Annotated in this window: 216 protein-coding genes, 7 tRNA genes, 1 other RNA gene and 1 riboswitch (1 of these 225 cut by a window edge); of the genes, 142 read left to right on the top strand and 82 right to left on the bottom strand. The window is 50.4% G+C overall.

Annotated features, from left to right (window positions below; all coding sequences use genetic code 11):
• The 9 genes from E4L36_RS08200 to E4L36_RS08160 all read left to right on the top strand — a co-directional run.
• Positions 1-886, top strand: partial view of an NAD-dependent epimerase/dehydratase family protein gene (locus tag E4L36_RS08200; RefSeq protein WP_136680213.1) — the 3' portion only. The gene continues 65 nt to the left of window position 1, outside the view; the window shows 886 of its 951 coding nt (coding positions 66-951); its start codon lies beyond the left edge, outside the window; its stop codon occupies positions 884-886.
• Between the two features lie 15 nt (positions 887-901).
• Positions 902-1,918 (top strand): glycosyltransferase family 4 protein, encoded by a 1,017-nt coding sequence (locus tag E4L36_RS08195; RefSeq protein WP_240770706.1) that lies wholly within the window; start codon positions 902-904, stop codon positions 1,916-1,918.
• Positions 1,912-3,804, top strand: coding sequence for a nucleoside-diphosphate sugar epimerase/dehydratase (locus E4L36_RS08190; protein ID WP_206064531.1), 1,893 nt, complete (start codon positions 1,912-1,914; stop codon positions 3,802-3,804). The genes E4L36_RS08195 and E4L36_RS08190 overlap by 7 nt, the downstream gene beginning before the upstream one ends.
• 31 nt (positions 3,805-3,835) lie before the next feature.
• On the top strand, positions 3,836-4,927 hold the full coding sequence (rfbB, locus tag E4L36_RS08185; protein ID WP_136680212.1) for a dTDP-glucose 4,6-dehydratase: 1,092 nt from the start codon (positions 3,836-3,838) through the stop codon (positions 4,925-4,927).
• Positions 4,924-5,817, top strand: coding sequence for a dTDP-4-dehydrorhamnose reductase (gene rfbD / locus E4L36_RS08180; RefSeq protein ID WP_136680211.1), 894 nt, complete (start codon positions 4,924-4,926; stop codon positions 5,815-5,817). The genes rfbB and rfbD overlap by 4 nt, the downstream gene beginning before the upstream one ends.
• 11 nt (positions 5,818-5,828) lie before the next feature.
• Entirely contained in the window at positions 5,829-6,707 is an 879-nt protein-coding gene (gene rfbA / locus E4L36_RS08175; RefSeq protein ID WP_136680210.1) for a glucose-1-phosphate thymidylyltransferase RfbA, read from the top strand.
• A 9-nt stretch (positions 6,708-6,716) separates the two neighbouring features.
• Positions 6,717-7,262 (top strand): dTDP-4-dehydrorhamnose 3,5-epimerase, encoded by a 546-nt coding sequence (gene rfbC, locus E4L36_RS08170; RefSeq protein WP_136680209.1) that lies wholly within the window; start codon positions 6,717-6,719, stop codon positions 7,260-7,262.
• 146 nt (positions 7,263-7,408) lie between these two features.
• Positions 7,409-8,812, top strand: a complete 1,404-nt coding sequence (locus tag E4L36_RS08165; protein ID WP_136680208.1) for a mannose-1-phosphate guanylyltransferase/mannose-6-phosphate isomerase — start codon at positions 7,409-7,411, stop codon at positions 8,810-8,812.
• A gap of 379 nt (positions 8,813-9,191) precedes the next feature.
• Positions 9,192-9,947: a transporter substrate-binding domain-containing protein gene (locus tag E4L36_RS08160; protein ID WP_136680207.1), complete on the top strand. Its 756-nt coding sequence runs from the start codon at positions 9,192-9,194 to the stop codon at positions 9,945-9,947.
• 71 nt (positions 9,948-10,018) lie between these two features.
• Here E4L36_RS08160 and E4L36_RS08155 read toward each other — a convergent pair.
• The 5 genes from E4L36_RS08155 to rpsU all read right to left on the bottom strand — a co-directional run bounded on the left by E4L36_RS08155 (position 10,019) and on the right by rpsU (position 14,745).
• A tRNA-Ile gene (locus E4L36_RS08155) sits at positions 10,019-10,095 on the bottom strand.
• Between the two features lie 67 nt (positions 10,096-10,162).
• Positions 10,163-11,998 carry an RNA polymerase sigma factor RpoD gene (rpoD, locus tag E4L36_RS08150; RefSeq protein ID WP_136680206.1) on the bottom strand — a complete coding sequence of 612 codons (1,836 nt, stop codon included), beginning with the start codon at positions 11,996-11,998 and terminating at the stop codon, positions 10,163-10,165.
• 165 nt (positions 11,999-12,163) lie between these two features.
• The gene (gene dnaG / locus E4L36_RS08145) at positions 12,164-13,975 is read right to left on the bottom strand and encodes a DNA primase (protein WP_136680205.1); all 1,812 of its coding nucleotides are present in this window, start codon (positions 13,973-13,975) and stop codon (positions 12,164-12,166) included.
• Between the two features lie 30 nt (positions 13,976-14,005).
• On the bottom strand, positions 14,006-14,455 hold the full coding sequence (locus E4L36_RS08140; RefSeq protein WP_136680204.1) for a GatB/YqeY domain-containing protein: 450 nt from the start codon (positions 14,453-14,455) through the stop codon (positions 14,006-14,008).
• A gap of 74 nt (positions 14,456-14,529) precedes the next feature.
• Positions 14,530-14,745 (bottom strand): 30S ribosomal protein S21, encoded by a 216-nt coding sequence (gene rpsU, locus E4L36_RS08135; RefSeq protein WP_127694532.1) that lies wholly within the window; start codon positions 14,743-14,745, stop codon positions 14,530-14,532.
• Between the two features lie 179 nt (positions 14,746-14,924).
• On the opposite strand from rpsU, the gene tsaD reads away from it, so the two are divergent.
• Genes tsaD through folK form a run of 3 tightly spaced genes read left to right on the top strand, consistent with a single transcriptional unit; the run spans position 14,925 to position 16,839 of the window.
• Positions 14,925-15,962, top strand: coding sequence for a tRNA (adenosine(37)-N6)-threonylcarbamoyltransferase complex transferase subunit TsaD (tsaD, locus tag E4L36_RS08130; RefSeq protein ID WP_136680203.1), 1,038 nt, complete (start codon positions 14,925-14,927; stop codon positions 15,960-15,962).
• The gene (folB, locus tag E4L36_RS08125; protein WP_136680202.1) at positions 15,962-16,318 is read left to right on the top strand and encodes a dihydroneopterin aldolase; all 357 of its coding nucleotides are present in this window, start codon (positions 15,962-15,964) and stop codon (positions 16,316-16,318) included. Before tsaD ends, folB begins: the two co-directional genes overlap by 1 nt.
• Positions 16,318-16,839, top strand: a complete 522-nt coding sequence (gene folK, locus E4L36_RS08120) for a 2-amino-4-hydroxy-6-hydroxymethyldihydropteridine diphosphokinase (RefSeq protein ID WP_136680201.1) — start codon at positions 16,318-16,320, stop codon at positions 16,837-16,839. Before folB ends, folK begins: the two co-directional genes overlap by 1 nt.
• Before the next feature lie 9 nt (positions 16,840-16,848).
• Here folK and E4L36_RS08115 read toward each other — a convergent pair whose 3' ends face one another.
• The 8 genes from E4L36_RS08115 to lptD are packed head-to-tail and all read right to left on the bottom strand — an operon-like array spanning position 16,849 to position 25,145.
• Positions 16,849-18,012, bottom strand: a complete 1,164-nt coding sequence (locus tag E4L36_RS08115; protein WP_240770692.1) for a hypothetical protein — start codon at positions 18,010-18,012, stop codon at positions 16,849-16,851.
• Positions 17,960-18,277: a thiosulfate sulfurtransferase GlpE gene (gene glpE, locus E4L36_RS08110; protein WP_136680200.1), complete on the bottom strand. Its 318-nt coding sequence runs from the start codon at positions 18,275-18,277 to the stop codon at positions 17,960-17,962. The genes E4L36_RS08115 and glpE overlap by 53 nt, the downstream gene beginning before the upstream one ends.
• A 29-nt stretch (positions 18,278-18,306) precedes the next feature.
• A complete protein-coding gene (locus tag E4L36_RS08105; RefSeq protein ID WP_136680199.1) occupies positions 18,307-19,122 on the bottom strand; it encodes a symmetrical bis(5'-nucleosyl)-tetraphosphatase in 816 nt (271 codons plus the stop codon).
• A 25-nt stretch (positions 19,123-19,147) separates the two neighbouring features.
• Positions 19,148-19,534, bottom strand: coding sequence for a Co2+/Mg2+ efflux protein ApaG (apaG, locus tag E4L36_RS08100; RefSeq protein WP_136680198.1), 387 nt, complete (start codon positions 19,532-19,534; stop codon positions 19,148-19,150).
• A gap of 9 nt (positions 19,535-19,543) precedes the next feature.
• Entirely contained in the window at positions 19,544-20,353 is an 810-nt protein-coding gene (rsmA, locus tag E4L36_RS08095; protein WP_127694540.1) for a 16S rRNA (adenine(1518)-N(6)/adenine(1519)-N(6))-dimethyltransferase RsmA, read from the bottom strand.
• The gene (pdxA, locus tag E4L36_RS08090; RefSeq protein ID WP_136680197.1) at positions 20,331-21,350 is read right to left on the bottom strand and encodes a 4-hydroxythreonine-4-phosphate dehydrogenase PdxA; all 1,020 of its coding nucleotides are present in this window, start codon (positions 21,348-21,350) and stop codon (positions 20,331-20,333) included. Before pdxA ends, rsmA begins: the two co-directional genes overlap by 23 nt.
• Positions 21,350-22,645 carry a peptidylprolyl isomerase gene (locus tag E4L36_RS08085; protein WP_127694542.1) on the bottom strand — a complete coding sequence of 432 codons (1,296 nt, stop codon included), beginning with the start codon at positions 22,643-22,645 and terminating at the stop codon, positions 21,350-21,352. The genes pdxA and E4L36_RS08085 overlap by 1 nt, the downstream gene beginning before the upstream one ends.
• A complete protein-coding gene (gene lptD, locus E4L36_RS08080) occupies positions 22,632-25,145 on the bottom strand; it encodes an LPS assembly protein LptD (RefSeq protein WP_169051504.1) in 2,514 nt (837 codons plus the stop codon). Before lptD ends, E4L36_RS08085 begins: the two co-directional genes overlap by 14 nt.
• A gap of 115 nt (positions 25,146-25,260) precedes the next feature.
• Here lptD and E4L36_RS08075 point away from each other — a divergent pair, with 115 nt between their 5' ends.
• The 3 genes from E4L36_RS08075 to djlA are packed head-to-tail and all read left to right on the top strand — an operon-like array spanning position 25,261 to position 27,810.
• The gene (locus E4L36_RS08075) at positions 25,261-26,289 is read left to right on the top strand and encodes a phosphotransferase (RefSeq protein WP_136680195.1); all 1,029 of its coding nucleotides are present in this window, start codon (positions 25,261-25,263) and stop codon (positions 26,287-26,289) included.
• On the top strand, positions 26,286-26,975 hold the full coding sequence (gene murU / locus E4L36_RS08070; RefSeq protein WP_136680194.1) for an N-acetylmuramate alpha-1-phosphate uridylyltransferase MurU: 690 nt from the start codon (positions 26,286-26,288) through the stop codon (positions 26,973-26,975). Before E4L36_RS08075 ends, murU begins: the two co-directional genes overlap by 4 nt.
• A complete protein-coding gene (djlA, locus tag E4L36_RS08065; protein WP_136680193.1) occupies positions 26,965-27,810 on the top strand; it encodes a co-chaperone DjlA in 846 nt (281 codons plus the stop codon). The genes murU and djlA overlap by 11 nt, the downstream gene beginning before the upstream one ends.
• A gap of 24 nt (positions 27,811-27,834) precedes the next feature.
• Here djlA and E4L36_RS08060 read toward each other — a convergent pair whose 3' ends face one another.
• On the bottom strand, positions 27,835-28,989 hold the full coding sequence (locus E4L36_RS08060) for a DUF3530 family protein (RefSeq protein WP_136680192.1): 1,155 nt from the start codon (positions 28,987-28,989) through the stop codon (positions 27,835-27,837).
• Positions 28,990-29,099: 110 nt separating this feature from the next.
• Between E4L36_RS08060 and rpe the strand changes: the two genes are divergently transcribed.
• Complete coding sequence (rpe, locus tag E4L36_RS08055) at positions 29,100-29,774, top strand: ribulose-phosphate 3-epimerase (protein ID WP_136680191.1); 675 nt, start codon at positions 29,100-29,102, stop codon at positions 29,772-29,774.
• The gene (locus E4L36_RS08050; RefSeq protein WP_136680190.1) at positions 29,771-30,433 is read left to right on the top strand and encodes a phosphoglycolate phosphatase; all 663 of its coding nucleotides are present in this window, start codon (positions 29,771-29,773) and stop codon (positions 30,431-30,433) included. The genes rpe and E4L36_RS08050 overlap by 4 nt, the downstream gene beginning before the upstream one ends.
• Positions 30,434-30,598: 165 nt before the next feature.
• Here the strand turns inward: E4L36_RS08050 and E4L36_RS08045 are convergent, their stop codons facing one another.
• On the bottom strand, positions 30,599-31,666 hold the full coding sequence (locus E4L36_RS08045) for a methylated-DNA--[protein]-cysteine S-methyltransferase (RefSeq protein WP_136680189.1): 1,068 nt from the start codon (positions 31,664-31,666) through the stop codon (positions 30,599-30,601).
• 211 nt (positions 31,667-31,877) lie between these two features.
• Here E4L36_RS08045 and E4L36_RS08040 point away from each other — a divergent pair, with 211 nt between their 5' ends.
• On the top strand, positions 31,878-32,789 hold the full coding sequence (locus E4L36_RS08040; protein ID WP_136680188.1) for a DMT family transporter: 912 nt from the start codon (positions 31,878-31,880) through the stop codon (positions 32,787-32,789).
• A 287-nt stretch (positions 32,790-33,076) separates the two neighbouring features.
• On the opposite strand, the gene E4L36_RS08035 is transcribed toward E4L36_RS08040, so the two are convergent.
• The gene (locus E4L36_RS08035; RefSeq protein WP_136680187.1) at positions 33,077-33,637 is read right to left on the bottom strand and encodes a hypoxanthine-guanine phosphoribosyltransferase; all 561 of its coding nucleotides are present in this window, start codon (positions 33,635-33,637) and stop codon (positions 33,077-33,079) included.
• A gap of 212 nt (positions 33,638-33,849) precedes the next feature.
• Here E4L36_RS08035 and upp point away from each other — a divergent pair, with 212 nt between their 5' ends.
• The 6 genes from upp to dnaB all read left to right on the top strand — a co-directional run bounded on the left by upp (position 33,850) and on the right by dnaB (position 38,669).
• Entirely contained in the window at positions 33,850-34,476 is a 627-nt protein-coding gene (gene upp / locus E4L36_RS08030; RefSeq protein WP_127694553.1) for a uracil phosphoribosyltransferase, read from the top strand.
• 14 nt (positions 34,477-34,490) lie between these two features.
• Positions 34,491-35,777 (top strand): uracil-xanthine permease family protein, encoded by a 1,287-nt coding sequence (locus tag E4L36_RS08025; protein WP_136680186.1) that lies wholly within the window; start codon positions 34,491-34,493, stop codon positions 35,775-35,777.
• Positions 35,778-35,944: 167 nt separating this feature from the next.
• Positions 35,945-36,361, top strand: coding sequence for a 30S ribosomal protein S6 (rpsF, locus tag E4L36_RS08020; protein ID WP_136680185.1), 417 nt, complete (start codon positions 35,945-35,947; stop codon positions 36,359-36,361).
• Between the two features lie 22 nt (positions 36,362-36,383).
• Positions 36,384-36,611 (top strand): 30S ribosomal protein S18, encoded by a 228-nt coding sequence (gene rpsR, locus E4L36_RS08015; protein WP_127694556.1) that lies wholly within the window; start codon positions 36,384-36,386, stop codon positions 36,609-36,611.
• A gap of 117 nt (positions 36,612-36,728) precedes the next feature.
• Complete coding sequence (gene rplI / locus E4L36_RS08010; protein WP_127694557.1) at positions 36,729-37,178, top strand: 50S ribosomal protein L9; 450 nt, start codon at positions 36,729-36,731, stop codon at positions 37,176-37,178.
• A 108-nt stretch (positions 37,179-37,286) separates the two neighbouring features.
• Positions 37,287-38,669 carry a replicative DNA helicase gene (dnaB, locus tag E4L36_RS08005; RefSeq protein ID WP_127694697.1) on the top strand — a complete coding sequence of 461 codons (1,383 nt, stop codon included), beginning with the start codon at positions 37,287-37,289 and terminating at the stop codon, positions 38,667-38,669.
• Positions 38,670-38,712: 43 nt separating this feature from the next.
• Here dnaB and E4L36_RS08000 read toward each other — a convergent pair whose 3' ends face one another.
• Positions 38,713-39,144: a thioesterase family protein gene (locus E4L36_RS08000; RefSeq protein ID WP_136680184.1), complete on the bottom strand. Its 432-nt coding sequence runs from the start codon at positions 39,142-39,144 to the stop codon at positions 38,713-38,715.
• Positions 39,145-39,195: 51 nt separating this feature from the next.
• Here E4L36_RS08000 and E4L36_RS07995 point away from each other — a divergent pair, with 51 nt between their 5' ends.
• Positions 39,196-39,828 carry a class I SAM-dependent methyltransferase gene (locus E4L36_RS07995; protein ID WP_136680183.1) on the top strand — a complete coding sequence of 211 codons (633 nt, stop codon included), beginning with the start codon at positions 39,196-39,198 and terminating at the stop codon, positions 39,826-39,828.
• On the opposite strand, the gene bioA is transcribed toward E4L36_RS07995, so the two are convergent.
• The 6 genes from bioA to E4L36_RS07965 all read right to left on the bottom strand — a co-directional run bounded on the left by bioA (position 39,825) and on the right by E4L36_RS07965 (position 46,075).
• A complete protein-coding gene (gene bioA, locus E4L36_RS07990; protein ID WP_136680182.1) occupies positions 39,825-41,126 on the bottom strand; it encodes an adenosylmethionine--8-amino-7-oxononanoate transaminase in 1,302 nt (433 codons plus the stop codon). The genes E4L36_RS07995 and bioA overlap by 4 nt on opposite strands.
• Before the next feature lie 64 nt (positions 41,127-41,190).
• Entirely contained in the window at positions 41,191-42,174 is a 984-nt protein-coding gene (locus E4L36_RS07985; RefSeq protein ID WP_127694561.1) for an SLAC1 anion channel family protein, read from the bottom strand.
• A 69-nt stretch (positions 42,175-42,243) separates the two neighbouring features.
• On the bottom strand, positions 42,244-42,927 hold the full coding sequence (gene tsaA, locus E4L36_RS07980) for a tRNA (N6-threonylcarbamoyladenosine(37)-N6)-methyltransferase TrmO (RefSeq protein ID WP_136680181.1): 684 nt from the start codon (positions 42,925-42,927) through the stop codon (positions 42,244-42,246).
• A 12-nt stretch (positions 42,928-42,939) separates the two neighbouring features.
• Entirely contained in the window at positions 42,940-43,683 is a 744-nt protein-coding gene (locus E4L36_RS07975; RefSeq protein ID WP_136680180.1) for a sulfite exporter TauE/SafE family protein, read from the bottom strand.
• A gap of 14 nt (positions 43,684-43,697) precedes the next feature.
• A complete protein-coding gene (locus E4L36_RS07970; RefSeq protein ID WP_136680179.1) occupies positions 43,698-45,317 on the bottom strand; it encodes a Na/Pi cotransporter family protein in 1,620 nt (539 codons plus the stop codon).
• A gap of 53 nt (positions 45,318-45,370) precedes the next feature.
• On the bottom strand, positions 45,371-46,075 hold the full coding sequence (locus E4L36_RS07965; RefSeq protein ID WP_136680178.1) for a ComF family protein: 705 nt from the start codon (positions 46,073-46,075) through the stop codon (positions 45,371-45,373).
• Positions 46,076-46,165: 90 nt separating this feature from the next.
• Between E4L36_RS07965 and bioB the strand changes: the two genes are divergently transcribed.
• From bioB to E4L36_RS07930, 7 genes are all read left to right on the top strand, one after another.
• Positions 46,166-47,209 carry a biotin synthase BioB gene (gene bioB, locus E4L36_RS07960; protein WP_127694566.1) on the top strand — a complete coding sequence of 348 codons (1,044 nt, stop codon included), beginning with the start codon at positions 46,166-46,168 and terminating at the stop codon, positions 47,207-47,209.
• Between the two features lie 25 nt (positions 47,210-47,234).
• Positions 47,235-48,389, top strand: a complete 1,155-nt coding sequence (gene bioF, locus E4L36_RS07955) for an 8-amino-7-oxononanoate synthase (protein WP_136680177.1) — start codon at positions 47,235-47,237, stop codon at positions 48,387-48,389.
• Positions 48,386-49,168: a pimeloyl-ACP methyl ester esterase BioH gene (bioH, locus tag E4L36_RS07950; RefSeq protein WP_136680176.1), complete on the top strand. Its 783-nt coding sequence runs from the start codon at positions 48,386-48,388 to the stop codon at positions 49,166-49,168. The genes bioF and bioH overlap by 4 nt, the downstream gene beginning before the upstream one ends.
• Positions 49,159-49,959 carry a malonyl-ACP O-methyltransferase BioC gene (bioC, locus tag E4L36_RS07945; RefSeq protein ID WP_136680175.1) on the top strand — a complete coding sequence of 267 codons (801 nt, stop codon included), beginning with the start codon at positions 49,159-49,161 and terminating at the stop codon, positions 49,957-49,959. Before bioH ends, bioC begins: the two co-directional genes overlap by 10 nt.
• Complete coding sequence (bioD, locus tag E4L36_RS07940) at positions 49,952-50,644, top strand: dethiobiotin synthase (RefSeq protein WP_127694570.1); 693 nt, start codon at positions 49,952-49,954, stop codon at positions 50,642-50,644. The genes bioC and bioD overlap by 8 nt, the downstream gene beginning before the upstream one ends.
• A 92-nt stretch (positions 50,645-50,736) precedes the next feature.
• Complete coding sequence (locus E4L36_RS07935) at positions 50,737-50,982, top strand: hypothetical protein (protein ID WP_136680174.1); 246 nt, start codon at positions 50,737-50,739, stop codon at positions 50,980-50,982.
• A 35-nt stretch (positions 50,983-51,017) separates the two neighbouring features.
• Positions 51,018-51,857: a putative metalloprotease CJM1_0395 family protein gene (locus E4L36_RS07930; protein ID WP_127694572.1), complete on the top strand. Its 840-nt coding sequence runs from the start codon at positions 51,018-51,020 to the stop codon at positions 51,855-51,857.
• Here E4L36_RS07930 and E4L36_RS07925 read toward each other — a convergent pair.
• On the bottom strand, positions 51,838-52,734 hold the full coding sequence (locus tag E4L36_RS07925) for an AraC family transcriptional regulator (protein ID WP_169051503.1): 897 nt from the start codon (positions 52,732-52,734) through the stop codon (positions 51,838-51,840). The two genes, E4L36_RS07930 and E4L36_RS07925, sit on opposite strands and share 20 nt — an antisense overlap.
• A gap of 164 nt (positions 52,735-52,898) precedes the next feature.
• Between E4L36_RS07925 and E4L36_RS07920 the strand changes: the two genes are divergently transcribed.
• Positions 52,899-53,804, top strand: coding sequence for an EamA family transporter (locus E4L36_RS07920; protein ID WP_136680172.1), 906 nt, complete (start codon positions 52,899-52,901; stop codon positions 53,802-53,804).
• On the opposite strand, the gene E4L36_RS07915 is transcribed toward E4L36_RS07920, so the two are convergent.
• From E4L36_RS07915 to xseA, 3 genes are all read right to left on the bottom strand, one after another.
• A complete protein-coding gene (locus E4L36_RS07915; RefSeq protein WP_136680171.1) occupies positions 53,801-54,562 on the bottom strand; it encodes an alpha/beta fold hydrolase in 762 nt (253 codons plus the stop codon). The genes E4L36_RS07920 and E4L36_RS07915 overlap by 4 nt on opposite strands.
• A gap of 67 nt (positions 54,563-54,629) precedes the next feature.
• A complete protein-coding gene (locus tag E4L36_RS07910; protein WP_127694576.1) occupies positions 54,630-55,256 on the bottom strand; it encodes an FKBP-type peptidyl-prolyl cis-trans isomerase in 627 nt (208 codons plus the stop codon).
• A 64-nt stretch (positions 55,257-55,320) separates the two neighbouring features.
• Positions 55,321-56,658, bottom strand: a complete 1,338-nt coding sequence (gene xseA / locus E4L36_RS07905; RefSeq protein WP_206064530.1) for an exodeoxyribonuclease VII large subunit — start codon at positions 56,656-56,658, stop codon at positions 55,321-55,323.
• Between the two features lie 144 nt (positions 56,659-56,802).
• Here xseA and guaB point away from each other — a divergent pair, with 144 nt between their 5' ends.
• From guaB to tadA, 6 genes are all read left to right on the top strand, one after another.
• A complete protein-coding gene (guaB, locus tag E4L36_RS07900; protein WP_127694578.1) occupies positions 56,803-58,272 on the top strand; it encodes an IMP dehydrogenase in 1,470 nt (489 codons plus the stop codon).
• A gap of 95 nt (positions 58,273-58,367) precedes the next feature.
• Positions 58,368-59,948, top strand: a complete 1,581-nt coding sequence (guaA, locus tag E4L36_RS07895) for a glutamine-hydrolyzing GMP synthase (protein ID WP_136680169.1) — start codon at positions 58,368-58,370, stop codon at positions 59,946-59,948.
• Positions 59,949-60,229: 281 nt separating this feature from the next.
• Positions 60,230-61,564, top strand: coding sequence for a dihydroorotase (locus E4L36_RS07890; RefSeq protein WP_136680168.1), 1,335 nt, complete (start codon positions 60,230-60,232; stop codon positions 61,562-61,564).
• Positions 61,565-61,609: 45 nt separating this feature from the next.
• The gene (locus tag E4L36_RS07885; protein WP_136680167.1) at positions 61,610-62,170 is read left to right on the top strand and encodes a carbonate dehydratase; all 561 of its coding nucleotides are present in this window, start codon (positions 61,610-61,612) and stop codon (positions 62,168-62,170) included.
• The gene (locus tag E4L36_RS07880; RefSeq protein ID WP_136680166.1) at positions 62,160-63,164 is read left to right on the top strand and encodes a GTP-binding protein; all 1,005 of its coding nucleotides are present in this window, start codon (positions 62,160-62,162) and stop codon (positions 63,162-63,164) included. The genes E4L36_RS07885 and E4L36_RS07880 overlap by 11 nt, the downstream gene beginning before the upstream one ends.
• Before the next feature lie 92 nt (positions 63,165-63,256).
• The gene (tadA, locus tag E4L36_RS07875; RefSeq protein WP_276606065.1) at positions 63,257-63,793 is read left to right on the top strand and encodes a tRNA adenosine(34) deaminase TadA; all 537 of its coding nucleotides are present in this window, start codon (positions 63,257-63,259) and stop codon (positions 63,791-63,793) included.
• On the opposite strand, the gene mltF is transcribed toward tadA, so the two are convergent.
• A complete protein-coding gene (gene mltF / locus E4L36_RS07870) occupies positions 63,767-65,251 on the bottom strand; it encodes a membrane-bound lytic murein transglycosylase MltF (RefSeq protein ID WP_136680165.1) in 1,485 nt (494 codons plus the stop codon). The genes tadA and mltF overlap by 27 nt on opposite strands.
• 94 nt (positions 65,252-65,345) lie before the next feature.
• Here mltF and purL point away from each other — a divergent pair, with 94 nt between their 5' ends.
• Entirely contained in the window at positions 65,346-69,248 is a 3,903-nt protein-coding gene (gene purL, locus E4L36_RS07865; RefSeq protein ID WP_136680164.1) for a phosphoribosylformylglycinamidine synthase, read from the top strand.
• Between the two features lie 77 nt (positions 69,249-69,325).
• Here the strand turns inward: purL and E4L36_RS07860 are convergent, their stop codons facing one another.
• Together E4L36_RS07860 and E4L36_RS07855 are read right to left on the bottom strand one after the other, a co-directional pair.
• Positions 69,326-69,547, bottom strand: coding sequence for a hypothetical protein (locus E4L36_RS07860; protein WP_127694584.1), 222 nt, complete (start codon positions 69,545-69,547; stop codon positions 69,326-69,328).
• A 68-nt stretch (positions 69,548-69,615) separates the two neighbouring features.
• Positions 69,616-70,998 carry an MFS transporter gene (locus E4L36_RS07855; RefSeq protein WP_136680163.1) on the bottom strand — a complete coding sequence of 461 codons (1,383 nt, stop codon included), beginning with the start codon at positions 70,996-70,998 and terminating at the stop codon, positions 69,616-69,618.
• Positions 70,999-71,143: 145 nt separating this feature from the next.
• On the opposite strand from E4L36_RS07855, the gene mpl reads away from it, so the two are divergent.
• The 6 genes from mpl (at position 71,144) to ribB (ending at position 76,477) form a co-directional block, all read left to right on the top strand.
• Positions 71,144-72,511 carry a UDP-N-acetylmuramate:L-alanyl-gamma-D-glutamyl-meso-diaminopimelate ligase gene (gene mpl / locus E4L36_RS07850; RefSeq protein WP_136680162.1) on the top strand — a complete coding sequence of 456 codons (1,368 nt, stop codon included), beginning with the start codon at positions 71,144-71,146 and terminating at the stop codon, positions 72,509-72,511.
• Positions 72,504-73,139, top strand: a complete 636-nt coding sequence (locus tag E4L36_RS07845; protein WP_136680161.1) for a flavin prenyltransferase UbiX — start codon at positions 72,504-72,506, stop codon at positions 73,137-73,139. The genes mpl and E4L36_RS07845 overlap by 8 nt, the downstream gene beginning before the upstream one ends.
• A gap of 38 nt (positions 73,140-73,177) precedes the next feature.
• Positions 73,178-73,861, top strand: a complete 684-nt coding sequence (gene tsaB / locus E4L36_RS07840) for a tRNA (adenosine(37)-N6)-threonylcarbamoyltransferase complex dimerization subunit type 1 TsaB (RefSeq protein ID WP_136680160.1) — start codon at positions 73,178-73,180, stop codon at positions 73,859-73,861.
• Entirely contained in the window at positions 73,862-74,671 is an 810-nt protein-coding gene (locus E4L36_RS07835) for an undecaprenyl-diphosphate phosphatase (RefSeq protein WP_136680159.1), read from the top strand.
• Positions 74,672-75,484 (top strand): class I SAM-dependent methyltransferase, encoded by an 813-nt coding sequence (locus E4L36_RS07830; protein WP_240770691.1) that lies wholly within the window; start codon positions 74,672-74,674, stop codon positions 75,482-75,484.
• Positions 75,485-75,551: 67 nt separating this feature from the next.
• A riboswitch (FMN riboswitch) is annotated at positions 75,552-75,711 on the top strand.
• A gap of 106 nt (positions 75,712-75,817) precedes the next feature.
• Entirely contained in the window at positions 75,818-76,477 is a 660-nt protein-coding gene (ribB, locus tag E4L36_RS07825; RefSeq protein WP_136680158.1) for a 3,4-dihydroxy-2-butanone-4-phosphate synthase, read from the top strand.
• A 42-nt stretch (positions 76,478-76,519) separates the two neighbouring features.
• On the opposite strand, the gene plsB is transcribed toward ribB, so the two are convergent.
• Both plsB and E4L36_RS07815 read right to left on the bottom strand, forming a co-directional pair.
• A complete protein-coding gene (gene plsB, locus E4L36_RS07820) occupies positions 76,520-78,868 on the bottom strand; it encodes a glycerol-3-phosphate 1-O-acyltransferase PlsB (RefSeq protein WP_136680157.1) in 2,349 nt (782 codons plus the stop codon).
• Positions 78,843-79,052, bottom strand: coding sequence for a SlyX family protein (locus E4L36_RS07815; protein ID WP_136680156.1), 210 nt, complete (start codon positions 79,050-79,052; stop codon positions 78,843-78,845). Before E4L36_RS07815 ends, plsB begins: the two co-directional genes overlap by 26 nt.
• Positions 79,053-79,239: 187 nt before the next feature.
• On the opposite strand from E4L36_RS07815, the gene E4L36_RS18065 reads away from it, so the two are divergent.
• A complete protein-coding gene (locus E4L36_RS18065; protein ID WP_136680155.1) occupies positions 79,240-79,686 on the top strand; it encodes a cold shock domain-containing protein in 447 nt (148 codons plus the stop codon).
• A 77-nt stretch (positions 79,687-79,763) separates the two neighbouring features.
• Here the strand turns inward: E4L36_RS18065 and E4L36_RS07805 are convergent, their stop codons facing one another.
• Together E4L36_RS07805 and E4L36_RS07800 are read right to left on the bottom strand one after the other, a co-directional pair.
• Complete coding sequence (locus E4L36_RS07805) at positions 79,764-80,387, bottom strand: DsbA family protein (RefSeq protein WP_169051502.1); 624 nt, start codon at positions 80,385-80,387, stop codon at positions 79,764-79,766.
• Entirely contained in the window at positions 80,387-81,238 is an 852-nt protein-coding gene (locus E4L36_RS07800; RefSeq protein WP_136680153.1) for a DUF72 domain-containing protein, read from the bottom strand. Before E4L36_RS07800 ends, E4L36_RS07805 begins: the two co-directional genes overlap by 1 nt.
• A 75-nt stretch (positions 81,239-81,313) precedes the next feature.
• Here E4L36_RS07800 and E4L36_RS07795 point away from each other — a divergent pair, with 75 nt between their 5' ends.
• The 5 genes from E4L36_RS07795 to E4L36_RS07775 all read left to right on the top strand — a co-directional run bounded on the left by E4L36_RS07795 (position 81,314) and on the right by E4L36_RS07775 (position 83,512).
• The gene (locus E4L36_RS07795) at positions 81,314-82,096 is read left to right on the top strand and encodes a MotA/TolQ/ExbB proton channel family protein (protein ID WP_127694597.1); all 783 of its coding nucleotides are present in this window, start codon (positions 81,314-81,316) and stop codon (positions 82,094-82,096) included.
• Positions 82,093-82,893: an OmpA family protein gene (locus tag E4L36_RS07790; protein WP_127694598.1), complete on the top strand. Its 801-nt coding sequence runs from the start codon at positions 82,093-82,095 to the stop codon at positions 82,891-82,893. The genes E4L36_RS07795 and E4L36_RS07790 overlap by 4 nt, the downstream gene beginning before the upstream one ends.
• Positions 82,893-83,270: a PilZ domain-containing protein gene (locus tag E4L36_RS07785; RefSeq protein WP_136680152.1), complete on the top strand. Its 378-nt coding sequence runs from the start codon at positions 82,893-82,895 to the stop codon at positions 83,268-83,270. The genes E4L36_RS07790 and E4L36_RS07785 overlap by 1 nt, the downstream gene beginning before the upstream one ends.
• Positions 83,271-83,324: 54 nt before the next feature.
• A tRNA-Met gene (locus E4L36_RS07780) sits at positions 83,325-83,401 on the top strand.
• A 34-nt stretch (positions 83,402-83,435) separates the two neighbouring features.
• A tRNA-Met gene (locus E4L36_RS07775) sits at positions 83,436-83,512 on the top strand.
• 126 nt (positions 83,513-83,638) lie between these two features.
• Here the strand turns inward: E4L36_RS07775 and E4L36_RS07770 are convergent.
• Positions 83,639-84,157 (bottom strand): LysR substrate-binding domain-containing protein, encoded by a 519-nt coding sequence (locus tag E4L36_RS07770; protein WP_169051501.1) that lies wholly within the window; start codon positions 84,155-84,157, stop codon positions 83,639-83,641.
• Here E4L36_RS07770 and E4L36_RS07765 point away from each other — a divergent pair.
• A complete protein-coding gene (locus E4L36_RS07765; RefSeq protein WP_136680150.1) occupies positions 84,138-84,410 on the top strand; it encodes a hypothetical protein in 273 nt (90 codons plus the stop codon). The genes E4L36_RS07770 and E4L36_RS07765 overlap by 20 nt on opposite strands.
• A 66-nt stretch (positions 84,411-84,476) precedes the next feature.
• Here the strand turns inward: E4L36_RS07765 and prsT are convergent, their stop codons facing one another.
• Positions 84,477-87,083: an XrtA/PEP-CTERM system TPR-repeat protein PrsT gene (prsT, locus tag E4L36_RS07760; RefSeq protein ID WP_136680149.1), complete on the bottom strand. Its 2,607-nt coding sequence runs from the start codon at positions 87,081-87,083 to the stop codon at positions 84,477-84,479.
• A 473-nt stretch (positions 87,084-87,556) separates the two neighbouring features.
• On the opposite strand from prsT, the gene E4L36_RS07755 reads away from it, so the two are divergent.
• A complete protein-coding gene (locus tag E4L36_RS07755) occupies positions 87,557-89,059 on the top strand; it encodes a TIGR03013 family XrtA/PEP-CTERM system glycosyltransferase (RefSeq protein WP_136680148.1) in 1,503 nt (500 codons plus the stop codon).
• A 43-nt stretch (positions 89,060-89,102) separates the two neighbouring features.
• On the opposite strand, the gene prsR is transcribed toward E4L36_RS07755, so the two are convergent.
• Positions 89,103-90,449 carry a PEP-CTERM-box response regulator transcription factor gene (gene prsR, locus E4L36_RS07750; protein ID WP_127694604.1) on the bottom strand — a complete coding sequence of 449 codons (1,347 nt, stop codon included), beginning with the start codon at positions 90,447-90,449 and terminating at the stop codon, positions 89,103-89,105.
• A 21-nt stretch (positions 90,450-90,470) separates the two neighbouring features.
• Entirely contained in the window at positions 90,471-92,546 is a 2,076-nt protein-coding gene (prsK, locus tag E4L36_RS07745; protein ID WP_136680147.1) for an XrtA/PEP-CTERM system histidine kinase PrsK, read from the bottom strand.
• Positions 92,547-92,710: 164 nt separating this feature from the next.
• Between prsK and E4L36_RS07740 the strand changes: the two genes are divergently transcribed.
• From E4L36_RS07740 to E4L36_RS07710, 7 genes are all read left to right on the top strand, one after another.
• Positions 92,711-93,739: an SDR family oxidoreductase gene (locus E4L36_RS07740; protein WP_136680146.1), complete on the top strand. Its 1,029-nt coding sequence runs from the start codon at positions 92,711-92,713 to the stop codon at positions 93,737-93,739.
• Positions 93,740-93,781: 42 nt separating this feature from the next.
• Positions 93,782-95,083 carry a nucleotide sugar dehydrogenase gene (locus E4L36_RS07735; protein ID WP_136680145.1) on the top strand — a complete coding sequence of 434 codons (1,302 nt, stop codon included), beginning with the start codon at positions 93,782-93,784 and terminating at the stop codon, positions 95,081-95,083.
• 166 nt (positions 95,084-95,249) lie between these two features.
• Positions 95,250-95,927, top strand: a complete 678-nt coding sequence (locus E4L36_RS07730; RefSeq protein ID WP_136680144.1) for a hypothetical protein — start codon at positions 95,250-95,252, stop codon at positions 95,925-95,927.
• Positions 95,928-96,205: 278 nt separating this feature from the next.
• Positions 96,206-97,111, top strand: coding sequence for an HprK-related kinase A (locus tag E4L36_RS07725; protein ID WP_169051500.1), 906 nt, complete (start codon positions 96,206-96,208; stop codon positions 97,109-97,111).
• A complete protein-coding gene (locus E4L36_RS07720) occupies positions 97,108-98,178 on the top strand; it encodes a nucleotidyltransferase family protein (RefSeq protein WP_136680142.1) in 1,071 nt (356 codons plus the stop codon). The genes E4L36_RS07725 and E4L36_RS07720 overlap by 4 nt, the downstream gene beginning before the upstream one ends.
• A 217-nt stretch (positions 98,179-98,395) precedes the next feature.
• Positions 98,396-99,721, top strand: coding sequence for an AAA family ATPase (locus E4L36_RS07715; RefSeq protein WP_136680141.1), 1,326 nt, complete (start codon positions 98,396-98,398; stop codon positions 99,719-99,721).
• Positions 99,705-100,625 carry a D-alanyl-D-alanine carboxypeptidase family protein gene (locus E4L36_RS07710; RefSeq protein ID WP_136680140.1) on the top strand — a complete coding sequence of 307 codons (921 nt, stop codon included), beginning with the start codon at positions 99,705-99,707 and terminating at the stop codon, positions 100,623-100,625. The genes E4L36_RS07715 and E4L36_RS07710 overlap by 17 nt, the downstream gene beginning before the upstream one ends.
• 5 nt (positions 100,626-100,630) lie before the next feature.
• On the opposite strand, the gene E4L36_RS07705 is transcribed toward E4L36_RS07710, so the two are convergent.
• From E4L36_RS07705 to E4L36_RS07685, 5 genes are all read right to left on the bottom strand, one after another.
• The gene (locus E4L36_RS07705; RefSeq protein WP_136680139.1) at positions 100,631-100,951 is read right to left on the bottom strand and encodes a rhodanese-like domain-containing protein; all 321 of its coding nucleotides are present in this window, start codon (positions 100,949-100,951) and stop codon (positions 100,631-100,633) included.
• Between the two features lie 9 nt (positions 100,952-100,960).
• Complete coding sequence (locus E4L36_RS07700; RefSeq protein WP_136680138.1) at positions 100,961-101,389, bottom strand: DsrE family protein; 429 nt, start codon at positions 101,387-101,389, stop codon at positions 100,961-100,963.
• An 83-nt stretch (positions 101,390-101,472) separates the two neighbouring features.
• A complete protein-coding gene (locus E4L36_RS18060) occupies positions 101,473-102,075 on the bottom strand; it encodes an OmpA family protein (RefSeq protein ID WP_127694615.1) in 603 nt (200 codons plus the stop codon).
• Positions 102,076-102,259: 184 nt separating this feature from the next.
• Complete coding sequence (locus E4L36_RS07690; RefSeq protein ID WP_136680137.1) at positions 102,260-102,559, bottom strand: YciI family protein; 300 nt, start codon at positions 102,557-102,559, stop codon at positions 102,260-102,262.
• Positions 102,560-102,561: 2 nt separating this feature from the next.
• Positions 102,562-103,107, bottom strand: coding sequence for a septation protein A (locus tag E4L36_RS07685; RefSeq protein ID WP_136680136.1), 546 nt, complete (start codon positions 103,105-103,107; stop codon positions 102,562-102,564).
• A 69-nt stretch (positions 103,108-103,176) separates the two neighbouring features.
• Here E4L36_RS07685 and E4L36_RS07680 point away from each other — a divergent pair, with 69 nt between their 5' ends.
• From E4L36_RS07680 to rluB, 4 genes are all read left to right on the top strand, one after another.
• Positions 103,177-104,019 (top strand): PHP domain-containing protein, encoded by an 843-nt coding sequence (locus E4L36_RS07680; protein ID WP_136680135.1) that lies wholly within the window; start codon positions 103,177-103,179, stop codon positions 104,017-104,019.
• 8 nt (positions 104,020-104,027) lie between these two features.
• A complete protein-coding gene (locus E4L36_RS07675) occupies positions 104,028-104,648 on the top strand; it encodes an L-threonylcarbamoyladenylate synthase (RefSeq protein WP_127694619.1) in 621 nt (206 codons plus the stop codon).
• Between the two features lie 102 nt (positions 104,649-104,750).
• Positions 104,751-105,143, top strand: coding sequence for an H-NS histone family protein (locus E4L36_RS07670; protein WP_127694620.1), 393 nt, complete (start codon positions 104,751-104,753; stop codon positions 105,141-105,143).
• Between the two features lie 72 nt (positions 105,144-105,215).
• Positions 105,216-106,061 carry a 23S rRNA pseudouridine(2605) synthase RluB gene (rluB, locus tag E4L36_RS07665; RefSeq protein ID WP_127694621.1) on the top strand — a complete coding sequence of 282 codons (846 nt, stop codon included), beginning with the start codon at positions 105,216-105,218 and terminating at the stop codon, positions 106,059-106,061.
• A gap of 52 nt (positions 106,062-106,113) precedes the next feature.
• Here rluB and E4L36_RS07660 read toward each other — a convergent pair whose 3' ends face one another.
• The 3 genes from E4L36_RS07660 to ubiG are packed head-to-tail and all read right to left on the bottom strand — an operon-like array spanning position 106,114 to position 108,260.
• The gene (locus E4L36_RS07660) at positions 106,114-106,863 is read right to left on the bottom strand and encodes a YciK family oxidoreductase (RefSeq protein ID WP_136680134.1); all 750 of its coding nucleotides are present in this window, start codon (positions 106,861-106,863) and stop codon (positions 106,114-106,116) included.
• An 11-nt stretch (positions 106,864-106,874) separates the two neighbouring features.
• Positions 106,875-107,546 (bottom strand): HAD-IA family hydrolase, encoded by a 672-nt coding sequence (locus E4L36_RS07655; protein WP_136680133.1) that lies wholly within the window; start codon positions 107,544-107,546, stop codon positions 106,875-106,877.
• Positions 107,547-107,552: 6 nt separating this feature from the next.
• Positions 107,553-108,260 (bottom strand): bifunctional 2-polyprenyl-6-hydroxyphenol methylase/3-demethylubiquinol 3-O-methyltransferase UbiG, encoded by a 708-nt coding sequence (gene ubiG / locus E4L36_RS07650; protein WP_206064529.1) that lies wholly within the window; start codon positions 108,258-108,260, stop codon positions 107,553-107,555.
• 260 nt (positions 108,261-108,520) lie between these two features.
• Between ubiG and gyrA the strand changes: the two genes are divergently transcribed.
• The 10 genes from gyrA (at position 108,521) to pyrF (ending at position 120,679) form a co-directional block, all read left to right on the top strand.
• A complete protein-coding gene (gene gyrA, locus E4L36_RS07645; protein WP_136680132.1) occupies positions 108,521-111,115 on the top strand; it encodes a DNA gyrase subunit A in 2,595 nt (864 codons plus the stop codon).
• A 67-nt stretch (positions 111,116-111,182) separates the two neighbouring features.
• Entirely contained in the window at positions 111,183-112,265 is a 1,083-nt protein-coding gene (gene serC / locus E4L36_RS07640; protein ID WP_136680131.1) for a 3-phosphoserine/phosphohydroxythreonine transaminase, read from the top strand.
• 8 nt (positions 112,266-112,273) lie between these two features.
• Positions 112,274-113,374, top strand: a complete 1,101-nt coding sequence (gene pheA, locus E4L36_RS07635; protein WP_136680130.1) for a prephenate dehydratase — start codon at positions 112,274-112,276, stop codon at positions 113,372-113,374.
• Between the two features lie 52 nt (positions 113,375-113,426).
• On the top strand, positions 113,427-115,649 hold the full coding sequence (locus E4L36_RS07630; protein WP_136680129.1) for a bifunctional prephenate dehydrogenase/3-phosphoshikimate 1-carboxyvinyltransferase: 2,223 nt from the start codon (positions 113,427-113,429) through the stop codon (positions 115,647-115,649).
• Complete coding sequence (gene cmk, locus E4L36_RS07625; protein ID WP_127694629.1) at positions 115,636-116,331, top strand: (d)CMP kinase; 696 nt, start codon at positions 115,636-115,638, stop codon at positions 116,329-116,331. The genes E4L36_RS07630 and cmk overlap by 14 nt, the downstream gene beginning before the upstream one ends.
• A gap of 33 nt (positions 116,332-116,364) precedes the next feature.
• A complete protein-coding gene (gene rpsA / locus E4L36_RS07620; protein ID WP_127694630.1) occupies positions 116,365-118,050 on the top strand; it encodes a 30S ribosomal protein S1 in 1,686 nt (561 codons plus the stop codon).
• Positions 118,051-118,119: 69 nt separating this feature from the next.
• A complete protein-coding gene (locus E4L36_RS07615; RefSeq protein WP_127694631.1) occupies positions 118,120-118,416 on the top strand; it encodes an integration host factor subunit beta in 297 nt (98 codons plus the stop codon).
• Positions 118,417-118,441: 25 nt separating this feature from the next.
• Positions 118,442-118,747 (top strand): LapA family protein, encoded by a 306-nt coding sequence (locus E4L36_RS07610; protein ID WP_136680128.1) that lies wholly within the window; start codon positions 118,442-118,444, stop codon positions 118,745-118,747.
• A gap of 2 nt (positions 118,748-118,749) precedes the next feature.
• The gene (lapB, locus tag E4L36_RS07605) at positions 118,750-119,931 is read left to right on the top strand and encodes a lipopolysaccharide assembly protein LapB (RefSeq protein ID WP_136680127.1); all 1,182 of its coding nucleotides are present in this window, start codon (positions 118,750-118,752) and stop codon (positions 119,929-119,931) included.
• Between the two features lie 37 nt (positions 119,932-119,968).
• Positions 119,969-120,679 (top strand): orotidine-5'-phosphate decarboxylase, encoded by a 711-nt coding sequence (gene pyrF / locus E4L36_RS07600; protein WP_206064528.1) that lies wholly within the window; start codon positions 119,969-119,971, stop codon positions 120,677-120,679.
• Here pyrF and E4L36_RS07595 read toward each other — a convergent pair.
• The 7 genes from E4L36_RS07595 to E4L36_RS07565 form a co-directional block, all read right to left on the bottom strand.
• Positions 120,676-121,557: an ROK family protein gene (locus E4L36_RS07595; RefSeq protein WP_136680125.1), complete on the bottom strand. Its 882-nt coding sequence runs from the start codon at positions 121,555-121,557 to the stop codon at positions 120,676-120,678. The genes pyrF and E4L36_RS07595 overlap by 4 nt on opposite strands.
• 3 nt (positions 121,558-121,560) lie before the next feature.
• Positions 121,561-122,454 (bottom strand): AEC family transporter, encoded by an 894-nt coding sequence (locus tag E4L36_RS07590; RefSeq protein WP_136680124.1) that lies wholly within the window; start codon positions 122,452-122,454, stop codon positions 121,561-121,563.
• Positions 122,455-122,475: 21 nt separating this feature from the next.
• Positions 122,476-122,964, bottom strand: coding sequence for a universal stress protein (locus E4L36_RS07585; RefSeq protein ID WP_127694637.1), 489 nt, complete (start codon positions 122,962-122,964; stop codon positions 122,476-122,478).
• Positions 122,965-123,005: 41 nt separating this feature from the next.
• Positions 123,006-124,703: a D-lactate dehydrogenase gene (dld, locus tag E4L36_RS07580; protein WP_136680123.1), complete on the bottom strand. Its 1,698-nt coding sequence runs from the start codon at positions 124,701-124,703 to the stop codon at positions 123,006-123,008.
• Positions 124,704-124,764: 61 nt separating this feature from the next.
• Complete coding sequence (locus E4L36_RS07575) at positions 124,765-126,150, bottom strand: TRAP transporter large permease subunit (RefSeq protein WP_136680122.1); 1,386 nt, start codon at positions 126,148-126,150, stop codon at positions 124,765-124,767.
• A 2-nt stretch (positions 126,151-126,152) separates the two neighbouring features.
• On the bottom strand, positions 126,153-126,677 hold the full coding sequence (locus E4L36_RS07570; protein WP_136680121.1) for a TRAP transporter small permease subunit: 525 nt from the start codon (positions 126,675-126,677) through the stop codon (positions 126,153-126,155).
• A 79-nt stretch (positions 126,678-126,756) separates the two neighbouring features.
• Positions 126,757-127,818, bottom strand: a complete 1,062-nt coding sequence (locus E4L36_RS07565) for a TRAP transporter substrate-binding protein (protein WP_136680120.1) — start codon at positions 127,816-127,818, stop codon at positions 126,757-126,759.
• Between the two features lie 377 nt (positions 127,819-128,195).
• Between E4L36_RS07565 and pdhR the strand changes: the two genes are divergently transcribed.
• From pdhR to aceF, 3 genes are all read left to right on the top strand, one after another.
• Positions 128,196-128,957 carry a pyruvate dehydrogenase complex transcriptional repressor PdhR gene (gene pdhR, locus E4L36_RS07560; RefSeq protein WP_127694642.1) on the top strand — a complete coding sequence of 254 codons (762 nt, stop codon included), beginning with the start codon at positions 128,196-128,198 and terminating at the stop codon, positions 128,955-128,957.
• A 225-nt stretch (positions 128,958-129,182) separates the two neighbouring features.
• On the top strand, positions 129,183-131,843 hold the full coding sequence (gene aceE, locus E4L36_RS07555; RefSeq protein WP_276606064.1) for a pyruvate dehydrogenase (acetyl-transferring), homodimeric type: 2,661 nt from the start codon (positions 129,183-129,185) through the stop codon (positions 131,841-131,843).
• A gap of 48 nt (positions 131,844-131,891) precedes the next feature.
• A complete protein-coding gene (gene aceF, locus E4L36_RS07550; RefSeq protein ID WP_136680118.1) occupies positions 131,892-133,829 on the top strand; it encodes a pyruvate dehydrogenase complex dihydrolipoyllysine-residue acetyltransferase in 1,938 nt (645 codons plus the stop codon).
• 68 nt (positions 133,830-133,897) lie between these two features.
• Here the strand turns inward: aceF and E4L36_RS07545 are convergent, their stop codons facing one another.
• The gene (locus E4L36_RS07545; protein ID WP_136680117.1) at positions 133,898-134,476 is read right to left on the bottom strand and encodes a YiiX/YebB-like N1pC/P60 family cysteine hydrolase; all 579 of its coding nucleotides are present in this window, start codon (positions 134,474-134,476) and stop codon (positions 133,898-133,900) included.
• 201 nt (positions 134,477-134,677) lie between these two features.
• On the opposite strand from E4L36_RS07545, the gene galE reads away from it, so the two are divergent.
• On the top strand, positions 134,678-135,691 hold the full coding sequence (gene galE / locus E4L36_RS07540; RefSeq protein WP_136680116.1) for a UDP-glucose 4-epimerase GalE: 1,014 nt from the start codon (positions 134,678-134,680) through the stop codon (positions 135,689-135,691).
• Between the two features lie 19 nt (positions 135,692-135,710).
• Here galE and cysQ read toward each other — a convergent pair whose 3' ends face one another.
• Genes cysQ through E4L36_RS07520 form a run of 4 tightly spaced genes read right to left on the bottom strand, consistent with a single transcriptional unit; the run spans position 135,711 to position 140,358 of the window.
• On the bottom strand, positions 135,711-136,541 hold the full coding sequence (cysQ, locus tag E4L36_RS07535) for a 3'(2'),5'-bisphosphate nucleotidase CysQ (protein WP_136680115.1): 831 nt from the start codon (positions 136,539-136,541) through the stop codon (positions 135,711-135,713).
• Positions 136,529-137,812 (bottom strand): nucleotide sugar dehydrogenase, encoded by a 1,284-nt coding sequence (locus E4L36_RS07530; protein WP_136680114.1) that lies wholly within the window; start codon positions 137,810-137,812, stop codon positions 136,529-136,531. The genes cysQ and E4L36_RS07530 overlap by 13 nt, the downstream gene beginning before the upstream one ends.
• The gene (gene pgi / locus E4L36_RS07525) at positions 137,812-139,446 is read right to left on the bottom strand and encodes a glucose-6-phosphate isomerase (protein ID WP_136680113.1); all 1,635 of its coding nucleotides are present in this window, start codon (positions 139,444-139,446) and stop codon (positions 137,812-137,814) included. Before pgi ends, E4L36_RS07530 begins: the two co-directional genes overlap by 1 nt.
• 3 nt (positions 139,447-139,449) lie before the next feature.
• Positions 139,450-140,358, bottom strand: coding sequence for a UTP--glucose-1-phosphate uridylyltransferase (locus E4L36_RS07520; RefSeq protein WP_136680112.1), 909 nt, complete (start codon positions 140,356-140,358; stop codon positions 139,450-139,452).
• Positions 140,359-140,470: 112 nt separating this feature from the next.
• Here E4L36_RS07520 and E4L36_RS07515 point away from each other — a divergent pair, with 112 nt between their 5' ends.
• The 13 genes from E4L36_RS07515 to E4L36_RS07455 all read left to right on the top strand — a co-directional run bounded on the left by E4L36_RS07515 (position 140,471) and on the right by E4L36_RS07455 (position 149,947).
• Positions 140,471-141,445, top strand: coding sequence for a serine/threonine protein kinase (locus E4L36_RS07515; protein ID WP_136680111.1), 975 nt, complete (start codon positions 140,471-140,473; stop codon positions 141,443-141,445).
• 24 nt (positions 141,446-141,469) lie between these two features.
• Positions 141,470-141,994, top strand: a complete 525-nt coding sequence (gene moaB, locus E4L36_RS07510) for a molybdenum cofactor biosynthesis protein B (RefSeq protein ID WP_127694652.1) — start codon at positions 141,470-141,472, stop codon at positions 141,992-141,994.
• Positions 141,995-142,016: 22 nt separating this feature from the next.
• The gene (locus tag E4L36_RS07505) at positions 142,017-142,604 is read left to right on the top strand and encodes a TMEM165/GDT1 family protein (protein ID WP_136680110.1); all 588 of its coding nucleotides are present in this window, start codon (positions 142,017-142,019) and stop codon (positions 142,602-142,604) included.
• Between the two features lie 2 nt (positions 142,605-142,606).
• On the top strand, positions 142,607-142,960 hold the full coding sequence (locus E4L36_RS07500) for a CidA/LrgA family protein (RefSeq protein ID WP_136680109.1): 354 nt from the start codon (positions 142,607-142,609) through the stop codon (positions 142,958-142,960).
• Positions 142,960-143,670, top strand: a complete 711-nt coding sequence (locus E4L36_RS07495; protein ID WP_136680108.1) for an LrgB family protein — start codon at positions 142,960-142,962, stop codon at positions 143,668-143,670. Before E4L36_RS07500 ends, E4L36_RS07495 begins: the two co-directional genes overlap by 1 nt.
• 93 nt (positions 143,671-143,763) lie before the next feature.
• The gene (gene zapE / locus E4L36_RS07490; protein ID WP_127694656.1) at positions 143,764-144,879 is read left to right on the top strand and encodes a cell division protein ZapE; all 1,116 of its coding nucleotides are present in this window, start codon (positions 143,764-143,766) and stop codon (positions 144,877-144,879) included.
• Between the two features lie 171 nt (positions 144,880-145,050).
• Positions 145,051-145,479 (top strand): 50S ribosomal protein L13, encoded by a 429-nt coding sequence (gene rplM, locus E4L36_RS07485; RefSeq protein WP_127694657.1) that lies wholly within the window; start codon positions 145,051-145,053, stop codon positions 145,477-145,479.
• Between the two features lie 11 nt (positions 145,480-145,490).
• The gene (rpsI, locus tag E4L36_RS07480) at positions 145,491-145,883 is read left to right on the top strand and encodes a 30S ribosomal protein S9 (RefSeq protein ID WP_127694658.1); all 393 of its coding nucleotides are present in this window, start codon (positions 145,491-145,493) and stop codon (positions 145,881-145,883) included.
• A gap of 259 nt (positions 145,884-146,142) precedes the next feature.
• On the top strand, positions 146,143-146,742 hold the full coding sequence (gene petA, locus E4L36_RS07475; protein ID WP_127694659.1) for a ubiquinol-cytochrome c reductase iron-sulfur subunit: 600 nt from the start codon (positions 146,143-146,145) through the stop codon (positions 146,740-146,742).
• Positions 146,742-147,989 (top strand): cytochrome bc complex cytochrome b subunit, encoded by a 1,248-nt coding sequence (locus E4L36_RS07470; protein ID WP_127694660.1) that lies wholly within the window; start codon positions 146,742-146,744, stop codon positions 147,987-147,989. Before petA ends, E4L36_RS07470 begins: the two co-directional genes overlap by 1 nt.
• Positions 147,989-148,753, top strand: a complete 765-nt coding sequence (locus E4L36_RS07465) for a cytochrome c1 (RefSeq protein WP_127694661.1) — start codon at positions 147,989-147,991, stop codon at positions 148,751-148,753. Before E4L36_RS07470 ends, E4L36_RS07465 begins: the two co-directional genes overlap by 1 nt.
• Before the next feature lie 103 nt (positions 148,754-148,856).
• The gene (locus tag E4L36_RS07460; RefSeq protein WP_127694662.1) at positions 148,857-149,489 is read left to right on the top strand and encodes a glutathione binding-like protein; all 633 of its coding nucleotides are present in this window, start codon (positions 148,857-148,859) and stop codon (positions 149,487-149,489) included.
• A gap of 56 nt (positions 149,490-149,545) precedes the next feature.
• Positions 149,546-149,947, top strand: a complete 402-nt coding sequence (locus tag E4L36_RS07455) for a ClpXP protease specificity-enhancing factor (RefSeq protein ID WP_127694663.1) — start codon at positions 149,546-149,548, stop codon at positions 149,945-149,947.
• A gap of 6 nt (positions 149,948-149,953) precedes the next feature.
• Here the strand turns inward: E4L36_RS07455 and E4L36_RS07450 are convergent, their stop codons facing one another.
• Genes E4L36_RS07450 through E4L36_RS07435 form a run of 4 tightly spaced genes read right to left on the bottom strand, consistent with a single transcriptional unit; the run spans position 149,954 to position 153,348 of the window.
• Complete coding sequence (locus E4L36_RS07450) at positions 149,954-150,538, bottom strand: BON domain-containing protein (protein ID WP_127694664.1); 585 nt, start codon at positions 150,536-150,538, stop codon at positions 149,954-149,956.
• Between the two features lie 4 nt (positions 150,539-150,542).
• Positions 150,543-151,130: an SIS domain-containing protein gene (locus E4L36_RS07445; protein WP_127694665.1), complete on the bottom strand. Its 588-nt coding sequence runs from the start codon at positions 151,128-151,130 to the stop codon at positions 150,543-150,545.
• Between the two features lie 17 nt (positions 151,131-151,147).
• The gene (locus E4L36_RS07440) at positions 151,148-151,507 is read right to left on the bottom strand and encodes a YraN family protein (protein WP_127694666.1); all 360 of its coding nucleotides are present in this window, start codon (positions 151,505-151,507) and stop codon (positions 151,148-151,150) included.
• Between the two features lie 2 nt (positions 151,508-151,509).
• Complete coding sequence (locus E4L36_RS07435; RefSeq protein ID WP_136680107.1) at positions 151,510-153,348, bottom strand: penicillin-binding protein activator; 1,839 nt, start codon at positions 153,346-153,348, stop codon at positions 151,510-151,512.
• A gap of 34 nt (positions 153,349-153,382) precedes the next feature.
• Here E4L36_RS07435 and rsmI point away from each other — a divergent pair, with 34 nt between their 5' ends.
• From rsmI to E4L36_RS07325, 22 genes are all read left to right on the top strand, one after another.
• Positions 153,383-154,219, top strand: coding sequence for a 16S rRNA (cytidine(1402)-2'-O)-methyltransferase (gene rsmI / locus E4L36_RS07430; RefSeq protein ID WP_136680468.1), 837 nt, complete (start codon positions 153,383-153,385; stop codon positions 154,217-154,219).
• Positions 154,220-154,256: 37 nt separating this feature from the next.
• Positions 154,257-154,610: RNase P RNA component class A (gene rnpB / locus E4L36_RS07425), an RNA gene on the top strand.
• Positions 154,611-154,828: 218 nt separating this feature from the next.
• On the top strand, positions 154,829-156,124 hold the full coding sequence (locus E4L36_RS07420; protein WP_136680106.1) for a Na+/H+ antiporter NhaC family protein: 1,296 nt from the start codon (positions 154,829-154,831) through the stop codon (positions 156,122-156,124).
• A 321-nt stretch (positions 156,125-156,445) separates the two neighbouring features.
• The gene (mraZ, locus tag E4L36_RS07415) at positions 156,446-156,898 is read left to right on the top strand and encodes a division/cell wall cluster transcriptional repressor MraZ (RefSeq protein WP_136680105.1); all 453 of its coding nucleotides are present in this window, start codon (positions 156,446-156,448) and stop codon (positions 156,896-156,898) included.
• 19 nt (positions 156,899-156,917) lie between these two features.
• Entirely contained in the window at positions 156,918-157,859 is a 942-nt protein-coding gene (rsmH, locus tag E4L36_RS07410; protein ID WP_136680104.1) for a 16S rRNA (cytosine(1402)-N(4))-methyltransferase RsmH, read from the top strand.
• A gap of 7 nt (positions 157,860-157,866) precedes the next feature.
• Positions 157,867-158,262 (top strand): cell division protein FtsL, encoded by a 396-nt coding sequence (ftsL, locus tag E4L36_RS07405; RefSeq protein WP_136680103.1) that lies wholly within the window; start codon positions 157,867-157,869, stop codon positions 158,260-158,262.
• Entirely contained in the window at positions 158,252-159,976 is a 1,725-nt protein-coding gene (locus E4L36_RS07400) for a penicillin-binding transpeptidase domain-containing protein (RefSeq protein ID WP_136680102.1), read from the top strand. Before ftsL ends, E4L36_RS07400 begins: the two co-directional genes overlap by 11 nt.
• Positions 159,977-159,978: 2 nt before the next feature.
• Positions 159,979-161,466: a UDP-N-acetylmuramoyl-L-alanyl-D-glutamate--2,6-diaminopimelate ligase gene (locus E4L36_RS07395; protein WP_136680101.1), complete on the top strand. Its 1,488-nt coding sequence runs from the start codon at positions 159,979-159,981 to the stop codon at positions 161,464-161,466.
• Entirely contained in the window at positions 161,463-162,830 is a 1,368-nt protein-coding gene (murF, locus tag E4L36_RS07390) for a UDP-N-acetylmuramoyl-tripeptide--D-alanyl-D-alanine ligase (protein ID WP_136680100.1), read from the top strand. Before E4L36_RS07395 ends, murF begins: the two co-directional genes overlap by 4 nt.
• A gap of 5 nt (positions 162,831-162,835) precedes the next feature.
• Entirely contained in the window at positions 162,836-163,918 is a 1,083-nt protein-coding gene (mraY, locus tag E4L36_RS07385; protein ID WP_136680099.1) for a phospho-N-acetylmuramoyl-pentapeptide-transferase, read from the top strand.
• Positions 163,919-163,926: 8 nt separating this feature from the next.
• Positions 163,927-165,273 carry a UDP-N-acetylmuramoyl-L-alanine--D-glutamate ligase gene (gene murD, locus E4L36_RS07380; RefSeq protein WP_136680098.1) on the top strand — a complete coding sequence of 449 codons (1,347 nt, stop codon included), beginning with the start codon at positions 163,927-163,929 and terminating at the stop codon, positions 165,271-165,273.
• A complete protein-coding gene (gene ftsW / locus E4L36_RS07375; RefSeq protein ID WP_136680097.1) occupies positions 165,270-166,460 on the top strand; it encodes a putative lipid II flippase FtsW in 1,191 nt (396 codons plus the stop codon). The genes murD and ftsW overlap by 4 nt, the downstream gene beginning before the upstream one ends.
• Positions 166,461-166,463: 3 nt before the next feature.
• Entirely contained in the window at positions 166,464-167,540 is a 1,077-nt protein-coding gene (gene murG, locus E4L36_RS07370; protein ID WP_136680096.1) for an undecaprenyldiphospho-muramoylpentapeptide beta-N-acetylglucosaminyltransferase, read from the top strand.
• Entirely contained in the window at positions 167,537-168,982 is a 1,446-nt protein-coding gene (gene murC, locus E4L36_RS07365; RefSeq protein WP_136680095.1) for a UDP-N-acetylmuramate--L-alanine ligase, read from the top strand. The genes murG and murC overlap by 4 nt, the downstream gene beginning before the upstream one ends.
• Positions 168,979-169,929, top strand: coding sequence for a D-alanine--D-alanine ligase (locus E4L36_RS07360; RefSeq protein ID WP_136680094.1), 951 nt, complete (start codon positions 168,979-168,981; stop codon positions 169,927-169,929). Before murC ends, E4L36_RS07360 begins: the two co-directional genes overlap by 4 nt.
• Positions 169,926-170,741, top strand: a complete 816-nt coding sequence (locus E4L36_RS07355; protein WP_136680093.1) for a cell division protein FtsQ/DivIB — start codon at positions 169,926-169,928, stop codon at positions 170,739-170,741. Before E4L36_RS07360 ends, E4L36_RS07355 begins: the two co-directional genes overlap by 4 nt.
• Complete coding sequence (gene ftsA / locus E4L36_RS07350) at positions 170,741-172,039, top strand: cell division protein FtsA (RefSeq protein WP_136680092.1); 1,299 nt, start codon at positions 170,741-170,743, stop codon at positions 172,037-172,039. The genes E4L36_RS07355 and ftsA overlap by 1 nt, the downstream gene beginning before the upstream one ends.
• Positions 172,040-172,115: 76 nt before the next feature.
• A complete protein-coding gene (gene ftsZ, locus E4L36_RS07345) occupies positions 172,116-173,288 on the top strand; it encodes a cell division protein FtsZ (RefSeq protein WP_136680091.1) in 1,173 nt (390 codons plus the stop codon).
• Between the two features lie 79 nt (positions 173,289-173,367).
• Positions 173,368-174,279 (top strand): UDP-3-O-acyl-N-acetylglucosamine deacetylase, encoded by a 912-nt coding sequence (gene lpxC / locus E4L36_RS07340; protein WP_127692247.1) that lies wholly within the window; start codon positions 173,368-173,370, stop codon positions 174,277-174,279.
• A 175-nt stretch (positions 174,280-174,454) separates the two neighbouring features.
• Positions 174,455-177,190, top strand: coding sequence for a preprotein translocase subunit SecA (secA, locus tag E4L36_RS07335; RefSeq protein WP_136680090.1), 2,736 nt, complete (start codon positions 174,455-174,457; stop codon positions 177,188-177,190).
• 64 nt (positions 177,191-177,254) lie between these two features.
• A complete protein-coding gene (gene argJ / locus E4L36_RS07330) occupies positions 177,255-178,472 on the top strand; it encodes a bifunctional glutamate N-acetyltransferase/amino-acid acetyltransferase ArgJ (RefSeq protein WP_136680089.1) in 1,218 nt (405 codons plus the stop codon).
• Between the two features lie 8 nt (positions 178,473-178,480).
• The gene (locus E4L36_RS07325; protein ID WP_136680088.1) at positions 178,481-179,410 is read left to right on the top strand and encodes a Nudix family hydrolase; all 930 of its coding nucleotides are present in this window, start codon (positions 178,481-178,483) and stop codon (positions 179,408-179,410) included.
• On the opposite strand, the gene yacG is transcribed toward E4L36_RS07325, so the two are convergent.
• The 5 genes from yacG to pilB all read right to left on the bottom strand — a co-directional run bounded on the left by yacG (position 179,391) and on the right by pilB (position 184,146).
• Positions 179,391-179,618, bottom strand: a complete 228-nt coding sequence (gene yacG, locus E4L36_RS07320; protein ID WP_127692251.1) for a DNA gyrase inhibitor YacG — start codon at positions 179,616-179,618, stop codon at positions 179,391-179,393. The genes E4L36_RS07325 and yacG overlap by 20 nt on opposite strands.
• The gene (coaE, locus tag E4L36_RS07315; RefSeq protein WP_136680087.1) at positions 179,615-180,229 is read right to left on the bottom strand and encodes a dephospho-CoA kinase; all 615 of its coding nucleotides are present in this window, start codon (positions 180,227-180,229) and stop codon (positions 179,615-179,617) included. The genes yacG and coaE overlap by 4 nt, the downstream gene beginning before the upstream one ends.
• 10 nt (positions 180,230-180,239) lie before the next feature.
• Positions 180,240-181,100 carry an A24 family peptidase gene (locus E4L36_RS07310; protein WP_136680086.1) on the bottom strand — a complete coding sequence of 287 codons (861 nt, stop codon included), beginning with the start codon at positions 181,098-181,100 and terminating at the stop codon, positions 180,240-180,242.
• A gap of 94 nt (positions 181,101-181,194) precedes the next feature.
• Positions 181,195-182,418, bottom strand: coding sequence for a type II secretion system F family protein (locus tag E4L36_RS07305; protein WP_136680085.1), 1,224 nt, complete (start codon positions 182,416-182,418; stop codon positions 181,195-181,197).
• A gap of 18 nt (positions 182,419-182,436) precedes the next feature.
• A complete protein-coding gene (gene pilB, locus E4L36_RS07300) occupies positions 182,437-184,146 on the bottom strand; it encodes a type IV-A pilus assembly ATPase PilB (protein WP_136680084.1) in 1,710 nt (569 codons plus the stop codon).
• A gap of 212 nt (positions 184,147-184,358) precedes the next feature.
• Between pilB and E4L36_RS07295 the strand changes: the two genes are divergently transcribed.
• Entirely contained in the window at positions 184,359-184,790 is a 432-nt protein-coding gene (locus tag E4L36_RS07295; protein WP_136680083.1) for a pilin, read from the top strand.
• Between the two features lie 137 nt (positions 184,791-184,927).
• Entirely contained in the window at positions 184,928-185,281 is a 354-nt protein-coding gene (locus E4L36_RS07290; RefSeq protein WP_136680082.1) for a hypothetical protein, read from the top strand.
• A gap of 94 nt (positions 185,282-185,375) precedes the next feature.
• On the opposite strand, the gene nadC is transcribed toward E4L36_RS07290, so the two are convergent.
• Positions 185,376-186,215 (bottom strand): carboxylating nicotinate-nucleotide diphosphorylase, encoded by an 840-nt coding sequence (gene nadC / locus E4L36_RS07285; RefSeq protein ID WP_136680081.1) that lies wholly within the window; start codon positions 186,213-186,215, stop codon positions 185,376-185,378.
• 84 nt (positions 186,216-186,299) lie between these two features.
• Here nadC and ampD point away from each other — a divergent pair, with 84 nt between their 5' ends.
• Positions 186,300-186,857 (top strand): 1,6-anhydro-N-acetylmuramyl-L-alanine amidase AmpD, encoded by a 558-nt coding sequence (gene ampD, locus E4L36_RS07280; protein WP_136680080.1) that lies wholly within the window; start codon positions 186,300-186,302, stop codon positions 186,855-186,857.
• Here ampD and E4L36_RS07275 read toward each other — a convergent pair.
• The 6 genes from E4L36_RS07275 to E4L36_RS07250 form a co-directional block, all read right to left on the bottom strand.
• Positions 186,854-187,927, bottom strand: coding sequence for an ABC transporter ATP-binding protein (locus E4L36_RS07275; RefSeq protein ID WP_136680079.1), 1,074 nt, complete (start codon positions 187,925-187,927; stop codon positions 186,854-186,856). The genes ampD and E4L36_RS07275 overlap by 4 nt on opposite strands.
• A 7-nt stretch (positions 187,928-187,934) precedes the next feature.
• Positions 187,935-189,593: an iron ABC transporter permease gene (locus tag E4L36_RS07270; protein ID WP_136680078.1), complete on the bottom strand. Its 1,659-nt coding sequence runs from the start codon at positions 189,591-189,593 to the stop codon at positions 187,935-187,937.
• Positions 189,594-189,678: 85 nt separating this feature from the next.
• Complete coding sequence (locus E4L36_RS07265) at positions 189,679-190,716, bottom strand: Fe(3+) ABC transporter substrate-binding protein (RefSeq protein ID WP_136680077.1); 1,038 nt, start codon at positions 190,714-190,716, stop codon at positions 189,679-189,681.
• A 55-nt stretch (positions 190,717-190,771) separates the two neighbouring features.
• Positions 190,772-191,782, bottom strand: coding sequence for a sterol desaturase family protein (locus E4L36_RS07260; RefSeq protein WP_136680076.1), 1,011 nt, complete (start codon positions 191,780-191,782; stop codon positions 190,772-190,774).
• A gap of 48 nt (positions 191,783-191,830) precedes the next feature.
• Positions 191,831-193,243, bottom strand: coding sequence for a DUF4856 domain-containing protein (locus E4L36_RS07255; RefSeq protein WP_240770690.1), 1,413 nt, complete (start codon positions 193,241-193,243; stop codon positions 191,831-191,833).
• Positions 193,244-193,407: 164 nt separating this feature from the next.
• Entirely contained in the window at positions 193,408-194,124 is a 717-nt protein-coding gene (locus E4L36_RS07250; protein WP_136680075.1) for a 16S rRNA (uracil(1498)-N(3))-methyltransferase, read from the bottom strand.
• Between the two features lie 102 nt (positions 194,125-194,226).
• Here E4L36_RS07250 and E4L36_RS07245 point away from each other — a divergent pair, with 102 nt between their 5' ends.
• Entirely contained in the window at positions 194,227-195,573 is a 1,347-nt protein-coding gene (locus E4L36_RS07245; protein ID WP_136680074.1) for an MATE family efflux transporter, read from the top strand.
• A 179-nt stretch (positions 195,574-195,752) separates the two neighbouring features.
• A complete protein-coding gene (phbB, locus tag E4L36_RS07240) occupies positions 195,753-196,502 on the top strand; it encodes an acetoacetyl-CoA reductase (RefSeq protein ID WP_127692266.1) in 750 nt (249 codons plus the stop codon).
• A gap of 60 nt (positions 196,503-196,562) precedes the next feature.
• Here the strand turns inward: phbB and E4L36_RS07235 are convergent, their stop codons facing one another.
• Together E4L36_RS07235 and E4L36_RS07230 are read right to left on the bottom strand one after the other, a co-directional pair.
• Positions 196,563-199,367, bottom strand: coding sequence for a DUF349 domain-containing protein (locus E4L36_RS07235; RefSeq protein ID WP_136680073.1), 2,805 nt, complete (start codon positions 199,365-199,367; stop codon positions 196,563-196,565).
• A gap of 152 nt (positions 199,368-199,519) precedes the next feature.
• Complete coding sequence (locus E4L36_RS07230) at positions 199,520-199,951, bottom strand: YchJ family protein (protein ID WP_136680072.1); 432 nt, start codon at positions 199,949-199,951, stop codon at positions 199,520-199,522.
• Between the two features lie 84 nt (positions 199,952-200,035).
• On the opposite strand from E4L36_RS07230, the gene sbcB reads away from it, so the two are divergent.
• On the top strand, positions 200,036-201,490 hold the full coding sequence (sbcB, locus tag E4L36_RS07225) for an exodeoxyribonuclease I (protein ID WP_136680071.1): 1,455 nt from the start codon (positions 200,036-200,038) through the stop codon (positions 201,488-201,490).
• The gene (locus tag E4L36_RS07220; protein ID WP_127692270.1) at positions 201,490-201,909 is read left to right on the top strand and encodes a hypothetical protein; all 420 of its coding nucleotides are present in this window, start codon (positions 201,490-201,492) and stop codon (positions 201,907-201,909) included. Before sbcB ends, E4L36_RS07220 begins: the two co-directional genes overlap by 1 nt.
• A 3-nt stretch (positions 201,910-201,912) precedes the next feature.
• On the opposite strand, the gene E4L36_RS07215 is transcribed toward E4L36_RS07220, so the two are convergent.
• Complete coding sequence (locus tag E4L36_RS07215; protein ID WP_136680070.1) at positions 201,913-204,669, bottom strand: insulinase family protein; 2,757 nt, start codon at positions 204,667-204,669, stop codon at positions 201,913-201,915.
• 160 nt (positions 204,670-204,829) lie between these two features.
• Here E4L36_RS07215 and E4L36_RS07210 point away from each other — a divergent pair, with 160 nt between their 5' ends.
• Genes E4L36_RS07210 through E4L36_RS07195 form a run of 4 tightly spaced genes read left to right on the top strand, consistent with a single transcriptional unit; the run spans position 204,830 to position 208,681 of the window.
• Positions 204,830-205,210: a DUF6394 family protein gene (locus E4L36_RS07210; protein ID WP_127692272.1), complete on the top strand. Its 381-nt coding sequence runs from the start codon at positions 204,830-204,832 to the stop codon at positions 205,208-205,210.
• Positions 205,211-205,212: 2 nt separating this feature from the next.
• Positions 205,213-206,901 carry an NAD-binding protein gene (locus tag E4L36_RS07205; RefSeq protein WP_127692273.1) on the top strand — a complete coding sequence of 563 codons (1,689 nt, stop codon included), beginning with the start codon at positions 205,213-205,215 and terminating at the stop codon, positions 206,899-206,901.
• Positions 206,901-207,797 (top strand): DMT family transporter, encoded by an 897-nt coding sequence (locus E4L36_RS07200; protein ID WP_136680069.1) that lies wholly within the window; start codon positions 206,901-206,903, stop codon positions 207,795-207,797. The genes E4L36_RS07205 and E4L36_RS07200 overlap by 1 nt, the downstream gene beginning before the upstream one ends.
• Positions 207,798-207,805: 8 nt before the next feature.
• Positions 207,806-208,681: a TIM44-like domain-containing protein gene (locus E4L36_RS07195; RefSeq protein ID WP_136680068.1), complete on the top strand. Its 876-nt coding sequence runs from the start codon at positions 207,806-207,808 to the stop codon at positions 208,679-208,681.
• Between the two features lie 230 nt (positions 208,682-208,911).
• Here the strand turns inward: E4L36_RS07195 and rpsA (E4L36_RS07190) are convergent, their stop codons facing one another.
• The 3 genes from rpsA (E4L36_RS07190) to E4L36_RS07180 form a co-directional block, all read right to left on the bottom strand.
• Positions 208,912-210,594, bottom strand: coding sequence for a 30S ribosomal protein S1 (rpsA, locus tag E4L36_RS07190; protein WP_127692276.1), 1,683 nt, complete (start codon positions 210,592-210,594; stop codon positions 208,912-208,914).
• A 185-nt stretch (positions 210,595-210,779) separates the two neighbouring features.
• Positions 210,780-211,559 carry a hypothetical protein gene (locus tag E4L36_RS07185; RefSeq protein WP_136680067.1) on the bottom strand — a complete coding sequence of 260 codons (780 nt, stop codon included), beginning with the start codon at positions 211,557-211,559 and terminating at the stop codon, positions 210,780-210,782.
• A gap of 8 nt (positions 211,560-211,567) precedes the next feature.
• Positions 211,568-213,634 (bottom strand): carboxy terminal-processing peptidase, encoded by a 2,067-nt coding sequence (locus E4L36_RS07180; RefSeq protein ID WP_136680066.1) that lies wholly within the window; start codon positions 213,632-213,634, stop codon positions 211,568-211,570.
• Positions 213,635-213,775: 141 nt separating this feature from the next.
• Between E4L36_RS07180 and E4L36_RS07175 the strand changes: the two genes are divergently transcribed.
• From E4L36_RS07175 to E4L36_RS07110, 13 genes are all read left to right on the top strand, one after another.
• The gene (locus E4L36_RS07175; protein ID WP_136680065.1) at positions 213,776-214,288 is read left to right on the top strand and encodes an FKBP-type peptidyl-prolyl cis-trans isomerase; all 513 of its coding nucleotides are present in this window, start codon (positions 213,776-213,778) and stop codon (positions 214,286-214,288) included.
• A gap of 8 nt (positions 214,289-214,296) precedes the next feature.
• Positions 214,297-215,577: a M18 family aminopeptidase gene (locus E4L36_RS07170; protein ID WP_136680064.1), complete on the top strand. Its 1,281-nt coding sequence runs from the start codon at positions 214,297-214,299 to the stop codon at positions 215,575-215,577.
• Between the two features lie 152 nt (positions 215,578-215,729).
• A complete protein-coding gene (gene arsS, locus E4L36_RS07165; RefSeq protein ID WP_136680063.1) occupies positions 215,730-216,686 on the top strand; it encodes an arsenosugar biosynthesis radical SAM (seleno)protein ArsS in 957 nt (318 codons plus the stop codon).
• A gap of 1 nt (position 216,687) precedes the next feature.
• Entirely contained in the window at positions 216,688-218,838 is a 2,151-nt protein-coding gene (locus tag E4L36_RS07160; protein WP_136680062.1) for a bifunctional TVP38/TMEM64 family protein/FAD-dependent oxidoreductase, read from the top strand.
• Positions 218,839-218,852: 14 nt separating this feature from the next.
• Complete coding sequence (locus tag E4L36_RS07155; protein WP_136680061.1) at positions 218,853-219,656, top strand: sterol desaturase family protein; 804 nt, start codon at positions 218,853-218,855, stop codon at positions 219,654-219,656.
• Positions 219,638-220,354 carry a TIGR04283 family arsenosugar biosynthesis glycosyltransferase gene (locus tag E4L36_RS07150; RefSeq protein WP_136680060.1) on the top strand — a complete coding sequence of 239 codons (717 nt, stop codon included), beginning with the start codon at positions 219,638-219,640 and terminating at the stop codon, positions 220,352-220,354. Before E4L36_RS07155 ends, E4L36_RS07150 begins: the two co-directional genes overlap by 19 nt.
• A complete protein-coding gene (locus E4L36_RS07145; RefSeq protein WP_136680059.1) occupies positions 220,351-220,956 on the top strand; it encodes a TIGR04282 family arsenosugar biosynthesis glycosyltransferase in 606 nt (201 codons plus the stop codon). The genes E4L36_RS07150 and E4L36_RS07145 overlap by 4 nt, the downstream gene beginning before the upstream one ends.
• Positions 220,957-221,068: 112 nt before the next feature.
• Positions 221,069-222,211 carry an HDOD domain-containing protein gene (locus E4L36_RS07140; protein ID WP_169051499.1) on the top strand — a complete coding sequence of 381 codons (1,143 nt, stop codon included), beginning with the start codon at positions 221,069-221,071 and terminating at the stop codon, positions 222,209-222,211.
• A 51-nt stretch (positions 222,212-222,262) separates the two neighbouring features.
• The gene (locus E4L36_RS07135; RefSeq protein WP_136680057.1) at positions 222,263-223,087 is read left to right on the top strand and encodes a phosphate/phosphite/phosphonate ABC transporter substrate-binding protein; all 825 of its coding nucleotides are present in this window, start codon (positions 222,263-222,265) and stop codon (positions 223,085-223,087) included.
• An 11-nt stretch (positions 223,088-223,098) separates the two neighbouring features.
• The gene (locus tag E4L36_RS07130; RefSeq protein ID WP_136680056.1) at positions 223,099-224,736 is read left to right on the top strand and encodes an ATP-binding protein; all 1,638 of its coding nucleotides are present in this window, start codon (positions 223,099-223,101) and stop codon (positions 224,734-224,736) included.
• A 16-nt stretch (positions 224,737-224,752) separates the two neighbouring features.
• Positions 224,753-225,814, top strand: a complete 1,062-nt coding sequence (locus E4L36_RS17815) for an ABC transporter substrate-binding protein (protein ID WP_169051498.1) — start codon at positions 224,753-224,755, stop codon at positions 225,812-225,814.
• Positions 225,814-227,511, top strand: a complete 1,698-nt coding sequence (locus E4L36_RS07115; RefSeq protein WP_136680053.1) for a sensor histidine kinase — start codon at positions 225,814-225,816, stop codon at positions 227,509-227,511. The genes E4L36_RS17815 and E4L36_RS07115 overlap by 1 nt, the downstream gene beginning before the upstream one ends.
• A 153-nt stretch (positions 227,512-227,664) precedes the next feature.
• Positions 227,665-228,780, top strand: a complete 1,116-nt coding sequence (locus tag E4L36_RS07110) for a YeeE/YedE family protein (protein WP_136680052.1) — start codon at positions 227,665-227,667, stop codon at positions 228,778-228,780.
• Between the two features lie 4 nt (positions 228,781-228,784).
• Here the strand turns inward: E4L36_RS07110 and E4L36_RS07105 are convergent, their stop codons facing one another.
• Both E4L36_RS07105 and E4L36_RS07100 read right to left on the bottom strand, forming a co-directional pair.
• Positions 228,785-229,441 carry a glutathione S-transferase family protein gene (locus tag E4L36_RS07105; protein ID WP_136680051.1) on the bottom strand — a complete coding sequence of 219 codons (657 nt, stop codon included), beginning with the start codon at positions 229,439-229,441 and terminating at the stop codon, positions 228,785-228,787.
• 3 nt (positions 229,442-229,444) lie between these two features.
• The gene (locus E4L36_RS07100) at positions 229,445-230,161 is read right to left on the bottom strand and encodes a hypothetical protein (RefSeq protein WP_136680050.1); all 717 of its coding nucleotides are present in this window, start codon (positions 230,159-230,161) and stop codon (positions 229,445-229,447) included.
• A gap of 130 nt (positions 230,162-230,291) precedes the next feature.
• Here E4L36_RS07100 and E4L36_RS07095 point away from each other — a divergent pair.
• The 4 genes from E4L36_RS07095 (at position 230,292) to E4L36_RS07080 (ending at position 230,641) form a co-directional block, all read left to right on the top strand.
• Positions 230,292-230,367, top strand: a tRNA-Glu gene (locus tag E4L36_RS07095).
• 18 nt (positions 230,368-230,385) lie between these two features.
• Positions 230,386-230,461, top strand: a tRNA-Gly gene (locus E4L36_RS07090).
• Positions 230,462-230,471: 10 nt separating this feature from the next.
• Positions 230,472-230,547, top strand: a tRNA-Glu gene (locus E4L36_RS07085).
• A gap of 18 nt (positions 230,548-230,565) precedes the next feature.
• Positions 230,566-230,641, top strand: a tRNA-Gly gene (locus tag E4L36_RS07080).
• Positions 230,642-230,686 lie beyond the last annotated feature (45 nt).

The raw sequence follows: 230,686 nt of genomic DNA, 5'->3' as shown, positions 1-230,686 counted from the left end.
AGCATCTAAGCAGTCGGCTTGGCAGGTGGTCGGCAGTGTGCGTAAGGCCTTTGAACCACCACTAAACAACGTCGAGTACTTTGTTACGGGTGATTTAGCAGGAGAGGTGGATTGGAGCCGCGCATTGCAGGGCGTTGATGTCGTTGTCCACACGGCGGGTCGAGCACATAAGTTATCGGCAGGCGAAACGGAAGATCAGTTTGATCGAGTCAATGTGGGAGCAACCCAGTCATTGTTAGAGGCGGCAGCAAGCGCGGGAGTAAAGCGTTTTATCTTCTTAAGCTCTATCGGTGTTTTGGGTGAACGACACGCCGTTCCGGTGACTGAGAGTGCAGCACCTGCGCCGACCCAAGCATATGGGCGCAGCAAGCTACGTGCTGAACAAGCGGTGCAGGCGTTCTGTACCGAACACAGCATCGAGTATGTGATTGTCCGCCCCACACTGGTCTATAGCGCGGCGGCTCCCGGCAACTTCCGACGTTTGCTAGGTATTGTAGCGCGCGGTTGGCCGCTACCTTTTAAAGGGCTATCTGGTCAGCGCTCATTTGTTGCGCTCGACAATGTGTGCCAATTTCTCGAGTTGCTGTTACTTCATCCCGCTGCTGCCAACGAGATCTACCATCTGTGTGATGACAAGCCGCTCACATTGCCGGTGTTACTCACTATTTTGAGTGAGGGGATGGGCAAAAGGTGTCGCCTTTTCGCGATTCCAGACGCGATACCCTATGTCCTCGCGCGCGTTAGCGGTAGAATACGCCTCTACAACCAGTTATATGGATCATTTGTTGTTTCGAATCACAAGGCGAAACAGCAGTTAGGTTGGCACATGGAAGTGGACCCTCAACAAGCGTTGCATCGAGCAGCCGAACAATTTATCCAATCATAGAGGCATCAATTGGCTGTGGAAGCGAGCTGGCATTACATCGTGGTATGTACGGTTTTTGTGACATCATGGGGGTTAACCGCATGGGTGCGCCGCTACGCTTTGCAAGGTCGGTTGATGGATATCCCCAATCAGCGCAGCTCCCATGCAGTGCCTACGCCACGCGGTGGAGGCATAGCGATTGTGGTGAGCTGGAGCTTAGCACTTGGCGTCTTGTGGTGGTTGGGTGTCGTAACGGACGAGCTGGCTGGAGCGGGGCTTGCTGCTCTGGGTGTTGCGGCGATCGGCCTTTGGGATGATTATCACAGCCTGTCTGCGCGTATCCGTCTGTTAGTGCACTTTATCTGTGCTGCGGTTGTGGTTTGGCTTCTGCCCCTGAACATAACGCCCTTAGCGTTAAATACCGCTGCGAATGTGTTGTTGGTGATAGCGCTTGTTTGGTTGCTAAATCTATATAATTTTATGGATGGTATTGATGGACTTGCCGCTGGGCAGGCGTTATCGGTAGCGTTGGGGTTTGCTCTGTTAGCTGCGTTAGTCGGCTTTAATGAACTGATGTGGTTAGCCCTCATCCTTGCCATGGCAGCCGGTGGTTTTTTATGTTGGAACTGGCCGTCTGCGAAGATTTTTATGGGCGATGTGGGAAGCGGATACTTGGGTATCTTGTTTGGCATGCTGCTCCTGCTTGCTTGGCAGCACAGCACCATACTTGCGGTAGCTGGTGTTATTTTGATGGGTGCTTTCGTGGTGGATGCAACATGGACATTAATCACCCGTATGTTAACTGGGCAGCGCTTTATGGCACCACATCGTACGCACGTTTATCAAAAGCTCAGTGATCGTTGGCGCTCGCATACACGAGTGAGTGTGGCGTTGTTAGTGGTCAATACCTGCTGGTTATTGCCATTGGCATATGCCGTTGCGTTCTCTTATCTACAGCCATTGTTCGGTCTATTGATCGCTTATGCACCTTTTTGTGCGCTCGCCATTGGGTTGCGAGCCGGTGTGCCACCCAAGGAGGCCGTTACGTGTTAGCTTTTATTTTGGGGTTATCCCGGCCCGCTAAGCGTTTTGTCTCGTTGGTTGCTGATATGGGGCTGCTGTCGATAGCCTTCTGGGGTGCCTATTGGGTGCGCCTAGATGCGGACACGCCAATCGCGAGTACTGGGCATTGGTTGTTACTCGCCTTTCTCATCCCACTGAGTTTAATGGTATTTATCCGCATCGGTCTTTATCGCGCGGTGCTGAGGTTTGTGAGCTTCCGCGTGCTCTGGACGGTTGGGCTAGGGGTTTTTCTATCAACCTTCTTCCTGATGACCGCTAGCCTCTACTTTGCTGTGCCGATGCCGCGCTCGATCCCTATTATCTATTTCGCGTTTGCGTTGATTTTAATTGGCGGCGTGCGCTTATTCTTCCGCATGATCTACCAGAACACCAAAGGTGATCGCATACCGGTGCTGATCTACGGTGCGGGCGCTTCGGGGCGGCAGTTGCATTTAGCGATCAATCAGGGAGCGGAGTACTTTCCCGTTGGGTATGTGGATGATGACTCACGATTAGTGAAGTCATTTATTCAAGGCTTGGAGGTGTTTGCGCCGCAACGTATGGCTGAGCTGGTGGAGCGCCATCATGTGAAGAAGGTGCTACTGGCGCTGCCACGCATCAAAAAGAGTGAGCGTCATGCTATTTTGCGCAACCTAGAAACGCTCTCGTGCGAAGTTTTATCAATCCCTGATATGGGAGAGTTGATCAATGGCCGTGCAAAAATTGATGAGCTGAAAGAGGTGTCAGTGGAGGATCTGCTGGGCCGAGATCCTGTTGCGCCGGTTGATCGTTTGATGCGCGCTAACATCACCGATAAAACGGTATTGGTGACAGGCGCTGGTGGCTCGATTGGCTCGGAGTTGTGCCGCCAGATCGTCCGCCTTGGACCTAAGCGGTTGTTGCTATTTGATCTATCGGAGTACGCGCTTTACCAAGTTGATAAAGAGCTACGCGGATTAGCGTCGCAGCGCCACAGTCTGGTGGAAATCGAGCCGGTGCTTGGCTCGGTTTTATCGCGCAAGCATTTGACGCGCTTGATGAAGCAGTATGGTGTCGAGACGGTCTATCATGCTGCTGCCTACAAACACGTACCGCTGGTTGAGAGCAACGTAGTTGTTGGCGTTAAAAACAATGTACTGGGTACACTGCGTTGTGCCGAGGCGGCGATCGAAAGTGGAGTGGACAACTTTGTACTGATCTCTACTGATAAAGCGGTACGCCCTACGAATGTTATGGGGGCGAGCAAGCGGTTCGCTGAGCTAATCTTACAAGCACTGGCGCGTAAGCAAACACAAACGCGTTTTGTGATGGTGCGCTTTGGTAACGTATTGGGTTCTTCCGGGTCGGTGGTGCCGCTGTTTCGTCAGCAGATCAATGCAGGTGGGCCTGTAACCGTTACCCATGAAGAGGTTGTACGATATTTTATGACGATTCCCGAGGCATCGCAGCTTGTGCTGCAAGCCGGGGCAATGGGTAAAGGCGGCGATGTCTTCGTACTCGATATGGGCAAGCCGGTGCGTATCATGGAGCTTGCTCATCGTATGATTCGCCTCAGCGGCCTGACCGTGCGGGATAACGACAACCCAGACGGCGATATTGCCATTGAGGTGATTGGGCTGCGTCCGGGTGAAAAGCTATACGAAGAGCTTTGGTTAGGTGAGCGGCTATCAGGCACCGAGCATGCGCGTATTATGTCGGCTGATGAGCACTACTTAGAGTGGCCGCAGTTGTCTGTGCTGCTGGAGCGCTTAGAGAGCGCCTGCGAAGACGCAGATCAAGACGCTATCATGAAACTTTTTTTACAATCTGCACTCAGTTTTACGCCTTCTAACAAGGCGCACCAAGTAACTGGGCAGTTACATACCCTTGGCGCTTAACGCCTTGGGTCGCTGTTTTGAAGAGAATAATATGGAAACGAAAACGTTCCTGGTAACAGGAGGGGCGGGGTTTATTGGCTCAGCGGTGGTACGTGAGCTGATTAACAATACGCAGCATCGGGTTGTGAATGTCGACAAGTTAACCTATGCCGGCAATCTAGAGTCACTGCAATCGATTAGCAGCAATGAGCGCTACAGCTTTGAACATCACGATATTTGCGATGCTCAAGCGATGGCGGAAGTTTTTGCGAAGCATCAGCCGGATATTGTCATGCATTTGGCTGCAGAGAGCCACGTAGATCGCTCGATTGATGGCCCAGGTGCTTTTATCCAAACCAATATTGTAGGTACTTATACGCTGCTTGATGTTGCGCGTAACTACTGGAGTAACCTGCAAACGGAACACGCCGAAAAGGCTGCGGCTTTCCGTTTCCACCATATATCCACAGATGAAGTGTATGGTGACTTACCGGATGATGGCAGCCTGTTCACCGAGACCACACCTTATGAGCCGAGTTCACCCTACTCTGCGAGTAAAGCGGGATCCGACCATCTGGTGCGAGCGTGGCTAAGAACGTTTGGGCTACCGACGCTAGTCACAAACTGCTCGAACAACTACGGCCCCTATCACTTCCCAGAGAAACTGATTCCGCTGGTCATTCTGAACTGTTTGGCTGGTAAACCTTTGCCTATCTACGGCAACGGTACGCAAGTACGGGATTGGCTCTACGTAGAAGACCATGCGCGTGCGCTGATTTTGGTTGCCCAAAATGGCAGCGTCGGTGAGACCTATAATATCGGCGGCCATAATGAAAAGCAGAATATCGAAGTGGTACAGCAGATTTGCGATATTTTGGATGAACTACGCCCGACAGAACACAACGCTTCACTCAATAGTGAAAGCTATCGTGATCTGATTACCTACGTATCAGACCGGCCAGGACATGATCAGCGTTACGCGATCGATGCGAGCAAGATCCAAGCGGATCTGGGTTGGCACCCTGAGGAAACGTTCGAGTCTGGCATTCGCAAAACGGTGCAATGGTACCTCGACAACGAAAGCTGGTGGCGAAATGTTCAAGATGGTAGCTATCAAGGTGAGCGTTTGGGGTTGGGCCGATGAAGATACTACTCACTGGGAGCCGCGGCCAAGTCGGGTTCGAACTGCAACGTACGCTCGCTCCGCTAGGTAAGGTGATCGCGCCGACTCGCGACGCTTTAGATCTAGCTGATACGCAAGCGGTGGAGCAATGGCTTGAGCGCGAACAGCCGCAGTTAATTGTTAACGCCGCGGCGTGGACGGCGGTTGATCTGGCCGAATCTGAAGAAGCCGCTGCACGGCGGCTCAACGCGGAGCTACCTGCTCAGCTTGCGAGCTGGGCGGCAAGCCATGATGCTCTGCTGGTGCATTTCTCCAGTGACTATGTTTATCCGGGTGACGGAAGCATCACATGGCAAGAGTCCAGCCAACCGAAGCCTTTGTCTGTATATGGGCAAACGAAGCTGGCAGGCGATCTCGCTATCTTGGAGAGCGGCGCAAAGCACTTAATCTTCCGCACGAGTTGGGTTTACAGTGTGCGCGGCAACAACTTTATGAAGACGATGCTGCGTTTAGGTGGCGAGCGTGATGAACTACGCGTTGTTGCTGATCAGATTGGCGCGCCTACCTCAGCGCGGCTGATTGCAAACGTCGCGACATTAGCTGCGTATCGGCGCTTACAGGCAGACGATATAGCTGATGGTGTTTATCATCTTTGCCCCCGTGGCGAGACCAGTTGGCAAGGCTTTGCTCAAGCGATTTTTACTCAAGCGGCGGCGCTTGGACACCGCTTAGCAATTACACCCGAACGGGTTCTACCAATTCCGACGGCAGAGTATCCAACGCCAGCACAGCGCCCACTTAACTCACGTTTATCCTTGCAGTTAATTGAGGCAACATTAGGGGTTGAGCTGCCTGATTGGCAGGATGAGCTTAGTACAACACTAGAAGAATTTTTGCAGTCTACACAATAGAGATATCCACTATGGCACGTAAAGGCATTGTCCTCGCAGGAGGCTCTGGTACACGTTTGCACCCGATTACACGGGGTGTTTCAAAGCAGCTGCTACCGATCTATGACAAACCGATGATCTTCTATCCGATTTCCGTGTTGATGTTGGCTGGGATTCGAGAAATTTTGATCATCTCCACACCAGAAGACCTACCTCAGTATCAACGCCTGTTGGGTGATGGTAGCGAGTTTGGTGTCAGTTTTACTTATGCAGAGCAACCATCTCCAGATGGGCTCGCACAGGCGTTTATCATCGGTGAGTCTTTTATCGGTAATGATCCGGTATGCCTTGTGCTTGGCGATAACATCTACCATGGGCAAGGCTTTTCTGAGCAGCTCAAGCGAGCAGGTGAGAACGAGTCCGGGGCGACAGTTTTCGGCTACCTTGTGCATGATCCAGAGCGCTTCGGTGTCGTTGAATTTGATGGACAAGGCCGAGCAGTATCCATTGAAGAGAAGCCTGAGAAGCCTAAATCGAACTACGCCGTAACAGGCCTCTATTTCTACGATAACGATGTGGTGGATATTGCCAAAGCGGTCAAGCCTTCATGGCGTGGTGAGCTTGAAATCACCAGCGTCAACAATGCTTACCTAGAGCGTGGCGACTTGCGCGTTGAGCGCCTAGGACGAGGCTTTGCATGGCTGGATACCGGCACTCACGATAGTTTGCTAGAAGCGTCTCAGTACGTGCAAACCATTGAACACCGCCAAGGACTTAAAGTGGCATGCCTTGAAGAGATCGCTTGGAAGCAGGGATGGATCTCAGATGAGGAGCTTATCGCCAGCGGCGAACGGTTGAAAAAAACCAGCTACGGCACTTATCTTTTGCAATGCGTACAACATGGAAAATAACACAACAATATGAAAGTTATTGAAACAACGCTGCCTGATGTTCTGATTCTTGAGCCGACCGTTTTCGGTGATGAGCGTGGCTTCTTTATGGAGAGTTTTAACCAGCAGCGCTTCAAAGAGTTAACGGGGCTTGAGCGGGACTTTGTTCAGGATAACCACTCTAAATCGGCCCATGGCGTATTGCGTGGCCTTCATTATCAGATTAAGCAGCCGCAAGGTAAGCTGGTGCGTGTGACCGCTGGCGAAGTGTTGGATGTCGCTGTTGATATTCGCCGCTCATCGGAAACCTTTGGCCAATGGGTGGGGGTGCGCTTATCAGCGGATAACAAACGCCAACTCTGGGTGCCAGAGGGCTTCGCGCACGGCTTTGTGGTCTTATCTGAAAGTGCGGAATTTCTATACAAAACAACTGACTACTACGCGCCGGAGCACGAGCGCTCGATTCGCTGGGATGATCCAGAACTCGGTATCGACTGGCAGCTAGAGAGCGCGCCGCTAGTGTCAGCGAAAGATGCCGACGGCATACCGCTCGCAGAAGCGGAACTGTTTGATTAAGCGGCTTAGTGCCGCTTTTTCTTTCTTTAGTTCAGCTACAGTTGTGTCCTAGCAGGGTATAACGGCTATCACGCGCTACAATAGAGCGCAGAAATGGTTTCTGGACGATGGCTAGAGGTCATCAAATAACTTAGAGGATGAGAAATATGATTCCGGTGGTTCTCTGCGGTGGGTCTGGAACGCGTCTATGGCCAATGTCGCGTGCACAATATCCTAAGCAGTTTTTGTCGTTGAATTCAGATAAAACAATGCTGCAAGAAACCATTGATCGTCTTGAGGGGATGCAGGAAGGACTGGTGATCTGTAATGAAGAGCATCGCTTTTTAGTCGCAGAGCAGTTACGCCATACTGCTATCCAAGCGGATATTTTGCTTGAGCCTGTGGGGCGTAATACGGCTCCAGCGATTGCGTTAGCCGCACTTCAACTCGAGGCGGCTGGCCGTGCATCGGAGCTCATGCTCGTTTTACCGGCAGACCATGTTTTTCAAAATACCCATGAGCTTAACCGAGTCGTTCAATTGGCGGCGCCCGTAGCGAATGATGGCCAGCTCGTCACTTTTGGTATTGTGCCGCATTACCCAGAAACCGGATTTGGTTACATCAAACGAGGCGGTGAGCTGGACGCTGACAGTGTTTATCAAGTCGCCCAGTTTGTTGAGAAGCCTGAGCTTGCAACGGCGCAAGCTTATGTAGACTCGGGTGAGTACTACTGGAATAGCGGCATGTTTCTCTTCCGTGTAGATCGCTACCTAGAGGAGCTAGCGAAGCATTCGCCGCAAATCTTAGCGAGCTGTCGTGAGGCGATGCAGGCAACACAAGCAGATCTTGATTTTATCCGGGTTGATACAGCAAGCTTCCAAAGCTGTCCGGACGACTCCATCGATTATGCCGTCATGGAAAAAACAGATGCTGCTGCTGTGATTCCACTCGATGCAGGTTGGAGCGATGTAGGCAGTTGGTCTGCGCTTTGGGATCTAAAAGAGAAAGATGCTAACGGTAACGTGCTGACAGGCGACGTACTGACTGAATCCACCAACAATACTTTGGTGGTCTCTCAGGAGCGCCTTGTGACGACACTGGGTATCGAAGACTTGATTATAGTTGATACCAAGGATGCCGTTCTTGTTGCCCATAAAGACCGTATCCAAGATGTGAAGAAACTGGTTGCTCAGATCAAAACGGCTGGGCGCAATGAGCATCAGCAACACCGAGAGGTTTATCGTCCTTGGGGCTGTTACGATACGATCGACCTTGGGGAACGTTACCAAGTAAAGCGTATTACTGTGAACCCGGGTGGGCGGTTATCGCTGCAGATGCATCACCATCGAGCGGAACATTGGATTGTTGTTTCTGGAACCGCAAAGGTGACCAATGGCGAGCGCGAGTTCTTGCTGCAAGAGAACGAATCGACCTATATTCCAGCAGGTGAAAAACACCGCTTGGAAAACCCTGGCAAGATCCCACTTGAGATGATCGAAGTTCAGTCCGGTACTTATCTGGGTGAGGATGATATCGTTCGCTTTGATGACAAGTACGGTAGAGCGGAGTAGGAATAGGGAAGTCGCTTTTCGAAAGCTGGGCAGCTAATTCTGGGCTGCCCTTTAATACCCTACCATAGAGTACCTCAGCGAGATGTCGTGGCAATTTGTTAGCACGCCACAGATGACCTGAGGTCTTTAAAGCCTCATTCCTGCCTCCACATAGCATTTGGCCAAATCTTATTTTGGGGCTGCCACACAGAGGTGTTACTTCCGAGCTCTGGCTTACTGCTGTGTTGCTAGATAGGGGGCTCGAGAGTTGATAAACCCAGAGAGTACAATTTTAAGGTGCTAAGCGTCACTCCGTGATGGCGCTACTCTTCACTTTCTCCGTTGATCCTGTGAATCTTTTGCTACACTGAGCATATTCTCCTAGCTTGAGGTTTCGCGAATGAAAGCAAACTTCAGATATTTAGGGACTCTTGCTACTGGATTAGCGTTATTTACTTCTGCTGCTCACGTAAAAGCTGTCGAATATGTCATTGGCACAGACCCTTGGCCGCCCTTTACCATTATGGATGAGGGTGAATACCGTGGTATTGATGTTGATATCGCCAATGAGCTTCAGCGTCGTCTACCTGATATCTCCTTCCGTTTTCAGCGTATCCCCTGGGTGCGTGCTTTGCGCTATATGGAGCAAGGCAAAATAGATGCGATTACAGGACTGGCGAAGACTGACGAGCGCGCAGAATACATACAATATACCAGTCCTCCTTATTACTCTGAGTGCTCAAGCGTGTTTTATGTTCGTAAAGAGAGTGGCATTCAAATTTCAAGTTACGAGGATCTGTACCGTTATAAAGTTGGCTATGTTTTGAACTCAGCGTATTTTGAACGGTTTGATAAAGACGATAAGTTGCGTAAACACAGTGTGAGCGATGAAGATCAGCTACTGGATATGCTCATTCATGGCCGAATCGATACGATTATCGGTACTAACTGTCAGATCCAATACCACATAAAGATCAAAGGAGCGCTTGATCGGGTAGAGGAAGCGAACTGGGGCCCAAAAAATAATGTGGATCTTTATTTTGGTCTATCCATGCGTTCAGCAATTGTTGCTGAACAGCACCGCTTAAACGCAGCAATTAAGTCGCTTAAAAATGAAGGTGTTATCGAAAAGATTGTAAAACAGTATTTTGAGTAACGGCTTGAAATGACAACAAATATCTTGGTGTGAGAAGTAATTTGGGTGTAGCGAGTGACAGATAATGAGATTGGTGGGCCCACCAGGACTTGAACCTGGGACCAACGGATTATGAGTCCGCTGCTCTGACCAACTGAGCTATAGGCCCGATAAAGAGGCGCCAATAATACAGAGAATCAATTATTGGCGCAATACTTTGATATCAATGGAGATTTCTACTCGTCCAAGAAACTGCGTAGATGGTCTGAACGGCTTGGGTGGCGCAGCTTACGTAACGCTTTTGCTTCGATCTGACGAATACGCTCACGTGTAACGTCAAACTGTTTACCCACCTCTTCAAGCGTGTGGTCAGTGTTCATGTCGATACCAAAGCGCATACGTAGCACTTTCGCTTCGCGCGCTGTTAGGCCCGCAAGGACTTCACGTGTTGCTTCACACAGGCCTTCACCGGTTGCTGAATCTACCGGTGACGTGTGGTTAACGTCTTCGATAAAGTCACCTAGGCTCGAGTCTTCATCATCGCCGATTGGCGTTTCCATCGAGATCGGCTCTTTTGCTATCTTCAGCACCTTGCGGATCTTGTCCTCAGGCATATCCATGCGCTCTGCCAGCTCTTCTGGCAGCGGCTCACGACCCATTTCCTGAAGCATTTGGCGTGAAATACGGTTGAGCTTATTGATCGTTTCGATCATGTGTACCGGAATACGGATCGTACGTGCTTGGTCGGCAATCGAGCGAGTAATAGCCTGACGAATCCACCATGTGGCATAGGTGGAGAATTTGTAACCGCGGCGGTACTCGAACTTATCAACGGCTTTCATCAAGCCGATGTTACCCTCTTGGATAAGATCCAAGAACTGTAAGCCTCGGTTGGTATACTTTTTCGCGATAGAGATTACCAAACGCAAGTTGGCTTCAACCATCTCTTTCTTCGCACGACGGGCACGAGCTTCACCGATAGATAGGCGGCGATTTACTTCTTTGATATCGGACAGCTCAATTTGAGCCTCTTCTTCCAATGCCAAGAGTTTACGTTGTGCACGTTCTAAATCAGGAAGGTTGCGTTTAATCGCACTTGCATAACTTTGATCAGAGTTCGCTAGCGTTTTGAACCAGTCAGGGTTTGTCTCGTTGCCTGGGAACTCTTTGATGAACATACCGCGCGGTACTTTAGCGCGCTGTACGCAGATACGCATGATCGTGCGTTCTTGCTGGCGTGCACGTGCGATAAAGTCGCGTACGCGCTCAACGAGGGTATCGTAAAAACGAGGCGATAGCTTAATCGGTGCAAAGGCTGTCGCAAGATCTCGCATTGCGCTATCAAATTCTTTGCTTGCACGACCATGCTTTTCAGTCGCTTCGTAAACAGCGAGTAGGTGAGTACGAATTTCAGTAAAGCGTAGGCGCGCTTCCTCTGGATCAGGACCGCGTTCGCCGTCTTCAGAGTCGTCATCTTCATCGCTTTCATCGTCAGAGTCTTCGTCGTCCAGCTCTTCTTCGACCTTTTCTTCGACAACTGGCGCTGGCACAACCGCTTCATCGGGATCGATATAGCCACTGAAGATGTCGCTTAAACGGCCCTCTTCTTGCAGTGTGGCGGCGTAGGCTTCGAGGATGATCTCGACGGATCCTGGGAAGTTAGCCAAGGCAGCCATCACTTCACGGATACCTTCTTCGATACGCTTAGCGATCTCGATTTCGCCTTCGCGTGTGAGTAGCTCAACTGTACCCATTTCGCGCATGTACATACGCACAGGGTCTGTTGTTCGGCCAGCATCTGATTCAACGGCAGCTAGTGCTGCAACGGCTTCATCGTCTGCTTCATCCGCAGAGTCGCCCTCTGTCATCAGCAGCGTTTCGGCATCAGGTGCTTCTTCAGATACGTTGATGCCCATGTCGTTGATCATGCGAATGATATCTTCGACCTGATCTGGATCGGCGATATCCTCTGGAAGGTGATCGTTCACTTCAGCGTAAGTGAGATAACCTTGTTCTTTACCGCGGGCGATCAGTTCTTTAAGACGGGATTGCTGCTGAGAGGTATCTGACATGGACGTCCTACGAAGATGCGATTATGACAACAAAAAAGTGAGCGCGATATTATAACGTCGACCACTTACCAAAGCCAGTATAAAAAAATTCGTACAGGCATTGTTAACATTAGACCATAATCCCTGTTTTTGGGGGTGGGGATGGAATAATTCAAGGTTTTTTGATTAGTGAGTGCGCAATTTTGATAACTCCCTTAACTGCTGCTTTTCGGCGTCAGAAAGGGTTGAGAATGGCTTCTTCTGTAACGCTGCAATGCTTTGAATACTGGCATCTCGTTGTAGGCGCTCCCACGCATCATCAAACAAGCGGTTGGCATCCTCACTGAGAATAGGGTCGAGGCGCGAAATCTCACTCAGTTGCAACAGTAGAGGGCTCAATGCTGGATCATCGCTCCAATCGATAAGCAGAGAACCAAGCGATGCTTCTGGTGTTGCTTTGAGATAATCAATCAAGGCAATCAGTGTATCAATATGTGTATGGTTTAGTACGCGTAACGGTTCTGAACTCTCCACTTTGCTCACCAGTTCTGGGTGGTGGAGCAGCAAGGATATGGGGTGGCTACAAAGGCTAACCGTGCTCTGTGGCTTGCTCTTGCTTGGGTAAGAGAGCGCGCGCGACGGAAGTTGAGTTTTGGGCGCTAGCTGCTGCTTGGGCTGATCAGGCGTCGCGCTGATTTGTGGTGCAAGATTAGCGTGGATACTAATGCTTTCAGGCTCTAGGCCAGTGATTTCACATACCTTGTCGAGCATCATCTGCTGTAGCAGGCTGTTCTGCATTTGCTGGATTTTCGGTAGAGCTGCAGCGCTCATAAGGGCGCGGCCATCTAGGGTAGACATATCGACGCCGTCCCCTAAGCTCTTGAAAAAGAATTCGCTAAACGGAAGTGCTTCATCCAACCGTGCTTCAAAACCTTCCTTCCCTTCGCTACGCACCAGGCTATCTGGGTCTTCCCCTTCTGGCAGAAACATAAAGCGTGCCTGTAGGCCATCTCTGATAACGGGCAACGTTGTTTCTAGCGCGCGTTGCGCTGCTTTGCGACCGGCTGCGTCGCCATCGAAACAAAAGATGACCTCCGAGACGGTTTTAAAAAGCCGCTCCAGATGTTGCGCCGTAGCGGCGGTACCGAGTGTTGCGACGGCATAAGTGATGCCGAATTGGGTCAGGCTAATGACATCCATATAGCCTTCTACGATAACAATGCGTGTGAGTTTTTGTGTTAGTTTTCTTGCCTCGTAAAGGCCGTAAAGTTCGCGGCTTTTATGAAAGGTGTCGGTTTCTGGCGAGTTCAGGTACTTAGGCTTTTCATCCCCTAATACACGTCCCCCGAATGCCACCACGCGGCCTCGTACATCACGTATTGGGAACATGATTCGATCTCTGAAGCGGTCGTAGTGAGATTGCTTCTCTTCGTTGTGGATCAACATACCGCTCTCTTCCAGTAGGGCTTTCTTCTGGTTGGAGTCGGCAAAGCGTTGTAACAGGTTGCTCCACCCTGGAGGGGCGTAACCAAGTGAGAAAAATTTTGCAACTTTTCCGCTGAGTCCACGATGGGTTAAATAACTAATCGCGCGCTGGTTGTCGCTATGGCCTTTCAGCATCTCCTCATAATAGGCGGAGACTTGATCCAGAATATCGAGTTGCGCGCGCTGGGAAGGTGTTTTGGAATCGATTTGTGCTTCGCGTGGCACATCAACACCAACGAGTTTCGCGACCTCTTCAACAGCTTGGGGGAAGTCAAGGCGCTCATATTCCATGAGGAAGCCGATTGCATTACCACCTGCGCCACAGCCAAAGCAATAATAGAACTGCTTATCAGGGCTGACAGAGAATGATGGTGACTTTTCTTGGTGGAAAGGGCATAAACCAGAATAGTTTTTGCCAGCTTTTTTGAGTTTCACACGCCCATCGATGATATCGACGATATTAACGCGTGCGAGCAGGTCATCAATGAAGTTTTGGGGGATTCGTCCAGCCATAACGCTCTCAATCAAATGATTGAGGCGAGTTTAACCGGCCAGTCGGCTTTTCACCAGCTTGGAAACGGTTCCCATATCAGCGCGGCCTTGCAGTTGGGGTTTGATCTCAGCCATAAGCTTACCCATATCCTGCATACCTGATGCGCCAGTTGATGCTACGGCAGCATCGATGATGGCAGCGATTTCTTCATCTGTTAGCGGTTGCGGCAAGAAAGTTTTAATCACCTCCAGCTCTTGTCGCTCAGAGTCCGCCAAGTCATTGCGGCCCGCTTCTTCAAATTGTGAGATTGAGTCGCGACGCTGTTTCGACATTTTATCTAGCGTCGCTAATACTCGGGCATCATCTAATTCTATACGCTCATCCACTTCGATGCGTTTGAGCTCGGCCAAAATGAGTCGAACAACACCTAGCGTTTCCTTATCTTTGGCACGCATAGCTGCTTTCATTGCATCGCTAATCTGTTTTTTCAGCGCTGACATTTTGACCTGACCTGTTATTTAAATGATGCTAAATCTCGAAAATATAGTACCTGTGGCCTAGCTAAGCGAGTTGCTTAGTAAAGGCGAACACGACGTGCTGCGTCACGCTGAACTTTCTTAGCGTGGCGTTTAACAGCAGCAGCAGCTTTACGCTTACGAACCGATGTTGGCTTCTCGTAAAATTCACGCTTACGTACTTCAGCAAGAACACCCGCTTTTTCGCAAGAACGCTTGAAACGACGAAGAGCTACATCAAATGGCTCGTTTTCTTTTACTTTAACTGCAGGCATCTGTTTTCCACCTAATTGAATTTAACTAATTTTCGATACTCGTTTGGGCAGGTACCCAGAACGAAGCGCAAAATTTTAAGTGCAGATAGCCTGTTTGTCAAAGTTATATTCGTGAATTCTGCCCAGATTTGATGGATAATAGCGCTCCACTTATGAACAACTAGGTTAGATAACGCGACATGAAGGTGCTGGGCATTGAAACCTCTTGTGATGAAACGGGCGTGGCGATTTACGACAGTGAGCAGGGGCTACTTGCGGACACGCTGTATAGCCAAGTAAAAATGCACGCTGAGTATGGCGGCGTGGTGCCAGAGCTGGCGTCCCGTGACCACGTACGTAAGCTACTGCCACTGATCCGTGAAACGCTGGCCCAAGCTGATCTGCAAGGTAGCGATTTGGATGCTGTAGCCTACACGGCAGGCCCTGGATTGGTTGGCGCGCTGATGGTGGGAGCATCAACTGGTCGTTCATTGGCAATGGCGTGGGATATACCCGCAATTGGCGTTCATCATATGGAAGGGCACCTGTTGGCGCCGATGCTAGAAGATGAACCGCCAGCTTTTCCGTTTGTCGCTCTACTGGTGAGCGGTGGCCACACTCAGTTGGTTAAAGTCACTGGTATCGGTGCGTATGAGTTGTTGGGTGAGTCCCTAGATGATGCAGCTGGCGAGGCCTTTGATAAAGCCGCCAAAATGTTAGGTATGGACTACCCGGGTGGGCCGTTGATTGCGAAGCTTGCTGAGCAAGGTGATCGTAGTCGTTTCCGCTTTCCACGCCCAATGACCGACCGCCCCGGTTTAGACTTCAGCTTTTCTGGCTTAAAAACGTTCACCTTGAATACGATTACTGCACATCGCGTTGATGGTGTTGTTGATGCTCAAACGCAGGCCGATATTGCAGCGGCTTTTGAAGAAGCCGTTGTTGAAACGTTGGCCATTAAATGTCGCCGTGCATTGCAAGCAACAGGGCTTAAACAGCTTATTATTGCTGGGGGTGTGAGTGCCAATCAGCGGCTGCGGGAGCGGCTGGCTGAGGTTGTCAAAAAAGAACGTTCAGCGCTTTTCTACGCTCGGCCGCGGTTTTGTACCGATAATGGTGCGATGATCGCCTTCGCCGGGTGTCAGCGGTTACTCGCAGGCCAGGAAAGTGATTTGGTGATTGAGGCCAAGCCTCGTTGGCCGATGGACATACTAGCAAAAGTAGAACAAGGCGCGTGATGGATATTGTTTACATAGCGGGGCTGACCGCAGAGACGGTGATCGGCATCTACGATTGGGAGCGCGAGATTCGCCAGCAGGTGACGCTCGATTTGGAGATGGGTACGGATATCCGGGCTGCGGCAAACACAGAGGATATCGATAACACCCTGAACTACAAAGCGGTCTCTGATCGGTTGCTTGAGTTTATCGAAGCGAGTGAGTTTCTGCTGGTCGAGACGATGGCCGAAGAGATTGCCACGCTGGTTATGCAAGAATTTGGTGTGAGCTGGTTAAGGTTGAAGCTTGGCAAGCCTGGGGCGATACCCCAAGCTCAAAGTGTTGGCGTTATTATTGAACGTGGGAATCGTGGCTAATGGCGCAAGTCTACTTGAGTTTGGGCTCTAATATTGATCGTTATAAGCACATTAACGCTGCGCTTGATGCGCTCGCCGAGCAGTTTGGTGAGCTAGATATATCTTCGGTTTTTGAAAGTGAAGCCGTCGGTTTTAATGGCAATCCCTTCTTGAACCTAGCGGTAGGTGTAAAAACCGACCTCTCAGTTGGGGAGTTGTTGGGTGTGCTTAAGGCGATTGAAGACAATAATGGACGTACTCGAGGGGGCGCTAAGTTTGCCCCGCGAACACTTGATATCGATATCCTAACTTACGATGAGCGAGTGGGCGATATTGATGGTGTGCAACTGCCGCGTGACGAAATACTTTACAACGCGTTTGTACTTTGGCCATTAGCTGAGATTGCGCCGCGCGATTATCATCCTATTGAACAGCAGACCTACAGCGCGCTCTGGCAAGCCTATGATAAGCAGCAAAAGCTGAAACCCGTCGCTTTTACGTGGCGTGCCCGTTCCATTTCAAACGAGCGTGCTCGTATTTAATAGACCAAGTCAGCTATGGCACAGCGTCAGTTGTTGCTTGCGAATCTCTTGCCCTAGCTGCGCGCCTTTAAAGCCCTGCTGGATCAAACTCTTTGGGTCAATTTCGGCGATTTTTTGTAGTAGAGGCTCGATAGTATTCACCGCGTTTAGCGGGCTATTCAGCGCTGTGGCTAGGTTACGACAGGCTATCAAAATAGCGTTGAGCCGTTCTGGACGTCTGATCAGATCCAGTGCTTGGATTGTTTCTAGCCGCTGCTCTGGTGAAAGACTTTCCCATTGTGTCAGTGCCGGGTAAGCAGTTGCTACCTGTTGTGTTAAGTCGCGGTAGGCATTGGGCATACGCAGCTTTTCGTACAGAGTCTCGAAAGAGGTACGGGTATGCAGCTGCGCCAAATAGGCGAAACTAGCAAAGCGGACTGGGCCTTCGGTTTGCTCAGAAAAGGTTGCGGCTAATGCGGTTGCGGCTTGATGCTCAGCTACCCGCCCAAGACATCCAAACAGCTTCTCTGCCGCGTGGCTATTTGCCAGTACCGTGAAAAAGGTTAGGGATGAGCGCTCCATAATGGCTCGCTCTAGCTCTTGCCAAACGCGCTCTTTGGTTAAATGCTCTAGTTCGTCTCCAGAGGCAATCTTTTGCATCAGCTGAATAGTCTCAGGCGCCACCTGAAAACCAAGATGAGCATAACGAGCTGCGAAACGTGCTACGCGCAGTACTCGTAAAGGGTCTTCTTCAAATGCTGGTGAAACATGTCGCAAGGTGCGGTTGGCTAAGTCTTGTTGCCCCTTAAAGGGATCGATGATAGCGCCTGCGCTGTCTTGTGCCATCGCATTGATGGTCAAGTCCCGTCGAGATAGATCTTCCTCGAGGGTGACATCAGGCGAAGCATGATACTTAAAGCCCTTGTAGCCTTTGCCGCTCTTTCGCTCGGTCCGCGCTAGCGCATACTCTTCGCTAGTGTCGGGATGTAAAAAAACGGGAAAGTCAGCACCAACCGGCTTAAAGCCTTGGTTGAGCATCTCTTCTGGTGTCGCACCGACGACAACCCAGTCGCGATCGTATACGGGATAGCCGAGCAGTTGATCGCGGACCGCACCGCCGACAAGGTAAATCTGCATCGACTTAGCGCTCAATACGATCAGTGCAGCGTAGCGACCATGCTTCAAAACCGCCATCAAGACTATAAACGGTCTCAAAGCCTTGATGGTTTAAGTATTGTGCGGCGGACATGCTGCTGATGCCATGGTAGCAGCATACGATGAGGGGTTTGTCTAAGTCCGCTTGGCTGATATAAGCATGCAAGTTGTCGTTGTTGAGGTTAACTGACCCCGGAATGCGCCCAGCTGCAAAACTCTGCGGGTCACGTATATCTGCGATAGCCGCGCCGTTATCGATGATCTCCTGAGCTTGTTCAACGGTAATGCACGTGTAGTTATCCATGGGGAACCTCGATATTCAGCAGTGATCGGTTACTTAGATTGCGCGCTGGGAACAGAGAAGCGCTGCTTATCTTCAAGGCGCATTGCAGTGAGACGTTCGCCCCAAACACACCCTGTATCTAAAGCATATACATGGGGGGCGTCGGCTTTGCCTTCAAGGGCTGCCCAGTGGCCAAATACAATGTTTTGTTCAGCCGCTTTGCGGTTAGGTTGCTTAAACCAAGGCAAGAAGCCGTCCGGTTGGGTTTCCAACCCCCCTTTAGAGGCAAACTCAAGATCGCCTTCCGCGGTACAAAAGCGCATGCGGGTGAAGTAGTTAGTAATAACCCGAAAGCGCTCCCAGCTTTCCAGCTTGCTCGACCAGCGTGTGGGCTGATTTCCGTACATATGCTCGAAGAAGTCGGTAGCGCGAGGCGAGCGAAGGGTGTTTTCCACTTCGCTGGCTAACAGGCTAGCTTTCTCGACGCTCCACTTCGGCGGAACTCCTGCGTGCGTCATCACGCAGTTGAGGTCTGGATCGTAGTGCAGCAACGGTTGCTGTTGCAGCCACTGCATCAAGTCGTTGCGGTCAGGTGCGTCCAGAATGGCGTCTAATGTGTCGCTGCGTTTGGTGCGCGCTAGGCCATGATGCACAGCAAGTAGGTGCAAGTCATGATTGCCGAGCACGGTCACAGCTTGAGTGCCGAGCGAGCGAACATAACGCAAGGTTTCGAGGGATTTGGGGCCGCGGTTAACTAGGTCACCACAAAACCAAAGGGTATCTTCAGGTTGGAGATTTAGGCTGCTAACGAGCGCTTGTAGCTCGTCATAGCAGCCTTGTACGTCACCAATAGCGTAAGTTGCCATCTGTTAGCTCAATGTGAAAGCGCGATTAATGTAGCGCGTTAGGTCGGGCCAATGTAAACGGCGGGATAGGCGCTTGGAAAGCATCTCCATCTGCAGTTTCCATATTGTAGTGGCCGAACATGCTGCCAACATGTGTCGCTAGAACGGTTCCGCTGGTGTATTGGTAGCTGTGGTTAGGTTGGATAACGGGTTGTTCTCCAACCACGCCTTCGCCTTCGATCTCTTGCACATGCTCATTGCCATCGGTCACAACCCAGCGGCGGCTCAATAGCTGCACGGGCTGATTGTGGTCGTTGGTGATCGTAATCTCATAAGAGAATACAAAGCGGTGCGCTTCAGGATCAGATTGCTCAGGCAGAAAGCGAGTCGCGACATCTATTTTGATCAGGTTGCTAGGGTCAAGTTGGTCCATGGGGTGCTCTTATTGCGTTGAACTAAGTTGATCTGCGATCACAATAAAGTCGGCGATTGTTAGGCGTTCCGGACGTAATGTCGGATCAATGCCGATCTCTTCAAGCTTATCTGCACTGATCAGCTCTTTCAAATTGTTGCGCAAAGTTTTACGGCGCTGGGTGAACGCTGTGGTGACCACTCGCTTCAACATGGTGAGGTCCTGTGCAACATGAGGCAGCGTTTTATGCGGTGTCAGGCGCACAATGGCAGAATCCACTTTCGGGATAGGGTCGAACGCTTCCGGCGGTACGATAAACAGCGGTTCAACGTCACAGTAATACTGCGCCATGATGCCTAGGCGGCCGTAGTTGTTATCGCCGGGCTTCGCCGCGAGGCGGTCAACCACCTCTTTTTGCAGCATGAAGTGCATATCGAGAATATCACCCGCGTGACTTAGCAAGTGAAAAATGAGCTGAGTCGAGATGTTGTAGGGCAAGTTACCAACAATTCGCAGTGGGCGATCATCATCTTGGCGCAGTTCATTGAAGTCAAACTTCATGGCGTCGGCTTCAAAGATGCGAAACTTATCTTCGTAGCGGAAAAATTTAGTACGTAAGATGGGCGGCAGGTCACGGTCTAGCTCAATCGCATCAAGTGCGCCGGCTTCGCTCAAAATCTCTTCAGTGAGTGCGCCAAGGCCGGGGCCAATCTCCACCATGTGATCGCTCGGGTGCGGTGCAATTGAGCGAATGATCTGGCGAATAATGCCCTGGTCTTGCAGGAAATTCTGGCCAAAGCGTTTACGCGCTTTGTGTTTAATGGGTTTCTTGGCGCTCATGAATACTCTTTGCTTTGTTACGTGCCATATCGCTGGCATATTGGATAGCAAGACGCAGGCTACCTGCATCCGCTCGGCCGGTTCCGGCCAAATCTAGGGCTGTGCCATGATCAACGGAGGTCCGAATAATCGGCATACCTAAGGTGATGTTTACGGCGTTTCCGAAACCTTTGTACTTCAATACGGGCAAGCCCTGGTCGTGATACATCGCAAGCGCAGCATCGCAGGTTTCTAGGTATTTGGGGGTAAAAAGGGTATCGGCTGGCAATGGGCCAGTCAATTTCAGGCCTTGTGTCCGCAACGTTGCTAATGTTGGTTCGATCGTTGTTTGCTCTTCGTGCCCAAGGTGTCCACTCTCGCCAGCGTGGGGGTTTAAGCCTGCCACCAAAATATGTGGTTCAGCGATGCCAAAATCTTGCTTTAGCGAGGTGTGAAGTACCGTTGTTACGTCTGTTAAGCGCTCAGGTGTGATCGCCGCAGATACAGCCGATAGCGGCAAGTGAGTCGTGACAAGCGCCACGCGAAGCCCCTCTGTAGCCAGCATCATAACAACCTGAGGTGTTTGTGTGATCGCCTCGAAGTACTCAGTATGCCCGGTAAATGCAATACCGCCTTCGTTGATAACACCCTTGTGTACCGGTGCTGTAACGATGGCATCGAAGCGCCCAGCTAGGCTCTCTTCAGCCGCGATGCGCAATGTCTCGACGACGTAGGCTGCATTATCAGGGTTAAGCTCACCGGCAACGGCAGGGCGTTTCAGTTCAACCGGATAAACCTTGATAGTGCGAGGGATATGCGGCGTCGGTTCGGTATCAAATGTGCAGCGCTCTATCGCAATCGGTAAGTTGAGCTGGCGTGCTCTTGTGATCAGCAGTTCTGGGTCACAAATGGCGATCAGCTCATCTGAATGTGCCTGTTGCGCAATCATGATAACCAAATCTGGACCGATGCCCGCCGGCTCTCCGACGGTAATAGCGATGCGTTTACATTGACTCATCAGTTCTTAATCTCAACATAGGCTTGTGAGCGCAGCTCGCGCAGCCAGTTCGCAAGTTCTTCATCAAACTTACGCTTACTGATGGCGGCTTTGGCCTGTGACTCTTGCATCTCATCGCCCATGTTTTTGGTACGGCGGTCTTCAACTTCGAGGATGTGCCAACCGAAACGCGATTGGAAAGGTTCACTAATTTGGCCGGGTTCAGAGCGTGTCATAACCTGTTCAAACTCCGGTACCATTTGGCCCGGAGACGCCCAGCCCAACGCACCGCCTTCAGAGCCGCTACCTTTGTCATCGCTCAGTTCGCGGGCAATTTCATCAAACGGCTCACCTTGTTGTAGACGGTTGTAGATACGGTCGATCAAGCGCTTAGCCTGCGCAGGTGAGCGGATTTCGCTCGGCTTAATCAAAATGTGGCGCACTTTGGTTTGATTAACTAGTTCTACCGCGCCACCGCGTGTGTCGCGTACTTGTGCGATATAAAATCCGCTTGGCGCACGAATCGGGGTGCTGATCTCTCCGCTATTCAGGTCGGCCACCGCTTCAGCTAAGGGCTCTGGGAGTTCATTCAGACGTCTCCAGCCCATGTCACCGCCGTTGAGTGCGTTCGGGGCATCGGAGGATGCAATCGCAACATCCGCAAAATCGGCGCCTGCACGTAACTCTGTAGCGATCTCGTCAATGCGAGTTTTCGCGTCTTGAATCGCTTGTGGCGATGCCTCTTGCGGCAGAGCCGCAAGGATGATGCTCAATAGAACTTCAACCTGTTGGTTGGCATTCGAGTTCTGCTTGAGATAGTTGCGGATCTCTTGGTCAGAAACACGAATACGGCGGTTGACGTTACTTTGCTGGACTTGGGTCACAAGCATTTCGTTGCGGATCTGTTCGCGTGCGGCTTCGTAATTCTGCCCTTCAGCAATGAGTGCTTGGCGAAACTGCGGCACGGTCATGCCGTTGCGTGAAGCGATCGACTCAACGGCTTGGTTGAGCTGACGATCCGAGATACGAATACCTTGACGCTCTGCAAGCTGTTTCAGCAAGCTATCGAGCACGAGACGATCCATCACCTGTGAACGCAGTACTTGCGGATTGGGGACAAGCTGCCCTCGCGCTTGTACGCGCTGAGTCACCAAAGCGAGGCGCTGTGTAAACTCAGACTCAAGGATGATGTCGTTATTTACGATTGCAGCAACGCCATCAAGGGCGATCCGCTCGGCATAGGCCGCCGGGCTGGCGATAAATGCCGACGTGATCGCGACAAGGCTGTAGCGGCGCAGTTGCTTAATAATACTCATTGTTCTCTTCACGCTGTTCAAATCCTGTGATCTTCTCTAAGAAGGTGGACCCACCACTGGTTCCGAAGTTGCCCAATCCCTTCAGCATAAACTGGATGTAGATAGAGTTGTCTTTCTCGTCATTGTCTTTCAACCAGCGGCGCGCGATAACACGTGTACGCCAGCAGCAGCTTTCATATTCAACCCCGAAAGCTGTGTCGATATCGTCTTCGTTCAACCAGTCATACTGCCAGACGCCCAATGTTGACCAGCGGTTATTAACTGGCCAGATGAAAGAGGCGGTACTTTGTTCACGCACATCCTCTTTAAAGCGGTAGCTAAAGCTCGCGATACGGTTGATATCTTCTTCGTAACGCACCGAAAAGTTATTTTCCGTGTTCTGGAATTGGGTGTGATCGAAGTTTGCATCAAAAGTTGCAATGACGCGTTGGTTTGGTCGCCAGTTGACGGTTGTGGCGATATCGCTGAACTTGTCATCGATAAGGTGCGCATCTTCTTCGTTGAGTTTTACGCTCGGCTTCTCGAAGAAGTACGCCTGGCCAACACTCGCGCTGACGGCTTCGCGACCTTGGTCATCAATTAAGCGAGTGGTAACCCCCATGGATATCTGCTGAGCATCACCAATGCGGTCTTGTCCACTAAAACGGTTGTCGCGAAACAGCGAACGGTAGCTAAAGTCGTAGGCGGCTGAGTCAAAGTCAGGAATGTGTGACTGGTCTTTCTCTGGGACGTATAAGCCAAATAAGCGTGGCTCGAGCGTTTGCATATAATCGTTACCGATAATATGCGTATCGCGCTCGAACACAACACCGGAGTCAATACTCAGCACAGGCACTGCAACGGATGGCGTCTCATCAAGACCGGCTAGTTGGTTATCGAGTGAGTACTGTGTATACCAGAACTTAGCTGAAGGTTTCACATAGCCCCATTGGTTTCGGAAGCTGGCGGTCAGCGTAGGCTCGAAATGGATTCGGTCGCCGATAATGCGGTCTGCGCCGGTTAAACCATCGAGATCACGATCAAAGCGGTTGAAGTCGATCAGATAGCGCGCATCCAGCCAAGATTTACCTGTATTGGGTGTGCCGATAAAGCTGATTTGGGGCAAACGGCGATAGGGCGCCAAGGTGTCATCAATGGTTTGGTAGCTTTGCAGTGCAATATGTGCTTGCCATTGGCTTTCTATATAGGAGAGTCGCGCATAACGATTCAGGTGGCTTTGCTCGGTTATGTCTAGGCCGGACCCTACATCATCGAAATAGTCGTTGTCGCTAACCGCGAGGTAGTCGATCTTGCTACGCCAGTGCGCACCTTGCTTGCCGTCATGTTCAAGGCCTAGCAGCCACCGTGTATCTCCGTAGCGTCGATCATCCGGCAAAACGGCGGTGCTTAGGGTATTGAGTGAGTACTCGTTCATGTAACGGAACTCGTTTTCAAGCATCAAGCCGCGCTTCTCGAAGTAACGTGGTGTCAGAGTATCGTCCATATGGGGGGCGATATTGAAGTAGTAAGGGGTGGATAGCTCCAAACCTTCACTACTGGTGTAGCGGATCGAAGGGTATAAAAAGCCTGATAGGCGCTTATCATCGATCGGGAAGTAAAATATCGGCACATAAAGCACCGGCACATTACCAAGGCGCAGTGTCGCGTTCTCGGCACGACCAAAGCCACTTGCTTGATCGAGTTGAATTTCAGACGCCGCTACCTGCCATGACTCAACCCCCGGGGGACACTGTGTATAGGTGCCGTCGGTGATTGTGATGGTGCGGTCTTCGTTGCGAGATACCTTAGCAACGGAGCCGCGGATGCGTTGCTCATGTAGAACGTACTCGGCATCGTATAACGTGGTGGTCGCGGTGTTGGTATTAGACTCCGCACGCTTACCCGTTAGGAGCATACCGGGTTCTCGATAGGTTGCTCCGCCACTCAACGTGATTTGCCCCGTTTCCTGATCGATCAGTGCTGACGAGCTATAAAGGCTACGCTGACCTTGGACGATTTTTACACTTCCGGTCAACTCTGTACCCAATCCTAGCTGAGCGATGCCTTTATCTGCATCAATAACGACGGGTTGCTCGGAGAACGGCGTACCATCGCCTTCAGGTAGCTCGGGCTGAATATATTGGCCTGCACAGAGTTGGCCATCACCGCGGCGCTGTGGGTACCAGTCGAGATACGAATAGCGGCCTTGGCGCGATGTTGCTGGCGCTGTCTGTGTTGCTGCTGGCTGTACTGTTGGTTTAGCGGCGCTTGATACAGCTGGTGCTGCAACCGCTGATTGACCATTAGTGCTGGTGGGGTTCGCCGGTGTTTGAGCCGGTGCCGCTGTGGTTTGTCTGGGGGCACCCAGTGCTTGGGAGGACTTTTCAGCGCAACTCCAACTACCATCGACCGCCTCGCAGTCCCAACCTGCGTTGGCTGCGGTAGCAAGTTCTGATTGAGATAAAAGAGCAGCAGTAATCGCGAGCGTTAGCTTATGAGCGCGGACTTTCTGAAACGGCATCCAATGTTCCAATGGCTGGGTAAAGAGCAGGAAACTCTTTATTCTTCGGTTGAGTAAGTTATAGAGTCTGGAATAATAAACATTCATAGTTAGTTGTGCTAGAGGAAACCACAGGATGGGGCAGCGTTTATCAGGCTTGTTAGCATGGGTTGAAAAGTTAGAAGCAGAGAACCGTCTGCCGATTCAAGGCGGCTGGGATGTTAAGCCTGTATCTGGTGATGCGAGTTTTAGACGTTACTTTCGTGTAAGCAGTGGCTCTGATAATTGGATTGCTGTTGACGCACCGCCAGAAAAAGAGGCGAGTGATATTTTTGTACAGATCGCCAATAGCTGGCGTGAGGCGGGCATATCTGTGCCGGAGGTGATCGCGGCTGACCTCGAGCAGGGTTATATGCTGTTGGAAGATTTCGGTGATCGTTTGCTGCTGCCAGCGCTCACGAACGATTCGGTTGATGCCCTCTATCGCTCAGCAATGACAGAACTATTAAAGATTCAGACGCTCGAGCGAGGTGATCTTCCCCCTTATGATGCCGTGCTATTGCAACGGGAAATGCTGCTGTTTAGCACGTGGTTTGTTGAGGAGTACCTCGCGCTAAATCTGACTCAAGCTGAGCATGACTGCATTGCAGCGGCTTTCCACACCTTGCAGGAAAGTGCGCTAGAGCAACCGGCTGTAGTGGCACACCGGGATTATCATTCACGCAACCTCATGCTGAAAGACGATGACAGTTTTGGTGTGATCGACTTCCAAGATGCCGTGTATGGCCCGATCACCTACGATCTCGTTTCTTTACTACGTGACTGCTACGTTTGCTGGCCGGATGAAGATGTTTACAGTTGGGTGGAAAGTTACCGCCTGCAGGCGCAGAGTGCAGCTTTGATCAAAGATGTACCGGCGGGGGTGTTTGCTCAGTGGTTTGATTTGATGGGTACACAGCGCCACCTGAAAGCGATTGGCATCTTTGCACGCTTAAGCATCCGTGATAACAAACACGGCTATTTGCAAGATATTCCGCGCACGATGGGATATGTGGTTAAAGTAGCCAAACGCTACGAAACGCTACATCCGTTTGCCGAGCTTCTGACTACCCGTATTCTACCCGCGATGTCTGACAAAGACCTGTCGGTGGATCCCTATCTATGAGAGCAATGATCCTCGCCGCCGGGCTAGGCACTCGGCTGCGTCCGTTCACTTTGCACACACCAAAGCCTCTTGTTCCTGTCGCTGACAAGCCGCTTATCGAGTATCACTTAGAAAAGCTCGCGAAAGCGGGCTTTCGTGAGGTCTTGATCAATCACGCGTGGCTTGGCGACAAGCTTGAAAGCGCGTTGGGTGATGGTAGCCGCTGGGAACTCAATATTACTTACTCAAGAGAAGGTGAGCCCTTAGAAACAGGGGGCGGTATCTTTAAAGCGCTGAGTTGGCTGTCACCAAGCGGCGAGTCCTTTCTTGTGATCAATGGCGATGTGCTGACGGATATCGATTTTAACGCAGTGTGCGAGCACGCAACGCGTTATGATGCGTCTGCTCATTTGGTGTTGGTCGATAACCCTGAGCATCACCTAGGCGGCGATTTTGGGTTGAGCTCGGTCGGTCGAGTCATGGATCGTGAGCCTTTGCTAACATTCTCGGGTGTGAGCGTACTAAATCCCACGCTTTTTTCCGGTCAACAAGGCGGAGCATTTCCGTTAGGTCCGTTACTGCGGGCAGCGATTACACGGGGTGAGGTAAGCGGTGAGCATCATAAAGGGGCGTGGATAGATGTCGGTACACCTGAGCGGTTAGCTCAGGCAACGATGATGGTAAATGAGGAAAAATATGAGTTTTGATCCACAAGCACTGGGCCAGCAAGCGGGCGAGGTGGTGCGTAAGTACCGAGGGAGCCTGATCGTTGGTGGCCTCATCGGTCTTATTTCGGGTGGTTTGCCCGGCCTCTTTATCGGCGCAGCTGTGGCTGCATTGCTGGCGAAAGCGTTAGTAAGCTTTTTGACAGGCGGCTATTCTCCACAGGCGATCTTCTTTAAAGCAACCTTCTGCGTGATGGGAAAGATCGCTAAGGCGGATGGTCGGGTCAGCGAAACAGAGATCCAATACGCGAAAGATGTGATGGCGCGGATGAATCTCAGCCCCGAAAAGCGGAAAGAGGCCATCGACTGCTTCACCGAAGGAAAGGATGAGCAGTTTGATATTGCCCAGGTGCTCACGCCGCTTTCGCGTTTAGTGCAGGCACGCCCTGAGATCAAAATCATGTTCCTAGAGATCCAACTACAGGCCGCTATGGCTGATGGTGAGATCTCCCAAGCTGAACAAGCCGTACTGCAACAGGTCTGTGCTTTGTTGAAGATGTCTGGTCCTGAGATGGCGGCACTGCTCGCGCGTATGCAGGCGCAGCAAGCATTTCATCAGCAAAGTTACCATGGCCACTATCAGCCCGGTGTTTCACCCGCTGAACTGCTGAAAGAGGCCTATGGGGTGCTCGGAGTAACGGAAGCTGCCAGCGATAAAGAGGTGAAACAAGCGTATCGTAAGCTGATGAGCCAACACCATCCGGATAAGCTGGTTGCCAAGGGGCTGCCGCCGGAAATGATGGATCTTGCCAAGGAAAAAACGCAAGAGATCCAAGCCGCATACGATCGTATTAAAACGGCACGCAAAGCAGCTTGATGCTTTGAACCACTGAAGATGATGTTAGATGGCGTCGTCTTTAGTTGGCGGAGCCGCGCTGCCAGGGCGTAGCTCTGTTGTTGGTGCTGGATCGGCTTTGCGGGTCACTTTCTTTTTGTCGCGCTCAGCGGCAACGATATGTTTCTCTAAAACACCACGGGTGTAGCGTACCAGCCATGCTTCACCTTGTGAGGTTGTCGTCACTATAGGTAGCCGTATCTGGTGGTAGTTGTTGAGCTCGTTACGCTTGGCTGCAATTAAACGCTGCTTTGCGTCGAATGTATTAGGCGCGAGCCGATTGCTTGGTGGTGTCGCGCTGTAGAGCTCAATGGTGGTGAGTTTCAGCTTTGGAATGACCGCTTGTAAGTTGGGAGCGCTGATATCAGCTGACGCCATCGGGTTGATCAGCATTAAACGGATATTTTTCTCACCTTGAATGGCCTCTGCAATACCGGCCGCCCATGTAGCCCCCGAACCGATACCTACAATAACCACGCGTTGAGCCTCGCGCTTAAAGAGCTCATCCAAGGCACTATTGGTTAAAGCGAGAATCTTTTCAGCGCGGTCTGATGTTTGTGGTGGTTTCTCTTCACTCTCGTTAGGTTCTGATGTGGTCGCTGCGTTAGGCGCACTCGGCGCTTCGTCGGTGCTAGGTGTAGGCTCGTCTGTTGCTTCTGCTTCTTCGCTGGGCGCGTCTGCGGGTTTGCGTTTGATTAGCTTGAGGACCGGTAACGTGCGCTCGGGGATGGCTGGTTCTATTGGGCGGGGCAGCGGTAGTGCTAGCGTCGCCCAGCCATATGCCGGTAGTTGTGAACGTAGCGCTTCAGCAACCAAGGGCCAGCGCTGGTGCTGAGTGTCATCCGCCATGATAAGTAGAGCACCTTTCGCCTCGGTCGTTTCACGGTCTCGGTAGAAGGCTGGAAAGCGCTCGTCATTCTGCTCAATCACAATGACTTCGCTGAGTGGGTCGGCCAGTTGCCGCTCTAAGTCAGCTTGAAGCGAGGTGAAAGGGGTTGGTTCTGTTCTGGGTGGCGGCGGTGTCGCGGGCGTGTTGGCTTCCTCTGTGATCTCGGCAGTGGCGTCATCATCTGCGACTGGAGTCTCTGCGAACGACACGACGCTTGCGAGCGAGCATAATAGAAACAGAAAAGATGAGGTCAGAACGCCGCGTTGTTTCATGGTCGTGTGTCGTTAATCTCTTAAATCTATGGGTAAATAACTCCCTCAACTGAGCGAGCTTGGGTACAATAGTGGCCTTAAATCCACAGACTCTCAAGGCTCGCTCTATTATGACCGATTTTCTGATCGCACCCTCTATCCTTTCTGCGGACTTCGCTCGATTAGGGGAAGAAGTTGATAACGTTCTCGCTGCAGGCGCGGATATTGTGCACTTTGATGTGATGGATAATCACTATGTGCCTAACTTAACGATTGGGCCGATGGTGTGTAAGGCGTTGCGCAATCATGGTGTGACAGCACCCATCGATGTGCACCTGATGGTAAAACCGGTTGATCGCATGATTGGCGATTTTATTGAAGCGGGCGCAAGTTACATCACCTTCCACCCTGAAGCGTCTGAGCATATTGATCGCTCGCTGCAGATGATCCGTGATGGCGGATGTAAGTCGGGTTTGGTATTCAACCCCGCAACTCCACTGCATTACCTTGACCATGTTATGGATAAGGTAGACATGATCTTGCTGATGTCCGTTAACCCTGGATTCGGAGGCCAAAAATTTATCCCAGGAACGCTAGATAAGTTGCGCCAAGCGCGTGAGCTAATCGATGCTAGTGGGTATGACATTCGCTTGGAAGTTGATGGTGGGGTGGGTGTTGGCAATATCGCTGAGATCGCACAAGCCGGCGCAGATACTTTTGTTGCTGGGTCTGCCATTTTTAATACCGATGACTATCAAAGCACGATCGCTGCGATGCGCGCCGAGCTTGCCAAAGTCACACGATGAAAACACTGTTTGATGGCCAGTGGCCGGATCTCGTGCTGTTTGATTTAGATGGCACCTTGGTAGATAGCGTTCCGGATCTTGCTGCTGCTGTGGATGCGATGCTGGCGCAGTTCGGTAGTGATGTGGCGGGGCAGAGGCGTGTCGAGACATGGGTCGGCAATGGTGCGCAAACGCTAGTAGAGCGTGCTCTGAACTGGGCGGATTTAAGCGAAGTTAGCGTGGCTGATGCGCTGGCGTGCTTTCTGCATCATTATGAGGGGAATTTAGCTGGTGCGAGTTACCTTTATAAGGGGGTGGAGCCATTGTTATCGGGGCTTAAGCAGCTAGGAGTACCGATGGCTGTGGTCACTAACAAACCGATTGCTCTGACTCACCCTTTGTTGGCTGCGCTTAAGATCGATCATTACTTTAGTGTCGTTGTTGGCGGAGATAGCTTTGCTCAGAAAAAGCCGGCGCCGATGCCATTACTCAATGTGATGGAAACTCATCAAGCCTCAGCGGACAAAACCCTCATGGTGGGAGATTCAATTAATGATGTTGCAGCTGCTCGCGCAGCGGGTTGTAAGGTTGTGGCGGTTACCTATGGTTATAACCATGGTGAGCCGATAGAAGCGACAGAGCCTGATAGAATCGTTGATCGCCTTGATGAGTTACTTTGAATAAGGGCGTTTATTGCTAAAGCTCTCGTCTTTTTATTAGGAAGCCATATAGGTGGCTATAATAGGGCGAATTAAGCTGGATGAAGACCCTAGCTCAGAGGTACTGTCTAAATTTTATTGGCATAACGTTATGAGATAGGTCTTCATGGTATGAGGATAAGATTGCTAGTCTCTCTGACGTCGTTTTTCCATATCCAATAGTGCTTGTTTACGTTCGGAGCCCCATCTATAACCTCCAAGGCTGCCGTCACCTCTCAATACTCTGTGGCAAGGAATTAAAACCGCGATACGATTTTTCGCGCAAGCAGTAGCGACGGAGCGGAAGGCCGTGGGCCTACCGATTTGATTAGCTACCTCACCATAGCTTAGCGTATCCCCCTCTTTGATGCTCAAAAGGAACTTCCAAACTTTGATTTGGAAGGCTGTACCTTGCATATCAAGTGGTAGGTCGGGCTTTGGCGCACCATTGCTCAAATGTAAATTCACAGCATCTATCCAATTGTCTAGTTCCGGTGCTTCTTGAGCGGGCGAGCAGATTAACTCAGCTTTGGGAAATTCTGTTGAAAGTGCAGTGAGCAAAGATTGCTTTTGCTGTCCAAATTGAAGGAAACATACCCCTTTACCGGTTGCAGCCATAAGAACCAAACCGTATGTGGTATCACGACAGGCGTAGAAGATAACCTCTCCCGCTCCCCCCGCTTTGTATGATTTTGGTTGCATACCAAGGCTACGCGACTCTTCACCGTATACACGGCTGATGGAACCAAAGCCAGAATCATAAATGGCCTCGGTTATACTGCCGCTCTTTTTTCTTAGAAAGTACTTAAACATCTGAATACGAATGGCATCTTGGTAGGACTTTGGTGAAACACCAAACGCCTTCTTGAAGGCACGTTGCAATCTTGATGGTGACACTCCCGCCATACCTGACAAGCTCGATAGCGTCAGTTTTTCATCGGCATGGTCTTCGATATAGCGGGCGATTTTGATCAGGCTTATGCTTCCTGCCCAGTCAGGGTTGAGCAGACAAGCCTTGCAAGGCTGGTAGCCGGCTTGTGTGGCGTCTTTAATCGTCCGAAAAAACTCAAGCTTCTCTAAATCGATTTGGTTTGATGTGCATGACGGCTTGCAAAAAATACCTGTACCTATCATCCCATAAAAAAACTGGCCATCGCGGGATTGGTCCTTAGATGATATCGCTTCTTTCATAACGCGATCAGGTGGCAATGTCATGATGTGACCTTCGTAGTTCTCAGTATTCAGGCATGTAACCATTTATCACACGAAATTAATATCCGATTATTGCGCTAAAACTCGAAGCTCTGTGCTGGGTTGTACGTCATTGCCTAGGGCGTATGGTGGCACAGTGCAAGAAACGGATGTTATTCGGCATTGTTGAGAAATAGTCTGGCTAAAACCTGAAATATTGATAAAGGAGATAGTCATGGTTTCACCGGTTAATACACTCATGGGGGTTCGTGAGTGGTTAATGCTTTTGACTCTTTCACTACTTTGGGGAGGGTCGTTTTTCTTTATCGGTGTCGCTGTACTAGAGCTTCAGCCGTTGACGATTGTGGCATTAAGGTTAGGTATAGCAGCGAGTGTACTGTGGGCAATAGTTTTTTTTATGAAGTTATTTCCCGTTGTTGATCTAAAGTTGCTCGGCGCGTTCTTATGCATGGGTATTTTGAATAATGTTATTCCCTTCACGCTCATTGTATGGGGACAGACTCAAATTGCGTCAGGGGTGGCATCAATTCTCAATGCTTCAACACCAATATTTACCGTGGTTGTAGCTGGAGTAGTGCTAAGCGACGAGAGGGCAACGCTTTTAAAACTTCTAGGTGTAATCATTGGTTTTTTAGGTGTTGTGATGGTTTTGGGTATACCAAATGCTAACGATGAAAATAGCTTTTTGGCGCAACTAGCCATTATCGCAGCAGCGTTATCCTATGCTTTTGCTGGTGTCTATGGAAGACGCTTTAAAGCGATGTCAATACACCCAATAATCACGGCTGCAGGACAAGTAACAGCATCTTTTTTCGTGATTCTCCCCATCTGTATGCTCGTTGATACTGGGGCTGAGTTTGACCGTATCAGCGTCGAAGTATGGTTGGCGATTGCTGGGTTGGCTGTATTTTCTACGGCTATTGCCTATGTGTTGTACTTCAGGATACTCGAGTCCTCAGGAGCAACAAATTTGTTGCTCGTTACACTTTTGATTCCAGTGTCTGCGATATTTCTCGGCTGGTTGTTTCTTGATGAAAAGTTAGCGATGGAACATTTTTTTGGTATGGGTTTGATCGCGCTTGGCCTATCAGTAGTTGATGGACGTATATGGATGCGAAAAAACTAACGCTTAACGAAGTCTGTTAGTACTCTCTGGGATGCACGGTCAGCTTCACGGTGTCGGCTAGTGCGATTAACTCGCACGTCTTTTCCTAGACGTATTTCGTTAGGGTATACCGGAAGCTTGAAATGAGAGTCTATCGGGTGAACAGTTCTAAAAGCTTCGGCTTTGAGGAGGCAGTTTTAGCTACCTCCTTAGGCAATATCTATTCAGTCACTGGATACATCACATCGAGCGGGTACCACTGCCTTGCGAGCGCACCATAGGCGGTATCTCTTTGTGGTAGGTGTGAGTTACAGCCCTTTAACCGCATAGATGCCGGGTGCGTTACGCCAGTACCCGTGGTAGTCCATGCCGTAGCCGAAGATGTAACGGTCTTCGACCTCAAGTGCGGCAAAATCAGGCTTTAGACCCGGGGTCGCTTTGCGATCATGTAGTTTGTCTACGAGTACCGCCGTTTTCACCTCACTCGCACCTTTGGCTTGGCAGTAGTTGATGATCTCAACCAGCGTATGGCCTTCGTCAAGAATATCGTCAACGATAAGCACTGGGCGTCCGGTAAAGTCGATCATCGGCGGAACTTTCCACTCTAGCTCATGCCCAGACGTGGTGTTGCGATAGCGCGTGGCGTGCATATAACCCGCTTCTAGTGGGAAGTCCAATTTGGTGAGGAGCTTACCGCCGATTACGAGGCCGCCGTTCATGATGCTGAAAATAACCGGGTTTTTATCTTTCCATGATGCCGTAATTTCAGCCGCCATTGTGCTAATTGAGGCTTCAATCTCCGCCTCGCTAAATAGCAAATCGGCGTCTGAGTAAACTTGTTTGATATGGTCAATATCGGTTTTCGGCATTGTGTCTGTACCGCTATGTTTTGGCTACCAAGGCAGCCATGTGATTAAAACAGGAGGTTTAATCGGCGAAACTCTACTCATCCTGCGAAAAAAGGGCAAGATCTAAACAAGGAATCATGACATCTGAGTCAGGTTTCTTTACTATTTCGCCTTGAGGATTGTTTGGAAAAAATGGTGCCGGGAATCGCATCGCAGGCCAAAAGAGATTGAGAATGAGCGTCCAAGAAATTAAACACCCATTAGTACGTCACAAGCTGAGCTTAATGCGCGAAGGCGATAAAAGCACACGTAGCTTCCGACAACTGGCAGCCGAGGTGGGTGCGCTGCTAACTTACGAAGCAACCAAAGACCTAGAACTGGAAGAGTATGATCTCGAAGGTTGGTGTGGTCCTATCAAAGGGGAGCGCATCAAGGGTAAGAAGTTTACTGTAGTGCCTATCCTGCGTGCCGGTATCGGTATGTTAGACGGTGTACTTGATCTTGTGCCAAGTGCGAAGATCAGTGTGGTGGGTCTGTACCGTGATGAAGAGACGCTAGAGCCTGTTCCTTACTTTGAGAAGCTTGCGCACGATATCGAAGAGCGTATGGCTTTGATTGTTGACCCGATGCTTGCGACGGGTGGCTCTATGATCTCAACGATCGATATGTTGAAAAATGCCGGTTGTACGAGTATCCGTGCGCTGGTGCTGGTAGCCGCGCCTGAAGGTATTGCAAAGGTACAAGAAGCACATCCTGATGTTGAGTTGTTCACTGCCTCGATTGATAGCCATCTGAACGAAGCGGGCTATATCATTCCTGGTTTGGGTGATGCTGGCGACAAAATCTTTGGCACCAAATAAGAGAGCCCTTCATTATGAATACGGAAGACTCAACATTAAAAACGGCATTAGCCGGTGCCCAAATGCTCTTTGTAGCATTCGGAGCGCTCGTGCTAATGCCTTTATTGACTGGCCTTGATCCAAGCGTTGCGCTCTTTACCGCAGGTATTGGTACGCTGCTGTTTCAATTTATCACGAAACGTATGGTGCCAATTTTTCTGGCATCCTCGTTCGCATTTATCGCGCCCATCCTTTATAGCGTACAGACATGGGGTGTATCCGATACGTTAGGTGGTTTGCTAGCCGCTGGTATCGTTTACATGGTGCTGGGTACGTTGGTGAAGCTTAAAGGTGTAGGGTTTCTGCACCGCTTAATGCCTCCCGTGGTGACCGGCCCGGTTATTATGGTGATCGGCCTTGGTCTTGCACCTGTTGCCGTTAACATGGCGATGGGTAAAACAGGAGATGGCGCTGCTGAGCTGTTTCCATACCAAGATGCGATGATCGTTTCGATGGTATCGCTGGTGACCACGTTGTTAGTGGCGTCCTATGCCAAAGGTATGTTCCGTCTAGTACCTATTCTGTTCGGTGTGGCTGCTGGCTACATCGTCGCACTGAGCATGGGAATGGTGAGCTTTGATAAAGTTGCAGCTGCGCCGTTGTTTGCTGTGCCTAACTTCACCTTCCCAACGCTAAATTGGCAGGCAATACTCTTCATGATACCTGTTGCGATTGCCCCAGCTATCGAGCATGTCGGCGATATCTTGGCGATCAGCAATGTGACCGGTAAAGACTATGTGAAAAAACCGGGGCTGCATCGCACGATCTTCGGTGATGGTGTCGCGACATCTGCAGCGGCTTTGCTAGGTGGTCCGCCAAATACAACTTACTCCGAAGTCACCGGTGCGGTGATGCTGACCAAAGCGTTTAATCCAAAGGTGATGATCTGGGCAGCTGTGTTTGCAGTGATCATGGCTTTGGTTGCGAAGTTTGGTATCTTCCTGCAAACGATTCCAACGCCTGTCATGGGTGGCATCCTCATTTTGCTATTCGGATCAATTGCTGCAGTGGGTTTGAACACGTTAATTAAAGCGCGTGTTGATCTTGGCGAGCAGCGTAACCTAGTGATCGTTGCGACCGTATTGGTATTCGGTATCGGTGGCATGGTTGTGGGTGGCAATGATTTCAGCCTGCAAGGTATCAGCCTGTGTGGTTTGGTAGCGATTGTATTGAATCTGATCCTACCGGTATCTGCACCGGAAGCTGATGATCTGCATGAAGAGCAAGATTTAGTAGACGATATTTTGAAGCACAGTAAGTAAGCAAATAGCAGGGACGATGATAAGTGGTCCCTAATGTGTGACTTAACTTGTTTTAGAGGCCGGGGTTTGTGTATAATCCCGGCCTCTTTTTTGAGAAATACTATCAACCTCCTTGCTTTTGGTACTCTTTTTTAAGGTCCAAAGGCTACAAACCGTAAGGAGCTACAATGCGTCATTACGAAATCGTATTCATGGTTCACCCGAACCAGAGCGAACAAGTACCAGCAATGGTTGAGCGTTACACTAACGCTATCGAAAGCGCTGAAGGTACAGTTCACCGTCTAGAAGACTGGGGCCGTCGTCAACTGGCTTACCCAATCAACAACGCTCACAAAGCACACTACATTCTGATGAACATCGAATGTGGCCAAGAGACGTTGGATGAGCTGGAAAACATGTTCCGCTACAACGATGCAGTTCTGCGTAACCTGACTATCCGTCGTAAAGAAGCTATCACTGAAGTTTCTCCAATCAAAGCGGCTGAAGCACGCGAAGAGCGTAAGCCTCGTCGTCACGAAGAAGCAGCTAAACCAGCACCTGCAGCTGAAACTGCAGAAAAAGCTTCTGAAGAAGCTGCTGAATAATAGAATTTGAGGAGATATTAAGATGGCTCGTTTTTTCCGTCGTCGTAAGTTCTGCCGTTTCACGGCTGAAGGTGTTCAAGAGATCGATTACAAAGATCTGGACACGTTGAAAGGTTACATCACTGAAACTGGTAAAATCGTACCAAGCCGTATCACAGGTACTAAAGCTCGTTACCAGCGTCAGCTGGCAACTGCTATCAAGCGCGCTCGTTTCATCGCGCTACTACCTTACACTGACAACCATCAGTGATTAGAAGGCTGGCGTACGAAATAGACGCCAGCTGTGATTACGGTACTGATGGCACTAACATCAGTGGAAATTAAGTACTGGGGCCTTTGAGCCGCAGAACATAACGAGGTTTACGAGATGGAAGTTATCCTACTCGAGAAAATTGGTAAGCTAGGTGCACTGGGCGATAAAGTTTCAGTTAAAGCTGGCTTCGGTCGTAACTACCTGATCCCTCAGGGCAAAGCTGTACCAGCGACAGAAGCAAATGTTGCTAAGTTCGAAGAGCGTCGTGCTGAACTTGAAAAAGCAGCAGCAGATAAGCTGACAGCTGCTCAAGCACGTGGTGAAGCACTGGAAGGCCAAGCAGTAACTATCGCGTCTAAAGCAGGCGACGAAGGTAAGCTGTTCGGTTCTATCGGTACACGTGACATCGCTGAAGCATTCACTGCAGCGGGTCAAGAAGTATGCAAGAGCGAAGTTCGCTTGCCAGAAGGCGCACTGCGTCACACTGGTGAGTTCGAAGTAGCACTGCAATTGCACCCAGAAGTAACAGTTAACGTTACACTGAACGTTGTTGGCGAAGCTTAATAGCCGATTCAACAACTAAAAAAGCACTGCACGGAGCGATCTGTGCGGTGCTTTTTTGTTTTTATAGGTTATGATTTTCCTGCCTGAAAGATGATACGAGAGGATGTGATGGAGTTAGCTGAGTTACATGATCAGGAAGTTGCTGATGTCAAAACCGTACCTCACTCCATTGAGGCGGAGCAGTCGGTCCTGGGGGGGCTGATGCTTGATAACAACGCCTGGGATACTGCCGCTGAAATTCTGATTGAAGATCACTTTTATCGTCACGATCACCGCCTTATCTACCGTGTTATGCAGAAGCTGGTTAATAACCAGAGCCCACTGGATGTGGTGACACTGTCGGAGGAGCTGGATCGCACCGGTGATTTGGACCGGGCTGGCGGCCTTGATTATCTTGTTGAACTCGCTAAAAACACACCGAGTGCTGCCAATATTCGTGCCTATGCCGAGATTGTTCGTGACCGCGCGTTGCTGCGCCAGATGATCTCTGTGGCACATGAGATCTCAGAAAACGCCTTTTATCCAGAAGGGCGTGCATCGGATGAGATTCTCAACGATGCCGAACAGCGTATCTTCCAAATTGCTGAAAACCGTCCTAACCAAGGTGGTCCCGAGTCTGTCAATCCACTGCTGAAGAAAGCGGTCGAGCGCATCGACTTTCTGTTTAACAACAGCAGTGAATTGACCGGTGTGACGACGGGGTTTGATGATCTTGATGACCGCACCGCCGGAATGCAGCCATCTGATCTCATCATCGTGGCGGCGCGTCCCTCGATGGGTAAAACCACCTTTGCGATGAACTTGGTGGAAAATGCACTCATGGCGGATGAAAAACCCGTGTTGGTGTTTAGCCTTGAGATGCCTGCCGATCAGCTAGTTTCGCGGATGCTCTCCTCCCTTGGCCGAATCGATCAAACGAAAGTACGTACCGGTCAGCTCGAAGAGGAGGATTGGCCAAAGCTAACCACTGCGGTGAACATGTTGCGTGATAAGCCGCTCTTTATCGATGATACCTCGGGTATCAGTCCGAATGAGATGCGCACACGTGCCCGCCGGATTGTGCGAGAGCATGGTGAGATCGGGATGATTATGGTCGACTATCTGCAATTGATGCAGATAAAAACGGGTAAGGCGAGTAGCCGTGCCGAGGAAATTTCCGAAATTTCGCGCTCCCTTAAAGCGTTAGCCAAGGAGATGAACTGCCCCGTGGTTGCTCTATCACAGCTTAACCGGAGCTTGGAGAACCGTCCCAATAAGCGCCCGGTAAACTCTGATTTGCGTGAATCAGGTGCGATTGAGCAGGATGCCGACGTTATCATGTTTATTTATCGTGACGAGGTTTATAACGAAGACTCGAGCGATAAAGGCATTGCAGAGATCATTATTGGTAAGCAGCGTAACGGCCCAATCGGTTCGATCAAGCTGGCATTTCTTGGCAAGTACACGCGTTTCGAGGGACTCGCACGTGGCAGCTACGAGTTTGACGAATAATAGCAAGAGAGAGTTAAGGGCTGCCTAGGTGCAGCCCTTTTGTTTAGGCCTCTTTTTGAATCACAGCCTTGAACTTTTCGGGTACTGGAATGACCTTACGCTCGTCATAGTTGAAGAAGACGATCCCTGTTTTCGCGTGCGCGATCTCTTTTCCCGTCTTTTTGTTGGATAGCAGATAGTAGATATCGCAGCCATACTTGTTGAAGTCGCCCAGTGCGATGTCGATCTGCACAATATCACCATGGAAGCCTTCAGCGAGATAAACGATTGCTGAGTCAGTCATAATGATGCCTGCGCCTTCGACATCCAGCTCGGTATAATGGTAGTAGTTTAGATATCGAATGCGCGCCTCATGTACCATTGAAAGGACGGCATCGTTACCAAGGTGCCCACCGTAGTTAACATCACTAATACGGACGGGAATCTCGGTACTAAATGCGTAATGGTCGGGCATATCGATCTTAATGCGTGCCATAGTAATTCCTTCTTTTTACAGCTGTTTCAGCCATAGTAGCAAACCCCTATTATGATAATGAACCTTTACCAGCGACATATTTTTCCTCGGCTACTGGCCGATGTCTCTAAGCGCTTTACTGAAGATAGACAGCGCTTGGCTGCGCTATTGCAAGGTGATGTGTTGGAGCTGGGGTCGGGTACCGGCGAGAGTTTTCCTTTCTATCCCGCAGCGGTGAAGCGTGTGGTTTCGCTGGAGTATGATGATCAGTTGTTGAGTTATCAGCAGCCACAGCGGCTGCCGGCTCATTTGACGAATGAGTTTCTGCTTTTGCAAGGTGATGGTCACCAACTACCCTTTCAAGATGCGCAGTTTGATCAGGTGTTTTGCTGCTTAGTACTGTGCTCTGTTGCTGATCCGGCTCAGGTCTTAGCTGAAGCGTATCGGGTCTTAAAGCCTGGCGGTGCGCTGGTGGTGTTTGAGCATGTTGCCGCTGCACATCAATTGACCCACCGAGCACAGCGTTGGCTGAATCCGCTTTGGCGTCCACTTGCGTGTGGTTGCCAGCTAGAACGTCAAACCGGACAGCGTATTCGTGAGGCGGGATTTTGTACCGATAAGCTGAAGCGTTATCGGCACTCAAGCTATCCCGCTTTAGTGGGCACCTTTTTAGAGGGACTGGCTATCAAGCCTGAGAAGTCCTAGTCAGCCAATGACAAATAGCGCTCCACCACATTAACCATGCTGTGCGTCAAGGTGGCAAGGTCCTCAGAGGAGATGACATAAGGCGGCATAATGTATACCAGCTTGCCAAACGGCCGCACCCAAATACCTTCGTCCACAAAGAGGCTCTGGATTGCTGCACTCTGCACGGAACTTTCCAGTTCAATCACACCGATGGCACCCAGCACCCGCACATTTGCTACCCCTGCGAGCGCGCGAGCTGGCGCTAGGCCGCTCTCTAATTGTGCCTCGATACGTTGAATATTACTGCGCCAATCACTGTTGATTAACAGCTCAAGGGAGCGGTTAGCGACAGCGCAAGCCAGCGGGTTACCCATGAACGTTGGTCCATGCATAAAGCAGCCAGCACCGCCTGCTGAGATTGTTTCTGCGATCTGCGTGGTAGTGAGTGTGGCAGCCAGGGTCATATACCCCCCAGTTAATGCTTTGCCGACACACAGGATATCGGGTGTCACCCCGGCGTGATTACACGCGAAAAGCTCGCCGGTGCGACCAAAGCCTGTCGCAATCTCGTCTGCGATTAGCAGAATATCATGCTGCTCACAGAGCGCCTTAGCAGCGCGTAGGTATTCTGGAGAATAGAAATACATCCCCCCAGCGCCTTGCACAACGGGCTCTAAGATCAGAGCCGCGATGTTGGCATGCTGTTGCTCAATAATGGCTTGCAGTGGAGCGATATCATTGGTTTGCCATGCGTCACCAAAGCGGGTGTTGGGGCGCTCAGCAAACAGGTGTTGCGGAAGTACATGGCTGAATATTTCGTGCATACCGGTAACCGGATCACAGACAGCCATCGCACCAAAGGTATCGCCATGATAACCGTTGCGGATGGTGACCATCTTATGTTTCTCGGGCTTACCCGCTGCGTGCCAGTACTGAATGGCCATCTTTAGTGCCACTTCAACAGCAACGGAGCCTGAGTCGGCGATAAATACTTTGCCGAGCGAGCCGGGCGTCATCTCAACCAGCTTGCGGCTGAGCTCAATAGCAGGCTCATGGGTTAGGCCGCCAAACATCACGTGGGACATTTGGTCAATTTGGTCATGTGCTGCAGCATTGAGTTCAGGGTGGTTGTAGCCGTGGATAACAGACCACCAAGATGCCATACCGTCGATCAGCTCTCGGCCATCAGCGAGGGTTAGCCGCACGCCCGCTGCCGAGGTGACCGGGTAGACCGGTGGTGGGCTGATCATCGAAGAGTAGGGGTGCCAGATATGTTCGCGATCAAAGCGCAGTTGGTCATCGGTTAGTGCGGTCATGCTTTTGCCCAGAAACAGAAAAGGGCCCCCATTAGAGCCCTTTCTTTAGTATCGCGCAAGCGCGCTAATCGGGTTGAAAAACGTTACCACTAAGTACCGCGCGTGCTGTTTTAACAAGCAGCAGAATCACAACAGCGCTCACAACCGCGAGCATGATGTAGCTAAGCGCTGAGAACACTGGCGCACCGGTGCGTACATACATGATCTGAGTAGCGATAGTGAAAGCCGCCAGCGGGAACGAGTAGGCCCACCACGACATAAAGAAGCCAATACGGGAGAAGCGCGCAAACTGGGTGATAAGCAGCAGCACCACGAAGGCAGCCGCATAGAAGAGGATGCGTGCGAAGCTGTCGAGTACCTCGTTGTTCAACTTCATATAGGAGATAAATCCAACCGCAGGTGGCGCGATTAAGATAAATAGCGTGGGTAGTAGCTTCTCTGGTAGTGGGTCATGGAAAATCACGCGATTAAAGATCAGTGTTTTCAGCACTAGCCAGTAGATTAATCCGATACTGAAGAAGAACCAAGATACCTCGTAAAAACCGTGCTCGACACCTGCGATAGGTACCAGAATGTTACCCACAACCGGGATGAACCAAGCGGGTGTGCTGTGTGCAATCTTAAAGTGCGGGTGGTGTATCCAACGGGTTAATACGTTGAGCGTAAAGATCAGTTGGAGGGAGCTTCCCAAGATCCACAAAAAGCGGGATAGCTCTTGAGAGACCTCTAACGTTGCCACGCTCATTAAGATAATGCCGATGGAAAACGCAGGGAAGAAGCTCATTTTGATAGGGTGATTGAACTCGGCGATCACGGCCTGTGGGTACTTGAATATTTTAAACAGGTAGCTGATGACAATCGTCACAAACACACAAGCAGAGATGATCAGTAGGCCTTGTGCAATTTCGATGGGCAAGCCAAGAACATGAGCTGACTTTTGCCAAGCAAGCGTGAGCCCCAGTGTGCCCATAACCATCGCAAAGAAAGCGGCAGGAAAGTGCTGTAAACGTGCAGTTTGAGTTGACCCAGTGTCAGTCGAGGTGGTCATACTAGCCTCATGATAATGCATTAATTAGATATATCTAATATTATATTTTTTCCGTCGGCGCGCCAAGCGCTACAGTGAGTCTATCGCGAGAACCTCAATGCAATTCTCACGAATCGACCATCGGATATTGTGGTGATCATAGCGTAGTCCATATTCTCGTTTTGGGTCGCGCTGATACGCAGGGCGTGGATCGCACCGCAGTACCTCGCACAGCGCGCGCTGCAGCGTTGCATCGTGCTTATCGAGCACGGCCTGCGCTTGTGCCGAGAACACTACGGGCAGTTCCAGCAACTGAACGGGTGTGGCGACGGTTGTATTGGCTCCGGTTATAGCATCGGAATATGGCACATAGGGTTTGATATCGACGATAGGGGTACCATCAAGGAGATCAGCGCCACTCACAGTGAGTGATACTGTGCCAGCTTTCGTGTTGATCTGGTCGAGCCGTACCACAGACATCCCGATGTTATTCGGCCGAAAAGGCGATCGGGTCGCGAATACGCCCATCTTCTCGTTTCCGCCCAACCGTGGCGGCCTAACCGATGCCTTCCAGCCTTTATCGACACATTCGCTAAATATAAACAGCAGCCAAATATGGCTGTAGTTCTCTAAGCCCTTAACCGCTTCTTGCGTATTAAATGGAGGCATAAGCTCCACTGTTGCTGTGACTGAAGTAGCAATCCCCGGCTGGCGTGGGATACCAAACTTCTCTTTAAAGGGGGATTGGATGGTTGCAATCGGTGATATCTGCATGGGCTACCTCGGTTAGAAAAACGCATCGTAAAGGAGCTTGAGCCCCATCATGAAAAGCATGGCGTAGCTCACCCGATAAAACCACATATCGTTAATGCGGTGGTGCAGAGCGGTGCCGATTAGCACACCGATCGGCGCCAGAATAGCGAGCGCTGCTGATGTGGATAAGTTATCCCATGTAAACTGGCCGATTAGCGCGTAAGGGAGCACTTTTATCGCGTTGATGGCAGCGAAAAAGATGATGCTGGTGGCAGCGAAGTCCCAACGTGGCAGCTTTAATGGCAGTAAATAGGCGCTTAGCGGTGGGCCGCCAGCATGCACGCTAAAGCTGGTGAATCCAGCCAGCGCTCCCCAAAAGCTGCCGCGCACTCTACTGCGAGGCTTCGGTGCTGTGTCGGCGGGTTTGAACCAGTAGTTGACTGAAAATACGATCGCGATCGTGCCAACCAGTATCCGAATATGGTCGGCCGAAAAATACTGGAACGTTAGAGCACCGAGTGCGATACCCACCGCAGCAGCGGGTAACAGGGTTGTTAGGCTGTGTAAGTCACCACGGGCGCGAAACTTCCATAGTCCGACGGCATCCATCAAACACAAAATGGGCAGTAAGATGGCAGCCGCCTGTTGCGGTGCGATGACCAAGGCCATCATCGGTACACCTAACATGCCAAGTCCGCCGCCAAACCCACCTTTCGAGATGGCGGTGATCAGCACGGCGGGCACGGCGGCAACGTAGAAAAGAGGATCAGTAATCATGAATGCGTCGAATATTAGGCGCTCGCTGCAACGGCATCGCGGTGTTCAATAGGCGATAGAGTGCTCCAGCTTGACGCAGCTTTTTCCGCTTGCTCAGCCATGCGTCGCAGTTGGCTGAGTACATCCAACAAGGCGGAGCTATCGTGAGCCGAAATCTGGCCGCTTGTTGTTGCGGCAAGGATATCAGCTTTCAGGCCGTGGTATGTATGTTGAATACGTTTCATCTCTTCGCGCGCCGGTTGGCTGCTCTGCTCACTCATCTCATCGACACGGCTTTGTATAAGCAGTAGCGCTGCTGACGATTTCAATTCATCTACTTGGTGTTGCAGCTTCGGTGGGAGCCCTGTTAACAGCTGCTGTTGCTGTGCGAGGCGCTCGGCAAGCTTTGCTACCTCACTTAGGTAGCGCCCGATCCGCAATGAACTGGGTAAGAGCAGGGCGATCTCGGGGTCGAGGTTACGCTGTGCGACTTTTTGGTTGAACTGTACGATGGCATCGACCAGCTCATTTACGCAGGCTAAGTCGGCAGCGATCGTAGGATGTGAGCTGCTATTGAGTGCGTCGTGTCCCATTATGGTACTCAGGCGGCTGACGCGCGCTAGTTCGTGGCGCATTGCTTCGATGGCAAGCAGCGGTGTTTCTAGAACGGTATCATCCAGGTAGCGTGGTCGTGCGGCATCACTCGATTGTTTACGAAACATGCGTCCAAGCACCCTCACAAGACGGTCGGTGAGTGGCCAGATCAGCACAACGCCAAGCAGATTGAACACGGTGTGGAACAGCGCCAGTAGCGTGACTTTATCAAGTACAGAGTTGAGCTGGTTGATTTGCTGCGCAAAGATCGATAACAGCACAAGCCCCACAGCTCCGGTAATCAGATTAAACGCAACGTGGGCGGCTGCAATACGTTTCGCGTTGGCGGTTGCGCCAATAACGGCCAGTAATGCAGTCGACGTTGTGCCAAGGTTAGCACCAATGACCAGTGCAGCGGCAGAGGTGAGATCGATCGCACCGCTAGCAGAAAGCGATAATGTAATCGCAATGGCCGCGGACGACGATTGCATCAAAAAAGTCAGCACAAACCCCGCTAGCACAAAGATAAGATAGCTTAATGGCAGCGCGCTGAAACTGGCCAAATCCAAGCTATCCTCAAGGCCTGTGAAGCTGTCTTTGAGAAAGTCTAAACCGACAAAGAAGACACCAAACCCTGCCAGTGCTAAGCCGAGGTGCTTGAGCTTGTCTCGTTGGGCGGCGGTGTATAAACCCATCCCTAATGCGACGAGTGGCAATGCAAATGCGGATATTTTAATTTTGAAGCCGATCAAGGCCACGAGCCAGCCTGTCATGGTGGTGCCGATGTTACAGCCGTAGATCACCGCAACAGATTGACCAAGGCTTAAAAGACCAGCATTAACAAAACCGATGGTAGCCACGGTGACAGCACTTGAGGATTGCACGAGTGCGGTGATCAAGCTGCCCGATAGCAAGCCTTTCCAACGGCTTTGCGTTGCATAGTTCAATGCAGATTTTAATGAACGCCCGGCGGCTTGCTGTAAACCCTGCGTCATCAGGTGCATTCCCAGCAAAAACAATCCGATACCGCCAGCTACATTGCCGATCGTTGCTATATCCATATCGTCCCCTGTTCATTCTTTCTAAGAGTAGGAGGCGGGATGTGGCTTGTCTACTACATCTGGCGTGGCGTTGGTGTGCGCGCAATGACCCACACATCGACCCGCTCGACACCGGTTGATTTCAAATACTCACTGATGGTGTTTGCGGTGGAGCCGGTTGTCATCACATCATCAATAAGTGCGACATGGCGTGGCAGGGCATGCTGCAATGAAAAGCTACTGTGTAAGTTAGCGCGACGGGCGCGTGCACTTAGCTTCGCTTGCGAAAAGGTGGGTGTTTGGCGTACCAAACGATCCGCTAAGAGTGGAATGCCAAGTTGAGTCGACAACTGTTTGGCAATCAATTCCGCTTGATTGAAACCGCGTTTCAGCTGCCTTGCCTGATGCAATGGTACAGGCACCAGCGCGTCCGGCCAGTTTTGTGGCTGCTCTAACAAGCTGCTCGCTAAACAGCGGGCTAACGTGCGCAGCACATTGGCGCCCGCAAGATGTTTGGCACGCTTTAATAGCTGGTTCACTGGGAAGCGGTACTCAAATGCGGCGTGGCAGTGATCAAAGTGCGGTGGCAGAGCACGGCAATCTTGGCACAGGCTCCGTGGTACGGTGATATCGAGCCCAATCGCACAGCGGTAACAGCTAGATCCACTCCAAGGTAACTCTTGTTGGCAGTGACTGCACACACTATCTGGGCTGTGGCGCTGGCAAATCATGCATGATTGGTTGAAAATAAACCAGCTGTTTTTCTTTTTGCTTTCCATTGGTTGACAGTCCTATCCTTGGTCATATCATATCCTGATTAGAACAATGACCCTTTTTGACAGAGCTGTAGCTGAACACCGGAGAGCACCATGCACGAGAACGCGAACATTCGCCACGATTGGACAGTAAAAGAGGTACAAGCGCTTTTTGATCTGCCTTTTAACGACTTACTGTTTAAAGCGCACACCGTGCACCGTCAGAACTTCGACCCCAACGAGGTGCAGGTCAGCACGTTGTTGTCTATCAAAACTGGTGCGTGCCCAGAAGACTGCAAATACTGCCCACAAAGTGCGCACTACAGCACAGGTCTTGAGAAAGAGCGCCTCATGGAAGTGGAACGCGTGGTTGAGAAAGCCAAGCAAGCCAAAGCGACTGGCTCGACTCGTTTCTGTATGGGTGCGGCTTGGAAACACCCGCATGAGCGCGATATGCCGTATGTCGTTGATATGGTTCGCCAAGTGAAAGAGCTGGGCCTTGAAACCTGTATGACGCTTGGCATGTTAGATCAAGATAAAGCAGACCGCCTTGCGGATGCTGGCCTCGATTACTACAACCATAACCTCGATACCTCTCCTGAGTATTACGACAAAATTATCACCACGCGTAGTTTCCAAGATCGCTTGGATACCCTTCAGCATGTGCGTAACTCCGGCATGAAAATCTGCAGCGGCGGCATCCTTGGGATGGGCGAAACGGCGAATGACCGAATCGGCCTATTGCGCCAGTTAGCCAACATGCCAGTTCAGCCTGAAAGTGTGCCAATTAATATGCTGGTAAAGGTTAAAGGGACTCCTTTGGAGAACGCCGAAGATCTAGACCACCTGGATTTTATCCGCACTATCGCAGTAGCGCGTATTATGATGCCAGCATCACATGTGCGTTTATCCGCTGGCCGTGAAAGCATGAGCGATGAGATGCAGGCGATGACCTTCTTTGCTGGAGCCAACTCGATCTTTTATGGTGAGTGCTTACTGACAACACCAAACCCAGAAACTCACCGTGACCTGCTGCTGTTTAAGCGCTTGGGTATCAATATGGAGCAGCGCATCGAAGAGAATGATGCGACCCAAGAAGCGGTGATTCGCGGCCAGATTCAGAAGCAGCAAGACGACGCGCACTTCTACGAAGCTTAACTCGCGCTCGCGTGCAGGTGAACTGATGTCTTTTTCTGATCTAGCCCAAGAGTTGACGCTGCGTAAGCAGCAGTCACTGTATCGTCAGCGCAGCGTACTGGCATCGCCGCAGCAGCCAGAAGTGGTACTGGACGGTAAGCCCTTTTTAGCGTTTTGCTCCAACGACTATCTAGGGCTTGCCAACCACCCTGATGTGGTCGATGCGCTGCAACGAGCGGCCAACGAATTCGGTGTTGGCGGTGGTGCATCTCACCTTGTGAATGGCCATAGCCACCATCACCATGCGCTTGAAGAGGCGCTAGCTGAATTTACCGGTAGGCCCCGAGTATTGCTGTTTTCAACCGGATATATGGCAAATTTGGGTGTGGTGAATGCGCTGTTGGATAAGCGCGATGCCGTATTTCAAGATCGTCTAAATCACGCTTCGCTGCTCGACGCGGGGCTACTCAGTGGCGCACGTTTTCAACGCTATCAACACAACGATGTTGCCCAGCTGGCCGCGCGTTTAGCGCGTAGTGACGCACGCCGCAAGCTGGTGGTGACCGATGGTGTTTTCAGCATGGATGGTGACGTAGCACCCTTGCCTGCGTTATGCCGTGCAGCTCAAGAGGCGCAAGCATGGGTGATGGTAGATGATGCCCATGGCTTTGGTTGTTTGGGACAAAGCGGCGGTGGTGTCGCGGAGCACTTTCAACTCACCGAAGAGCAGGTTCCGGTACTCGTGGGAACGCTAGGCAAAGGTTTTGGCACGGCAGGTGCGTTTGTCGCTGGCAGTGAAGTACTGATCGAGACGCTCATCCAGTTTGCACGTACCTATATCTACACCACCAGTATGCCGCCTGCGGTTGCTGCGGCTACCTGTAAAAGTTTGGAGCTGCTGCAAAAAGAGACCTGGCGTCGGGAGCATTTGAATGCGCTGATTGAGCGCTTTCGCGTTGGTGCGCAGCAGCTAGGCTTTACCTTGATGGACTCACAAACGCCGATTCAGCCCATTCTCGTGGGAGATGCTGATAAGGCCTTGAAGATGAGCGAACAACTGAAAGCGCAAGGTATCTATATCAGTGCAATCCGGCCACCCACGGTGCCAGTTGGGAGCGCGCGATTGCGAGTCACCCTGAGTGCCGCGCACACCGAGGCGCAGATTGACCGTTTACTAGCGGCGTTGGAGGCGGTTCGATGAGTGAGTTGTATCAAGAGTTTCACGTCGGTCAGGGCACGCAGCATATAGTGCTGCTGCATGGCTGGGGTATGAACGCCAGTGTTTGGCATCCTGTCGTTGATGCGCTGCTGCCGCTCGGTAGCGTCACACTGGTTGACCTTCCGGGGCTTGGACGGTCTGCGGATCTGGCTGTGCCAGAGTCGATTGCCGCCATGGCTAACAGGGTTGAGCCTTTGGTACCCAAAGGTGCCTTAATCGTTGGCTGGTCACTGGGTGGTCTTGTCGCTACTGAGCTAGCGCGCCGCGCTACTGTGCAGGCTCAAGCGCTGATGCTGGTCGCGTCGAACCCCTGTTTTGTTGAACGTGCCGATTGGCCGGGTATGCGTGCGGTGATCTATCAGCAGTTCAAAACAGCGATCAGCTCTTATCCCGATAAAACGCTGAAACGCTTCTGCTTATTACAGCTGCAAGGTGAGGCCCAAAGTAAATCACTGCTGCGCACATTGCAGCAGGTGATCGAACAAAATACTGCGCCGCAACTGGCTGCTACGTTGCAGTTGCTCGAGGAAGATGGTCGCCAGACGCTCGATGATGTTCAAGTGCCAGTGTTGCACCTCTTAGGTGGTGAAGACCAACTGGTGCCTGCCGTGCTGGCAGAGCATTATGCCGAGCGCTGGCCAGAGCACAAAGCACAGTGTGTAGAGGGTGCTGGCCATGTCCCGTTTTTATCTCAACCTGAGGCGTTTTATAACGCCGTACGCGCTCTAATGAGCCCGCAAGGGGACACATCATGCAGCTAGCTATCGATAAAAAGCGTATTGCAGACTCTTTCAGTCGCGCAGCAGCCACCTATGACAGCGTTGCAGGGCTGCAGCGTGATGTGGCGCTGGCGTTGCTCGATAGTGTCCAGCCCTACCAGATTGCTGAGCCGCGCTGTGTGATAGACCTTGGCTGTGGTACCGGTTTTGTGTCAGGGCAGTTGCATCAGCACATTGATGCTCAGCAACATATAGCGATCGACCTCGCTCACGGGATGTTGCAACAGGCTAGAACACAGCTCCCGAGCGATATTCAGCTCTGTGGAGGTGATGCAGAAGCGCTGCCGTTGTGCAGCGGTGCCGTTGATCAACTCTATACCAGCTTGGCGATTCAGTGGTGTGAGTCACCGCAACGGGTGTTTGCTGAAATTAGCCGCGTGCTTGCGCCAGGCGGTATTGCAGCCGTTGCAACGCTGGGGCCCGACACTCTGCACGAACTCAAACAAGCTTGGGCTCAGGTGGATAACTATCAACATGTGAATCACTTTGTTGATTTGGATACACTGACAGCGCAGCTTCCCAGCGGTTTAACGCCGTTACTGGTCAAGCAAGAGAATCGCACGCTACGTTATGCTCAGCTACGGGAGTTAACAACCGAGCTAAAACAGTTGGGTGCGCACAATATGAACGCGGGTGAGGCGAAGGGCTTAACCGGTCCTCAGCGTGTAAAGCAGTTTCGAGCGGCGTATGAGGCGCTGCGGGCTGATGATGGCAAGCTGCCAGCCACCTACCAAGTTTACTATCTAATTCTGAGAAAAGAGCATCATGGCTAAACAGCGTTTCTTTGTAGCAGGTACCGATACTGATGTGGGTAAAACGCGCGTCTCCGCAGCGCTGCTTGCACTAGCCAAGCAGCAAGGCCTGCGCTCGCTCGGCCTTAAACCGGTTGCAGCAGGTTGCCACATCGAAGAGGGAGAGCTGCGCAATGAAGACGCCCTGACCTTGATGGAGCATTCCAGTGTTTCGATCAGCTATGCCGAGGTAAACCCGATCGCGTTTGAGCCTCCGATTGCCCCCCATATTGCCGCAGCACAACAAGAGCGCCAGCTCAGTGCCGATCGCATTGTGGCCTTCAGCCGCGGTGCGATGATGAACCCTGCTGACTTTGTTATTGTTGAAGGCGCTGGCGGGTGGCGTGTGCCGCTTAACCATCGAGAAACCTTAGCGGAGGTTCCCAAGCAGCTCTCGTTGCCGGTTATTTTGGTGGTAGGCATGAAGCTTGGTTGCTTGAGTCATGCGTTACTGACAGTGGAGGCGATCCAGCGTGATGGCTTGGCGCTTGCCGGTTGGGTGGCTAACTCGATTGATCCCGATATGAGCTGCCCGGATGAGAACTTAGCTACGCTACAGCGCATGATCCCAGCGCCTTGTTTGGGGGTGGTGCCGTGGCTTGAAGCGCTTACCATCGAACAGGTTGCTGAGCACCTATCGTTAGCTCCGTTGATCAACGATCACTGAAGAAATTTTAGTGGCTAAAAATTGAACAGTAATCTTTCTCTGGTCTATACTTGGAGTACGGAAATCTATCAACTAAGGCTCTAGGTGAAACCATGAATATTACAGGTGCGTTGTACTCAGGTGCTTACAGCACCAACCGTGTCGCAGATAACACACCCAAAGTGGCGGGCGACAATAACGGTACAGGTAAACCGGAAGTAGCAGAGATCGCTTCTGGTCGGCCTGTCGATAATGCGGTCCAACAAACAACAGTGGACCCAAATGCGCAAGCGCCAACAACGAAGGTTGTCTCGGATGCTAGCGAAGTACTTGGCACTAATATCGACGTGCGGGCGTAAGCGCGTAACCTTCCCCACCGTTTAGTGGCCGAGCTATGATCAATCAGCTCTCATCACAGCTTCCCCGCTCTGCAGGGCAAGAGTTAGGACTGACTAGCTCGGGGAGCGCTCGTCCTGACAGCGAGCGTGCGACAACTGCAACCACCTCGGTAGCGTCTACGAACGCACCAGTTGGGCAAGAGCGTAGCGGTGATGTCACGACTGCTGATCAGCGAGTAGCGGGCAGCGAAGCCACCACGAATCTAGCTTCCGAGCGTGCTCAAGAGCAGGCTGAGCTTGTCCAAGTACGAGAGCTCGCCCAGCGCGACCGTGAGGTAAAAGCCCACGAAAGAGCGCACGCTGCGATTGGTGGCGAACATACCTCTGCGCCCAGTTACACCTATCAAAAAGGCCCCGATGGGCGTTTATATGCGGTCGATGGTGAGGTCCGAATTGATACATCGCCGGTCGCAAATGACCCCCAAGCCACGTTGGAAAAAGCAGAAACGATCATGCGAGCGGCGCTATCAGTGTCGGAACCATCTGATGCTGACCGGCGGGTAGCTGCTGAAGCTAGATCTATGGCTGCCGAGGCGCGAGCCGAGATCGCTAAAGCGAATCAAGAGGCGGAGCTTGCGCGTGCAGAAGAGGCGACCCAAGCGCGTGAGGATGAGCAAAGCTCCACCGACCAAACGGAGCAAGCGAAAGAGAATACTCAGCAGTCAGATCAACTGCGTCAAGAGAATAAACGCCGTACTCAGGAGTCCCTTGAGGCGTTTAATGAGCGTTTAAATGCGATCAACGAGACGATGCGCCAAGTTAATCAGCGCCTTATCGATGCAGGCGTCGCCGAAAAGTTGTTCCCTGAAGGGTCGGTTATCGATAGGAATGTATAGCGCTTGAGCAAGCGCGCCGATATTGACTCGGTGTTTGCTTGAAACGCTTTTTAAACGCCTTACCAAAATGGCTTTGATCAGAGAAGCCAAACCCCGCTGCCAAATCACTCAATGACATATCTTCTTGGCGTATCGCTTGATATGCCGCCTGCAAACGCCGCTCGGTAATGTAGTGGTGGGGCGTCTGTGCAAAGCTCTGTTTGAACATTCGTGCGAAATGATAAGGGCTCAACTGCACTTGCGCCGCAAGCTGCTCGATGGTTAGCGCACTGCCCAAGTTCGCTTCGATATAATCGATTAAAAAACGCTGGGTTGCGGGAGCCAAACCACCCTTTACAGCGGGGAGCTTTTTAGCACCTCCATATTCACTGAGTAGGTGCAAAATGAGCATGTTCCCTGCTTGTGAGAGGGCTGTTTGTTGGCTCTGTTCGTGCCAAGGGATATTGAGAAGTATCTGCTGGCAAAAGGTCATGATCCAGCTGTTATCAACCCATGTCAGATCGGGTAAGCCGCCGCTAAAGCTGCTGTCGTGAACTTGCTCGGCTAGTTCGTCGATTTTGGCATCGTTGAAGTAAAGGTGGACAAAGCTCAGATGGCCCTCTATCTCCCAATCAGATTGATGATCGGCAGGCATCAGGCAGATCTTGCCGGGTGCTCCACCGGTTAAGCGCTGCCGCCCTGATCGGCGCACAGTATCGAAGCCTCCTTCGATATAGCAACTCAAGGTGTGGTGGCCGGGCGCCTGATAGCTGGTGTGGTCATGGTGGTTACTCCAGATCGCCAAGCCATAGTTGTCCTCCAGCTGCTGATGCTTGTGCAACTGGGCATTGGATTCCGCTAAGCGTTTGTAGACTAGGAGCTGATCGATACCGTTCATGATTATGTTCTGTATGTGACTCCATTTCATAATATGAAAGTTGTCGCTAAAAAACTCTATCAAGTGGCAAAAAAGCGCAAGTTTTTACCAAAGCCGCATCTTTTTGCCAGCTCTGTGTTATCCCCATTGGAATAATAGCCGCATTGGCAAAATGCGAGGTTGTTATGGTAAATGTGCTGTTGTATGTCGTTGTTGTATTGGTTTGGGGCTCTACGTGGCTAGCGATAAAGCTGCAAGTAGGGGATATGCCGGTGGAGTTATCGATACTTTATCGCTTCGTGCTGGCGGGCATGATTATGTTCGCGATGTTGCTCATCAGTCGCCGATTGCAGGCGCTGACGATGCGCCAACATGTACTTTGCTTTATGCAAGGAAGTTGTTTGTTCTGCTTCAACTTCTATGCGTTTTATACCGCAACCGGTTTTGTGACGAGCGGCTTGGTGTCGGTGATCTTCTCGTTGGCAACGGTCTTTAACGCATTTAATAGCTGGTTATGGTTTAAACAGCGGCCATCGGCGGTGGTCTTGCTCGGTGCTGTGATCGGTGCTTTAGGTGTGGCGCTGTTGTTTCTGCCCGAAATATCCGCAGGCGGCAGTATGATGTTGGTCGGTGTGGCGTGGTGTTTGCTGGGTGTCGCGTTTTTTTCTTGTGGCAATATGTTATCCAAGATGTTGCAAGCGCAACAGATACGCCCGGCTTCGTCTAATGCATGGGCGATGTTTTATGGTGTTTTATTGTTGCTGATGCTGGTTGAATTCAATGATGTCACCTATCAGTTGACCGATGACTGGATATATTGGGCTGCCTTACTATATCTGGCTGTTCCGGGAACCGTTATCGGATTTACCGTGTATTTAATGCTGGTGGGCCGCATAGGCTCTGAGAAAGCAGCCTATGCAACAGTGCTATTCCCTGTGGTGGCGCTGTCGCTTTCAACCTTTTATGAGGGATACCAGTGGTCACTTGAAGCGTTTGCCGGGTTGGGTTTGGTGCTGTTAGGTAATGTTGTGATCTTTACGCCGCCAGCGGTATGGCATTCACTTAGCCGCTGGCAGTTAAGGCGCGCCTAAGCGCTCAGGAATGTTTGCACTATCTTGCTGAAAAGTGCCGGCTTCTCGGCATGAGGCCAGTGGCCTGCGCCTTGGATCAGTTTATAGGTGGCCTGTGGAAATAGGCTCAGAATGGTGTCGCGGTGCTCTGGCAGCAAATAGTTGGAGTTAGCACCTTTGATAAAGAGCGTGGGTTGCTCAAAAGGGGTGCCTGTAGGCGCTTGGCTAATGTGCTGATATTGGTACTCGAGTGCATCAAGGTTCATGCGCCAAGCAAAGCGCTTTTCCGCATTGCGGTAGAGGTTCTTCAATAAAAATGCGCGCACACTAAGCTCAGGGACGTATGCCTGTAACTGCTGATCAGCACTACCGCGCGAGGTGAGCTGTTCGGTATCAACGGCGCGAAGCCCTTTGAAAACATCCACATGGTGATGCTCGTACTCAACGGGTGCAATATCCACAACGATTAAGCGTTTTACCCGCTCTGGGTAATTAAGTACCAATTGCATCGCCGCTTTACCGCCCATTGAATGGCCCATTAAATTGACCGTATCGAGCCCTAAGTGGTCGAGCAGTTCGATCACATCATCAGCCATCAAGGGGTAGGTCATCTCGCTATCGTGAGGACTACGACCATGATTACGCATATCAACCGCGATCACGGTGAATTGCTCAGCTAGCGTTTTGATTTGTGCGCCCCAGTTTTCGAGTGTACCGAAAAGCCCGTGCAGAATAACGAGCGGCTCACCTTGGCCTTGGATGGAGTAGTGCAGTTGCATAGTGTGGATCTGTTGACTCAAAAGAAAGAAACGGCCTGCCAGTTGAAACTCGGCAGGCCGCTGCGTTTTATACGATGTCGAGCAGCTCTACATCAAACACCAGTGTCGCATACGGAGGAATACCGCCTGGTGAACCTTGTGCGCCGTACGCCAGCTGGTACGGAATCGTTAGGCGCCATTTTGCACCTGGGTTCATCAGTTGCAGAGCTTCTGTCCAGCCTGCAATAACGCCACCGACTGGGAACTCAGCCGGTTCGCCGCGGTTGTAGGAGCTATCGAAGACATTGCCGTCTGTGAATGTGCCATGGTAGTGAACACGAACGGTTGAGTCAGCGCTTGGTTTTGCAGCACTGCTATCACCCGCTTCCACAACTTCGTACTGTAGCCCTGAATCCAGTACCACAACGCCATCTTTTTTCGCGTTTTCAGCAAGGTAAGCTTCACCCGCTGCTGCAGCTTCTTTTGCTGCGGCTTCGCGTGCTTCTTGGATGCGGCGGTTGATTTCGTTAAAAGCTGTTTGGATATCAGCTACTGGTACCGCTAACTCTTTGCCTTCGTAAGAGTCTTTTAGGCCCTGAGCAACAGCATCAAGGTCGATACCCTCAAAACCGTTTTGTGCCAATTGGTCGCCCATTTGACGGCCAATACCGTAACTTGCGTGCTGTTCTAGCGTTGTGTACTTCTGTTCAGACATGTCTTTCACCTTGTAAATTGAGCCGCAAGGCTAGCATATTTTCCCTATAGATGCGCGGTGCACGCTAGTTCCCGGCTGACTCGACACGGGCCGTTACAGTCCCTCGGTTTAGCGTTGCGCTGATCTGATCGCCGCTGTGCAATTGGGCTGCATCTGTGACCACTTCTCCTTGTGCGTTTTTGACAATAGCGTAGCCCCGTTCGAGTGTTGCGAGTGGGCTGATGCTGTTCAGGCGCGCGGCCAGATTGGCGAGCTGGTAGTGATGCTGCTCTTGTGTCGCATGCATGCCGCGCTGTAGCCGTTGATCCAATGCGGTGAGCTGGGCTTGGGCCATGGCTAGCCTATCATTGGGCGTGATTAAGCGCCCCCGTGTTATGTCTACACGGCTGCGCGCCGTGAGTAAACGGTGCTCCATGCTGCGTCTTAAGCGCGACTCTAAGCTGGTGAGATGTCGGCGCTGTTCTCGCAGGCGCTCGCCTGGATGGCGCAGCCGTCGTTTTAACTGCAAGATCCGCTCGCGCTGCTGCTGTACCTGCTGGCGCAGGAGGCGTTTCAATGCCATCTCATGGCGGTCAAGCTGCATGCGTAACGCGTCTTGGTCGGGGCTGATCAGCTCAGCTGCTGCTGAAGGTGTGGGTGCACGCACGTCTGCAACCCAGTCAGAGATGGAGAAGTCCACCTCGTGCCCAACAGCGCTAATGATTGGGAGTTGGCAGTTAAAAATATCGCGTGCCAGTGCTTCATCATTGAATGCCCATAGATCTTCCAGCGAGCCGCCGCCGCGCCCGATAACCAGCAAGTCTGCCACAGCGTGCTGCTGCGCTTGGCGCAATGCTCTGCGCAGTTGTGCCGGAGCATCTTCTCCTTGTACTGCAGCGGGGTAGATTGTGACAGGCAGTCCCGGATAACGGCGCTTTAGCACCGAGAGAATATCGTGAATGGCTGCGCCGCTGGGTGATGTAATGACACCAAGATGTGCAGGCAGAGTGGGTATAGCCTGTTTGTGATGCGCATCGAATAAGCCTTCCTGAGAAAGTTGCGTTTTTAATCGCTCGAAGGCTTGTTGCAGTTGGCCAACGCCATCTTTTTCGAGCATGCGTCCGATAAGCTGGAAGTCCCCGCGGCCCTCATAGAGGCTGACGTTGGCACTTAACACCACTTGGTCTCCCTCTTTGGGGGTGAAGCCGACCCGCTGATTGGCGTTGCGGAACATAGCGCAGCGCACTTGGGCTTTATGGTCTTTTAGCGTGAAGTACCAGTGGCCTGAGCTTGGTCGCGCGAAATTGGATATCTCGCCGCTAACACGAATTTCGATAAAGGATGCTTCGAGTAAATTTTTGACCTGACGGTTAAGTTCACTCACCGAGAGCGCATGGTGTTTGGAAACTGATAAATTTTGCATAGCCGCCATACTATCTAAACTCGATTCGGATGGGCAGTAGCTACAGAAAATAGGGGGCTTTGCGGCGTAAACGCATTGTTAGACTAAAGCGTCATCTGTATAATGAGGTGTTTAATTTTTCCACCAATCACGGGCTATTAAACAATGTTGCGAATCGCTGAAGAAGCATTGACTTTCGACGACGTGTTGCTGGTTCCAGGCTATTCAGAAGTGCTTCCAAAAGAGGTGTCTCTGCAGACCCGCCTGACGAAAGGCATCCAACTTAACATCCCTCTCGTGTCTGCCGCAATGGACACCGTTACCGAGTCGCGCCTTGCTATCGCGATGGCTCAGGAAGGTGGCATCGGTATCGTACACAAAAACCTGACGGTCGAAGAGCAAGCTGAAGAGGTTCGTAAAGTTAAAAAATACGAAGCTGGCGTTGTGAGCGACCCTATCACCTGTTCTTCAGATATGACGGTGGGTGAGCTTCGTGCAATGGCAGCACAGCTGGGCTTCTCTGGCTTCCCGGTTATCGATAACGGCGAGTTGGTCGGTATTGTCACTAGCCGTGATATGCGTTTTGAAAACTACCTAGATGCGTCTGTTGAATCGATCATGACGCCGAAAGAGCGCCTCGTTACGGTGGAAGAGGGCGTAGATAAAGACAAGGTACGTAATCTGCTACGCAAGCACCGCATTGAAAAGATCTTAGTGGTGGATGCTGACTTCAAATTGAAGGGCATGATGACCGTAAAAGATATGTACAAGGCGGAAGCATTCCCTAATGCGGCTAAAGACTCTCAAGGTCGCTTGATTGTTGGCGCGGCGGTAGGTACCGGCCCAGAAACACCAGAGCGCGTTAAAGCGCTGGTTGAAGCGGGTGTTGATGTCATTATCGTTGATACCGCTCACGGCCACTCTAAAGGTGTTATCGATCGCGTTGCATGGGTTAAGCAAAACTTCCCAGAGGTGCAGGTCATTGGCGGTAATATCGCAACAGCAGAAGCCGCTATCGCGCTGGCTGATGCAGGCGCTGATGGTGTTAAAGTAGGCATCGGCCCAGGTTCAATCTGCACAACGCGTATCGTTTCGGGTATCGGCGTACCGCAGATCTCGGCGGTGGCAAATGTCGCGGCTGCACTGAAAGACCGTGGTGTTCCTTTGATTGCTGATGGCGGTATCCGCTTCTCTGGCGATATTGCTAAAGCGATTGTCGCGGGCGCATCTGCCGTTATGGTGGGTTCAATGCTGGCAGGTACAGATGAAGCACCGGGTGAGGTTGAGCTGTTCCAAGGCCGAGCTTACAAGTCATACCGCGGTATGGGCTCGATTGGTGCAATGGCGCAAAGCTCTGGTTCATCAGATCGTTATTTCCAAGACGCAACAGCGGGTGCTGAGAAGCTCGTACCGGAAGGTATTGAAGGCCGTGTTGCATGTAAAGGCCCGATGGTTGGTGTTGTTCATCAGCTGATGGGTGGTGTACGTGCCTCTATGGGTTACACGGGCAGCGCAGATATTGAAACGATGCGCACTAAGCCTGAGTTTGTACGTATCACCAATGCCGGCATGAGTGAAAGCCATGTCCACGATGTGAGCATTACGAAAGAAGCGCCGAACTATCGTGTAGGCTAATTTGATTAACTCTGGAAAGAGGGGTGGATGTTGTTCCGCCCCCTTTTTTTTTTGCGGCGACACTAAGGTCGCAAGAGTAAAGAGACCAAAAGGTTATGACCAAAGATATCCACGCTCAACGAATCCTGATTCTCGACTTCGGTTCCCAGTACACGCAGCTGATTGCGCGCCGTGTTCGTGAAATCGGTGTTTACTGTGAAATCCATGCTTGGGATATGGAAGAAGCAGACATTCGTGAATTCAACCCTAAAGGAATCATCCTAGCTGGTGGTCCTGAGTCAGTTACTGAAGGTGACTCGCCACGTGCGCCAGAAGTCGTGTTTGATATGGGTGTGCCGGTTCTCGGCATTTGCTACGGCATGCAAACCATGGCTGCACAGATGGGTGGCAAGGTTGAAACATCCGAGAAGCGCGAATTTGGTTACGCCAAAGTACGTTTGGCAAGTAGCCCAAGCCGTTTGCTAGAAGGTATCGAAGATCACATCGCTAACAATGGCGCATTGTTACTTGATGTTTGGATGAGCCATGGCGATAAGGTCACTGAACTGCCTGAGGGCTTCAGTATCATCGCATCGACTGAGTCTGCACCTATCGCAGCCATGTGTAATCCAGAGAAACACTTCTACGGCATTCAGTTCCATGCGGAAGTGACCCACACCAAACAGGGTGGTCGAATCCTAGAGCGCTTTGTGTTGGAGATCTGTCAAACAGAAGCGTTATGGAACCCTGCGAACATCATTGCTGATCAGATCGAGAAAGTCCGCGCTCAGGTGGGTAACCAGAAAGTTCTGTTGGGTCTGTCTGGCGGTGTTGATTCATCTGTTGTGGCGGCCTTGCTGCATAAAGCGATTGGTGATCAGCTAACCTGTGTCTTTGTTGATAATGGCTTATTGCGTAAAAACGAAGGCGATCAGGTAATGGACATGTTCGCTAAGAACATGGGTGTGCGTGTGATCCGCGCGGATGCTGAAGATCTGTTCCTAGGCCGTCTGGCAGGTGAAAACGACCCTGAGGCCAAGCGTAAGATTATCGGTAACACATTCATCGAAGTATTCGATGATGAAGCTGCGAAGCTGAAAGATGTGCCGTTTTTGGCGCAGGGTACTATCTACCCTGATGTCATCGAGTCTGCGGCCGCTAAAACTGGCAAAGCGCACGTTATCAAGTCGCACCACAATGTGGGTGGCCTGCCAGAAGATATGAAGATGGATCTGGTGGAGCCGCTGCGCGAACTCTTCAAAGATGAAGTGCGTAAGATCGGCCTAGAGCTAGGCTTGCCGTACGATATGGTTTACCGCCACCCATTCCCAGGACCGGGCTTGGGCGTTCGTATTCTTGGCGAAGTGAAAAAAGAGTATGCGGATATTTTGCGTGAAGCGGATGCTATCTTCCTAGAAGAGCTACACAACGCAGACTGGTATCACAAAACTAGCCAATCTTTCGCTGTGTTCCTGCCGGTTAAATCGGTAGGTGTTGTAGGTGATGGCCGCCGTTACGAGTATGTTATCGCGCTGCGTGCAGTTGAGACTATCGACTTTATGACAGCTCGTTGGGCTCACTTGCCCTATGAGCTGCTGGAGACAGTATCTAGCCGTATCATCAATGAGATTCCGCATGTGTCACGTGTGACATACGATGTGAGCTCTAAGCCACCGGCAACGATTGAGTGGGAATAATCACCTCTTAATTCGTGAATAAAGTATCCAAGCCCGCTCCTGTAGCGGGCTTTTTTGTGTCCTGAATTTATAAATGGTGTTGCACCAGAGCAAAAAGTGCACGCTTATCGAGTCCTGTTCTAAAGCTAGTCGAGATCTATTGGTTTCAGATCTATAAATGTGAAATGTTATAATATAACATTAAGGTGTTTTTATGCCTTGTCTCAGTTTGCCTTTCATTGAGTAATCGTTGCTGCTCCGACATGGCAAGCTGTTTTAACTGCGTGGAGGTTCTCAAGGCAATGCCAGCAATATTAATTAAAAATGCCCGTGTGGTGAACGAAGGTGATGTACTAGAGCGAGATGTACGGATTGTTGGTCAGCGCATCGAGCAGGTAGCAGCATCAATTACCGCTCGATCTGATGATGACGTGGTGGAAGCGGGTGGGGCTTTTCTGCTGCCAGGTATGATTGATGATCAGGTGCACTTCCGAGAGCCCGGCTTAACGCACAAAGGATCAATTGCGAGTGAATCACGCGCTGCTGTTGCCGGAGGAATCACCAGCTACATGGAGATGCCCAATGTAAACCCGTCGACAACAACGGTGGAAGCATTGGAGCATAAATATGGCATCGCCAAGCGCCACTCATTAGCAAACTATGCTTTCTATCTTGGCGCAACCGAAGATAACCTCGAAGAGATTAAGCGCCTTGATCCGCGGCGTTGCTGCGGTGTGAAAGTCTTTATGGGAGCGTCAACCGGCAGTTTGTTGGTGGAGCAGCCGCAAGCGCTCGAAGCGATCTTTCGTGACTCGCCTGTCTTGATCGTTACCCACTGTGAGAGTGGCCCGGTGATCAGCCAAAATCGTGCTCAGCTTTTACGTAATAAGCCTGAGCTAACCATCCATGATCACCCCGTTATAAGGGATGCCGAGGCCTGTTTTGCATCCTCCTCTTATGCGGTGTCACTGGCGAAACAGTACGCTAGCCAACTGCATGTTTTGCATATCACCACGGCCAAAGAGCTAGCGCTGTTCGCAGCTGGCCCTGTTGCTGGCAAGCAGATTACCGCCGAGGCGTGTGTTCACCACCTTTGGTTTTGCGATGAGGACTACGGTGCTCTGGGTAACTTGATTAAATGTAACCCAGCGATCAAAACCGCATCTGATCGCGAAGCGCTGATCAAAGCACTGCATAGCGGCCAGATCGACATTATTGCTACCGACCATGCTCCACATACCTTAGTAGAGAAGCAGGTTGCTTATGATCAAGCGCCAGCGGGTTTGCCGCTGGTTCAGCACGCATTGCCGAGCTTGCTTGATCAGGTTGCTAAAGGGCGTTTATCAATCACTCAGGTGGTTGAAAAAGTCTCCCACAATCCAGCTATTCGCTACGGTGTTGACGAACGTGGCTATATCCGTGAAGGCTATTTTGCAGATCTTGTGTTGGCAGATTTTAGCGAGCGTACCTTGGTTTCCGATGCCAACAGCCTCTATCACTGTGGTTGGTCACCTTTTGCGGGCGTGGAGTTTGCTGCGCGTATCAAGCGCACTTGGGTTAATGGGGTGCAGGCTTATCGTGATACGGAAGGTGCCGTTCAACAGAACCTTGGGCAGGCACTGAGTTTTTCGCGCTAGCTCACCTGAGCTGAGCCACATAATGACAATGTTAATGAGAGTTCTATGCTAAGAAAAAATCCAAGTGGCGATATGCCGCGCGTGTCTGAAACGGCGTTTATTGATCCAACCGCCATCATCTGTGGCAAAGTTATCATCGAAGATAATGTGTTCATTGGGCCTTATGCGGTGATCCGCGCTGATGAGGTTAACGAGCAAGGAGAGATGGAGGCGATCCATATCAAGCGCGATACCAACATCCAAGACGGCGTGGTCATTCACTCCAAAGCGGGTGCTGCCGTCACGATTGGTGAACGTTCATCGATCGCACATCGCTCCATCATCCATGGCCCTTGTGAGGTCTGTCATGATGTTTTTATCGGCTTTAACTCCGTGGTGTTCAACGCGGTTATTGGCGAAGGATGTGTCATTCGTCACAATAGTGTGGTCGATGGATTAGATCTGCCCGAGCGTTTTCACGTGCCTCCGATGACTAATATTGGGGCAGGGTTTGATTTGGCATCTATCTCGAAAGTGCCACCCGAGTTTTCTGCCTTTTCAGAATCGGTGGTTTCTGCCAACCATACACTGGTACAAGGGTACCGGAGAATCGCCAATGAGCTCTAAAGGCCAACCTGTTGCTCAGGTGCCAACGAATATCATCACGGGTTTTCTCGGGGTGGGTAAAACATCCGCTATTTTGCATCTGCTCAAAAGCAAGCCCAGCGATCAGCGCTGGGCAGTGCTGGTCAACGAGTTTGGTGAGATTGGCGTAGATGGCAGTCTGCTCGATGGTCAGGGCGCTGACTCAGAGCAGGTTTTCATCCGCGAAGTACCGGGAGGGTGCATGTGCTGTGCGGCGGGTTTGCCAATGCAGATTGCACTCAACCAGCTACTCGCCAAAGCGAAGCCCGACCGCTTGTTGATTGAGCCAACTGGGCTTGGTCATCCGAAAGAGGTGCTGGCGGTGCTGAACTCGGAGCACTATCAAGAGGTGTTATCGCTGCAAAAAACCATCACGCTGGTGGATGCCCGTAACCTCGCTGATCGGCGCTACACAGAGCACGATACCTTTAATCAACAGATTGCGATCGCTGATCGGGTGGTGGGAAATAAGCAGGATCTATACGCTGTGGGCGACCAAGCGCGGCTGGTCGATTATATCGAAACCCATGGTCGAACAGGGGCTGAGGTAACGTTTACGCAGTTTGGTGAGCTATCACTTGATTTGCTCGTGGGCGCTACGCAGTACTCTACTAAGGAGCATGTGCATCACCATGGACACAGTAAGCCGGTTGCTTCTGAACTGCCTCTACCAGACTCTGGTGTGCTGAGCGCACGCAATGAGGGCGAAGGCTTCACCAGCATGGGCTGGCGCTTTTCGCCTGAAAAAACGTTTGATCGTCGCCAACTTGTCGCTTTACTGAAGGGCTTGAGCGTGGAGCGCATGAAAGCGGTCTTTATCACCACAGAGGGTGTCTTTGGCTACAACATGACAGCCGATGGACTGATGGAAGTTGTACTTGATGATTGCTTAGAGAGCCGCATCGAGCTGATTGCCGACAGAGTCGATGAGAGCTTCGAAACGCAGTTGATGGATTGCCTTGAGGAGACGCCCTGAACATGGGAGTTCTGGTCGTGTAGTCTGGGCATTTACCAGAGCGCGAGATACACTTAGCAGCGCAAAATCGGTGTTAATTTGTAGGTTAAGGCGTGGCGGAAGATCAAGATCAGCAAAGCGAAGATGAAAAGTGGATGCGTTTAGCTTTGCTGCTGGCAGATAAGGCGGCGGCCATAGGTGAGGTGCCTGTGGGGGCGGTTGTCGTTTTGGATGGAGAGGTGATTGGCCAAGGTTGGAATCAGCCGATAAGCCGCCGCGATCCGACTGCCCATGCGGAGATTATCGCGTTGCGAGACGCTGCTCAGCGTATTGAAAATTACCGCTTAGTCGATGCTGATCTTTATGTGACGCTAGAGCCTTGCAGCATGTGTGCCGGAGCTTCTGTGCACAGCCGCATACGGCGCTTGGTTTACGGCGCGACAGAGCCTAAAGCTGGGGTAATTGAGAGCCAGCAACAGTTCTTAGAAGAGGGTTGGCTTAACCACCGGGTTGAGCCAATCGGTGGTGTGCTCGCCGAAATTTGCAGTGACAAGTTGAGCGCGTTTTTTAAAGCACGCCGCGCCGCCCAGAAAGCGGCTAAGGCGCAGCGTAAGTTGGAAGCATCACAAAGCGGAGGGGATATCGTCTAGCTCGAGCAGTGTTGCTGGCTCTAGCTCATCCTCTTGTTCCGCTTTTGCGGCCTCCTCTCGTGCTCGGCGGATCGCTGCAATCTGTTTCTCCCACTTCAATAGCTCTATATATTTCTGGATATTGCTGACGTACTGTACCGGCTCTTGGCCACGGGCATAGCCGTGCTTAACGGTTTTAAAGTAGCGCGCCTTCGAGAGCAGCGGCAGAAACTGACGCACATCTTTCCAGCTATCGGGGTTTTTGTCAGCACGTTGAGCCAAAACACGCGCATCCTCAAGATGACCAAAGCCCACATTGTATCCCGCTAAGGCAAACCACGTGCGATCAGGTTCTGGGATTCGCTCGGGGATCTTTGCTTTCACAATTGTCAGGTACTTCGCGCCGCCCATGATGCTTTGGATCGGGTCAGTACGATCAGTGACGCCCACCTCTTTTGCCGCAGCACGGGTCAACATCATGATCCCTTTTACGCCGGTGGGTGAAACCGCATCCGCCTTCCAGTGGGACTCTTGATATGCCACCGAGGCAAGCAGGAGCCAATCGATATCAGTTTCTTGCTCTGCCATATAAAAGTACTGCTCAAGCTTGGGTAAGCGTGTTTCCATATCGCGGCGAAACGTGACCGTATCGAAGTAGTTGAGGGGGTTGCGACGCTCAAAGTACTTCTTTTTGAGCTGTGTAATGAGCGTTTTGGTTTCTGGCAGTTGCAAAAACTTATTCACAGCCCGACGGATGGAGCCATCTTGATTTGGCGATAATACCCAAGCCATAGGTTGTGCTTGGCCGATCGTGAACGCTTTTTTCAGACCTGGGTAGAATGAGCTTTGGGATTCAAAAATCGTGGAGTCGACAATGGCGTAGTCGACGTTTTTATTGAAGACCTGATCGAGAATATCGGTACTGGTAAGCTCGTCGGTCTCGTGCCAAGCCAGTTCAGGGTAATCGCTCTCTTTTATGGCATTTAGCTGCTCTGACTGAATCGAATCGGCCAATATCAGTAGCTCTTTACCCACTAAATCAGCGGTGGTCTTAGGTGCTTTCTTGCCGCGGGTTTCCCGATAGATCACTGTTGATGTACTCATTGAGTAGGGTACAGAGAACTGATAAAGGTCACTGCGTGTCTCGGAAATGTTGATACCTGCTGCGGCAAGGTGCGCATCACGAAGTTTGACCGCCTCAAATAAGCCTGTGATGGTATCTGGAACCAGTAGCTCTAGCTCTACGTCGATATGCTCAGCAAAGGCCTGCGCCAGTTCATACTCAAACCCGGCGGGTTGTCCTTTATCGATAAAGTAGGAGCTTGGCGTATTTCGTGTGGCAACACGCAGCTGGCCATTCTTTTGAATCGCTTCAAGCTGAGTCATGGAGTTAAAGGAGACGAGCGCAGGCAAAGCTAACACCACCATAAAGGTGAGTAGGTGTAGAACGTCTGTTTTTCGGCGAAGGTCAAATAACATAAGGCGGTTTCTGGTACTTATATGCCAGTTTCAGGTAAACTAGCGGCTTAATTTTCCAGTCTGTTTTGGCTCATTTAAGAGGCTTGATATCAACATGCTAGTAATGCGTGGAGCACCCGCTCTTTCTGCCTTCCGACACGATAAACTGTTAGCTGCTTTACAAAGCGAAATCCCTGAGATTACATCAGTTTATGGTGAATTCTACCACTTCGCCGACCTCAACGAGGCATTAACCGAGGCGGAGCACAACGTGCTATCCACCATTTTGGTTTACGGGCCAAAAGCAGAAGTCCAAGACCCTACCGGCTTGTTACAGCTGGTGGTTCCTCGTCCTGGCACCATCTCACCTTGGTCAAGCAAGGCTACCGATATTGCCAGAAATTGCGGCTTGAGCAAAATCAATCGTCTGGAACGCGGCATCGCGTATTACGTGGACGCTAGTGTAGAGTTGACGGGTGAACAGCAGGTGAAAGCTGCTCACATCTTGCATGACCGCATGGTTGAAGCGGTGCTGCCAGAGATCGGAGCTGCCGAGCAGCTGTTCCGCGAAGATGCCCCAGCGCCAATGACCTCTGTGGATATCCTAGCCGGTGGCCGCAGCGCACTTGAAGCCGCTAACACTGAGCTTGGTCTTGCCCTAGCGGAAGATGAGATCGACTATCTGGTTGACGCGTTCCAAGGCTTGGGCCGCAACCCGAACGATGTTGAGCTAATGATGTTTGCACAGGCAAACTCTGAGCACTGCCGCCATAAAATCTTCAATGCCTCTTGGGATATCGACGGCGAAGCGCAGGCTAAATCTCTGTTTGCGATGATTCGTAATACCAACGAGGTGGGCGGCGAGAACATTCTTTCAGCGTACTCCGATAACGCCGCAGTGATGAACGGCGCGACAGCAGGCCGCTTCTTCCCGAAACCAGACAGCAAAGAGTACAGCTACAATCAGGAAGAGATTGCCATCCTGATGAAGGTTGAAACTCACAACCACCCAACAGCGATTGCACCGCATCCGGGTGCCGCGACAGGCTCTGGTGGTGAGATCCGTGATGAGGGTGCAACGGGTAAAGGCTCAAAACCAAAAGCGGGTTTAACTGGCTTTACCGTCTCTGATCTAAATATCCCTGGCTTCGAACAGCCGTGGGAGAGCCAATACGGCAAGCCATCACGTATCGTGAGTGCTCTTGATATTATGCTTGAAGGCCCAATCGGTGGCGCGGCATTTAACAATGAGTTTGGCCGTCCGGCCCTTAACGGCTACTTCCGTACGTTTGAGCAGCAAGTTAATGGCGCTGCGGGCGAAGAGGTGCGTGGTTATCACAAGCCGATTATGATCGCCGGTGGTTTCGGTAATATTCGTACCGAGCATGTCGATAAAGGCGAAATTGCCGTGGGTGCCAAGCTGATCTGCTTAGGTGGACCTGCGATGCAGATCGGCCTAGGTGGCGGTGCTGCATCCTCAATGTCCTCTGGTTCTTCATCTGAAGATCTGGATTTCGCATCCGTGCAGCGTGATAACCCTGAGCTTGAGCGTCGTTGTCAGGAAGTGATCGATCAGTGCTGGCAGCTAGGTGATGAAAACCCTATCGCGTTTATCCACGATGTGGGCGCGGGTGGTTTATCGAACGCTTTCCCTGAGTTGGTGAAAGATGGCGGCCGTGGCGGCAACTTTGAGCTGCGTAATGTCAACAATGATGAACCGGGTATGAGCCCGCTGGCGATCTGGTGTAACGAAGCGCAAGAGCGCTACGTGTTAGCCGTTGAGCCGCAAGATCTAGCGCGCTTTGAAGCCATTTGTGCACGTGAGCGTTGCCCTTACGCGGTTGTAGGTGAAGCTACGCAAGAGAAGCACCTCACGCTGAGCGACAACCATTTCGAGAACAATCCCGTTGATCTGCCGATGAGCGTGCTGTTTGGTAAGCCACCAAAAATGCATCGCTCGGTTGAGCGTAAGGCTTATGACGTCGCTGCATTTGATGCGACCCAGATCGATCTACAAGATGCCGCAGAGCGCGTTATGAAACTGCCAGCGGTGGCGTCTAAATCGTTCTTGATCACCATCGGCGACCGTTCCATCACGGGTATGGTGGCTCGCGACCAGATGGTTGGACCGTGGCAGGTACCTGTGGCGGATTGCGCAGTAACTACCGCTGCCTTCGATACCAATGCAGGCGAAGCGATGGCGATGGGTGAGCGTACACCGCTGGCGTTGATTGATTCACCAGCCTCTGGCCGTATGGCCATCGCTGAAACGGTGACAAACTTAGCTGGCACGCGCATCAACGATATTATCGATATCAAATTGTCAGCCAACTGGATGTGTGCAGCAGGGCACCCAGGCGAAGATGAAAAACTCTACGACACGGTGAAAGCGGTGGGTATGGAGTTTTGTCCGCAGCTGGGTATTACAATTCCAGTGGGTAAAGACTCGATGTCAATGCGGACGGTATGGAACGATGAGGGCGAGGATAAATCGGTTACAGCACCGATGTCGCTGATCATCACAGGTTTTGCACCGGTTACCGATGTACGTAAAACACTGACGCCTGAACTTAAAACTGACCAAGGCGAAACTGACCTGCTGTTGTTGGATTTGGGTAATGGCCAAAACCGCTTGGGCTTGTCTGCACTTGCACAAGTTTATAACGAAGTGGGTCAGCAAGTTCCTGATGCAGACCAGCCAGAGCAGTTGGTTGCATTCTTCCAAGCGATTCAAGAACTGAATGAGCAAGGGTTGCTGTTGGCTTACCATGACCGTTCTGACGGTGGTCTTTTTGCAACGGTAGCTGAGATGGCGTTTGCTGGCCACACAGGTATCGATATCAAACTGGATATGCTGGCAGCGGATGAGACTGAGCTTGCTGCAGCGATGTTTGCAGAGGAGCTTGGAGCGGTTGTCCAGATTAAACGTGAGCACTTAGAAACGGTACTTACTGAGCTCAATGCAGCGGGTCTTGGCGATATCGTTAAAGTGATCGGTGCTTTGAACGAAGATGATCAGATCAACTTCCACTTCGATGAAGAGGAAGTGTACAGCGAAGCGCGTGTTCAACTGCAACGCTGGTGGGCTGAAACGTCTTACCGTGTTCAAGCGATGCGTGATAACTCCGAATGTGCACAACAGGAGTTTGACCGTTTGTTAGATAAAGCAGATCCAGGCTTGAGTGCAAACTTGAGCTTTGATGTGAACGAAGATGTGGCAGCTCCTTTCATCAACACGGGTGTGCGTCCGACAATCGCTATCGTGCGCGAGCAGGGTGTGAACGGCCATGTTGAAATGGGCGCTGCGTTTGATCGTGCAGGTTTCGCTGCGGTTGACGTTCACATGAGCGATATCTTGGCAGGCCGTGTGACGTTAGATCAGTTCAAAGGCATAGTAGCTTGTGGTGGTTTCTCGTACGGTGACGTACTTGGTGCCGGTGAAGGTTGGGCGAAGTCTATCCTCTTCAACAGCGTAGCACGTGACCAGTTTGAAGCCTTCTTCAAGCGCGGCGACAGTTTTGCACTGGGTGTTTGTAATGGTTGCCAGATGCTATCGAACCTGCATGAACTGATCCCGGGCGCCGAAGCATGGCCGCACTTTGTGCGTAACCAGTCTGAGCAGTTTGAAGCGCGTGTTGCGATGGTTGAAGTGCAGCAGAGCAATTCGATCTTCCTATCGGGTATGGCAGGGTCACAAATGCCTATCGCCATTGCTCACGGTGAAGGTCGTGCAGAGTTTAAAGATGAAACGCATCTGGCAAACTTGCAAGGCTCAGGCCAAGTGGCGCTGCGTTATGTGGATAACTATGGTCAAGTCACCGAGACGTATCCGGCTAACCCGAATGGCTCGCCGATGGGTATCTCTGGTGTAACCACCAATGATGGTCGCGTGACAATCATGATGCCGCACCCAGAGCGTGTATTCCGCGCTGCGACTAACAGCTGGGCGCCTTCTGAGTGGTCAGAAGATGGTGCTTGGATGCGCATGTTCCGTAACGCTCGCGTCTTTGTTGGTTAAACGTAGACCAACGAAAAACGGCAGCTTCGGCTGCCGTTTTTGTTTGTCTTTAAAAAGATCGATCGTTAGTCTGCGCGTTATGCATACTCATCCATGCACGAGAGCAGAAATAGCTCCTTGAGTAGCTCCTGCTGATTCACATTGCTATCGGAAAAATCACTCGGGCACAGCAGCCCGTCTGCAATCATCTCCTTGACAGTACGCCCCCGCCATTGAATAACGGGAATTTTCCGCTCCTTATGGACGACTTGAAGGTAAGGGTCAGGCCGTTCTAGCCATGCATCAATTTGATAACACATAGTTTCGCTCTCCTTATTGTTAAGGTGAGAGTATCAAATTGAGACTCATTCGTAAATGATAATAATTATCATTTATTTTTTTGTTCGACTCTACCCGCCAAGACCACGAGAATTGCGATAGGCAAACCTAGTAGAGCCACGCCCAGGAAGAAGGGTTGATAGCCAAAGTTATCAACAAACCCGCCAGAGAAGCCGCCGATAAATTTCGGAAATAGCAACATAACCGAGCTAAACAGCGCATACTGAGTGGCTGAATATTGAATGTTCGTTAGGCTTGAGAGATACGCTACGAAGGCTGCCGTTGCAATCCCTCCGGCTAAGTTATCCAGCGAGATAACTAAGGTGAGTGCACGGGTGTCAGGGCCTAATGATGCAAGCCAAGCAAATAAACCGTTTGTGGCCGCTACGAGTAATGCGCCGATAAAGAGCACGCGTATCACGCCCATCCGGTTCACTAGCACGCCACCCAGTGCTGCGCCAATAATCGTCATAATGACGCCGTAGATCTTAATAATCTGCGCGATATCCTGCTTTTGAAATCCCATGTCCACATAGAAGACGTTCGCGATAATCCCCAAGATCACATCTGAGATGCGGTAGGTACCGATCAGCGCTAGGATGATGAGCGCCTGCTTCCCATAGCGTTTAATGAAATCGGCAAAAGGGCAGATCACCGCGATATAGGCCCAGCCCACAAAACGAGCAATAGGCACAGGCAGATGAGCATACTGTTGACTCGCAGCCACGATATGTTGGCGCTGGGCTTCTAAACTGTCATCTTTTGTTGGCGCAGGAGGTTCGGCAACAACGAGTGTGGTGATCAAACCAATGGACATCAAAGCCGCCATTGCGAAATAGGCATAGCGCCAAGCGGTTAAGTCATAGCTGCTCGCGTCGACGCTGAACCATGCCGCTAACGCCAGTGCCCCGGCTCCTGCTACGATCATCGCTAGACGATACCCAGCCATATAGGTTGCTGCCATCGCCGCTTGCAAGCGCTCGCCACTGGACTCGATACGGTACGCATCGATCACGATATCTTGTGTCGCTGAGCTAAATGCCACGACAACGGCGAGCAACGCCATCGTTTGCAAGCCGTCGTTGGGATCCGCCATGCCGAGCCCTGCGAGACTGGCAACCAGTGCAACTTGTGAAAATGCTAGCCAACTGCGCCGCCGCCCCAGTAAGGGGGTGAGTATGGGTAACGCCAATTGATCAATGAGCGGTGCCCAGATCCACTTGAAGCCGTACGCTAATCCAACCCAAGAAAAGTAGGTGATCAGGCTGCGCTCTACGCCCGCCTCTCGTAGCCAAAACGAGAGTGTGCCAAATACCAACAAGAGCGGAAGCCCTGAAGAGAAACCGAAAAAGAGCAGAGTGATGGCGCGTGGGTGCAGATAAACTTTAAGAGCATCGATCCAGCTCTCGGGTGTGTGGGTTGTGGTTGGCATAACTCGCCTCTTCCATGGGTAGATCGCTATTCTGTCTGTCTCGCTGGCGGTTGTAAATCTGATCTGTCGTGGTGTTGTTTTTCGTCATGCTCAATGGGCGGCTTTCCGGTATTATTAGCGCCATTCGAAATGACAGGAGCATGGCGTGCATATTCATATCTTGGGTATCTGTGGAACATTTATGGGGTCGCTGGCGATCTTAGCCCGTGAGCTGGGTTATCGTGTGACGGGTTCAGATGCGAACGTATACCCACCCATGAGCACGCAGTTGGAGGCCCATGGTATTGAGCTGTTGGAGGGCTATCTACCGGAGCACTTAGACCCTGAGCCAGATCTGGTTATCGTGGGTAATGCAATGTCCCGTGGTAATCCAGCCGTGGAATATGTGCTGGATAAGGGGATTAGATATATCTCTGGTCCGCAGTGGCTTAACGAACATGTCCTGCAAGAGCGTTGGGTGCTGGCGGTGGCGGGAACGCATGGTAAAACCACCACGGCATCGATGCTCGCATGGGTGCTTGAACATGCGGGTATGGAACCTGGCTATCTGATTGGTGGCGTGCCCCAGAACTTTTCAGTATCGGCGCGTTTGGGTGGCTCGCCCTTCTTTGTTATCGAAGCAGACGAATACGATACGGCCTTTTTCGATAAACGCTCCAAATTTGTTCATTATCTGCCTCGTACCTTTGTTATCAATAACCTTGAGTACGACCATGCGGATATCTTCCCCGATTTGGCCGCGATTCAACGCCAGTTTCATCACGGTATCCGCCTGGTGCCTAGCAATGGCCAAGTCATTGTACCGGCGCATGATAGCGCTGTTGCTGATGTGTTAGAGCAGGGCGTTTGGGCACCTGTTGTGAGGGCATCGTTAGAAGCTGAGCAAGGTGATTGGTATACCGAGTTGAGCCAGCCTGATGGCAGCCGCTTCCGCATCTACCATGACGGTGAGCTACAAGGTGAAGTGAGCTGGCCGCTTACCGGCCAACACAACGTGGCGAACGGTTTGATGGCGGTGATCGCTGCTCGTAATGTGGGCGTACAACCCCACCATGCGATCGAGGCGTTGTGTTGTTTCGGTGGCGTCAAGCGGCGCATGGAAAAACTGGCAGATATCAACGGGGTTCATGTGTACGACGACTTTGCGCATCACCCCACGGCGATCGAAACAACTCTGCAAGGTTTGCGTAAGCGCGTGGGCGATGAGCGCATCATTGCGGTGATCGAACCCCGTTCTAACACCATGCGCTTAGGTTCACACCAAGCCAAACTCGCTGCCAGCGCGGCCGATGCTGATATCACGCTGTGGTACCAGCCCGCTGGGCTAGATTGGTCTTTGGAACAGGTGGTTGAAGGTCAAGACAATATGCAGGTATACAACGATATTGATGCGCTAATTGCCCGGATAGCTGAGTTAACAGCTGCGCCATCCCATGTGGTCATTATGAGTAACGGCGGTTTCGGCGGCATCCATTCACGCCTTATTGAGGCCCTAGGAGGTGAGCATGGATAACTATGCTGACCGCGTAACCTTAGCGATTACGGGGGCTTCTGGGGTGCAGTATGCTTTGCGCCTCATGCAGTGTTTGGTAGCAGCAAATGTACAGATATTGGTGATGATATCCCGTGCAGCTCATGTGGTGGCCGCAACAGAAACGGATGTTGAGTTACCTACCCGCAGTGCCGAGTTAGAGCAACACTTGAGCCAGCTTTACGGCGCAAAAGAGGGGCAAATCCGGGTCTTTGCGAAAGAGCAATGGATGGCGCCAGTGGCCTCTGGCTCCGGTGCGCCAAGCCGTATGGTGGTGTGCCCCTGCAGTACAGGTTCACTGTCAGCGATTGCAACGGGGGCGAGTAACAACCTTATTGAACGGGCGGCCGATGTTGCGTTAAAGGAGCGTCGCCAACTGATTTTAGTACCCCGCGAAGCACCGTACTCTGAAATCCATCTTGAGCATATGCTCAAGCTAACGCGTATGGGCGCCGTGATTTTGCCGGCTAGCCCAGGCTTTTATCATCGCCCCGAATCCGTTGAAGATATGGTCGACTTCATCGTTGCGCGTATCTTATCGCAGCTCGGTATCGACCAAACGTTATTGCCTCCTTGGGGGCAGAACCTTATTGATGACACACAGTCTTAACCATCGCTCTATAGATTAGATTTTAGGATTGCTCCCTTATGGCAAAAATTTTAGCGCTCGATACCTCGACGGACGCGTGTTCCGTAGCTCTTTATTTAGACGGCGAGGTGAAAGAGGATTTTCGCGTTATCCCGCGCCAACATACCCAGCAACTACTGCCGATGGTGCAAGCGATACTGGCCGACGCTGAATTGGCTATTACTGACTTGGATGCGATCGCCTTTGGCCGCGGGCCGGGTTCCTTCGCGGGGATCCGTATCGCGACAGGCGTAGCGCAGGGGTTGGCCTTCGCGGCTGAGCTACCGTTAGTACCGGTTTCGACATTAGCCGCGATCGCGCTACAGCAGCATCAACAGGGGCATGAGCGGGTTATCGCGGCGCTCGACGCGCGTATGGATGAAGTGTACTGGGGAGCGTTCCGGCTTGATGCAGGTTTGCCTGTGCTGGTTGATCAAGAGCGGGTTGATGCCCCAGCCAATGTTGCGCTACCGGATGAGCATGTTTGGCACGCAGCGGGCAGTGGATGGCGTTATTTAGAGGATATGAGCGCAGCTATTCAGTCCGCAGTTAACGAGCCAGACGTAGAATGCTATCCGCGAGCAGGGAGCATGGCTAGCTTGGCTGCGGCGGCATTTGAAAAGGGCGATATGGTTGCCCCTGAAGATGCCCTGCCTGTTTACCTGCGTGATGAAGTGGCTTGGAAAAAGAAGGATCAACAATAGATGGATTGGATCCAGACTGTCGTTCTGGCGTTAATTCAGGGGCTGACAGAGTTTCTGCCGATATCGAGCTCGGCACACTTGATTTTGCCCTCTCAGTTATTGGGCTGGGAAGATCAAGGTTTAGCGTTTGATGTGGGCGTACATGTCGGCTCGTTAGCGGCGGTCGTGTTTTACTTTCGCGATGACGTAGCACGTATGCTATGCGCGTTTTTTGCCTCGTTTCGTGGCCAAAAAAGTATTGATGGTAATATCGCTTGGCTCGTTATCTTCGCGACCGTTCCAGCGATGGTCTTCGGTTTCCTGATGAATGACATCATCGACCACTACGGCCGCTCAATGCTAGTGATCGCGGGGACGACCATTATCTTTGGCGCGGTGCTTTGGTGGGCGGATGCGAAACGTACCGAGGTTAAAGCGCTCAGCGCAATCACCTTTAAAGAAGCGATGCTGATTGGCGTGGCGCAAGCTATTGCTTTGATTCCCGGCACTTCTCGCTCGGGAATTACAATGTCCGCCGGATTAATGCTGGGCTTTGATCGGCAGTCGGCTGCGCGTTTCTCGTTCTTGCTCTCGATCCCTGCTATTTCAGCTGCAGGTGCTTACAAAGCATTGGAGTTAGTGCAAACCGCGACGCCCGCGCAGTGGGAATTTGTTGCCGGTGGCGTTGTGTTGTCTGGCGTGAGTGCATTGGCCTGTATTCACCTGTTTTTGAAGTGGCTCGATCAGGTGGGTATGTTGCCGTTCGTTATTTATCGCTTCGCGTTGGGTATACTGTTGCTCTGTGTCTACTTTATGGTCCCAGCCATCTAAATGAACGAACAAACACTTACGATGCAGCCTGTCGTGGCTGCATCATCTCCTTATCATGCTCCCCATGCCGAGCGTTTAGCAGAACAGTTGCAACTCGATTGTGTCGGTGTGGTTGGTCAACTGAAGTTTTGTGAATGGCCACTTTTGTTGTACTGCACCGACGATGGTGTGCAGCTACAACAGACGGGAAAGAAAGCGCCCGGGCCTGTTTGGGCTGACTTTGTTAGCGGTGCAGTGGCACATCGGCGCAAGTTTGGTGGCGGTAGTGGCCAGATGATTGCTAAAGCGGTGGGAATTAAAAGTGGTGTGCGCCCCACAATACTCGATGCAACCGCAGGGCTCGGTAAAGATAGTTTTGTGCTCGCAACACTCGGCTGCGACGTGACGATGGTGGAACGCTCCCCCATTGTGCATACGCTGTTAGCGGATGGTTTATATCGTGCGCAGCAGGAAAGCGAAATTGCTGATATTGTTGAAAGGCTATCGTTACTGCACGGTAATGCGGCGCAGCTTATGGCTCAACAGCAGGCTACACAGACGGCTGTCGTATATCTTGACCCTATGTTTCCTCACTCGGACAAAAGCGCTCAAGTGAAAAAAGAGATGCGTTTGTTCCGAGATGTGGTAGGTGCCGATGACGATGCTAGCCAGCTTCTCGATGCAGCCCTTGAGTTTGCGAAAGCCCGGGTTGTCGTTAAACGGCCACGTAAGGCGCCAACCATTGAACATGAGACTCAACCGACCTACCAGGTCGAGGGCAAGTCGAGCCGTTATGACATCTACACACTCGCCGCACTTGAGAAGGTGCTCTGATTCGTTTCTATCCTCCTGCTAGCACGATGTGCTAATGTAGGCTCGCTCAATTTGAGCATATTCATTTATTTATTCTCAGGGCGGGGTGAAATTCCCCACCGGCGGTAAAGTAGCGCACACCGTGTGTCTGCCAAGCCCGCGAGCGCCTTAAGCTAACGCTTAAGGGTCCAGCAGAACTGGTGAGAATCCAGTGCCGACGGTTATAGTCCGGATGGGAGAGAATACGTTTCGGTGTGCGGCCTGTGAAAGCGGGGCTGACACGCCCGTATCGCTGTGTGCGTCGCATACAGTATCTTCTGACGCCCTGATTCAGGTAAACCTAGGAGTCATACCATGAATCAGATGTTAAGTTTAAACCCAAGCAATCTTGATAGTACGCCACTCGAGCGTATGGAGTTAGCCCTCGAACAGCTTAAAACCGGCGGTGGAGTCATCGTGCTCGATGATGAAGACCGTGAAAACGAAGCTGATCTTATTTTTTCTGCCCAGCACTTAACTGAGTCCCAGATGGCGATGATGATCCGCGATGGCAGCGGTATCGTTTGTCTCTGTTTGTCGGGTGTTGCGGCTGATCATCTGGCTTTGCCGCCAATGGTAGAAAACAACACAAGCCAAAATCAGACCGGTTTTACGGTCAGTATTGAAGCACGTGAGGGAGTAACGACGGGCGTCTCTGCGGCTGATCGCGTCACTACGATTCGAGCAGCAACCGCACTTGGGGCATGTGCTGAGGATCTTGCTAGGCCTGGGCATATTTTTCCGTTGAGAGCCCATGATGAGGGTGTGTTAGGGCGCCGTGGTCACACTGAGGCCACCATCGATCTTGTCAGGTTGGCGGGCTTATCACCGGCAGGTGTGTTGTGTGAGCTTATGAATCCTGATGGGACGATGGCGCGCTTGTCCGACGCGCAAACCTTTGCCAATAAGCACGCACTGCCGATTTTAACGATCGCGGATATTGTCAGCTATCGGCAAATAAATCCAAACGTTTGAGGCTAGCGCTATGGCTGGAGAATGCTCCAGCCATAGCCTGTATCACTTAGGCGAAAGGTGAGATTCGATAGAGCTCACAGCTTGTTGATTAAGTATCTGCTTTGCACGCTGCAGTAGTTTTTCAGTGTCAAATTGCGCTGAGATCAGCCCATCTTGGCTGCCGAGTGCACCTTGTTCAAGGAGAGTCTCAACAAAGCTATCTAAGGTTCGCATATCGCTGTACTCAGGTGAGTTAAACCCAAATAGGTGATGTAGTTCAGCCGCAATGCGTTGACTCTCTTGCAAGAGCTCTTCCCGCAGCATTGCGCTGTTATGTTGAAGCACACGAAGGACGATGAAGTAACGCAGTAAAACAGGCTCGGCGGTTTGCATGAGCACGATGCTCAAAGGATTGTCTGAGAGCGTAACCGCACCGTTTTTATCATGGGAGATACACGCCTGCGCCTCTAGTGCCTGTCGTGTCCGGCGGAAAACTTCCGGCAGATCCTGTGCTTGCCACGGGAGAAACAGCTCACGTTGCATCAATTGAAATAGCGGCCGTATTAACACAGGGAGTGTCTGCAAGCGGGGCTTCGCGTAACGCTTGGCCAAAAGGAGATAGATGCTCGGTAATAGCAACATATGGTGAAGCTGGTTGCGATAAAACGTCATCTCGCGAGCTTGGTGAGCAGTGAGGCAGTAGTGTTCCTCGTCCATGCTTACTTGGTCACGCTGCAGTGCTTTTTTAAGCCACCGCTCGGGTTCTCCGGCTGCGATATCAGCTGGTGGATTGGGTAGATCCTGCAGCAGCGCTTTCAACATATGTAATGCCTGATGCGCGTGCTGCTTTTCGATACGCAGTTGTGGCGAGCCAAGTAGTAGCGTAGCGATCAGCGCAGTCTGGTTCACGTATGCTGCGGCGTTGATCTTGGTGAGTACCTCAGTGGCGATCTTGGGTGCCATCTGCTTGGCTTGATCGGCTAGGTTGTCATCCAGGGTGGAGGGGAGCGTCAAGGGGATAGGTTCGCCAAACGATAGTGCCGCATCGCCAAATTGGCGTGTGAAAGACTTGAGTGTCACCAGCAGCCCCCACAAAGACTCTTTGGCCTTTTTGCCGCCATCAAGCTCTTTTTGATAGCTCTTGCTCTCAACCAGTTTGTCGTAGCTGATCCAAACAGGCACGAGCGTGACCGGTTTACTCGAATCACGCAGGTAGTTCTCGATGGTCATAGTGAGCAAACCGGCTTTCGCTGATAACAAGCGGCCAGTGCGGCTGCGCCCGCCCTCTAAAAAATACTCCAGCGCATGACCGCGCGCGGCCATATGGCGCAGGTAACTTTTAAAGAGCGTTGCGTATAGCTTGTCACCGCGGAAGCTGCGACGCATAAATACGGCACCACCGCGCTTTAAAATAGAGCCGAGGATGGGCGCGTTGAGGTTATCGCCAGCAGCAATATGGGGAATCATCAAACCATGTTGATAGAGGTTCCAAGATAAAATGACATAGTCCATATGGCTGCGGTGACAGGGTAAGTAAACAACTTGGCTGTCGATAGACGCCTCTTGCACCTTGTCGATACCTGTGACATGCACACGACGATAAACCTTGGTCCAAAAAAGGCCCAGAAAGTACGAGAGTATCCGCGCAGTGGCAGGGCTGAAGTTGGCGGCAATCTTATCTAGCTCTCGATAGGCTTGCTGCTCGATATCGGAGTAGGGTGCGTGCTCTTGTGCGGCCAGTGCGTGAATTTGCGCTTTGACGTCTGGGTCTTTCAAGATGAGGCTCAACTGGGCGGAGCGATTAAGCAGCGCAGGCCCCAATATCGCCTTGCGGCGGCGGTGAAAATAGGTCTGAATAAGCCGCAGTGCCTTATGCGCATAGACACCAGAAGGTTGATCAGGGTGGCTTTGCACCAAGGCTTTTAGCGAGAGAGGACGCCCCACTTGAACTAACGTATCGCGGCCGTTGACCAGCACTTGCAAGGCGCGGCGCAGAGGATTTGCTGTGTTCCAATGCTCGCCTGATAATAAGTTAAACAGAGAGGTTTCGCGTCTTGGCATACGGCCATGGAAAACAGAGACGGGTACCACCTCGATATCCTGATCATCCGCCAAGAAGCTAAGCCGCTCAATCTGTGCCTCAAGGCGTTGGCGCGACTCATTACCATGGTGGTGGCTAGCGGTTAGAATCAGCGGAAGTGGGCGCTCAAACCCCGCATCTTTCATACAGCGTTTTAATAACAGCTGATGTGAGGTTCGGCCGGTTTCCAGAATGTAGAGGGTTTGGTTACTCTGTTTCAGATGGTGCTGACCCTGCACATTCGTGTTCACCAGCATACGAAGCAGCGGCTTTTTGAGCCAAGACGAGAACAACATAGGTAGCCTGTTAGTAGTGCGGTGGTGGCGGTTCATCTGCCGATACTTCCTGCATCGGCTCGCTTAATTTTTTCAGTTGATCATTCATTAAGCGCAGCGCCTGTTGTAGGTCCAAAATAATGCGATCTTGTTTGGCCATCGCGTTGCTAAGCTGGTCGATAGCTTCCTCTTGAAAGGCCACGCGGGCTTCCAAATTAGCTATCTGTTCTTCTGATGTCATAAAGCGAATATCCGTTGTTCTAATGACTTGCGTTAATATCAGCCGATATTGTCGTCAATGAGTGTCAGGAATAAGATATAACCTATTGAATGTTTGAGTTTTCTTATGTATATCTGACAGATTATCGTGCTTTGATTTAGTTACACGATCTAAAATAATAGTAATGAATAAGACAAGAGATAGATAGATGAGTGGTAATCAGATAGTTCGTAGTGTGATTGTTAGTGTTATCGCGTCCGTTTTAGTTCCGTTGTTGTTGAATGCAACATCTTCAGCTCAAATTGAATTGGGCGCTATGTCGATCATCACCGTATTCGTTGTTGTATTGGTTTGTACCTTGATCGCTGCTGCAGGTAAGTCAGCACCCGTTGCTGCACGTGATTACAGCGCTGGCGCTGAGCAAGCAGAAGATGATGAAAACGATGATCGCGAGCAAGGAACGGTGAAGTGGTTTAACGTCTCAAAAGGGTTTGGTTTTATTACCCGTGAAAATGGTGACGATGTATTTGTTCACTTCCGCAATATCCGTGGCCGTGGCCATCGTTCGTTAAATGAAGGACAAAAGGTGCGCTTTAATGCGCGTCAGGGCGATAAAGGTTTGCAAGCAGAAGATGTCTCTGTTGTGCGTGGCTAATCGCTGATGAGATGAGAAAGCGGAGCATAAGCTCCGCTTTTTTTTGCCCGCTTTTTAGGCGCTACTCCGGTGTTTTTCTACTTTTTGAGTGAGGCTTCACTTATTATTTGGCGGGTCCGAGTGATGAGTGCTGCGCCATCGGTGTAGCCGTATGTAATCGGGTAAACTTTATCCTCGATGGCTAACAGCAACGCGGGGAACCCTTCAGCGCCAAGCTGGCTCGCAAGCTGACGATGTTGATTAAGCGCTTCTTGTGTCTCAGGATCATCAAGCTTTTGACTGAACAGCCCGGCGTCTCCTCCAAGCTTGCGGCAGATATCGACCAACGTGGAGCGGTCTGATGGGTTGAGTGCTTGGGTGTAGTAGGCCTGCTGAATGGCAGCAACCATTTCAGCAGATGAAGTACCAACATCTTCTGCCAGAATGACCGCCCTACATGCACGCCACGTACTGCGTCTTGGTGTATTGTTTTGCCAGAATGCGTGGTTGAAAGGTGTGCCTGTTTTAGCTTCGATATGGCGCCAAATATCCTGCAGCTTGGTGCGCAACTCACTGGGCATCGGTTCATCCGTATCCGGTGCTAGGCCGCCCAGCAAGTATTGGGTGGGTGTCTCGGGATATTGCGCTGTTAGATCGGAAAATGAGCGCTGAAATGCCCAGCACCAACTGCACATTGGATCTAAGACGTAAATAAACTGCATTAAAAGAGCTCCGGCTGAGGTGTCGTCCACGGCTTTAGAGACGCACATGTCGGATCGAGTTCCGCTAGGCGTTGAGCAAATTTGATCGCCAACTGAGGCGCACGTTCATTGTTGGGTGTATGGAAGAAAAAGTAAGGTGTTCTTCCTTCCTCAATCCATGCTTTCGCTTTATTCACCCATTGGTCGAGTGCTGAGGAGGCGAGCTGATAATCCAGTGGTGTGATAAAACGCACCATGGGATGCTGGCCTGTGGCTATCACATGAAGCGGAACACGAGGTTTCGCGCGCAGTGCTTCCTGTGTTACGGCATCAGGCATTGGGTGTGCGAATAGTGTGCGGGTATCAAATGCAACCCGGTTGATACCCCGATCAAGTAGCAAGCGATTAAAAGCGCGCTCCTCCTCGCTCTTGTTAAAGAAATTCAAATGTCGAACTTCAATCCCATAGGAGAACTCTTGTGGGAGCTGAGACAGTAATTTTGCCAGCGAAGGAAGGTCTGACGGTGCGAACTGGTGGCTCATTTGTAGCCAAAGAATGCCCACTTTCTCTTTGAGTTGCGCAGCGTGTACCAAGAAGTTTTGCACCTCTTCATCACAGTGGCGCAGCTTGAGTTCGTGGGTGATGCGTTTGGGAAACTTTAGGCAGAATCGGAAGGTGCTTGGTGTTTCTTCATGCCATTGTTGCAAAGTACTTGGTGCTGGTAGGCCATAAAAGGTGTTGTTTCCTTCCACGCTTGAAAAGTGTTCAGCATAACGGGGGAGTGCGGCCCGCTTATCCGCAAGATCTGGATACCACTCGGGATGGTGCCACTGGGCGAGGCCGATAAAATATTTCTGCGAAAGTGTCTTCATCTCGCTATGGTCTCTTGAACAGCTGTTATACTCAAGTCTGTGATTTTTAATCGGTTGTTTGGAGTATCTGATTAGATGGATTTTGCCTCCCTGCTCGGAATTATCTCGGGCTTAGCGTTGATCATCTCCGCGATATTTATCGGCGGTAATGCAGATGTCTTCGTTAATGTGCCCGGTGTGATGATCGTTGTCGGTGGCACGATGGCAGCGACATTGCTGACAGTACAATTTAAAGATGTTCTGAACGCGTTTCGTGCTGCGTACATTGTGTTTACCCGCGATAAAACCAACTCCTCTGAAATGATCGACACCATGATCAAGCTGAGCCGTATCAGCCATCGTCATGGGTTGCTTAAGCTAGGCGATGTGAAAACCGATTCGGCCGTATTGCGCCGTGCCTGTAATTTACTCTCTGAAGCGGCATCTGAGCAGGTTATCCGTAATACGCTACAAAACGAAATCGACTCTTTAATGGCGCGCCATTTTTCGGTTCAAGAGGTGTTTCGTAAGATGGCCGCTTATGCACCGGCATTTGGTATGTTGGGTACGCTGATTGGTCTTATACAGATGCTTAGCGAACTTGATAATCCTGAAGCCATTGGACCTGCGATGGCGGTGGCCTTGCTGACCACATTTTATGGCTCCCTTTTGGCAACCATGGTTTTTCTGCCCATTGCCGGAAAGCTAAAGGCACGGACATTGATGGAAGTGACTAACCTAGAGATCATCCGCGAAGGCTGTATCAGTATCCTAACGAATGACCATTACGCCCATGTTTATGAGCAGTTATCGGCTTATCTGCCTGAAGCTGCCCGTAAACCGATCACCGGCGGTGATAAGGCGAAGGATGTAAAATGAGTTCGCGCAAGATCGTCGATAGCGAAGAAAGTAATGGCTGGATCACTACGTTCGCTGATTTGATGACCTTATTGCTCGTCTTTTTTGTGTTGTTGTTCTCGATGTCGACGGTGGAGAAGGAGCGCTTCGCGAGCACTGTCCGGTCATTTCAACTGGCTATTAACACCAGCACGGGCGGCAGTATCATTCCGTTGCCCGAAGAGCTGCGAGCCCCTGCGACTGAGCTGCCTGAAGCGTTAGAGGATGACAGTCAGCAGCTTCAGATCCAGCCCGAGCCCATCATTCTGGAAGACGAAAAACCCCGTGCACCTGAAGTGCCTGAAGATAGCGAGCGAACTCAAGAGCTCGAATATATGTCTAACAGCCTGAAAGATGTTTTCTCGACGATGGGTGTTAAAGATGTGGTTGAAGTCGGCGAGCCGAAGGATGGCAAGATACGTGTGCGCGTCAAAGGCTCTGTACTGTTTAACTCAGGCGACGCTGCGTTCAACCGTCAGATGATGCCGATACTCGATGGCTTGCTTGACCGTCTCGAGGAGAACCCAGAGTTTCGAGTGGATATTCAAGGCCATACCGATGATGTGCCGATCGAGACCGCTCAGTTCCCATCTAATTGGGAATTATCAGCGGTGCGCGCTACCACCGTTTTGCGTTATATGGTTCGCGGCGGTATCGACCCTGAGCGTCTTACTGCAACTGGCTATGGTGATTCGCTGCCAATCGGTCCTAATAACACCCCAGAGCAGCGTGCCGATAATCGTCGAATTGAATTTGTACTGGAGAAGTCGCAGAAATAATGAAACCGGTAATAGAGTTTGAAGAGGATGCAAACCATCCGCGACAAAACTATCGGGTCAAGCCTATGCCTAACGACCCCATTAAACTGCTTGTCGCTGGCCGAGAGATGGAGATTATTGACCTTTCTGTGAAGGGGGTTGCGTTTCGTTATGCCGGCGAGACAAAGCAGCCGTCATACCCTATTGAGCTGCTTATTAGTGTCGGGCGCCGATACCGAGTGGCGTGTGAGCTGCGTATAGTGCGGCATCAGGATGATATGGTAAGCGGAGTATTTGAAGCGCTGTCGGCACGTGACGAGACGGTATTGAATAAATTGGTTATGGCGTTGCAGCGGCGCGATATACGTGAGGCTACGAAACGTAAGGACGATAATTAATTTTATGTCTTGCAATTACGAAAATGCTCCCGTAATATATGCACCACAATTTGATGCGGGGTGGAGCAGCTTGGTAGCTCGTCGGGCTCATAACCCGAAGGTCGTTGGTTCAAATCCAGCCCCCGCTACCAAAATTTAGGTTTAAAATCAGATTGTTAGCATTGATGCGGGGTGGAGCAGCTTGGTAGCTCGTCGGGCTCATAACCCGAAGGTCGTTGGTTCAAATCCAGCCCCCGCTACCAGATTTTATAAAAAAGCCGACAAGTTTTTGTCGGCTTTTTTATTGCCTGTTTGTCTATAGCTCGTTACCTTTCACTCTCAGGATTAGCTCCTGCTTAGCAGCAAGAGCTGAGCTATCGAGATCGCTTCTATACTTGCCCCTCAACCTGATTAGCTAACCAATCGCGTACTAGCTCGACGCCGACTTTCGGACGTGGTGATTCTGGTGGCTCAAGCATATAGAACTGGGACTCAGTAGTGAGTGCCTTATCAACGGGACGTACTAGAAGGTCACTCGCTAGGTAGTCATCCACAAGATGAGCCCATGCTAACGCAAGCCCCTGGCCATTGAGAGCCGACTGAATAACGAGTGGGTAGTTGTTGATCTTAATCCGTTTAGCATTCTCACTGGGTGGTTTTAGATCGCAATTGATAAACCAGTCATTCCAACTTAACCAATCCTCTCTCACTTCTAGGGATAGCAGCGTGCTTTCAGCGAGGCGCTCTGGGTTGGCAATATGTGGGTTCTTGGTCAAGTAAGCTGGGCTGCAAACGGGGAATACCGACTCACTAAATAGCGGTGTCGCGATGAGGTTTGAGGGCAGCGTTCGGCAATAGAAGAGCGCGAGATCAAACTCGTCATTGCGGATGTTTGCATGTGAGTCCACGGCTAAAATTCGGATATCGACTTCAGGGCGAAACTGCCAAATCGCTTGGACGCTGCTTTACGACGAGGTTGTGGTGGTATTAGAGGGCACCTTCAAGGTACTTACCAAAGATGGTCTACTGGTGGGTGAAAAAGGCGATGTTTTGTGGCTTCCAGATGGCACGGAGCTTCAGTATGAGGGTGATAACGCGTTTATCTTTTATGCCGTTCAGCCAGGCAATTGGAAAGAGGTTCATGGCATCGAAAATCCATAGCGCTGATGCCTTCTAAAAACAAGCAGAGAGAGGGATTGTACAACCCCTCCCTCTCGCTGTTGTACTTTAACGCAGGGCCTCGATACGCATAACCGTATCTTTAATTGCGCTATTCTCTGGATCTAATTGCAACGCTTTTTGCGCGTAGCCGTAAGCGCGTTCTGTGTCTGACTCTTTTATCAGCCAAGCGAGGTTATTCAATGCGCGTGCATCGGATTCATCGGCGCTGACAGCTTTCTCAAACTGATCGATCGCCTTGTTTTGTTCTCCCTGATCTATGTAAATGCTCGCCAGTAAATTGTGCAAACGGGCGCTGTCAGTAATTTTATTGGTTGCCCGCTCGAGGAAGGGCGCCGCTTGCTCTGGTGTATTGGATTGCAAGTAGTTAGCGGCAATCTGCTCTGCAAGCGCCGCTGTTGGTAACAAATCAAACGACTTGAGGTACAGTTTTTGTGCCTCTTCACGATTACCGCTTTTCGCAACGATCGCTGCAGTGATACCAATTAACTGAGCATTATTTGGATCGCGTTTGATCGCGCCGCTCAGTGCTTTGATGGCGTAGTCGAAGTTACCCTGCATCGCCTCAAGCTGACCCAGTGCAAGAATCGTTGGCACGGCATCTGGGTTAAGTTCTAAAGACTTTTGTAGTGAGTCGCGTGCCTCATCTACCCGCTCGAGGGAGCGCAGCGGTGCTGCTTTTAGGTAGTGTATGAACGCAGACTTAGGCTTGAAGGTTTCTGCTTTTTTATAGGCATCAAGCGCTTGCGTATACTCTTCTTGCTGCATGTAAGAGTGACCCAAGAACACGTGTACTTCTGCGCTACCACTGTCTTTGTAGGGTGTTAGTGCAGAGAAGGCCTTCAGCGGTTGTTTGTTTTCAAGATGGCGGAACGCGATCTGCAGTGCCACATCTTCTGAAGGTGTGGCCTCTTGCGCTTTCTTCAGTACCTCTAGGGATTCCTCATCTTTATTGAGGTAGGTTAGATATCCCGCGAACTCTTCAGCAATTTTCGTTTCTGATGGGCTGTTGTCTAGCGCCTGCTGGAAATAGGCTTGCGCTTGCTCTGTGTCTTCCTCTTGTGCTGCAACAATGGCGAGTTGACGCAACGCAGGTACGTAATTGGCTTCTTTTTCCAGCGCTGCTAATAGGGCTTCTTTACCGGCAGGCTTGTCATTCTGCATCAGCAAAATGGTGCCTTTCATGGTATCGACAAGCGGGTGAGCTTTCTCTTCTTCACTTAAGGTTTCTAGTGTCGCAAGTGCGTTATCGTAGTCTTTGGATTTTATGTAAACACGAACGATAGAAAGGTTGGCGAACAGGCGGTTAGCTTCATCTTTGGCAAGCTCATTGAGTTCTTCAATCGCTTCATCGTAATTCTCTTCAAAAATAAAGGAGCGAATCAACCCCAATCGTAGGCTGGAGTCATCGGGCGCTTTGCCTAGTGCTTTCTCAAAGTACTGCTTACTCGCTTTTGTATCGCCTGTTTGCAGTGCTGCATTAGCGATGAGCTTCAATGTGGGCAGGTCGGAGCTGTCATTGATAGATGGCTTCAGTGTATCCAGTGCTTGCTGAGGGTTTTGCTTCTGCAAGTGGATATAGCTCAGCAGTTTTCGTGATGGCTCGTGATTTGGGTACTTTTGGCTGAATTGAGCAAGCTGTGACTCACCCTGCTCGAGATTCCCTTGCTGTGTATTGATTGTGCCTAAAAGTAAGAGCACCGCAGGGAATTGTTCGGTATTGCCTAATAGACGCTCGCCCAGCTCTTTTGCGCTGGTAAAGTCTTTTTTGTCGTATGCCAGCAATGTTTGTACATAGATAAGTTGCGGGTCATCTTTTAACAGGCGTTTGAAGAAGCTGGATTCGATAGTTTCGACGGTAGTTCTGGCTGCGTCTGCTTTACTTGCCAAAATTTGAGCATGCGCCAGACCGCGCAATGCAAGGAAGCGCTGAAAACTTTTCTCAAGTTTAATCGCATCAACTGCGGCTTGGTAACTGCTCTCTAGCTGTGCCACATCGCTTTTATCTTTAAAAACCTCGGCTTTGAGGAAGAGTGCGTCTATGTTGTTTGGTTCAGATGCTAGGATGTTATCTAATAGTGTAATGGCTTGATCTAACTGGCCTTTACTAGCCGCGATGCGTGCTTCGAGAATACGTGCTTGTACAGGAGGGTTAGCATTGGTGAGCACCTTTGCCAGCGTGGCTTCCGCTTCTGCACGTTTGCCTAGCTGCAACTGCGCAGATGCCGAGAATGCTTGTTTAAGTGCCTGGAGCTCTGGCGTATCAGTAGCGCCTACTTCTGACTTACTCAGTAGTGTCTCTGCATCATCACTTTTTAGCATCGCTTTGGCGAAAAGCGGATAGACATCCAACTCTGTGGCTGCGCCTGCGAGTGCGTGACGAAACTCTTTCGCTGCGCCTTGATAGTTACCAATATCGTAATAGAGCTTACCTAGCAGGAAGCGTGCTTTTGAGTGGTCCGGCGTTTGCTGAAGCGCGTTTTTTAGCTCGATTTCACAGGTTTTTAAATCTTCTTTTTGGCAGCTGGATTCGGCGCTAGATACGTACTCTTCAACGCTCTTTTGTGGGTCCCCACACCCAGATAGTGCCAAGCCTGCGGCGATAAAAAGGGGTAGCGACTTACGTGTAAAAAAGTGCTGTGGTAGCAAACGCATAGTAAATCTTCCTTGGTTGGCTCGATGGACGAACTCGATTTCAGGTTGTTTGATGCTTGTTGCCTATCATACGCGCTTCTTGTTTGTGCGCGTGAGTTTAGGCGCTTTATTCATATGCTCATTTTGTTCCAGCGTAACTCACTAGATAAGGTTATGAGCAGTGGTTAAGTTCTTAAGCTAAGCTGTAGGTTACTGCTCCAAAGTTTAAGCGTAGGTTAATTGGTTATTGTTACTGTGCACAGACGGTTAAATAAATGTGATGTGTGCCGCGAATTTTACGTGAAATTGGGGTGCTTTGTTTCATACGGCCGTTTCAAATGGGTCTCATGTTAGCGATTGTTGGTCATTGAAATGCAGTTTTCGTCGTGTATATTCGTGCCACAGTTTTCTCAGTAACGTGAGACATATGTGCAAGGAGTTGCAAATAGCTGTGTTGACTCTCTCTAAGCAGCGGTAAGCAAAAAGGTTTTCTGATGGAAAAAGCGGATTTAGGACTTTGTAGTAATCAAATGAATGACTTGAACGTACACCAAGCAGGTTCGGAAAGAGAGGTTCCAAAAGCTCGAATGCGCTTTTGTCACGGTAAGTTTCGTTTGTTTGGCCACTTTGTTCACGCCCAGTTTGTACTTTTGGCATTGATCGAGTTTGGATTGATTAGTGCGGTTAGCTACTCAGTCAATGCGGGTTCAGCGGCCGTCGATGCGTCAGGGTCGTTTCTTTGGCTCTTACTGAGTGCTGTTATGCCTGTTGCGGCATTCTCTTTTAGTTTGGCGGCAATGGGTCTCTATGATACGCGCCAGCGACAGAGCTTTAACGGTATTGCGTCGCGAATTGTTGTGGCGATCCTATTTGGCATGGTTCTTTGTGCTTGTGTTGGTTTTATCTTTCCGCAAACAACGCTCACCGCTGGTAGTTTAGGCTTAACGTCGCTTGGGTCTTTGGCTGTTGTCGCGATTGTACGTGGGCTTTTCTATGCATTTGTTGATGGCCATATGTTGCGTAAACGTGTCATCGTTATCGGCGTGGGCCAACGTGCATCCTCGATTGATCGTTTGCGTCGCAAGTCAGATATGCGTGCTGTTAATTTGCTGGGTTTCGTTTGCTTGGATGAATCAACGCAACGTGAGGTTGATCAAGATCGTATCCTTAAAATAAAGGGTTCGATTCGTGACTTTGCAATCGCCAATCGTGTGGATGAGATCGTGATTGCGCTGGATGATCGTCGTCAAAAGCTACCGGTTGAGGACCTTCTAGATTGTCGCATGAGTGGTATTGATATCGTAGATATGCTCGATTTCTTTGAGCGTGAGCGCGGTATTATTCTGCTGAGCCTTCTCTATCCCGGTTGGTTGGTGTTTGCGAAAGGCTTTGCGCCAGATGCTTTGCGTGCCTTTAAAAAACGAGCGCTAGATTGGTTGGTTAGCTTTGTTCTCTTATTGGTGTTTGCTCCTTTTATGCTTTTAACAGCGCTTGCGATCTATATCGAAAGTGGTTTCAAGGGGCCTATCCTATATCGACAAAAGCGTGTGGGGCGTCATGGTCATGTGTTCGATGTTATTAAGTTCCGCAGCATGCGCACAGATGCTGAGGCCAGTGGTAAAGCTCAATGGGCGGTAGATAATGATCCGCGTGTGACACGTGTCGGGCATTTCATCCGTAAATATCGTTTAGATGAGCTTCCTCAGCTCTGGAATGTCTTCGTGGGTGATATGAGCTTAGTTGGTCCTCGCCCTGAGCGTCCGGAGTTTGTGGAGCACTTAGGTGAAATTAACTCACTCTACCGTGAGCGTCATCGCTTGAGCCCCGGTGTCACGGGGTGGGCGCAGCTTTGCTACCCGTATGGTGCATCTGACGAGGACTCAATCCAGAAGTTGCAGTATGACCTGTACTACGTTAAGAATCACAGTATCTTTTTAGATATCTATATCTTGATACAAACCGTCGAGGTTGTGCTCTTTAAGAAAGGATCTCGTTAATACTTGTCAGCAATAAAAAAGCCGCCCTAGGGCGGCTTGCAGGTTATTTCATATCGTACTTTTCTAACATGCTATAGAGGGTTGGGCGCGTAATACCTAGCATCTTAGCCGCTTCGGAAATGCTGGCGTTCGTGTGATTAAGCGCGCGTCTAATCGCTTTCTTCTCTGCTTCCTCGCGAATTTGCTTCAGGTTAAGTGGCGGCGCTTCCTCGTCTGAATCGATATTAAGCTCAAGATCTTCCAGAGTAATCATGTTGCCATCTGCCATGATAACCGCTCTTTTAATGCGGCTTTCGATCTCTCGAACATTACCTGGCCATGAGTAGGCTTCAATAGCTGCAATTGCGTTCGAGTCAAAGCCCTTGATAACTTTCTTATACTCTTGGCAAAAGCGGGTTAGGAAAGCTTTGGCCAGCAGGAGAGGATCACCATCACGATCCTTCAGAGCAGGAATGTTGATAGTGATTTCGCTTATCCGATAGTACAAATCCTCTCGGAAGCGGCCCTCTTCGATATGCTTAGTTATATCTTGGTGCGTCGCGCACACAATGCGCACATCGATAGGGATCTCTTTACGCCCGCCGACGCGCTCGATGACCCGTTCTTGCAAGAAACGGAGCAGCTTTGCTTGTAGCTCGAACGGTAGATCGCCTATCTCGTCCAGAAACAGGGTGCCTCCGTTTGCCATTTCGATCTTGCCAATCGTTTGTTTGGTCGCGCCGGTAAACGCACCTTTTTCGTGACCAAATAGTTCACTTTCGAGCAGGTTATCTGGTATCGCGGCGCAGTTGATGGCGATCATTTTTTCATTAGCGCGAGGGCTCATGTTGTGTATGGCTTGAGCAAATACCTCTTTACCCGTGCCACTTGCACCCAGTAATAGCGTAGTAATATCGGATGGCGCCACTTTTTCGACTGTGCGACAAACCTTGAGCATTGCATCGCTAGCTGCGATGACGCCGTCAAGAGGCATTGTTTGTGACCCTTTGTGAAGCTTCTTATTCTCAAGCTCCAGCTCGTAAACTCGGTAAGCCCTTTCAACCATTAAGGTCAGAATTTCGGGGTCAGCAGGTTTTTGGTAGAAGTCGTAAGCGCCTTGAGCGATCGCTTTAACCGCATTACCGCGATCATTATCCCCTGTTACGACGATAACTTTGCATTCGGGAATCAGCGAAAGAACCTCAGAAAGGGTTGCAAAGCCCTCGGTAACCCCGCCTGGGTCCGGAGGAAGCCCAAGGTCTAACAGCACAACGCCCGGCTGTACCCTGCGCACCGCTGCGATAGCGTCGGAGCGATTCGCACAGATGGTTACGTCAAAGCCGTCAAAGCACCAACGAAGCTGGCTTTGTAAGCCCTCATCATCTTCAACAATTAGGAGGTTTCTATTCATTCCTTCTTCCTGTTGGAATAGTTAACTTGGTTGTTCTGCCAAGGGGAGCGTAACTGTAAAGGATGAGCCTGCTCCAGGTTGGCTGATTACGGAGATTTCACCGCCTAATGTGCGAACGACCTCTCTACTTTCAAATACACCGATACCCATACCGGTTAGCCCTTTAGTCGAGTCAAACGGTTTAAATAAACGGTTAGCAATAAACTCTTCACTCATCCCTGATCCAGTGTCAGTAATGATGATATTTGCTCTGTTCTCATCTGTCTCTAGTGTGACGGATATCGAGCCCGAGTCGGGCGTTGCTTCTTGAGCATTTTGGATTAAGTGGCCAAATACATTGGCTAGTTGATCGCTATCGGCCACTATAATACAACTTTCGTTAACATTAGCTGATAGCAGGGGGAGAGGGCGTAAGCGATTGTATTTCGCGCATATGTTTTCTAAAAATGGCTGCAGGCTAATGGTCTCTGGAGAGGAGCCTCGCATACCATTTCGCATCTGCTCCATCAGGCGTGTCATGCGATCAACGGAGTTTCGAACAGTTAAAATCACGTCGTCAACGAATTCTGGCTTGTGCTTATGCTTCTCTGCGTTAGCAACAATGAGAGACTGTTGTGCCAGTATGTTCTTCAGGTCGTGGACAATATAGGCAGAGAGTCTATTAAAGGCTTCGAATTGGCGGGCTTGTAGCAGTGCTAAGTTCGCTTGGTGTTGCTCTAGCAAGCTAGCGGCCTGTTTGCCCGCGATTTTGAGTAGGTCACGATCTTCCCAGTTAATAGATGCCTTTAGATCCGAGTAGTTGATGATCACAAATCCGCTCGGTGTGGTATCAAACAGAAGCGGTACAATAAGCCACGCTCTAGGGTTTTGGGTGATGCTTTCGGGAAGATATAGGTTGTCGTATAGCCCCGGTGTTTCGTTATATTCTTTAATATCGACGACCCAGCCAGTGCGAGCAAGAAAGCCGATTAGCGAATTAAACTCGGTACCTGTGCTTTTGGTAATGGGCGTGTTAATGGATGCGATGCACTTGAACGTGTCATCTTCTGATTTGCTCCATATCGATGCTCCGTCACTGTTGACTAGGGCGCTTAATGCTAAACATATCCGTTCTGGCGCTTCATGAGAAGTATCTGACAGGCTGTGCGTGAAACGCTGCCACTCCTCGCGGTAGTCGTATTTGTAGCTGAAAAAATGCTTACTCAAAATAACGCGAATGTTCGCGCGTATGCGGTCAGAAAACAGCAGTGTAAATAAAAGTGCTCCGGCGCCGCATAGGAATACAATCTGCAGGACGCCTCCCCAGCTGCCCCCATAGTAGCGGATGAAGTAACCTGCCGCTGACATGAGAACTAAATAGATCCCGGCCCCTGTCAATGCCGCAGTGTGAAAGACGACTTTACGTGAAACTTGGATGCTTTTGTCCCAGCCCGACATGCGGGTTATCGAGACAGTCATCAACGGGACCGCTATTGCATTCACAACACCTCTGGCAACCCATAATTGTTGATCTAGTTTGCGGAACAGCAGGGCGTCGGCATACATAAAAAAATCGAATGCAAAAATACACCCCGCACCTAAGCACAGATGCTTGAGTGCCCAGCGTTGCTGGTTGTCGAGATTTCTATAAGTCTGCTCAACAAGCGTTAGTCCAATGATCGATATCGAAATCCATGCTATGAGTGGTAAGTCATGATTCAGCGTCAGGATGCTTAACTGTGGAGGTAGCAGGTGGCCTGGGCCTAAAATCGAAAAAGCGATGAGTATTGCGACAGCAGCGATGCCTTTCTTCGAATTCGTGAGTTTGAAGATGACTCCGCCTTCGGAATTCATTTGTCCCGGTTTGGCTAATTTTAGTAGGAAGAAGCACCAGGCAAAATCGCGTATAATTTCAGTCAGTGGTAGAAGTATAGGGGCTGATAGGTAGCGCAAATAGAACAAGGTTACGGTCGCGCTCCACAAAGTTGAGCACACGGCAGCAATTTTAAGGCTAATATGTGTTTGGTTTCTTCGCGCACTGAAAATGAGTAGCGCACTAAGGGCGAAAAAAAATACCAGTGCTGATAAATAACTATATAACCCTATACTGTTTAGCATAATTATTTTCTCTGATCGGTGTGGGCTCTATATTAACCCTGAATGGGGTTTCGTATTAACCGATATGCCCATTTGTTGTAATAAAAACAGGATAGTATTGTAAATCGAAAGGCCGGCTGCTAGCGTTGCGGAGCCTTTGATTACTGGAAAGGTGATTGATATTAATGTCTGCTTTTAGCGAATTGAAAAACCGGCTGGTGACCAGCCAGAGTACGTGGCTGATCACAGGAGTGGCGGGTTTTATAGGCTCTCACCTACTGGAGGAGTTATTGCGTCTGGACCAGCGAGTTGTGGGTCTTGATAACTTCTCAACTGGACATCAGAGAAACCTGGATGAGGTTGAGCAGCTGGTTGGCTCCAAATGGAGTAATTTTCGTTTTATTAAAGGTGATATTAGAGACTTAAAGGATTGTTCCGAAGCATGTCGCGGCGTTGATTACGTTCTGCATCAAGCGGCACTTGGAAGCGTGCCACGGTCGTTGGAGAACCCGATACTGACTCATGAGTCGAACATTAACGGTTTTCTTAACATGTTGGTCGCTGCGCGCGATAATCAGGTCAAGCGGTTCGTTTATGCAGCTTCCTCATCCACGTATGGCGACCATCCAGCACTTCCCAAGCAAGAAGATATAATTGGTAATCCGTTGTCGCCTTATGCTGTGACAAAATATGTCAATGAGCTTTATGCAGCAGTCTTTGCGCGTAGCTATGGTCTTGAGTCAATGGGGTTGCGTTACTTCAATGTATTTGGCCCAAGACAGGACCCTAATGGCGCTTACGCTGCCGTTATTCCCAAATGGAGTGATGCTCTTATTGAAAAAAGAGCGTGTCGCATTAACGGCGATGGTGAAACCTCGAGAGATTTTTGTTTCGTCAAAAATGCGGTTCAAGCCAACTTATTGGCAGCAATGACGCAATCTGAGGCCGCTATCAATCAGGTATATAATGTGGCTGTAGGGGATAGAACCACCCTTAATGAGCTGCACAGCGTTTTAAAGAGCTTACTCGCGGAGTTTGACGAAAGCATTGCTTCAGCTGAGCCAGATTATGGTGAGTTCAGAGCAGGCGATGTTCGCCACTCTCAAGCTGATATCAGCAAAGCTCAGCAGCTTTTAGGTTACGAACCAGAGTTTCGTATTAATGAAGGATTAAAAGAGACTGTTGTATGGTACGACGCAAATAGCGTCAAATAACCAGACTAAGCGCTCTTTCGAATCATAAGTTCAGGAATTGAAATGGAAAAAATTGCAGTTGTAGGTCTTGGATACGTAGGACTTCCGTTGGCGGTAGCGTTCGGTAAGCAGATTAAGACGATTGGTTTTGATCTGGATGAGAATAAGCTGCAGAACTATAGAAACGGTGTGGATCCAAGCGGTGAAGTAGAACCTGAAGGTCTAGCGGCTGCTACTGGGTTGGAGTACACGAGCGACCCTGCAAGACTACAAGAAGCGGAGATCATCGTTGTTGCGGTACCTACGCCGATCGATCAGGCTCGACGCCCAGACTTGTCTCCATTAGAGGGTGCGTGTCGTACGGTTGCTCAGAATCTTAAGCCTGGCGCGATTGTTGTTTTCGAGTCGACTGTATATCCAGGCTGTACTGAAGAGGTATGCGTACCTATTCTTGAACAAGTGTCAGGCCTTCCTTGGTCAGGTGGTGAGGGTAAGCCTGATGGTGGCTTTTTCGTCGGCTACTCGCCAGAGCGAATTAACCCGGGTGACAAAGTTAACCGCTTGGAAACGATTGTGAAAATCGTATCAGGAGATACTGCTGATACGCTGGATACTGTTGCTGCTCTGTACGAGAAAGTTGTGGAAGTCGGAGTTCACCGAGCTGCAACGGTGAAAGTGGCTGAAGCTGCGAAAGTTATTGAGAACACTCAACGAGATCTCAACATCGCGCTTATGAATGAGCTGTCACTGATTTTCCATAAGCTCAACATTGATACCTTGGATGTGCTTGAGGCTGCAGGTACTAAATGGAACTTCTTGCCGTTCCGCCCTGGTTTGGTTGGCGGGCACTGTATTGGCGTTGACCCATACTACCTCACATATAAGGCTGAAGCTGAAGGGCATCATCCACAGGTTATCTTGGCCGGCCGTCAAACTAACGATGGTATGGGTAAGTATGTTGCTGAGCAGACCGTTAAAGGACTTATTCGTGGCGGTAAGAATGTTAATGGTGCGAAAGTTGCCGTTTTGGGCTTGACGTTTAAAGAGGATTGCCCTGATCTACGTAACTCACGAGTTGAAGATATTATTGCTGAGTTAAACTCTTACAGTTGCAATGTATGCGTGCACGATCCTATCGCAGAGCGTGAAGAAGCGATGGAAGAGTATGGTGTAGCGTTGTCTGAGTGGTCTGACTTAGCGGGCGCTGAAGCAGTGATTGTTGCTGTTGCGCATAGTGAATACAAGGCTATGCCTACAGAGAAGATCAAAGAGATTTGTGCACCTGGTGCTGTTGTCATGGATGTTAAATCGCTTCTTGATCGTGGTGCCTTTGATGGTTCTGATCTGAAACTGTGGCGCTTGTAAATTTCTAAGACGTGTTGTCGGCTTTTTTTACAGCTGGCTCCATGGCGCTGGAAATGTGTTTTTAGGAGCCGAAAAAACCGATTTAAAATAGTAGGTTGGTTTTTTTGGCGTGTTTATTGCAGTTTCCTAATTAAAAGTTGGATTTAGTCCTATCGGGATGGAAGGCATGAAAGATAACTCGAAACAAGTAGATGGTTCACACCACAATAGCCAATCTGTTGATAAGTCGCGTCGACGCCTATTTGGTGCAGGTGTGGCTGCGCCTGTGGTGTTGTCTTTAGCGAGCAGAAATGCTTGGGCTGGTCGGATGTGCTCCCCCTCCGCATTTAACTCAATGACGTTCTCATCCCATCACCCGGATGAAGCGGCTGTCTGTGCTCAGCCGTCTGGTAGCTCTCCAGCTACATGGCTGCAATCTCAAACCTGGCCGTCCTCGTTTGAGCGAGATTTGGTTGTACCTCACGGTGAAGATCCTGGGGTCTTTGCAGCAAGTAAAGGATATGGCCTAGGGTTTTATCAGGCATCTAATGGTACGCATTATGTTAGAACGTCTTCTTTTGTTGGGGAGTTCGGTGCAGGCAGTCTGACTACTGCGTCCTTGATGGAAGTATTGTTAGAGGGGCTTGGCTCTCAGTCTGTGGGTGGGTATACAATGGAGCAACATGCAGTTGCTGCGTTACTTAACTCTGCTGCAGGTACAGCAGAGCCTGCAGCTGACAAAGTTCGTATGATCTTCAAGGACTTACTCAGTCAGGGTTACTACACTGTAGGCATCAACCAAAATGTACCTTGGGTCGGCGGCGACTATTCAATGTCAGAATATTTTACAGTCTACGCGAATTAATCAGTAGTGCTGTATCGTCTGGGGTTGGATTTAGAGGCGTGCCGTGTGGCACGCTTCGATATGGATTACGTTATCCATAGACGTACAGATGATAGGCTGTTTGTCCTACCCCTATCATTATTCATGCTGGTGCAGGCTCTGCAGTCTACAGAGTCACTTTCGCATGAGGCCTTATGCAGCGAAGTTTTAGCACGATCTCCTGGTGTTGATCCTGATGCTGTTTTTTCTGATTTGCTGCAGCACGGTGTTATCTCCCCTCTACTATGAAAATTTGTGACTTGGCAGGCGCGGATATTCGCAGTTCTCTAAAAAGTACTGGCCTGCAAATTCAAATAGGGCCTTTCTGGTTTTCTATTCGCTCAAAGTTGCCTGACGTTCACGAACACCTTACGACCCTCTACAGGTATGCAAATACTGACTCTCAGCCTCGTTTTATCGACTTTAGTATCGAGGTTGATCGTAAGAAAAGCTCTATTCGTGGATGGTTGAAGCCTGTTGCGGAGTTTACGTTTAACGGCAATGTTCCTTTTACCCCTTTGCCTCTTGATCAATCTCCTGCACTTCTAGAATGGGGTATTAATTGGTGCGTTTCTGCACATGCACATCAGTTTTTGATTTTGCATGCAGCTGTTGTGGAAAAAGATGGCAAAGCGCTGGTGATGCCCGCTCTTTCTGGTTCCGGGAAAAGCACACTTACTGCAGCATTGGTAAGTAAAGGTTGGCGGTTGTTATCGGATGAACTTGCGCTGCTTTGTGTCGATAGTGGTCAAGTTTTCCCATTTACTAAGCCGATAAGTTTGAAGAACGCATCCATTGATGTCATTAAAGATTACTGGCTAGATGCTCGCTTCGGTAAAAGTTGTACCGATACGGTCAAAGGAACTGTCTCACACTTGTGTCCGCCTGATGCTAGCGTTGTGCGAACAAATGACTCGGCGACAGTAGCGGCATTTATTTTTCCAAAATTCCGTAGTGGCGCTGCTCCTTCTTTATCCTCAAGAGCAAAGTCGAGTGCGTACATGACGATTGTAGAGAATGCGTTCAATTACTACTTGTTGGGCGAACGAGGCTTTGAGTGCGCTAGTTACGTGTTGAACCACTCTGAAGCATTTGATCTCTCGTTCGGAGATTTGGATGATGCGATAGAGCTGGTCAGCCAGATATGGGGTGGTGAGTCGTTATGAGGTCCCCTCTTCGTTTATCGCAGCTTCTTGTCGGTCAGCTCAATGCCGCTGATGTTCTTCCGGAGCAGTGGACTGAAGTGGTTGAGCAAGCACGAAGCGCGCAGGTATTGGGTATTCTGTACAGCAGGCTTCGTGAGCGCGGCGAGTTTCAGTTAATCGATGTCTCTGTGCAGAAGCATTTATTCTCGTCGTGGCGTATTTTTGAAAAGTATCGTAGAGATGCTCAGTGGGAAGTGGAACATTTATGCGCGGCTCTTGAAAAAGAGGAGGTCGTCCCAGTTCTGCTCAAGGGGGCGGCTTATGTCGTAGAGGAGGAGAGCTTTGCGCTGGGCAGAACGTTTTCCGATATCGACCTGCTAGTGCCAAAATGCGATATCGAGCGCGTTGAGGAGTTGCTCAAGTGGCACGGCTGGCAAGGCACACATCACAATGATTACGACCAACGATACTATAGAGAGTGGATGCATGAGATCCCTCCTGTCGTGCATGTAAAACGGCAAACAGTCCTCGATATTCATCATACTATTTTACCGTTAACCGCACGCTATATGCCGTGTGCGGAGGAGCTTTTCTCCAGTGCTAGGCAGGGTAACGGTGGGTATCGTTTGCTGTCGCGCTACGATCAGGTACTGCATGCCGCTACGCACTTATTTACAGACAGTGAGTATAATCACGCCTATCGTGACTTGGTTGATATTGATGGTCTTCTGCGACTTCTTGTTGAGGTTGAAGACTGGAACGAACTCTTTAATCGCGCGCAGCTTCATGATCTGTTAGAGCCTGTTTACTTTGCGATTTATCATGCTCAAGCCGAGTTTCTTACACCTGTTCCTAAGGGAGTGATAGAGCGTTTTTCTGCCGCTCTATCGATAGGGGGGATGCGGCGTAGATGGTTACATCGCTTATTCACTAAGGTCATCGTACCGCCTCACCCTAGTGCATTGGAATCAGGGTATGCGCTAGCGGAGCGACTGCTGTTTGTGCGAGGGCATTATTTGAGGATGCCTAAGAGGCTTCTTTTTCAGCACCTTTTCTATAAAGCGTTTCTTGCCAAAGACGAAGCCTAGCCAATTGTGGCTGTTTACATCTCGGCAAGGGTTGTTCAAACTTTGCTAGACTGAATATGGTTGTTTGCAGCATATTTCAAACGGCAAGTCAGCTAGTGTTCTAATTTTATACGTATACTTCAGCGCTCGTTACGTTCGATTATTGGTTAGTGTACTCGGAGCGCCCGCTTTGAAAGTGGATGTGTTTTCCTGGTAGAGGTTTTTAGGTACTGCATTTATGTATGACGCTTATTATGGATTCACAGAAGAGCCGTTCCGTTTAAGCTCTGATCATCGCTTTTGTTTTGGTCATAAAAGCTTTTCTCGGGCGCAAGCTTATATGCAGTATGCATATGAGCGCGCGGAGGGCTTTGTGATGATTTCCGGGCAGCCAGGAACCGGAAAGACTACTTTGGTTAACGACCTAGTACACAGTCTTGCTTCGGCCCCAACAGTAAAAGTGGCGATGTTAGTGACAACGCAAATGGAAGCTGATGACCTTATCCGCATGGTTTGTTACTCCTTTGGTCTGCGTGATGAAGCGCCAAGCAAGGCAGCATTGTTGCAGCGTTTATCCGATATGCTCAATGAAAACCACTCTGTTGGTGGTCGAGCGCTCCTGATTATTGATGAAGCGCAGGGGCTATCTGCTCAAGGCTTAGAAGAACTTCGGCTGCTAACAAACCTGCAACAAGAGAGTGTCCCCCTCTTGCAGATTTTCTTGCTAGGTCAGGAGGGCTTGCAAGAGCTGATGCATCAGCCAGAGATGGAGCAAGTTCAGCAGCGTTTGGTGGCTAGTTGCTTCCTAAAGCCTTTGCAAGAGAAGGAGACGAAAGCATATATCTTACACCGTTTGAATGTTGTCGGTTGGCGAGGAAAGCCGCTGCTAAGTGAAGCGATCTTTCCGATCATTTTTAAGTGGAGTCAAGGCATCCCGCGACGAATTAACTTGATCTGCAGCCGCTTGTTTCTATTTGGCAGTATTGAAGAGTTATCACGTATCGGTGTTAAGCATGCAGAGTTGGTGATCTCTGAGTTGATAGAAGAGCAGTTGCTACCGCCAGGCCTTGAAATTGAGGGTGAGTTTGCGGTTCAAGACGTATTTGTAGACAGTGCTGCGCTATCGAAAGCGAACCAAGCGGTTGATGCGGGTGTTGATCAGAGCCATGCTCAGCAGCAACAGCAACAGCAACAGCAACAGCAACAGCAACAGCAACAGCAACAGCAACAGCAACAGCAACAGCAACAGCAACAGCAACAGCAACAGCAACAGCAACAGCAACAGCAACAGCAACAAGCAGCACCTGCTGACGAAGTGAGCTCGGCCGCTCCAGTAAGGGATTACGTTGATCGCTACGGAGATGAAAGCCGCTCGGTTAATGATAGTAGCTATGCGAAAAGTGATATCGGGCTCATGTTCTTTTCTGCATGTGCTGTGGTGCTGGTGTTCGTTATCTCGTTATATCTTATCGATCCAGCAATGTTTATTGAAAAGCTACGTCACCTCTCGGATCTATTACGTGGTTTCGTATCTCTAGACGCTCTCGATGACATGGTTGTGTAACTTGGTAGTAAAGAGTGTCTGGCTAGCATTACTGCTATTCGTTTCGCTTCGTGTTGCAGCCGATAGTGTGGGTGAAATGTCGAGTATCGTTATCGATGCCGACTCAGGAGCGGTACTGTCTGAAGTAAAGGCTGACGTGCCTTGGTATCCTGCCTCTCTTACGAAACTGATGACGCTGTATGTCACCTTTCAATCGCTTGAGCGTGGCGATATTCGCCTATCCGATAAAATGCGAGTCAGTGGTAATGCTGCAAATCAGCCTCCGAAAAAGCTTGGTGTTTCTATTGGCGATACATTGACAGTTGAGCAGGCCATTAAAGCGGTTTCGACCATTTCCGCTAACGATGTTTCTGTTGCGCTGGCGGAGTTTGTTGCAGGCTCAGAAAAGCAGTTTGTTGGTCGGATGAATGCTCAAGCTAAAGCTATGCAGATGGATGAAACATTTTTTGTGAATCCACATGGTTGGCCTGACAAGGCGCAGTTAACGAGCGCTCGCGATATGGCGATTTTGGCGCGTCAGTTATTGGTGCGCTATCCCGATTACTACCACTACTTATCCTCTCCCAGTTTTTATTATGAGGGGCAGTCATACACCTCTCATAACCGTTTTGTTTTTAGCTATGACGGCGCTGATGGCATGAAAACAGGTTACACTTGTAGTTCTGGATATAATCTTGTGGCTTCAGCTGTTCGGGGTGGAGATAGACTTATTGGTGTAGTGATGGGCGCCGCTTCTCTAGATCAGCGCTACGAATATGCTGTTGAAGTCATGGATGCCGGATTTGAAAAGGGCGTGGATGCACCTGGCCTGAGATTATTAAGCTGGCGTGGAAGCCGTGCGTTGTCGTTGCGGGCGCCACAGGTCAAGTTTGGTGATGGGTGTATCAACCTTTCTCAACAATAGTGATATTAGGCTTTTTCAGTGGGTAGCCCCGCCTTCCACCAAGCGAGCATGCCGCCTTGTAATTCGACTGCATTAATCCCTTGTTTGATAAGGCGGTCTGTAAGGTGCTTGCTACGATGCGCGCTCAAACACACGCAGACGACTAGTTGATTTGGCTGCAATGATGCTTCATGCCAGTGTCCCGCCAGTACTGCATTGGGAATATGGCTCAGATTCCATTCTAGGCGGGTTCTCGCATCCAACACGATAGGTGGAGTTGGTTCATCCGAAGTCAGCTTGGCTATGAGATCTTTTGCGCTTATTGTGGGTAGATCCTTGAAGAACATCTTTCGAGCCTAGGGGCGCACGTATATATAGCCCTGTTGTTGTAGGTGCACTATCTCTGGAAGGCCTGCTTTTACGACATCCTCTTCCTCCACCTCATAAAGGTCGGAGTGAGTGATTTTATAACCATCTAGTGTGTTCCCGCAGATAATAAACTGAACATCGCTTAGCCTGAGTGAGTCTAGCGTAATCTGCTTGGCTTGATCGCTATTGGCATCTATGAAGTATTCGATGGCTTTACCATGGATAACGGCTTTGATATCAACGTTGGCTTCACCGAGCGCTTGAATATGATTGGCCATATTGTTCATGGCTTCACTGATACGCCCTTGATCGCCGTAGTTTATGTGATAGACCACTTGTTGTGGCTCATAAGGTGCTGCGTAAAGGTGTGTGGATAAGGTGAGAGCAAGTGTTAGAAGGAGGCGGACAAGATTCACTTTAAACTCCTCATATAGCCTTATATAGACTGAAAATAAAAAAGGCCGACGTAATGTCAGCCTTCGTGTGAGATTGTGATCTCTTACTTCTTACCTGCAACGTGAACGTCTACACGACGATCAGCACGCAAGCAGCGAATCAGTTCTGCACCACGGCCAGAACATTGAGCGATTGGAGCTGTTTCACCCATGTAATCAACGTTCATTGATGCGCCAACACCTGCAGAGCGAAGCGCTGCTGCTACGTTTTCAGCACGGCGCTTAGAAAGTGCATCGTTGTATGCGCTTGAGCCGATTGGGTCAGCGTGACCTACTAGGCGGATTGTATTAACTTTTTGCAGGCCGTTTACGTAATCTACGATATTAGAAACGCTGTCTACCACTGCGCTGTCGAAATCGAAGAATACAGCAAATTTCTTGCTTACATCCATCATTTCTGGTGCTTTCGCTGGTGCTACAGGCGCTGGCTCAGCAGCCTTCGGAGCCATTTTTTTGTAGCCATCGCAACCTTCAACTGTTGCGTCTTCTTGTGACCAGAAGCCTGTGTGCCAGCAACCACCAAAACCTGTACGCCATACTGAATCTCCTGAGTCAGTGACGTAACCGCTGTTAGTTGGGTGAGCCATTGCTGTGGCTGACATACCCATCGTTAGAGCTAAACCTGCGGCCATAGCGAGCTTTTTCATATCAGTGTCCTTGTGAGTTGTGGGTTGTGCATTCTAATTAACTTTATGAATCATCCCCACTAGCCCTTTTACTGGACCTTTAATGGGTAATTCACTTTTATTAAGTTCCTATCATTTTACTTGGAGTCCATCAAGTATGGAACCGTTCTCCAAGACTTTTATAGGCAATTCTAGCTTACTATATTTATGGTAGTACTTTTTTATACGGCTTAACGGTGACTTTGGCATAAACACCCGCTTGAATGTAAGGGTCGAGGTCAGCCCATGCTTGCGCATCGCTGAGTGAGTCGAACTCAGCCACGACCAAACTACCTGTAAAGCCTGCCTCACCTGGATCTTCGGTATCGATCGCAGGGTGTGGGCCTGCAATGAGCAGTCTACCGGCGTCTTTTAACTCTGTGAGTCGAGCTAAATGAGCTGGGCGTGCGTCCATGCGCTGCTGTAAGGTTCCAGGCTTGTCCTCGGCGATGATGGCATAAAACATAGCTACTGCTCCTGATCTTGGTTTGGCATGTGTTTAGACATATACAAACCTTGGATGATAATGAAAAGAATAGTTAGGCCGAGCATGCCGAACAGTTTGAAATCGACCCAAATATCTTCAGAGAAATTGTAGGCGACGAACAAGTTGATGGCGCCCATAAACAGGAAAAAAATAACCCAAGAGATATTTAAGGTGGACCATACATTTTTCGGAAGCTCGATATTAGCTCCCATAATGCGCTCAACAATCGTTTTTTGACCAATAAACTGGCTACCAAGAAAAGCCGCAGCAAACAGCCAATTCACGACGGTAGGCTTCCACTGAATAAAGGTCTTATCTTGGAAGAGAACCGTGGCTCCCCCCATAACCACCACCAGAATAAGCGTGACTAACTGCATCTTTTCTATGCGATGCTCTTTCAGCCATGTGTAAAGCATTTGCGCTAGCGTCGCTGGGATCAGCACAGCCGTCGCGATAATAATATCCCCTGTGTATTTATAAACGCCAAAAAAGATTAGAATAGGGAGAAAGTCGAGAAGTAGCTTCATAATCGTATAACCAAGCCCAAAACGGCTAGTATATCGCCCAAACATTAGCGGATAAACCGCAGAGAGATAATGAGTTTTCATACGTTTGACTACCATACCCATACGACTGCCTCAGATGGGGCGCTAGCGCCCCATGCGCTGCTAGAGGTTGCTATGGAGGCAGGTGTGCAACGCTTGGCCCTGACTGATCACGATACGGTTGATGGCTACCTCACGTTAGCCTCTTCTGAACTTCCTGAGGGGGTTGAGCTAATCGCTGGTGTTGAGTGGACTTGTCTTCATATCAAGCAAGTGGTCCATGTTGTGGGGCTTGGGTTTGATGCTCACCACCCAATGATATCGGCGCATGTTGAGCTATTGGTTCGGCTGCGAGAAGAGCGTGCAGAGCGGATTGCTGTAAAGCTGGAGAAAGCCACAGGTTTAACAGGGCTGCTTGCTGAAGCGATGGCATTGTCTGGTGGCCAAGTAGGGCGGCCTCACTTTGCACAAGTGCTTGTTGATCGAGGTGTGGTTAGCGACGCGGGACAGGCGTTCAAGCGCTATTTAGGGGTAGGGAAGGTTGGCGATGTAAAAGTCGAGTGGCCTTCGTTAGAAACTGTGATAACACTTATCCAAGCAACCGGTGGTGTTGCTGTGTTAGCGCACCCTACCAAATACCGCCTAACGCTGACCAAGGTGAGAGCCTTAGTTGCTGCTTTTGCTGAGCTTGGGGGGGATGCGATCGAAATTTCATACCCCGGTGTGACAATTGATCAGCAGCGTTCATTAGGTTTTTTAGTCGATAAATATGACCTGTTGGTGTCGGCTGGCAGTGATTTCCATACACCGGCAAACCAGTGGAGTGTGGTAGGTTCTTTTCCGGTAATACCAGATGATATGCCCACTATCGAAAACGGTTTAATTAACACTTAGGTGATTTTGTGAGTCAGTTTTTTCAAATACATCCGGATAATCCACAGAAGCGGCTAATCAAGCAGGCTGTGGATATTATTAATAAAGGCGGTGTGGTGGTTTACCCGACTGACTGCGCTTATGCGCTGGGCTGTCATGTTGGTGATAAAGCGGCGTTAGATCGTATTAAGCGTATCCGTAAACTTGATGATAAACATAATTTTACGCTGGTATGTCGCGATCTGAGTGAAATATCTACCTACGCGAAAGTGGATAATCAGCAGTACCGTGCGATTAAAGCCCACACGCCGGGCGCTTATACGTTTATTTTAAAAGCCACTAGCGAAGTCCCGCGTCGTTTGCTGCACCCAAAACGCCGAACTATCGGTATTAGAATTCCCGACAATGCGGTTGTTCAAGAGCTATTGGCGGAGTTAAGGGAGCCTATTATGAGTACCTCTCTTATTCTGCCGGGCGACGTAGACCCTCTAACAGACCCTTATGAAATAAGAGACCTTTTGCAGCATGAGGTAGATCTTGTGATTGATGGAGGGTATTGCGGGCTTGAAGCAACAAGCGTTATTAATTTTGTTGAAGATCAGCCCGAGGTTATTCGAAAAGGTGCTGGAGATATAACCCCATTTGAATAACGGATATGGTTTCCTTATTAATTTATGGTAACAAACTTGAATCTTGAGTTTTTTTAGCGATAATGCAGTTACTTTAATTTAGATAAATCGTTGGGCTCACTAATGACTGAATTCTTAAAAGTTTTAATGCGCAAAAATTCACTGCGTAAGCAGTGTCAGGATTTATCAATAGCGGATGTTGAAAAAGTCATCGCTGATTTAAATGAAATTCACGGCGAGAAAATTGCCGTCGAAGAGGAAAAGCAGCGAGTTGAACAAGAGAAAAACGAAAAGATCGATGCGATTCGTCGTACAATGCAGGAAGCCGGTCTGAGTTTTGATGATCTTCGCGATTTAGTGGCTGAAACGCCGAAAAAGAAGGTTGAAGCTAAATATCGTATTGAAGATGAGGAAGGTAATGTGCACGAGTGGTCTGGCCGAGGTCGCACTCCGCTAGCTTTCCAGCGTTATTTTGATAAGCATGGTGTTGATAAGGACGCATGTCGGATAAAATAGCGGTTTGTTGATTATGTGAAAGGCCTCTCGGTTGTTTTGCTGAGGGGCCTTTTTGTTTTTAGGAAGCGTCAAATGTCTGATGAAAAGTTACAAAAAGTATTGGCGCGCTCTGGTTATGGCTCACGTCGTGAGATGGAGCGCTGGATAGAAGCGGGCAGAATTACCATTAATGGTGCCCGTGCGACACTCGGTGATCGTGTTTCCAAGCGAGATCAGGTGACAGTCGACGGAAAGGCTGTCGAGCTTATATCTGAAGCGGAAAGTCCGCGTCGCGTATTGATTTATAACAAGCCGCTAGGTGAGGTTTCTACGCGTCATGACCCTGAGGGGCGGCCAACCGTCTACGACCATCTACCGCCGCTGCGTCAAGGCCGTTGGATCGCTATTGGTCGTTTGGATATCAACACCAGTGGTTTGCTTGTTTTTACGACGGATGGTGAGCTTGCGAATCGTATGATGCATCCGTCTGCAAATATCGATCGAGAGTATGCTGTGCGTGTGTTGGGAGATGTGACGGATCAAACGTTACAAACCCTGACTGAAGGTGTGTTACTGGAAGATGGTATGGCACGCTTCACGGATGTGCAGTTTTTCGATGGCGAAGGTGCGAACAAGTGGTACCACTGTGTTGTCATGGAAGGGCGCAATCGAGAAGTGCGTCGTCTTTGGGAGTCTCAGGGCTTGCAGGTAAGCCGTCTTAAGCGCGTTCGTTATGGTTCGTTGTTTTTGCCGAGCGACGTAAAGATCGGAACGTGGAAAGAGCTCACCAATAAAGAGATTAAAGAGCTGTCGAATATGATGGGGCTGGATAAGAAAAAGCCTGTTCGTATGAAACCTGCTGAAAAAGCTAAGTATGAGCGCAGACAGAAGAACCAAAAAATAAGGCAATCTGTTGGGCCAAAGCATCGTAGTGAATAAAAAAAGCGCGGTTTAAACCGCGCTTTTTTATGTCTGGTTGTTTTGTGATTGGTTATCGTTTGCTCTGTGCATCAAGGGATTTGCCATTGATCTCTGCGCTTTCATCGCCCATCAGATAGAGATAAACCGACATGATGTCAGCAGGTGCTGCAACGGTCTCCGGGTTTTCCGCTGGGTAGGCGTAAGCGCGCATTTGTGTGCGTGTGGCGCCTGGATTAATGCAGTTGGCTCGAATATTCGATGTGTTCTCAAGCTCATCGGCAAGTACTTGCATCATCCCTTCGGTCGCAAATTTCGATACGCTATACGCGCCCCAGTAGGCGCGACCAGTTCTGCCCACGCCAGATGAAGTGAAGATAATCGATGCGCGCTCTGAGCGGTGCAGCAACGGAAGTAGGTTCTGTGTCAAAATAAAGGGTGCATTTACGTTGACCTGCATGACTTGGTTCCAAGTAATTGGGTCATAATTCTCGAGCGATGTGCGCATCCCGAGTACGCTTGCATTGTGCAAAATGCCATCAATACGACCAAACTCTTGCTCTAAAATATTAGTGAGGTCGATATAGTCGTGCTCAGTGGCTGTCTCGAGGTTTAAAGGCACGATAGCGGGTTGCGGCGCGCCAGATGCTTCTATCTCATCGTAAACGGCTTCTAGCTTCTCGGTAGTTTTGCCCACCAAAATGACCGTAGCGCCATAAGCGGCGTAGGTGAGTGCTGCAGCACGGCCAATGCCATCGCCAGCACCCGTTACTAAAATAATTTTGTCTTGCAGCAGGTTGTCGGGAGCTTGATATTCAAACATGGCTTGTCCTCTTAAAGTGCCGCTATGGAAAAGTGGTTCTCAAGTGCAGGTAATATGTCTTGGATACGACCGGCTGTTATATCTGCTTGCCATTGGGTGGTGTCATCGGCTTCACCTATATAGCCCCACAATGCGGCTATCGTGAACATACCAGCCCTATTGCCTGCAGTAATATCTCGTTGGTGGTCGCCGACATAGATGCATGTATCTGGCTCTGTACTGAGGATGTCGGCGGCCAGTAATAAAGCGTCGGGTTCCGGTTTGCTGTGGGTAACATCTTCAGGGCAAACGAGGCAATCGCAGCGCTCGAGCAGATTAAAGTGCGCTAGTATGGGTTGCGTGAAGTGGCGCGGCTTATTCGTGATAATGCCCCAAGGTGTGCCTTGCTCTTCAAAGTGCCCCAGCATGGCTTCAACACCCTGATAAAGCTCGCTCTTTGCAGCAGGTGCTTGGTGGTAGCGCTCTAAAAACTCTGCTTTTAATGGTGCAGTGTCACTTAGTTGCGGGAAAGTGTGCGCCACCATCGCTGCAGCGCCTTCAGACACTGTGGGTTTCAGCTCGTGGTAGCTGATAGGTGGCATCTGTCGTTCAGCACGCATGGTATTTAAAATAAAAAGAAAGTCTTGTGCTGAATCGAGCAGAGTTCCATCTAAATCAAACAGCGCTGCGCCAAGGGTTTTCATCCTAAATTACTCTGGCTTATGAACGGCAATCATATAGTTCACGTCGACGTCATCTGGCGCAAGGCGGTACTGCTGCGTGAGCGGGTTGTAGGTCATCCCGGTGATATCATCAATCTCAAGCCCGCTAGCGCGAATCCAACCGGCCAGCTCAGCGGGTTGAATGAACTTGTTGAAGTCGTGAGTTCCCTGTGGCACCAGCTTGAGCAAGCGCTCTGCACCCAGAATGGCAAATAGGTAGCTTTTGGGGTTGCGGTTTAAGGTTGAGAAAAATGCAGTGCCGCCGGGTTTGAGCATGGCTGCGCAAGCGGCAACAATTGAGGATGGATCGGGTACGTGTTCGAGCATTTCCATGCAAGTAACCACATCAAAGGCTTCCGGATGCTGCTCTGCCATCTCTTCAGCGGTTGTTTGCTGGTAGTTTACCGAAACACCGCTTTCCAGGCCGTGCAATTTCGCTACTTTTAATGGCGCTGCGCCCATATCAATGCCGGTGACATCCGCGCCGCGTTGGGCCATGGACTCCGCTAGAATGCCGCCGCCACAGCCGACGTCAATGGTGCACTTGCCTGCTAGTGCTGCGAAGCGGTCGATGTAGCCAACGCGAAGAGGGTTAATATCGTGCAGGGGTTTAAATTCGCTATTGCGGTCCCACCACCGGCTGGCTAATTCTTCAAACTTGGCAATCTCGGCAGCGTCTACGTTAGGTGCTTGCATACTTATCACTAAATTCTTGGTTACTCTTGCGCCCATTCTAACATCGACGCTTTAGTGAGGGCAGAAAAGAATTAGCAGTTAGCGTTATTTCAGTTAGAAGTTGAAATAGGTAAGTGCGGTTTTAGTAAGTTGATTTTGTTGCAGTATCGCGGCGTCAGATATGTCGATAGTGTAATTTTATGGTACAATCTCGCGGTTAAAAATGGCCTCTGTTTATCCGGCGGCCGGATAGATAGACCAACCAAGGAAAGCTGATACCTATGGGTGATTTAGCCAAAGAGATTCTACCGGTAAATATCGAAGATGAGATGAAACAGTCTTATCTCGATTATGCAATGAGTGTCATTGTCGGGCGTGCCTTGCCTGACGTTCGAGATGGTTTGAAACCCGTGCATCGTCGCGTGTTATTTGCGATGAATGAACTCGGGAACGACTGGAACAAGCCTTACAAAAAGTCGGCGCGTGTCGTCGGTGATGTAATAGGTAAATACCACCCCCACGGTGACAGTGCGGTCTATGACACTATTGTGCGAATGGCACAGGACTTCTCCATGCGTTACACGCTGGTGGATGGTCAAGGTAACTTCGGCTCCGTTGATGGCGACTCAGCGGCTGCGATGCGTTACACCGAAATTCGCATGGAGAAAATCTCTCATGAGCTGCTCTCCGATTTAGATAAAGAGACTGTCGACTACGTGCCAAACTATGATGGCACAGAGCAGATTCCTGACGTTTTACCAACACGTGTGCCCAACCTTTTGGTCAATGGCTCATCTGGTATTGCGGTAGGGATGGCGACCAATATTCCGCCACATAACCTGCGTGAAGTGATCAACGGCTGTTTAGCGTTAATCGATGATCCCGCGATGGATATTGATGGCTTGATGGAACACATTCCAGGCCCTGACTTCCCAACAGGTGCCATTATCAATGGCCGTGCTGGGATCTTGCAGGCCTATCGTACCGGGCGTGGACGTATCTATATTCGCTCGCGTCACCACATCGAAGAGGACGAGCGCGGTAAAGCGTCGATCGTTGTCACCGAGATCCCTTATCAGCTGAACAAAGCGCGCTTGATTGAGAAGATCGCTGAGCTGGTCAAAGAGAAAAAGCTAGAGGGCATCACCGAACTTCGCGATGAGTCTGACAAAGATGGTATGCGTATCGTTATTGAGCTGCGTCGCGGTGAGATGCCTGATGTGGTTGCCAATAACTTGTTCGCGCAAACACAGATGGAAGGTGTGTTCGGGATCAACGTGGTTGCGCTTGTCGATGGTCAACCAAAAATCCTGAACCTAAAAGAACTGCTTGAAAACTTTATTCGCCATCGCCGTGAAGTCGTCACACGCCGTACGGTTTATCTGCTGCGCAAAGCTCGTGAGCGCGGCCATGTGCTTGAAGGCCTTGCTATCGCGCTGGCGAATATTGATGAAGTCATTGAACTGATCAAGCAGTCTCCGACACCGGCTGAAGCCAAAGAGCGTCTGGTGGAAATGGCGTGGGCTCCGGGTTCTGTGACCGGTATGTTGGAGCGTGCAGGCGAAGGTGCTTGTCGACCTGACGGTCTAGAGGATCATTTTGGTCTAGTTGATGGCAAGTACCACTTGTCTCCCGTGCAAGCACAAGCGATTTTGGATCTGCGTTTACATCGCCTAACAGGTCTTGAGCACGAGAAACTCATTGCTGAGTATCAGGAACTGCTGGATCGTATCGCTGAGCTATTAGAAATTTTGGGCTCATACGAGCGCTTGATGGAAGTAATCCGTGAAGAGCTAGTGGCGATTCAAGCCGAGTATGGTGATGACCGCCGTACAGAGATTATTGCGTCTAAGCGTGATTTAACGGTTGCTGACCTCATCACTGAAGAGGATATGGTTGTCACTATATCTCATGGTGGCTATGCGAAAACGCAACCGTTAACGGACTACCAAGCCCAGCGCCGAGGCGGAAAAGGTAAATCAGCGACTGCAGTTAAAGATGAAGACTTCGTCGAGCATCTGTTAATTGCCAGCACTCATGACACCATTCTGTGCTTCAGCAACCGTGGCAAAGTTTACTGGTTAAAAGTGTACGAAATTCCTGTCGCTAGCCGTACGGCTCGTGGTCGCCCTATCGTTAATATCTTGCCGTTAGAAGAAGGTGAACGTATCTCTACGATTCTACCGGTGAAAGAGTACAGCGAAGACCGCTATGTATTTATGGCAACCTCCAGCGGTGTTGTTAAGAAGACATCGCTAGCTAACTTCTCCCGCCCTCGCACAAGCGGCTTGATCGCTGTTGACTTGCTTGAGAACGATGCTCTTATCGGAGCTGCGATCACCGAAGGTGATGACGATATTCTGCTGGTAACAAGTACAGGTAAAGCAGCGCGCTTCCATGAAGGTGAAGTACGTGCCATGGGTCGAACAGCACGCGGTGTCCGCGGCGTTAAGATGAAAGATGATGCGCGTGTTATCTCGCTAATCATTCCCAAAGAGGGCGGTCGTGTGTTGACTGCATCTGAACGCGGCTATGGTAAACAAACCCTTGTGGAAGACTTCCCGTGTAAAGGCCGCGGTAACCAAGGTGTTATTGGTATGCAGTGCACAGAGCGCAATGGCCAATTGGCCGGTGCTGTACAGGTCTTTGATGGCGACGATATGATGCTGATCAGCGACCAGGGCACCATGGTGCGTACGCGTACTTCTGAAATCTCAGTGCTGGGCCGCAACACTCAAGGTGTTCGTCTGATTCGCGTTGCGGATGATGAAAACTTGGTGGGGTTAGCGCGGATTGAGGAGCCAGAAGAGCCCGAGGATGAGGCGTTGACGGATGCTGATGAGGTGCAAGAAGACGCACCGCAAGCTGACAATTAAGTCATGTAAAGTGCGGCTCAGGCCGCACTTTATGTTTTAGGTATAGATAACGTTAAGAGATTGAGATATGGCACGTAAATTTAACTTCAGTGCAGGGCCTGCCGCACTACCTGAAGCCGTTCTTGCGCAAGCGCAAGAGGAACTATTGGACTGGCATGGCAACGGCTTATCTATTATGGAGATGAGTCACCGAAGTGATGAGTTCGTCTCGGTTGCCTCGCAAGCTGAGCAAGATCTGCGTGACCTACTCTCGATCCCGGATAACTATAAAGTTCTATTCCTTCAAGGTGGTGCTACAAGCCAGTTCTCACTCCTGCCGCTGAACTTATTGGGTGATCGCAATAGTGCGGATTACATCAATACCGGCGTGTGGTCTAAGAAAGCTATCGCTGAAGCGCAGCGCTACTGCCAAGTGAATATCGCCGCGACAACAGAATCTGAGCGCTTCTTCTGTGCCCCTGAGCAGGCGCAACTGCAGCTAGACCCCAATGCAGCTTATGTTCACTACACCTCGAATGAAACCATTGGTGGCGTGGAGTTTGATTACATTCCGCAAACGGGTGATGTCCCGTTGGTGGTGGATATGTCCTCTAATATTCTCTCCAGCGCGCTTGATGTCTCTAAGTTTGGTGTGATCTATGCCGGTGCGCAGAAGAATATCGGTCCTGCTGGGTTAACTGTCGTAATCATTCGTGATGATCTGCTTGGTAAAGCACAAGCCATGACGCCAACCATGATGAACTATGCAGTCCATGCGAAAGCTGACTCAATGAACAATACGCCTCCCACCTTTGGCTGGTACTTGGCGGGGTTGGTTTTCCAATGGTTGAAACAGCAAGGTGGCGTAGAAGCGATGGCGCAAACCAACGCGCGTAAAGCCAGCAAGCTCTATGCTGCGATCGATAGTAGTGATTTTTATGCCAACCCTGTTGCGCTCCGCAACCGTTCTCGTATGAATGTGCCGTTTACACTCGCGGATGCTGCGCTTGATAGTGTCTTTTTAGAGGAGTCAAAGGCTGCAGGTTTGCTGAACTTGGAAGGACATCGCTCCGTGGGTGGGATGCGTGCCAGCATCTATAACGCGGTACCAGAAGCAGCAGTGGATGCATTGGTTCAGTTCATGGCAGAGTTTGAGCGCCGCCACGGCTAGGAGCAAGTATGACGACCAAACAGGAAGAGGCGTTGGGTGAGCTGCGCCAGCAGATCGATAGTATTGATAAGCAGATTCATCAGTTGCTTAACCAGCGCGCGCGTTGTGCCCAAGGTGTGGCTGAAGTAAAGCAAGAATTTCAGGGTGAAGAGGATGCTGTTTTTTATCGTCCTGAGCGCGAAGCGCAAGTATTAAGACGCGTGATGGAACGGAACGAAGGGCCGCTGCCCGACAAAGAGGTAGCGCGGCTTTTCCGTGAAATTATGTCGGTCTGTCTAGCGTTAGAGCAGCCGATGCGCGTGGCGTTTTTAGGCCCTGAAGGGACGTTCACGCATCAAGCGGCGTTGAAGCACTTCGGTGGTTCTGCCGTTAGTGCGCCGTTAACCTCCTTGGATCAAGTCTTTCGTGAAGTTGAGGCCGGTGCTGCACACTATGGCGTGGTACCGATCGAGAACTCCACCGAAGGTATGGCGACCCATACTCTCGACCTGTTTAAGCGTTTTAACTTGCAGATCTGTGGTGAACTAGAGCTGCCGATTCATCATCAGCTACTGGCGCAAGCGGGTACCGAAAGCAGCGATATTAAAACGATTTATGCTCATCAAGAGTCGTTTGCTCAGTGCAGTAACTGGCTTGAGCAACACTACCCGCAGGCTGCCAAGATTACCGTTAACTCTAACGCTGAAGGCGCTCGTATCGCCGCTGGTGAGCAGGGGTCTGCGGCGATTGCTGGTGACATTGCTGCCGATTTGTACAAGTTGGAAGCTCTGGCGCGCAATATCGAAGACCTCCCTGACAACACAACTCGGTTTTTGATTTTAGGTAATCAGGATGTGGGCGTGAGCGGCAATGATAAAACGTCGATCTTGTTATGTGCCCACGATAAACCTGGCGCGCTTTACTCGTTACTAGAACCGTTTCATCGCCATGGTATCAGTCTCACACGTATCGAAACCCGTCCGGGCAATGGCACAGGGTGGAGTTATATGTTTTACATCGACTTTGAAGGCCATGCCGAGGAGCCCGGTGTGCAAGAGGTGTTAAAGGAGCTTGAAGCCGGTTCTGTCGAGTTAAAACTTCTGGGTTCGTATCCACAGGCTGTGCTGTAAAGAGAAACTTGATGTCGTCTTTTAGCATCTGTGGTGAGCGAGGAGAGAGGTCGTGACTCCGTTAGTAGATAACCTATTAGTTATCGGTCTAGGTATGATCGGTGGCTCGTTGGCTAAAGCGTTAAAGCAACGTGGCTTTGCGCATAGTGTTATTGGCTCTGATCGAAATGAAGATGAGCTGACAAAAGGCGTGAGCCTTGGCGTTATTGATGAAGCAGGCTTTGATTTAGCGGCAGCTGTCGCTAAGTCAGACTTGATCGTGCTGGCTGTGCCGGTAAAGGCCACCGAAGCGGTGCTCAGGGCGATTCAACCTTATCTAAAAGCTGAGGTTGTCCTAACAGATGTAGGCAGTACAAAGCGCAATGTTATTGAAGCGGCGGAAGCGGTTTTTGGTCGTGTACCGGAGTGGTTTGTACCAGGGCACCCCATAGCCGGCTCCGAGAAAAGCGGTGTTGCTGCGGCTGACGCTGATCTGTTTAAAAAGCACAAAGTCATTGTTGCGCCATTGGACGACACCTCGAAAGAGGCGCAACAGTTGGTCTCCCGTATGTGGCAAGTGACCGGCGCCGAGCTGATTCAGATGGATATCCATCGCCATGATGAAGTTTTGGCAGCCACAAGCCATCTTCCTCATGTGTTAGCGTTTTCGTTGGTGGATACGTTGGCGAAAGAGCAAGACAATCTGGAAATTTTTCGCTATGCGGCGGGTGGTTTTCGAGACTTTACCCGTATCGCGGCATCTGATCCGACGATGTGGCGAGATGTCTGCGACGCCAACCAAGCAGAGTTGCTTGCTCAAATCGATAAGTTTACTGCTGGTCTAAGCACGTTGCGCCAAGCGATTGTCGAGAATGATGGTCAACAGATGCTGGGTATTTTTACCCGCGCCAAAGCGGCTCGTGAGCATTTCACGAAAATGCTGGCTGGCACTGCTTATTCACAAAAACATAACAATGTTGACGTAACCTTCCACGCCCATTCTGGTGGTGCGATTAATGGCCAAGTGGTTGTGCCAGGTGATAAATCGATCTCGCACCGCGCTATTATTTTCGGTGCATTAGCTGAGGGCGAAACAATCATCGATGGCTTTTTAGAATGTGAAGATAGTCTCGCCACGCTGCAGTCTTTTCGTGATATGGGTGTCGTGATCGAGGGCCCCTATCAAGGGCGTGTGAAGATTTATGGCGTAGGGCTGCATGGCCTCTGCGAACCGCCGGGGCCGCTCTATCTTGGAAACTCCGCCACCGCGATGCGTTTGATGGCGGGGCTGCTAGCTGCTCAACCATTTGACACTGTTTTACAGGGAGATGCCTCGCTCTCGTCTCGCCCAATGGAACAAGTTGTAGAGCCACTGCGCCGTATGGGTGCCACTATTTCAACAACAGATGGTCACGCGCCACTGCTGATTAAAGGCGGTCCTATCAAGAGCCAAGAGGGAACATTAGTTGCTGCTAACTCCCAAATCAAAACGGCGCTGATGTTGGCTGCTCTGTACGCGCAAGATGCGATTGAGATAGCGGAGCCCTCTCTGACGCGTGATCACACTGAACGCATGTTGCGCCAGTTTGGTGCGAACGTGACGGTTCATGATGGGAGGGTCACCTTTGAAGGAGCTCAGCGTTTGTGCGGGACGCACCTGCAGATACCCGCAGATCTTTCCTCAGCAGCGCTATTTATCCTAGCGGCGCTTATCACCGAGCAATCTGACTTGCTGATAACGCGAGTAGGCATCAACCCTGGCCGCAAAACTGTGCTTGATGTGCTGTGCCGGATGGGTGGTGCAATTACGCTCTCTCAGGAACATGATTTGGACGGTGAGCCGGTGGCTGATATTCATGTCCGTTCCTCCGAGCTAGTCGGGACATCGGTTGACGCAAGTGAAATGTTGCATGCCATTGATGATTTTCCGGTTATCTGTGTTGCAGCAGCCCTTGCAAGCGGCGAGACAGTGATTTCGCGTGTGCCTGAGCTTGAGCATAAGGAGAGCAACCAGATAGAGGTCATTACGCAAGCGCTACTATCTATGGGCGCGTCAATCAGCGTAGAGCCAACTGAAATTCGTATTAGAGGCAAAGCGCTATTGAACGGCGCTGAGCTTACCAGCGGTGATGACCACCGTATTGCGATGGCGCTCGCTGTTGCTGCTGCTCGTGCAGAGGGTGATGTGGTCATTAAGGGGTGTGCCAATGTTGCGACCTCATTCCCAGATTTTGCCGAGGTTGCTAGTAAGGCAGGCTTGAAGATTCATAAGGAGGAGACGGATGTCTCAAAGTAATAACTCTGTCCCGGTCATCACGGTAGATGGTCCAAGTGGCTCTGGTAAGGGAACCATTTGTCGACTATTGGCAGAGGCGCTTGGTTGGCGTTTGCTTGATAGCGGTGCACTTTACCGCTTGACTGCTCTTGCTGCTAGCCATCATGGCGTGGGTATTGAAGACGAAGAAGCACTCTGTGTTCTGGCTGCTCACTTGGATGTGCAGTTCGTGGCAGCAGAAGGTGAAGAGGGTGTGCAGATCATCTTAGAAGGTGAAGAGGTGACGCAAGCGATTCGTGCTGAAGCGGTTGGCAGTGATGCATCGCGGGTGGCCTCAGTTCCAGCCGTACGAGACGCATTGCTGGAGCGTCAGCGAGCGTTCGCCGAAGCGCCGGGGCTTGTTGCTGATGGCCGTGATATGGGAACTGTTGTTTTTCCTTCCGCGCCATTAAAAGTCTATTTAGATGCGAGTGTCGAAGAGCGAGCTAATCGACGGTATAACCAGTTGATTAATAAGGGGGTCGATGCTAGCCTTGAAGTAATATTAGCGGACTTGAAAGCTCGAGACGCACGTGATATGAACCGCAGTGTAGCGCCCTTGAAGCCCGCCGATGACGCTATCATCTTGGATTCGACCCAGATGACGATTGATGCTGTTTTGAACGCAGTTCTTGAAGAAGCTCGACATAAGGGGCTGCGATAGACTTTAGCTAGCACGCACGAGGAAGGTTTGATTATGAGCGAAAGTTTTGCTGATCTTTTTGAGGAGAGTCTGCAGGAGCTAAACATGGCTCCTGGATCCATAGTCACTGGTATTGTCGTCGCAATCGAAAATGATTTCGTGATTGTGAATGCAGGGCTCAAATCAGAAGGCGTCATTCCTCGTGGGCAGTTTGAAGATGAAAATGGCGAGCTAACCATCGCCGAGGGCGACGAAGTTCGTGTTGCGCTAGAGAGCGTTGAAGACGGATTTGGGTCTACGCAGCTATCACGTGATAAAGCGAAACGCGCGGAGGCGTGGGCTGTTTTGGAAACCGCTTATGAAAACGGTGAGATCGTTACCGGCCAGATCACCGGTAAAGTACGGGGTGGTTTTACGGTATCGGTAGGTGCTGTGAATGCGTTCTTGCCAGGCTCGTTGTTAGATATTCGCCCGCTGCGTGACACCGCTCACCTTGAAGGGAAAGAGCTAGAGTTTAAACTCGTAAAGCTCGATGTTAAGCGCAATAACATTGTTGTATCCCGCCGTGCCGTGCTGGAAGAGTTGCACAGTGCCGATCGAGAAAAACTCCTTGAAACGCTTGATGAAGGCGTTGTTATCAAAGGTATCGTTAAAAACATCACTGATTATGGTGCATTTATCGATCTCGGTGGCATCGATGGCCTGTTGCATATCACGGATATCGCTTGGAAGCGGGTTAAGCACCCGAGTGAGGTGTTAACTGTCGGTGATGAAATTGATGTCAAAGTGCTGCGCTATGACCGTGAGAAAACACGCGTTTCTCTCGGTATCAAGCAGTTGATGGCGGATCCGTGGGAAGAGACAGTTAGTAAGTTTAAGGCGGGTGACAAAGTACCTGCTAAGGTTACGAACTTAACTGACTACGGTTGTTTTGCACAAATCGCTGATGGCATTGAAGGGCTTGTACACGTTTCTGAAATGGACTGGACCAATAAAAATGTTCATCCGTCGAAAGTTGTGCAAGTGGGTCAGCAAGTCGATGTCATGATCTTGGACATCGATGCGGAGCGCCGTCGTATCTCGCTTGGTATGAAGCAGTGTAAGGCGAACCCTTGGGATGCGTTTGCAGCTAAACATGCGAAGGGTGATCGACTCACCGGTAAGATCAAATCCATTACTGATTTTGGTGTATTCGTTGGTCTTGAGGGTAATATTGACGGTCTTGTTCATTTATCTGATCTTTCTTGGGATGAACCTGGTGAAGAAGCGGTTAAGCACTTCCAGAAAGGGCAAGAGGTTGAGACTGTGGTGTTAACGATTGATGTCGAGCGTGAGCGAATCGCTCTGAGCATCAAGCAGCTTGATACCGACCCATTCACCGAGTACCTGAGCAGCCACCCACGTCACAGTATTGTTACTGGCACGGTCGCATCGGTTGATAGTAAGGAAGCGCGTATTGCGCTTGCAGAAGGTGTTGAGGGGCTATTGCGTGTTAATGAGTTCTCTCGTGACCGAACAGAAGACTTATCTGCTCAGCTCGCGGTTGGCGATAGCGTCGAAGCGATGATTAGTATTGTGGATAGTAAAAACCGCTTAATGGTCTTATCTATTAAACAGATGGAACAAAAACAAGAACGGGAAGCACTGAAGTCTGTTCAAGAAGCCGCTGTTGATAATGATGGCCCGACCACTATCGGTGATCTTATCAAGCAACAAATGAACAAGAATCAAGATTCTTGATACAGGTAGGTAGTTCTAAGCTGCGGTTTCGCAGCTTAGGCGATTGGAGAGACTAGCGGAGACGGAGTCATGACGAAATCAGAACTCATAGAACACCTGATTGACCGACACCCAGAGCTATCTGTGAAGGATGTTGAGTTGGCAGTCAAAGCGATGTTAGATCACATGACGGAGGCGCTCTCCAACGGTGAGCGCATCGAAATCCGTGGATTTGGTAGCTTTTCGCTACACTATCGAGCACCTCGTGTCGGAAGAAACCCAAAAACTGGCGATTCTGTTACTTTAACGGCAAAATATGTCCCTCACTTTAAACCTGGAAAGGATCTACGCGAGCAGGTCAACGATAGCTTAGAAAACGGCTACTAAATACTGCCGCGATTTGGAGGTAAAGATGCGCTGGTTAAAAACACTGATTGTATTGCTGCTGTCCGTAGTTATTTTGATGGTTGGCATTATGTTCACGATTCACAACACGGATAAGGTTGCAATAGATCTGGTGTTTATAACGCTGCCAGAGATGAGCCTGTCTCTTTGGCTTATCGCAGCGTTTGTCTTGGGCGGTTTCCTCGGGTTTATGTTGAGTAGCGTAGCTATCGTTGCGCTCAAAACTCGCTTGATGGGCGCGCGCCGTCGTGCTGCGGCGAATAGTCGTGAACTTGATCAACTGAGGAATGCTGCGCTTAAAGACGCAACCTAGCGATGGACGATTGGCTGGTCTTTTCAGTTGTAGTTGTTGCATTGATTGTTGGATGGTTGCTTGGCAACCGTAGTAGATCTCAACAGACACGACCAGCCATGCCGGCACCGCTCCATGATGAGTACTTCGTCGGCCTTAATTACCTGCTGAGTGATCGCACGGATGAAGCAATAGACGCCTTTATTCGTGCTCTTGAAGTAAATAGCGAAACAATACCCGCCTATCTTGCGCTTGCTCGTTTGTTCCGTCGAAAAGGCGATGTCGAAAGGGCGATAAAAGTCCACCAGAGCTTGTTAGCAAGGCCAGATCTTTCCCGCTCAGATTCCCTGAAAGTACAAATCGCGCTAGCCAAAGATTATGATGCAATAGGTCTATTAGACCGTGCTGAAACGCTACTTAGCGATATTGTTCGTCAAGCCCCCCCTGCTTCAACTCGGAACCATACGTTGCGTCTGCTCATTAAGCTGTATGAGAAAGAGCGAGAGTGGTTCAAAGCTACTCAGGCCTCAGCGCTGTTGGAGCTTCAGGCGCGCGCTGAGATAGCACATGAAGTGGCGCATTACTATTGTGAGAGAGCGGCTCACCAGATCACCAGTGATGACCTGAATGAAGCGCAGCGCTTGCTAGAGAAAGCAGCGTCGATTGATCCTAACTGCGTGCGCACTTCGCTGCTCTTGGCGCAGTTGCAGATGACGCATAAGGACTGGAAACTGGCGATTAAGCACTTGCAGCGCGTCGAAAAGCAAGATGTTGCATTTGTTTCTGAAACGGTTCCAATGATGCGGCGCTGCCATGACGAATTGGGCACTAACGATGAATTGCTGAACTATTTTGAGCACTGCATGAGCGTTGCCCCGTCGGCGTCCGTGATGCTCGCAACTGCTGAGTTAATCAAGGAAGACCGCGGCGCATATGCTGCTGGAGCTTACATAACAGATGAGCTTAAGCATTACCCAACGATTAAGGGCTTCAATCGCCTTATTGACCTGCACCTGAGTTATGGCGGTGAGAGTGCGCGTGATAGCTTGAGAACGCTGCGCAGTTTAACTGGCACATTAGAGATGACAAAGCCACGTTACCGGTGTCAGAATTGCGGATATGCTGGCAAGGTGTTGCTTTGGCATTGCCCCTCCTGCAGGAAATGGAGTTCTACGAAGCCAGTTCAAGGATTGGAAGGCGAGTAGTTAAAGCCCAACTTATTGATAGATTAGAGAATTGAGTGTGAGCAAAGATAATAAGCGAATCATCGTGGCGTTGGATTACCCAGCAGAGCAATATGCATTGGAGATGGCTGATCGTCTTGATCCCTCTAAGTGCCGAGTTAAAGTAGGTAAAGAGCTGTTTACTCGTTCTGGTCCGGCGATGGTTGAGCGCTTACACGCGAAAGGCTTTGATGTTTTTCTGGATCTAAAATTCCATGATATCCCTAACACAACTGCGAAAGCGGTGCGTGCGGCTGCCGAAATGGGAGTTTGGATGGTAAATGTACACGCGTCAGGCGGGCGCCGGATGATGTGTGCTGCGCGTGAAGAGCTAGAGCAAGTGAACGGGCAGCGCTCATTACTTATTGGTGTGACGGTGCTGACCAGCATGGAACAGCAGGATTTAGCTGAGGTTGGTTTGAATATCGAGCCTCAAGAACACGTAAAACGCTTGGCGATGCTAACACAAGAGTGTGGTTTGGATGGTGTGGTTTGTTCGGCCCAGGAAGCACCGATGCTTCGCGAAATGGCAGCGCCTGAGTTCAGCTTAGTCACGCCGGGTATCCGCCCAGCAGATAGCGATGCTGGTGATCAAAAGCGTATTATGACGCCACGTAAAGCGCTAGAGCAGGGCAGTACATATTTGGTGATCGGCCGTCCAATCACACAAGCTGCAGATCCAAACGATGCCTTGGCGCAAATAGAGTCTGAAATACAGGGTAGCTTCTAGTTGCCTGGCCGGAGCGGCCATAACCATGCCGCTCCTCTGACACCGCTTGAGTCACCATGGACTGCTCGTTTTAATTGCGTATGAACGCGGTCTGAGAAGATATACTTCCCCCACCTTTTTGGTACTTCGGAATAAAGCCGCTCGATGTTAGACAGGCCGCCACCTAATACGATGGTGTGCGGATCTAGGATATTAATCACACTCGCGAGTGATCGCGCTAAGCGGTCTAGGTAATGGTAACATGCTTCGGATTCATGGTGCTGCTGCCAATACTTCTCAAGATCTAGCTCACCTCCGATCAGCTTGCTAAACCCCGGCCCGCTTAGGTAAGTTTCTATGCATCCTGAGCGCCCGCAGTAGCAAGGTGGCGAGGGAAGGTCAGCCTGTTGTGGCCAAGGTAGAGGGTTGTGTCCCCACTCACCGGTAATCTGATTAGCCCCCGCGAGTAACTGTTTGCAAACGGTAATACCGCCGCCGACGCCGGTGCCTAGAATTACGCCAAAGACAATATCTGTATTTCGGCCGGCACCGTCGGTGGCTTCCGATAACGTAAAGCAGTCGGCATCGTTGGCGAAACGAACCTCACGTTTTAATCTGTGTTCTATGTCTTGTTGTAATGGTTGGCCGATTAAGCAGGTGGAGTTGGCATTTTTTACGATTCCCGAATCTCTAGATATCGTGCCAGGGATGCCAATACCAACCGTGCCGGTTGCACCAAGATGCTGCTCTGCGTGCGTCACCAAATTGGCTATTGTATCCACAGTGCCGAGGTAATCGCCTTGAGGTGTTGCCACTCTCTGCCGGAGTAGCTCCACTCCGCTATTATCGAGGGCAATCAACTCGATTTTTGTTCCCCCAAGGTCGATACCAATACGCATACGTTACAGCACAAAGAAGAGTGTGACGGGAATAACCAAGAGGCTGCCCATATTGCCTAGCAGCACGATGGAAGCAACGGTATGAGGTTCCTGTTGGTAGCGCTCTGAAACCATATAGTTTAATACCGCAGGCGGCAGCGTCGAGAATAGTATCAAGTACGCAAGCTGTTCGGCATCGAGATTGAGGAAGGGGCTTAACGCTAATGCGATCACAAGCCCGCTAAGTGGGCATAGGATGGTGCCCCACAGTCCTATTTTCCAGTTTGAAAAGTCAACGCTGGTCATGCGCACACCCAATGCAAACAACATCAATGGTATTGATATCTGTCCTAGCATATCGATGAAGGTGGCGACCGCTGTCGGTACAGTCCAGTCAAAACCACTCCATACCAAACCTGTGATGGTGGCGATAATCATCGGCATACGCAGAATATGAATAGGGTTAGTTTTTGGGTCTAGAATATATAGCCCCACCGTAAAGTGGAGTAAGTTTTCAACGAGAAAGAGCACCACGGCTGCTGGAAGCGCTGCCTCACCAAAGGCAAGTACCGCCAGCGGCAAACCCAGGTTTCCGCTGTTGCTAAACATCATGGGGGGTAAAAACGTCTTCGGGCTAACCTTAAGGATTTTACAGGCCGGGAATAGCAGCAGGCCGGAGCCTAAGACAATGATAGCCGCACCGATGGCGAGCTCTTGATATTTGAGCAGATCAAAGGATTTTGCCGAGAGCACAGAGAAGATCAGTGCAGGAACAAAGATGTCGATATTGATCGCATTCGCAACCGACATATCAGTCGGGCGTTTTTTGGCATAGACGTAGCCAACACTAACGATAGCAACAAGTGGGAAGACCGTTAAAAAAATCCGTTCTAGTAGATCTAGGGTGGTGCTTTCCATCGGCCTTCCTTGGTAAAGGGGTTAGCTGAGCTGTTTTCCTGTTGGTACAACCACCACAGGAACTTTTGCTTGCTTAACAACCTGTTGCGTTGTCGAGCTATGGTGCCCAAAGGTGTTTTCGGCTCCCATAATAATCATATCCGCACCACGTGTCTGCGCTTCATGCAAAATGGTATCAGTATGGTTACCTTCGACCACTGCGAACTCGAAGTTCGGGGAGATAGGGTTGGCCAGATCGGAAAGCTGATTTTCGCAGAAGCGTTCTACGCGTGTTTGCATCTCATTGATAATCTGGTTGATGCCTTCATCATGCATCTGCTTGATCAGCTCATCCGGTACGTAGTTTTTGATAAGGGCAGAGCCCATCGTCCCGATGGGCTCAACAACATGCAGGATAACAATCTTTGCATTTAAGCTGTCGGCCAGTTTAACCGCATATTTAAATACAGGGCTGGTGTGATCGCCCATCGATGTTGTGTAAAGAATCGTGCTAACTTCTGGCAGGGACATCGTACTTACCTCAGTTTTATCTATTCGCGAATAACGGCCACTTAGTGTGAGCAGCCGCATTTATGTTTTGGTGTTTTGCCAATACCCGGGTTAAAGCTATTGGTTGGATCTAAATCGCTGTAGAAGTCGCGCAGGCCCTCTTCCGCTTCATAGAGGTGGCCGACGTTGTGCTCAGCGGGATACTTTGCGCCTTTAGCGGCGAGTAGCTCGAGCATTTGTGCTTTAATTTTCTTCGCATCTGCGCCTTTTTTCAGGATATAGTCCTGATGGAATACGTGGCACATAAAGTGTCCGTAATAGAGCGAGTGCTCAATATACTGACTGATCTCTGGCGGTAACTGCTCTACCCATTGCTCATCATTACGGCGTAAGGCGATATCTAAAGCGAGAATGTCTTCGACTTTATCTTGATGCATCGTTTGATAGCGGACCGCCGCGCCTGCTGCTGCAAAGCGATGTAGATAGGCTTTTTTTGCTTCATCGGCATCACACTCGAAGTAGCCGGCGTCCTGTTTGCCAGCGAAGAATGAATGCAGGAATGCTTTGGCTTCATCAATCCCGTCGTTGCTCATTTTAAGAATGAGATAATGATCATATTTCTCGCGATATTCGCGCATTCGCTTGGGGATGATGTTGGGAAACAGCTTGCTGGCCAGTTGCATGGCTCGGTCAGGAATATCCTTTGGTAGGAAACTAAAGCGGTTTAGGTATGCGGTAATCGCTCCTTTCATCGCAAATAGCTTTGGTAGCGGATCGGTTCCTAAGTAGTTGATCATCACAAAGACATCTTTGCCGTACTTCTCGGCTATATCATAAATATCCTTGTGCATATATTCGGCGACTTCAGGCACATTGCTAAAGTTCGTAAGAATATCCCGGCGTAGTTGTGTCAAGTGTGCTGGGTTATTCGTGCCGATATAGAAAACTTGTTCTCTTTCCGCTGTTGGGAAAGTATCAAGCCTTACTGCAAAAACACCCAGCTTGCCTGCGCAGCCGCTGGCTTCGTAAAGTCTGCGTGTATCTGCGTTGTAGCGCGCTGGTGTATCAGCATCCACATCCCGCAGGATCTCGATGTAATCCTGTGCAGAGGCCAACTGCTGGCCGTAGTCGATATCGGACTCTTTAAAGTTGTGGTTTTCGAGGTTAGTGAGGACCTCTTCGGGTGTGTTGCCTAAGTGGATGCCCAAGTGGTTCACAAGCTCTAGTTCGCCTTCGGCGTTGAGTTGCGCAAACAGTGCGAGCTCAGTATATGCGGGCCCGCGCTTGACCAGAGCTCCCCCTGAGTTGTTCGCGATACCGCCCACGATAGAGGCACCAATACAGGACGAGCCAATCACAGAGTGAGGAACTCGGTCGAGCGGGGCCAGCAACTTCTCTAGCTTAAAGAGTGTCGCGCCAGGGAAACTAACAATCTGCTCACCATTGTTAAGCAGATATATTTTATCCATGCGGGTTGTGTTGATCACCACGATCTCTCGATCATAATCATCGCCAGACGGAGTAGAGCCTTCGGTCAAGCCGGTGTTGGCTGCCTGCATGATCACAATAGTATCTGTTTCAACGCAGGCTTTTAGAACGTGCCATTGCGCCAACAGGGTAGTCGGGAAAACAACGGCGAGTGCGCTGCCTTCTCCAGAGCGAAAGCCAGTGCGGTAGTGCTCAGTTTGATTTTCGTTGGTTAAGACATTCTTTTCACCAACAATATGGCGAAGAATGTCCACAAGGGCTTGCTGTTGCATAGTCGTCATCCAACATTGTTAACAAAGCCGGTGGCCTGATTTGGCCACCGGATAGAGCGATTTAGCTGTATGCGTTGGCTGGTAACCAAAGCACAAGCTGCGGCCAGAAGACGAGCACCAACAGTGCAATCAACTGGAGGATGATGAAGGGGATAACACCCTTGTAGATATCGGTGAGCTTAACATTCGGTGGGCAAACTCCCTTGAGGTAGAAGAGGGCGAACCCGACGGGCGGCGTTAAGAATGACGTTTGCAGAGCCATGGCTACCAGCATCACGAACCAAACCAGCTCAGGGTTATCAACTACGCCATATCCATTGATATCTAGGCCGAGTGCCGAGATAACAGGCGCCAATAGTGGCAAGATAATCAACGTAATCTCGATCCAATCAAGGAAGAAACCGAGTAGGAAGATAATACCCAAGATAAAGAAGATGATGCCGTAGGGGCCGAATGGTAGGCCTGTTAGGAACGACTCGATCAACTCATCGCCGCCGAGCTCGCGCAGTACAAGCGCAAAACACGTTGCACCAATGAAGATGGCAAAGATATATGCCGTTGTATTCATCGTGCCCGCCATCACCTCTTTAAGCACCTTAAAGTTGAAGCGGCGGTTATACATCGCTAGCAGGGTGGCTCCGAACGCGCCGACACCGGATGCTTCTGTTGGTGTTGCTACACCGGCAAAGATTGAACCCAGTACGACAAAGATCAGCAAAACTGTGGGTAAAACGGCTTTCAAGACATTGAGTACTGTTGCAAAGTCAGCAGGTTTCGCATCTGGAGGAACCGGAGCGGCCTCTGGTTTAATGAATCCATACGCCAGAATGTAAGTAATATACATCGCACCAAGCATTAAACCTGGGAACACTGCACCCATGAACAGATCGCCCACGGATAAACCCAATTGGTCTGCCATGATCACGAGCATAATACTGGGTGGAATGAGGATACCTAATGTACCGGCTGAGGCAATGGTGCCTAATGCCAGTGGCATCGCATAACCTTGCTTAGTCATAGCTGGTAGTGACATAACAGCCAAAAGCACAACTGACGCACCGATAATACCAGTCGATGCTGCAAGGATAATCCCGATAGCAGTAACAGTTACAGCTAAACCGCCTCGAACGCGACCGAACAGTTCCTGCATTGATTTCATGAGCTTTTCTGCAACGCCGGACTTATCCAACATAATGCCCATGAAGATAAACATAGGTAGGGCAACCAGAATCCAGTTGTCCATTATCTTCCAGAGACGGTTAACGACTAAGCCTAGTGTCGTATAATCGAGGCCAGTCATAGTATCGAGGTTGTTATCAGCAAACTGGCCGATAAAGGCGAAAATAATACCGATGCCGCCAAGAACCCAAGCAACAGGGATACCGGTAAATAGAAGCGCGATGAACGAGATGAACATCGCAATGACCATAATTTCATTGGCGTCCATTCTTACTCTCCACGAAACAGTAAAACAACATCACGATACAAGCGGGATAGCACAGCCAACCCAAGTAACCCGAACGTCACCGGGATAACGCCTTTCATCGCCCATAAATAGGGGAGTCCAGAAGGAGATTCCGAACTTTCGTTAATGCGATATGACTCATAAAAGAAATCGACACTGTGTAAGAAGATAATGACCACAAATGGTAAGACCAATATCAAAATACCTAGGATTTCAATAATGTGTTTTGTGCTTGCGCGAAAGTGCGAATAGAACAAATCAACACGAATATGCGAATTTGTGGTCTGCGCATAGGATAGGCCAAACATGACCCCCACTGCGTACAGATGCCACTGTAGCTCTTCCAGAGCAACTAAGCCGTTTGAAAATCCTTTACGCAGAATAACCTGCAAAATAATAACCAGTACTAACAGTACATAGCACCAAGCGACTGTCACACCGATGCGCTGGATAAAGCGATCTATCGTGTCAGACAGAGGTACTGAGGGAAGGGATTCATTCTCAGTCACGTGAACTACCTACGTTATTTCTTATGATAAAAAGGCAGATCACCCATGTGAGTGACCTGCCTTGGAAGGAGCTAATAAATTAGCGAGAGCGAGGCAGGAATGCGTTAGATTCCCATAGGTCGTAACCTTTACGGAACTCGCTCAGGTCATCCCATACTTTCTTGAAGAATGGATCTGCTGCGGATTTCTCTGCGGCTACTTCATCCCACGCGCTACGGAATGTGTTTAGCATCTCGTCATTCCAGTAACGGATCTCAACACCGCTCTCTTTCGCTTTCTGCATCACAGGGAACTGCATAGCTTCACCTTCCGCAATAGCGTTGGTCATAGAAGCTTTACAGGTGTTTTCAACGATAGCTTGCTGGCCTTTAGACATCTTGCCCCAAGTATCTTTGTTCACTAGCAGTTCGAAGATAGTCGCTTGCTGGTGCCAGCCTGGGAAGTAGTTGTACTTAACAATCTTCTGGAAGCCCAGACGTTGGTCGATGGCTGGCTGAGAGAACTCAGATGCATCGATCGCGCCTTTCTCGAGGGCACCAAAGATTTCACCACCAGGTAGCTGAGTCGTAGAAACACCCAGTTTTTCCATCACTGATGCGCCCAGACCGAAGAAACGCATGTTCAAACCTTTCAGGTCTTCTGGCTTCTCGATTGGCTTTTTGAACCAGCCTGATGTTTCTGGAGAGATGATTGCACACGGAATAACTTTTACGTTGTAACCGTTGCTGTCGTACATCTCTTGATACAGTTTTAGGCCGTTGCCGTAGTACATCCATGCCATGTACTCACCTGCTTCTGGACCAAATGGAACAGCAGAGAACAGTGCCGCAGCTGGCATTTTACCCTGCCAGTAACCCGCTGTTGCGTAACCTGAGTTCACTTTGCCTGAAGAAACTGCACCCAAGATCTCTTTCGGGCTAACCAGCTTGCCTGGCTCGTATACTTTCATCTTCAGGGAGCCATCAGAAACAAGCTTCAGTTGGTCTGCAACCCAAACGATAGGCGTGCCTAGTGCAGGAAGGTGTGAACCAAACGCGATAGGTGTTTTCAGCAGAACGTTCTTCGCAAGGGCTGGTGTCGCGGAAGCTGCAGCTGCAGCTAGGATAGTCGCAGAGATCACAGTTTTAGTGAACTTTTTCATGTCTCATCCTCAATGACGTTTTTGTTTTTGTAATGAATCTATCGGGGTCAAATACTTACTTGAGTAGATCTAACACCGAATGACTTGAAAAATTGGTATTACCAATTTACCATCAATTGAATTGGTACTGTATTTATTTTGTTCAGAGCTTGTCAATAATTTTTTCGTCAATTGTCGGGTCTGTGACGCTGAATAAACCAGTTGCCCATGCTGACGTTGTTACGGGTACAACAGTCGATAGAGTGTTGCGCGTGAGGTTTACTTGTTGTTTTTCTGACACTCACGTCAACTTCAGTGTAGTGCAAAAAAAGCACAGCCTTAAATGTTGTTTAGTTAAAAATTTGTTGCACTTGTGCATCTTGGTTGGATTGATTGAAATGAGTTATCAGCGTGTAAAACAACCGAAAATCTCTGATGTAATCGTTGAGCGTATGGAAGAGATGATCTTGGAAGGGACTCTAAAACCGGGGCAGCGTTTGCCACCAGAGCGGGAGTTAGCGAAGCAGTTTGAAGTGTCGCGTCCTTCATTGCGCGAAGCTGTGCAGAAACTTGCTGCAAAAGGGCTGGTTTACAGTCGCCAAGGTGGCGGTACTTACGTTTCGGAGGAGTTGGGAGATTCGTTCAAAGACCCTTTGCTGGAGCTTTTTAAGACGCATCCTGAAGCGCAATATGACCTACTAGAGTTCCGTCATGCGCTCGAGGGGGTAACTGCCTATTATGCAGCGCTGCGCTCGACGAAAGCTGATAAGGAAGCTATCAAAGCGAGCTACGCTACACTGCAAGAGTGTCACGATAAGAAAGAGTTTCTTAAAGAGGTTGAGGCTGACGTGGATTTCCATCTCACGATTGCTGCTTCGACTCACAATATGGTGCTACTCCATATGATGCGTGCTCTGTTTAGTCTACTGCGTCAACATATCGGCGATAACCTGCAGAATATCTATCCAAAGCCAGGGTATCGACAGAAGATTCACGATCAACACTATAAGTTGATGGAAGCCATTTTTTCCGGAAAACCTGAAGCAGCCCAGCGCGCTGCGCACGATCATTTAGCTTATGTTGAGGATGCATTGTTAGAGCAGGGTAAAGAGAATACACGTCTGGAAAGGGCGTTGCGTCGGTCGAATATTGCGCCATAAATTGTAGTTTTTTGTAAAACTACAAAATGCTCTAAGATTCAGTGATTGCGGCATTTTTGAGCAATTAATCTAGACAGTATTTGTTCATTTTTGTAGTATTACTACAAAATTCACTACAAGAAGAGATAAGCGTGTAGTTTGTGCTGAAGCTCTCATAGAAACCTTATTAAAGGTTCCATAAAACCTAAGGGATAGTGCTTAACAAGCATACGTGGAGAAGGCAAAGTGCTAGATAAAACAGTTGAAGATGTAGATCCAATTGAAACTCAAGAGTGGATGGATGCTTTAGAATCTGTTGCCAAAAGCGACGGTGATGAGCGCGCCCGCTTCCTTTTAGCTCAGCTTGGCCGCAAAGCATCAGATATCGGCATCGATGCAGGTTGCTCGCTAACAACACCTTATCGCAATACTATCGCGCCCAAAGACGAAGCGCGCATGCCAGGCGATCTGTTTATGGAGCGTCGCATTCGTTCATTTATTCGTTGGAACGCGATGGCGATGGTTATGCGTGCCAATGACAACGATGACGGCCTTGGTGGGCATATCTCGAGCTTCTCCTCTTCGGCGACGCTTTACGATATCGGTTTTAACTATTTCTTCCGTGGTAATGAAGGCGGCCAAGAGTCGGATATGGTGTTCTTCCAAGGCCATATCTCGCCGGGCATCTACTCCCGCGCCTACTTAGAAGGTCGTTTGACAGAAGAGCAGATGGATAACTTCCGTCGTGAAGTTGATGGCAATGGTTTGTCGTCTTATCCACACCCTTGGTTGATGCCGGACTTCTGGCAGTTCCCGACGGTTTCTATGGGTCTTGGTCCAATTCAGGCGATCTATCAAGCTCACGTGATGCGTTACCTATCTGCACGTGACTTGATCAACCGTGGTGATCGTAAAGTATGGGCGTTCTTAGGTGATGGTGAGTGTGATGAGCCAGAATCTTTGGGTGCGATCGCGCTAGCGGGTCGTGAGCAGCTTGAGAATCTTGTATTTGTTATCAACTGTAACCTGCAGCGCTTGGACGGTCCGGTACGTGGTAACGGCAAAATCGTACAAGAGCTGGAAGGCGTATTCCGTGGAGCAGGCTGGAACGTGGTTAAATGCCTGTGGGGTCGTCACTGGGATCCATTGTTCGAGAAAGACGAGCACGGCTTGCTACAGAAGCGTATGGACGAGGTTTGCGATGGTGAGTTGCAAAACTACAAAGCCAACGGTGGCGCTTACACGCGTGAACATTTCTTCGGTAAGTACCCAGAGCTACTCGAAATGGTTAAGGATATGTCCGATGACGACATTATGAACCTGAACCGCGGTGGCCACGATCCTTACAAAGTTTATGCTGCCTACAACGCTGCTATGAACCATAAAGGCCAGCCGACTGTTATCTTGGCGCAAACCGTTAAAGGTTACGGTACAGGTAAGTCTGGTGAAGCGAAGAACGATACACACTCTATGAAGAAGGTTGCGCTGGATGATCTGAAAGATTTCCGCGATCGCTTCAACATCCCACTATCTGATGATCAGTTGAAGGATGTGCCTTACTACCGTCCATCTCCTGATTCACCAGAGATGAAGTACATGTTCGAGCGCCGCGAGAAGTTGGGTGGTTTCTATCCCGTTCGCCGCACCGAGTTTGAGCGTTTGGAAACACCAGCGCTGGAAGCGTTCTCTAACAACTTAAAAGGCAGTGGTAGCCGTGAGTTGTCAACCCAGATGTCTTTGAACCGCGTGTTGAGCTCGTTGGTTAAAGACAAGAATATGGGTGAGCGTGTTGTGCCGATTGTTCCTGACGAAGCACGTACGTTTGGTATGGAAGGCATGTTCCGCCAGCTCGGTATCTACTCTTCTGCAGGCCAGCGCTATGTGCCGCACGACTCAGACCAGATCATGTTCTACAAAGAGTCGAAAACAGGCCAAATCCTTGAAGAGGGTATCAACGAAGCGGGTGCGACGTCTGCCTGGATCGCGTGTGCTACCTCATACGCGAACAACAATTGCACTATGGTGCCGTTCTACATCTTCTACTCCATGTTTGGTTTCCAACGTGTCATGGACCTGATTTGGGCTGCTGGCGATATGCAAGCGCGTGGCTTCCTGATCGGTGCAACATCTGGCCGTACAACGCTGAACGGTGAAGGTTTGCAGCACCAAGATGGCCATTCTCAGCTGATGGCACAAATGATTCCAAACTGTGTTTCCTACGATCCAACGTACGGCTATGAGCTGACCGTGATCGTACAAGACGGTTTGCGTCGCATGTACAAAGAGGGCGAGAACCGCTTCTACTACATCACGACGATGAACGAAAATTACGCTCACCCAGAGATGCCGCAAGGCGCTGAAGAGGGCATCATTAAAGGGATGTACCTTCTGGAAGAGGGTAAAGATGCTGAGCTTAAAGTTCAGTTGATGGGCTGCGGCACAATCCTACGTGAAGTGCGCGAAGCAGCTGTGATCCTACGCGAAGAGTTTGGTATCGAATCTGACGTATGGAGCACAACATCGATCAATGAATTGCGTCGTGATGCTCAGGCTGCGGTGCGCCACAACATGCTGCATCCAGAAGCTGAGCAGCAGGTGCCGTACGTGACAGCATGCTTGCAAGATCGTCAAGGTCCAGTCATTGCGTCTACTGACTATATCCGTCTGTTTGCTGACCAGCTACGCGAATACATTCCGCACCGTTACAAAGTTCTGGGTACTGATGGTTACGGCCGCTCAGATACGCGTAACAAGTTGCGTGAATTCTTCGAAGTTAACCGTTACTACGTTGTTGTTGCTGCGCTTAAAGCGTTGCAGGAAGAGGGTAAGGTTGATGGCTCTGTCGTTGCTAAGGCCATTCAGAAGTTCAACATCAAGGCTGATCGTCCAGCACCGTGGACTGTTTAAGTCCGGTTTGAACTGACTATTGGCAAAGGATAAGTAGAGGACACTATTGTGAGTAAAGTCACCATTACAGTTCCAGATTTAAGCGGCGCAGAAGACGTAGATGTTGTAGAAGTGCTGGTTGCTCCGGGTGATTCAGTTGCAGAAGGCGATAGCCTGATCGCGCTGGAAACGGATAAAGCATCGATGGAAGTACCTGCTGAACAAAGCGGTACTGTTGTCGAAATTTTGATTAAAGAGGGTGACACCTGCAACGAAGGTGATGCCATTTTAGTACTAGAAGCAGGTGAAGCCGCAGCGGCTGCTCCGGCAGCGGAACCGGCACCTGTTGCTGAAGCAGCGCCAGCGCCTGTGGCTGAGGCTGCCGCCGCGCCACAAGCTGCAACCTCTGTTGAAGAGGTACGTGTACCAGATTTGAGCGGTGCAACGGATGTTGACGTGATCGAAGTGCTTGTCAAAGCCGGTGATAGCGTGGCAGAGGGCGACAGCCTTATCGCGCTGGAAACAGATAAAGCGTCAATGGAAGTACCATCACCACTTGAGGGTGTTGTTGAAAGTGTTGCTATTGCTGAAGGTAGTACCTGCAATGAAGGCGATCTCGTATTAACACTGCGTGTTGGCGGTGCGACAGAAGCGGCAGCGCCACAAGCAGCGGCTGAAGCTGCACCGGTTGCGCCGCAAGTTGCAGAGCAACCAGCGGTTAGCGGCGGCACACAGGACGTTGCTGTACCCGATTTGAGCGGTGCAACAGACGTTGACGTAATCGAAGTGATGGTCAAAGTCGGTGATGAGATTGCCGAAGGTGATAGCCTGATTGCGCTAGAGACTGATAAGGCGTCTATGGAAGTGCCTTCTCCAGCGTCTGGTGTTGTCACAGCAGTTAGTATTCAAGAGGGCGCAACTTGTAACGAAGGCGATCTTATTCTCACGCTAGAAGTTGCTGGTGCTACACCTGCTCCTGCTCCGGCGGCTGCTCCGCAAGCAGAGGCACCTGTCGCTAAGCCAAGTGCGCCCGCGCAACCTGCACCGAGCGCGCCTGCTGTACAAGATGTTGTCGCACTGGAGAAGAAAAACCGTCAGGTTCATGCTGGCCCAGCGGTACGTGCCGTAGCACGTGAGTTTGGTGTCGATTTGACGTTGGTTGCGGGTACAGGCCGTAAAGGCCGAATCCTCAAGGAAGACGTGCAGGCATACGTAAAAGGCGCATTGAAGCAACTCGCTGAGCAGCCAAAGCAAACCGCCGCTGTTGGCTCTGGTATCCCTGCGATTCCAGAAGTGGACTTCAGCAAGTTTGGTGAAGTTGAAGTTGAGAAGCTCAGTAAAATTGCCAAAGTGACACGCGACAATATGGCGCGCTGCTGGTTGAATATCCCGCACGTTACGCAGTTTGACGAGGCGGATATCACTGAGCTGGAAGCGTTCCGTAAGTCGATGAAAGAGGAAGCGTTGAAAGAAGGCGTCAAGCTTACGCCGCTGCCGTTTATGATCAAGGCAGTTGCCAAAGCGTTGGTGGCAAATCCTAAGTTCAACGCGTCTTTACACGCTGATGGCGAGCATTTGGTCTTCAAGAAATACGTCAACATCGGTATTGCGGTTGATACACCGAACGGCCTTATGGTTCCGGTTATCAAAGATGCAGATAAGAAAACGATCTACGAACTATCTAAAGAGGCGCTTGAGCTGGCAGGCAAAGCTAAAGATCGCAAGTTGAAGCCGAACGAAATGCAAGGTGCATGCTTCACGATCTCAAGCCTTGGTGGTATCGGTGGTACAGGCTTCACGCCAATCGTTAACGCGCCGGAAGTCGGTATTTTGGGTATCTCCAAAGCTGACATCAAGCCGCGCTGGAATGGTAAAGAGTTCGAACCACGTACGATGTTACCGCTGTGCCTATCTTATGATCACCGCGCAATCAATGGTGGTGATGCTGGCCGCTTCTTGACGTACGTTAACGCGTTGTTGAGCGATATTCGCCGCTTGACGCTGTAAGCGCGTCCAATACTTTTTAAGCAAGTCCCTTGGCTCACGGGGTTCCTTTGGAACCCCGTTTTTTATGCCTAATGATTAAAGACCGGCAATAGGCGTGGGTCTTTCAACAGGCTCTCTGGTGTTATGGTGCGCCGTTTCCAAGGAATAAAGCCCAGATACCAGCAGCGCCAGAAGCCCACATTGGCTTGTGGGTTTTTCGTGATCAGCTGTTCCAGCGTTTCTACCTCTCCAAGCTTGATATCCAAAGCGCTCTCGAGCACCAATGCAGCAAACTTTGAGCAGAACATGCGTTTGTCGTCATAGTTGAAACCTAAGTGATACCACTTTCCAAGGTGTGACTGCACAGCCTGCTTCAATACGCTTAATTGAGTGTCGGATATCCCCTTGTTGAATCGGTGGACAGCGATACGTCCACTCTTTGCGCGTGCGATGAACTTATCTAGCGGCGTTATACGCACCTTGGGTATTGCGCTCTCGGCAACGTACCAGCGGCCGTGCTGTTGAATGGCAACGCCAACGTGAGAACACCAACTTCCCGTGCCTTGGGCCACTTGCCGATAGAGAAAGCTATCGATCGCGATGAATAGGAGATCTCCCTCCTTTAAGTGCTCTGTGACAGCGGTACTGATAAGGTGAGTCTTGTTCATTGGGTTGCTCCTGCTAAGTGATGGAGCAAGCGTGCGATAAAATAGAGCTTCTGTAATACGGTTTTTGGAAAGTATTAAAATACTATACCTTGTGTCGCGCTATTATCCTGTTGATAGCGCGCTTTGTAGGCTTGATTCAGGCGCTAGACACCTCCTTTAGCTACACTATAGTTATCGATAATTAAGCAGTTGGAGAGCAGCATGGCAGTGCTTGTTACAGGGGGCGCAGGCTATATTGGTAGTCATACCGCAGTACAGTTAATCAATGCAGGTGAGCACGTTGTTGTTTTCGATAACTTGAGCAATAGCCATCCTGAGGTTTTTAATCGCATCGAGCGCATCACTGGGTCTCGACCGACTTTTATCGAAGGTGATATCCGCGATAAAGCAGCGCTGAAGGCGCTCTTTGAGGCGCACCGTATCGATTCGGTGATTCACTTTGCGGGCTTAAAAGCCGTGGGCGAGTCCGTTGAAAAACCGATGCTTTATTACCAGAACAACGTTGAGGGCTCCCTCAATTTATTTGCCGCGATGGCAGAGGCAGGCTGTAAGAATTTAGTGTTTAGCTCGTCTGCGACGGTATATGGCGACCCCGCTAGTGTGCCAATCCGAGAGAACTTTCCGTTATCTACCACGAACCCGTATGGTCAGTCGAAATTGATGGTGGAGAATATCCTGCGTGACATCGCAACGGCGGATACGCAGTGGAACATTGCATTGCTGCGCTACTTTAACCCTGTTGGCGCCCATGAAAGCGGCTTGATTGGTGAAGACCCTGCAGGCATCCCCAATAATCTAATGCCGTTTGTTGCTCAAGTCGCAATCGGTAAGCGGGATAAGCTCAGCGTATTTGGGGGTGACTACCCAACACCTGATGGCACGGGAGTGCGTGACTATATTCATGTTGAAGATCTTGCGAATGGCCACCTAAAAGCGTTGGCAGTACTTGAGCAAGGGCATGGCTGTCAGGCATACAATCTAGGCACAGGTAACGGTTACTCGGTACTTGATGTGGTTAAGGCGTTTGCTGCGGCGAGTGGGAAAGAGATTCCTTACCAAATTGTTAATCGTCGTGCCGGTGATATTGCCGAGTGCTTCGCTGATCCGGCTTACAGTTTAGAGAAGTTAGGTTGGTCTGCGCATTATGATATGCAGCGCATGGTAGCGGATCACTGGCGCTGGCAGTCGGAAAATCCGAACGGCTACAAAGCCTAGGTTTGGTTAGGCGCAGCGGTTAAAGGTCGTTGCGCTCTTGATAGTGAGCATGTGCCAAAAGCAGTGCGTCCCACCATGTGCCGCGCGCTGTGAAGGCAACAAAGTTAGGGTTAAGCAGCGTCTCTCGTTGGTTATAACGCATCGCTTGCTGCGTATTTAAGTCAATCACCTGTCCACCTGCACCTCTTAATACGGCATCTGCTGCTGCGGTATCCCACTCGGAAGTCGGGCCTAGTCTTGGGTAGAGGTCTGCTTGGCCTTGTGCTAATAAACAGAACTTTAATGAGCTGCCAATGGACGTGAGTTCCGCAGCCGGTATTTGCTCAATAAACTGTTTAACTTCATCCGTTAAATGGGAGCGGCTACCCACCACAATAGGAGGCGTTTGAGGCTCACGCACGCTAATAGCCGTGGGGCTTTTGTTGTCGAATTGCCGCCAAGCACCATAGCTTTCGCCGCCCCAATACAGTTCCTTGGTAACGGGGACATAAACAACGCCGAATACCGGGTCGCCTCTATGAATCAATGCAATGTTGACGGTGAACTCGCCGTTGCGGTTTACGAACTCCTTTGTGCCATCTAGCGGATCCAGCATCCAAAAGGTTTGCCAGTTATGGCGCTGCGCAATAGCGGTAGCTGGTGATTCTTCAGATAACACCGGAAAGCTTGGTGTTAATTGTTGCAGCCCGTGCTCAAGTATTTGATGTGATGCTAAGTCGGCTTCTGTCAGTGGTGAGTTATCGGCTTTTGTCGTTACCTCAAAGCCTTGCTCGTAGATCGTCATGATCGCCGCGCCTGCCTGCTGTGCCAGTTGGCAGGCTTCATGGATAGGTATGTCTAGTTCGCGCATGTTTTACCTACTCCGAAGTAGTCGATACCGCTCTCGCGCATGGTTTGATAGTCAAACATGTTACGGCCATCGATAATCAGGGGGGTGATCAGTTCGCTTTTAACTATGTGATGATCAACGTCTAGATACTCTGGCCAATCAGTCAGCAATAGCAACGCATCGGCGTTCCGCAGCGCCTCGAGTTTGTTATCGGTCGCGTGAACTTGCGGGTGGTATTGATAGTGGCTACGCACGTTTTCGAGCGCTTCCGGATCATGTACCTGTACGTGGGCACCCTGCGCAATAATGGCATCAATACAGCGGATGCTAGGCGCTCCATCGATGGATGCTGAGCCCGGTTTGAATGATGCGCCCCAGATGGCGATGGTACGACCCTTGAGGTTGCAATCGAAGTACTGCCAAAGGCGACGAAACGGCAGCTCTTTCTGTTTCTCATTCTCTTCAAGCACGGTTTCAAGCAGCGCAGATTGCTGATTACGCTCCAACAAGCTCGCTAAGCCGCGGATTGAACGGGAGAAATTGCCCCCACCAAAGCCACAGCCTGGCGCTAAGTAGTGCGGGCCAATACGCTGATCTGCGCCCATGCTGCGGCGGATGATATCGATATCAGCGCCAAGTTGTTCAGCGAGGTTGGCCATCTCATTAATAAACCCGATACGTAGTGCCAGCATGCCGGTAATCGCAAATTTAGTGAGCTCTGCCTCGCGAGGGGTGACTTCGAAAAACTCAGTACTCGGAGTAATGAGTGTACCCAGTAGCGCGCGAAAGTCTTCGGTAGCCCATGAGGCGTGGCAGCCGAACGTGATCGCGGAGGGCGCGGCAAATTGGCTGATAGCTTCGCCTTCAGACATGTTTTCAGCAAAGTAGCTCACAATGCTGGCGCTTTGCTCCGGGAACTGGCGCTGCAGATCATCACTGCTCCCGACGCCAAAGTGGCTCATATTGATGATATGGACTCGGTTATCATCATTGAACGCGGCAATCTGCGCGACATAACTCTTTGCGAGCAGTAACTCGTTTGCGGCCAGCGCAAATAGGTGGCGGTCGTTACCTAAAGCCTGCTGTGGGCTTATGAGGCCAATGTTACCGGATTGGCTGCCCTCTTGAACGAGCGCCTTGAGTTGGGGTTCATTGATGGTTGTGCTGTCGAGTAACGACAAAATGTCAGCATCGGTCTGCTCGGTAACCCAATAGATATTATGCCCTTGCTGGCTTAGCACCGCTGCGGCCACCCAGCCGACCAGCTCTTGTCCCCAAATTGTCAGTTCCATTACGAGCGCTCCTGTTGCTGATGGATGTGGCGCATAAGGCCATGGGTGGAGGGATCAAACTCGGAGTCGCTCGCTTGATGCTGCAGAGGCTTAAGTAGTGAGGTTGCCATCGTTTTGCCGAGTTCAACACCCCACTGGTCAAACGGGTTGATATCCCAAATGACGGACTGTACAAAAACTTTGTGCTCGTAAAGGGCGATCAAGCTTCCGAAGGAGAAGGGTGTTAGTTCATCGAGTAGCAGAGTTGTCGATGGTTGATTGCCGTGGTACTGCTTGTGACCTGGAACGGGTTGATCATTCTGTTGAACAGCGCTACCAATCGCAAGAATACGAGACTGCGCAAGGCAGTTCGCTAGCGTTAGGGTGTGCTGTGAGCGCAGGCTTTCGTTGTCGGTCTTTTCATAGCGGCGTGCCGAGACAATAAAGTCGCACATCACCGATTCAGTGCCTTGGTGCAGCAGCTGATAAAAGGCGTGTTGCGCATTTGGGCCGACTTCACCCCACAGTACTGGGCAGGTGCGGTAATCGAGTGGCTCACCGACGCGGTTAACGCTTTTGCCGTTGCTCTCCATTTCGAGCTGTTCGAGGTAGGCGGGCAGATGGATGAGACGGCCATCGTAGGGAAGAATGGCATGCGCGTGAATATCGAGAAAGTTCACGTTCCAAACGCCGATCAAACCCAGTAAAACGGGCAGGTTTTCGTTCAGTGGCGCAGAGAGGAAATGCTGGTCCATGGAGTGTGCGCCTTGCAGCATCTCGCGAAAACCATCCATGCCGATGCGTAGAGCGATGGGTAAGCCAATGGCTGACCACATGGAGTAGCGTCCGCCAATCCAATCCCAGAACTCGAGCTGGTTATCGTCGGCAATACCCCAGCTGGACATTTTCGCTGGATTCGCTGAGATCCCAATAAAGTGGCAGCGGTTGATGATGGTGTCGTTGACGCCACTGGCATCGCGCAGCCACTTTCGCGCTGTATGGGCATTGCTGAGTGTATCAATAGTGGTAAATGACTTGGATGAAACGATAAATAGCGTGGTGGCTGGGTTCAAAGAGCCCAAAATGTCGGCCAGCTCACTGCCATCCATAGAGGAGACAAAGTGCACTTTTAAGTGGCGGCCGGCGTTGACGCGTGCACCTCGCAGAGCGCTGCATGCCATATAAGGGCCAAGGTCTGAGCCTCCCACGCCAATATTGACTATGGTGTCGATTGGCTCCCCCGCATAACCGCGCCACTGGCCTGAATGGATACGTTCGACAATTTTCTCCATGCGCGACAGGTTGGTTTGCACATCTTGAATAATGTTATGCCCACCCACCTCGAGTGATGTTTGCGCTTGCTCACGCAGAGCAGTATGCAACGCTGGCCGAGCTTCAGAGGTATTGATTGGGTCGCCGTTGAATAGGCGTGTTATCCAGCCCGGCAAGTCTGCGGTCTTTGCAAGCTCCACTAGGTGTTTGAGCGTGTGCTGATCGATACGTTGCTTTGAAAAGTCAATCAGTAGTGGACCATGGGCAAAGCTTAGGGTCTTGAAGCGGCTTTCGTCGAGCAGCAGCTCTTTCAGGTGGCTGTGTTGCATCTGTTGTGCATGATCTTGCAGTATCTGCCAAGATGAGCTTGATGTAATGGTCAATCCTTACTCTCCACCTGATTGAGAAATAATGTCGCTTACGAACGCGCGGAAGTCTTGGCCTTCGCTGGTGTGGTTAAGGCCAAAGATCAAGTTTGCCCGCAGCAAGCCTTGCTTGTTACCACAATCGTAGGTTTTACCCTGCATCAGGTACGCTTCCGTGGTGGTTGATTTTAACAGCTGTGCGATGGCGTCAGTTAGCTGTATTTCATCACCGGCCCCGGGAAGGGTGTTCTCTAAGATGGCAAAAATTTCCGGCGGCAGAATGTAACGGCCCATCACGGCAAGATTGGATGGCGCATCTTGGTGAGAGGGCTTCTCAACGATCTGCTTGATCTTCAGAGTTTGCGGCCAACTCGTTTGGCTAGGTTGTGACGTGGCGATAATGCCGTAGTGGACTACGTTCGCTTCAGCGACCGCCTCGACCATCACTTGTGGTGAGTTTTGGTGATGGTAACGCGCGAGCATTCCGCGCAGGTCTGTGCTGCTTACATTGCTGGGGTGGTGAATAAGCATATCAGGAAGCATCACTGCAAAGGCTTCCTTTCCAACTAAGGGGGCTGCGCAGCGTACTGCATCGCCTAAGCCTTTAGGTTCGGGCTGGCGTATTGCGCATAGAGATACGCCTTGCGGTAGCAGGTGACGAATGCTCGCTAGGATTTCTAACTTGCCTTTGCTCTCTAATATTTGCTCTAGCTCTGAGTGAGAATCGAAATGGTCAGCGATCGCACTTTTGCCGCTGCGGGTTACAAGGATGATCTCGGTAAACCCTGCAGCTACCGCCTCTTCGACAACATGCTGAATAGCTGGTTTATCCACAACCGTCAGCATCTCTTTAGGAATCGCTTTGCTCGCAGGCAATGTACGGGTGCCGAGGCCTGCAACAGGTATTACGACTTTTGTGAGCTTTGGCATCGATTGCGGACTCCATTCTAAAGCGATTAGGCCAAGTTTACAGTGGTGCCTAGATGAATAGCGGTTGGGTTGTATACTAGCATGCCCCGAATGACGGATATGATAACGGTGTATGAATAGTCAGCAAAATGTATTCGAGGCATTAACGCCTGATGTCGTGATAGATGCGATCGAGCAGCAGGGTTATTACAGTGATGGCCGCTGCTATCCACTAAATAGCTACGAAAATCGTGTTTATCAGGTGGGGCTAGAAGAGGGTGGGGCCTTAATCGCCAAGTTTTATCGTCCCGGACGTTGGGCTTTAGCGCAAATTGAAGAGGAGGCCACCTTGTTAGCTGAGCTATCGCAAGCGGGTTTGCCGGTGGTAGCACCGCTAATGGGCCAGGACGGCGGCGCTTTGGTTAAGCAGGCTGGGTTTGATGTTGCGCTCTATCCAAAAATTATCGGCCAAGCGCCTAATTTGGAAGACTTGGATTCGCTGTATGCCATTGGTGAGCTGGTCGGTCGGTTACATGCTTGGACCGAACCCTATCGATTCGCAGCACGTCATGCACTTATGCCGCTTGAGCAGTTGCAAACCTCTGCAAACTATCTGCTTGAGTGCTGGGTGCCGACAGCTCAGCAGGCAGACTTTCGCCAGATAGTCGCTGAGATAGGAGTGGTGCTGGCTGAGCAAGCGATGGCTGCACAGTCGTTAGTGATCCATGGCGATCTGCATCTTGGGAACATGCTGGTGGCCGATGAGATCAAGCTACTCGACTTTGATGATGCGCGTATGGGTTTTGCCATTGAAGATCTCTTCTTGTTGCTCTCAGGTACGGAAGTTGAGCAGCGTCAGCAGCTGTCCGAAGTCGTAGAAGGTTATGAGCAATACCGAGAGTTTCCACGTAGAGAGCTACCGATGTTGCATGGTTTGCGGGCTGTACGAATGGTAAAGTACCTCGCTTGGATTGGCCGGCGCTGGGCTGAGCCGGTGTTTCAGCAAGCGTTCCCTTGGTTTCAACCCGGGGATTGGAAGACCCATAATAACGACTTAAAGCAGCTGCTGTTAGCGATGGATAAGCCCATCCTTTTTGGCGGCCAGTAGTTTTAGTGACTTGAGGATAAAAGCATGGCTCATGCGAACGACAGCGACGCGCGACAACCCCTTAACTTAGCGGTTTTAACGGTTTCCGATACTCGGGGGCCTGAAAATGATACCTCTGGCGACTATCTACAGCAAGCTGCTGAAGCTGATGGACACGATGTGGTTAGGCGCGAAATCGTCGTGGATGATATGTATAAAATTCGCGCCATTGTTGCTCAATGGGTCGCGGATGATGCGGTGCATGCCGTGTTGATTACCGGTGGAACAGGCTTTACCTCTCGCGATAGCACGCCTGAGGCAGTAGCGCCGCTGTTTGATAAAGAGATTGTTGGTTACGGCGAGCTGTTCAGAGCCGTATCGTATGAGGAGATCGGAACCTCGACGATTCAGTCGCGTACGATTGCGGGTGTTTCTAATCGAACTCTGATCTTCTGTATTCCCGGTTCGACCGGTGCGTGTCGTACTGCGTGGGGACGTATCATCTCTGAACAGCTGGATAGTCGTCACAAGCCTTGCAATTTTGTCGAGATGGTACGCCGTCGCGGTTAGTACCGCTTAGTTGGAAATCAAGATGTTGAATGTGTCCGAGCTGGCTGAAGCGCTGTCGCTCGTTTTTTTGGCTGAGTTTGGCGATAAAAGCCAGCTCGTGGTGGTGGCTATGGCCGCAACCTACCGTCTCCTCCCCGTTGTTAGTGGTGCCATTGTTGCCTTCCTAGTACTCAATTTGGTTGCAGTATTGGCGGGAGCTGTGGTGGCTACTTGGATACCGACATGGGTCGCCGCGGTGCTGGCAGGCTTGGCTTTTATCGGCTTTGGTATTGCTGCTCTACGAGTTGATGATGAAGACGGATCTGAAGAATCCGCCAGTGTCGGCTCAAGTGTGTTCTTGGCTGCAGGCATGACGATTTTTATCGCTGAGTTTGGTGATAAAACGCAGTTGATGGTGGCAACACTTGCGACTCAATCGAGTGCGCTTTCTGTTTGGCTGGGGGCTAGCCTTGCATTGATTGGTACGACGCTTTTGGGAGCGTTATTAGGCAATCGGCTAGCTGAGCGTGTCTCGCTACTTTGGGTGCATCGCATCGCTGGCGCTTTGTTTATCCTGTTTGGGGTGCTGGCGCTATTTAAAGGTTGGACGTCGTTTCACGCAGAGGTGTAGGGATGCTTTTTTTAGGTTTGCTTATACTGCTGGTTTTTCAGCTGTGCGGGGAAGTGCTTGTCATGGCGCTAGATGCACCGGTGCCGGGGCCGGTTGTGGGTATGGTGCTGCTGTTTTTTGTACTGCTCATTTTTGGGCGCGTACCTGAACAGCTGCGTTTGTTCAGCGAGGGCCTTTTGAAGCACTTGTCGTTACTGTTTGTGCCGGCGGGTGTTGGTCTGATGGTGCATCTGGAATATCTAGCCGAGTATTGGTTAGCGTTAGTGCTGGCGTTATCGGTTAGTGCGTTTATTACACTGCTGGTTGTCGCAGGTTTGCTGCGCTTTCTGGTGCGCTCGAAAGAGGGGCGTCATTAATGGATTTTTGGGTCTATTTCTCTGCCTCTCCGCTGCTGTGGCTCATTGTGACGCTATCGGTGTTTGCATTTAGTATGGAACTCAATCGACGTATGGGTGGCTCGGCTTTCTTGCACCCGGTTCTGCTTTCGCTATCGATTATCATCATTTTTTTGCTGCTGACCGGCACGAGTTATGAACGCTACTTCGAGGGAGCACAGTTTATACACTTTTTGTTAGGTCCTGCGACGGTCGCGTTGGCGGTTCCTCTGGTGGATCACGCAGAGCGCATCAAGCGTATGTGGTTTCCTTTATTTGCTGCCGCATCGATCGGAGCAGGGGTGGCGGTCATATCTGTACTCCTTATTGGCTGGCTATTTGAGCTACCACATGCGGTTTTGATGTCTTTAGCGCCGAAGTCGGTTACCTCGCCGATCGCGATTGGTGTGGCTGAAAAAATAGGTGGATACCCTTCGTTGGCTGCAGGACTCGTTTTGGTGACGGGAGCGTTGGGTGGTTCATTCGCGCCTTGGGTATTCAAACTATTAGGTGGCCTAGATGATGAAGTGAAAGGCTTTGCTATCGGCGTTACTGCGCATGGTATGGGGACCGCCTATGCTTTTGGTATTAGTGCCAAAGCGGGCGCTTTTTCTGGATTGGCGATGGGATTGACCGGTGTGATTACCGCGTTCCTGTTGCCATTTAGCTTAGAGTGGCTTGGCTTCTTATAGAGTACGCCTTTTGTTGATTTGCCAAATGTTGGGCTAATCGGTAAAGTGCGGCCTCTTTTCTGAACAGCGATATGTGTGGAGTGCTTCGCTTTTATGACACCGCTAGAGCGTTATAAAAAGGATCTGCAACGAGACGACTTCTCGTATGACCCCTCTCAAGAGACTGCTGTAAAACATCTACAGCGCTTGTTTGATGATCTCATTGCGCAAGAGAATCAGCCGCAGCCTAAAGCGTCGGTGCTGGGCAAGTTTACAAGCCGTTTCCGCAAAGCAGAGGCGCCTGAGCCTGTGAAGGGGCTCTATTTTTGGGGCGGTGTCGGACGGGGTAAAACGTATCTGATGGACACGTTTTACGATAGCCTTCCAATCGAGCGTAAGATGCGGACCCACTTTCACCGTTTTATGCAGCGTGTTCACGCTGACCTTAAAGCCCTCGATGGCACAAAAAATCCACTCGACACAATCGCTGAGCAGTACGCCGAAGAAGCGCGCATCATTTGTTTTGATGAGTTCTTTGTATCAGATATTACCGATGCGATGATCTTAGGCGGGCTATTTGAGAAGCTGTTTGGGAACGGAGTCTCGTTAGTAGCGACCTCTAACATTGTTCCCGATGGTCTTTATAAAGATGGCCTGCAGCGTGCTCGTTTTTTGCCCGCTATTGCATTGCTTAACAAGCACACTGAAGTTGTTAACGTCGACGGTGGGGTGGATTATCGTTTACGTGCATTGGAGCAGGCGGAGTTATATCACTACCCATTGGATAGCCAAGCGGATGCGAGCTTGAATACTAGCTTCGAGAGTCTATCGCCTGATCTTGATGAGGCGGTTGATGCTGAGATTGTTGAAGTTAATGGCCGTGGTATTCAATCGCGTCGTTCATGCGAGGATGTAATCTGGTTTGACTTTAAAGAGTTGTGTGAAGGGCCTCGCTCGCAAAACGACTACATTGAGCTGGCTAAGGTTTACCACGCTGTTCTTGTGTCCAATGTTCCTCAGCTAGGGCGCAGTAACGATGATGCGGCACGTCGATTTATCAATATGGTCGATGAGTTCTACGACTGTGGCGTGAAGCTGATTCTCTCGGCGCAAGCACCGATTCACGAAATTTATACTGATGGTCGCCTGAACTTTGAGATCGAGCGTACGCAAAGCCGTCTTCTAGAGATGCAGTCTCACGAGTATTTGGCTCGCGCCCATAAAGCTTAGTTTCGGGTAATTAATGCTCGCACAAGCTGTATGGTCTGTGTATAATGCGCGCTCCCAAATATGGGTATTCGTAAGTTGTCTCTCAAAATTCGATAGGCAACCAATAATTATAAGGTAAGTCGGTAATTGTTTTTAATTGCTAGGCTTAGTTTAAAGAAAGGCGAACAATCGATGACTACTTTTGTTGCTAAACCAGCCGAAGTTAAACGCGACTGGTATGTGATTGACGCAGAGGGCAAAACTCTGGGTCGTATGGCTACTGAAATTGCCCGTCGTCTACGCGGCAAGCACAAGCCAGAATACACTCCTCACGTAGATACTGGGGACTACATTGTTGTAATCAACGCAGAAAAAGTTGCTGTTACTGGTAACAAGCGTTCAGACAAAATGTACTACCGCCACTCAGGTTACCCAGGTGGTTTGAAACAGGCTAACTTTGAAATCATGATCGAGAACAAGCCTGAAAAAGTTATCGAACTTGCAGTTAAAGGTATGTTGCCAAAGGGTCCTCTAGGCCGCGCGATGTACACTAAGCTGAAAGTATACGCTGGTGCAGAACACCCACACCAGGCTCAGCAACCAAAAGAACTGAACGTCTAAGGGGATAGTAGATTATGTCAACTCAGTATTACGGTACAGGTCGTCGCAAAACGTCTACTGCTCGTGTTTTCTTGCGTCCAGGTACAGGTAACATCACTATTAACGATCGTACTATCGAAGTTTACTTCGGTCGCGAAACAGCGCGTATGATCGTTCGTCAGCCACTAGAGCTTACAGAAACTCTAGAGAAGTTTGACGTATACGTAACAGTTAAAGGCGGCGGCGGTTTCGGCCAAGCTGGTGCTATTCGTCACGGTATTACTCGTGCACTGATGGAATACGACGAAACTCTGCGTCCATCACTACGTAAAGCTGGTTTCGTTACGCGTGACGCTCGTGAAGTTGAGCGTAAGAAAGTGGGTCTACGTAAAGCACGTAAAAAGCCACAATTCTCGAAGCGCTAATCGGCTGCCAGCCCCTGCTGGTACGATTATCAAGGAAACGCTTGCCTCCATTGGGGCGGGCGTTTTTTTTTGGGTCTGGATCAGGTCAATACTTAGTCTTATAGGTGCTCAGAGGGCTGTATTTCACCTTGTAAGATAAGGGTATTTTCATTACTATTTGGGCCATTTTCAAGAACCGGATTTTATTGGTTTTTTATACTGAGTGGCTGGCGACTACTTCGTGAGTAAGTAGCCTAGTCAATTGAGGGGGAGAAACTTGATGAGCAATGAGGGCGTGAATAAGGGTCGGCGCCGTCTCCTGATTGGTGCTACGTCTGCCGTTGGTGCAGTCGGAGCCGTTGGAGCAGCAGTCCCATTCGTAGCTTCGTGGAGTCCAAGTGCTAAAGCGAAGGCTGCCGGTGCACCAGCGAAAGCTGACATCAGCAAGCTAGAGCCTGGTCAGCAAATGATCGTTGAGTGGCGCGGTAAGCCAGTCTGGATCGTGCGCCGCGGGGAAGAAGCGCTAGAAAATCTGAAGAACTTGGATGCGAGCAAATTAGCAGATCCGAACTCTGCGGTTGAGCAGCAGCCAGCTTATGTTTCCAAAGATGCAATGCGCTCTATTCGTCCGGATGTGGCAGTTTTGGTAGGTATTTGCACGCACTTGGGCTGTTCGCCGACATATCGTCCTGAGGTTGCACCAGCAGATTTGGGCGAGGATTGGGTAGGTGGTTACTACTGTCCGTGTCACGGGTCACGTTTTGACCTTTCTGGTCGAGTTATGAAAGGCTCGCCAGCGCCAACGAACTTGGTAATTCCTCCTTATAAATTTGAGGGTGATGACATCATCATCGTTGGTGTGGATCAGGAGACTGCATAATGGCCGGTAACCGTAATAAAGGAAATGGCGGTTTGATGGGGTGGATCGATGATCGTTTCCCAGCAACTGCAATGTGGGAAGACCACCTTTCTAAGTACTATGCGCCAAAAAACTTTAACTTTTGGTACTTTTTTGGCTCGCTGGCGTTACTTGTGCTTGTTAACCAGATTGTAACAGGTATCTGGCTAACAATGAGCTACAACCCTTCTGCTGAAGGTGCGTTTGCTTCAATTGAATATATTATGCGTGATGTTGAGTATGGTTGGCTGTTGCGCTACCTGCACTCTACAGGCGCTTCAGCGTTCTTCGCCGTTGTTTATCTACACATGTTCCGAGGCATTATGTACGGTTCTTACCGTAAGCCGCGTGAGTTGGTGTGGATCTTCGGTATGACGATCTATCTAGCGCTGATGGCAGAAGCATTTATGGGTTACTTGCTTCCATGGGGACAAATGTCTTACTGGGGTGCTCAAGTAATCGTATCTCTGTTCCAAGCAGTTCCATTTGTTGGCCCTGAGTTGGCAGAGTGGATTCGTGGTGATTACCTGATCTCTGGTATTACACTAAACCGTTTCTTCTCTTTGCACGTTATCGCATTGCCGATTGTTCTGCTGGCACTGGTTGTATTGCACATTATTGCACTGCACGAAGTGGGTTCTAACAACCCAGACGGTATCGAGATCAAAGAGAACAAAGATGAGAACGGTGTCCCACGTGACGGTATCCCATTCCATCCTTACTACACAGTCAAAGATATTGTTGGTGTAGTTGTGTTCCTGTTTGTCTTCTGTACGATCGTGTTCTTCTTCCCAGAAGGTGGCGGTTACTTTATCGAAGCACCTAACTTCGAGCCTGCTAACCCACTGAAAACACCACCACACATCGCTCCGGTATGGTACTTCACGCCGTTCTACGCGATGCTACGTGCTATTCCACCAATTGCTGGTTCTCAGTTCCCTGGTGTTGTGGTGATGGGTGCAGCGATTGCTATCCTGTTCGTTCTGCCTTGGCTGGATCGTAGCCCTGTAAAATCAATGCGCTACAAAGGCTGGATGAGTAAAGTTTGGTTGTTGATCTTCGCAGTAAGCTTCGTGATTCTAGGTTACTTGGGTGTTGTGTCTTCCACACCAACTCGTACTCTAGTTGCGCAGATCTGTACAGCCCTTTACTTCGCTTATTTCTTCTTCATGCCGTTCTACACGAAGATGGAGAAAACTAAACCAGTTCCAGAAAGGGTGACAGGCTAATGAAAAAGTATTTAGTGGCTTTTGTTATGGCACTGCTTCCTGTAACAGGTTTTGCAGCGGGTGGTGCGGGTGTTCCGTTGGATCATATGGATGTTGATCTACACAATAAAGCATCCTTACAGCGCGGTATGCAGATTTTTGTGAACAACTGCTTAGGTTGTCACTCTGCGGGTTACCAGCGTTACGAGCGTGCAGCAAACGATTTGGGCATTCCTGTTGAGCTTGCTGAAGAAAACTTGCTTTTGGGCGACCAAAAAGTAGGTGAGCAAATGACGATTGCGATGACGAAGGAAGATTCTGGTAAGTGGTTCGGTAACCCGCCACCAGATCTTACTTTGGAAGCACGTTTGCGTGGCGCTGACTGGTTGTATACATACCTGCGTGGCTTCTATAAAGATGAGAGCCGTCCATGGGGTGTAAATAACACAGTATTCCCTGATGTGGGTATGCCGAACGTGTTGGAGTATCTGCAAGGTGTTCAAACTCTGAACTGTACACCAGAGGAGCTGCTTCATAGCGAGCGTAAGATTGATCCGTTGACTGGTCTGGAGATGGGTGGTTGCTTCTCAATCACAGCGAAAGGTCAGCAAACTCCGGAAGAGTTCGATAAGACAATCTATGACCTTGTAAACTTCATGGTTTACATGGGTGAGCCGTCGAAATTGGATTCACACCGTATCGGTACAAATGTATTGATCTTCCTCTTCATCTTCTTCTTTATCGCGCTAGCGCTGAAGAAAGAGTACTGGAGAGATGTGCACTGATATTGACAGATAATATCTGTTAAAATCAGTTCATTGTGCACGGCCTGTCTTTTGCAGGCCGTGCTTGTTTCGTTATTAAAGAAAGTGAAACGGGGATTTCTTGATGGGAGTAGTCGCTAAACGTTCCTCCATGACCTTCTACTCGGATGGCTCTGATCATTACAGTCATCGTGTACGTATTGTGCTGGCTGAGAAAGGGGTTGCGGTAGATGTAATCGATAGTCGTGTAGAGGACTTGCCTGAGGATCTTGCCGCGCTAAATCCTTACAACAGTCTACCGACGTTGCTTGATCGTGAATTGGTGCTATATGAGCCGAATGTCATGATGGAGTACTTAGATGAGCGCTTCCCGCATCCTCCACTTCTCCCAGTTTATCCTGTGGCTCGAGCTGAGAGTCGCTTGTACATGCACCGTATCCAGAAGGATTGGTGCAAGCTGGTAGACTTCCTAGTAGCTGATCAAGGCACTGACGAGGAAGTAGAAGAGGCGCGGAAAGAGTTGCGTGATAGCTTGGTTGCGGTTTCGCCAATCTTTGGTGAGAAGCCATTCTTCATGAGTGAAGAGTTTACGCTCGTTGACTGCTGCTTAGCACCCCTGTTGTGGCGTTTGCCAGCACTCGGTGTAGAGATTACAGAAGAGCAGTGTCCACACCTGGTAGATTACATGGCGCGTATTTTTGATCGTGAAGCATTCCGCGAGAGCCTCTCGGATGCTGAGCGCGAAATGCGCGACTAAGAGTAGGTCTTTTCCAGAAGGGATGACATGTCATCCCTTTTTATTTTGGAGGCGATATGAATCCAAGCCGTCCTTACTTGTTAAGAGCATTGCATCAGTGGGTGGTCGATGCAAATGAAACCCCTCATATTGCCGTGGACGCAATGGTTTCAGGCGTAATGGTGCCCGAGCAGTTTATCTCCGACGGACAGATTATCTTAAACATCAGTCCTAGTGCGGTTCAAAGCTTGATGATAGATGATGACGCTATCAGCTTTAGCGCGCGTTTTGGTGGTGTACCGATGAACGTGTATGTTCCGATGGCTGCTGTGTTGGCGATCTATGCACGGGAGTCAGGGGCTGGTATGGGATTTGGTATGGAGCCGGGTGCGGATCTGTACGAGCTTCAGCCAGAGCCGACACCCCCGGAGCCGACCCCGCCGCAAAGCAGTAGACCGGCCCTCAAGGTTGTAAAATAATATAGCTTAGCGCTGAGAGATGTATTCGAAGACTTTAACGATACGTTGAATGCCGGGAATAGTGCGAACGATGTTGATCGCTTTCTCGGCTTCCTCTCGCGTTACAAGACCCATCAAATAAACTGAGCCATTTTCAGTGACCACTTTGATGCGGCCACCTTCCACGCTCTCATCCGCGAGCAATTGTAGCTTAGCTCGGCTAGTGAGGTAGGCATCGTTGGTACGCATGATCGTAGAGGTTGGGCCGGCGATCTCAAGCTCGTTATGAATCTTGCGTACCTTTTGAGTGGCTAGTGCGATCTGTTCTGCTTCTGATTTAGCCGCTTCACTTGGCACTTGTCCTGTTAAAAGAACGACACCGTTGTAGCTGGTAACGCCGATATGTGCTTCTTTGACGCTTGTAGAGCCTTTGCTGAGATTGACTAGTATTTTGTTCTCTATAAGTTCATCTTCGACATAGGCTCCCATCGTGCGGCTGCCAGCATCTTCTCTGATCGGCTCTTCTCGCGTTGCGCTGATAATGCTCGAACATCCTGCCAGAGTGCTAAGCAAGCAGATTACAGTGAGAGGCTTGAGAACTTTCTTGTTCATATTGCTAAGCTCCAAAGAGTTGGAATTCAATAAGGTCACACAAACAGTGAAGAATGAGCACGTGAGCGCCATAGATCATTGCGTTGTCTTCTGATGGAACGCTAATTTCGACCTCATCAGGGCGCAAAAGTGCGGAGATATTTGACGCATCTCCGCCGGTTATTGCAATCACCGACATCTCTCGATCGTGAGCTGCCTGAACCGCTTGAACGAGGCTATTCGATTTTCCTTGGCTAGAGACAACAAGCAAGATGTCGCCAGGCTGCCCTAATGCGCGTACTTGTTTTGAGTACACATCGCTGAAGCTGCTTTCCTCTGCAACGCCTGTCAGTGCTGCGCTATCGGCACCGAGTGCGAGAGCGGGGAGGCCTGGGCGCTCGTTGCGAAAGCGGCTGAGAAGAAGTGCGCTGAAGTGTTGCGCGAGAGCAGCGCTACCGCCATTACCGATACACAGAATTTTGAGCTCAGATGCAAGCGTCGCGAGCATCAGCTCACTCGCATGAGCAATCAGAGGAGTGTATTGCTCGATGGTGTGGGCATTGGTGTCCATCGAGTTGTGGAACAGGTTAATAATTCTGTCTTCTAGTTCCATTCAGGCGTGATCCAGCGTCATATTCTAAAGGCGTCTTTATACCACAATGGCTGACTCAGTTCAGGGGTTTCATAGGCAATTACGTCAAACCGGCACACATGGTTCGCGTATTGCGGCGATGCGGCAAGGTAAAGCGATGCAGCTTTGATAAGTTTAGCTTGTTTAGCATAGTTAACCGATGCTGCCGCGCCACCGTAGCGTTGATTGCTCCGATAGCGAACCTCAAAAAAAACAAGCGTGTCTGCATCAAGGCCAATGAGATCTATCTCTCCGTATCTGCAGTGGTAGTTACGGTGACAAATGATGATATTTCGCTCGGCCAGCCATGCTGCTGCATGATTCTCGGCATCCTTGCCGTTTGGTCGTCCCTGATTCATGGTTACTCTAGATTAGTTGGCGCATCGCTGCTGCTTGGTAGTTGAGGTACGCCTTGATTGAAGGTGGCCCACACCAGCTTGCGTGATACTTGGTTTTGAGGATTAACCGATAGCGTGCCGGTTTCGCCAGGCAGTTCGCTATTCGGTTCGTTGCTAAGCTGCTGCAAATAGGGGTGCAAATTGAAAGCATCAACTCCCATCGCATAGAGGCGCCCGAAACGCGAGTTCGCATTGCTGTGTTGCGCCGCGATCTGCTGATGAATGGTGCTTGGCGGTAGCATTACCCACGGCATCTCACCAAACGTGATGCCGTTCAGGTCAACATCGCGCTGTGAATTTGGTGTGCCGCCGTAGATCTGAGAGGTCGCATATACCGGTAACTTGCCAGCAAAGTAGTAGGCCATGACCGGTTTAATTAAGCGCGCGTCTTGTGCTCTTGCTGCGAGCAGAAGTACATCGGCGTCTTGGCGACTACGCTCTTCAAACTCGAACTTTAAGCCCGTAATCTTGCGCAGCTTTTTGGCGCGTGCTTGGCTCTGATCCGCTTGTAAAAGGGTGGCGATGGTCTGGTTAAGGTTAGCTGCGGTAAAGCTAGCAGCATCAGCGACCTGCCCGCCAAGTTCAGTAAACTGCTGAATAAAAGCCTGTTGTGAGCGCTGTCCCCAATCGGTATCAGGTGTGAGTACTAGGGCGATTCGCTTTCCATCATTAATGGCTTTAATTGCTGCTTGTTTGGCTTCATCTTCGGCGGATAGGCCGTACTGATAGAGGTTGTATGCGCCGTTATCCGCGTAGTTTAGAGCAAGCACAGGGAGTGGTAGCTGGTCCATTTGGCTGAGCTCGGCCACTTTGCTCTTATCGAGCGGCCCAATCAGCATGTCAACATTGTACTGGGCTGCTGCGTCGAAGATCGCTTGCGGCGTGCTCAGTGTGCTGCTGTCGATAAAGGCGAGCTCCGGAGCAAAACCATTTTGTTGGGCTGCTTGGTGTGCGGTAATGATTCCCTGCTTAATTGCATTAGCTGCCTGTGCGAGTCTGCCGCTTTGTGGCAGCAGCACGCCTATGCGATTGGCTGCGATGGCATCTCCGCCTGCGCGTGGTGTAGAGCTATCAAGTAGGGGTGAGGGCAGGAAAAGCGCTGCAGGGTGAGCCTCCCATATGGCCAGCCAGCTGTCCATATCACTGCCGCTGTTTGCACGTGTGGCGGCCGCGAGCTCAAGCCAGCCTTGGAAAACATAGTCGTTATTTGGTTGTTGTATTGCTGCGAAAAGCGCGGCGTCATCCACTTGTTGCAGTGCGATCCAGACCTTTTCGTGCAGATCACGCAGTTGCGCCTCATCTTGGATATATTGTGTGCTATCGATGAGGATATGGGCTTGCTCAAGCGCTTGCCCACTGAGTTGGTACGCATCGATATAGAGCTGTTCTGAAATCGCAAGGTCTTCCGGTGGAAGGGTGCTAAGCGAGGGCATATACGCCAAATAGCTCAAGGCTTGCTCGCCTTGCTGATTATTCAGTGCTTGCTCGGTTTGAATACGAATGATGTCAAAGCGCAACTTTGGCGGCAGGTTAGATGTATCAACATCTGCCAGTACCTTGGCTGCTTGTTCTGGCTGGCCTTGTGTAACTAAACGCTCTGCTGCGCGTAGTTTTAATTCAGCGGCTGCGATCGGTTGCTCGATATCAGCGCGGCGCAGCAGGGCTTGCACTTCGCTATCGTAGTCCGCTATTTCGATTGCGCTGCTTTGTGAAACAGTGGGCGAGGTGGTTGGCGGCGCGGCGCAGCCAGCAAACAAGCTTGAAACTACAACAGTGAGAGACAGGCGTTTCACATTCGTCATATACTTTAGCACCCTGAATATGGATGGAATTAAAATGGCGGACGCATCTCTTTTTGTTGTGGCGACACCAATCGGAAACTTAAATGATATGTCACCCAGAGCGGTGGAGGTTTTGCAGTCCGTTGCTCTTATCGCGGCGGAAGATACGCGCCATAGTAGCCGTTTAATGGCGCACTTTAACATTAAAACTCCGATGATATCAGTGCATGATCACAATGAACGCCAGCGCCAGCAAACGATTATCGATAAGCTGGCTGCCGGAGAGAGTGTTGCGTTAATCTCGGATGCTGGTACGCCGCTTATTTCCGATCCAGGTTTTATCGTTGTGCGCGCCGTTCGGGAGGCGGGTTTTAAAGTGGTTCCTGTGCCGGGATGCAGCGCGGTTATCGCTGCGATGTGCGCTGCGGGCGTGCCGACCGACCGCTTTATCTTTGAAGGCTTTTTGCCGGCTAAGAAGAGCAATCGCCAACAGTTTCTTGAGCAGTTTGTCGATGAGTCCCGAACGGTGGTGTTCTATGAATCAACCCACCGCATTGTGGAATCACTGAGCGACATGCAACAGGTGTTGGGTGCCGACCGATATGTGGTGATTGCCAGAGAGCTCACTAAAACCTTTGAGACTATTCATGGCGCAGCATTGCAAGAGCTGATCGCTTTTGTTGAAGCAGATCCAAATCAGCAGAAAGGTGAGTTTGTCGTGTTGGTGCAGGGTGTTCAAGCGCAGGTAAGTGAGGATATGGATGCGGCCGCGTTGAAAACGCTTGATGTGCTACTGGAGGAGCTGCCCGTTAAGCAGGCGGCTGCACTGGCTGCAAAAATTACAGGTTACAAGAAAAACAAACTGTACCAAGTGGCGCTTGAGCGTAAATAAGTTGCGCTGTCGCTATATGCTGGTATTCTTTGCGCCCTGAGTCCGCCGGACAGTCGCTGTTCCACATTTGTGGAAGGGAGGAAAGTCCGGGCTCCACAGGGTAAGGTGCCAGATAACGTCTGGGCGGCGTGAGTCGACGGAAAGTGCAGCAGAGAGTAGACCGCCTAAGCATCGCAAGATGACGGTAAGGGTGAAAGGGTGCGGTAAGAGCGCACCGCGTGGGTGGCAACATTCCACGGCATGGTAAACCCCACTGGGAGCAAGACCAAATAGGGATCCGCTAGGTGTGACCCGCACTGGATCCGGGTAGGTCGCTGGAGGTGCATAGCGATGTGCGCCCTAGATGAATGGCTGTCTATTACAGAACCCGGCTTATAGGCGGACTCAGGTTTTCTTCAAACGCTTCGATTTGCTCTTTTTATTCCCCCCCCCTCTTAAATAGCATTTTTGCCTTATTGAGTGCTGAGCATTGGTGTCCTTAAAGTTTTTGTATTGCTTTATTCTTAAATGGAATAAACGTTCCTGTGCTGGTCTCTTTTTACGTAGTTAGACTTTGGTATAATTATCGACTGCGTTTTGCGCGGTTTCTGAGTACTAAGAGGTTATGTAATGAGATCTTCACCTGTGGCGCTGTTGCCGTTAGGGCTTTTTTTGGCGATGTTTGTTGGTAGTGGGCTGTACTACCAAAACCAAGGCGTCGAGTTTGCTTTTTATCAAATCTCGGCACCCGTGGCGATTATTCCCGCGATCGCATTGGCGGTGTTATTGGCAGAAGGTAGTTTGACACGCCGGTTGGATGACTTTGTTCAAGGGATGGGTCACAACACCATTATCACCATGGTACTTGTCTACTTGTTGGCCGGTGCCTTTGCGAGCGTGACCAAAGCTATTGGCGGTGTTGATGCAGCTGTGGCGCTAGGGTTGTCTGTTGTTCCTGAGTGGGCGGTGCTGCCAGGGTTGTTTATTGTCAGTGCGGGCATAGCAACGGCAATGGGTACCTCGATGGGTACAATCGCGGCGGTTGCGCCGATTGCGCTGGGTGTTGCTGAGGCAGCGGGTTTGGATTTGCCGATCGTGATGGGGGCGGTGATTGGTGGTGCTATGTTCGGGGATAACTTATCGATCATCTCCGATACTACTATCGCAGCAACGCGGACACAGGGCTGCGAAATGCGCGATAAGTTCAAACTAAACTTCAAGCTGGCGCTTCCCGCAGCACTGATCACGGTCGCTCTATTAGTGGTGGCTGGTGATGCCGAATCAGTTGAGGTTCCGGAGCTTACAAATGGCTTCTTGGCGCTGCCTTATTTGTTGGTGTTTGGTTTGGCGCTGGCTGGTGTCAATGTTCTGGTTGTGTTGTTTATTGGTATTTTGGCAGCAGGCTTTACAGGCTTTTTACTGGTCCCTGATTACAGTTTTGCGGTGCTTTCCAAGGATGCCTACGCAGGCTTTACGAACATGCAGGAGATCATGATTCTCTCTATGTTTATTGGGGGGCTGGGTGCTTTGGTGCAAGCGCGTGGCGGTTTAGAGTATATCTGCGAGCTTGTTGAGCGTCTGGTGCCTGCGCGGCGCCGACCGGCTGCAGCTGGCGAGCTAGGTATCGCCTCGGTTGTTGGCTTAACCAACTTAGCTACGGCAAACAATACTGTTACGATCGTGCTCACGGGGCATGTTGCGAAGAATCTAGCACAGCGTTACGGGGTTGATCCTCGTCGCAGTGCGAGTTTGATGGATATCTTTGCCTGTGTTGTGCAGGGTTTTATTCCCTACGGTGCTCAGGTATTGCTTGCAGCGTCTATCGCTAAGCTCTCTCCGCTTGCGCTGGTGGGTTCGATCTACTACTGCGCGGCGCTGGCTGTTGTTGCGGTTATCTCTATCGCGATTGGGCGCCCTAAGCACTAACTATTGGGCGTTCGCGCCTGTCAAAGCGCAGTTGTAATCGTGCAGCTGCGCCGCTTTCTCTATATCGGTGTTGGGCTCATCAATACGCTGAAAAAAATCCCCGCTTTGTTTTTGGATCTCGTGCTCTCCTAGCATTTCCCTAATGCGTTGAACTCACAAGAACTTTTCTATCCGAGCTTCTTTGCAGGTCGCGTAATCGTTGGTTTTGCGCTAGGTATCGCCTTGCATTAGATAGGGTTAGTTTCTATAGTGTGTCGTAGTGGGGAATTGTGGGTTTTTGTGTCTAATTTTGGTCGTCGAGTGGCGAGCGAGTGGTGATTCATGTTTCGGGGCGTAAATCAGGTCAACCTTGATGTAAAGGGGCGCATGGCGATCCCGGCACGTTATCGTGACCAGATTACCGATCAATGTGCTGGCCACCTGGTGATGACCATCGATACCGAGGAGCGCTGCTTATTGCTCTACCCAACCGACGAATGGGAAAAGATTCAGCGCCAGATAGATGCGCTACCTAGCTTCGATCCGATGACAAGACGCCTGCAGCGCTTGCTGGTTGGTCATGCAACCGATCTTGATATGGATAAAAGCGGGCGTGTGCTTGTGCCTGCTCCGCTTCGAGAATATGCGGGGCTTGAAAAGCGCATTATTTTACTTGGGCAGGGCCGTAAGTTCGAGGTGTGGGATGAAGATCGATGGAATGCAACTCGCGATAGCTACTTAGAAGATGTCGGCAGCACCACGATTCCTGAAGCGTTAGCGACGCTTTCGCTGTAAACAGATTGGAGCCACTTTGGTGACAGAAGAAACATATCAACATATTACTGTGCTCTTGGACGAAGCGGTGAATGCGCTCGTTGAGGACCGAGATGGCTTTTATATTGACGGCACGTTTGGCCGTGGCGGGCACTCATCACTTATCTTGAATGAGTTGTCTGACGCTGGGCGTTTAATGGCGATCGATAAAGACCCAGAAGCGATTGCTCATTCTCAAGAAAGGTTCGCCAACGAGCCAAGATTTGAGATCGCGCACGGCTCGTTTGCTCAACTGGATGAGTTTGCTCAAGCACGCGGAAAATTTGGCAGTGTCGATGGTATTTTGCTGGATCTTGGCGTGAGTTCTCCACAGCTTGATGACCCTGAGCGGGGCTTTAGCTTTCAGGCCGATGGCCCTCTCGATATGCGGATGGACAACACTCAAGGTGAGAGCGCCGCGCAATGGCTCGCTCATGCTTCTGAGGCAGAAATTGCTGATGTGATCTTTACCTACGGTGAGGATAAGTTTGGCCGCCGAATGGCGAAAGCTATCGTCGCCGCTCGCCAAGAAGCGCCCATCACGACAACGGCTCAACTCGCCAAGATTGTTGCTGACGCTAACCCTGCGTGGGAGAAAGGTAAACACCCGGCAACACGTGCTTTTCAGGCGATTCGTATTCATATCAACCGAGAGCTGCAAGACCTTGAGGACTGCCTAGAGCATTCGCTCGAAGCGTTAAAGGTGGGTGGGCGTTTGGTGATTATCAGCTTCCACTCGTTAGAAGACCGCATCGTGAAACGCTTTATCCGCAAGTATGTAAAAGGGGATGAGCATCTGCCGCCGGGTATTCCAATTACTGACGATATGCTCAATAAGCGTTTAAAGGCAGTTGGCAAAATGTCTAAAGCGTCTGCGCGCGAAGTTGATCATAATCCGCGGTCGCGTAGCGCCGTTATGCGTGTTGCAACCAAATTAAAGTAGCCACTACATGGATCTTTCAATTGGAGACAAATTAGGCGCTTGGATTAAGCCTGAACGAAGCGCGCAATCCAAACCTAAACCACAGACACAAGCGCAGGTGAAGGAGTCTTTACTGCCTGCTGATGCCGTGGTGCGCCCATTGGTTGTCTCTGCGTTGTTAACCGTGCTGGTGGTGTTTAGTGCACTTAGTGTGATCTACTCCGCATTTGAGTATCGTCGCCTCTTTAATGATCAACAACAATTGATCCAGCAATGGGATGAAATTCAAGTGGAGTGGGGCCAGTTATTGCTGGAACAAAGCGCGTTAGGCGCGAATAGCCGCGTGGAGCAGCTAGCCACTCAGCAGTTAAAGATGGCGACTCCCTCACCAGATCATGTCGAGATCGTCCAATATGAGCGCTAAGCAAGAGGATATCCGCCTGTCGGCGGCTGCGCGTGGCTGGCGCTTGGGTTTTGTCTTTGTGCTGTTGGTGCTCGTGGGCGGTGGTATTGTTACGAAGCTCGTATCGCTCTATACGCTGGATCAAGATTTCTTGCAGCGCCAAGGGGATGCGCGTAGCTTGCGCACCACGTTAATTCCTGCGCACCGCGGTATTGTGAGTGATCGTAATGGCGAGCCACTGGCTGTCAGTGCGCCAGTGGCGACGATATGGGCCGATCCTGCTCGTTCCGACTCGTTTCATCCCTCTCTAGAGTACTTAGCAACGCTTTTGGATATGCCGCGTGCTGATCTGGCAGAGAAGCTTCGGGTGGCTAAGCAAGCCAACAAGCGGTTTATCTATTTAAAGCGTCAAGTAACGCCTGAACTTGCAGATCAGATTGGTGACCTAAAAGTACCCGGTGTGCATGTTGATCGCGAATATAAGCGCTATTACCCAGCGGGTGAAGTTGCGACTCATGTGGTTGGCTTTACAGGTATTGATGGCAACGGACAAGAGGGGTTGGAGCTGGCCTTTGACGATTGGCTGCGGGGAGAGCCCGGCAGAAAGCTGGTGATGCAGGACCGCGTTGGGCGCACAATCAAGCACATCAAATCGATCGAGTCGGAGAAACCGGGCAAGGATGTGCAGCTCAGCCTTGATCTGCGTATTCAGTACATGGCCTATCGCGAGTTGAAAGCGGCTGTCACGTCTCACAAAGCAGACTCGGGCTCTGCGGTAATCCTAGATTCGCGCACCGGTGAAGTACTAGCGATGGTGAATCAGCCTGCTTACAACCCAAATGACCGCAGTGAAGTGGATGGGAATGGGCTGCGTAACCGTGCCGTGACCGATACCTTTGAGCCCGGCTCTACAATGAAACCGCTGACTGTCGCAGCAGCGATGATGAGTGGCCAATATCAAGCGGATTCTATTGTCGATACTTCACCCGGTTTTATGCGCATCAAAGGGCGTACCATTCGCGACCACCGTAACTATGGCGAGCTAGATCTGACTGGCATTATCACCAAGTCCAGTAATATCGGCGTGAGTAAGCTTGCGTTGAGCATGGAACCTGAGTCGGTTCGCAACTTGTTACACAATATCGGTTTGGGACAGGTGACGGAGACGGGGTTTCCGGGGGAGCGAACTGGGCGTTTGCCGTTTTATCCAGCGAAGCGCGTTGTGGAGCGCGCTACGATGTCGTACGGCTACGGTCTGTCTGTCACACCGTTACAGCTCGCGCAGGCTTATATACCGCTGGCCAATGGCGGTGTGGCTTTGCCCGCCACACTGTTAAAACAATACGAAATGCCTGCTGGCCGGCGTGTTATGCCTGAGTATATTGCCGACTCAGTGCTTGAGATGATGGAAACAGTGACCCGCCCAGGCGGCACAGGCCGCCGAGCGGCTGTGCATGGTTATCGCTCGGCAGGTAAGACCGGCACGGTGCATAAAGTACTAAGCACAGGCTATGCAGACGATAAATATATCTCATTCTTCGCCGGTATTGTGCCGGTGTCTGATCCTCGCTTGGTTGTGGTCGTCATGGTTGATAATCCGAAAGGCCAGGAGTATTACGGCGGTGAAGTGGCGGCGCCTGTATTTTCGAGGGTATCGGCTAATGCGCTTCGCATCTTAAATGTTGCGCCTGACAAGTGGCCGGAAAGTAAACAGCAACAAGTAGCGGGAAATTAGGTTTGAATTTTATCCCCAAGACGTTAACTCAACTCGGTATCGTCGAGATTGGAGTAGCGTATGCCGATCTTGAAGTGACGGGTATCGCCATTGATAGCCGCAAGGTCAGTGCGGGTGCGCTTTTTGTGGCACGAGATGGCGTTAATCATCGTGGTATTGACTACCTCGTTGCGGCGCAAGAAAAGGGCGCGGTGGCAGCAGTCATTGATAGTGATAACGCAAATTTGCCGCTGCCAGAAACCCTGACGATACCGGTCTTCACTGTTGATGAGTTAGCCAAAGCTACCGGCGCTTGGGTGAGCGATATGCTAGGTGCTCCAAGCGAACAGTTACGCGTTTTGGCGATCACTGGGACCAACGGCAAAACGTCGTGTGCGCATTTTGCTGCGCAGGTGTTATCAAACTTGGGAGTTAAAACCGCTGTGCTGGGAACCGTCGGAAACGGTTTTCTTGGCCAGCTTGAGGTCGCATCACACACCACGCCTGATGTTATCAGTTTGCATCAGTGTTTAGCGCAGTATCTAGAGCAAGGTGCAGAAGCGGTGGTGATGGAAGCCAGTTCACATGCACTTGATCAATTTCGGGTAGCTGGGGTGCAGTTTGATGCCGTGGGCTTCACCAATCTCAGCCGGGACCACTTAGACTATCACGGCACCATGGCAGAATACGGCGCCGCAAAAGCGCGCTTGTTTTTGGATTACGATGCGCCGGTTAAAGTGATTAACACGGACGATGAGTACGGGTTGACGCTACTCGGTGACTTAAGTGCCCGTGGGCTGGTGGTTAAGAGTGTAGGCGAGCATTCAGGTGCGGACTACCGCGTTGAAAACGTTCATCTTGATGCGGATGGCGTATCGTTCTCTCTCCAGTTTGGCGATCAAAATGTCGCGATTACCTCCGCGGTGATTGGGCGCTTTAATGTCGCTAACCTGAGCTTAGTTACCACGATGCTGCTTGGCATGGGTTATACCGCAGAGCAAGTGGCAGCAGCGGCTACAACAGTGAACGCGGTACCTGGGCGCATGGAGCTGCTATCTGTACCTGCAAAGCCTACGGTGTTGGTTGATTATGCTCACACCCCTGATGCTCTAGAGAAAGCGCTTCAAGCAAGTCGTTTTCACTGCAGTGCTAACGTGTGGGTCGTGTTTGGCTGTGGCGGCGACCGAGATACCGGTAAGCGTGCGGATATGGCAAAAGTCGCCGAAGCGTTAGCAGATCGTATTGTTGTTACCAGTGACAATCCGCGTTCTGAGGTGCCTCAAGATATTATCGATATGATTCTCGCAGGCTTTAGCGATCTGGCGTCAGTTCAGTATAACGTTGATCGAGCGGCTGCCATTGGGATGGCGATTGAGCAAGCGGGTGCCGACGACTTTATTCTGATTGCCGGTAAAGGGCACGAAGACTATCAAGAAATACAGGGTGTTAAGCACCATTTTAGTGATCAGGAAGTCGCTCTGGCACTTCTCAAAGGAGGGTCAGCCATATGATGCGATCGCTTTCGTTAAGTGAACTAGTCGCACCGCTCTCTGCTCGGCTAGAGGGCGAAAATATTAGCGTAAACGCGGTTAGCACGGACACCCGATCTTTGCCGCAAGGAGCATTGTTCGTGGCGCTGCGTGGTGAGCGTTTCGATGCGCATGACTTTGCTGATCAAGCTGTTGCTAACGGGGCCGTTGCGCTCGTTGTGGAGCGCTTGCTACCACTGGATGTGCCGCAACTCGTAGTAGACGATGCACGTATCGCATTAGGCGCGCTGGGCGCTTATAATCGTCAGCTTTTTTCCGGTCGGTTGTATGCAATCACTGGTAGTAGCGGAAAAACGACAGTTAAAGAGATGTTGGCGGCCGTCATGCGTGAATCAGGTGAAACGCTCGCAACACGTGGGAACCTGAATAACGAGATCGGTGTGCCGCTGACGCTGCTCGAACTGCAACCTAAAGATGAATTTGCCGTTATTGAGATGGGCGCGAGTGGCCCTAACGAGATCGCTTATAGCGTCGGTTTAGCGAAGCCTCATCTCGCGCTGGTTAACAATGCCATGGGAGCTCATTTAGAGGGTTTTGGTAGTTTGCAAGGCGTGGTGACGGCGAAAGGCGAAATCTACGATGGGCTCGCGGATGATGGGATTGGTGTGGTCAATATTGATGACCCTCATTACGCAGACTGGCTTACTCGCTTGGGGCAAAAGAGAGTGGTTACCTTCTCGCAGCAGGATACGGAAGCAACCTATCATGCGCGTGATGTGCAGTTGTCAGCGAATGGTTGTTACCGCTTTGTATTCTGTGCGCCACAGGGTGAAGCTTCAGTTGAGTTACAGATTATGGGGCGGCACAACGTATCAAACGCGTTAGCCGCCGCGGCACTGGCGCTGGCTGATGGGCGCAGCCTAACCTCGGTTGCGCGAGGTCTAGCTGCATTTCAGCCGGTTTCGGGGCGGATGCGTTTAGAAACAGGGGTTAACCGCTGCCGCTTGGTGGACGACTCCTATAACGCTAATCCAGGTTCAGTCAAAGCGGCAATTAGCATGTTGACAGAGTTGCCGGGCGAGCGTGTCTTAGTGCTCGGAGATATGGGCGAACTCGGTGCTGATGCGGCGCAACTTCATGCGCAAGTTGGTGCATACGCTGCGCAGCAAGGTATTGAGCATCTTTTTACTGTCGGTGAATTATCAGTGCACGCCAAGATGGCTTACGAAGAACAGAGACCTTCAGGTGCTAAGCACTTTGCAGGCAAAGAACAGTTGGTAGAGGAATTAAGTCAGTTGGCTCATTCAGATATGACAGTGTTAGTAAAGGGGTCGCGTAGTGCAGCGATGGAGCAGGTCGTTGTGAACATGCGAGCGGAGGTGTAGCCCCGATGCTATTAATTTTATCGGAGTTTTTTTCCCAGTATTTCTCTGCTGTTACCGTTTTCCAGTACCTTACGTTGCGCGGCATCTTGGGCGTACTAACGGCGCTTGGATTATCGCTGTTTGCCGGCCCTATATTGATCAACTATCTGAAAACGAAACAGATAGGCCAGTCAGTCCGTGATGACGGCCCGCAATCTCACTTGAGCAAATCGGGTACGCCTACCATGGGTGGTGCGTTGATCTTGCTCTCTATCGCAATTAGCACGCTGTTGTGGGCAGACCTTAGCAATAAGTACGTTTGGGTTGTCTTGATTGTGACCACTATCTTTGGTGCCGTTGGCTGGGTTGATGACTGGCGTAAAGTTGTTGAGAAAAACTCTCGCGGATTGCCAGCGAAGTGGAAGTACTTTTGGCAGTCTGTGGGCGGTTTCGGTGCTGCAACGGTGCTGTATGTGACGGCGCAAAGCCCTGCCGAAACACAACTTATTGTGCCGATCTTTAAGGATGTCATGATTGAACTTGGCATCTTTTACATTGTGTTCACCTATTTCGTTATCGTGGGGACATCGAACGCGGTCAACTTGACCGATGGTCTTGATGGTCTGGCGATCATGCCCACCGTGATGGTGGCAGGTGCTTTAGCAGTTTTTGCGTACCTTTCTGGGCGTGTGGATTTTGCCAACTATCTGCATATTCCCTATATCGCCGGATCTGGCGAGCTGATTGTTTTCTGCGGCGCTATTGTCGGCGCAGGTTTAGGCTTTCTATGGTTTAACACCTATCCCGCTCAGGTCTTTATGGGCGATGTGGGTGCGCTAGCATTGGGCGCAGCGTTGGGTACTGTGGCCGTGATTGTGCGTCAGGAACTGGTACTCGTCATTATGGGGGGTGTCTTCGTCATGGAGACAGTATCGGTCATTTTACAGGTGGCATCGTACAAACTCACGGGGCGAAGAATCTTTCGTATGGCACCAATTCATCATCACTTCGAGTTAAAAGGCTGGCCGGAACCACGCGTTATCGTGCGCTTCTGGATTATTACAGTGGTCTTGGTGTTGATTGGTTTAGCTACGCTGAAAGTACGTTAGGAGATCATATGGGTCTGATCGCATCGGATACGCGCTATGTGGTGATTGGTCTGGGGATAACCGGGCTGTCCTGCGCGCGCTATCTTCAAAAGCGTGGTGCAGCATTCGCTTTGGCGGATACGCGCGAAGCACCACCTAACCTTGAGGCGTTGCGTGCAGATTACCCCAATGTTGCTCTGCACCTTGGACCGCTAACAGATCAGACATTTGCGGGCGCCACTCATATCCTGCTAAGCCCCGGCGTTTGCCAAATGGACCCTGCAATACAGCGCGCTGTTGCCCGTGGCGTGAAGTTGAGCGGAGATATCGATCTATTCTGTCAGCAGGTGGACGCACCGATTGTCGCAATCACCGGATCCAATGCAAAAAGCACTGTCACGACCTTAGTGGGGGAGATGGCAAAAGCGGCGGGCCTAAACGTGGCTGTTGGTGGAAACTTAGGTACGCCGGTTTTAGATATGCTAGATGGCTCGCCTATCGACCTGTGCGTGTTGGAACTTTCCAGCTTTCAATTGGAAACAACCAACGATCTGCGGGCGAAGGTGGCGACGGTTTTGAATGTGAGCCCAGATCATCTTGATCGTTATTCCGGTATGCAAGCTTATCACCAAGCTAAGCATCGAGTGTTTCGTGGCTGTGAAAACGCGGTTGAAAACCGCGATGACATACTTACCCATCCGCTGTTGCCTATGGGAGTTCCCTTGTGGGGGTATCGTCTAGGAACGCCGGAGCCGCAGGTGTTTGGTCTAATAGAAGATGATGGCGAGTGGTTAGCTTTGGGTACAGACAAGCTGATGCGGGTCGCTGAGATCCGTATGCCGGGGCGTCACAATGTGTCTAACGCGCTATCGGCATTGGCGCTAGGTAAATTAGCGGGGTTGCCACTAGAGCCTATGCTAGCAACCTTGCGTGTCTTCCCGGGTTTAGAGCATCGCTGCCAATGGGTTGCAGAAAAAGAGGGTGTGACCTATTACAACGACTCTAAGGGAACCAATGTCGGCGCCACCGTTGCAGCGCTAGCGGGCTTGGGTCCAGAGTTACCGGCGGGCAACAACATTATTTTGATCGCTGGTGGCGATGGCAAAGGTGCTGAGTTTGATGAGTTGCTCGCGCCGATTCAGCGCTATGTCGGCCACACCCTGTTACTTGGCAAAGATGCAACGCGCATCGAGGCGGCCCTTAGCGGTCAGCCCGTGAGCCATGTTGCGTCTTTGGAAGCTGCCGTAGCGCAAGCGTGCCAGTTGGCTGAGCCCGGTGATGTTGTCTTGCTCTCGCCTGCTTGTTCTAGCCTCGATATGTTTACGAGCTATGGCGCACGCGGTGACGCCTTTGTCGCGGCGGTAGCGGCATTATGAACGCGACGCGCGGTCTGAAAAGCTGGTATGCGCTGCCAGAGCGCAGTGTAGTCCCGTTTGACCCTTGGTTATTGGGGGCAGCGATCGCGCTCGTGTTAACAGGTTTCATTATGATCACATCGGCGTCGATGGATGTTGCGGCGGCGAAGTTCGGCGGCGCTTTCTTCTTTTCGTTACGCCACGGCATCTACATTGTGCTCGCCATCATATTGGCAGCGATTGTGGTGCGTTTGCCAATTAGCTTTTGGGAAAAGTATGGGCCTTGGCTGCTTTTGCTAGGCGCTATTCTACTCGTGATTGTGCTTATTCCCGGTATCGGACGCGCGGTTAACGGTAGCCAGCGTTGGATCAGTTTAGGGCCGATCAACTTGCAAGCCTCTGAGGTTGCGAAGTTCTGCATGGTGATCTATGTATCAGGTTACCTTGTTAGGCGCTTATCAGAGGTACGTAGTAGCTGGAAAGGGTTTGTAAAACCTGTGCTGCCGCTCGCATTTTTTGTTTTCCTGCTATTGCTGGAGCCTGATTACGGTGCGGCAGTGGTTCTGATGGCCACGGTGATGGGAATGATCTTCCTAGGTGGTATGCGCTTGTTCCAGTTTCTAACAGTGTTGATCGGCGCGGTTGGCTTAGTGGCGGTCATGGCTATTGCGCAGCCTTATCGTTTGGCGCGTTTAAAATCATTCCAAGATCCTTGGGCAGATCCTTTCGGTGCAGGGTATCAGCTATCTCAAGCGCAAATCGCTTTTGGTCGTGGTGAGTGGTTTGGTACCGGGCTTGGCAATAGCGTTCAAAAGCTATTCTACTTACCGGAAGCTCACACTGATTTCGTGTACTCAGTATTGGCCGAAGAGCTTGGGTTGCTAGGTGCTCTTTTTGTTGTGGTGTTGTACGCCATATTGATAGCGCGCATCTTTTTAGTCGGACGCCAAGCTGAGAAACAGAGCGAGTTTTTTAAAGGTTATGTCGCCTATGGCTTTGGGCTCATTATTGCTGGCCAAGCGCTGATCAATATTGGTGTTAATGTGGGTGCATTACCCACCAAAGGACTTACTGCACCGCTACTCAGCTATGGCGGCAGTAGCTTGTTAGTGTGCAGCGCGATGATCGCCATTGTGTTGCGTATTGATTATGAACTTAAAAGGTCGCGTTTTTCGGTAAATGCGTCGGCCTCAGGTAAGGAGCCATAGCGAATGGGGCAACGTACAGCACTCATCATGGCAGGCGGAACAGGTGGGCATGTGTTCCCAGCACTGGCAACGGCTCGTGAGTTGGAGAAGCAAGGAATCGAGATCCATTGGATTGGCACTGAGCGAGGTATCGAAGCGCGTATTGTGCCTGATGCCGGTATTAAGCTGCATACGATCGATGTTCAGGGCTTGCGCGGAAAAGGTAAGCTGAGCTTGCTGCTCGCACCTTTTAAACTAGTCAAGGCGGTTTATCAGGCTTGGAAGGTTGTACGTCACGTGAAGCCGAGTGTTGTATTGGGCATGGGCGGTTTTGCGTCAGGGCCGGGTGCTGTGGCCGCTAAGCTGAGCGGCGTTCCTTTGGTTATTCATGAGCAGAATGCCGTTGCAGGTTTGACTAACCGAGTATCAGCGCGAATCGCACATCAAGTGCTTGAAGCCTTTAGTGGTGCCTTCCCAGCCGGTCATAGCCGCGTTGGAATCGGCAACCCTGTCCGTGAAGATATTCTTTCGTTACCACCTGTGCGTGAGCGCTACGCAGAGCGTTCTGGCGCACTGCGCTTGTTGGTTGTAGGTGGCAGTTTAGGTGCGCGAGCGCTGAACACCTTGATCCCTGATGCGATCGCCGAATTACCCGAGACACAGCGCCCTGTGGTGCGTCATCAGACGGGTCGCCACGACTTAGAGAGCACGCAAAGCGCCTACCAACAGCGAGGTGTTACCGCAGAGGTTACCGCGTTCATTGATGATATGGCACAAGCCTACGGGTGGGCTGATCTTGTTATCTGCCGGGCAGGCGCATTAACCGTCAGTGAGTTAGCGGCTGCTGGTGTTCCAGCGTTGCTGGTGCCTTATCCCCACGCCGTGGATGACCACCAAACAGCAAACGCGCGCTATTTGGTTGAAGTGGGTGGTGCATGGCTAAAACAGCAAGCACAGCTCAACACAGAAGATATAAAACAACTACTAACAGCAGAAGCAGACCGGGAAACACTGCAAACGATGGGAGAAAAAGCCCAGAGTGTTGCACGCACAGATGCCGCGATTGCCGTGGCTGCGGTTTGTCTGGAGAGTATGAAATGACAAAGACAGCAAAAGGGCCCACCGTATACGAAGTGCCAGAGATGCGCCGTATTAAAGTGATCCACTTTGTTGGCATCGGCGGTGTCGGCATGTGCGGTATCGCGGAAGTACTGTGCAACCAAGGCTATGCGATTACCGGCTCAGATATAAAAGCATCAGCAACCACTGAACGTCTTCAAAAGATGGGAGCCAAAGTCTTTATTGGGCATCATGAAGATAATGTGAGCGGTGCTGATGTTGTGGTGATCTCCAGTGCTGTTGATGATCAAAACCCTGAAGTGAGTGCTGCGCGCAGTGCACGTACTCCGGTGGTGCGTCGTGCGGAGATGCTGGCAGAACTGATGCGTTATCGCCATGGCGTTGCTGTTGCGGGAACACACGGAAAAACCACCACAACGAGCTTGCTTGCGTCAGTGTTTGCCGAGGGTGATCGAGACCCAACATTTGTGATTGGTGGCCGTTTAAATAGTGCGGGTACGAATGCGCGTATGGGGGCCAGCCGCTACCTCATCGCCGAGGCGGATGAGAGTGATGCATCGTTTTTGCATCTGCAACCCATGGTTGCCATTGTCACAAACATTGATGCCGACCACATGGATACCTACGGTGGCGACTTCAACAAACTGAAGCAAACCTTCATCGATTTCTTGCACAACCTACCGTTCTACGGGCTCGCCGTGTTGTGTACAGATGATGAGGTTGTGCGTGAGATTCTGCCAGCGGTCAGCCGGCCTGTGGTGACGTACGGACTCAACGAAGGGGCCGACTATCGTGCTGAAAATATTCGCCAGCAGGGTATGCATACGCACTTCACAGCTATACGTCCGGATGGCCACAAGCCGCTTGATATCGTGGTTAACATGCCGGGTGAACACAATGTGCTCAACGCGCTGGCTACCATCGCTGTTGCGACGGACGAAGGCATTGCAGATGACGCGATTTGTGCTGGCTTGCGAGAGTTCCAAGGAGTAGGTCGTCGCTTCCAAGTCTTACCGTCGATAACCGTTCCTGGCGGAGAAGTGATGCTGGTGGATGATTATGGCCACCACCCGCGTGAAGTTGAAGCAACGATCAAAGCGGTTAAGGCAGGGTGGCCAGAGAAGCGCTTAGTGATGATTAATCAGCCGCATCGCTACACCCGTACTCGTGATCTTTACGAGGACTTCGTGCAAGTTCTCTCCGGCGTGGACACATTATTATTAATGGAAGTTTATGCTGCTGGCGAGGAACCAATCGCGGGTGCCGATAGTCGCAGTCTGTGCCGCAGTATTCGACAGCGTGGATCCGTTGATCCTGTCTATGTAAAAGATGCCGAAGAGGTTACAGCGCTTTTGCATAATATGTTGCAGCCGGGTGACCTGTTATTAACCCAAGGAGCTGGAAATATCACCGCACTTGCCCACCGCCTGTCAGGCCTTGATCTCACGGAGGCGGCAGAATGAGTTATCAAGCATCTCAAGAGCAGTTGGCGCGCTTTGGGCGGGTAGCCGTTGTATATGGCGGTAACTCAGCTGAGCGCCCGGTGTCGTTAAAAAGTGGTACAGCTGTGCTGGCGGCACTGCAGCGAGCAGGTGTTGATGCATTCGGCATCGACCTGTGTGGTGATGCGGATGATTTGGATCCAGTACGCCAGCTATGTGATGCAGACTACGAATGTGCTTTCCTCGCACTGCATGGTCGTGGCGGTGAAGATGGCACGATTCAAGGTTTGCTAGAAACGCTTAAGCGTCCCTATACGGGTAGTGGTGTATCGGCTTCAGCCTTAGGCATGGATAAGCTGCGTAGTAAGCAGCTATTTGTCGGTACTGGTCTGCCAACACCACCCTTTTGTGTGTTGAAAACAGCAGCTGATTTGGCGCCGTGTGCTGATCAACTTGGTTTTCCGTTGATGGTGAAGCCTGCTCACGAGGGCTCCAGTATCGGTATGCACAAGGTGAATAGCCTCGCTGAGTTAACTTCTGCATGGCAAGATGCTGCCCAGTACGATACCAGCGTTATTGCTGAAAAGTGGGTAACAGGGGTGGAGTTCACCGTTGCAGTATTAAACGGCCAAACGCTTCCGGCGATTCGCTTGGAAACACCGCATGACTTTTACGATTACAACGCCAAGTATGAAGCCAATGATACGGGCTACTACTTCGATAATGCGCTGTCAGATGCACAAAATAGTGAGCTTGCAGATATTGCGCTCAATGCGTTTGATGCCATTGGCTGTCGTGGTTGGGGGCGTGTTGATCTGATGCAAGATCAAGCGGGTGAGTTTTATCTGCTTGAGGTGAACACCTTGCCTGGCATGACAGATCACAGCTTAGTGCCGATGGCGGCAGAGCGCGCTGGGATGAGCTTTGAAGAGCTGGTGGTTACCATTTTGGATGGTGTCTGTGCATGAGTGCCAGTCTGCAGAAGCTTAATGTTTATGATCAGGATGCGATCCCGTCGGCGCACGTATCCCAAGATCAAGCGACTGCAGATGGCGATTGGTATTGGCGCCCGCTAACCGTACTGGTGGGGTTCTGGCTTTTTGCAGGGGTAGTAGGAATCTGTTTCGATGCGGGGCGCAGTTATTTGGACCAGCCCATTCGCGAGGTTCGTGTTATTGGGGATGCGCAGTATTTAGATCGCCAAATGCTCGCTAGCAACGTTGCGGGTGTGATCTCTGCGCCTCTGCTTGAGCAGGACATTGCCGCCCTCCAAGATCGTGCTCAAGAGCATCCTTGGGTGCGCCAAGCACAGGTTCGTCGGGTTTGGCCGCCAGCAATAGAGGTGGTAATTGAAGAGCAGCGCCCAGTGGCGCGCTGGGGTAGTAAAGGGTTGCTGAACCATCAGGGTGATATTTTCTGGCCCGATAACCCGCAACAGTACAGCGAATTGCCGCAGCTAGATGGGCCGGCTACAGAGACGCAGTTGTTGATGGCTCAGTACCACGATTTAAGCCGGCTGTTTCAGGATGCGGGCTTGAGAATGGTCGCTTTGTCGTTAGAAAAGCGCGGTGCGTGGCAGGTAAAGTTAGATAATGGTATCCGCGTAATTGTTGGTCGAGAGGACACGAAAGAGCGGCTACGGCGTTTTATCTATCTCTACAAGGCCGAGCTTGTAGCGGTGGCTGATAGGATTGAACAGATTGATATTCGCTACACGAATGGTGCAGCGGTGAGTTGGTTGCCAGAGCCTACAGAGGCGCTGGCCGAGGAAGCAAAATAATGGAAAATGAACACAACATGATAGTCGCGTTAGACATTGGCACCTCCAAAGTGGTGTGCCTAGTGGCTGATGTGCGTCCAGATGGCCAGCTCGAGGTGGTGGGTATCGGTTCGCACCCCTCCCGTGGTTTAAAACGCGGCGTTGTGATCAACATCGAATCCACCGTTAGCTCTATTCAGCGTGCGGTGGAAGAAGCTGAATTGATGGCCGGTTGCAAGATCCACTCCGTTACCGTGGGGATTGCGGGCAGCCACATTAGCAGTTTGAACTCCCACGGCATTGTGGCCGTGCGCGAGCGTGAAGTGACGGAACATGACCTAGAGCGCGTGATCGATGCTGCCAGTGCGGTCGCGATCCCTGCCGATCAGAAAATTTTGCACATCCTGCCGCAGGAATACTTGATCGACAACCAAGAGGGCATCAAAGAGCCGCTGGGTATGTCAGGGGTACGCCTAGAAGCGAAAGTCCACTTAGTCACAGGCGCCACCAACGCGATTCAAAATATCGAGAAGTGTGTACGCCGTTGTGGTTTAGAAGTGGATGGGGTTGTGCTTGAACAGCTGGCCAGCAGCTACGCCGTACTCACTGAAGATGAAAAAGATCTCGGTGTCTGTATGGTTGATATTGGCGGCGGCACCACGGATATCGCGGTCTTTACCGCCGGTTCCATTCGTCACACCGGGGTGATACCGATTGCTGGCGACCAAGTCACCAGTGATATTGCCATGGCACTGCGTACTCCCACGCAACATGCAGAACAACTCAAAATTAAGTATGCCTGCGCCCTTGCGCAGCTCGCCAGCGCTGACGAGACCATCAAGGTCCCAAGCGTGGGCGACCGACCACCGCGCGATCTGTCACGCCAATCCTTGGCCGAGGTGGTGGAACCGCGCTACGACGAACTCTTTACCCTCGTGCAAGCGGAACTACGCCGCAGTGGGTTTGAAGATCTGGTGGCTGCAGGCATCGTACTAACCGGCGGCACCGCGAAGATGGAAGGGGTTGTTGAACTGGCGGAGGAGATCTTCCATATGCCGGTTCGACTCGCGATGCCGCACGGTGTTCGCGGGATGGATGACATCCTGCAAAACCCGATTTTCGCCACCAGTATTGGTCTGTTGCATTATGCCGCGGAGGGGGAGCAGCTCGGAGGCGCGTCGACGGCGCCACTACCGACGGCAGCATCCAGTAGCGGTCTGGTGAGCGAAGATCGCTCTAGCGAAGTGGCAGAACTACCCGTGCCCCAAGGGCCGGGCATGATCAGTCGGGTAAAAGATTGGTTTAAAGGAAATTTTTAATTACCGGTGTTTCGGACGATGCCGTATGATGCCGCCCACAACGCAGGGTGGGTGACAAAAGAGCCAGGAGAATGTCATGTTTGAGCTAATAGACAGCGTGTCACAAAATGCCGTGATTAAGGTAATTGGTGTCGGCGGTGGCGGTGGAAACGCCGTCGAACATATGGTGAACAAAGACGTAGAAGGTGTCGAGTTCATCTGTGCGAACACAGATGCTCAGGCGCTGGGTAATATGTCCGCAAAAACCTTGTTGCAATTTGGCGGCGCTACCAAGGGGCTGGGCGCAGGTGCGAATCCAGAGGTGGGTCGCCAAGCAGCCATTGAAGACCGAGACCGTATTGTCGAAACTCTACAGGGTGCTGATATGGTATTTATCACCGCAGGTATGGGCGGCGGTACCGGCACTGGTGCTGCGCCTGTCGTTGCGGAAGTCGCGCGGGAGCTTGGTATTTTGACAGTTGCCGTGGTGACTAAACCATTCCCGTTTGAAGGCCGCAAGCGTATGAAAATTGCGGTTGAAGGCATGAAAGAGCTGCAAGAGCACGTGGACTCGTTAATCGTGATTCCTAACGAAAAGCTGATGCAGGTGCTAGGCCGTAACTGCAGTCTGCTGAATGCGTTTAATACCGCGAACGATGTGTTGCGCGGCGCTGTGCAGGGTATTGCTGATCTGATCACACGCCCAGGTATGATCAACGTCGACTTTGCTGATGTGCGTACCGTAATGTCTGAAATGGGCATGGCGATGATGGGTACTGGTGTTGCTCGTGGCGAAGGCCGTGCAACAGAAGCGGCAGAAGCTGCAATCAACAGCCCGTTGCTGGAAGATGTTGACCTAAAAGGTGCAAGTGGTGTGTTGGTGAATATCACTGCTGGCCTGGATCTCAGCTTGGGTGAGTTCTCCGAGGTGGGAGCGATCGTGGAAGAGTACGCCTCAGAGGATGCGACAGTTGTTGTGGGTACTGTCATCGATCCAGACATGGTTGACGATATGAAGGTGACTGTCGTAGCAACGGGATTTGCTAAATCGGAAGCGCAAGCCGCCGCGCCTCAGCAGCCAAAGCCGACTCATCAGAAAAAAGATGGATCGCTTGATCTTGAAAAAATCGAGTTGCCCACGGTATTGCGTCGCCAAAAAGCTGAAGCATTAGTGGAACCAAATCGCAGTACGGAACCTAAGACAGAGCAGCGTAAAGAAGATGTAGAGACATTGGACATCCCAACCTATATCCGTCGCCAGGTCGACTAGGCATAGAGTGGGTGAGTTGCTGTGATATGACGAATTTATTATAATAATTGGTTAACTTGGCAAATTTTTCGGCGATGAAATGATCAAACAACGTACACTTAAAAATAGTATTCGAGCCACGGGTATTGGTTTGCATACCGGGCAGAAGGTCTACCTGACGCTGAAGCCTGCTGCAATCAATAGTGGTATCGTTTTTCGCCGTATCGATCTTGACCCTGTTGTCGAGATTCCTGCCCACGCGCTAAATGTAGTAGACACCGTTCTCTCAACAAACTTGGGTAAAGAGGGTGTGCGTGTAGGTACCGTCGAGCATCTTATGTCCGCGTTAGCTGGTTTGGGTATCGATAACGCCGTTGTTGAACTGAGCGCAGAAGAAGTCCCTATCATGGATGGCAGCGCTGCGCCGTTTGTCTTCCTGATTCAGTCTGCAGGCATTGCAGAGCAAAATGCACCGAAAGAGTTTATTCGTGTGACGCGAGAGATCTCGATCGAAGTTGATGGTAAAACAGCAACATTTAAGCCATTTGATGGATTTAAAGTTGGTTTCAAGATCGAGTTTGAACACCCTGCTTTTGAAGGCCGAAATAAAGAGACTTGCTTAGACTTTTCAAGCACCTCTTTCGTGAAAGAAGTAAGTCGTGCTCGTACCTTTGGTTTTATGAGCGACTTCGAGTATTTACGCTCACAAAACTTAGCGCTTGGCGGCAGCTTAGAGAATGCAATCGTCGTTGATGATTACCGCGTATTGAACGATGATGGCTTGCGTTATGATGATGAGTTCGTAAAGCATAAAGTTTTGGATGCAGTGGGTGATCTTTATCTTCTTGGTAAAAGCTTGATTGGCGAGTTTTACGGATTTAAGTCGGGGCATCAATTAAACAACTTGTTGTCGCGTAAGCTGCTGAGCACAGAAGGTGCATGGGAGTTAGTTACGTTTGAAGAGCAGGATCAGGTCGCTCCGATCTCTTATCAAAAGCCTGTTGCTGTATAAGTCATTGCTCAAATAAAAAATGCCGGGTCCTTCCCGGCATTTTTAATGCGGAAAATTATTTAGTTTATATCAATAGGATGGTTGAGATTTCACATCTTGACCTTATAAACAGATAAAATCTGTTTCATTAATTCGGTAGCCTTCGTTACCGAGACGTACGGAAAGAATTCAAAATATGCTGACCTCAATGTTTAAAAAGATTTTTGGTAGCAAGAATGATCGCGAGTTGAAGCGTATGGGCAAGCTCGTCAAGCTTGTGAACGCGCTGGAAGAAGAGATTGAAAAACTCAGCGATGAGGAGCTAAAAGGAAAAACTGCTGAGTTTCGCGCTCGTCTAGAAGAGGGTGTTGCTCTAGACGCTTTGCTACCTGAAGCCTTTGCTGTTGTGCGTGAAGCCTCAAAACGTACCCTAGGCTTGCGCCACTTTGATGTTCAGCTGATCGGTGGTATTACACTTCATGAAGGATGTGTAGCTGAGATGCGCACCGGTGAAGGTAAAACGCTGGTTGGAACTTTGCCTGTTTATCTAAATGCCCTCTCTGGTAAGGGTGTGCATGTTGTCACCGTCAACGACTACCTCGCGAAACGTGATGCAGAGTGGATGCGCCCACTGTATGAAGCACTTGGCATGAGCGTTGGTATCGTTCTATCGCGCCAAGATCCAGAGGTGAAACGTCAAGCTTATGCTGCAGATATTACTTACGGCACGAACAATGAGTTTGGCTTTGACTACCTGCGTGACAACATGGCCTTCAGTCTTGAAGAGAAGGTACAGCGCGACTTTAACTTTGCCGTAGTCGATGAGGTTGACTCGATTCTAATCGATGAAGCGCGTACTCCTTTGATCATCTCTGGGCCTGCGGAAGACAGCTCCGCGATGTACCAGAAGATCAACACGTTGATCCCGCACTTACAGCGCTTCGAAGGTGAGATCGACCCGAAAGATACAGAGCAGGTGATCAACGAGCACTTCGTTGTTGATGAAAAAAATCGCACTGTTGAAATGACAGAGGCCGGCCACCAAGTGGTCGAAGAGCTGCTGGCTAAAGAGGGCGTGCTGGAAGAGGGTGAAAGCCTCTATGCGCCGCAAAACCTTAATCTCCTACACCACGTGCTAGCCGCGTTACGTGCACACAACCTGTTTGTAAAAGATAAAGACTACATCGTTCAAGATGGTCAGGTGGTTATCGTTGATGAGCACACCGGCCGTATCATGCCGGGGCGTCGTTGGTCTGAAGGTTTACACCAAGCTGTTGAAGCTAAAGAGGGTGTCTCGATCCAACAAGAGAGCCAAACGCTTGCTTCGACTACATTCCAGAACTATTTCCGTTTATACAACAAGCTATCCGGTATGACCGGCACAGCCGATACGGAAGCTTTTGAGCTGCGCCAGATTTATGGTTTGGACGTTATCGTTATCCCAACCAACCGCGATGTTGCACGTAATGATCTCAACGACATTATCTTCCTCACAATGGAAGAGAAGTATGTTGCGATTGTGAAAGAGATTCGCGACTGCCAAGAGCGCGGTCAGCCTGTACTGGTGGGTACGGCCTCAGTTGAGTCATCTGAGCTGCTTTCCAACTACCTTAAAAAAGAGAAGGTAGCGCACAACGTACTGAACGCTAAAAACCACGAGCGTGAAGCAACAATTATCGCTGAAGCTGGCCGCCCTGGTGCTGTAACAATCGCCACTAACATGGCCGGTCGTGGTACTGACATCATGCTAGGCGGTAAGCTGGAACTTGAGCTGGCTGCCTTAGATAACCCAACTCCTGAGCAAGAGGCTGCGGCCCGCGTTGATTGGGAAGAGCGTCACAAGAAAGTGCTTGAGGCGGGTGGTTTGCATATCATCGGTACAGAACGTCATGAATCGCGCCGTATCGATAACCAGCTACGTGGCCGTTCGGGTCGTCAGGGCGACCCGGGCTCGTCACGTTTCTTCCTCTCCCTTGAAGATGACTTGATGCGTATCTTCGCATCCGAGCGTGTACGTACCTTTATGCAAGCACTAGGTATGGAGAAGGGCGAGGCGATTGAGCATAAAATGGTGACTAACGCCATCGAAAAAGCGCAGCGTAAAGTGGAAGGGCGTAACTTCGATATTCGTAAAGCGCTGCTTGAATATGACGATGTGGCTAACGATCAGCGTACGGTTATCTATACACAACGTAATGAACTAATGGCTGCGGATGATATCTCGGAAACAGTTGAAGCTGTGCGAGCTGAAGTGGTAGATAATGCGATTAGCAACTATATCCCTCCACAGAGTCTAGAGGAACAGTGGGATGTGCCGGGGCTAGAGCGTGCATTGGAAGCTGAATTTGGAGTTCAGCTGCCAGTTCAAGCGTGGTTGGATGAAGACAACTCGCTGCACGAAGAGAACCTGCGCGACAAGATCTTGGGCGAAGTTGTTTCTGCTTATCAGGCTAAAGAAGCAGTAGTGGGTGCGCCGAGTATGCGCCTGTTTGAGAAGCAGGTTATGTTGCAAGTGCTCGATACGCTATGGAAAGAGCACCTGCAAACGATGGATCATCTGCGTCAAGGTATCCACTTGCGTGGCTATGCGCAGAAGAACCCGAAACAAGAGTATAAGCGCGAGTCGTTTGAACTGTTCCAAAACCTATTGGAAAATATTAAGCGTGATGTCGTAAAAGTGCTTTCACACGTTCAAGTGCAGATGCCCGAAGAGGTAGAAGCGATGGAGCAGCAGCGTCGTGAGCAAGCAGAACGCCAACAAATGAACTTTGAGCACAAAGACGATTCCGGCTTCGCGCAAGAAGGTGGTGAAGAAGCAGCCCCAAGTGCTGGCGAAACCTTCACGCGCGATGGCCGAAAAGTAGGTCGTAATGAACCTTGCCCGTGTGGTTCGGGTAAGAAGTACAAGCAGTGCTGCGGTAAGTTAGATTAATTATTATCTATTGATATGAAAGCAGCTTCGGCTGCTTTCTTTTTCTGTGCGAGGGATAAAAGTCATGGCAGTAGGAGCCTCAACGCTACCGGCGTTGCATCCGGTAAAAGGGTTTCGGTTAGGTGTTGCATCTGCAGGTGTAAAAACGCCTGGGCGCAAAGATGTTGTTGTTATGGAAATTGCAGAGAAAGCAACGGTAGCCGGTGTGTTCACCAAGAATGCCTTCTGCGCCGCACCTGTGGTGATCTCGAAAGATCACCTTGCGACAGGCCGTAACCGCTATCTGCTGGTTAACACCGGCAATGCGAATGCAGGCACGGGCGCTGAAGGTATGGCGGATGCATACACGTGCTGCCAAGCCCTAGCGGATGCGGCTAACGTGAAACGAGAAGATGTGCTGCCATTCTCAACAGGTGTGATCGGTGAGAAACTGCCGGTTGATAAAATTGTGCAGGTTGTCCCTGAAGCACTCGCGAATCTTGATGAAGATAACTGGGCGAACGCAGCGGAGGGTATTCTCACCACGGATACGCGCCCTAAAGGATTCAGTGTACAGTTTATTTACGAAGGCCAAACCGTCACGGTGACGGGCATTTCCAAAGGCTCGGGGATGATTATGCCTAACATGGCGACCATGCTGGGTTATGTTGCTACGGATGTGCAGGTTGATCACGAGTTGCTGCAAGCTCTGCTGGCTGAGAAGTCTGATAAGTCATTTAATCGGATTACAGTAGATGGCGATACATCAACCAACGACTCGTGCATGTTGGTCGCGACTGGAGCGCTGGATCTTGAAGTAACACAAGATAACGAGCCACTTTATAAGTTGTTTGCTGATGCGCTCGAACAAGTCATGTTGGAGCTGGCGCTGGCGATTGTTAAAGATGGCGAGGGTGCAACGAAGTTGGTTACTATCCATGTAGAGTCCGCAGCGTCACAAAAAGAGGCGCTGGACACCGCTTATACCGTGGCTCACTCACCATTGGTGAAAACAGCGCTGTTTGCTAGCGATCCGAACTGGGGCCGTATTTTAGCCGCTGTTGGGCGTGCGGGTATCGAAAATTTTGACCTTGATGCCCTTAAAATCTACCTCGACGATGTCTGCATTGTTGAAAACGGCGGGCGCGCTGAAAGTTATACAGAAGAGGCGGGCCAAGCGGTGATGAACCAAGAGAATATCTTGATCAAAATAGTACTAAACCGTGGCACTGTATCAGAAACTGTATGGACTACAGATTTGTCGCAGGAGTACGTGTCTATCAACGCTGACTACCGTAGTTAGGAGAGGTTGTGAGCCGTCTTATACATGTCGCTGCAGCTGTCATTGAGGATGGCTGTGGCGCGATTTTTCTTGCCCGCCGTCCCCAAGACAAGCATCAAGGTGGGTTGTGGGAGTTTCCTGGCGGGAAGGTAGAACCCGGTGAGAGTGCTGAACAAGCACTCCACCGTGAGCTGCATGAAGAGGTCGGTATTGAAGTGCTGGCTTGTGAGCCGTTAATCCAAATTCCGCACCACTACCCTGATAAATCTGTACTGCTAGATGTTTATCGCGTCACTGAGTTTGCAGGTGAAGCCCACGGGAAAGAAGGGCAGAAAACAGCGTGGGTAAGTGAAGCGGACCTTGGTGATTATGAGTTTCCTGCTGCAAACAAGCCAATCTTAAACGCGATACGCTTACCGCAGCGTATTTTCATTACTCCGCAAGCTGAGACGCTAGAGGCGTGTATAGAGAATACTCTCAGTGCTTGTAAACGAGCGCCAATCTCATGGGTTATGCTGCGTCAGAAGCAGCTGACATTGGATGAGGCGCTATCTTGGCGTCTTGCTCTCATGCAAGCTTTGGATGAAGGTGTGGAGGTTACGCTTAATCACCCAAAATATGGCGCTGCGTCTAGTCATCTTTCCCGCCATCTAAGTAGTAAAGAGCTACAGGCAACCGAGTCTAATCCTGAGAGCAGTCTTTTAGGGGCTTCATGTCATAATCTGGAGGAGATCGAGGCAGCAGTCAGGATTGGTTGTGATTACATTACACTTTCGCCCATCTTACCGACCAATAGTCATCCAGGCTCGCCTACGTTAGGCTTTGATGCCGCGCGGCAGCTTATCGCCCAAGCGCCTTTGCCGGTATATCTGCTGGGTGGAATGTCGGAAGATGAGTTGCCACATGCGTTAGCGATAGGGGCACAAGGTATCGCTGCTATCAGTGCATGGTTGGAGTAAAAGGCTTCTCGTTAGCATCCAGCCCTGTGCTGTACTCACCATACTCCTCTTCAGATGGGGAGCTCGGAATCTGGTAGCTTTCGCTGGCCCAAGCGCCTAAATCGATCAGTTTACAGCGCTCACTACAGAAAGGGCGGTATGGGTTTTTGCTATCCCATGCCGCTTTCTTTTGGCACTGGGGACAAGCCACCTTAACCGATTTACTCATGCTTGGTACTCCTCAGCAGCTAAGCTGCGAAGCTTCTTATCTAGCGTAGCAACTTGTTGCTCAAGGGCTTCTCGGGTTGTGTTGTTGTCTAGCAAAGAATCCGCGTTTGCCGCGCGCTCTGCTCGGCTTAATTGCGCCGCCATGATGCGCTCTACTTGATCAGGTGTATTACCATCGCGCTCAGATGTGCGCTTAATCTGTAGCGGCTCTTCTATATCTACAACGATAATATGATCAACAAGCTTGTGTTGATCCGTTTCCAGTAGCAGCGGCGAGGCGAGAATGGCGTAAGCTTCTTGGCCTTGATAGCTCTCTAGTTTATCCATAATGCGTGTACGAATAATAGGGTGCAGCAATTGCTCTAGCCATTCGCGGTGTTTGGACTCTTGGAAAACAATATCGCGCAACATGGCTCGATTTAGGTGACCATCGTCCTGCAGTACCGCTTCGCCGAAATGCTCAGCTATTTTCGCCAGAGCCTCTTCACCGGGCTCTACAACCTCTCTTGCTACCACATCAGCATCAATGATGGGGCGCCCTAGCTTAGCAAAAGCCTCTGACGCCGCACTTTTACCACTACCGATACCACCTGTTAATCCAACCACTAACATGTTTTAAACCTTATAGCATACCGAGATAAGCATTTGTGATCTGTTGGCCCCAGAGTAAAGCAATCCAGCCTGCTATCGCAAGGTAAGGGCCAAAAGGAAGTGGTTTTTGGGCTTCATGGCGTTTAAACGCGACCATAACTATCGCGAGAACAACCCCCGTGACGGAGGAGAGCAAAATAATCAGTGGCAAGCTCGTCGCCCCGCACCATGCTCCTAACGCGGCCAATAGTTTGAAATCGCCATATCCCATGCCCTCTTTGCCGGTCAGTAGTTTGAATAACCAATAGATCGACCAAAGAGTAAGGTATCCAATTGCGGCTCCCCAAACGGCTGAGGATAGGCTAGTGAACATCTCTTGTGTGTTTATAAGCAGGCCAAGCCATAACAGCGGCAGTGTGATACGGTCGGGCAGGAGGTAGTGATCGAGGTCTATAAAGGTCAGCGCGATCAGTAACCACGTAAAAACAACAGCCGCGAAACCAAAGCCGTTAAAACCTAACGTATAAATTACTAGTACGCTCAGCAAAGCTGTTAGCAGCTCAATTGCAGGGTAGCGCAACGAGATAGCTGTTTTACACTGGCTACATTTGCCTTTCAGTATCAGGTAGCTAATAACAGGAATGTTCTCATACCAGCGAATTTGGTGCTGGCAGTTGCCACATCGAGAGCGAGGTACAGATAGGTTGAAAGTCTCGCGCTCCACCTCTTTCCCCTGCGCCTCTGCAAGGTTATCTTCCCACTCATGCTCCATCATAACGGGGATGCGGTAGATTACTACGTTTAGAAAGCTCCCAACCAGTAATGAGAAAACGAAGGTAAGGCCGAGGCCTGCATAGATATTTGCTGCAAAAAACGTGTAAAGCTCAGCCATGATTTAATTAACACTATTAACTAGAAGAAAAAACTCAGTCGCGGTTTAGCAACTTAGGTGAACAAAGCAATATAAGCAATTTGGCTTAGCTAAGTTAAACCACATTACCCAACTGGAAGATCGGCAAGTACATCGCGATAACCAAGCCACCAACGAGTACGCCAAGAATCGCCATGATGAGTGGCTCGATTAAGCTCGAAAGGTTATCAACGGCGTTATCGACCTCCTCTTCATAGAAGGTCGCCACTTTGTCGAGCATCATATCTAACGAGCCTGCCTCTTCACCGATAGCGATCATCTGGGCCGTCATATTTGGGAAAACCCCAGTCATGTTAACGGCATTCTGCAATGATTGGCCGGTAGATACGCCGTTACGTATCTGGATAATCGCGTTTCGATAGACCACATTGCCTGATGCCCCCGCTGCAGAGTCCAGCGCCTCAACCAGTGGCACACCGGCAGCAAAGGTCGTTGCGAGTGTGCGAGCAAAACGGGCGATAGCGCCTTTATGCAAAATGCCGCCAATAACAGGAACTTTCAGTACTGCGCGGTCAACAAAATCAGCAAAGGCTTGGGAGTTGCGTTTAAGCCGCACGAAAACAAAACCGCCGATAATAATGGCGAACAACGCGATATACCAATAGGCTTGTGCAATTTCGGATAGACCAATTACGAAAAGAGTGAAAGCGGGTAACTCTGCTCCAAAAGAGCTAAATATACCTTCAAAGGTAGGTACTACTTTTACCAGCAAAATAGCTGAGACGATCAAGCCGACGAGAAGTACAGCGGCTGGATATGTCATTGCTTTTTTGATTTTTGCCTTAAGTGATTCGGTTTTCTCTTTGTAAGTAGCGATACGGTCAAGCATCTCCTCGAGTGCGCCCGACTCTTCGCCCGCTTCTACGAGGCTGCAGAATAAGTCGTCGAAAAACTTGGGGTGTGCACGTAACGACTGGCCAAGGTCCGAGCCACCACTCACTGATTGGCGGATCTGGTTGATCAAACGTTTGAGGGCAATTTTCTCGGTGCCGTTACCAACGATTTCCATACCTTGTAACAGCGGAACGCCTGATTTGAGCATAGTAGCCAGTTGGCGCGTAAAGTAGGCGATATCCACCGATTTAATCGGCTTATTCTTCTCGCCTAATAACGAAAGGCTAGAATCTTTGGCTACACGTTTAGGCAAGATGCCTTGCTTGCGCAGGTTCGCTTTCGCAGTTGCGATATCCGGTGCGTCAATTTTGCCTTTACTTAAGTTGCCGCTTTTATCTTTACCTTGCCATGCGAAGGTAATTATTTTTTGCTCTTTCGCCGCCATGCCTTACATCGATCCCTACTAAGTTTTGATAACGCGGTTCATCTCTTCAAGGCTGGTAATACCTTGCGCTACTTTATCGAGGCCCGTCTGTCGCAGTGTTCTAAAGCTCTGACCGCTGGCCACGCGAATAATATCTAACGAGTTACCGTTGTTCATAATGACCTCTGCAACTTCAGGGGTCATGGGTAGCATCTCATAAATACCGACTCGGCCCTTAAAGCCACGGGTACATTTTGGGCACCCCTCTGGGTTAGCCTCAAAGAGCTGCATCTCGTTCATTTGGTTCTGCTCAAAGCCCTCTTCTAGTATGGCAGCTTCTGGCAGATCTAACGGCTTTTTGCAGCTCTCACATAAGCGGCGTGCCAAACGCTGAGCGATAATCAAGCTAACAGAGGTTGCAATATTGAACGACGGCACCCCCATATTGCGTAAACGGGTTAACGTTTCGGCAGCACTGTTGGTGTGCAACGTTGATAGCACCATATGGCCTGTTTGCGCAGCTTTAATAGCGATTTCGGCTGTTTCTAAGTCACGAATCTCACCCACCATCACAACATCCGGGTCTTGACGGAGGAAGGAGCGCAGCGCCTCGGCAAAGGTAAGCCCGACCTTATGGTTTACGTGGACTTGGTTGATCCCTTCCAAGTTAATCTCGACCGGGTCTTCGGCGGTAGAGATATTGCGCTCTGGCGTGTTAAGAGTATTCAAACCCGTGTAGAGCGAGACGGTTTTACCACTACCCGTTGGGCCGGTAACAAGAATCATCCCCTGTGGCTTGTGCAGCGTGCCCATGTATAGCTCTTTTTGCACGGCATCAAACCCCAGTGCGTCTACGCCCATCTTGGCGCTGGATGGATCCAAAATACGCAGTACGATCTTTTCACCCCAAAGGGTAGGCAGTGTGTTTACACGGAAATCGATGGAGCGGTTTTTTGAGATACGCATCTTGATACGGCCATCTTGCGGTAGGCGCTTCTCTGAGATGTCGATCTTGGACATGACCTTCAAACGCGTTGAGAGGCGCGATGCGAGGTTGCTTGGTGGTTTGGCAATCTCTTGCAAAATACCATCGATCCGGCTGCGGATACGGTATGACTTTTCATAAGGCTCAAAGTGAATATCCGATGCGCCTTTTTTAATACAATCCAGCAGGATTTTGTTAACAAAGCGCACAATGGGTGCATCTTTTGCCGCCTCTTCGCTGCTCTCCTCTTCCTCCTCTTCAGCGTTTGTGCCGTCATCAAGCGCATCAAGGTCGGCGTCTTCTAGATCGTCTAGGGCGGAGTCGCTGCCTTCTAAGAACGTGGCGATAAACTGCTTCAGCTTATCGTCTTCGACAATAACCCCTTCGGTGGTTGTTCCGGTGTGGAACTTGATCTCATCCAGCGCTTGGATATTGGTTGGGTCAGAGAGCGCCACATAGATACGGTTATCCCGCTTGATCAGCGGGATCGCGTGGTGCTTATTAATCAGCTGCTCAGAGACAATACCTTGCGGCACCATTGATGCATCAAAGGCCGAAAGATCTAGCAGTGGTAAACCAAACTCATCCGATGCGGCGCTGGCAGCCCGGTGTGCGCTAACCAAGCGCTCATCAATAATATGGGAGATAAAAGGCTTTTGTGAGGCGCGAGCTTTGTCGATGGCATCGCGGGCCACATCGGCAGAAAAAACACCATCTTTTACAAGCCGACGAGCGAGACCACTTAAGGGTTGCTGATGTACCACGTTCTCTCCTTGCGCTGGTGCGGGACATAAGTCTGTGTTTCGTAGGCATAAAATAGCACTTGCTAAAGCACTGGGAAAGGGGCGCAAAATATTTGTAAAAAGTTCCCATGGAAATTGGATTATTTTAGGGAGTTGTCTACACTAAGTGCAGCGCTGCCAACCAAGGAAGACGCTTTACCTAATTCGTTATTTATACTCGCTGGAGAGAACGTATGAAAAAGCAACAAGGCTTTACATTGATTGAATTGATGATCGTTGTTGCGATCATCGGTATTTTGGCAGCCATCGCTCTGCCTGCGTATCAGGATTACACGGTCAAGGCAAAAACTTCGGCTGCAATCAGCTCTGCAAATAGCCTTAAAACCGCAGTAGGTCTGTGTGCCCAAGAAAATGGTAATGTGTTAACTACCTGCGACTCTGGCTCTGGAGGGGTTCCAGTATTCAACGCGACTAAGGAAGTGGCAAGTGCTGCAGTAACAGATGGTGTAATCGTACTAACATTGGCTACCGGTATTGGTGCAAATGTTGATGGAGAGACAATTACTATGACACCAAACGTGGGGACATCAAGTATCACTTGGACAAACACTACATCAGTCACTCAAGCTGCGGCTAAAGACCTAATCGAGAAAAACAATCCGTAGTAGTTAAACTTTACGTGGTTGATAGCCCCCAAGCCTAGCGAAGGCTTAGGGGCTTTTTTATTTCTGCGACTAATTTATCGCTTTGCTTGTCTCTGATTGCTGTTAGGATAGGAAAAAACCCAACAGATCAGTGTTTTATGAAACGTAACATTATTATTCTGCTTATCGCCGCCTGTGTTGGCGTGACCCTCTATATCAACTCCCAAACTAAGCGCTTACCTGATGCTGTAAAGCAACGAGCAGAGCAGCTGTTGCTAGCCGATGCATTGTTCCCCGCGCGTCCGGTGTGGTGGGAAGATGATAAAATTTTAGCTGTGGGTGTGGTGGCCGAACGCACCAACGGTGAGCAAGCGGCGCGTAAAGCGTGTGAATTATTTACTGCTGAAAACTTGCCGGTGGGTGGTTTGCGTATCGAGGTGTATGACATCCTAGAGATTCAGCGTAATGATGAGTGGACGCTGATTGGTAAAGCGGTGTGTAACGCTAATTAGGCTAACTCCTTTAGCCTGTTTACCTGTACAAAAAAGCGAGCTTATAGCTCGCTTTTTTAATTGGCTAGACGCCAGATTGTTAACACTCTTTGCGTTAGATCAAACGCATCGACAAATCAACCGCTTGGCAGTGTTTAGTGAGCGCCCCGATCGAGATGTAATCAACGCCGGTTTCAGCAATTGGCAGTAGGGTTGCGTCAGTCACATTGCCAGAGGCTTCCAGTTTTGCTCTGCCAGCCGTAAGTTTGACTGCTTCGCGCATCGCCTCTAACGAAAAGTTATCCAGCATCACAATATCCGCCCGTGCATCAAGCGCTAGTTGCAGCTGATCTAAGGTTTCTACCTCGATCTCGACTGGTTTGCCGGGGGCTGAACGCTGCGCAGTTTCAATCGCTTCAGCGATCCCGCCACAGGCCATAATATGGTTCTCTTTAATTAAAAACGCATCGTACAGCCCGACGCGGTGGTTATAGCAGCCGCCGCAAGTCACCGCGTACTTTTGTGCTTGGCGCAGGCCAGGCAGGGTTTTACGGGTATCCAGTAATTTTACTTGGGTATCTTTAACTTTCTCGGCGTAGCTGCTGCTCACCGTGGCTGTGCCAGAAAGTGTTTGTAAAAAGTTGAGCGCACAACGCTCTGCGGTGAGTAATGAGCGTGCTGAACCGGTTGCTAAAAACAGAACTTGGTCGCGGCTAACGTGGTCGCCATCTTGCACTTGCCACTCAATCGTTAAGTTAGGGTCTACTTGCTGAAACACTTCGTTGGCCCACGCTACGCCACTGATTACCGCATCTTGACGGCTGATAACCCGAGCTGTAGCTTGCTCGCTGGCGGGGATCAGTTGCGCGGTAATATCACCGGCGCCAATATCTTCCTGAAGGGCGGCGGCTACGTTGGCTTTGATGGTGGGCTGTAGGTCAGCAAGAGTCAGCATAGTGGTTTCGGCTCTATCGTTTGTTTCGCGTGATATGATGGCTCGATTCTATATGAATCCGTGGGTTACGAGTAGCAGCAAGTCATGAAATCTGAGTTTGATATTAAAGCGGGCCGCTTGGATGGCGCGCGTTGGGTGCCTTCGCCCAACTTTAATGAGCGGCCAGCAGGTGAGGCCGTGGATCTATTGGTTATCCACAATATTAGTTTGCCACCGGCTGTGTTTGGTGGTGATTACATTGAACAGTTTTTCCAAAACTGCTTAGACCCTACGGCTCATCCGTATTTTACCGAGATTGCCAATTTGCAGGTGTCGGCGCACCTGCTGATTCGCCGTTGTGGAGAGGTGGTACAGTTTGTGAACCTCGATCAGCGCGCTTGGCATGCGGGCGTTTCCTGTTTTGATGGGCGCGACGCGTGCAATGACTTCTCGATCGGGATTGAGCTAGAGGGGACAGATCAACACCCTTTTAGTGACGCGCAGTATGAGAGCCTAGCGGCTGTCACAAGAGCGATTTGTCGGGCTTATCCCTGCATCAGTGCGCAACGTATTACTGGCCACTCTGATATTGCGCCGGGGCGTAAAACTGATCCCGGCCCGTGCTTTGACTGGCAGCGTTTTAAAGCTGACCTCAGCGCTTAGTGGCTTGCTGGGAATGCGACCAAGTTTTGTAACTCGGGGCGAATGGGCATGGCGGCGCCAACCGGAATATCAACAGATGGGTCGGTTAAGCAGGCAAGCTTATCGCCATTGCTGAGTAGCAAGCTATAAAGAATATTCGCGCCACGGAAGGTGCGTTGCTGTATCTGAGCACTGTATGGGCTGCCAGCGTCATACTGCACGTTTTGTAGCCGAACCAGCACTTCAACCTGCTCACCTGCGTTGAACCCATGGGGAATTTCGGAGCGCAAACGTCCTAGTGCGGAGTCAACGCAGTTGGGGCAGTGCACCGTACCGTGTATGAAATCACCATGGCCAATAAACTCAGCGACGAAGTGGGTGCTTGGCTGGTTGTAGACCTCTTCGGCGCTGGCCCACTGCAGCACTTGGCCATCATTCATCACACCAATCTTATCGGCAATAGCAAAGGCTTCATGCTGATCGTGGCTAACCATTAAGGCGCTTATACCTAGCGTTTTAAGAATGCTGCGCACCTCTGGGACGAGGCTTTCACGCAGCTTGGCGTCTAAACCAGAGAAGGGCTCATCTAGCAGAAGTAGCTGCGGGCGTGGCGCTAGCGCTCTGGCCAGTGCGATACGCTGCTGCTGGCCGCCGGACAATGAGTGCGGGAAGCGCTGCTCAACACCGGGAAGCCCAACCAGCTTAAGTAGTTCAGTGATGCGTGCAGTGCGCTCTTTGCGTGATAGTTTTTGTAATCCGAAAGCGATGTTATCGGCTATGTTTAGATGTGGGAATAGAGCCACATCTTGAAATACCATGCCGATATTACGTTTTTCAGGCGGTAGCATCTGCTGGTTTGTGGCTAGGATGCGCCCACCCATAGAGAGTTGACCACTTTGCAAAGGCTCAAAGCCTGCAATAGCACGCAGTAACGTGGATTTACCGCAGCCACTTGGGCCGAGTAGGCAACCAATTTCACCATCGCCGAGTTGCATTTGAGCGTGCGAAACCGCGAGATGGTCACCGTAGGCAATACTGATATCTGTGAGGGTCAGTAGTGGTGTTACGAGCGTGTGTGGTTGCGCGTTCATAAGCCTCTCAAATCGTATGTTTGCCGCGTGCAATAGAACGGCTTAATAGTATCACAGGTGCAAGTCCCACCAAGACAATCATCAATGATGCTGGCGCTGCGTCCACGAGCCGTTCATCGGACGCCAGCTCAAAAGCGCGAACAGCAAGGGTGTTAAAGTTGAAAGGCCGCAAAATCAGTGTGGCAGGTAGCTCTTTCAAAACATCAACAAAGACAATCAATAGCGCTGTTAGCACCGAGCTTCTCATGAGGGGCACATGGATGCGTTTCAGTACTTGAGTGGGCGTGCAGCCCAGTGAGCGCCCGGCAAAATCGATGCTTGGCTTAATCTTATCGAGGCCACTTTGTACCGCCCCTAAGGAGACAGCCAGAAAGCGCACTGTATAGGCAAATAACAGCGCAACCAGCGTACCCGAGAGCACCAAGCCGATATCTATACCAAACGTATCTTTGGCGAACGCTATCAAGCGGTGGTCTAGCCAAGCGAGAGGGATCAAAACGCCAATGGCAATAATGGTGCCCGGAAGCGCGTAGCCTAAGCCTGCGATGGTTACAGCTGTTTTAACATGATGGCGAGTACTAAGCCGCTTGGCATAACAAAGCAGCAGTGCCAGTACCACAGCAATGATCGCAGCCGTTGTCGCTAGATAAAAGGAGTTCCACGAGAGTGAAATAAACTCCGCAGCGGTAAAGTCTGCTTGTGTTAAAGCCCAATAGAGCAAGACACCCGCAGGCAGTAAAAAGCCGACCAATACAGGAATAAAACAGTAGAGCGTAGCTCCCCAAGCTGCTGCGCCCTCAAGCTTGATGAGGCGTGCTTGTTTACCTTGGGAACTGCCGCCGTGGTAGCGGGACTTACGGCGTGAGTAACGCTCTAACAAGATTAAAATCGAGACAAAACCAAGCAACATGGCGGCTAGTTGTGCTGCCGCTGCTGCATCACCCAAGCCATAAAAGGTACGAAAAATACCTGTTGTGAACGTGGTAACTCCAAAGTACTTAACTGTGCCGTAGTCGGCCAGTGTTTCCATGAGCACCAGTGTTAAGCCTGCCATAATTGAGGGGCGGGCTAGGGGTAAAGCTAGGCGAAAAAACGATTGCTTGTAGCTGTAGCCCAATGTGCGGCTGACTTCTAACGTGCTTTGCGATTGCTCCAAAAATGCAGCTCGGCTCATCAGGTACACGTAGGGGTAGAGTACAAGCGCCAGCATAATGGCCGCACCTTCAATGGAGCGGATCTCAAAAAACCAGTACTCACCATAACCTAATCCCGTGATTTCCCTAAGTGCGGTCTGCACGGGACCTGCGAAATCGAGCAAGCCTGTGTAAGTGTAGGCAATGATATAGGCCGGCACGGCCATCGGTAGTAGTAGGCCCCAGGTAAGCACGCGGCGGCCCGGAAAGGCGCAAACACTAGTGAGCCACGCGGTTGGAACGCCGAGCAATAAACTGCCGATGGACACCCCAACCACTAGCAGCAGTGAGTTGATCACGTAATCGCTGAGCACCGTATCAGCGAGATGGCGCCAAACCTCGGCAGAGCCTGTAAGTACATAGGCTGCGATAACTAAGATAGGTAGCGCGAGGATAGCTGCAACCAAAACAGCAAGGTTGCTCAGCCAGTTGATGCGTCTAAAAGGTAGAGTTTGAATAGCGCTCGCGATCATAGGGCGTTGATAGTCCTGACTAAAACGATGACAGCGCCTTAAGGCGCTGTCGGGACAATCTTACCATTGAGAACGAGAGAAGTAATTATTTCCATCCCGCTCGGTCCATTAGCTCGACCGCCGCACGATTGTTTTCACCAAGCTTGCTCAGCTTGACGGTATCGGCTTTGAAGTCACCAAACTGAGTTAACGTTGCAGATACGCCTGTGCCGGGTACTACAGGATACTCATTGTTAACCTGTGCGTACCACTCTTGGGAGTCCTGAGAGACTAAGAACTCAAGCAATTTCATGGCGTTGTCTTTATTGCGTGCGGATTTTGTCACACCTGCGCCACTAACGTTCATATGCACACCGCGATCTTGCTGGTTTGGCCAAAACACGCCGAGCTTCTCAACAATGGCTTGATCTGCGGCTTTCTGGCTGTTCGCCAAACGCCCGAAGTAGTAAGTGTTTGCTAACGTTACGTCACAGACGCCTGCAGCAGCGGCACGCAGTTGATCTGTATCACCGCCGGCAGGTGGTTTAGCGAAGTTAGCAACGAGGCCTTTTGCCCACGTTTCAGTTGCTTGCGCACCGTTTGCTTCGATCATGGATGCAACCAGGGACTGGTTGTAGATGTTATCGGAGGAGCGGATGCAAAGGCGGCCTTTCCATTTGTCAGAGGCTAGGTCTTCATATGTGGAGAGTTCGCTTGGCTTTACTTTGTCTTTCGCGAAAAAGATGGTGCGTGCACGCTGTGAAAGGCCAAACCATTGGTTGTCTTTATCGCGTAGATTGGCCGGAATTGTTTGCTCCAAAACGCTGTTTTGAATTGGCTGCAGCACGTTGGCATCTTTCGCTCGTTGTAGGCGGCCTGCATCAACCGTTAGGAAAATATCCGCAGGGCTCGCGCTGCCCTCAACTTGCAAGCGCTTGAGCAGTGCGTCTGCTTTACCTGTGATCAGGTTGACTGTGATGCCTGTCTGATCGGAAAACTTATCTAGCAAAGGCTTGATAAGTGCTTCTTTGCGCGCCGAGTAAACATTCACAAAATCGGACTCAGCATTAACCGGTGTGGCGATAGATAAAGCGATCAGTAAAGAGGTCGATAAAAAACCAGCACTACGCAGCGATTGAAACATCAGTTAGCTCTCTTTGTATTCGATACGAAAGCCTGATTATAAATGATAACAGTTATTATTTGTATATCGTTTTTTGCGTCAGATCAGGTTTATTCTGCTTTTTTGGTATGGCCTTTGCGAGAAAGCGTTGCTTGATCAGCCGGTAGCTTTCGATAAAAGGGGTTAGGTACAGCGTGCTGAATCTATGGTCTGCTTTCTGTTCGCGGCTGATGCCGAACTGTAGTTTAGTTGCGGGCTCTGACAGGTGTAGGCTGCCGCCCAATCGATCCCATATCGCGAGAATGGCGCCGAAATTTTTATCAAAATGGCGTGGCTCAACCGAATGGTGAATCTGGTGCTGTGCCGGTGAGATAAAAATGCGCTCCAACCAAGGCCAGTAAAACAGCGCAATGTGAGAGTGGCGCAAGTTTGATCCAGCAACATTGAAAGCAAAAACAATGACGCTGGCGCCAAGTACAGTTACTAAGTCAACCTGATCATCAAACAGGTAAACGAACAGCGCAATGCAAAGGCCTTGAACCAGTGCGCCCCGTAATGAGAACAAGACCCCTTCGATCGGATGTGTGCGCAGCACCGTGAGCGGTGTCATTGTCTCGGCGCTGTGGTGGACTTTATGAAATGCCCAAAGCCACGGCACTGTGTGAAGCAGTCGGTGGAGGAGGTATCGTGCGAAGTCATCGAGCAGAAAAAGAAACAGTGTGAAACTCGCAGCGATCGCTGCGCTTGGCCATACGAGTTGTGGGCCGCTGGCGCCCCATGTTGTTTGTAATAATTGATAGATCAGAGTGGCTACGGTTAGCTTGGCAAGCAGTACCGGAGCTAACATGCTGAACAGGGCACTATTGACGACCAGCAGCCCGTAATCAGCACGAGCTGATTTAGAGAACCAAATCTTGCGGCTAAAAAGAGTACGAAAAGCGTGGGGTAGAGCCATACCCCGCAGGGTAAGAAAGGCTAATGCCACTAAAATGGCGGCTAATAGGTATCCGATAAACAGCCGCTTGCGCGGGTCGAGGAATAGTGCGCTGATAAATGAGATAGAGTCTATTTGGAGGGATTCGATCATCTGTTGCCATCGTTGCGAGTGGCGTTTCCGCCACCCGCTTGACGAATATTAGTCGTTCTCTGCACTGCTTGTGTTGCTAAGCTTTTCGGCTAGCTTGGAGAGTTTATCCAACTGGTCGTTCGCTTTTGCCTGCAAGCCAAATGTGTCGTTCAGTAGCTTTTGCACTTCAATCATGTTCAGTGCGTACTCTTCCAACGAAACAGACGGTGACTGGATATAGTTACCATCGTTATCGATACCGGAAACTTGAGTATTCCCCAAAAGAACGGGGCTAGCGCCGATTAAACGATTCAGCTTAACAGCAGTAACGCCGAGATCTTTGCCGCTGACTTGTAGCGCCATCGCGAAACCTTTTAGCTCGCCCCAGTGCTTCGCGTATGTGCGGAATGTTTTCTGTAGGTCACCGTTGTTATCAACTGCGTCTTGCAGCGCTAACGCATCTTTGTAGACGGAGCCCGCATATTTGAATGCCGCTTCAGCGATAACCTTTTCCCAGTTTGTACGGATCACATCAGCGTAGGCTTTTAGTTCTTCACGCTGCTGGTCAGTCAGGTTTTTGCCGTTAGCTTTAGTGATCAGTTGGCGGCCGTCGATGAACGCTTCGGTGATGGTGTGCATGTAGTTGCTGTTGCCAGATTTATCAGCGCCGGCTGCGTAGTAACCGTGTGCGAACACCATCTCAGACTTGAGGTCGATCATCTTGTCGCCATTTGCATCAGCTGACTTAACGCTCTCAGGCTTCTGCTTCGCGATGCTATAGGCGGTTTTTGCATCCAGTGACAGTGCGTGAGCAGGTACGCCGAAGTAACCAAAGGCTTCATCCCATACGTGTTCTTTGCCGGTGTAAGGTGTGCCGTCTTTGTATGGCTTGCCATTGGGCTTGGTGCCAGCGTCTAGCTTCTCGTCTAAGTAGTTATCGACTGCTTGGTTGTAGAAAACGGCTCCCATCAAGAATTTGGAGATCAGCTGTGTGTAGTCAAGGCCTGTTAGCGGATCAAAACCTTTGTTTGCTGCAGAGGCTTTATCGATCCAGAACTCGATCACTTCGCTGCCCGTCATGTTGCCTGGCCATGCAGACACGGCACCACCGTAGGTTTTACCTTTAAGGTTTTTGCCTTTGGATAGCTCATCAACCGCGCTCTGCTTAACTACAAAGTCGCCTTTGGTTGCTGGAGCAATAATCTTGCGGCCTGCATCCTTACCTGCGTAGTAAGCCATCATTTGTGCTTTTAGCTCGGCATTTGGCATACCGTTACCACGTGCTGATAGCTTTTTCAGAGAGTCATGGAGCGCATGACGAGCAATTTGGCCGCTGTATGCGACGGAGCTTTTCTTATCTCCTTTGTAGTCTTTTACTGTGATCGGGAATCCAGAATAGGACGCGTCACTGTGTGCTAAAGCAGGCATAGAGAGGGAGGAGGATACTAAAGCAATTGCTAATCCAAGACGTGTACGTTTCACAATAAAACCCTTTAATTATCAGTCAAAACTTAGGCTGTCAGCACCGTTTGGAGCGCCGTTCCGTGGGTGCCTGTTAATTTGGGTTAACGCTATCATAGGCAAATGAGTAACACAATTAATAACTATTATCATTAGCTATTAGTTTTTGGTGATATAAAGCCGTACTAATAAGCTGGGAATAGGCGTGAGAGCGTTGCTGGGATCGCTGTTTCTACCCGCAGAATGCGTCGGCCTAAATGAAATGTGGTGAACCCTATGGCCTCTAATTTTTCAACTTCATAGGCTATAAAACCGCCCTCGGGCCCTATAGCGAGGGTGGTCGGTTCGTCCGTCGCAGCTGGGCAGGTAGATGCATTGTAGGGGTGCGCAATCAGTGCGCGTGTATCTGCTGCAATGGCGGGTAGCTCATCCTCGACGAAGGGTTTAAAGCGCTTACGCAAGTGTAGCTTAGGCAGCCTTGTGTCTCCGCTTTGCTCGAGCCCTAAGCGAAATAGCTCATCGACCTTTTCGGGTTTTAACCAAGGCGTCGACCAGTAACTCTTATCTACCCGATAACTATTGATGAGATAGATCTCTTTAACACCCATGGCCGCGACAGTTTCTAAGATTCTTTTCAGCATTTTGGGCCGTGGCAGCGCCAGAATAAGTGTCGCTGGTAGGGCTGGTACGGGTGGTTCTGTCAGATTAACGCGCAGGAGTACTTCGTGCTCGCTTATCGCTTCGACAACAGCTTCACCTAAAAATCCATCGAGTAAGCCCACTCGTAAGGTGTCGCCTAGGGACACTTTGTGAACGTTTTTAATATGATGGAAACGGCGATCCGTTAAAGTCACTCGATCAGTAGAGGTAAAGTCGCTTTCGTTGAGTAAAACCAAGTTCATCGGATTTATAGTCGCGTTGGGAACAAAGACTTCTTATTATGGCGGTTTTTCTTTATGTGTTCTCCCGTTAGCATAGGTTTCTTTTAATCGCTTTGAGTATTTATGGCTGATCTTGATCTTATCCGCGGGGCTATCCGGCCCACGCTTGTCCGTATGACGCTTCCCATGATGATGGGGATTGTTAGCCTGATGCTCTTCAATCTTGCTGATGTTTACTTTGTTTCCCAACTTGGCACGCGCGAGATGGCATCGCTTGCGTTCACCTTCCCCGTGACTTTTGCCGTGATTAGTTTGGCCATCGGTTTTGGTATTGGAACATCAGCGACATTAGCTAAGTTAATCGGCGGCGGTAAAACGAGCCAAGCTGCAAAGTTGGCCACCGACAATCTAATGATGACGTTTTTACTGGTGGTGTTCATCAGTGTCGTTGCCCGTTTCTTTATGGTGCCGCTGTTTAACCTATTAGGGGCTAGCGAAGCGCAAATGCCATTTATCTTAGACTATATGGATATGTGGTGGTTTGGTGCGGCCTTTGTGGTATCCAATATGGTTGCTAACAGCTCTTTACGTGCCAAAGGTGACACAAAAACCCCTGCGCTGGTTATGGCGGTCTCTTCTGCTGCGAACTTGATTTTAGATCCTCTGTTTATTTTTGGCTGGGGGCCTATTCCGGGTATGGGTATTCAAGGTGCTGCGCTTGCGAGTGTCACCGCTTGGATGGGAGTTTTCGTCTATGTGGTTTATATCCTATTTCATAAATACCAGCTGCTGGTGGTTCAGCCTCCGCAGTTGAAACGTATTTTGTCCCACTGGATGCAGGTGATGAAAATCGGTATCCCAGCCGCTGTTTCTAATATGCTAACGCCGATAGCTGGGGGCGTATTAACGGCACTGGTCGCTCAGCATGGCGCTGAAGCCGTTGCTGCATTTGGGGTCGGGAACCGCTTGGAATCGCTGTCTCTGCTGGCTTGTTTAGCACTTTCGATGACATTACCGCCCTTTGTGAGCCAGAACTTTGGAGCCAATCAAATCGCACGGGTTGAAGCTGCTTATAAAGGCGCCATCAAATTTGCACTGGGGTGGCAGTTAATTGTATTCGTTGTGTTGTTTCTTTTGCAGGACGTTATTGCTGGTGCTTTTGCTGACTCGTCAGCAGTAGAGGAGCCTCTGGCACTTTGGATTTCGATCGTACCGTTAGGTTTTGGGATGCAGGCGGTGATTTTTCTCAGCGCTTCGACGTTAAATGCGCTTCACCAACCGATGCAAGCCATGAGAATCAGTGTGATTCGTTTGTTTGTGTTTTTCATCCCACTGGCTTGGATAGCAAATTACTTTGCGGGGTTAGAGGCTATGTTTAGTTCCTTCGTCGTAGCTAATGCTCTGACCGCAGTGATCGCTTACTTTAGAGTTTCTCGTTTACTAAAAAGAAAAGCTGTTGTAAATCAATAGTCTGTTTGTGGCTTTTATTATCACAGAACTTTCATACTCTTTTGTTATCTTATTCACCTGCAACCAAAGTCATATTTTAAATAGTGACCTTGGGTCTATGATCGAATGAATAGGCATTAAAAATAAATATAAAGTGTGTCTAATGAAATCAAAAAGAGAATGAAATAGGGGATGTGAACATGAGTAAAAAAGTTGCTCTTGTAACCGGCGGAACAGGCGGATTGGGTGCAGCAATTTGCCGTAGCTTGGTGGATAAAGGATTTACCGTTGTGGCAGGTTATAACAGCGGAGGCAACCACGAAAAAGCGAAAGCGTGGCAAGCACAGCAAAAAGAAGATGGCTATGACATTCATGTCGCTTACGGAGACGTTACTGATACAGCGTCTTGTGAAGCGTGTATCAAAGCGGTTGAGGAGATAACAGGCGGTTCAGTCGATGTACTGATTAACAATGCCGGTATCACTCGTGATGGTCAGTTCAAGAAGATGAGCTGGGAGCAGTGGGATGAGGTACTAACAGCCAACCTTGATTCCATGTTCCATATGACGCGACTGGTGATCAACCCAATGATCGAAAAAGGTTTCGGCCGCATCATCAACATCTCCTCCGTTAACGCGCAAAAAGGCCAATTTGGTCAGTGTAACTACTCGGCTGCAAAAGCGGGCATCCATGGTTTCACCAAAGCGCTTGCGCAAGAGGTGGCAGCGAAAGGCGTCACGGTCAATACAGTATCACCGGGTTATGTGATGACGCCAATGGTGGCTAAAATTGCAGAAGAAGTTCAGCAAAAGATCTGCTCAACTATCCCTGTTGGTCGTTTTGGTACGCCAGAAGAGATCGGCCGCATTGTCACTTTCCTTGCTGAGGAAGAGTCCGGCTATATCACGGGTGCAGATATGTCGATTAACGGCGGTTTACACATGCACTAAGCACGTCGATTCAAAAAAACCGCACGTTTGTGCGGTTTTTTTATGCCTGAATCCAAGAAATCAGTTGAGTAAACTGCTAAACAGGCCTTCAAAGCGTGCTTGATATTCTGGGTATGCCCCCTTGAAAGGAAGCGCCAGCCATTCGGCTTCGAGTGCGACTAAATCCGTTAAATCTGTTGAGCGATTCTGCCTTTCTAGCGCTTGTTGGAGGCGTTGCATTTGATACTCCATACGCAGTGCTTCGTCGCTCTCAGGTGAAGGTTCGCTCAAAAGTATTTCGAGGCGGATACATAGTTCACGCGCTTGAACACCTGTTTGCGTAAGTTCATCTTCCAGTAGTGCACGGTTATCGATGATCGCAAGCAGATTCTCACGGCGTAAGTTCATTGGTTCAATGGAACCAAGCTCTTGAGGGATCGCTTGCAGATCTACGGGGTTATCACTAAGAACGGCTTCTTCGGCCTCATCAAGGGGCGCTGCTAGGACGCGATGATCATTGTTCTGCGCAAATGCGCGCGCCAGCCGGTCCCGTTCGTTATCCAACTGGTTGATGGCTCGTGCTAAGCGCTGCTGGTCTTTGGGTGTTATGTTTTCTTCGTCGATTAGCGTACTAAGTAAGTTATTTGCTTCAGCCAACACTAGCTCCAAGTGGCGTGGCTTCTCTAAGCTGGCTTCAAGGCTTGCTAGTGTATTTTGAATGGCGCTTTTAGCTGACTGCTGCTCCGCTACCGATGGCAGTGAATCCTGTAAGCGGGCAAAAATCACATCGCAATGATCACGAAATGCTTTCCACAGCTTGCGCTCTTGGCTATGGAAGGTTGGGCCAGCCTCTTTCCACTGTTGTTGTAGCGCTTTTGCCTCTTGAGCAGCAGCCGAAACGTCATCGTAGGTGGTGAGGGCTGCAGCTTGCTCAATAAGTTCGAGCTTGCGTTGCTTGGCCTCTTCTTTGATTGACTTAAGGTGTGTCTCAACAGGCGCGAGTAGTACATTGAACGCATCTTGGAGTTTTTGCCCAGGGTTTCTATCCACGGGAATGAAGCGCCGCCACTCCTCTTTTGCAGTCTGCACAACTTTTTCTACATTGCGCCAGTCCGTATTCTGCCAGTCGGTCGCTTCGAGGTAAGCGGTAACTTGGTCAAAAATCGTTTGGCGCTGCGCTAGGTTGTATGCTCTGACTTTGCCTTGGTTGGCGAAGTGCTCTTCGCACGGCGCATACGCAAGATCTGCGGCGGCTTTGAAGCGCTTCCAAATCGCTTGGGAGTGTACTGGGTCTGTGGCGTCTAAAACGCGCCACTGTTGCTGCAGCTTCTTGATCTGCTTCGCTTTTTGCTGAGGGGGTAAGTCTTGCTGCGCAAGTGCTTCCATCTCAGCGCATAGCTGCTCTTTTTTTGGTGTTACTGCAAAGCCTTGCCAGTCCTTTAGTTCTTGGAGTTGCCCTTGTAAGCCGCGATAGCGTTGGTGCAAATGTGCATCTGCACCGCCATTCAACTTGCCTAACATCTCTTGGGCAGAACGTGAAAGCTTGTTAGCGGTTTTTATCTCACCAGTCTCAATCGCTTTTTCAAAAGCCGTGAGTTTGCTGTTGATCTCTTTGGTAACCGCTGCCTTACTTTTCGCTAATGCCTCACGCGAGCGTTGTAGCTCAGTGATCAGCGTATTGAGCTGTTCCACTTCATTCGGCGCAGGCAGGCTGTTTGGCCATGCAGCGGAGGCGAGTGATTTTTTCGCTTGTCGTAAGCGCTCTTGTTCGCTTTGCTGCTGGAACTCGGGTGTTTGAGTCTGTGCCAAGAAAGCGCGCAGTTGCTCGTGCTTCTCGTTGCATTCAGCTAGTTTGGCAAGTTCTTGACGAGCATCCTCTAACTCTTGGCTAAAGGCTTTGTGCAGTTGTGTTTTGCCCGATAGTTGCGCATCGGCCCAGCGGGCTTCGATATTATTTAGCTGTTCATTGAGCTCGGAGCGTAGGTCTGCGTGATTTAGTAGTTGCTGCGGATCACACGCTGATAGTAGTGCCTGAATATCACCAATAAGCTGCTCCGCCTGCTTCGTTGCCGCTTCTTTGTCTTGGCGCTCGCGTTGCTCGGCTAATTGGGCCGCTTGGTGCTCTTCTATACGTTGCTGGGCCAGTGACTCGGCTGCCTCGTACAGCTCTGTGTTTGCGCTGCGATATTCTGCCGCGATATCTTGCCACTCATTTGAGAGGTTTTCACAGGTCGCACCAAAGAGTGGGAACCACTCCCCATGTGCCACCGTATGCATCTGCTCGGCGATGTGCTGGGCTTTCTCTGTTTGCTCTGTTGCGTGCCTTTCGGCCTCTTTTGCCGCGGCTAGCTTATCCTTGATGATTCTGTAGATCGCTTTATCGCTCTGACGGGTATCTTTGAGAAGCGACTCAATGACCGTCGTCGATTGAATTTTTTGCGCGGCATGCTTACGAATTGCGATTGGTGCGCTGGATGTTGCTAATGCGGCTAGTTGTTGTTCGGACTGAATTTGGCCAACCAATGTGCCTAATAGCGTTGCATGTGCGCTATTGGCAACAATACGCATCGCATTTTCTTCACTGGTGGTTGCGCGCAACCGTTCGATCAGTGACTCAGGGCTGCTTGACTCATTCAGTTGCTGAGCGATTTTGTTTTCAAAGTGAATGCTGTCTTGAGTGTCGTGATTAAGAAGCTCAATCAGATGGTCGAACTGTTCGATCTGTGAAAGCGCTGCCTCCCGAACTTCTTGGCTCGGGTCTGAAGTGGCAAGCTTCGACAAAATACGAAACTGCTCCGGGTTATCTTCACGAAGCTTAAGTGCCGCATTTGCACGGGTCGAAGGGTTGGTATGTTGCCATTTGGGTTTGAATAAGTTCGCTAACATCTAAGGCTTTCTTGAGTTATAAAACGGTTCAGTTCAGCTTTGAAAATACAAAGAGCCGGTATTCTACCGGTCAGCACGCGGCAAGGAAACGTCTTGACAGGCGCATTCGTGTACGAAAATGTTTTGCTGGGGTTGTTACGGGAGTGACGCCGTTACTGGATCAGCGGTTTGATCTCAACTTCACCATCGACATAAAGCCAGCGGTTGTCATGATGGATGAAGTTAGAAACCTCGTGTAGGACCAGTTGCTCCTCGCCGGTATCAAACGCCGCTTCGAACTCCACGATACCGGTGCTATCGTCCGGCTGTCCATGACTGGTATGTAGGATCGATAAGCCGATCCAGTTGGTGTACTTTACTTGCTCTTCGATAATGCTGGGATCGATAAGCTTACGCTTCTCTTCAGCTGTGGTGTTGATCAAGTAGTCAACAGCACCCACAACGAACGCGCTGTAGCGGCTGCGCATCAGTTGCTCCGCGGAAGCAGGGGTCTTAGTGCCTTCGATAAACGGCTTACAACAAAAGGCAAAAGGTTTGCCTGAGTCACATGGACATCCCTGAGTCATCGATTGGTTCGACAGCATATATCCTACTCCCTGCTTGGCCTGATAACATAACAATTTACAGTATACTCCTCTTTCTGTTCATTGATCACGGATAAGAATTTGATGGCTCCAGAAAAAACTTTCTTTTGGCACGACTATGAAACCTTCGGGGCAGACCCTAAGCGGGATCGTCCTGTGCAGTTCGCCGGTGTTCGTACAGATGAAGACTTTAATGTCATTGGGGAGCCTGTTCTGCTGTATTGCAAACCTGCGGACGACTTTCTGCCCCATCCCGAAGCGTGCCTAGTCACGGGGATTACGCCACAAGAGGCTGTGCGCGAAGGGGTATGTGAAGCGGAATTTATCCGTCTGATCAATGAAGAGATGTCTCAGCCTGGAACGTGCAGCGTGGGATACAACAGTATCCGTTTTGATGATGAAGTGACGCGGTATACCTTGTATCGCAACTTTTTCGACCCTTATGCTCGAGAATGGCAAAACGGCTGCTCGCGTTGGGATATCATCGATATGCTGCGTCTCACGCGCGCTTTACGCCCTGAAGGTATCGTTTGGCCCGAGTATGAAGATGGCACTCCAAGTTTGCGCCTCGAAGATTTGACCAAGGCCAATGGCATCGATCATGGCAAGGCGCACGATGCGTTATCTGATGTGTACGCCACGATCGCCATGGCAAAGCTGATTCGTGAGAAACAACCCAAGCTTTACGACTATGTGATGGGCAGCCGCTCCAAAGCCGCCGCGCATAAGATGCTGGATGTCACCACGATGAAGCCAGTCTTACACGCTTCATCTCGTTACCCCGTTGAGCAAGGAAATTTGGCGGTTGTTGCGCCAATTGCTCAGCATCCGACCAATAAAAACAGTACGTTAGTGTGGGATCTGCGCCACGACCCCGAACCGTTACTAACACTCCCGGTAGAAGAGATCTGTCGGCTGATGTATCTGCCAGCAGCGCAGCGCTCTGAGCAGGATCCGAAAATAGCGCTTAAGCAGGTACATGCGAATAAATGCCCCGTTCTGGCACCCGCCGGTATGCTTAAGACCGAAGAGGCCGAGCGCTTCGCGATCGACGGCGGCGTATGTCGGGCGCACCTCGCGATATTACGCGAGGCTCAAGGGCTAACCGAGAAGATCGCCGCTATAATGAATGCAGATGCGCCTCCGCAAGATGGTGATCCTGATCATATGCTCTATTCGGGTGGTTTCTTCTCTGATCATGACAAGCAGTTCATGGATCAGATTCGGGCAGCTCACCCAGAAGAGCTCGCTGAGATGAGCTTTGCGTTTCAGGATCCGCGCCTTGAAGAGATGCTATTCCGCTACCGCGCGCGTAACTACCCAGCGACGCTCTCTTCAGAGGAGCAGGCGCAATGGGAGCAGTATCGGCGCGACCGTTTGCTCGTTGAAGATAAGCGTGGACTGCTCACTATGAAACCATTCTATGAAGCGTTGAATAAGCTTTATCAAGACCCTGAAGTGGATCAGGGTGGGCGCGCGATTTTAGAAGAACTCGCTATCTATGCTGAGTCGATCTATCCCATGGATGAGGTGTGGTGATGCGAACAGGGATAGGCTGTGCAGCGTTGCTACTTGCAACGGCGGCGCTAGCTGTCGATAAACCTATCCCATATGTGGTGACGCAACCTGATGGTTTTTCGGGGGGCGAGCTAGATGCCAAAAATGCTTACTATCGCAAGAAACGCGGTGATTTTGATCGTGAAACCATGGTAGAGGTAGAGCACAAAGATCGTCCATCAGACTTGCCACCGCCAACCGTGGTTGCGCCATCGCCTGTGCCGATGGTGAAGGAGTTTAAAGCGGGTAAAGTTCTATCGATCAACGACTTAAAGGGCGAGGACCGCATCTTTCAAACTATCTACGATGATATCGAGAAAGAGAAATGTATCTGGGATCCTGAAAGTTGTGAGCCTCCGCCGCCATCACAGCAGCGGAGACAGTTCCTACCTAACGATTAGCCGCTACTCTGGCGGCTGCATCGTCCTTAGCGTTAAGCGGCGTTGCTGCAAGCTCTCAAGCGCCTTTATCAGTTGGGCATTGTCGAGCTGCTTGATCGCGGCAACTAACTTGTCACGGTCGGCAAAGTCGATATTGGCTTTGTCGAGCAGTTGCCAGAAGCGGTTCGTACGTTCCTTTCGGTTCTTATCTTCGGTGGTCAATCGAGAAATAAGACTGTTTTTAAAGCGCTCTAGATCATCAGGAGTTAACGCTTGTAAGGCTTCACTCTGGCGGTCTAAGAAGGCGTTGATGCGCGTTTCGATAAGCTCGGCAGACGCAGTAGGTGACTGCACTACAAAACTCAACCCTGGTAGATCGCGTAGCGACATCGGTGAGGCAAAAACGATGTAGCCAAGCTGCTGCTCTGTGCGTAGCTCACTGTAAAAGGGTGCTGAGAGAATCTCTGCAAGTAGCGCCGTTTGAGCTCGTTCAGCAATATCGGTGCTGCTGCCTTGCAGGTAGAGCGCCAAAGCGTTGTCGTTATGCTCAACGGGTACCGTTTTCGTCAGTGCTTGCGTGTCTAGGCGTTTGACTGCGATCTCTAAAGGGGTGCTAGCGGTGTTGTCCAGTTGCAGTGTCTCGGCGATCTTTCGGGCAATCTGCTCCGTTTGTTCTGCTGTGAGATTGCCGTGCGCAAAGAGTCGCACAAAAGGAGTGGCAAAGAGCGCGTCGGGAACCGCTTGGATATCTTTGAGCGTGATATCTTGCGCTGCGGTATTCAGCTCTGCCAGCGCAGGGTTGTTCAGCAGTGTTTCGTAGCCTACTCGGAACAGCTGTTGGAAAGGTTTATCTTTCGCTGCGTTTTGTAAGCCATCTAAGTAGCTTTGCTTCACGACGTTAAAGCGTTTTGCTGGCAGTGTTGGGTGGCGCATGGCCGCAGCGATGGTATCGATAAGTACACCGACCTTATTGTTGTAACCGGATACGCGCACCGTAATACCGCGGCTATGAGCATAGATATTAGCTGAGAGCCCAGCAATCGCTGCATCGTAGAGTACCGGGTTCAGCTGCTCATTAAGCATATCCACGTACAGATCCATAGCGACTGAGGCTTTGGCACCTGCGCGGGAAAAAGGTGAGAGCAGGGTAAAGTACAGGTCTGCCTTCGGTAGTTTGAATGTGGTATCAGGCAGATACCAAGACTCGACGTGCGGTGTGTTTTCAAGCTCTGTTGGCACTTTCTGGCTGCCAAGTTCAGCGATATCTAAGTCGCTGGGCACAAACGGATTGTTATGGCGAACATAGAGTGCCGTTTGTGTATCGGCTGCCTGCCATGTTGCGATACGGTCAGCTGAGATCTTTTGTTTAGCAAAGGGAGCTTTAAAGTGTGGCTCAGTCTGGTTTATTTCCAGCCCTTTGGCTTGCACTTTCAACACCATATTAGCCGGAGTGATTGCGCTTAAGAGCTGCGAGATCTTTTCTCGATCAAGCGCTTCTAAACGATAAGGCGCATCAATCCAGTGGCGCTCAGGATAGTCGCGCATCTGCTGCGACAGTTGGCTCACGTAGTGGATAGGCTCTTGTTTAGCCAAGAAGCGAAAGTCATTGGCCGCGAGTGTTTGCTCTTCATCGAAGAGCGACTGCGCTAATCCGGTTGCTTGGAAAGCTTGCATAAACGAGAAAAACGTAGCAACCACGTCATCTCTGTGCTGAAGTCCCTCTTTAGTTAGCGAGATACCTGTTGTTAAGAGTGTCTCCACTTCGGATGAGCTATCACTGTAGGCGCCTAGCCCTGTTGCCCAACCTTGCTCTTTTAAGTAAGCGAGCAAGCTACCATCGCCCTCATAGCCAATCACGCCTGCGATAAGTTGCGCCGGCTTGTTGGGCCAAGAGGCTTTTGATGGTGGTAGTGGGAAGGTCATAGAGAGTTGGCGAATGTCTTTGACCGGCTCAATTAGCAGCTCCATCGGAAGGTCTGACGCACGATAAGCAGGTACTTTAACCTCGAAGGGTGGGAGCGCTCGATCAGGAATCGCGCTGAAATAACGGGTTATCCACTGTTCCAGTTCAGCGAGTGGCTCTTTGCCAAGAACCACTAGTTTCATCAGGTTCGCTGAGTAGTGGGTGTTATAGAACGCGATCATATCCTCGCGAAGTGCACCGGCTGGTTCATTGCTCAGTGTTTCAAGGCTGCCCACGGCAAATCGGTTACCTGGGTGGTCTGGGTTCATCACTTGCTTGGTAACGGCGTAAGCTCTGCGGCCATCATCGCGAATCTTCGAGCTGTACTCTGAGTGGACAGCATGACGTTCGCGGTCTGTGTACTTCTCTTCAAACAGGGGAGCGATAAAAAACTGCGAAAAGCGATCAAGCGCCGGGGCGAGATGGTTGCTATCAATATCGAAATAGTAATTGGTGGTGTGGTTGGCGGTGAAAGCGTTGTGATTGCCGCCATGGGATTGGATAAACGCCTGATATTCGCCAGCTTCAGGGTATTTTTTTGTGCCTAAGAAAAGCATGTGCTCTAAAAAATGAGCCAAACCCAAGCGCTCGTCTGGGTTTGCATTCGAGCCAACGCCAACATCGAGCGACGCCGCTGCTTTGTCTGCTTGTGGATCTGAGATGAGCAGAGCTTGTAGCCCGTTTTTGAGCGTAATGCTGCGGTATTCGCGGCTATCATTTGGGCTTTTGATAATCTCGCCAGCTATGCTAATCGTACTGCAGAAAAGCACGATCAGTGCGAGTAGGCACTGAAATGATCGAGCCTGTGAAAGTTGCATAACGTCCCCTTAAAAAGCTTAATAAACAACAACTAAAATCGATACGGATGTGTAGCCTGTAGACTGAACTTTGGCGGCTGAGTTCCTCTTGTTCCATGGCTAAACCATGATACAACCGATACAATCAACATTATCTTATTAAAGTGTGTAGGGATTCACTATGAACCGAGAAAAAGTCATTTTTGCTTTTTTTATCGTTTTGGCGCTGACGCTCAATTTTGGTTTTTTTCTCGGTGAGATTGATGTTGCTGCCCATCATAACGAGTTTGAGTTATTCGCGGCGTTGGTTGTCAGCATGATTTGTACGGTGCTTAAGTTTGGCGACCGCACTCACCTAGGCGCGCTGATGCTGGCAACAAGCTTGGTTGCTGATCTACAGCTGATCATCGCAGCAATCTTATGGGGCTTCGCGGAGCAGATCAGCGGTGGTATGACGCAAGCGATGATGGCGAGTATCGTGTCACTTTCGGGCGGTGCTTTGCTGGCCAACATTATGTCGGTGGTGCTGCTGGTGATTGAGACAATCATCGTTCGTCGCTAACCATGAACAACGTTCTTTATTTGCTATTGCGGCGCTTGCGTGTGCCGCTAATCACGCTGATTGTTGTTTATGCCATCTCGATACTGGGATTTGTGCTGATCCCTGGTCAAGACAATGATGGCAATGTATGGCGCATGGATTTCTTTCATGCGGTTTATTTTGTCTCTTTTATGGGCTCGACGATCGGCTTTGGTGAGATCCCTTACGAGTTTACCAGTGCGCAGCGGATGTGGACGCTGCTAATGATTTACGCCACGGTCGTTGCTTGGTTGTACGGGATTGGTTCAACCCTCGCTTTGCTGCAAGAACCGGTATTTGGCAGGTTGCTGAGGCGCCGCTCCTTTACAGGAGAGGTTGGCAACTTCACCGAACCCTTTTACTTGGTGTGTGGCTATGGAGTGACGGGCCGCTTAGTGACTCGTAAGCTGGTCACGCGTGATATCCGTGTTGTTGTTGTCGATGTTCGGCAGGATCGTATCGACGATCTTGAGATGGATAATCTTCAATTGCGTGTCCCTGGGCTTTGCGCGGATGCAGCGTTGCCCGATGTATTAGATGATGCAGGCTTACAGCAGCCAAGTTGTATCGGTGTGCTCGCACTGACCAACAACGACACCACGAATCTATCCATAGCGATCGCAAGTAAACTGTTGGTGCCTAATCGCATGGTCATCAGCCGGACAGAAGCAGACGTGACAACGTCGAACTTGCTATCGTTCGGGACCGATCTTGTGGTTGATCCATTCAAAGCCTATGCAGCGTACCTTTCCATGGCGGTTAGCTCGCCCTACAAGCATTTGGTTTACGATTGGCTGATCAACCCGACACATCGTCCTTTATCAAGCGCCTACCAGCAAACCCGTGGGCGATGGATTATCTGTGGTTTTGGGCGCTTCGGTCGTGCCTTACACCAAGCGTTCCGCATGGATGATATTGAGGTCACTATTATTGATGCGAACCCCAAAAACCTGAACGCTAGCGAAGGGCAGATTTGGGGCATCGGTACAGAAGCTAACACATTGATCGAGGCGGGAATCAACGATGCAGTGGGTATTGTTGCCGGTACAGATAACGATGCAGATAACCTCTCAATTATCCTAACGGCCCGCGAAATTAATAAAAAACTGGTGACGGTGGTGCGCCAGAACTTGGACGCAAACCAGCTGATTTTCGACCGGTCGGGGGCTGATTTTGTCATGGCGCCGGGCAGGATCATAGCGAATCAAATTCTCGCGCAGATTAAAACGCCGATGCTGCCAAGCTTTATTGAAGAGCTGAAAAAGCAAGACGATGTATGGGCGCATACGCTGTTGAACAGAATGAGTAATACCGTGAAAGAAGATGAGCTAGATAGCTGGTCTTTTGTCATTGGCGTTGAGGAGACACCCGCCATCATGATGGCGTTAGAGGATGGTGAGGTTGTAAAGCTTAATGCGCTCCTCAAAGATCCGCGCAACCGTAAAGAGATGTTAGACGCATTTCCGCTGATGTTTAGGCGTGAAGGGGAGATTAAAATGTTGCCGGGTGAGCTGAAAGAGCTTGCCGAGGGAGACGAGATACTGTTTTGTGGGCTTGCACCTGCATTTAAACAGGTTGAGTGGGCAGTCAATAATTATAATGTATTGCAGTATGTGCTTTCTGGTAAAGAGAGTAGCAGCTGGCTAGGACGCTATCTGAACAAGGAATCATAATGGCTTATCTGTTTTTAGCTTTGACGCCGCTATTTTGGGCAGGAAACTTTGTTCTTGGGCGAGCGATGAATGGTGTATTACCCCCCATCTCCATGGCTGAGTTTCGCTGGAGTATCGCGCTGCTCATGATTTTGCCATTTTTAGTGCCGCGCTTGAAAACGCAATGGCCTGCCATCAAGGCGAATTGGAAGATACTCGTCGTACTCAGTGTGCTGAGTGTCGCGAGCTTTAACACGCTCGTTTATCTCGGTTTGACGGGTACCAACGTAACGAATGCAACCATCATGCAGTCGATCATTCCGATTATTATCTTAATTATAAGTGCTCTCGTGTTTCGTGAACCGGTTAAAATGAAGCAGTGGGTTGGCGTGCTGATCTCCCTGGCTGGGGTCTTGGCACTGATTAGTCAAGGTAACTTAGAGCAGCTGCTGGAGTTGAGCTTAAATACCGGAGATGCGTGGATCTTAGCTGCAGTGATGTGCTGGGCTGTATACTCGATTATGCTGCGCTTTAAGCCCGCTGAACTAGACGGATTTACGTTTTTTGGCGTAACCGTTGTGTTGGGCGTGTTGGCGCTACTGCCATTTTCGTTGTGGGAGATGTCGGCGGCCGCGCCTATCCATTGGAGTGAAGACGCCTTGTTCGCTATTCTTTACATGGCCGTGTTCCCATCGATCCTTGCCTACCTTTTCTGGAATCGTGGTGTGGCAGAAGTTGGGGCGGCGAAAGCAGGCTTGTTTATTCATCTAATGCCGATATTTGGCGTTCTGCTGGCGTCGATTTTTCTTGAAGAGCAGATTCAAACCTATCATATTGCAGGTATGGTGCTGATTTTTACTGGTATCTACTTAGCCGTGGTAGCAGATGTAATGAAGCGTATTAGAAAAACAAACTGAGGTAATCAATGAGAAAGTTAGTATTGTCCTTAATGATGGTGGTTGTAACGTTTGGGATGGGCGTTGCACCCGAAGTTGAGGCAAAGCGTTTAGGTGGTGGTTCATCACTTGGCAAGAGCTTTAGTTCCCCGAAAAAGGTCAAGCCTGCGGCTGCACCCGCGGGTCAAAACGCAGCACAAAAGACGGCCACAGCACCTGCTAAGAAAAAAGGCTTTGGCGGTATGCTGGGTGGTTTGCTCGCTGGTGGATTGCTAGCAGCGTTGTTCTTTGGTGGGGCGTTTGAAGGTATCCAGTTTATGGATATCTTGTTGTTAGCGTTATTAGCTTTTGGTGTTTTTATGCTGGTGGCAAGATGGAAGCGCTCGCAAGCCGGGCCTCAGTATGCGGCAGCAGGTGCAGGTAACCAATATCGCAGAACGCCAGAGCCTGTGCAGCCAGCACCACAACAGCCAGAGCATCATTTCACGCCGATGTCTGCTGCGAATACACAGCTGCAAGAAGCTGAGCTGGTTTTGCCGCAGTGGTTCAATAAAGTTAGCTTCCTTGAGGGGGCAAAGCAGCACTTTGTGCACTTGCAAGATGCATGGGATCGCCAAGATTGGACCGATATCGAGACCTACACTGATGCGGAGCTGTTGGGGCTTTTAAAAGCAGAGCGCGAAAAGCTACCTGCTGATCAAAAAACTGACGTTGTTTCGGTAATGGCTGAGCTGATTAACTTTATTGATAAGCAAGATCATGTGATTGCCAGCATCCACTTCTACGGCTGGATTAAAGAGAGCCAAGATGCGCAAGCAACAGAATTTAGCGAGATTTGGCACCTAAGCCGCGATATGCAGCAAGAGAACGCAAACTGGTTTATCGTTGGTATTGAGCAACCGTAATACGGTTATTCTGCCGAGAGAATAAAGCCGCCTTCGGGCGGTTTTTTTATGCGTGAATATTACGGTTAATCGAGGCTCTATCGTGGCGTTCAGGCGTTCAGGCGTTCAGGCGTTCAGGCGTTCAGGCGTTCAGGCGTTCAGGCGTTCAAGTCTTTTGCTTTGAGTGGATGGTTTGCAAAGTGCAGGCACAAAAAAGGGCGCATTAAGCGCCCTTTTTAAAACAACCAGAATTAGTTGTTTTGGTTAGCCATCTGCGCCTTGATCAGGTCACCGATAGTTGTTGGGCCGGCAGTTTCAACTTCTTGGTTGCGAACTGCAGCGATAGCCGCTTTCTCTTCTTCCTGGTCTTTCGCACGGATAGACAGGCTGATTACGCGGTTACGGCGGTCAACGTTAGTGATCTTCGCTTCAACAGCATCGCCTTCTTTGAAGACAGTTGTCGCGTCGTCAACACGGTCAGCGCTGATTTCAGACGCTTTCAGTGTACCTTCGATGCCTTCTGCAAGCTCAACAACCGCTGCTTTAGCGTCTACAGACTTAACAACACCGTTCACGATTGTGCCTTTGTCGTTAGCTGTTACGTACTCAGCGAATGGATCGCTATCTAGCTGCTTGATGCCCAGAGAGATGCGCTCTTTCTCTGCATCGATAGACAAGATAACAGCTTCAACTTCGTCGCTCTTCTTGAACTGACGTAGTGCTGCTTCAGCATCACCTTCCCAGCTGATGTCAGACATGTGAACCAGACCATCAAGGTCGTTTTCTAGACCAACGAAGATACCGAAGTCAGTGATCGTTTTGATCTGACCAGATACTTTATCGCCAGTAGAGTATTGCTCAGCGAAAGCAACCCAAGGGTTAACTGTGCACTGTTTGATACCCAAGGAGATACGACGACGCTCTTCGTCAACGTCTAGGATCATAACTTCAACTTCGTCACCGATCTGAACAACTTTAGATGGGTGGATGTTTTTGTTAGTCCAAGACATTTCAGACACGTGTACCAGACCTTCTACGCCGTCTTCGATAGATGCGAAGCAGCCGTAGTCTGTCAGGTTAGTGATGCGTGCATTGCACTTAGTGCCTGCTGGGTAACGGTTCTTGATCGCTTCCCATGGATCTTCTGAAAGCTGCTTCAGACCCAGAGAAATACGGCCAGTTTCTTTGTCGAACTTGATGATCTTCACAGAGATCTCGTCACCTGGGTTCAGCATTTCGCTTGGGTGAGAGATACGCTTCCACGCCATATCTGTGATGTGCAATAGACCGTCAACGCCGCCTAGGTCGATGAACGCACCGTAGTTAGTCAGGTTCTTAACGAAACCTTTAGCTACTTGGCCTTCTTCCAGAGTCGCTAGGATCTCATCACGTTGTGCGCTGTTAGCTTCTTGAAGAACAGCACGACGAGAAACAACAACGTTGTTACGCTTTTGGTCTAGCTTGATCAGTTTGAACTCAAGCTCTTTGCCTTCTAGGTGGTCGATGTCGCGAACAGGGCGAACGTCTACCAAAGAACCTGGCAAGAAACCTTGAATGTTGTTGATGCTAACAGTGAAGCCGCCTTTAACTTTGCCGCTGATGAAACCGTTAACAGTTTCTTCTGCGTCAAATTTAGCTTGAAGAACTTCCCAAGCCTCAGCGCGTTTCGCTTTTTCGCGAGACAGTTTAGTTTCACCGAAGCCGTCTTCTACTGCTTCTAGAGAAACTTTAACTTCTTGGCCAACTTCGATTTCTAGTTCGCCAGCATCGTTAAGGAACTGAGCGCGAGGAATCACTGCTTCAGATTTCAGGCCAGCGTTGACTGTTACCCAGTCGCTGTCGATATCGATAACCTCACCTGTCACCAGCTTACCTGGTGTCATGTCTAGGTTTTGCAAAGATTCTTCAAATAGTTCAGCAAAGCTTTCGCTCATGAAAATGTCCTATATTTTGGCCGATATCGGCGGTTGGTTTACCGCAAGCGATCTTCGGCGCGTATCCCATAGCACCAGCCTATAGGGTCAGTTTGATTAAATACGCGCATCCCTACTGGTGAGTGCACGCGCATCATAAAAATATGAGCGCGCATTATACAGCAGAATAGGACTATAAGGTAGGGTTAAAGCTTGTCTTCCTCTAAGCGTTGGCGAACGCTGAGTTGGCAAGGTTCGAGCACCATTGACAGGTCTTGATAAAGAGCTTGAGGTAAATCGGACGTGTCATCAGTGCGGAAAAATGTTGCTAAGCGGCGCTCCTCAGATGCCGAGTTTGCTGCAACTTCAACAGCATCTCCGACGCAAAACGCATAACCTGGCAGGTAATCGCTAATCAGCGTTTGTTTTTTATCTTCAGATAACATCAGGCGATTACGCGTAATGTAAGCTTTGTACTCAGCGGCTCCAGCCGCTGCCATAATCTCAATTTGCAGGGTGGTAAAGCGCTCTGCATCTGGTGATCGGATAAGAAACGCTTTGAGTTGGCGCTCAACGGATTTGAGTTCGTCCTCCAAGCGCTCAGGCGCAAAGTGTTCGTTAAGGCGCTTGTAATCTTCAAGTTCATTAATTTGCGCTTGTAGCTTTTCTATCTCGGATTTGAGCACTTGGGTTTCTGTAATGAGCTGCTCTTTATCGTTGATGAGGCTCTTAATCACCTTTTGCGTTGGTGTTAGCTTGTTTTCATCAAACGTGGGGGGGAGTTGCTTGGCACCAAGCTCCCCGGTTGTTTCAAAGCTAGTTGAGCTAGCTACCATTTCATATCCAAAGCGCTCAAGCTCTTTCTCATTACGCTTATGTTGAGCGTCGATGCGTTGGTACGCAAAGTAACCGCCCACACCTAACGCAACTAAAATCACGGGCACGAGCAGCAACACGAGAGTGGAGAACGCTTTGGATTTACTCATCTTATCGCTCAGTTGTTAGCTGCATAGTGTGTAGAGAGCTCCATCAAGTCGATCAGAATGCGACCGCTCTCGGTTAAGACTGCGCGAGATTCTTCCGAAATCGGTGTGCCTTGCTCATCTTTTTTCAGCATGTCGTCCAGTTCTGAAAGTTGTTTGATTGGGGCTTCACCTTTGGCGACACGGCGGCGGTTTTCCGCTTCAAGTTGCCAATTTTCTGCTTCCTCGCGCTTGAGCTTAAGTGCTGACTCGTTGAGTGGCACAAGGTCGTTCGCTTTGTCCTCTTGCTGGCGTGCAATTTGCTCTCGCATGAACATAAAGTCAGGCTGAGTTGACACGCGGGCATTGTGACGGGCTAGTAGCTTATCTAAGAAAGGAGAAAAGCCGCTGTACATGCCATGTTTGGCTTGTTTGACCTCATCCCAAGGGAGGGCTCCTTCAAGCGCGCTCTCGCCAATCTCCTCTTTATCAAATAGGCTTGGCATGGTCACATCAGGGATAACCCCTTTGTTCTGAGTGCTTTCGCCAGAGATGCGGTAGAACTTTGCGTGAGTGAGTTTTAGCTGGCCGTGATCCAGTGGTTGGAGAGTTTGTACGGTGCCTTTACCGAACGTTTGGTCACCAATCACTAAGCCGCGACGATAGTCTTGAATAGCTCCGGCAAAAATCTCAGAAGCTGATGCACTTAGCCGGTTAACCAGCACGGCCATTGGGCCTGTGTAAGCAATTTTCGGGTTGAAATCGCCGAGAATATCAACGCGCCCTTGTGGGTCTCTGATCTGCACGGTAGGGCCGCGGTCGATAAACAGGCCAACCAGCTCATTGGCTTCGCGTAGCGAACCCCCACCATTGTTGCGCAGGTCGATGATCAGACCGTCGATATTGTCTGTTTTCAGCTCTTTGACTAGCTGTTCAACATCACGGGTGGTGCTCTTATAGTCAGCATCGCCGCGCTGTAGGGCAGCAAAGTCGATATAAAATGCGGGGATGTCGATCACGCCAAGCTTGTAGTTACGCCCTTTGTGCTCAATATCAATAATCTCTTTGTGCGCAGCCTGCTCTTCTAGGCGGACCTTATTACGTTCGATTAAAACGACCTTGCGCGCGGTTTGATCGGCACTGCCAGACGGAATCACCTCAAGGCGCACAATGGAGCCTTTTGGGCCGCGGATCTTATCAACTACATCGTCAAGCCGTAGCCCAACAACGTCCTCAATTGCCCCTTCAGCCCCTTGGCCAACGCCAACGATAAGGTCAGAGGGCTTTAGTTGACCTGTTTTATCCGCAGGGCCTGCTGGGACGAGGCGTACAATTTTTGTGTGCTCATTCTCGCTCTGTAACACCGCGCCGATGCCCTCAAGCGAGAGGCTCATATTGATCTTAAAATTTTCGGAGTTACGTGGTGAGAAGTAGGAGGTATGAGGGTCAAATTTTTTCGTGAAAACGTTAACAAACTGCTGGAATACGTCTTCGCTGTTGGTTTGCGAGATCCGCTTCAACTGGTTTTGGTAGCGCTTGATCAACACCTCGCGAGCGTCTTCGCCAGTTTTGTCGGCTAGACGAAGATTCAAAAGGGCGCTTTTCAAGCGCTTTCGCCATAAATCTTCGAGCTCTTTCTTGTTCATTGCCCACTCGTTATCAGAGCGGTCAGTGTCGAGCGTTTCATCTTTGGTGAAATCAAAAGGGGTATCGTCGTTTAAGCGTGCGATGAACCAATCAAGCTGCTGCTTAATACGCTGTTGAGCGCGATTAAAAATCTGGTAGGCATGCTCTAGATTGCCCGCTTCTACCTCATCATCGAGCGTATAACGGTAAGCATCGAACTCGGTGATATCGGATTGATAGAAAGCTAAACGGTTTGGGTCGAGGCTCTTTATATAGCTATCAAGTAAGCGGCTAGATAGCTCGTCGTTTATCTGAATTTTGTTGTAATGTCCGCTCTGCAGGGAGTTAACAATATCTTTCAGTGTACTGCGATGAACCTCTTGAGGAAGTAGCGTGGAAAGGTCCGCGCTCGCCCAGCTTAAGGAAGGGATGAGTACTAAGCTTGCAAGTGTTGTACGTAACGCTTTTTTCATAATCTCTTTCTGCTTCCGGTTCAGATAAACGTATGACCAGTGCGGCTGTAGGTTGTTCCTCCGAGCGACTTAAGTGAGTGTAGCTATCGCCCTCAATAATGTAAAATCAATAGTTTACTCGGCAAAAATGAAGAGGTTTTTATGTGGCAACGCTCTGTTTTGCTCCTGTCTTTGGCGCTTTTAGTCACAGGTTGCGGAGAAGATCCTGAAAAAGAAGCGTTTCGACAATCATTGATCGACAAGGCGCTTAATGATGAAACCCGCAAGGCTGGGGATGCCTTTCAAGCGTCGTATCGTGATCAGCCCGATGTTAAAGAGCTAGAAGCAGGAATATTCTATCGTGTGCTGCGTGACGGCAGTGGAGAGGCACCAGTGCTGCAAGATAGTGTAGTTGTTCATTATGAAGGCACTCGCGTTGATGGTGAGGTTTTTGATAGCTCTTATGAACGCGAAAAGCCCTCCACTCTGCCACTGAAAGGTGTAATTCGCGGGTGGCAAAAAGTGCTAACAAAGATGCCGGTAGGTAGCCAGTGGGAAGTTGTATTACCTCCAGAACAAGCCTATGGTGCAACCAGCCCGAATACTAAAATTCCTGCAAACTCAACGCTGATATTCAAGATTGATCTGCTGGATAAGCAAACCCCTGAGGAGTAACCCAAGAGATGACCGTTGTTAACCGTTTGGCGCAGTTTTTGGATGCTTCTCCAACGCCTTTTCACGCCGTAGAGAATATGCGCGCGGCGTTACTCAGTGCTGGATTTCAAGAGTTAAATGAAGCTGATGCCTGGGATCTGAAAGCGGCCCAGCGATATTTTACAACACGTAACGGCGCTTCTATCGTGGCTTGGCAGATGCCAGCAGATGCCTTGGCTGAGTCAGGGCTGCGAATGGTCGGTGCGCATACCGATTCACCCTGCCTTAAAGTCAAACCAAAACCTGAACTGCACCAACAAGGCTACTGGCAGTTGGGTGTCGAAGTTTACGGTGGCGTTCTACTGAATCCTTGGTTTGATCGCGGGCTTGCTTTGGCGGGGCGCTTAACGTGTCTTGATGAGGACGGTGCGCTGTGCCATCACTTGATCGACTTCAAGCGTGCCATTGCCGTTATTCCGAGTCTTGCTATTCATCTTGACCGTGAGGCTAATAAAAGCCGCTCCATTAACGCTCAAACCATGCTGCCACCTATTTTAGGGCAGTCAGATCAGGCGCTCGATTTTCGTACGTTGCTTCGTGACGAGCTAGCGCGCCAAAGGATTGTGGTTAGCGAGGTGATCGATTACGAATTGTCGTTCTATGATACGCAAGGCGCTGAAACGGTCGGGCTGAATAATGAGCTTTTCATGTCTGCACGCCTTGATAATTTATTGAGCTGTTTTATGGGGCTGGAAGCGCTGCTCACTGCGGATGCAAAAACCGGTATGTTGTTGGTGTGCAATGATCATGAAGAGGTCGGCAGTATGAGTGCCACGGGTGCACAAGGCCCGATGCTAGAAAACGTTTTGATGCGTATGCTGCCGGATGCTGAGCAGCGTATCTGTATGCTGACGCGCTCTATGATGATCTCAGCTGACAACGCCCATGGTATCCATCCCAACTTTGCTGATCGTCATGATGCGAACCATGGCCCTCTGTTGAATGCGGGCCCGGTGATTAAACTTAATGCCAACCAGCGTTATGCATCGACTGATGTGACCAGCGCCATCTTTAAGCTTTTAGCGCGTGATGCTGGTGTGAGTGTGCAGGAGTTTGTTGTGCGTTCTGATATGGGGTGCGGCAGTACCATTGGTCCGATTACATCAGCGGAACTGGGCGTTAAAACACTGGATATCGGTGTGCCGCAGTTTGGTATGCATTCGATTCGTGAGACCGCTGGGGTACAGGATGTTGAGGCGACGGTTGAGGTGCTAACACGCTTTTATCAGCTCGACAGTCTTCCGGCTTAAAGAGCCCAGAGCGCTTTGGCACTTTTGGTCAGAGCGCTCATAAGGCAATCTTTTCATACAGTTTTTGCGTAAAAGTGTGTAACAAAATCAGCCGATACTCGTCTATATTTATATAGATCAAGGTGTTACACCTCACACGATAGGACTGACCTATGCACGAAATGCGCCCCCACCTCATCGCGACCGATTTTCCCCCGCTGATTCGATCCTCACTCGATACGATGCAAGCCAACCTTGGTTATCGTTGCAACCAGACATGTGTACATTGCCATGTTGGGTCCAGCCCCCATCGTACCGAGGAGATGAGCTGGGAAACCATGGAAATGATGCTGCGCGTGATGGAGCAACATCAGGTGACAACACTGGATATGACCGGTGGAGCCCCTGAGATGAATCCTCACTTTCGGCCGTTGGTACAAGCTGCTCGAGCACAAGGTGTTCATGTAATGGACCGCTGTAACTTAACGATTCTCAACGAGCCGGGTTACGAGTGGCTGGCAGATTTCTTGGCAGAGAACCAAGTTGAAGTGGTAGCTTCGTTGCCTTGTTACCTAGAAGATAATGTCGATAAACAGCGGGGCAAGGGCGTATTTCAGCGCAGTATCGAAGGGCTTAAACAACTCAATGAACTGGGCTACGGGCGTACAAAAGCGCTGTCGCTGAGTCTGGTTTTTAATCCTCAAGGCCCTGTGTTGCCGCCAGAGCAGAGCGGCTTAGAGGCCGCCTATAAAACCCATCTGAAAGACGCGTTCGGTGTGGAGTTTACGCAACTCTTTACGCTGGCGAATATGCCGATCAAACGCTTTGGCAGCACATTGATATCAAAAGGCGAGTTTGACGATTATATGGCGCTTCTGAAGGGGTCGTTTAACGCGCAGACTTTACCTGGACTGATGTGCAAGTCGCTGATCTCTGTGGATTGGCAGGGCTACTTATACGATTGTGACTTTAACCAGCAGCTTGAAATGCCGCTGGGTGGCGCGTCAAAGCCTGTGCATATCGCGCAGCTGGCAGATAACGTGGCGGGGGCGCCGATTCGCGTGGCAGAGCATTGTTATGGTTGTACCGCTGGGCAGGGATCCAGCTGTGGCGGAGCGTTGGCTGATTAATATGAACAGATCACGCATTCTACTTGTCGCGCTGATCGGCGCGTTGCTCTTTTTGTTCTGGGCGTTGGGTGGCGCAGAGTTGCTCACATTAGAGCGTTTGCAAGCCGAGCGAGCGGCGTTACTCAACTATCGTGATGCGAACCCATTTTTTAGTAGTGCGCTGTTCTTTACTCTTTACGTCGCTGTTACCGCGCTATCGATTCCCGGTGCGGCGATCATGACGCTCGCTGGCGGCGCGACTTTTGGTTTAGTCTGGGGTGTGGTGCTGATCTCCTTTGCATCCACACTGGGTGCTACGTTGGCGATGTTGCTGGCGCGCTATCTGGCCAGTGATTGGGTACGGCAGCGCTTTGGCACCCGCTTCAAACAGCTAGATAGCGGTATTGAGCGTGAAGGGCCGTTCTATCTTTTCTCGTTGCGCCTGATTCCTGCTGTACCGTTTTTCCTGATCAATGTAGTGATGGGGTTAACGAAAATCCGTATCGCCACATACTGGTGGGTGAGCCAATTAGGGATGCTGCCTGCTACCATCGTTTATGTGAATGCAGGCACAGAGCTTGCGCAGATTAGCCAGCTATCTGATATTTTGTCGCCCAGCTTACTCGGTGCATTCGTGTTGCTTGGACTCTTCCCGTGGATTGCTCGTATTGTGCTTGCGTGGAGTAAGCGGCGCCAGTTGGCACGCCAATGGCAAAAACCGACGCAGTTCGATAATAATTTGCTGGTGATTGGTGCGGGCAGCGGTGGGTTGGTATCGGCCTATATCGCGGCGGCCACCAAAGCTAAGGTGACTTTGATAGAGCGTCACCAGATGGGCGGTGATTGTTTGAATACCGGTTGCGTGCCTTCAAAAGCGCTGCTGCGTTGTGCTCGCCAAGCCAAAATGATAAACCAGAGTGGGCGTTTTGGCATTACCGTCGCGGAACCGCAGATCGATTTTGCTGCAGTCAAGCGCTATGTACAGAACGCGATCTCTCGCATCGAGCCGCACGATTCCGTAGAGCGTTATACCGGTCTGGGTGTTGATGTTATTCAAGGCAGCGCTCGCTTAGTCACGCCTTGGGAGGTAGAAGTCACCAAAAATGATGGCTCCAGTGAGCGGATCTCCTCGCGCAGCATCGTGATCGCCACCGGTGCGCGCCCACGCGTCCCTGAGCTACCCGGCATCGAGCACGTTGATGCGCTGACATCCGACACTATTTGGGGCTTAGCGGCACTGCCGAAGCGTTTGCTTGTGATTGGCGGTGGGCCGATTGGCTGTGAACTTGCGCAGGCGTTTGCGCGGTTAGGAAGTCAGGTTATCTTGGTGCAGCGTCAAGCTGGGCTGCTGCCGAGGGAGGATCAGGATGTTCAAGCGCTTGCTCAAGCGGCGCTGCTGGACGATGGCGTAGAGCTGCATTTAGCAACGCAAGCGCTAAGCTTTGAAAACCGCGATGGCTCGAAGCTATTGCTCGCGGAATCAGCTGCAGGTGAGGTAGAAATACCCTTTGATGAGGTGCTGGTGGCACTGGGGCGCCAGCCAAATACAGAAAATTTAGGGCTTGAAGCGCTGGGGATTTCTCTGGATGCACAGCAGCGGCCGATTTTAGATGCCTACCAAGCCAGCCCGCTCAGCCATATCTATTTTTGTGGCGATGTGATGAGCGATTATCAGTTTACGCATGTGGCGTCCCACCAAGCATGGTATGCCTCTGTCAACGGATTGTTGGATGGTCTGTGGCGCTTTAAAACGGATTATCGGGTGATCCCTTGGGCAACATTCACTGACCCTGAGGTTGCTCGTGTCGGGCTATCTGAAACTGACGCTAAAGCGCAAGGCATAGCATACGATGTCTCAACCTACTCGCTTGAAGAGCTAGATCGAGCGATTGCCGACGGTGAGAATCATGGTTTTGTGAAGGTGTTAACGGTGCCCGGTAAAGATCGGATTTTGGGCGTCACCATCGTTGGTAGCCACTCGGCTGAGCTGATTGCAGAGTTTGTGATGGCGATGAAACACAATTTAGGTCTCAACAAAGTGCTGGGTACTATTCATATCTATCCAACGTATGCGGAAGCCAATAAGTATGTTGCGGGTGTTTGGAAGCGTAGCCAAGTCTCTGCGCGCGTCATGGCGTGGTTAGTTAAGTTTCAACGCTGGCGTCGCTCCTGATTCGGAGAGAGTAAATGACACTTGAAGCGATCGTGCGGCTAACCGCTTTTTTTGGTGTATTCGCCGCCTGTGCTGTGTGGGAAGCCACTCGGCCGCAGCGCCGTTGGTATCATCCACGTATCAAGCATTGGGCAACCAATCTTGGTTTAATGCTGATCAACACCTTGGTAACGCGTTTTACTGTCGGAGCCGTGGCCGTTGCTGCCGCATTATGGGCACAAAATAGCGGCTTTGGCTTGCTCCAATGGTTAGCGCCACAAAGTGTGTTCGGGCAAGCGTTAGCGGTGCTGTTTGCGCTGCTGGCACTGGATCTGGCCATCTGGTTTCAGCATTGGTTGACGCATCGCTGGACGCCTTTGTGGCGTTTACATCGGGTCCACCACACTGACCTTGAGCTCGATGTGACCACCGCCTTGCGCTTTCATCCGGTGGAAATTCTACTCTCGCTCCTCTTTAAAGCGATATTAGTGATTGCGCTCGGTATCGATGTGTGGGTCGTGATCGTATTTGAAGCACTGCTCAGTGCGAGTGCGCTGTTTAATCACGCCAATATTCGCTTACCCAAAGCTGTCGATAGGGTGTTGCGTTGGGTTATCGTCACGCCGGATATGCATCGTATTCATCACTCGGTTGAACCAAACGAAACCAATTCCAATTACGGGTTTTTCCTCTCTTGGTGGGACCGGTTGTTTGAAACCTATCTAGCCAGTACCAAAGATGACCACCTGACGATGCCGCTTGGCCTTAAGGAGTATCGCCAGTCTGATCAATTGACGCTGCCGAAGCTACTAGTGCAACCATGGCGGGGCGTCGAGTGATACCGAAGATCAGCTGTATCATTCCGACACTGAATGAATCTGCTCAGATAGAAGCATGCTTGCAGCCGTTACAGCCGTATCGGGATTGGCTGGAGTTGATTCTTGTAGACGGCGGTAGCGAGGATGAAACCGCTCAGGTTGCTCGGCCTTGGGTTGATAAGGTGGTTGTCTCGCCCGCAGGGCGTGCCTTGCAGATGAACGCTGGCGCTGCGCAGGCGGCCGGTTCTCTTTTGCTCTTTCTGCACATTGATACCCGACTGCCAGCATCGCTAGAAACGCTGCGTGTGCTGTTACACCAGCCGCCCTGTTGGGGGAGGTTTGATGTTCAGATTGATAACGGCAAGAGCTGGTGCCGCTGGGTGGCATTGGGAATGAACGTACGCTCACGGTTGACGAAAATCTGTACAGGGGATCAAGCGTTGTTTGTGACCAAGTCCGTTTTTGAACACGTAGGTGGTTATTCCAAGCAGCCTTTGATGGAAGATATTGCGCTCAGCCGTCTGTTGCGAGCGCAGCCAATAACCTTTGTCCCCCTGTCTGCCAAAGTGTGTACATCCGGGCGCCGCTGGCGCAAGCATGGCGTGTTAAAAACTATCTTACGTATGTGGCTGTGGCGCTTGCGTTACTGGCTGGGCGCCTCCCCGTTTCAGCTCGCTAAAGAGTATGGCTATGTCGTGACTGAAAAGGACTACCGATGACTGATTTTCCTATCATCGTTTTCGCAAAGCCTCCGGTAGCGGGTGTCGCTAAAACGCGCCTTATACCCGCGCTGGGTGAAACCGGAGCCGCTCAGTTGCATGCGCGTTTGCTGGAACAGACGATAAAAACCGCCGTGAAGGCGTCGCAAACTGTCTATCTTTTTACCGCAATGGAGCATGAGCACGAGGCGTTTATCGACCTGCAGAACCGATATGCTATTACGCTGTTGCCGCAAGTTGATGGCGATCTCGGCGCTCGGATGCAGGATGCTTTTGCTAGAGTTGGGCCAGCGCTGTTGATCGGCACAGATTGCCCCAATATCGACGCTGCGTTGCTTGTCCGTTGTGCGCTAGCGCTACAACATCATGATGCGGTATTTGTGAGTGCTGAGGATGGCGGTTACGCTCTGATCGGGCTACATCAACCTTTCGATGAGCTTTTTGCAGGTATTCCTTGGAGCAGCGCGCAAGTTATGCCAGAAACCGTTGAGCGCTTACATAAATTGCAGCTGCGTTGGTTGGAGGTGGCTCAGTTATGGGACGTGGATACGCCCGATGATTATGAGCGTTTATGTGTGCACTTTCCTGATTTGTGCAAATAGGCCTCTCTACCCTATGCTAAGAGGCAGTATAACAATAAGAAGAGGTGCGCTCATGCAAGGCAGGTATGCTTTGGGGCGAGCCTCTGTATTTCTGCTTGTTGAGGACCTGACTATGGAAAGCCCGTTGTTGCTTATCTTTGAACCGAACGAGGAGGTGCGGTCAGCGTTTCAAGTTGCAATGGCTGAAATTACCGATAGCCAGTGGCGCGTTTATGAAGCTGATAGCTTGGATAGTGCGCTCCAAGCGTTGCGTGATAGCACTCCTAATGTGGTTGTTAGTCACAGCTTTACAACAGAAGGCGGTGCTGAATTTTTGGCGCTGGCTAAACAGTTGCAACCCGAAGCGGTACGCGTACTCTTTACTGAAGACTTTCATGATGAGGTGATGACCGACAGTATTGCGGCGGTGCATCTGGTTATGCCTCAGCCGCTGAGCTGTGAGACATTGGCGGATATTGTTACCCGCGCTCAAACGATGCAGCGCTTGAAACTAAATGACAGCCTGCGTAGTTCGCTAGGGCGGATTGATGCGTTGCCACTATTACCCAGCAGTTATCTGCAGCTGTGCCGAGTACTAGACGATCCTGACGCCTCGCTCTCGCAAGTGGCTCGCTTAGTGGAGCAGGACCCAGCCCTGCTCGCTAAAGTCCTGCATATCGCAAACTCTGCCTTTTTTGGTTTCTCTAGCCCTGTGGACAGCGCCTTTGATGCCGCGCTTCGCTTGGGTATCGATCTATTAAAATCGCTTGTATTGGTTTTAGGCGTTTATGCTGGACGGCGTGGCCTGTCGGCAGCCGATCAGCAGCGCTTGGCAAATAATGCCTTTTTGGTTGCAGATCGGGCTGCTGAACTATCCCGTTATCTTGGACGCGATAGAAAACAGACTGAACGCGCGTATATCGCTGGGCTGCTGCATAATGTCGGTGAAATTTTAGGCGGTATTTTGGAGGTTCAGGACTCACGCTCTACGGCTGATGAGTTTGACCTTAGTCAGGGGGATTACTCCGTTGCTGGCGGCTATCTGCTGAGTTTGTGGGGATTTCCTGCTGCGGTGGTTGATGCGGTTTGTTTTAGCAATCAGCCTCAAAATATGCCGCAGCCGAACGAACTTTGTACCATACTCTATGTAGCTCAGTTAGCGGTTTCTTGTCAGCAAAACCAAGTGGACCCGCTGCTATCATTGGACAAGCCCTTGGTGGCTGCTCATGGTATCGATGTACAAGTTGTTGCTTGGCTTAAGGACGCGTGCTCATAAACGGCGCGTGGGGTGTATGCCGCTTTGCCATATACCGTTTGGAGGAGATATATGAAACGTCTAGTTTTAGTACTTGCCTTGGCTTTTTCCTTTCTTAATTTTGCTCACGCGAGCGAGCAGGTTTACACCTTGGGTGTTGTTCCTCAGCAATCGGCGAAGAAGCTGGCGCGCTTATGGACGCCAGTGACTCAATACCTGTCTAGTAAAACGGGGTTGGCAATACGTTTTGCGACCGCGCGCGATATTCCCACGTTTGAAAAACGGGTTGTGGAAGGTGAGTATGACATCGCTTATATGAACCCGTACCATTACACCGTTTTCAGCCAAAAGCCGGGCTACCGAGCCATTGCGAAGCAAAAAAACAAACAGATAAAAGGGATCTTTGTCGTTCGTGACGATAGTCCCATTCAGTCCCTGAATGAGCTAAGTGGGCAAAAGTTGGCTTTTCCATCGCCAGCGGCATTTGCTGCCAGTGTTATACCGCGCGCGCAGCTTGATAAAGAGCAAATTGCTTACGAGCCTAAGTATGTCTCGTCCCATGATTCAGTCTACCGAAACGTTGCCAAGGGATTCTTTAAAGCGGGTGGCGGCGTTATGAGGACGTTTAATAACACTGCGCCGGAGGTTAAAGCGCAGTTGCGTGTATTATGGACAACGCCAGGCTATACACCTCACGCGCTGGCTGTGCATCCTAGAGTGTCGTCATCAGCAAGCGAAGCGATTCAAACGGCATTGGTTGAAATGGCGAGCGATCCCGAAGGGGCCATACTGTTGAAATCGCTCAACTTTAAACAGTTAGAAGCAGCTGGCGATGATGACTGGGACGATGTAAGAGCTCTCAACATTAAGCTGCTTGATCACTTATTGAGTGAGTAACAAGACCATTTATGTCACTACGGCTTAAAACCATACTCGGTATCGCACTGATCGAAGGTGCGCTCTTGTTGGTGCTTCTTATTACGATGATGGATTTTATCCGAGATTCGAACTATGAAGCATTGCGAAAACGTGCTGAGTCCACGGTCACGTTGTTTTCTACGATGACTAAAGACGCGGTGCTCTCCTATGACTTGGCTTCGCTCGAAGCATTTGTTTCGGAAGTTTTGCGTAACGAAGATTTGCGCTACGCCCGGATAGTGACGCCGGATGGCGAAGTTTTTGCTCAGAGCGGTGAAATAAGCCACTTTGTGGCAGGCAAATTCGCTACCGATACAGAGGTTGCAAACGTTGATGACAACGTATACGACATCTCGGGCAGTATTGCTGAGGGAGGTGAAGTTTACGGGTATGTGCAGGTGGGTTTAGATGTCGGTACAATCAATGCGTCTATTGCGGCAATTAATCGCTGGGGGATTGCGCTCGCATCGTTCGAGATGGTGCTGGTGGCGCTCTTTTCATTTGTTTTAGGTGGCTACCTCACTAAGCAATTAGACGTGCTACGAAAAACGGCTCGTAAGGTGACCGACGGTGACTTTGATGTGCAAGTTGAGGTCAAAACGAGAGATGAGATCGGAGAGGTTTCTTCAGCTTTTAACCGCATGGTTACGAGCCTAAAGTCGGCGCAGACTCAGCGCGACCAATATGAGAGTGAGTTATTGGAGCTGAACCAGTCGCTTGAAGAGCGTGTACTCAAACGGACGCGAGCATTACAAGCGAAGCATGTTGAGCTGCAAGAGACCTATCAGTCCCTCAAGGATACCCAAGCAAAGTTACTGCAATCAGAAAAATTGGCATCCGTGGGGGTTCTAGCGGCCGGGGTTGCTCATGAAATTAATAATCCAATTGCTTTTGTAATGAGTAATTTAGAGTCGCTATCGGGATACATTAACGACTATGAAGCACTGATCGATAGCTATCATACGCTTAAGGACGAATCTGATGATGCGGCCCGCCATGCCAAGTTGGAGCAGATTGAGGCGAAGCTAGACCAGCTAGACTATGAATTTGTTAAAGAGGATGTTGAAGATCTCTTAAAGGATTCAGCACAGGGCACCCAAAGGGTGCGCGATATTGTGGTTGGCTTATCGGAATTTGCACAGCTTAACCAAGATGACAGCTGGGGCATGGTTGATCTCAACGAGTGTATTCAAGTCACCTTGCAGCTTCTGCAGGGGCGTATCCCGTCTGGGTGCAAAGTACGCACGAGTCTTGGTATTTTGAGCTTAACGTATGGCGCCGCCGCGCAGCTGAACCAAGCGCTGTTGAATGTGATTCAAAATGCACTGCAAGCTGTCGGCGAGCAGGGCAGTGTTGATATCGTTACCAAAGAGCAGTCTGGGCGCTTGATCGTATCGATACGTGATTCAGGCACTGGTATTGCCGCTGAGGAACTTGATAAGGTGTTTGATCCATTCTTCACCACGCGGGCTGTGGGTGAGGGTACAGGTTTAGGTTTAGCGATGGCCTATGGAATCGCCAAAGATCATGGCGGTGAGATAAAAGTGAAAAGTGAGCTGGGTAAAGGAAGTCAATTTATTATTATCTTGCCTATCCGAGATGAGACTCAGTTGGCATCGGCATCATAGTTTGGCGGGGTGGTATGTGAATCTGAGCGGTTGGGCTCGTTTACTGCTATTTAGTGTACTTTTGGCATTGGGTAGCCTGCCTCTGACGGTGCAGGCAGAGGATAGTGTGTCACTGGATCGCTTTCGTGAGTATGTCGAGCGGTCTGTAGATACGCCGAGTGGTGCTAACAAAAAGCCGATTAAAATTGCCATTGTCTACCCGGGCTTACAAACGTCTGATTATTGGCTACGCAGTATTAAAGCGCTGCAAGGGCGGTTGGATGATCACGGCTTGGCGTACGAGCTTGATGTGCGTTTTTCGCGCCCCTATATCCAGCAAGACTTGCAAGAGAGCCAGTTATTAGAGGTTCTTCAGAATGATCCCGATTACCTTGTGTACACCATCAATTCGGACCGCCAGCGTCGCGTGGTCGAATATCTGCTGCAGCGCGAACGCCCCAAAGTTATCATTCAAAATCTGACGCAGCCCGTTGCTCAGTGGTTTGATGTGCAGCCGCTCATGTATATAGGCTTTGACCATGCTGCGGGCGCGCGAAAATTAGCGCAGTTCTATAAAAGGAAATACCCCAAGGGTACACCCTTTGGTCTTCTCTATTGGGATAAAGGCGTGGTGAGCGAACAGCGGGGTGATGTGTTTCTCAAAGAGGTAGAGCGAACTCACCAGTTGAAAGCCAGTTACTTTACTGACGCTAGCCGTATCTCTGCTAAACATGCTGCGCTGAAAATGCTTCGTGAGCACCCCGGTATTCGCTATATCTACGCCTGCGCCACCGATGTCTCCTTGGGAGCGCTTGATGCGTTGCGTGAGTTAGGTGATCCGCCCATTACCGTGAATGGATGGGGAGGTGGCGAAGCTGAGCTAGAGATGTTTCGTCAGCAAAAGCTTGGTGTCGTGTTGATGCGTATGAACGATCAAAACGGCATCGCGATGGCAGAAGCGATACGCCTAGATCGATTGGGCTATCAGATTCCATTGGTCTTCTCGGGGGAGTTCGAGGTGTTGACCCAGAGTATGAAAGAGGGCGCTTTAGAGCATTTGCTGGAGCGTGCGTTCCGTTACTCGGGAGGGATGCCCTAATGGTGCTGCGCTTTCGTACGCTGATATTTTTTCTATTCCTGATTATTTTGTCCGGTTTTCTGGCGATCTTTTCGCTCAACTTTTTCAGTGCCGCAGAGAGTATCTTGCGTGAAGAGGCGAAAACGTCGATGCAGCAAAGCGCTGCCGCGATGCGGCGCGAGCTAGAAGCGCAGTTACGGCTGCTGGATCAAGAGTTGGCAGCATTAGCCATGACTGATGTGATGCGTGAAGCGGTTACCACCGGCTCTGCGTTGCAGTTGCAACGGAGTATCGAGGGTTCTGGTTTACACAGTGCTGAGATCAAGAGCCACCACTTCTTGGTGGTTTCTTCATTCAATTACGAGCGTTGTTATGTGTTGAAAAGCCGCCTACTGGAGATCGGCTCTGGCTCGTGTGAACAGATATACCACGCCTATTCGCAGGCGTTAACCGAGGGTTGGAGTAGCTTCCGTAGTGGTACTCACGTTTTGCTCGGGAAAGATTACCTGATTACTGATACCGATAACCGTGTTGTCGGGCGGGTGATCGGAGGCATTAAGTTATCGGATAACCGCCTTTTCTTAAGTCAATTGGTGAACAGGTCTGCGGCTCAGATCCATGGCGCTCAGCTGTTGTTTGATGGTGTTGCAATCAGCCAGTATGGCCCAAATCAGGCGGCAGCAACCAACCAGTTAACCTCGCACATGCTGTCGTTGCCGAACTTAGGCAGTAGTTTGGGGCTACAACTGGATGTCAATGCGGACCAGATTGGTGTGCTCGGTAAGCAGATGTTACGTCTAATAGCTGGCGGTGTGCTAGTCGGTTTACTGGTGAGTGCGTTTATCGCGCTAATTTTATCAGGTGCGCTAGACAAGCAATTGCAAAAGCTGCTCCGGCATGTGCGCGATACGGTTGATTCGAGCAGCAAAGGTGAGTGGAATGCCGGCACAATCGCCGAGTTTAATCATTTAGGTAAAGAGATCGATACGATGGTGCAAGCGTTAACGTCCCATCGCAGCGAGCTGCATGTGGCGAATGAGCGTTTGGAGCAGGCGTTGCGTGAAAAACGCGCCATCCTTCATCAGCTTATCCACAGCCAAGAGCAAGAGCGCAACCACCTTGCCCATGAACTTCATGATGAGCTGGGACAGTTGCTAACGGCAGTGCGTGTAGAGACCGTACTGCTAGAGTACGACGTGGATGCAAAAGACAACGCATTGGAGCATATCGATAAGATTAAACACCTTGTCGCAGATATGTATGAAACCGTCTACGACCGCATTATGGCCCTTCGCCCAGCTGAATTAGATGATATGGGGTTAAGTGAATCGATTCGTCAGATTGCAGCATTGAAAAGTTTGCAACAGACTGGCGTCGAGGTTTTTCTAGATATCGAGGACGTTGTGTTGCCTGGGGATGCTGATATTCACCTGTATCGCATTATTCAAGAGGCGCTGACCAATGTCTTAAAGCATGCACATGCGAGTTGCACTAATGTCGTGCTCAAGCAAGAAGAGACTTATGTGCTGCTGCGGATTTGTGACGACGGGGCAGGATTTGACGAATCGAAGGGGATTGAGCAATTTGGCGGCTTTGGCTTGCTCGGCATAAAAGAGCGCTGCGAATACATGGGCGCTGAGCTGAAAATTAGTGGGGATCATGGTGTGTGTATTGAAGTTTCATTGGCGATTCTTCGCGAAGACTGTTTAGAACCTTGATATAGCGCATAACAGCAAAAGAGGTTGCTTGGTTAAACTATGATCAGTTAAAGCGCGGGTTGTTGGGGCTGCTTATGAGAGTAGCCCTTTTTTGTGCTTCATATTTTATATATCTAATTGATATATCCTAATTCTTAAATGTGTGGTTAGTGTATGGATTTTGACTTTCTAATCGAGCGTTTTGGTGAAGCTGGCACAACCGCGTTAGGGGGGCTGGTTCTTGGGGTTATGTTTGGGGTTTTCGCCCAGAAGAGCCAATTTTGTTTACGTGCTGCTGTTGTTGAGTTTGCTCGCGGTCAAATTGGCCCCAAGGTAGCCATTTGGCTACTCACCTTCGCTGCGGCTGTTGGGGGCACTCAAGCGCTGATTACTTATGGGGCGCTAGATATATCCGACTCTCGAATGCTCGCAAGTTATGGCAGCCTTTCTGGCGCTATTGTGGGTGGACTTTTATTCGGTGCTGGGATGGTGCTGGCGCGTGGGTGTGGTGCGCGGCTTTTAGTGCTGGCGGCCACCGGTAATTTACGTGCGCTGTTTTCTGGGTTGCTATTTGCAGCGGTCGCGCAGGCATCATTGCGTGGTGTACTTGCACCTGTTCGCGAGGGCGTGGTGAATGCGTGGTTGCTGCACAATGATGGTGGGTTAGAGCTGATCTCTTTCCTAGGGCTGGGCTCATACACAGGCATCTACTTGGGCGTCGCATGTTTTGCTATCGCTATCTATTTTGGTATCCGGAACCGTCTAGGGTTTTGGGCGTGGCTAGGTGCCCTAGGTGTCGGTTCTATGGTGGTTGGCGGCTGGTGGTTTACCTATCATCTCTCTTATCAAACCTTTGATCCAACCCAAGTGGAAAGTATGACGTTTACGGGGCCCTCAGCTGATACCTTAATGTACTTCTTGTTGCCCAGTGGTGCGGAGCTTGATTTCGATGTGGGCTTGGTGCCGGGCGTGTTTCTTGGCTCTTTTATGGCCGCTTTACTGTCGCGCAACTTGAAACTGCAAGGCTTTAAAGATGGTAGCAGTATGGTGCGCTATATTCTCGGTGCTGTTTTTATGGGAATGGGAGGCATGTTAGCGGGAGGTTGTGCGGTGGGTGCTGGCCTAACCGGAGGATCAGCGTTTTCGATTACCGCTTGGGTAGCGCTTGCGGCGATGTGGGCCGGTGCTGCGGCAACTGATGCACTCGTTGACCGAGAGTGGGGGGCGGATCGCCGCTCCCTTTGGTCTCGGTATGTGCGTTTTCCTAATCACTCAGCGCCAGCCAACTAAGCTACTACTGACCCTGAAGCTTGGTGATCGCTGCTTTCTCTTGGTCGATCATCGCAGCGATAAAGGGCATAGCTGTCATACGCGTATACCAGTCAGCTAAGTTCGGCCAACGTTCGGCGTCAACGTATTCCCCGCCATGTGCCATGCTAATAAGTTGTGAACAAATGGCGAAATCGGCAAGGCATGGTTTATCACCCAGAAAGAACGCGTTTTTAAGCTCGCCTTCGAGATAGTCAAAATGCGGCGGCAATTTTTCATTAATCGCAGCTTTGATCCTCTCGTGATCGGGCGCTTTCCCGCTGAGTGGCGCCACGATATTTTGGAAAAAGATACTAAATGTCGTGTGAGGCGCTAGCTCATAGTCGGCGTATTTCTCAAGCCATTTGCAGCGTGCGTTCAGGTACGGGGTGTCGGGTAACGTGGGAGTCTCTGGGAAGTAGTCATCTAAAAAGTGACAAATCACTGCTGAATCTGCCAGCGTAATATCGTCTCCGATGGTTAGAGCAGGAACACGTCGTAGCGGGTTGAGCGTTTTGTACTCCTCGGGCGTTGCATAGGGCACGACCATCTTGGACTCATAAGGTTGTTGTTTGTACTCCAGCGCAAAGCGTACTTTGCGAACGAACGCTGAGAGTGGTGCTCCGTGTAGTATAGGGGTCATTGTTTATCCTTCTTGTTCTTCAATGTTATCGGGGGAGGCTGGGTCTTTCGCATCTTGAATTGATGCTTCAAGCTCGGTTACATAGGTGCGTAGTTCATAGATCTGGCGGTCGGTAAAATGGCGGTGATCAATGCGCTCAAGCGTGTGCAGGCAGTTTTTGAACTGGTGCAACGCAGGCTTGGGGCCTTTAACGGCTTGGTACTCCAGCGCATCGAAAACCAGCCCGTCAACGGCAACTTGCTGAACACAGTAGTGGCAGTATTTGAGCAACTCACTAATGGTTGATGCTGATTGACGGTTGCGATTGGCTAAATTCTTTAACCACGCTGCGAGCTCTTTGCTCATTGCTGCGGCTTTGAGGGCTTGGTCTTTATCATGTAAGCGCGTTAGCGAACCCGCTTTATATGGAGTGGGCGGGGCGGGTTGTTGTGACACTGATGCTTTGGCAGCATTTTGCATAGCTGCTGAGTTATCCAGTGTTAAAAGTTTGCGCCATTGAGCAGTGAGGTAGTGAGATAAAAACTCAGCTAACTGCGGCGACATAAGCTCGCTGGGGAAACCATCGCGAATCTGTTCTGCGTAGCGAATATCGGCACGCAATGCACGTAGAGCAGAGCGTTTCTGTTGGCGCTGATTCTCTAATGACTGCACGACAAAAGCGGCGCCTGCCAGCGTTATTACAACAATAATGATAACAAAGCCTGTTTCGGCGGGAGTCATGGTGTGCAAATCCTAGCCAATTTGAAGTATTTGATTTTATAGGAAAAGCCTTTAAAAAAAACGCTTGACGCCAATCGTTATGGAGCATAAGATACGCCCCGCATTTGAGGCAACGCTTCATGTGTGCAACGTCCCATTCGTCTAGTGGTCTAGGACACCGCCCTTTCACGGCGGTAACAGGGGTTCGAACCCCCTATGGGACGCCATTTCCTTTTAGGAATTGGGCGGGAATAGCTCAGTTGGTAGAGCACAACCTTGCCAAGGTTGGGGTCGCGAGTTCGAGTCTCGTTTCCCGCTCCAAAATTTATACGTCCCATTCGTCTAGTGGTCTAGGACACCGCCCTTTCACGGCGGTAACAGGGGTTCGAACCCCCTATGGGACGCCATTTCCTATTTAGGAATATGCGGGAATAGCTCAGTTGGTAGAGCACAACCTTGCCAAGGTTGGGGTCGCGAGTTCGAGTCTCGTTTCCCGCTCCAAAATTTATACGTCCCATTCGTCTAGTGGTCTAGGACACCGCCCTT

The organism is Neptunomonas sp. XY-337, assembly GCF_004959845.1.
Lineage (GTDB): Bacteria > Pseudomonadota > Gammaproteobacteria > Pseudomonadales > Balneatricaceae > Neptunomonas > Neptunomonas marina.
This window is presented reverse-complemented; position numbering and strand designations above follow the sequence as displayed.

Bases quoted from the DNA above. Each gene is read 5' to 3' on its own strand.
- E4L36_RS07805 (WP_169051502.1), bottom strand. From the start codon at position 80,387: ATGCAGTTTATTTACGTCTTAGATCCAATGTGCAGTTGGTGCTGGGCA.
- petA (WP_127694659.1), top strand. From the start codon at position 146,143: ATGAGCAATGAGGGCGTGAATAAGGGTCGGCGCCGTCTCCTGATTGGT.
- mraZ (WP_136680105.1), top strand. From the start codon at position 156,446: ATGTTTCGGGGCGTAAATCAGGTCAACCTTGATGTAAAGGGGCGCATG.
- E4L36_RS07685 (WP_136680136.1), bottom strand. From the start codon at position 103,107: ATGAAGCTACTTCTCGACTTTCTCCCTATTCTAATCTTTTTTGGCGTT.
- murG (WP_136680096.1), top strand. From the start codon at position 166,464: ATGGGGCAACGTACAGCACTCATCATGGCAGGCGGAACAGGTGGGCAT.
- guaA (WP_136680169.1), top strand. From the start codon at position 58,368: ATGACCAAAGATATCCACGCTCAACGAATCCTGATTCTCGACTTCGGT.
- prsK (WP_136680147.1), bottom strand. From the start codon at position 92,546: ATGCTAAACAGTATAGGGTTATATAGTTATTTATCAGCACTGGTATTT.
- E4L36_RS07755 (WP_136680148.1), top strand. From the start codon at position 87,557: ATGGAAAAAGCGGATTTAGGACTTTGTAGTAATCAAATGAATGACTTG.
- E4L36_RS07260 (WP_136680076.1), bottom strand. From the start codon at position 191,782: ATGATCGAATCCCTCCAAATAGACTCTATCTCATTTATCAGCGCACTA.
- E4L36_RS07290 (WP_136680082.1), top strand. From the start codon at position 184,928: ATGAAACGTAACATTATTATTCTGCTTATCGCCGCCTGTGTTGGCGTG.
- E4L36_RS07845 (WP_136680161.1), top strand. From the start codon at position 72,504: ATGGATAACTATGCTGACCGCGTAACCTTAGCGATTACGGGGGCTTCT.
- cmk (WP_127694629.1), top strand. From the start codon at position 115,636: ATGTCTCAAAGTAATAACTCTGTCCCGGTCATCACGGTAGATGGTCCA.
- E4L36_RS07575 (WP_136680122.1), bottom strand. From the start codon at position 126,150: ATGGACGCCAATGAAATTATGGTCATTGCGATGTTCATCTCGTTCATC.
- E4L36_RS07855 (WP_136680163.1), bottom strand. From the start codon at position 70,998: ATGCCAACCACAACCCACACACCCGAGAGCTGGATCGATGCTCTTAAA.
- E4L36_RS07660 (WP_136680134.1), bottom strand. From the start codon at position 106,863: ATGTTTGAATATCAAGCTCCCGACAACCTGCTGCAAGACAAAATTATT.
- E4L36_RS07885 (WP_136680167.1), top strand. From the start codon at position 61,610: ATGCTAAGAAAAAATCCAAGTGGCGATATGCCGCGCGTGTCTGAAACG.
- E4L36_RS08115 (WP_240770692.1), bottom strand. From the start codon at position 18,012: ATGGCGGTTTTGAAGCATGGTCGCTACGCTGCACTGATCGTATTGAGC.
- rpoD (WP_136680206.1), bottom strand. From the start codon at position 11,998: ATGTCAGATACCTCTCAGCAGCAATCCCGTCTTAAAGAACTGATCGCC.
- tsaB (WP_136680160.1), top strand. From the start codon at position 73,178: ATGGCAAAAATTTTAGCGCTCGATACCTCGACGGACGCGTGTTCCGTA.
- murD (WP_136680098.1), top strand. From the start codon at position 163,927: ATGGGTCTGATCGCATCGGATACGCGCTATGTGGTGATTGGTCTGGGG.
- E4L36_RS07295 (WP_136680083.1), top strand. From the start codon at position 184,359: ATGAAAAAGCAACAAGGCTTTACATTGATTGAATTGATGATCGTTGTT.
- E4L36_RS08165 (WP_136680208.1), top strand. From the start codon at position 7,409: ATGATTCCGGTGGTTCTCTGCGGTGGGTCTGGAACGCGTCTATGGCCA.
- E4L36_RS07275 (WP_136680079.1), bottom strand. From the start codon at position 187,927: ATGAACGCGCAACCACACACGCTCGTAACACCACTACTGACCCTCACA.
- rplM (WP_127694657.1), top strand. From the start codon at position 145,051: ATGACTACTTTTGTTGCTAAACCAGCCGAAGTTAAACGCGACTGGTAT.
- E4L36_RS07470 (WP_127694660.1), top strand. From the start codon at position 146,742: ATGGCCGGTAACCGTAATAAAGGAAATGGCGGTTTGATGGGGTGGATC.
- E4L36_RS07110 (WP_136680052.1), top strand. From the start codon at position 227,665: ATGGATTTTGACTTTCTAATCGAGCGTTTTGGTGAAGCTGGCACAACC.
- mraY (WP_136680099.1), top strand. From the start codon at position 162,836: ATGCTATTAATTTTATCGGAGTTTTTTTCCCAGTATTTCTCTGCTGTT.
- E4L36_RS07230 (WP_136680072.1), bottom strand. From the start codon at position 199,951: ATGCTGTCGAACCAATCGATGACTCAGGGATGTCCATGTGACTCAGGC.
- E4L36_RS08025 (WP_136680186.1), top strand. From the start codon at position 34,491: ATGAATACGGAAGACTCAACATTAAAAACGGCATTAGCCGGTGCCCAA.
- rpe (WP_136680191.1), top strand. From the start codon at position 29,100: ATGACCGATTTTCTGATCGCACCCTCTATCCTTTCTGCGGACTTCGCT.
- ubiG (WP_206064529.1), bottom strand. From the start codon at position 108,260: ATGCAAGCACCTAACGTAGACGCTGCCGAGATTGCCAAGTTTGAAGAA.
- bioH (WP_136680176.1), top strand. From the start codon at position 48,386: ATGAGTGAGTTGTATCAAGAGTTTCACGTCGGTCAGGGCACGCAGCAT.
- lpxC (WP_127692247.1), top strand. From the start codon at position 173,368: ATGATCAAACAACGTACACTTAAAAATAGTATTCGAGCCACGGGTATT.
- E4L36_RS07200 (WP_136680069.1), top strand. From the start codon at position 206,901: ATGGCTTATCTGTTTTTAGCTTTGACGCCGCTATTTTGGGCAGGAAAC.
- E4L36_RS07710 (WP_136680140.1), top strand. From the start codon at position 99,705: ATGACATGGTTGTGTAACTTGGTAGTAAAGAGTGTCTGGCTAGCATTA.
- rfbC (WP_136680209.1), top strand. From the start codon at position 6,717: ATGAAAGTTATTGAAACAACGCTGCCTGATGTTCTGATTCTTGAGCCG.
- E4L36_RS07505 (WP_136680110.1), top strand. From the start codon at position 142,017: ATGTTGAATGTGTCCGAGCTGGCTGAAGCGCTGTCGCTCGTTTTTTTG.
- rfbA (WP_136680210.1), top strand. From the start codon at position 5,829: ATGGCACGTAAAGGCATTGTCCTCGCAGGAGGCTCTGGTACACGTTTG.
- E4L36_RS07920 (WP_136680172.1), top strand. From the start codon at position 52,899: ATGGTAAATGTGCTGTTGTATGTCGTTGTTGTATTGGTTTGGGGCTCT.
- E4L36_RS07215 (WP_136680070.1), bottom strand. From the start codon at position 204,669: ATGCAACTTTCACAGGCTCGATCATTTCAGTGCCTACTCGCACTGATC.
- E4L36_RS07235 (WP_136680073.1), bottom strand. From the start codon at position 199,367: ATGTTAGCGAACTTATTCAAACCCAAATGGCAACATACCAACCCTTCG.
- E4L36_RS07615 (WP_127694631.1), top strand. From the start codon at position 118,120: ATGACGAAATCAGAACTCATAGAACACCTGATTGACCGACACCCAGAG.
- sbcB (WP_136680071.1), top strand. From the start codon at position 200,036: ATGGCTCCAGAAAAAACTTTCTTTTGGCACGACTATGAAACCTTCGGG.
- guaB (WP_127694578.1), top strand. From the start codon at position 56,803: ATGTTGCGAATCGCTGAAGAAGCATTGACTTTCGACGACGTGTTGCTG.
- lapB (WP_136680127.1), top strand. From the start codon at position 118,750: ATGGACGATTGGCTGGTCTTTTCAGTTGTAGTTGTTGCATTGATTGTT.
- mltF (WP_136680165.1), bottom strand. From the start codon at position 65,251: ATGTTATTTGACCTTCGCCGAAAAACAGACGTTCTACACCTACTCACC.
- E4L36_RS07465 (WP_127694661.1), top strand. From the start codon at position 147,989: ATGAAAAAGTATTTAGTGGCTTTTGTTATGGCACTGCTTCCTGTAACA.
- E4L36_RS07995 (WP_136680183.1), top strand. From the start codon at position 39,196: ATGATAATGAACCTTTACCAGCGACATATTTTTCCTCGGCTACTGGCC.
- E4L36_RS07590 (WP_136680124.1), bottom strand. From the start codon at position 122,454: ATGGAAAGCACCACCCTAGATCTACTAGAACGGATTTTTTTAACGGTC.
- E4L36_RS07520 (WP_136680112.1), bottom strand. From the start codon at position 140,358: ATGCCAAAGCTCACAAAAGTCGTAATACCTGTTGCAGGCCTCGGCACC.
- E4L36_RS07815 (WP_136680156.1), bottom strand. From the start codon at position 79,052: ATGACATCAGAAGAACAGATAGCTAATTTGGAAGCCCGCGTGGCCTTT.
- E4L36_RS07680 (WP_136680135.1), top strand. From the start codon at position 103,177: ATGAGTTTTCATACGTTTGACTACCATACCCATACGACTGCCTCAGAT.
- gyrA (WP_136680132.1), top strand. From the start codon at position 108,521: ATGGGTGATTTAGCCAAAGAGATTCTACCGGTAAATATCGAAGATGAG.
- E4L36_RS07765 (WP_136680150.1), top strand. From the start codon at position 84,138: ATGTTTGCATGTGAGTCCACGGCTAAAATTCGGATATCGACTTCAGGG.
- coaE (WP_136680087.1), bottom strand. From the start codon at position 180,229: ATGTTAGTGGTTGGATTAACAGGTGGTATCGGTAGTGGTAAAAGTGCG.
- ftsZ (WP_136680091.1), top strand. From the start codon at position 172,116: ATGTTTGAGCTAATAGACAGCGTGTCACAAAATGCCGTGATTAAGGTA.
- E4L36_RS07105 (WP_136680051.1), bottom strand. From the start codon at position 229,441: ATGACCCCTATACTACACGGAGCACCACTCTCAGCGTTCGTTCGCAAA.
- E4L36_RS07450 (WP_127694664.1), bottom strand. From the start codon at position 150,538: ATGAACAAGAAAGTTCTCAAGCCTCTCACTGTAATCTGCTTGCTTAGC.
- E4L36_RS07495 (WP_136680108.1), top strand. From the start codon at position 142,960: ATGGATTTTTGGGTCTATTTCTCTGCCTCTCCGCTGCTGTGGCTCATT.
- E4L36_RS07455 (WP_127694663.1), top strand. From the start codon at position 149,546: ATGAATCCAAGCCGTCCTTACTTGTTAAGAGCATTGCATCAGTGGGTG.
- E4L36_RS07360 (WP_136680094.1), top strand. From the start codon at position 168,979: ATGAGTTATCAAGCATCTCAAGAGCAGTTGGCGCGCTTTGGGCGGGTA.
- E4L36_RS08085 (WP_127694542.1), bottom strand. From the start codon at position 22,645: ATGAGTATTATTAAGCAACTGCGCCGCTACAGCCTTGTCGCGATCACG.
- E4L36_RS07460 (WP_127694662.1), top strand. From the start codon at position 148,857: ATGGGAGTAGTCGCTAAACGTTCCTCCATGACCTTCTACTCGGATGGC.
- E4L36_RS07135 (WP_136680057.1), top strand. From the start codon at position 222,263: ATGAAACGTCTAGTTTTAGTACTTGCCTTGGCTTTTTCCTTTCTTAAT.
- rpsR (WP_127694556.1), top strand. From the start codon at position 36,384: ATGGCTCGTTTTTTCCGTCGTCGTAAGTTCTGCCGTTTCACGGCTGAA.
- E4L36_RS07515 (WP_136680111.1), top strand. From the start codon at position 140,471: ATGAATAGTCAGCAAAATGTATTCGAGGCATTAACGCCTGATGTCGTG.
- bioF (WP_136680177.1), top strand. From the start codon at position 47,235: ATGTCTTTTTCTGATCTAGCCCAAGAGTTGACGCTGCGTAAGCAGCAG.
- folB (WP_136680202.1), top strand. From the start codon at position 15,962: ATGGATATTGTTTACATAGCGGGGCTGACCGCAGAGACGGTGATCGGC.
- E4L36_RS07595 (WP_136680125.1), bottom strand. From the start codon at position 121,557: ATGCGTATTGGTATCGACCTTGGGGGAACAAAAATCGAGTTGATTGCC.
- E4L36_RS07785 (WP_136680152.1), top strand. From the start codon at position 82,893: ATGAAACCGGTAATAGAGTTTGAAGAGGATGCAAACCATCCGCGACAA.
- E4L36_RS07965 (WP_136680178.1), bottom strand. From the start codon at position 46,075: ATGGAAAGCAAAAAGAAAAACAGCTGGTTTATTTTCAACCAATCATGC.
- E4L36_RS18060 (WP_127694615.1), bottom strand. From the start codon at position 102,075: ATGAAAAAGCTCGCTATGGCCGCAGGTTTAGCTCTAACGATGGGTATG.
- bioB (WP_127694566.1), top strand. From the start codon at position 46,166: ATGCACGAGAACGCGAACATTCGCCACGATTGGACAGTAAAAGAGGTA.
- E4L36_RS07935 (WP_136680174.1), top strand. From the start codon at position 50,737: ATGAATATTACAGGTGCGTTGTACTCAGGTGCTTACAGCACCAACCGT.
- E4L36_RS07500 (WP_136680109.1), top strand. From the start codon at position 142,607: ATGCTTTTTTTAGGTTTGCTTATACTGCTGGTTTTTCAGCTGTGCGGG.
- plsB (WP_136680157.1), bottom strand. From the start codon at position 78,868: ATGAACCGCCACCACCGCACTACTAACAGGCTACCTATGTTGTTCTCG.
- bioD (WP_127694570.1), top strand. From the start codon at position 49,952: ATGGCTAAACAGCGTTTCTTTGTAGCAGGTACCGATACTGATGTGGGT.
- E4L36_RS07305 (WP_136680085.1), bottom strand. From the start codon at position 182,418: ATGGCGGCGAAAGAGCAAAAAATAATTACCTTCGCATGGCAAGGTAAA.
- E4L36_RS07915 (WP_136680171.1), bottom strand. From the start codon at position 54,562: ATGCAACTGCACTACTCCATCCAAGGCCAAGGTGAGCCGCTCGTTATT.
- xseA (WP_206064530.1), bottom strand. From the start codon at position 56,658: ATGCAAAATTTATCAGTTTCCAAACACCATGCGCTCTCGGTGAGTGAA.
- E4L36_RS07210 (WP_127692272.1), top strand. From the start codon at position 204,830: ATGAACCGAGAAAAAGTCATTTTTGCTTTTTTTATCGTTTTGGCGCTG.
- E4L36_RS07250 (WP_136680075.1), bottom strand. From the start codon at position 194,124: ATGAACTTGGTTTTACTCAACGAAAGCGACTTTACCTCTACTGATCGA.
- E4L36_RS07610 (WP_136680128.1), top strand. From the start codon at position 118,442: ATGCGCTGGTTAAAAACACTGATTGTATTGCTGCTGTCCGTAGTTATT.
- bioA (WP_136680182.1), bottom strand. From the start codon at position 41,126: ATGACCGCACTAACCGATGACCAACTGCGCTTTGATCGCGAACATATC.
- E4L36_RS07720 (WP_136680142.1), top strand. From the start codon at position 97,108: ATGAGGTCCCCTCTTCGTTTATCGCAGCTTCTTGTCGGTCAGCTCAAT.
- E4L36_RS08040 (WP_136680188.1), top strand. From the start codon at position 31,878: ATGGTTTCACCGGTTAATACACTCATGGGGGTTCGTGAGTGGTTAATG.
- E4L36_RS07180 (WP_136680066.1), bottom strand. From the start codon at position 213,634: ATGAAAAAAGCGTTACGTACAACACTTGCAAGCTTAGTACTCATCCCT.
- E4L36_RS07910 (WP_127694576.1), bottom strand. From the start codon at position 55,256: ATGTCTGAACAGAAGTACACAACGCTAGAACAGCACGCAAGTTACGGT.
- E4L36_RS08075 (WP_136680195.1), top strand. From the start codon at position 25,261: ATGGGGCAGCGTTTATCAGGCTTGTTAGCATGGGTTGAAAAGTTAGAA.
- E4L36_RS07795 (WP_127694597.1), top strand. From the start codon at position 81,314: ATGGATTTTGCCTCCCTGCTCGGAATTATCTCGGGCTTAGCGTTGATC.
- dld (WP_136680123.1), bottom strand. From the start codon at position 124,703: ATGCAACAGCAAGCCCTTGTGGACATTCTTCGCCATATTGTTGGTGAA.
- E4L36_RS07205 (WP_127692273.1), top strand. From the start codon at position 205,213: ATGAACAACGTTCTTTATTTGCTATTGCGGCGCTTGCGTGTGCCGCTA.
- yacG (WP_127692251.1), bottom strand. From the start codon at position 179,618: ATGAGTAAATCGGTTAAGGTGGCTTGTCCCCAGTGCCAAAAGAAAGCG.
- rplI (WP_127694557.1), top strand. From the start codon at position 36,729: ATGGAAGTTATCCTACTCGAGAAAATTGGTAAGCTAGGTGCACTGGGC.
- murC (WP_136680095.1), top strand. From the start codon at position 167,537: ATGACAAAGACAGCAAAAGGGCCCACCGTATACGAAGTGCCAGAGATG.
- lptD (WP_169051504.1), bottom strand. From the start codon at position 25,145: ATGCCGTTTCAGAAAGTCCGCGCTCATAAGCTAACGCTCGCGATTACT.
- E4L36_RS07150 (WP_136680060.1), top strand. From the start codon at position 219,638: ATGGCGGGGCGTCGAGTGATACCGAAGATCAGCTGTATCATTCCGACA.
- apaG (WP_136680198.1), bottom strand. From the start codon at position 19,534: ATGGACCAACTTGACCCTAGCAACCTGATCAAAATAGATGTCGCGACT.
- E4L36_RS08160 (WP_136680207.1), top strand. From the start codon at position 9,192: ATGAAAGCAAACTTCAGATATTTAGGGACTCTTGCTACTGGATTAGCG.
- E4L36_RS07985 (WP_127694561.1), bottom strand. From the start codon at position 42,174: ATGACCACCTCGACTGACACTGGGTCAACTCAAACTGCACGTTTACAG.
- galE (WP_136680116.1), top strand. From the start codon at position 134,678: ATGGCAGTGCTTGTTACAGGGGGCGCAGGCTATATTGGTAGTCATACC.
- purL (WP_136680164.1), top strand. From the start codon at position 65,346: ATGCTAGTAATGCGTGGAGCACCCGCTCTTTCTGCCTTCCGACACGAT.
- E4L36_RS07705 (WP_136680139.1), bottom strand. From the start codon at position 100,951: ATGTTCTTCAAGGATCTACCCACAATAAGCGCAAAAGATCTCATAGCC.
- dnaB (WP_127694697.1), top strand. From the start codon at position 37,287: ATGGAGTTAGCTGAGTTACATGATCAGGAAGTTGCTGATGTCAAAACC.
- E4L36_RS07355 (WP_136680093.1), top strand. From the start codon at position 169,926: ATGAGTGCCAGTCTGCAGAAGCTTAATGTTTATGATCAGGATGCGATC.
- E4L36_RS07310 (WP_136680086.1), bottom strand. From the start codon at position 181,100: ATGGCTGAGCTTTACACGTTTTTTGCAGCAAATATCTATGCAGGCCTC.
- cysQ (WP_136680115.1), bottom strand. From the start codon at position 136,541: ATGCGCGAACTAGACATACCTATCCATGAAGCCTGCCAACTGGCACAG.
- rpsA (WP_127694630.1), top strand. From the start codon at position 116,365: ATGAGCGAAAGTTTTGCTGATCTTTTTGAGGAGAGTCTGCAGGAGCTA.
- rsmI (WP_136680468.1), top strand. From the start codon at position 153,383: ATGGCGGACGCATCTCTTTTTGTTGTGGCGACACCAATCGGAAACTTA.
- folK (WP_136680201.1), top strand. From the start codon at position 16,318: ATGGCGCAAGTCTACTTGAGTTTGGGCTCTAATATTGATCGTTATAAG.
- E4L36_RS07420 (WP_136680106.1), top strand. From the start codon at position 154,829: ATGAGATCTTCACCTGTGGCGCTGTTGCCGTTAGGGCTTTTTTTGGCG.
- rpsU (WP_127694532.1), bottom strand. From the start codon at position 14,745: ATGCCTGCAGTTAAAGTAAAAGAAAACGAGCCATTTGATGTAGCTCTT.
- E4L36_RS07195 (WP_136680068.1), top strand. From the start codon at position 207,806: ATGAGAAAGTTAGTATTGTCCTTAATGATGGTGGTTGTAACGTTTGGG.
- E4L36_RS07925 (WP_169051503.1), bottom strand. From the start codon at position 52,734: ATGAACGGTATCGATCAGCTCCTAGTCTACAAACGCTTAGCGGAATCC.
- tsaA (WP_136680181.1), bottom strand. From the start codon at position 42,927: ATGCAGATATCACCGATTGCAACCATCCAATCCCCCTTTAAAGAGAAG.
- rsmA (WP_127694540.1), bottom strand. From the start codon at position 20,353: ATGAGCGCCAAGAAACCCATTAAACACAAAGCGCGTAAACGCTTTGGC.
- E4L36_RS07860 (WP_127694584.1), bottom strand. From the start codon at position 69,547: ATGTGTTATCAAATTGATGCATGGCTAGAACGGCCTGACCCTTACCTT.
- E4L36_RS07970 (WP_136680179.1), bottom strand. From the start codon at position 45,317: ATGGATATAGCAACGATCGGCAATGTAGCTGGCGGTATCGGATTGTTT.
- E4L36_RS07790 (WP_127694598.1), top strand. From the start codon at position 82,093: ATGAGTTCGCGCAAGATCGTCGATAGCGAAGAAAGTAATGGCTGGATC.
- E4L36_RS07880 (WP_136680166.1), top strand. From the start codon at position 62,160: ATGAGCTCTAAAGGCCAACCTGTTGCTCAGGTGCCAACGAATATCATC.
- E4L36_RS07265 (WP_136680077.1), bottom strand. From the start codon at position 190,716: ATGTTTCAATCGCTGCGTAGTGCTGGTTTTTTATCGACCTCTTTACTG.
- ampD (WP_136680080.1), top strand. From the start codon at position 186,300: ATGAAATCTGAGTTTGATATTAAAGCGGGCCGCTTGGATGGCGCGCGT.
- E4L36_RS08050 (WP_136680190.1), top strand. From the start codon at position 29,771: ATGAAAACACTGTTTGATGGCCAGTGGCCGGATCTCGTGCTGTTTGAT.
- rfbB (WP_136680212.1), top strand. From the start codon at position 3,836: ATGGAAACGAAAACGTTCCTGGTAACAGGAGGGGCGGGGTTTATTGGC.
- serC (WP_136680131.1), top strand. From the start codon at position 111,183: ATGGCACGTAAATTTAACTTCAGTGCAGGGCCTGCCGCACTACCTGAA.
- arsS (WP_136680063.1), top strand. From the start codon at position 215,730: ATGCACGAAATGCGCCCCCACCTCATCGCGACCGATTTTCCCCCGCTG.
- secA (WP_136680090.1), top strand. From the start codon at position 174,455: ATGCTGACCTCAATGTTTAAAAAGATTTTTGGTAGCAAGAATGATCGC.
- rpsF (WP_136680185.1), top strand. From the start codon at position 35,945: ATGCGTCATTACGAAATCGTATTCATGGTTCACCCGAACCAGAGCGAA.
- E4L36_RS07830 (WP_240770691.1), top strand. From the start codon at position 74,672: ATGAACGAACAAACACTTACGATGCAGCCTGTCGTGGCTGCATCATCT.
- E4L36_RS08035 (WP_136680187.1), bottom strand. From the start codon at position 33,637: ATGCCGAAAACCGATATTGACCATATCAAACAAGTTTACTCAGACGCC.
- moaB (WP_127694652.1), top strand. From the start codon at position 141,470: ATGGCTCATGCGAACGACAGCGACGCGCGACAACCCCTTAACTTAGCG.
- E4L36_RS07155 (WP_136680061.1), top strand. From the start codon at position 218,853: ATGACACTTGAAGCGATCGTGCGGCTAACCGCTTTTTTTGGTGTATTC.
- E4L36_RS07565 (WP_136680120.1), bottom strand. From the start codon at position 127,818: ATGAAAAAGTTCACTAAAACTGTGATCTCTGCGACTATCCTAGCTGCA.
- glpE (WP_136680200.1), bottom strand. From the start codon at position 18,277: ATGGATAACTACACGTGCATTACCGTTGAACAAGCTCAGGAGATCATC.
- pdxA (WP_136680197.1), bottom strand. From the start codon at position 21,350: ATGAGTCAATGTAAACGCATCGCTATTACCGTCGGAGAGCCGGCGGGC.
- E4L36_RS08060 (WP_136680192.1), bottom strand. From the start codon at position 28,989: ATGAAACAACGCGGCGTTCTGACCTCATCTTTTCTGTTTCTATTATGC.
- E4L36_RS07435 (WP_136680107.1), bottom strand. From the start codon at position 153,348: ATGACGAATGTGAAACGCCTGTCTCTCACTGTTGTAGTTTCAAGCTTG.
- E4L36_RS07930 (WP_127694572.1), top strand. From the start codon at position 51,018: ATGATCAATCAGCTCTCATCACAGCTTCCCCGCTCTGCAGGGCAAGAG.
- E4L36_RS07185 (WP_136680067.1), bottom strand. From the start codon at position 211,559: ATGAGTAAATCCAAAGCGTTCTCCACTCTCGTGTTGCTGCTCGTGCCC.
- phbB (WP_127692266.1), top strand. From the start codon at position 195,753: ATGAGTAAAAAAGTTGCTCTTGTAACCGGCGGAACAGGCGGATTGGGT.
- pdhR (WP_127694642.1), top strand. From the start codon at position 128,196: ATGAGTTATCAGCGTGTAAAACAACCGAAAATCTCTGATGTAATCGTT.
- E4L36_RS07220 (WP_127692270.1), top strand. From the start codon at position 201,490: ATGCGAACAGGGATAGGCTGTGCAGCGTTGCTACTTGCAACGGCGGCG.
- tsaD (WP_136680203.1), top strand. From the start codon at position 14,925: ATGAAGGTGCTGGGCATTGAAACCTCTTGTGATGAAACGGGCGTGGCG.
- E4L36_RS07740 (WP_136680146.1), top strand. From the start codon at position 92,711: ATGTCTGCTTTTAGCGAATTGAAAAACCGGCTGGTGACCAGCCAGAGT.
- E4L36_RS07690 (WP_136680137.1), bottom strand. From the start codon at position 102,559: ATGTTTTATGCCATCATCGCCGAGGACAAGCCTGGAACCTTACAGCAG.
- rluB (WP_127694621.1), top strand. From the start codon at position 105,216: ATGTCTGATGAAAAGTTACAAAAAGTATTGGCGCGCTCTGGTTATGGC.
- ftsW (WP_136680097.1), top strand. From the start codon at position 165,270: ATGAACGCGACGCGCGGTCTGAAAAGCTGGTATGCGCTGCCAGAGCGC.
- E4L36_RS07400 (WP_136680102.1), top strand. From the start codon at position 158,252: ATGAGCGCTAAGCAAGAGGATATCCGCCTGTCGGCGGCTGCGCGTGGC.
- E4L36_RS18065 (WP_136680155.1), top strand. From the start codon at position 79,240: ATGAGTGGTAATCAGATAGTTCGTAGTGTGATTGTTAGTGTTATCGCG.
- E4L36_RS07270 (WP_136680078.1), bottom strand. From the start codon at position 189,593: ATGATCGCGAGCGCTATTCAAACTCTACCTTTTAGACGCATCAACTGG.
- E4L36_RS07800 (WP_136680153.1), bottom strand. From the start codon at position 81,238: ATGAAGACACTTTCGCAGAAATATTTTATCGGCCTCGCCCAGTGGCAC.
- nadC (WP_136680081.1), bottom strand. From the start codon at position 186,215: ATGCTGACTCTTGCTGACCTACAGCCCACCATCAAAGCCAACGTAGCC.
- E4L36_RS07890 (WP_136680168.1), top strand. From the start codon at position 60,230: ATGCCAGCAATATTAATTAAAAATGCCCGTGTGGTGAACGAAGGTGAT.
- zapE (WP_127694656.1), top strand. From the start codon at position 143,764: ATGACACCGCTAGAGCGTTATAAAAAGGATCTGCAACGAGACGACTTC.
- E4L36_RS07170 (WP_136680064.1), top strand. From the start codon at position 214,297: ATGACCGTTGTTAACCGTTTGGCGCAGTTTTTGGATGCTTCTCCAACG.
- E4L36_RS07670 (WP_127694620.1), top strand. From the start codon at position 104,751: ATGACTGAATTCTTAAAAGTTTTAATGCGCAAAAATTCACTGCGTAAG.
- E4L36_RS08105 (WP_136680199.1), bottom strand. From the start codon at position 19,122: ATGGCAACTTACGCTATTGGTGACGTACAAGGCTGCTATGACGAGCTA.
- E4L36_RS07735 (WP_136680145.1), top strand. From the start codon at position 93,782: ATGGAAAAAATTGCAGTTGTAGGTCTTGGATACGTAGGACTTCCGTTG.
- E4L36_RS07130 (WP_136680056.1), top strand. From the start codon at position 223,099: ATGTCACTACGGCTTAAAACCATACTCGGTATCGCACTGATCGAAGGT.
- murU (WP_136680194.1), top strand. From the start codon at position 26,286: ATGAGAGCAATGATCCTCGCCGCCGGGCTAGGCACTCGGCTGCGTCCG.
- E4L36_RS07715 (WP_136680141.1), top strand. From the start codon at position 98,396: ATGTATGACGCTTATTATGGATTCACAGAAGAGCCGTTCCGTTTAAGC.
- E4L36_RS07115 (WP_136680053.1), top strand. From the start codon at position 225,814: ATGGTGCTGCGCTTTCGTACGCTGATATTTTTTCTATTCCTGATTATT.
- djlA (WP_136680193.1), top strand. From the start codon at position 26,965: ATGAGTTTTGATCCACAAGCACTGGGCCAGCAAGCGGGCGAGGTGGTG.
- argJ (WP_136680089.1), top strand. From the start codon at position 177,255: ATGGCAGTAGGAGCCTCAACGCTACCGGCGTTGCATCCGGTAAAAGGG.
- prsR (WP_127694604.1), bottom strand. From the start codon at position 90,449: ATGAATAGAAACCTCCTAATTGTTGAAGATGATGAGGGCTTACAAAGC.
- E4L36_RS08000 (WP_136680184.1), bottom strand. From the start codon at position 39,144: ATGGCACGCATTAAGATCGATATGCCCGACCATTACGCATTTAGTACC.
- ribB (WP_136680158.1), top strand. From the start codon at position 75,818: ATGAATCAGATGTTAAGTTTAAACCCAAGCAATCTTGATAGTACGCCA.
- E4L36_RS07975 (WP_136680180.1), bottom strand. From the start codon at position 43,683: ATGATTACTGATCCTCTTTTCTACGTTGCCGCCGTGCCCGCCGTGCTG.
- rfbD (WP_136680211.1), top strand. From the start codon at position 4,924: ATGAAGATACTACTCACTGGGAGCCGCGGCCAAGTCGGGTTCGAACTG.
- E4L36_RS07140 (WP_169051499.1), top strand. From the start codon at position 221,069: ATGGAAAGCCCGTTGTTGCTTATCTTTGAACCGAACGAGGAGGTGCGG.
- dnaG (WP_136680205.1), bottom strand. From the start codon at position 13,975: ATGGCTGGACGAATCCCCCAAAACTTCATTGATGACCTGCTCGCACGC.
- bioC (WP_136680175.1), top strand. From the start codon at position 49,159: ATGCAGCTAGCTATCGATAAAAAGCGTATTGCAGACTCTTTCAGTCGC.
- prsT (WP_136680149.1), bottom strand. From the start codon at position 87,083: ATGCGTTTGCTACCACAGCACTTTTTTACACGTAAGTCGCTACCCCTT.
- E4L36_RS07145 (WP_136680059.1), top strand. From the start codon at position 220,351: ATGACTGATTTTCCTATCATCGTTTTCGCAAAGCCTCCGGTAGCGGGT.
- E4L36_RS07835 (WP_136680159.1), top strand. From the start codon at position 73,862: ATGGATTGGATCCAGACTGTCGTTCTGGCGTTAATTCAGGGGCTGACA.
- E4L36_RS07160 (WP_136680062.1), top strand. From the start codon at position 216,688: ATGAACAGATCACGCATTCTACTTGTCGCGCTGATCGGCGCGTTGCTC.
- ftsA (WP_136680092.1), top strand. From the start codon at position 170,741: ATGGAAAATGAACACAACATGATAGTCGCGTTAGACATTGGCACCTCC.
- E4L36_RS07655 (WP_136680133.1), bottom strand. From the start codon at position 107,546: ATGAAAACCCTTGGCGCAGCGCTGTTTGATTTAGATGGAACTCTGCTC.
- upp (WP_127694553.1), top strand. From the start codon at position 33,850: ATGAGCGTCCAAGAAATTAAACACCCATTAGTACGTCACAAGCTGAGC.
- murF (WP_136680100.1), top strand. From the start codon at position 161,463: ATGATGCGATCGCTTTCGTTAAGTGAACTAGTCGCACCGCTCTCTGCT.
- E4L36_RS07245 (WP_136680074.1), top strand. From the start codon at position 194,227: ATGGCTGATCTTGATCTTATCCGCGGGGCTATCCGGCCCACGCTTGTC.
- E4L36_RS07440 (WP_127694666.1), bottom strand. From the start codon at position 151,507: ATGAATCAGGGACGACCAAACGGCAAGGATGCCGAGAATCATGCAGCA.
- E4L36_RS07100 (WP_136680050.1), bottom strand. From the start codon at position 230,161: ATGACTCCCGCCGAAACAGGCTTTGTTATCATTATTGTTGTAATAACG.
- E4L36_RS07585 (WP_127694637.1), bottom strand. From the start codon at position 122,964: ATGTCCCTGCCAGAAGTTAGCACGATTCTTTACACAACATCGATGGGC.
- ftsL (WP_136680103.1), top strand. From the start codon at position 157,867: ATGGATCTTTCAATTGGAGACAAATTAGGCGCTTGGATTAAGCCTGAA.
- E4L36_RS07530 (WP_136680114.1), bottom strand. From the start codon at position 137,812: ATGGAACTGACAATTTGGGGACAAGAGCTGGTCGGCTGGGTGGCCGCA.
- E4L36_RS08045 (WP_136680189.1), bottom strand. From the start codon at position 31,666: ATGACATTGCCACCTGATCGCGTTATGAAAGAAGCGATATCATCTAAG.
- rpsA (WP_127692276.1), bottom strand. From the start codon at position 210,594: ATGAGCGAAAGCTTTGCTGAACTATTTGAAGAATCTTTGCAAAACCTA.
- E4L36_RS07175 (WP_136680065.1), top strand. From the start codon at position 213,776: ATGTGGCAACGCTCTGTTTTGCTCCTGTCTTTGGCGCTTTTAGTCACA.
- pheA (WP_136680130.1), top strand. From the start codon at position 112,274: ATGACGACCAAACAGGAAGAGGCGTTGGGTGAGCTGCGCCAGCAGATC.
- E4L36_RS07445 (WP_127694665.1), bottom strand. From the start codon at position 151,130: ATGGAACTAGAAGACAGAATTATTAACCTGTTCCACAACTCGATGGAC.
- E4L36_RS07545 (WP_136680117.1), bottom strand. From the start codon at position 134,476: ATGAACAAGACTCACCTTATCAGTACCGCTGTCACAGAGCACTTAAAG.
- E4L36_RS08140 (WP_136680204.1), bottom strand. From the start codon at position 14,455: ATGTCAGCGCTGAAAAAACAGATTAGCGATGCAATGAAAGCAGCTATG.
- E4L36_RS07730 (WP_136680144.1), top strand. From the start codon at position 95,250: ATGAAAGATAACTCGAAACAAGTAGATGGTTCACACCACAATAGCCAA.